Annotated in this window: 204 protein-coding genes, 5 tRNA genes, 1 other RNA gene and 2 riboswitches (1 of these 212 only partly in view); of the genes, 40 read left to right on the top strand and 170 right to left on the bottom strand. The window is 46.2% G+C overall.

The genetic code is table 11. The features are described from left to right. From ACXACM_RS10210 to ACXACM_RS10200, 3 genes are all read right to left on the bottom strand, one after another. Positions 1–363, bottom strand: the 5' portion of a protein-coding gene (locus ACXACM_RS10210) for an RNA polymerase sigma factor (protein WP_474821518.1). It extends 192 nt beyond the left edge of the window; the window shows 363 of its 555 coding nt (coding positions 1–363); it begins with the start codon at positions 361–363; the stop codon falls past the left edge of the window. A 146-nt stretch (positions 364–509) separates the two neighbouring features. Beyond that, a complete protein-coding gene (locus tag ACXACM_RS10205; protein ID WP_474821517.1) occupies positions 510–3,077 on the bottom strand; it encodes a TonB-dependent receptor plug domain-containing protein in 2,568 nt (855 codons plus the stop codon). Positions 3,078–3,503: 426 nt separating this feature from the next. Next, entirely contained in the window at positions 3,504–3,851 is a 348-nt protein-coding gene (locus ACXACM_RS10200; RefSeq protein WP_474821515.1) for a Grx4 family monothiol glutaredoxin, read from the bottom strand. 282 nt (positions 3,852–4,133) lie between these two features. On the opposite strand from ACXACM_RS10200, the gene sodB reads away from it, so the two are divergent. The 4 genes from sodB (at position 4,134) to ACXACM_RS10180 (ending at position 9,734) form a co-directional block, all read left to right on the top strand. Beyond that, a complete protein-coding gene (gene sodB / locus ACXACM_RS10195; protein WP_474821514.1) occupies positions 4,134–4,718 on the top strand; it encodes a superoxide dismutase [Fe] in 585 nt (194 codons plus the stop codon). A gap of 230 nt (positions 4,719–4,948) precedes the next feature. Beyond that, positions 4,949–6,871 carry a PrkA family serine protein kinase gene (locus ACXACM_RS10190; protein ID WP_474821512.1) on the top strand — a complete coding sequence of 641 codons (1,923 nt, stop codon included), beginning with the start codon at positions 4,949–4,951 and terminating at the stop codon, positions 6,869–6,871. Positions 6,872–6,921: 50 nt separating this feature from the next. After that, positions 6,922–8,208: a YeaH/YhbH family protein gene (locus tag ACXACM_RS10185; RefSeq protein WP_474821511.1), complete on the top strand. Its 1,287-nt coding sequence runs from the start codon at positions 6,922–6,924 to the stop codon at positions 8,206–8,208. Positions 8,209–8,210: 2 nt separating this feature from the next. Further along, positions 8,211–9,734 carry a SpoVR family protein gene (locus ACXACM_RS10180; RefSeq protein ID WP_474821510.1) on the top strand — a complete coding sequence of 508 codons (1,524 nt, stop codon included), beginning with the start codon at positions 8,211–8,213 and terminating at the stop codon, positions 9,732–9,734. Here the strand turns inward: ACXACM_RS10180 and ACXACM_RS10175 are convergent, their stop codons facing one another. The 3 genes from ACXACM_RS10175 to prmB are packed head-to-tail and all read right to left on the bottom strand — an operon-like array spanning position 9,735 to position 12,995. After that, positions 9,735–10,919 carry an MFS transporter gene (locus tag ACXACM_RS10175; protein WP_474821508.1) on the bottom strand — a complete coding sequence of 395 codons (1,185 nt, stop codon included), beginning with the start codon at positions 10,917–10,919 and terminating at the stop codon, positions 9,735–9,737. A 25-nt stretch (positions 10,920–10,944) separates the two neighbouring features. Next, positions 10,945–12,051: a chorismate synthase gene (gene aroC / locus ACXACM_RS10170; RefSeq protein WP_474821507.1), complete on the bottom strand. Its 1,107-nt coding sequence runs from the start codon at positions 12,049–12,051 to the stop codon at positions 10,945–10,947. A 5-nt stretch (positions 12,052–12,056) separates the two neighbouring features. Beyond that, a complete protein-coding gene (gene prmB / locus ACXACM_RS10165; RefSeq protein ID WP_474821505.1) occupies positions 12,057–12,995 on the bottom strand; it encodes a 50S ribosomal protein L3 N(5)-glutamine methyltransferase in 939 nt (312 codons plus the stop codon). Positions 12,996–13,081: 86 nt separating this feature from the next. Between prmB and smrB the strand changes: the two genes are divergently transcribed. Then, on the top strand, positions 13,082–13,669 hold the full coding sequence (gene smrB, locus ACXACM_RS10160) for an endonuclease SmrB (protein ID WP_474821504.1): 588 nt from the start codon (positions 13,082–13,084) through the stop codon (positions 13,667–13,669). A gap of 18 nt (positions 13,670–13,687) precedes the next feature. Here the strand turns inward: smrB and ACXACM_RS10155 are convergent, their stop codons facing one another. The 4 genes from ACXACM_RS10155 to ACXACM_RS10140 all read right to left on the bottom strand — a co-directional run bounded on the left by ACXACM_RS10155 (position 13,688) and on the right by ACXACM_RS10140 (position 19,389). After that, positions 13,688–13,813, bottom strand: a complete 126-nt coding sequence (locus tag ACXACM_RS10155) for a DUF3149 domain-containing protein (RefSeq protein WP_474821502.1) — start codon at positions 13,811–13,813, stop codon at positions 13,688–13,690. 339 nt (positions 13,814–14,152) lie between these two features. Further along, positions 14,153–14,734, bottom strand: coding sequence for a transglycosylase SLT domain-containing protein (locus ACXACM_RS10150; RefSeq protein WP_474824299.1), 582 nt, complete (start codon positions 14,732–14,734; stop codon positions 14,153–14,155). Between the two features lie 145 nt (positions 14,735–14,879). Further along, complete coding sequence (gene gshA, locus ACXACM_RS10145) at positions 14,880–16,481, bottom strand: glutamate--cysteine ligase (RefSeq protein ID WP_474821501.1); 1,602 nt, start codon at positions 16,479–16,481, stop codon at positions 14,880–14,882. A gap of 76 nt (positions 16,482–16,557) precedes the next feature. Beyond that, entirely contained in the window at positions 16,558–19,389 is a 2,832-nt protein-coding gene (locus ACXACM_RS10140; RefSeq protein ID WP_474821500.1) for a M16 family metallopeptidase, read from the bottom strand. A gap of 225 nt (positions 19,390–19,614) precedes the next feature. Between ACXACM_RS10140 and ACXACM_RS10135 the strand changes: the two genes are divergently transcribed. Genes ACXACM_RS10135 through ACXACM_RS10125 form a run of 3 tightly spaced genes read left to right on the top strand, consistent with a single transcriptional unit; the run spans position 19,615 to position 21,865 of the window. After that, positions 19,615–20,220, top strand: a complete 606-nt coding sequence (locus ACXACM_RS10135; protein WP_474821499.1) for an Hpt domain-containing protein — start codon at positions 19,615–19,617, stop codon at positions 20,218–20,220. 24 nt (positions 20,221–20,244) lie between these two features. Beyond that, positions 20,245–20,973, top strand: coding sequence for a pseudouridine synthase (locus tag ACXACM_RS10130; RefSeq protein WP_474821498.1), 729 nt, complete (start codon positions 20,245–20,247; stop codon positions 20,971–20,973). Beyond that, entirely contained in the window at positions 20,966–21,865 is a 900-nt protein-coding gene (locus tag ACXACM_RS10125; protein WP_474821496.1) for a ketopantoate reductase family protein, read from the top strand. The genes ACXACM_RS10130 and ACXACM_RS10125 overlap by 8 nt, the downstream gene beginning before the upstream one ends. 12 nt (positions 21,866–21,877) lie before the next feature. Here ACXACM_RS10125 and lysS read toward each other — a convergent pair whose 3' ends face one another. The 10 genes from lysS to ACXACM_RS10075 all read right to left on the bottom strand — a co-directional run bounded on the left by lysS (position 21,878) and on the right by ACXACM_RS10075 (position 35,453). After that, positions 21,878–23,428, bottom strand: coding sequence for a lysine--tRNA ligase (lysS, locus tag ACXACM_RS10120; protein ID WP_474821495.1), 1,551 nt, complete (start codon positions 23,426–23,428; stop codon positions 21,878–21,880). A 22-nt stretch (positions 23,429–23,450) separates the two neighbouring features. Continuing rightward, positions 23,451–24,549 (bottom strand): peptide chain release factor 2 gene (gene prfB / locus ACXACM_RS10115; protein WP_474821493.1). Its coding sequence is split into 2 segments (ribosomal slippage): positions 23,451–24,473 and positions 24,475–24,549, totalling 1,098 coding nucleotides; the frame shifts between segments, so codons are not numbered across the junction. A gap of 240 nt (positions 24,550–24,789) precedes the next feature. Further along, positions 24,790–26,520 carry an arginine--tRNA ligase gene (argS, locus tag ACXACM_RS10110; protein WP_474821492.1) on the bottom strand — a complete coding sequence of 577 codons (1,731 nt, stop codon included), beginning with the start codon at positions 26,518–26,520 and terminating at the stop codon, positions 24,790–24,792. A gap of 12 nt (positions 26,521–26,532) precedes the next feature. Then, complete coding sequence (prfC, locus tag ACXACM_RS10105) at positions 26,533–28,122, bottom strand: peptide chain release factor 3 (protein WP_474821490.1); 1,590 nt, start codon at positions 28,120–28,122, stop codon at positions 26,533–26,535. A gap of 102 nt (positions 28,123–28,224) precedes the next feature. Next, on the bottom strand, positions 28,225–28,830 hold the full coding sequence (locus ACXACM_RS10100) for a mobile mystery protein B (protein WP_474821489.1): 606 nt from the start codon (positions 28,828–28,830) through the stop codon (positions 28,225–28,227). Beyond that, positions 28,823–29,323 carry a mobile mystery protein A gene (locus ACXACM_RS10095; RefSeq protein WP_474821488.1) on the bottom strand — a complete coding sequence of 167 codons (501 nt, stop codon included), beginning with the start codon at positions 29,321–29,323 and terminating at the stop codon, positions 28,823–28,825. Before ACXACM_RS10095 ends, ACXACM_RS10100 begins: the two co-directional genes overlap by 8 nt. A gap of 557 nt (positions 29,324–29,880) precedes the next feature. Continuing rightward, positions 29,881–32,004, bottom strand: coding sequence for a TonB-dependent siderophore receptor (locus ACXACM_RS10090; protein ID WP_474821486.1), 2,124 nt, complete (start codon positions 32,002–32,004; stop codon positions 29,881–29,883). 31 nt (positions 32,005–32,035) lie between these two features. Further along, positions 32,036–33,310: a DUF3526 domain-containing protein gene (locus ACXACM_RS10085; RefSeq protein ID WP_474821485.1), complete on the bottom strand. Its 1,275-nt coding sequence runs from the start codon at positions 33,308–33,310 to the stop codon at positions 32,036–32,038. After that, entirely contained in the window at positions 33,307–34,734 is a 1,428-nt protein-coding gene (locus ACXACM_RS10080; RefSeq protein WP_474821484.1) for an ABC transporter permease, read from the bottom strand. The genes ACXACM_RS10085 and ACXACM_RS10080 overlap by 4 nt, the downstream gene beginning before the upstream one ends. Further along, positions 34,731–35,453: an ABC transporter ATP-binding protein gene (locus ACXACM_RS10075; protein ID WP_474821482.1), complete on the bottom strand. Its 723-nt coding sequence runs from the start codon at positions 35,451–35,453 to the stop codon at positions 34,731–34,733. The genes ACXACM_RS10080 and ACXACM_RS10075 overlap by 4 nt, the downstream gene beginning before the upstream one ends. A 361-nt stretch (positions 35,454–35,814) precedes the next feature. Between ACXACM_RS10075 and ACXACM_RS10070 the strand changes: the two genes are divergently transcribed. Further along, complete coding sequence (locus tag ACXACM_RS10070) at positions 35,815–36,117, top strand: hypothetical protein (RefSeq protein WP_474821481.1); 303 nt, start codon at positions 35,815–35,817, stop codon at positions 36,115–36,117. 30 nt (positions 36,118–36,147) lie between these two features. On the opposite strand, the gene rimI is transcribed toward ACXACM_RS10070, so the two are convergent. Both rimI and ACXACM_RS10060 read right to left on the bottom strand, forming a co-directional pair. Beyond that, the gene (gene rimI, locus ACXACM_RS10065; RefSeq protein ID WP_474821480.1) at positions 36,148–36,591 is read right to left on the bottom strand and encodes a ribosomal protein S18-alanine N-acetyltransferase; all 444 of its coding nucleotides are present in this window, start codon (positions 36,589–36,591) and stop codon (positions 36,148–36,150) included. Then, positions 36,592–37,059, bottom strand: coding sequence for a hypothetical protein (locus ACXACM_RS10060; protein ID WP_474821478.1), 468 nt, complete (start codon positions 37,057–37,059; stop codon positions 36,592–36,594). It abuts the gene before it with no gap. Between the two features lie 280 nt (positions 37,060–37,339). Here ACXACM_RS10060 and ACXACM_RS10055 point away from each other — a divergent pair, with 280 nt between their 5' ends. Then, complete coding sequence (locus tag ACXACM_RS10055) at positions 37,340–38,476, top strand: alkene reductase (protein ID WP_474821477.1); 1,137 nt, start codon at positions 37,340–37,342, stop codon at positions 38,474–38,476. Between the two features lie 17 nt (positions 38,477–38,493). On the opposite strand, the gene ACXACM_RS10050 is transcribed toward ACXACM_RS10055, so the two are convergent. The 7 genes from ACXACM_RS10050 to ACXACM_RS10020 form a co-directional block, all read right to left on the bottom strand. After that, the gene (locus ACXACM_RS10050; protein ID WP_474821476.1) at positions 38,494–39,312 is read right to left on the bottom strand and encodes a hypothetical protein; all 819 of its coding nucleotides are present in this window, start codon (positions 39,310–39,312) and stop codon (positions 38,494–38,496) included. A gap of 156 nt (positions 39,313–39,468) precedes the next feature. Continuing rightward, a tRNA-Trp gene (locus ACXACM_RS10045) sits at positions 39,469–39,545 on the bottom strand. Between the two features lie 114 nt (positions 39,546–39,659). Beyond that, positions 39,660–40,439, bottom strand: coding sequence for a phosphotransferase (locus ACXACM_RS10040; RefSeq protein WP_474821474.1), 780 nt, complete (start codon positions 40,437–40,439; stop codon positions 39,660–39,662). Then, the gene (gene pnuC, locus ACXACM_RS10035) at positions 40,414–41,034 is read right to left on the bottom strand and encodes a nicotinamide riboside transporter PnuC (protein ID WP_474821473.1); all 621 of its coding nucleotides are present in this window, start codon (positions 41,032–41,034) and stop codon (positions 40,414–40,416) included. Before pnuC ends, ACXACM_RS10040 begins: the two co-directional genes overlap by 26 nt. A gap of 4 nt (positions 41,035–41,038) precedes the next feature. Next, a complete protein-coding gene (locus ACXACM_RS10030) occupies positions 41,039–41,296 on the bottom strand; it encodes a YkoF family thiamine/hydroxymethylpyrimidine-binding protein (RefSeq protein ID WP_474821472.1) in 258 nt (85 codons plus the stop codon). A gap of 12 nt (positions 41,297–41,308) precedes the next feature. Next, complete coding sequence (locus tag ACXACM_RS10025; RefSeq protein ID WP_474821471.1) at positions 41,309–43,360, bottom strand: TonB-dependent receptor; 2,052 nt, start codon at positions 43,358–43,360, stop codon at positions 41,309–41,311. A gap of 56 nt (positions 43,361–43,416) precedes the next feature. Then, a riboswitch (TPP riboswitch) is annotated at positions 43,417–43,519 on the bottom strand. 144 nt (positions 43,520–43,663) lie between these two features. Beyond that, on the bottom strand, positions 43,664–44,314 hold the full coding sequence (locus ACXACM_RS10020) for a hypothetical protein (RefSeq protein WP_474821469.1): 651 nt from the start codon (positions 44,312–44,314) through the stop codon (positions 43,664–43,666). A gap of 44 nt (positions 44,315–44,358) precedes the next feature. Next, a riboswitch (cyclic di-GMP riboswitch) is annotated at positions 44,359–44,442 on the bottom strand. Positions 44,443–44,621: 179 nt separating this feature from the next. Between ACXACM_RS10020 and ACXACM_RS10015 the strand changes: the two genes are divergently transcribed. After that, positions 44,622–46,424, top strand: a complete 1,803-nt coding sequence (locus ACXACM_RS10015; RefSeq protein ID WP_474821468.1) for a helix-turn-helix domain-containing protein — start codon at positions 44,622–44,624, stop codon at positions 46,422–46,424. A 10-nt stretch (positions 46,425–46,434) separates the two neighbouring features. Here ACXACM_RS10015 and ACXACM_RS10010 read toward each other — a convergent pair whose 3' ends face one another. Beyond that, positions 46,435–46,863 (bottom strand): acyl-CoA thioesterase, encoded by a 429-nt coding sequence (locus ACXACM_RS10010; RefSeq protein ID WP_474821466.1) that lies wholly within the window; start codon positions 46,861–46,863, stop codon positions 46,435–46,437. 75 nt (positions 46,864–46,938) lie between these two features. Between ACXACM_RS10010 and ACXACM_RS10005 the strand changes: the two genes are divergently transcribed. Beyond that, complete coding sequence (locus tag ACXACM_RS10005) at positions 46,939–48,891, top strand: GNAT family N-acetyltransferase (RefSeq protein WP_474824297.1); 1,953 nt, start codon at positions 46,939–46,941, stop codon at positions 48,889–48,891. A gap of 60 nt (positions 48,892–48,951) precedes the next feature. Here the strand turns inward: ACXACM_RS10005 and ACXACM_RS10000 are convergent, their stop codons facing one another. The 9 genes from ACXACM_RS10000 to ACXACM_RS09960 form a co-directional block, all read right to left on the bottom strand. After that, the gene (locus ACXACM_RS10000) at positions 48,952–50,247 is read right to left on the bottom strand and encodes a tetratricopeptide repeat protein (protein ID WP_474821465.1); all 1,296 of its coding nucleotides are present in this window, start codon (positions 50,245–50,247) and stop codon (positions 48,952–48,954) included. 2 nt (positions 50,248–50,249) lie between these two features. Continuing rightward, positions 50,250–50,861 carry an energy transducer TonB gene (locus ACXACM_RS09995; protein ID WP_474821463.1) on the bottom strand — a complete coding sequence of 204 codons (612 nt, stop codon included), beginning with the start codon at positions 50,859–50,861 and terminating at the stop codon, positions 50,250–50,252. A gap of 1 nt (position 50,862) precedes the next feature. Next, on the bottom strand, positions 50,863–51,261 hold the full coding sequence (locus tag ACXACM_RS09990) for an ExbD/TolR family protein (RefSeq protein WP_474821462.1): 399 nt from the start codon (positions 51,259–51,261) through the stop codon (positions 50,863–50,865). A gap of 11 nt (positions 51,262–51,272) precedes the next feature. Continuing rightward, the gene (locus ACXACM_RS09985) at positions 51,273–51,797 is read right to left on the bottom strand and encodes a MotA/TolQ/ExbB proton channel family protein (RefSeq protein WP_474821461.1); all 525 of its coding nucleotides are present in this window, start codon (positions 51,795–51,797) and stop codon (positions 51,273–51,275) included. Position 51,798: 1 nt separating this feature from the next. Continuing rightward, entirely contained in the window at positions 51,799–53,157 is a 1,359-nt protein-coding gene (locus tag ACXACM_RS09980) for a MotA/TolQ/ExbB proton channel family protein (protein WP_474821459.1), read from the bottom strand. Positions 53,158–53,162: 5 nt separating this feature from the next. Beyond that, positions 53,163–53,927 carry a DUF3450 domain-containing protein gene (locus ACXACM_RS09975; protein WP_474821458.1) on the bottom strand — a complete coding sequence of 255 codons (765 nt, stop codon included), beginning with the start codon at positions 53,925–53,927 and terminating at the stop codon, positions 53,163–53,165. 535 nt (positions 53,928–54,462) lie between these two features. After that, the gene (locus ACXACM_RS09970; RefSeq protein ID WP_474821456.1) at positions 54,463–56,244 is read right to left on the bottom strand and encodes a putative 2OG-Fe(II) oxygenase; all 1,782 of its coding nucleotides are present in this window, start codon (positions 56,242–56,244) and stop codon (positions 54,463–54,465) included. Positions 56,245–56,328: 84 nt separating this feature from the next. Next, positions 56,329–59,250 carry a TonB-dependent receptor domain-containing protein gene (locus ACXACM_RS09965; protein WP_474821455.1) on the bottom strand — a complete coding sequence of 974 codons (2,922 nt, stop codon included), beginning with the start codon at positions 59,248–59,250 and terminating at the stop codon, positions 56,329–56,331. Between the two features lie 347 nt (positions 59,251–59,597). Next, a complete protein-coding gene (locus tag ACXACM_RS09960; protein WP_474821454.1) occupies positions 59,598–60,713 on the bottom strand; it encodes a tryptophan 2,3-dioxygenase family protein in 1,116 nt (371 codons plus the stop codon). Positions 60,714–60,869: 156 nt separating this feature from the next. Between ACXACM_RS09960 and ACXACM_RS09955 the strand changes: the two genes are divergently transcribed. Continuing rightward, positions 60,870–61,145 carry a late competence development ComFB family protein gene (locus ACXACM_RS09955; RefSeq protein ID WP_474821452.1) on the top strand — a complete coding sequence of 92 codons (276 nt, stop codon included), beginning with the start codon at positions 60,870–60,872 and terminating at the stop codon, positions 61,143–61,145. Between the two features lie 12 nt (positions 61,146–61,157). On the opposite strand, the gene ffs is transcribed toward ACXACM_RS09955, so the two are convergent. Continuing rightward, positions 61,158–61,254: signal recognition particle sRNA small type (ffs, locus tag ACXACM_RS09950), an RNA gene on the bottom strand. Positions 61,255–61,342: 88 nt separating this feature from the next. Then, on the bottom strand, positions 61,343–62,398 hold the full coding sequence (locus ACXACM_RS09945; protein WP_474821451.1) for a Glu/Leu/Phe/Val dehydrogenase dimerization domain-containing protein: 1,056 nt from the start codon (positions 62,396–62,398) through the stop codon (positions 61,343–61,345). Positions 62,399–62,588: 190 nt separating this feature from the next. On the opposite strand from ACXACM_RS09945, the gene ACXACM_RS09940 reads away from it, so the two are divergent. Next, positions 62,589–63,056, top strand: a complete 468-nt coding sequence (locus ACXACM_RS09940) for an Lrp/AsnC family transcriptional regulator (protein ID WP_216025826.1) — start codon at positions 62,589–62,591, stop codon at positions 63,054–63,056. A gap of 69 nt (positions 63,057–63,125) precedes the next feature. Here ACXACM_RS09940 and maiA read toward each other — a convergent pair whose 3' ends face one another. From maiA to pspA, 9 genes are all read right to left on the bottom strand, one after another. Continuing rightward, a complete protein-coding gene (gene maiA / locus ACXACM_RS09935) occupies positions 63,126–63,782 on the bottom strand; it encodes a maleylacetoacetate isomerase (protein ID WP_474821449.1) in 657 nt (218 codons plus the stop codon). 18 nt (positions 63,783–63,800) lie between these two features. Next, a complete protein-coding gene (locus tag ACXACM_RS09930; RefSeq protein ID WP_474821448.1) occupies positions 63,801–64,811 on the bottom strand; it encodes a fumarylacetoacetate hydrolase family protein in 1,011 nt (336 codons plus the stop codon). Next, positions 64,808–65,956, bottom strand: coding sequence for a homogentisate 1,2-dioxygenase (locus ACXACM_RS09925; protein WP_474821446.1), 1,149 nt, complete (start codon positions 65,954–65,956; stop codon positions 64,808–64,810). The genes ACXACM_RS09930 and ACXACM_RS09925 overlap by 4 nt, the downstream gene beginning before the upstream one ends. Then, positions 65,949–67,040: a 4-hydroxyphenylpyruvate dioxygenase gene (gene hppD / locus ACXACM_RS09920; protein ID WP_474821445.1), complete on the bottom strand. Its 1,092-nt coding sequence runs from the start codon at positions 67,038–67,040 to the stop codon at positions 65,949–65,951. Before hppD ends, ACXACM_RS09925 begins: the two co-directional genes overlap by 8 nt. 292 nt (positions 67,041–67,332) lie before the next feature. Continuing rightward, on the bottom strand, positions 67,333–68,889 hold the full coding sequence (gene tyrR / locus ACXACM_RS09915; RefSeq protein ID WP_474821444.1) for a transcriptional regulator TyrR: 1,557 nt from the start codon (positions 68,887–68,889) through the stop codon (positions 67,333–67,335). Between the two features lie 83 nt (positions 68,890–68,972). Next, positions 68,973–69,773, bottom strand: a complete 801-nt coding sequence (gene phhA / locus ACXACM_RS09910) for a phenylalanine 4-monooxygenase (protein ID WP_474821443.1) — start codon at positions 69,771–69,773, stop codon at positions 68,973–68,975. A gap of 226 nt (positions 69,774–69,999) precedes the next feature. Continuing rightward, positions 70,000–70,455, bottom strand: a complete 456-nt coding sequence (gene pspC, locus ACXACM_RS09905) for an envelope stress response membrane protein PspC (RefSeq protein ID WP_474821442.1) — start codon at positions 70,453–70,455, stop codon at positions 70,000–70,002. Then, positions 70,452–70,691 carry an envelope stress response membrane protein PspB gene (gene pspB, locus ACXACM_RS09900; RefSeq protein WP_474821441.1) on the bottom strand — a complete coding sequence of 80 codons (240 nt, stop codon included), beginning with the start codon at positions 70,689–70,691 and terminating at the stop codon, positions 70,452–70,454. Before pspB ends, pspC begins: the two co-directional genes overlap by 4 nt. Before the next feature lie 88 nt (positions 70,692–70,779). Beyond that, positions 70,780–71,451, bottom strand: a complete 672-nt coding sequence (pspA, locus tag ACXACM_RS09895) for a phage shock protein PspA (RefSeq protein ID WP_474821439.1) — start codon at positions 71,449–71,451, stop codon at positions 70,780–70,782. Positions 71,452–71,663: 212 nt separating this feature from the next. On the opposite strand from pspA, the gene pspF reads away from it, so the two are divergent. From pspF to ACXACM_RS09865, 6 genes are read left to right on the top strand one after another with little or no spacing between them, the layout of a single operon-like run. Further along, positions 71,664–72,761, top strand: a complete 1,098-nt coding sequence (gene pspF / locus ACXACM_RS09890; RefSeq protein ID WP_474821437.1) for a phage shock protein operon transcriptional activator — start codon at positions 71,664–71,666, stop codon at positions 72,759–72,761. 46 nt (positions 72,762–72,807) lie between these two features. After that, positions 72,808–74,385: an ABC transporter substrate-binding protein gene (locus ACXACM_RS09885; protein WP_474824295.1), complete on the top strand. Its 1,578-nt coding sequence runs from the start codon at positions 72,808–72,810 to the stop codon at positions 74,383–74,385. Then, entirely contained in the window at positions 74,382–75,413 is a 1,032-nt protein-coding gene (locus tag ACXACM_RS09880; RefSeq protein ID WP_474821436.1) for an ABC transporter permease subunit, read from the top strand. Before ACXACM_RS09885 ends, ACXACM_RS09880 begins: the two co-directional genes overlap by 4 nt. Next, the gene (locus tag ACXACM_RS09875; protein ID WP_474821435.1) at positions 75,400–76,293 is read left to right on the top strand and encodes an ABC transporter permease subunit; all 894 of its coding nucleotides are present in this window, start codon (positions 75,400–75,402) and stop codon (positions 76,291–76,293) included. The genes ACXACM_RS09880 and ACXACM_RS09875 overlap by 14 nt, the downstream gene beginning before the upstream one ends. Next, a complete protein-coding gene (locus tag ACXACM_RS09870; protein WP_474821433.1) occupies positions 76,293–77,288 on the top strand; it encodes a peptide ABC transporter ATP-binding protein in 996 nt (331 codons plus the stop codon). Before ACXACM_RS09875 ends, ACXACM_RS09870 begins: the two co-directional genes overlap by 1 nt. Next, positions 77,285–78,100, top strand: a complete 816-nt coding sequence (locus ACXACM_RS09865; protein WP_474821432.1) for an ATP-binding cassette domain-containing protein — start codon at positions 77,285–77,287, stop codon at positions 78,098–78,100. Before ACXACM_RS09870 ends, ACXACM_RS09865 begins: the two co-directional genes overlap by 4 nt. Before the next feature lie 53 nt (positions 78,101–78,153). On the opposite strand, the gene ACXACM_RS09860 is transcribed toward ACXACM_RS09865, so the two are convergent. The 9 genes from ACXACM_RS09860 to ACXACM_RS09820 form a co-directional block, all read right to left on the bottom strand. Next, positions 78,154–79,284, bottom strand: a complete 1,131-nt coding sequence (locus ACXACM_RS09860) for a sodium ion-translocating decarboxylase subunit beta (RefSeq protein ID WP_474821430.1) — start codon at positions 79,282–79,284, stop codon at positions 78,154–78,156. After that, positions 79,284–81,074 carry a sodium-extruding oxaloacetate decarboxylase subunit alpha gene (oadA, locus tag ACXACM_RS09855; RefSeq protein ID WP_474821429.1) on the bottom strand — a complete coding sequence of 597 codons (1,791 nt, stop codon included), beginning with the start codon at positions 81,072–81,074 and terminating at the stop codon, positions 79,284–79,286. The genes ACXACM_RS09860 and oadA overlap by 1 nt, the downstream gene beginning before the upstream one ends. Positions 81,075–81,095: 21 nt before the next feature. Continuing rightward, the gene (locus ACXACM_RS09850) at positions 81,096–81,356 is read right to left on the bottom strand and encodes an OadG family protein (protein ID WP_474821428.1); all 261 of its coding nucleotides are present in this window, start codon (positions 81,354–81,356) and stop codon (positions 81,096–81,098) included. A 276-nt stretch (positions 81,357–81,632) separates the two neighbouring features. After that, a tRNA-Arg gene (locus ACXACM_RS09845) sits at positions 81,633–81,709 on the bottom strand. Between the two features lie 49 nt (positions 81,710–81,758). Further along, positions 81,759–81,835: transfer RNA gene (locus tag ACXACM_RS09840), tRNA-Arg, on the bottom strand. Between the two features lie 41 nt (positions 81,836–81,876). Continuing rightward, positions 81,877–81,967, bottom strand: a tRNA-Ser gene (locus ACXACM_RS09835). 159 nt (positions 81,968–82,126) lie between these two features. Then, the gene (csrA, locus tag ACXACM_RS09830) at positions 82,127–82,321 is read right to left on the bottom strand and encodes a carbon storage regulator CsrA (protein ID WP_474821426.1); all 195 of its coding nucleotides are present in this window, start codon (positions 82,319–82,321) and stop codon (positions 82,127–82,129) included. Between the two features lie 130 nt (positions 82,322–82,451). Continuing rightward, positions 82,452–85,049 carry an alanine--tRNA ligase gene (alaS, locus tag ACXACM_RS09825; RefSeq protein WP_474821425.1) on the bottom strand — a complete coding sequence of 866 codons (2,598 nt, stop codon included), beginning with the start codon at positions 85,047–85,049 and terminating at the stop codon, positions 82,452–82,454. A 183-nt stretch (positions 85,050–85,232) separates the two neighbouring features. Beyond that, positions 85,233–85,682, bottom strand: coding sequence for a regulatory protein RecX (locus tag ACXACM_RS09820; protein ID WP_474821423.1), 450 nt, complete (start codon positions 85,680–85,682; stop codon positions 85,233–85,235). Positions 85,683–85,762: 80 nt separating this feature from the next. Here ACXACM_RS09820 and ACXACM_RS09815 point away from each other — a divergent pair, with 80 nt between their 5' ends. Then, a complete protein-coding gene (locus ACXACM_RS09815; RefSeq protein ID WP_474821422.1) occupies positions 85,763–86,986 on the top strand; it encodes a GNAT family N-acetyltransferase in 1,224 nt (407 codons plus the stop codon). After that, positions 86,976–89,051, top strand: a complete 2,076-nt coding sequence (locus tag ACXACM_RS09810) for a M13 family metallopeptidase (protein ID WP_474821420.1) — start codon at positions 86,976–86,978, stop codon at positions 89,049–89,051. Before ACXACM_RS09815 ends, ACXACM_RS09810 begins: the two co-directional genes overlap by 11 nt. Positions 89,052–89,129: 78 nt before the next feature. On the opposite strand, the gene ACXACM_RS09805 is transcribed toward ACXACM_RS09810, so the two are convergent. The 4 genes from ACXACM_RS09805 to ACXACM_RS09790 form a co-directional block, all read right to left on the bottom strand. Beyond that, positions 89,130–90,770 (bottom strand): SulP family inorganic anion transporter, encoded by a 1,641-nt coding sequence (locus ACXACM_RS09805; protein WP_474821418.1) that lies wholly within the window; start codon positions 90,768–90,770, stop codon positions 89,130–89,132. Next, on the bottom strand, positions 90,767–91,429 hold the full coding sequence (locus ACXACM_RS09800) for a carbonic anhydrase (RefSeq protein WP_474821417.1): 663 nt from the start codon (positions 91,427–91,429) through the stop codon (positions 90,767–90,769). Before ACXACM_RS09800 ends, ACXACM_RS09805 begins: the two co-directional genes overlap by 4 nt. Before the next feature lie 342 nt (positions 91,430–91,771). Continuing rightward, positions 91,772–93,304: a SulP family inorganic anion transporter gene (locus ACXACM_RS09795; protein WP_474821416.1), complete on the bottom strand. Its 1,533-nt coding sequence runs from the start codon at positions 93,302–93,304 to the stop codon at positions 91,772–91,774. 9 nt (positions 93,305–93,313) lie between these two features. Further along, positions 93,314–93,961, bottom strand: coding sequence for a carbonic anhydrase (locus ACXACM_RS09790; protein ID WP_474821414.1), 648 nt, complete (start codon positions 93,959–93,961; stop codon positions 93,314–93,316). A gap of 135 nt (positions 93,962–94,096) precedes the next feature. On the opposite strand from ACXACM_RS09790, the gene ACXACM_RS09785 reads away from it, so the two are divergent. Beyond that, positions 94,097–95,050, top strand: a complete 954-nt coding sequence (locus ACXACM_RS09785; RefSeq protein ID WP_474824293.1) for a hydrogen peroxide-inducible genes activator — start codon at positions 94,097–94,099, stop codon at positions 95,048–95,050. 17 nt (positions 95,051–95,067) lie between these two features. Here the strand turns inward: ACXACM_RS09785 and ACXACM_RS09780 are convergent, their stop codons facing one another. The 38 genes from ACXACM_RS09780 to ACXACM_RS09595 form a co-directional block, all read right to left on the bottom strand. Then, positions 95,068–95,658: a DUF938 domain-containing protein gene (locus tag ACXACM_RS09780; protein WP_474821413.1), complete on the bottom strand. Its 591-nt coding sequence runs from the start codon at positions 95,656–95,658 to the stop codon at positions 95,068–95,070. Positions 95,659–95,661: 3 nt separating this feature from the next. Next, entirely contained in the window at positions 95,662–98,286 is a 2,625-nt protein-coding gene (gene metH / locus ACXACM_RS09775; RefSeq protein ID WP_474821411.1) for a methionine synthase, read from the bottom strand. A gap of 9 nt (positions 98,287–98,295) precedes the next feature. Next, entirely contained in the window at positions 98,296–99,351 is a 1,056-nt protein-coding gene (locus ACXACM_RS09770) for a homocysteine S-methyltransferase family protein (protein ID WP_474821410.1), read from the bottom strand. Between the two features lie 3 nt (positions 99,352–99,354). Beyond that, positions 99,355–100,293, bottom strand: coding sequence for a homoserine O-succinyltransferase MetA (gene metA, locus ACXACM_RS09765; protein WP_474821409.1), 939 nt, complete (start codon positions 100,291–100,293; stop codon positions 99,355–99,357). Positions 100,294–100,392: 99 nt separating this feature from the next. Next, complete coding sequence (locus ACXACM_RS09760) at positions 100,393–100,809, bottom strand: DUF2802 domain-containing protein (RefSeq protein WP_474821407.1); 417 nt, start codon at positions 100,807–100,809, stop codon at positions 100,393–100,395. Between the two features lie 62 nt (positions 100,810–100,871). Then, positions 100,872–101,360: a chemotaxis protein CheW gene (locus ACXACM_RS09755; protein WP_474821406.1), complete on the bottom strand. Its 489-nt coding sequence runs from the start codon at positions 101,358–101,360 to the stop codon at positions 100,872–100,874. An 18-nt stretch (positions 101,361–101,378) separates the two neighbouring features. Next, positions 101,379–102,113, bottom strand: a complete 735-nt coding sequence (locus tag ACXACM_RS09750) for a chemotaxis protein CheW (protein WP_474821404.1) — start codon at positions 102,111–102,113, stop codon at positions 101,379–101,381. A 5-nt stretch (positions 102,114–102,118) separates the two neighbouring features. After that, positions 102,119–102,883, bottom strand: coding sequence for a ParA family protein (locus ACXACM_RS09745; protein WP_474821403.1), 765 nt, complete (start codon positions 102,881–102,883; stop codon positions 102,119–102,121). A 24-nt stretch (positions 102,884–102,907) separates the two neighbouring features. Beyond that, a complete protein-coding gene (locus tag ACXACM_RS09740; RefSeq protein WP_474821402.1) occupies positions 102,908–104,050 on the bottom strand; it encodes a protein-glutamate methylesterase/protein-glutamine glutaminase in 1,143 nt (380 codons plus the stop codon). 27 nt (positions 104,051–104,077) lie between these two features. Beyond that, positions 104,078–106,348: a chemotaxis protein CheA gene (locus ACXACM_RS09735; protein WP_474821400.1), complete on the bottom strand. Its 2,271-nt coding sequence runs from the start codon at positions 106,346–106,348 to the stop codon at positions 104,078–104,080. A gap of 12 nt (positions 106,349–106,360) precedes the next feature. Continuing rightward, positions 106,361–107,104 (bottom strand): protein phosphatase CheZ, encoded by a 744-nt coding sequence (locus ACXACM_RS09730; RefSeq protein WP_474821399.1) that lies wholly within the window; start codon positions 107,102–107,104, stop codon positions 106,361–106,363. Positions 107,105–107,136: 32 nt separating this feature from the next. Next, complete coding sequence (cheY, locus tag ACXACM_RS09725) at positions 107,137–107,520, bottom strand: chemotaxis response regulator CheY (protein WP_474821398.1); 384 nt, start codon at positions 107,518–107,520, stop codon at positions 107,137–107,139. A gap of 52 nt (positions 107,521–107,572) precedes the next feature. Continuing rightward, positions 107,573–108,301 (bottom strand): RNA polymerase sigma factor FliA, encoded by a 729-nt coding sequence (locus tag ACXACM_RS09720; RefSeq protein WP_474821397.1) that lies wholly within the window; start codon positions 108,299–108,301, stop codon positions 107,573–107,575. Next, positions 108,298–109,164: a MinD/ParA family ATP-binding protein gene (locus ACXACM_RS09715; protein WP_474821396.1), complete on the bottom strand. Its 867-nt coding sequence runs from the start codon at positions 109,162–109,164 to the stop codon at positions 108,298–108,300. Before ACXACM_RS09715 ends, ACXACM_RS09720 begins: the two co-directional genes overlap by 4 nt. After that, the gene (flhF, locus tag ACXACM_RS09710) at positions 109,161–110,576 is read right to left on the bottom strand and encodes a flagellar biosynthesis protein FlhF (RefSeq protein WP_474821394.1); all 1,416 of its coding nucleotides are present in this window, start codon (positions 110,574–110,576) and stop codon (positions 109,161–109,163) included. Before flhF ends, ACXACM_RS09715 begins: the two co-directional genes overlap by 4 nt. A gap of 27 nt (positions 110,577–110,603) precedes the next feature. Then, positions 110,604–112,703 carry a flagellar biosynthesis protein FlhA gene (flhA, locus tag ACXACM_RS09705; RefSeq protein WP_474821393.1) on the bottom strand — a complete coding sequence of 700 codons (2,100 nt, stop codon included), beginning with the start codon at positions 112,701–112,703 and terminating at the stop codon, positions 110,604–110,606. A gap of 93 nt (positions 112,704–112,796) precedes the next feature. Continuing rightward, complete coding sequence (flhB, locus tag ACXACM_RS09700; protein WP_474821391.1) at positions 112,797–113,921, bottom strand: flagellar biosynthesis protein FlhB; 1,125 nt, start codon at positions 113,919–113,921, stop codon at positions 112,797–112,799. An 11-nt stretch (positions 113,922–113,932) separates the two neighbouring features. Continuing rightward, on the bottom strand, positions 113,933–114,715 hold the full coding sequence (gene fliR, locus ACXACM_RS09695; protein ID WP_474821390.1) for a flagellar biosynthetic protein FliR: 783 nt from the start codon (positions 114,713–114,715) through the stop codon (positions 113,933–113,935). A gap of 6 nt (positions 114,716–114,721) precedes the next feature. Then, positions 114,722–114,991, bottom strand: coding sequence for a flagellar biosynthesis protein FliQ (fliQ, locus tag ACXACM_RS09690; RefSeq protein ID WP_474821389.1), 270 nt, complete (start codon positions 114,989–114,991; stop codon positions 114,722–114,724). An 8-nt stretch (positions 114,992–114,999) separates the two neighbouring features. Further along, positions 115,000–115,764, bottom strand: a complete 765-nt coding sequence (gene fliP, locus ACXACM_RS09685) for a flagellar type III secretion system pore protein FliP (protein ID WP_474821387.1) — start codon at positions 115,762–115,764, stop codon at positions 115,000–115,002. Beyond that, a complete protein-coding gene (gene fliO / locus ACXACM_RS09680; protein WP_474821386.1) occupies positions 115,754–116,170 on the bottom strand; it encodes a flagellar biosynthetic protein FliO in 417 nt (138 codons plus the stop codon). Before fliO ends, fliP begins: the two co-directional genes overlap by 11 nt. 28 nt (positions 116,171–116,198) lie before the next feature. Then, on the bottom strand, positions 116,199–116,606 hold the full coding sequence (fliN, locus tag ACXACM_RS09675; protein ID WP_474821384.1) for a flagellar motor switch protein FliN: 408 nt from the start codon (positions 116,604–116,606) through the stop codon (positions 116,199–116,201). A 30-nt stretch (positions 116,607–116,636) separates the two neighbouring features. Further along, on the bottom strand, positions 116,637–117,695 hold the full coding sequence (gene fliM, locus ACXACM_RS09670; RefSeq protein ID WP_474821383.1) for a flagellar motor switch protein FliM: 1,059 nt from the start codon (positions 117,693–117,695) through the stop codon (positions 116,637–116,639). A 12-nt stretch (positions 117,696–117,707) separates the two neighbouring features. Then, a complete protein-coding gene (gene fliL, locus ACXACM_RS09665; protein WP_474821382.1) occupies positions 117,708–118,259 on the bottom strand; it encodes a flagellar basal body-associated protein FliL in 552 nt (183 codons plus the stop codon). Between the two features lie 85 nt (positions 118,260–118,344). Continuing rightward, a complete protein-coding gene (locus tag ACXACM_RS09660; RefSeq protein WP_474821380.1) occupies positions 118,345–120,405 on the bottom strand; it encodes a flagellar hook-length control protein FliK in 2,061 nt (686 codons plus the stop codon). 178 nt (positions 120,406–120,583) lie between these two features. Continuing rightward, the gene (gene fliJ, locus ACXACM_RS09655; RefSeq protein WP_474821379.1) at positions 120,584–121,030 is read right to left on the bottom strand and encodes a flagellar export protein FliJ; all 447 of its coding nucleotides are present in this window, start codon (positions 121,028–121,030) and stop codon (positions 120,584–120,586) included. Then, positions 121,030–122,364 carry a flagellar protein export ATPase FliI gene (gene fliI / locus ACXACM_RS09650; protein ID WP_474821378.1) on the bottom strand — a complete coding sequence of 445 codons (1,335 nt, stop codon included), beginning with the start codon at positions 122,362–122,364 and terminating at the stop codon, positions 121,030–121,032. Before fliI ends, fliJ begins: the two co-directional genes overlap by 1 nt. After that, positions 122,357–123,139, bottom strand: a complete 783-nt coding sequence (fliH, locus tag ACXACM_RS09645; RefSeq protein ID WP_474821376.1) for a flagellar assembly protein FliH — start codon at positions 123,137–123,139, stop codon at positions 122,357–122,359. The genes fliI and fliH overlap by 8 nt, the downstream gene beginning before the upstream one ends. Before the next feature lie 24 nt (positions 123,140–123,163). Next, complete coding sequence (gene fliG, locus ACXACM_RS09640) at positions 123,164–124,204, bottom strand: flagellar motor switch protein FliG (protein WP_474821375.1); 1,041 nt, start codon at positions 124,202–124,204, stop codon at positions 123,164–123,166. A gap of 12 nt (positions 124,205–124,216) precedes the next feature. After that, positions 124,217–125,920, bottom strand: coding sequence for a flagellar basal-body MS-ring/collar protein FliF (gene fliF / locus ACXACM_RS09635; protein ID WP_474821373.1), 1,704 nt, complete (start codon positions 125,918–125,920; stop codon positions 124,217–124,219). Between the two features lie 14 nt (positions 125,921–125,934). Beyond that, positions 125,935–126,270: a flagellar hook-basal body complex protein FliE gene (gene fliE / locus ACXACM_RS09630; RefSeq protein ID WP_474821372.1), complete on the bottom strand. Its 336-nt coding sequence runs from the start codon at positions 126,268–126,270 to the stop codon at positions 125,935–125,937. Between the two features lie 224 nt (positions 126,271–126,494). Next, positions 126,495–127,835 carry a sigma-54-dependent transcriptional regulator gene (locus tag ACXACM_RS09625; protein WP_474821370.1) on the bottom strand — a complete coding sequence of 447 codons (1,341 nt, stop codon included), beginning with the start codon at positions 127,833–127,835 and terminating at the stop codon, positions 126,495–126,497. Then, positions 127,832–128,974: a sensor histidine kinase gene (locus ACXACM_RS09620; RefSeq protein WP_474821369.1), complete on the bottom strand. Its 1,143-nt coding sequence runs from the start codon at positions 128,972–128,974 to the stop codon at positions 127,832–127,834. Before ACXACM_RS09620 ends, ACXACM_RS09625 begins: the two co-directional genes overlap by 4 nt. 117 nt (positions 128,975–129,091) lie before the next feature. Then, positions 129,092–130,570 (bottom strand): sigma-54 dependent transcriptional regulator, encoded by a 1,479-nt coding sequence (locus ACXACM_RS09615; RefSeq protein WP_474821368.1) that lies wholly within the window; start codon positions 130,568–130,570, stop codon positions 129,092–129,094. A 156-nt stretch (positions 130,571–130,726) separates the two neighbouring features. Beyond that, positions 130,727–131,530 carry a flagellin gene (locus ACXACM_RS09610; RefSeq protein WP_474821366.1) on the bottom strand — a complete coding sequence of 268 codons (804 nt, stop codon included), beginning with the start codon at positions 131,528–131,530 and terminating at the stop codon, positions 130,727–130,729. 106 nt (positions 131,531–131,636) lie between these two features. Beyond that, positions 131,637–132,539: a class I SAM-dependent methyltransferase gene (locus tag ACXACM_RS09605; RefSeq protein WP_474821365.1), complete on the bottom strand. Its 903-nt coding sequence runs from the start codon at positions 132,537–132,539 to the stop codon at positions 131,637–131,639. Between the two features lie 2 nt (positions 132,540–132,541). After that, positions 132,542–133,636, bottom strand: coding sequence for a hypothetical protein (locus ACXACM_RS09600; RefSeq protein WP_474821364.1), 1,095 nt, complete (start codon positions 133,634–133,636; stop codon positions 132,542–132,544). A gap of 1 nt (position 133,637) precedes the next feature. Next, complete coding sequence (locus tag ACXACM_RS09595) at positions 133,638–134,588, bottom strand: phytanoyl-CoA dioxygenase family protein (RefSeq protein ID WP_474821362.1); 951 nt, start codon at positions 134,586–134,588, stop codon at positions 133,638–133,640. Positions 134,589–134,917: 329 nt separating this feature from the next. Between ACXACM_RS09595 and ACXACM_RS09590 the strand changes: the two genes are divergently transcribed. Further along, positions 134,918–135,592, top strand: a complete 675-nt coding sequence (locus tag ACXACM_RS09590) for a TylF/MycF/NovP-related O-methyltransferase (RefSeq protein WP_474821361.1) — start codon at positions 134,918–134,920, stop codon at positions 135,590–135,592. A 53-nt stretch (positions 135,593–135,645) separates the two neighbouring features. On the opposite strand, the gene ACXACM_RS09585 is transcribed toward ACXACM_RS09590, so the two are convergent. The 28 genes from ACXACM_RS09585 to ACXACM_RS09450 form a co-directional block, all read right to left on the bottom strand. Continuing rightward, entirely contained in the window at positions 135,646–137,901 is a 2,256-nt protein-coding gene (locus tag ACXACM_RS09585) for an N-acetylneuraminate synthase family protein (protein WP_474821360.1), read from the bottom strand. Continuing rightward, positions 137,891–138,592 carry an acylneuraminate cytidylyltransferase family protein gene (locus ACXACM_RS09580; protein WP_474821358.1) on the bottom strand — a complete coding sequence of 234 codons (702 nt, stop codon included), beginning with the start codon at positions 138,590–138,592 and terminating at the stop codon, positions 137,891–137,893. The genes ACXACM_RS09585 and ACXACM_RS09580 overlap by 11 nt, the downstream gene beginning before the upstream one ends. Further along, positions 138,585–139,673 carry a hypothetical protein gene (locus ACXACM_RS09575; RefSeq protein ID WP_474821357.1) on the bottom strand — a complete coding sequence of 363 codons (1,089 nt, stop codon included), beginning with the start codon at positions 139,671–139,673 and terminating at the stop codon, positions 138,585–138,587. The genes ACXACM_RS09580 and ACXACM_RS09575 overlap by 8 nt, the downstream gene beginning before the upstream one ends. A gap of 74 nt (positions 139,674–139,747) precedes the next feature. Then, positions 139,748–143,269: a 6-hydroxymethylpterin diphosphokinase MptE-like protein gene (locus ACXACM_RS09570; protein ID WP_474821356.1), complete on the bottom strand. Its 3,522-nt coding sequence runs from the start codon at positions 143,267–143,269 to the stop codon at positions 139,748–139,750. 54 nt (positions 143,270–143,323) lie between these two features. Beyond that, a complete protein-coding gene (locus ACXACM_RS09565; protein WP_474821354.1) occupies positions 143,324–144,346 on the bottom strand; it encodes a glycosyltransferase family 2 protein in 1,023 nt (340 codons plus the stop codon). Then, positions 144,347–146,641: an HAD family hydrolase gene (locus ACXACM_RS09560; RefSeq protein ID WP_474821353.1), complete on the bottom strand. Its 2,295-nt coding sequence runs from the start codon at positions 146,639–146,641 to the stop codon at positions 144,347–144,349. 8 nt (positions 146,642–146,649) lie between these two features. Further along, on the bottom strand, positions 146,650–147,927 hold the full coding sequence (locus ACXACM_RS09555; protein ID WP_474821352.1) for a glycosyltransferase family 2 protein: 1,278 nt from the start codon (positions 147,925–147,927) through the stop codon (positions 146,650–146,652). Continuing rightward, on the bottom strand, positions 147,924–148,880 hold the full coding sequence (locus ACXACM_RS09550; RefSeq protein ID WP_474821350.1) for a glycosyltransferase family 2 protein: 957 nt from the start codon (positions 148,878–148,880) through the stop codon (positions 147,924–147,926). Before ACXACM_RS09550 ends, ACXACM_RS09555 begins: the two co-directional genes overlap by 4 nt. Further along, positions 148,877–150,049: an acyl-CoA reductase gene (locus ACXACM_RS09545; RefSeq protein ID WP_474821349.1), complete on the bottom strand. Its 1,173-nt coding sequence runs from the start codon at positions 150,047–150,049 to the stop codon at positions 148,877–148,879. The genes ACXACM_RS09550 and ACXACM_RS09545 overlap by 4 nt, the downstream gene beginning before the upstream one ends. After that, positions 150,046–151,140: a LuxE/PaaK family acyltransferase gene (locus ACXACM_RS09540; protein WP_474821347.1), complete on the bottom strand. Its 1,095-nt coding sequence runs from the start codon at positions 151,138–151,140 to the stop codon at positions 150,046–150,048. Before ACXACM_RS09540 ends, ACXACM_RS09545 begins: the two co-directional genes overlap by 4 nt. A gap of 1 nt (position 151,141) precedes the next feature. Next, positions 151,142–152,512, bottom strand: a complete 1,371-nt coding sequence (locus tag ACXACM_RS09535) for an AMP-binding protein (protein ID WP_474821345.1) — start codon at positions 152,510–152,512, stop codon at positions 151,142–151,144. After that, on the bottom strand, positions 152,509–153,276 hold the full coding sequence (locus tag ACXACM_RS09530) for an SDR family NAD(P)-dependent oxidoreductase (protein WP_474821343.1): 768 nt from the start codon (positions 153,274–153,276) through the stop codon (positions 152,509–152,511). The genes ACXACM_RS09535 and ACXACM_RS09530 overlap by 4 nt, the downstream gene beginning before the upstream one ends. Next, positions 153,260–153,436, bottom strand: coding sequence for an acyl carrier protein (locus tag ACXACM_RS09525; protein ID WP_474821341.1), 177 nt, complete (start codon positions 153,434–153,436; stop codon positions 153,260–153,262). Before ACXACM_RS09525 ends, ACXACM_RS09530 begins: the two co-directional genes overlap by 17 nt. Before the next feature lie 81 nt (positions 153,437–153,517). After that, positions 153,518–154,093 carry a GNAT family N-acetyltransferase gene (locus ACXACM_RS09520; protein WP_474821340.1) on the bottom strand — a complete coding sequence of 192 codons (576 nt, stop codon included), beginning with the start codon at positions 154,091–154,093 and terminating at the stop codon, positions 153,518–153,520. Between the two features lie 2 nt (positions 154,094–154,095). Continuing rightward, positions 154,096–155,118 carry a UDP-2,4-diacetamido-2,4,6-trideoxy-beta-L-altropyranose hydrolase gene (gene pseG, locus ACXACM_RS09515; protein WP_474821339.1) on the bottom strand — a complete coding sequence of 341 codons (1,023 nt, stop codon included), beginning with the start codon at positions 155,116–155,118 and terminating at the stop codon, positions 154,096–154,098. Then, positions 155,115–156,170 carry a pseudaminic acid synthase gene (pseI, locus tag ACXACM_RS09510; RefSeq protein WP_474821337.1) on the bottom strand — a complete coding sequence of 352 codons (1,056 nt, stop codon included), beginning with the start codon at positions 156,168–156,170 and terminating at the stop codon, positions 155,115–155,117. The genes pseG and pseI overlap by 4 nt, the downstream gene beginning before the upstream one ends. Next, positions 156,163–157,134, bottom strand: coding sequence for a glycosyltransferase family 9 protein (locus tag ACXACM_RS09505; RefSeq protein WP_474821336.1), 972 nt, complete (start codon positions 157,132–157,134; stop codon positions 156,163–156,165). Before ACXACM_RS09505 ends, pseI begins: the two co-directional genes overlap by 8 nt. Position 157,135: 1 nt before the next feature. Further along, positions 157,136–157,828 (bottom strand): pseudaminic acid cytidylyltransferase, encoded by a 693-nt coding sequence (pseF, locus tag ACXACM_RS09500; protein ID WP_474821335.1) that lies wholly within the window; start codon positions 157,826–157,828, stop codon positions 157,136–157,138. Further along, positions 157,825–158,970 (bottom strand): UDP-4-amino-4,6-dideoxy-N-acetyl-beta-L-altrosamine transaminase, encoded by a 1,146-nt coding sequence (pseC, locus tag ACXACM_RS09495; RefSeq protein ID WP_474821333.1) that lies wholly within the window; start codon positions 158,968–158,970, stop codon positions 157,825–157,827. The genes pseF and pseC overlap by 4 nt, the downstream gene beginning before the upstream one ends. Beyond that, positions 158,967–159,965, bottom strand: coding sequence for a UDP-N-acetylglucosamine 4,6-dehydratase (inverting) (pseB, locus tag ACXACM_RS09490; RefSeq protein WP_474821332.1), 999 nt, complete (start codon positions 159,963–159,965; stop codon positions 158,967–158,969). The genes pseC and pseB overlap by 4 nt, the downstream gene beginning before the upstream one ends. Before the next feature lie 76 nt (positions 159,966–160,041). Next, the gene (locus tag ACXACM_RS09485; protein ID WP_474821330.1) at positions 160,042–160,353 is read right to left on the bottom strand and encodes a hypothetical protein; all 312 of its coding nucleotides are present in this window, start codon (positions 160,351–160,353) and stop codon (positions 160,042–160,044) included. Then, positions 160,350–160,778 (bottom strand): flagellar export chaperone FliS, encoded by a 429-nt coding sequence (gene fliS, locus ACXACM_RS09480; RefSeq protein WP_474821329.1) that lies wholly within the window; start codon positions 160,776–160,778, stop codon positions 160,350–160,352. Before fliS ends, ACXACM_RS09485 begins: the two co-directional genes overlap by 4 nt. 13 nt (positions 160,779–160,791) lie before the next feature. Further along, positions 160,792–162,237, bottom strand: coding sequence for a flagellar filament capping protein FliD (gene fliD, locus ACXACM_RS09475; protein WP_474821328.1), 1,446 nt, complete (start codon positions 162,235–162,237; stop codon positions 160,792–160,794). Positions 162,238–162,252: 15 nt separating this feature from the next. Continuing rightward, complete coding sequence (locus tag ACXACM_RS09470; protein ID WP_474821326.1) at positions 162,253–162,702, bottom strand: flagellar protein FlaG; 450 nt, start codon at positions 162,700–162,702, stop codon at positions 162,253–162,255. An 80-nt stretch (positions 162,703–162,782) separates the two neighbouring features. Further along, positions 162,783–163,607: a flagellin N-terminal helical domain-containing protein gene (locus tag ACXACM_RS09465; RefSeq protein ID WP_474821325.1), complete on the bottom strand. Its 825-nt coding sequence runs from the start codon at positions 163,605–163,607 to the stop codon at positions 162,783–162,785. Positions 163,608–164,325: 718 nt separating this feature from the next. Beyond that, entirely contained in the window at positions 164,326–165,153 is an 828-nt protein-coding gene (locus ACXACM_RS09460) for a flagellin N-terminal helical domain-containing protein (protein WP_474821323.1), read from the bottom strand. 311 nt (positions 165,154–165,464) lie between these two features. Further along, the gene (locus ACXACM_RS09455) at positions 165,465–166,295 is read right to left on the bottom strand and encodes a flagellin N-terminal helical domain-containing protein (RefSeq protein WP_474821322.1); all 831 of its coding nucleotides are present in this window, start codon (positions 166,293–166,295) and stop codon (positions 165,465–165,467) included. A gap of 355 nt (positions 166,296–166,650) precedes the next feature. After that, on the bottom strand, positions 166,651–167,490 hold the full coding sequence (locus tag ACXACM_RS09450; protein WP_474821321.1) for a flagellin N-terminal helical domain-containing protein: 840 nt from the start codon (positions 167,488–167,490) through the stop codon (positions 166,651–166,653). A gap of 238 nt (positions 167,491–167,728) precedes the next feature. Here ACXACM_RS09450 and ACXACM_RS09445 point away from each other — a divergent pair, with 238 nt between their 5' ends. After that, entirely contained in the window at positions 167,729–168,697 is a 969-nt protein-coding gene (locus ACXACM_RS09445; RefSeq protein WP_474821319.1) for a hypothetical protein, read from the top strand. On the opposite strand, the gene flgL is transcribed toward ACXACM_RS09445, so the two are convergent. From flgL to ACXACM_RS09380, 13 genes are all read right to left on the bottom strand, one after another. Next, positions 168,694–169,917: a flagellar hook-associated protein FlgL gene (gene flgL, locus ACXACM_RS09440; RefSeq protein WP_474821318.1), complete on the bottom strand. Its 1,224-nt coding sequence runs from the start codon at positions 169,915–169,917 to the stop codon at positions 168,694–168,696. The two genes, ACXACM_RS09445 and flgL, sit on opposite strands and share 4 nt — an antisense overlap. An 8-nt stretch (positions 169,918–169,925) precedes the next feature. Continuing rightward, positions 169,926–172,046 carry a flagellar hook-associated protein FlgK gene (gene flgK / locus ACXACM_RS09435; RefSeq protein ID WP_474821317.1) on the bottom strand — a complete coding sequence of 707 codons (2,121 nt, stop codon included), beginning with the start codon at positions 172,044–172,046 and terminating at the stop codon, positions 169,926–169,928. Positions 172,047–172,074: 28 nt separating this feature from the next. After that, a complete protein-coding gene (flgJ, locus tag ACXACM_RS09430) occupies positions 172,075–173,028 on the bottom strand; it encodes a flagellar assembly peptidoglycan hydrolase FlgJ (protein WP_474821316.1) in 954 nt (317 codons plus the stop codon). After that, positions 173,028–174,140, bottom strand: a complete 1,113-nt coding sequence (locus tag ACXACM_RS09425) for a flagellar basal body P-ring protein FlgI (RefSeq protein WP_474821314.1) — start codon at positions 174,138–174,140, stop codon at positions 173,028–173,030. Before ACXACM_RS09425 ends, flgJ begins: the two co-directional genes overlap by 1 nt. Positions 174,141–174,149: 9 nt before the next feature. Next, positions 174,150–174,830: a flagellar basal body L-ring protein FlgH gene (flgH, locus tag ACXACM_RS09420; RefSeq protein ID WP_474821313.1), complete on the bottom strand. Its 681-nt coding sequence runs from the start codon at positions 174,828–174,830 to the stop codon at positions 174,150–174,152. Between the two features lie 11 nt (positions 174,831–174,841). Continuing rightward, positions 174,842–175,630: a flagellar basal-body rod protein FlgG gene (gene flgG, locus ACXACM_RS09415; protein ID WP_216025720.1), complete on the bottom strand. Its 789-nt coding sequence runs from the start codon at positions 175,628–175,630 to the stop codon at positions 174,842–174,844. 39 nt (positions 175,631–175,669) lie between these two features. Next, entirely contained in the window at positions 175,670–176,413 is a 744-nt protein-coding gene (flgF, locus tag ACXACM_RS09410) for a flagellar basal-body rod protein FlgF (protein ID WP_474821311.1), read from the bottom strand. Between the two features lie 160 nt (positions 176,414–176,573). Further along, positions 176,574–177,959 (bottom strand): flagellar hook protein FlgE, encoded by a 1,386-nt coding sequence (gene flgE, locus ACXACM_RS09405; RefSeq protein ID WP_474821310.1) that lies wholly within the window; start codon positions 177,957–177,959, stop codon positions 176,574–176,576. 11 nt (positions 177,960–177,970) lie between these two features. Beyond that, positions 177,971–178,660, bottom strand: a complete 690-nt coding sequence (gene flgD, locus ACXACM_RS09400; RefSeq protein WP_474821308.1) for a flagellar hook assembly protein FlgD — start codon at positions 178,658–178,660, stop codon at positions 177,971–177,973. Positions 178,661–178,688: 28 nt separating this feature from the next. Further along, positions 178,689–179,111 carry a flagellar basal body rod protein FlgC gene (gene flgC, locus ACXACM_RS09395; protein WP_474821306.1) on the bottom strand — a complete coding sequence of 141 codons (423 nt, stop codon included), beginning with the start codon at positions 179,109–179,111 and terminating at the stop codon, positions 178,689–178,691. Further along, entirely contained in the window at positions 179,111–179,521 is a 411-nt protein-coding gene (gene flgB, locus ACXACM_RS09390; protein ID WP_474821305.1) for a flagellar basal body rod protein FlgB, read from the bottom strand. The genes flgC and flgB overlap by 1 nt, the downstream gene beginning before the upstream one ends. Before the next feature lie 95 nt (positions 179,522–179,616). Next, positions 179,617–180,450, bottom strand: a complete 834-nt coding sequence (locus ACXACM_RS09385) for a CheR family methyltransferase (RefSeq protein ID WP_474821304.1) — start codon at positions 180,448–180,450, stop codon at positions 179,617–179,619. Between the two features lie 19 nt (positions 180,451–180,469). Then, a complete protein-coding gene (locus tag ACXACM_RS09380) occupies positions 180,470–181,390 on the bottom strand; it encodes a chemotaxis protein CheV (protein ID WP_474821303.1) in 921 nt (306 codons plus the stop codon). 162 nt (positions 181,391–181,552) lie between these two features. Here ACXACM_RS09380 and flgA point away from each other — a divergent pair, with 162 nt between their 5' ends. From flgA to flgN, 3 genes are all read left to right on the top strand, one after another. Next, the gene (gene flgA, locus ACXACM_RS09375; RefSeq protein WP_474821301.1) at positions 181,553–182,287 is read left to right on the top strand and encodes a flagellar basal body P-ring formation chaperone FlgA; all 735 of its coding nucleotides are present in this window, start codon (positions 181,553–181,555) and stop codon (positions 182,285–182,287) included. Between the two features lie 91 nt (positions 182,288–182,378). Next, on the top strand, positions 182,379–182,714 hold the full coding sequence (gene flgM, locus ACXACM_RS09370) for a flagellar biosynthesis anti-sigma factor FlgM (RefSeq protein WP_474821299.1): 336 nt from the start codon (positions 182,379–182,381) through the stop codon (positions 182,712–182,714). A 20-nt stretch (positions 182,715–182,734) separates the two neighbouring features. Continuing rightward, entirely contained in the window at positions 182,735–183,166 is a 432-nt protein-coding gene (gene flgN, locus ACXACM_RS09365) for a flagellar export chaperone FlgN (RefSeq protein ID WP_474821298.1), read from the top strand. 7 nt (positions 183,167–183,173) lie between these two features. On the opposite strand, the gene ACXACM_RS09360 is transcribed toward flgN, so the two are convergent. Beyond that, positions 183,174–183,650 (bottom strand): LPP20 family lipoprotein, encoded by a 477-nt coding sequence (locus tag ACXACM_RS09360; RefSeq protein ID WP_474821296.1) that lies wholly within the window; start codon positions 183,648–183,650, stop codon positions 183,174–183,176. A 302-nt stretch (positions 183,651–183,952) separates the two neighbouring features. Here ACXACM_RS09360 and ACXACM_RS09355 point away from each other — a divergent pair, with 302 nt between their 5' ends. The 3 genes from ACXACM_RS09355 to ACXACM_RS09345 all read left to right on the top strand — a co-directional run bounded on the left by ACXACM_RS09355 (position 183,953) and on the right by ACXACM_RS09345 (position 186,183). Then, the gene (locus tag ACXACM_RS09355) at positions 183,953–185,122 is read left to right on the top strand and encodes a flagellar assembly protein T N-terminal domain-containing protein (protein ID WP_474821295.1); all 1,170 of its coding nucleotides are present in this window, start codon (positions 183,953–183,955) and stop codon (positions 185,120–185,122) included. A gap of 72 nt (positions 185,123–185,194) precedes the next feature. After that, positions 185,195–185,270: transfer RNA gene (locus ACXACM_RS09350), tRNA-Arg, on the top strand. A gap of 337 nt (positions 185,271–185,607) precedes the next feature. After that, positions 185,608–186,183 (top strand): exopolysaccharide biosynthesis protein, encoded by a 576-nt coding sequence (locus tag ACXACM_RS09345; RefSeq protein WP_474821294.1) that lies wholly within the window; start codon positions 185,608–185,610, stop codon positions 186,181–186,183. Positions 186,184–186,280: 97 nt separating this feature from the next. Here the strand turns inward: ACXACM_RS09345 and ACXACM_RS09340 are convergent, their stop codons facing one another. The 3 genes from ACXACM_RS09340 to ACXACM_RS09330 form a co-directional block, all read right to left on the bottom strand. Beyond that, a complete protein-coding gene (locus ACXACM_RS09340; RefSeq protein WP_474821292.1) occupies positions 186,281–186,634 on the bottom strand; it encodes a DUF1428 domain-containing protein in 354 nt (117 codons plus the stop codon). Positions 186,635–186,868: 234 nt separating this feature from the next. After that, a complete protein-coding gene (locus tag ACXACM_RS09335; RefSeq protein WP_474821291.1) occupies positions 186,869–187,432 on the bottom strand; it encodes a hypothetical protein in 564 nt (187 codons plus the stop codon). Positions 187,433–187,492: 60 nt separating this feature from the next. Further along, complete coding sequence (locus tag ACXACM_RS09330; protein WP_474821290.1) at positions 187,493–191,443, bottom strand: PDC sensor domain-containing protein; 3,951 nt, start codon at positions 191,441–191,443, stop codon at positions 187,493–187,495. A 250-nt stretch (positions 191,444–191,693) separates the two neighbouring features. On the opposite strand from ACXACM_RS09330, the gene smrA reads away from it, so the two are divergent. Continuing rightward, positions 191,694–192,281, top strand: coding sequence for a DNA endonuclease SmrA (gene smrA / locus ACXACM_RS09325; protein WP_474821289.1), 588 nt, complete (start codon positions 191,694–191,696; stop codon positions 192,279–192,281). 66 nt (positions 192,282–192,347) lie between these two features. On the opposite strand, the gene ACXACM_RS09320 is transcribed toward smrA, so the two are convergent. Then, positions 192,348–192,497, bottom strand: coding sequence for a hypothetical protein (locus ACXACM_RS09320; protein WP_474821287.1), 150 nt, complete (start codon positions 192,495–192,497; stop codon positions 192,348–192,350). A 230-nt stretch (positions 192,498–192,727) separates the two neighbouring features. Beyond that, positions 192,728–196,624 carry a phosphoribosylformylglycinamidine synthase gene (gene purL / locus ACXACM_RS09315; protein WP_474821286.1) on the bottom strand — a complete coding sequence of 1,299 codons (3,897 nt, stop codon included), beginning with the start codon at positions 196,622–196,624 and terminating at the stop codon, positions 192,728–192,730. A gap of 217 nt (positions 196,625–196,841) precedes the next feature. Here purL and ACXACM_RS09310 point away from each other — a divergent pair, with 217 nt between their 5' ends. Beyond that, positions 196,842–198,134, top strand: coding sequence for a transporter substrate-binding domain-containing protein (locus tag ACXACM_RS09310; protein ID WP_474821285.1), 1,293 nt, complete (start codon positions 196,842–196,844; stop codon positions 198,132–198,134). A gap of 272 nt (positions 198,135–198,406) precedes the next feature. Here ACXACM_RS09310 and tadA read toward each other — a convergent pair whose 3' ends face one another. Further along, positions 198,407–198,925 carry a tRNA adenosine(34) deaminase TadA gene (tadA, locus tag ACXACM_RS09305; protein WP_474821283.1) on the bottom strand — a complete coding sequence of 173 codons (519 nt, stop codon included), beginning with the start codon at positions 198,923–198,925 and terminating at the stop codon, positions 198,407–198,409. A gap of 250 nt (positions 198,926–199,175) precedes the next feature. Between tadA and ACXACM_RS09300 the strand changes: the two genes are divergently transcribed. Beyond that, positions 199,176–199,403 (top strand): hypothetical protein, encoded by a 228-nt coding sequence (locus ACXACM_RS09300; RefSeq protein WP_474821282.1) that lies wholly within the window; start codon positions 199,176–199,178, stop codon positions 199,401–199,403. Positions 199,404–199,453: 50 nt separating this feature from the next. Here the strand turns inward: ACXACM_RS09300 and ACXACM_RS09295 are convergent, their stop codons facing one another. Continuing rightward, complete coding sequence (locus tag ACXACM_RS09295) at positions 199,454–201,424, bottom strand: cation:proton antiporter domain-containing protein (RefSeq protein WP_474824291.1); 1,971 nt, start codon at positions 201,422–201,424, stop codon at positions 199,454–199,456. A 138-nt stretch (positions 201,425–201,562) separates the two neighbouring features. Between ACXACM_RS09295 and ACXACM_RS09290 the strand changes: the two genes are divergently transcribed. Next, on the top strand, positions 201,563–202,468 hold the full coding sequence (locus tag ACXACM_RS09290) for a GGDEF domain-containing protein (RefSeq protein ID WP_474821281.1): 906 nt from the start codon (positions 201,563–201,565) through the stop codon (positions 202,466–202,468). 6 nt (positions 202,469–202,474) lie between these two features. Here ACXACM_RS09290 and tilS read toward each other — a convergent pair whose 3' ends face one another. From tilS to rpsB, 17 genes are all read right to left on the bottom strand, one after another. Next, on the bottom strand, positions 202,475–203,797 hold the full coding sequence (tilS, locus tag ACXACM_RS09285; protein WP_474821279.1) for a tRNA lysidine(34) synthetase TilS: 1,323 nt from the start codon (positions 203,795–203,797) through the stop codon (positions 202,475–202,477). Between the two features lie 16 nt (positions 203,798–203,813). After that, complete coding sequence (gene accA / locus ACXACM_RS09280) at positions 203,814–204,770, bottom strand: acetyl-CoA carboxylase carboxyl transferase subunit alpha (RefSeq protein ID WP_474821278.1); 957 nt, start codon at positions 204,768–204,770, stop codon at positions 203,814–203,816. A gap of 33 nt (positions 204,771–204,803) precedes the next feature. Then, entirely contained in the window at positions 204,804–208,268 is a 3,465-nt protein-coding gene (gene dnaE, locus ACXACM_RS09275) for a DNA polymerase III subunit alpha (protein ID WP_474821277.1), read from the bottom strand. A gap of 12 nt (positions 208,269–208,280) precedes the next feature. Next, positions 208,281–208,856, bottom strand: coding sequence for a ribonuclease HII (gene rnhB, locus ACXACM_RS09270; RefSeq protein ID WP_474821275.1), 576 nt, complete (start codon positions 208,854–208,856; stop codon positions 208,281–208,283). Continuing rightward, on the bottom strand, positions 208,849–210,003 hold the full coding sequence (lpxB, locus tag ACXACM_RS09265; RefSeq protein ID WP_474821274.1) for a lipid-A-disaccharide synthase: 1,155 nt from the start codon (positions 210,001–210,003) through the stop codon (positions 208,849–208,851). The genes rnhB and lpxB overlap by 8 nt, the downstream gene beginning before the upstream one ends. Next, positions 210,004–210,774 carry an acyl-ACP--UDP-N-acetylglucosamine O-acyltransferase gene (lpxA, locus tag ACXACM_RS09260; RefSeq protein ID WP_474821273.1) on the bottom strand — a complete coding sequence of 257 codons (771 nt, stop codon included), beginning with the start codon at positions 210,772–210,774 and terminating at the stop codon, positions 210,004–210,006. A 1-nt stretch (position 210,775) separates the two neighbouring features. After that, entirely contained in the window at positions 210,776–211,225 is a 450-nt protein-coding gene (gene fabZ / locus ACXACM_RS09255) for a 3-hydroxyacyl-ACP dehydratase FabZ (RefSeq protein ID WP_474824289.1), read from the bottom strand. A 197-nt stretch (positions 211,226–211,422) separates the two neighbouring features. After that, positions 211,423–211,938, bottom strand: coding sequence for an OmpH/Skp family outer membrane protein (locus ACXACM_RS09250; RefSeq protein ID WP_474821271.1), 516 nt, complete (start codon positions 211,936–211,938; stop codon positions 211,423–211,425). Between the two features lie 48 nt (positions 211,939–211,986). Next, positions 211,987–214,464, bottom strand: a complete 2,478-nt coding sequence (bamA, locus tag ACXACM_RS09245) for an outer membrane protein assembly factor BamA (protein WP_474821269.1) — start codon at positions 214,462–214,464, stop codon at positions 211,987–211,989. A gap of 57 nt (positions 214,465–214,521) precedes the next feature. Continuing rightward, entirely contained in the window at positions 214,522–215,877 is a 1,356-nt protein-coding gene (gene rseP / locus ACXACM_RS09240; protein ID WP_474821268.1) for a sigma E protease regulator RseP, read from the bottom strand. Then, positions 215,877–217,058 (bottom strand): 1-deoxy-D-xylulose-5-phosphate reductoisomerase, encoded by a 1,182-nt coding sequence (ispC, locus tag ACXACM_RS09235; protein WP_474821266.1) that lies wholly within the window; start codon positions 217,056–217,058, stop codon positions 215,877–215,879. Before ispC ends, rseP begins: the two co-directional genes overlap by 1 nt. Beyond that, a complete protein-coding gene (locus tag ACXACM_RS09230) occupies positions 217,058–217,921 on the bottom strand; it encodes a phosphatidate cytidylyltransferase (RefSeq protein ID WP_474821265.1) in 864 nt (287 codons plus the stop codon). The genes ispC and ACXACM_RS09230 overlap by 1 nt, the downstream gene beginning before the upstream one ends. 50 nt (positions 217,922–217,971) lie before the next feature. Next, complete coding sequence (uppS, locus tag ACXACM_RS09225) at positions 217,972–218,751, bottom strand: polyprenyl diphosphate synthase (protein WP_474821263.1); 780 nt, start codon at positions 218,749–218,751, stop codon at positions 217,972–217,974. A 9-nt stretch (positions 218,752–218,760) separates the two neighbouring features. After that, complete coding sequence (frr, locus tag ACXACM_RS09220) at positions 218,761–219,318, bottom strand: ribosome recycling factor (protein WP_216025690.1); 558 nt, start codon at positions 219,316–219,318, stop codon at positions 218,761–218,763. 20 nt (positions 219,319–219,338) lie between these two features. Beyond that, positions 219,339–220,079, bottom strand: a complete 741-nt coding sequence (pyrH, locus tag ACXACM_RS09215) for a UMP kinase (protein WP_474821261.1) — start codon at positions 220,077–220,079, stop codon at positions 219,339–219,341. A 199-nt stretch (positions 220,080–220,278) separates the two neighbouring features. Then, on the bottom strand, positions 220,279–221,151 hold the full coding sequence (gene tsf, locus ACXACM_RS09210; RefSeq protein WP_474821260.1) for a translation elongation factor Ts: 873 nt from the start codon (positions 221,149–221,151) through the stop codon (positions 220,279–220,281). Positions 221,152–221,278: 127 nt separating this feature from the next. Then, on the bottom strand, positions 221,279–222,010 hold the full coding sequence (gene rpsB, locus ACXACM_RS09205; RefSeq protein WP_474821259.1) for a 30S ribosomal protein S2: 732 nt from the start codon (positions 222,008–222,010) through the stop codon (positions 221,279–221,281). A 347-nt stretch (positions 222,011–222,357) separates the two neighbouring features. Here rpsB and map point away from each other — a divergent pair, with 347 nt between their 5' ends. The 3 genes from map to dapD all read left to right on the top strand — a co-directional run bounded on the left by map (position 222,358) and on the right by dapD (position 226,792). Beyond that, a complete protein-coding gene (gene map / locus ACXACM_RS09200; RefSeq protein WP_474821257.1) occupies positions 222,358–223,149 on the top strand; it encodes a type I methionyl aminopeptidase in 792 nt (263 codons plus the stop codon). A 170-nt stretch (positions 223,150–223,319) separates the two neighbouring features. Further along, complete coding sequence (glnD, locus tag ACXACM_RS09195) at positions 223,320–225,971, top strand: [protein-PII] uridylyltransferase (RefSeq protein WP_474821256.1); 2,652 nt, start codon at positions 223,320–223,322, stop codon at positions 225,969–225,971. Continuing rightward, positions 225,968–226,792: a 2,3,4,5-tetrahydropyridine-2,6-dicarboxylate N-succinyltransferase gene (gene dapD / locus ACXACM_RS09190; RefSeq protein WP_474821255.1), complete on the top strand. Its 825-nt coding sequence runs from the start codon at positions 225,968–225,970 to the stop codon at positions 226,790–226,792. Before glnD ends, dapD begins: the two co-directional genes overlap by 4 nt. Before the next feature lie 45 nt (positions 226,793–226,837). Here the strand turns inward: dapD and ACXACM_RS09185 are convergent, their stop codons facing one another. Genes ACXACM_RS09185 through ACXACM_RS09175 form a run of 3 tightly spaced genes read right to left on the bottom strand, consistent with a single transcriptional unit; the run spans position 226,838 to position 228,379 of the window. Then, positions 226,838–227,284: a flavodoxin domain-containing protein gene (locus tag ACXACM_RS09185; protein ID WP_474821254.1), complete on the bottom strand. Its 447-nt coding sequence runs from the start codon at positions 227,282–227,284 to the stop codon at positions 226,838–226,840. A gap of 16 nt (positions 227,285–227,300) precedes the next feature. Continuing rightward, on the bottom strand, positions 227,301–228,062 hold the full coding sequence (locus tag ACXACM_RS09180; protein WP_474821253.1) for a pseudouridine synthase: 762 nt from the start codon (positions 228,060–228,062) through the stop codon (positions 227,301–227,303). Next, positions 228,059–228,379 carry a YqcC family protein gene (locus ACXACM_RS09175; protein ID WP_474821251.1) on the bottom strand — a complete coding sequence of 107 codons (321 nt, stop codon included), beginning with the start codon at positions 228,377–228,379 and terminating at the stop codon, positions 228,059–228,061. Before ACXACM_RS09175 ends, ACXACM_RS09180 begins: the two co-directional genes overlap by 4 nt. Positions 228,380–228,498: 119 nt before the next feature. Between ACXACM_RS09175 and ACXACM_RS09170 the strand changes: the two genes are divergently transcribed. Both ACXACM_RS09170 and ACXACM_RS09165 read left to right on the top strand, forming a co-directional pair. Next, a complete protein-coding gene (locus tag ACXACM_RS09170) occupies positions 228,499–229,557 on the top strand; it encodes a DUF3549 family protein (protein WP_474821250.1) in 1,059 nt (352 codons plus the stop codon). Continuing rightward, positions 229,554–229,856: a DUF3301 domain-containing protein gene (locus ACXACM_RS09165; protein ID WP_474821248.1), complete on the top strand. Its 303-nt coding sequence runs from the start codon at positions 229,554–229,556 to the stop codon at positions 229,854–229,856. The genes ACXACM_RS09170 and ACXACM_RS09165 overlap by 4 nt, the downstream gene beginning before the upstream one ends. Positions 229,857–230,686: the final 830 nt, after the last annotated feature.

Raw genomic sequence — 230,686 nt, 5'->3', positions numbered from 1 at the left:
TCTAACCTCGGGTGACAGCGATTCAGTTGCGCGGCAAAAATGTATAAACCGCTGCTTACTTTCGACATGCTTTTCCAGGCTACACCCCACTAAATCATGGGGTAACATGTCCATATTTTCCATAGGTTCATTCAGCTGACTGGCTGCACTCTTCACATGGTTCAGAGCCAGATTTCTGGCTGTCTTTAACATGTAGGTGCGCTCGTATTTTATTTCTTGCTTTAACTCAGCCTCATAACTTTTTATAAAAGCATCCTGAACAATATCCTCGATATCGTCCGCACCGACAATAGCACTAACAGCACGCATCATCTTTGCGCGATACTTTACGAAAGTTGCTGTAATAGTCGACTTTCCAGACATGTTAGTGTTTTGCTCGTGTAGTGAATTGTTTACGCATTGGACTATCATGCCAGTAGAAGCGCTATGAAGTCATGCATTTTTTCTTATTCTTTTGGCGAATAAAGGGGGCTAAGCCCCCTTTAATATCTGCCTGATTTTACTTTTCTTTAGAAAGTATAAATACCGCGAACGTAATAGAAACCACCATTTATACCCAATGGCGACGTTACAGGGTATTTCGCACCTGCTACCTCATTGTCGTAAGCCAGGTTTCGGTCAGGATATTCATCCAGCGCGTTTTTGGCCCCAACAACCAGTTGTAGGTTGTCATTTACCTGGTAACCCAACTCAACGTCTACTGATATCTCTGAGCCCACTTTGTCGATAGGAAGTGATGAGTCAAGGTGGTCTTCAAAGATACTGCCGAAATAGTTCAAACGACCCAGAACACGCCAGTCACCATTAGTGTGATTGGCAGTAAAACTCCATCTTACCGGTGGCAGGTTGTCTTCTAACATGCGGATACGGTCAGGTGTAATGTTAGTTGACGCATCGTCAACAGTGGTCGATGTCCAGTTATAGGCCAGTGAGTACTTGGTGTCACCACCGAACATTTCCTGACTGTAGTTGGCAACGATATCAACGCCTTCTGTAGTGGTATCAAAGTCGTTAGTGAAGTACTTTACTGCAGCGAAGCTAGAAGCATCGCTCACACCTTGTGCCAGCAGTGCTGCAATGTCATCTTCGGTAAGCGCAATAGCTGACGTAGTACTAATGCGGTCTGTGACTTCGATGTGATAGTAATCGGCTGTCAGGAACAAGCCGTTATCAAATTCAGCTACAATACCAAAACTAATTGATTCTGACTCTTCAGGCGTTAATTCAGTACCACCTTTTTGAACGGAAATGGGATCCGTAGGAGGAAGCGTTGCCTGGTCTTCCAACTTACCGCCAGCACCGAAGGCAGTAGTTACGTTTCTCACATTACTTTGTCCAATAGTCGGTGCCTTAAAGCCTGTAGAATAAGCGCCGCGAAGGGCAATGCTATCAGTTAGCTGATACCTGGCAGAAACCTTACCTTTCGTCGTGCTACCAAAATCAGAATAATCTTCGTAGCGTACCGCACCGGCGATGAGGAAATCATCTGTGAGGTACATTTCCGCATCAAGATAGAAAGCAATGTTGTGACGAGAGGCATCACTTTGGCTCTTATTAGACAGACCTGGGAAACCATTTGAGCCGATACCGAAGCCCTGAGATGCCAATGGTCCAATTTCATACGATGCGATATCACCGGCAATGGACTCATAACTTTCGTGTCTATACTGGAAGCCACCAGCAAGGTATAGAGGATCATTCAGGCCAACATCGATAGGTTTGGTCAAATCGATATCAAGGGTTTGCTCTGACTGAGTGTACTTACCTGGCTTGAAAGACGTTGGTGTATCAGGGCCTAACGACGGGTTAATCGTATTCGAAATAGCGTAATCAATTTCGTTCTGTCCCAAGTTCAGGCTAATGTCATAACCAACCTCGTTGGCCAACTCACCTCGGGTACCGAATACCAAAGACATATCGGTTACTGTACCGCCAAATTTAGGCGTAAAACCACCTGGGAACATTTCGTTGAAAGAGAAACAATCAGGGTTATTAGCAACTTCACTTACGTAGCGAGGATTGTCCAGTACATTGTCACCCACCACAATATCCGTCGGGCAGTTTCCAGACATATCTCCGGTTAAGTCACCTACCAGCAGTAATTGCTCACCGGCATCATTGGTGCCACCGTCATAAACACCGCTTCGCGTGTGTGGGTTACGGTAGTAAAACCCGCCTTCCACTTCACGGGTGGCGTAGTTACCGAACGCATACGCTTCAGCATTGTTGCTCAATTCAAGCCCTAAGTTGGCAAACACTTTAATGTCGTCTTTAATTTCCGGGCTACCCCAAATTTGGGCAGGGTCTTCGACAAAAGTGTTGCCGGCTGCAATCAGTGCTGCAGCATCGTCACGCTGTACGCTTCGAGATGTAGGATCTGAAGTACGGTACTCAGCAGACAGGTTAATAAAACCATTGTCGCTTAATGGCAGGCCGATATTACCGGATACCTGCATCATGTCACCATCGCCCTCGTAATAAGAACCATACCGGGCTTCAAACATACCACCTTCATCGGCGTCTTTTAAAACGAAGTTAACAACACCGGCAATGGCGTCCGAGCCGTATTGAGCGGCTGCGCCATCACGTAAAACTTCCACCTGCTTTAACGCAGAAGATGGGATAACAGAGATGTCCGGCCCTTGGGCACCGTCAGACAGGCCACCACCTAAGAAGGTGATTACCGCAGAGCGGTGACGACGTTTGCCGTTAACGAGGACGAGAGTATGGTCTGATGCCATACCACGGAGGTTTGCAGGGCGCACCAGAGTAGAAGCATCATTGATGGGCTGGTCGTTAACGTTAAACGAAGGCACGACAGTTTGCAGCATAGATACCATGTCAGTGGCACCCTGATTCTGAAACTCTTCACTGGAAATAATGTCTACCGGCACAGGTGAATCGCCCACTGAACGTGGCGCCGCTCTCGTACCAACGATGGCAATTTGTTCGATGTCTTCTGCAGCTTCTTCCGATTGTTGTGCTTCTACATTTACCGACGCCAACATACTGACTGCGGCAGATGCCGTCAGCGCAGTGCGGACGTGTTTAGTCACGAGGGACATGGATGTTTTCATAGTGGTTTCCTGGATTTTTACGATTCTGACGCATGTGCCTCGGGGGGAGACAGTCCCTTTGACACACATCATCAATTGTTTTTTTATGTTTATTATTCTGCCCAATAACGAGCAGATAGTGAGGTTTATAGATCGCTAACACCCAGAAAACAAACGATTTTCGACGAAAAAAATATTTTTTTTAATGTCGTAGAGGATTTCTATTTCTCACTTGTCTATTACTGTATATGCGGAATTTAACGACAAGGAAAATAAGCCGAAACACACCTGTTTTTGCTTGTTTTTGCAATTGCTTGTCGTAGTGTTATCTAGTGTGAATCGAGGTGCAAAGAGCAAAATTGATAGCCGGAACTATCGAGATAAAAGGGAATTAAAAAACCCGGCGCTCGCCGGGTTTGCTACATAGAAAATATCTGTAAATGAATCTTACTCAGCAGTATTGTACTTTTCCGCTGTTTCTTTAATAAGAGGCTGCAGTTCATTTTGCTGGAACATTTCGATAATTATGTCACAACCGCCTACCAACTCGCCGTCGACCCACAATTGAGGGAATGTCGGCCAGTTCGCATATTTTGGTAACTCCGCTCTGATATCCGGGTTTTGCAAAATATCGACATAAGCAAAAGCTTCGCCGCAAGACATGAGTGCTTGAACAGCCTGTGCGGAGAAACCACAACTTGGTAACTTGGGAGACCCTTTCATATATAGCAAAATAGGATTTTCGCCTATTTGCTGCTTAATCTTGTCTACAGTTGACTCGGTATTGTTTTCCATCCGATCCTCTTTAAGGGTGAACTAATAACGCTTGAGATAGATATAATATCAGCTTATGTAAATTCAAGCATGTCTGCGATAAGAAAAGTGATCTTTTACCGCTAAATTCGTTTACGATAGAGTATAAGGATATGAAATTCGCTTAGTCATGAAAATTTCACAAGCATTTCATTGTAATAGTGAAAACTATCCCAATATTTACCTTAGTTACTTCGTGCGTTGTTGTTGAAAACAGGCAAAAGCAGCGCGCAATTCATTCATTGGAAAACACGGAGAATTCAAATGGCGTTTGAACTACCACCACTGCCGTACGAGAAAAATGCACTTGAGCCACATATTTCTGCAGAAACACTTGAGTATCACTACGGCAAGCACCACGCCACTTATGTGACAAAATTGAATGGTCTGGTTGAAGGTACTGACTTAGAATCTAAAGATCTCGAAGAGATCATTAAAACTTCAGAAGGCGGTGTGTTTAACAACGCTGCTCAGATTTGGAATCACACCTTCTACTGGCACTGCTTAAGCCCAAATGGCGGCGGTGAACCGACTGGCGAACTGGCAGAAGCAATTACAGCTAAATGGGGCTCATTTGCGGACTTCCAGGCTGCTTTCGATGACAAATCTGTTAATAACTTTGGTTCTAGCTGGACGTGGTTAGTTAAAACGGCTGATGGCGGTCTTGATATTGTGAATACCAGCAACGCAGGTACTCCACTAACCGAAGAAGGTGTTACACCATTGCTGACTGTGGATCTGTGGGAACACGCTTACTACATTGATTACCGCAATGCCCGTCCTAAGTATCTTGAAAACTTCTGGCAGTTGGTCAACTGGACGTTTGCGGCAGAAAACTTCGCAAAATAATTGCTAGCTTTCGGTACGCTCTGAGTATGAAACCCGGCTAACGCCGGGTTTTTATTACATTTAATTAACGTTTATAAAGACCTAGTAGAGACCTCTTTTTATCGAAAAGGTTCATTCTTTTATTAGACCAATTGGCGACCCTTTATTCCCAAATATCCTGAAAAATCCCTTCCAAACTTCTCAAACAGGACTAAGCTGTAATTACGGGAATCCGTTTTTTGGGGAAATCTATGGGTATTTTCGAGCATTACCAGCAACGTTACGAAGAACGCCAACAAGAAGAGTTCACCATCCAGGAGTTTCTGGATATCTGTAAAACAGACCCTTCTGCTTATGCTAATTCTGCTGAGCGTTTACTTCAGGCTATAGGCGAGCCTGAAATGATTGACACCTCCACAGACCCGGCACTCAGTCGCATTTTTTCTAACAGGGTTATCGCACGTTATCCTGCTTTTTATGAATTCTACGGCATGGAAGAAGCCATTGAGCAAATTGTTTCTTATTTAAAACACGCTGCACAAGGGTTAGAAGAGAAGAAGCAAATACTGTACTTGTTAGGGCCTGTTGGAGGGGGGAAATCCTCTTTAGCTGAAAGGCTAAAAGAACTTATGCAGAAAGTGCCTATTTACATGCTCAAGGGCTCGCCGACGAATGACCACCCGTTTTCTTTATTTGACCTCGCCGAAGACGGCCATATCCTTCAAAAGGAATATGGTATCCCACAGAGATACTTAAAAACTATCATGTCACCCTGGGCCAGAAAGCGGCTTCACGAATACGGTGGCGATATCAGCAAATTCAAAGTGGTTCGGGTCTATCCATCCATTTTGGACCAAATCGGCATAGCGAAAACTGAACCCGGCGATGAAAACAATCAGGATATTTCATCGTTGGTGGGCAAAGTCGATATTCGCAAACTGGAACAATTTGCACAAAACGACCCTGACGCTTACAGCTACTCGGGTTCGCTTTGCAAAGCTAATCAGGGACTGATGGAGTTTGTTGAAATGTTTAAAGCGCCAATCAAGGTGCTTCATCCATTATTAACTGCCACTCAGGAAGGTAATTATAACCCTACAGAAGGCTTTTCCGCCCTGCCGTTCGATGGACTTATTCTCGCCCATTCTAATGAATCTGAATGGCAATCCTTTCGCAACAACAAAAATAACGAAGCATTTCTCGACCGGGTATACATCGTTAAAGTTCCCTACTGCTTGCGGGTGACAGAGGAAATGCGCATCTATCGAAAACTGCTTGATAGCAGTGAGCTTAGCGGAGCGCCTTGTGCGCCTGACACCCTTGAGTGCCTGGCGCAGTTTACTGTGCTATCGCGACTCAAAGCACCAGAGAACTCCAGCATTTACTCTAAGATGCGAGTGTATGACGGCGAAAGCCTCAAAGATACCGATCCAAAAGCGAAATCCTATCAGGAATACCGTGATTACGCGGGCGTAGATGAAGGCATGGAAGGGTTATCCACCCGCTTCGCTTTTAAAATATTATCCCGGGTATTTAATTTCGACCATCAGGAAGTTGCAGCTAACCCTGTGCATTTGTTTTACGTGCTTGAGCGTCAAATTGAGCGGGAGCAATTTCCCAACGATATTGCCGATCAATACAGAGAATACCTCAAAGGTTACCTCATTCCACGCTATGTTGAATTTATAGGCAAGGAAATTCAAACGGCCTATCTCGAGTCATACTCTGAGTACGGACAAAATCTGTTTGACCGCTACGTTACCTATGCTGATTTCTGGATCCAGGACCAGGAATACCGCGACCCGGAAACAGGGCAACTGTTTGACAGGGAGTCTCTCAACGCCGAGTTGGAGAAAACAGAAAAACCAGCGGGCATTAGTAACCCGAAAGACTTCCGCAATGAAATCGTCAACTTCGTACTGCGTGCGCGGGCTAGCAATGGTGGAACTAACCCCGCCTGGACCAGTTACGAGAAATTACGCACTGTTATCGAAAAGAAAATGTTCTCTAATACGGAGGATTTGCTCCCGGTAATATCTTTTAACACGAAGGGTTCTACTGAAGATAAGAAAAAACACGATGATTTTGTCAACCGAATGGTAGAAAAAGGCTATACACAGAAACAAGTCAGGTTGTTGTGTGACTGGTACCTGCGTGTTCGCAAAGCATCCTGAATTAACAGAGGTTGTGTCGCTTTGTATTAGAAACTTCTCAGTAGGTAGGTATGGCGCATTTTATAGACAGAAGACTTAACAGCAAGGGAAAAAGCACAGTTAACCGTCAGCGTTTTCTTCGCCGTTATAAGCAGCAAATTAAACGCTCAGTTTCTGACGCGGTAAGCAAGCGCTCTGTAACCGATTTGGAAAATGGTGAGAAAATCAGTATTCCAACCCGGGATATAAGCGAGCCTGTGTTTCACACTGGTCAGGGAGGAGAGCGTACGGTTGTCCATCCTGGCAATGATCAATTCACAGCCGGAGACAAAATTGACAGGCCCCCATCTGGCGGCGGTCAGGGTCAAGGCCAGGGAGACGCAAGCGATTCAGGAGAAGGTCAGGACGAATTTGTTTTTACCATTTCAAAGGACGAATATCTCGACTTACTATTTGAGGATCTCGCGTTACCAAATCTGAAAAAGAATCAGTTTGATAAAGTGGTTCAATATGAAACATACCGTGCTGGATATCAAACTGACGGCGTGCCCAGTAATCTCGATATTGTACGCTCTCTCAAAGGGTCTGTGGCCAGGCGAATTGCGCTCACTGCTGCGAATAAACGTGCTCTTAAGGAAAAAGAAGAAGCTCTGGTTAAGTTAAAACAGGATAAACACGATAATCAGTTAGCGATCCTCGCCCTTGAAAAAGAAATTGAAGCACTGAAAAAAAGAATTGCCAGTGTGCCTTTCATCGACACCTTCGATTTGCGTTTTAAGAATTACGACAAACGTCCTGTGCCAACCAGTAAGGCGGTTATGTTTTGTTTGATGGATGTGTCAGGTTCTATGGATCAGGCCACCAAAGACATGGCCAAGCGCTTTTATATTCTTCTTTACTTGTTCCTTAGCCGCACTTACGAAAATGTTGAGGTAGTGTATATTCGCCACCACACCCAGGCCAAAGAAGTGGACGAACACACCTTTTTCTATTCACAGGAAACCGGCGGCACCATAGTGTCCAGTGCACTAAAGCTCATGGATGAAATAGTCAAAGAGCGCTACTCTGATAGTGACTGGAACATTTATGCAGCGCAAGCTTCTGATGGTGACAATTGGGCTGATGATTCCCCCCAGTGCAAACACATTCTATTGAATGAATTGCTTCCAGTTACCCGGTATTTCGCCTATATCGAAATTACCGAGCGGCAGCATCAAAGCCTGTGGCGAGAGTACCAGTTGGTAGAAAATTCCTGTGAAAATTTTGTCTGCAAACACATTCAATCCGTCAATGATATATTCCCGGTTTTCAGAGAACTTTTCAGAAAATCAGAGCAGGACGTGTCTTCAGGAGGTTAGTAATGTCGACTCCACCAAAGCAAAGCAAAGAGCCCCTAAGTGACGGGCCAGATTGGACTTTTCCAATGCTCGAGCAATATGAAAGCCATATCGATCGCATTGCTAAAAATTTCAGGCTGGACACCTACCCCAATCAGATAGAAGTCATCACCGCAGAACAGATGATGGATGCTTATGCCAGTATTGGCATGCCGATAAACTATACCCACTGGTCTTTCGGCAAAAAATTTATTCAAACAGAACAGAATTATCGTCGCGGCCAGATGGGGTTAGCCTATGAGATTGTCATTAATTCAGACCCTTGTATTGCCTATCTGATGGAAGAAAACACCATTACGATGCAAGCACTGGTTATGGCCCATGCCTGCTACGGGCACAATTCGTTTTTTAAAGGAAACTATCTGTTCCAAACCTGGACAGACGCCAGCTCAATTATCGATTATCTCGTTTTCGCCAAAAACTACATTGCTAAGTGTGAACAGCGGTTTGGCTCCGAAGAAGTGGAAGCGGTACTCGACTCATGCCATGCACTGATGAACTATGGTGTCGACAGGTACAAACGACCACAGAAAATTTCAATGCAGGAGGAACAGGCACGCCAGGAACAGCGAGAAAAATACCTTCAGTCTCAGGTCAACGAGCTGTGGCGAACACTGCCGGATCAGCCCGATGCTCACGCCCCGAAAAAAAGGCGCTTCCCGGAAGAGCCACAGGAAAACCTGCTGTATTTTATCGAGAAAAACGCTCCCTTGCTTGAGCCATGGCAACGGGAGCTAGTGCGAATTGTAAGAAAGGTATCACAGTATTTTTACCCCCAAAAACAAACCCAGGTGATGAACGAGGGTTGGGCTTGTTTCTGGCATTATCACATTCTCAATACCATGTACGATGAAGGCTTGGTAACCGACAGGTTTATGCTCGAATTCCTACACAGTCACAGTGGCGTGGTGATGCAGCCGGAATACAACAGTCCGTATTATTCAGGCATAAACCCCTACGCTTTGGGTTTCAACATGTTCATGGATATAAAACGAATATGTGAAAACCCCACAGAGGAAGATCGCTACTATTTGCCCGATGTGGCGGGTAAAAATTGGTTGGACACAGTGCACTTTGCCATGAAGAACTTTAAAGATGAAAGCTTCATCAGCCAGTTTTTGTCGCCCAAGTTGATCAGAGATTTCAAGCTATTTTCCATTGAAGATAATGCCAAAAACCCCTTTGTCAGTGTCAGTGCCATCCACGATGAACAGGGCTACATAAAAATTAAAGAAAAGTTATCAGCACAATATAACCTGAGTAACCTGGAGCCTAACATTCAGGTATATAATGTGGATGTCAGAGGTGATCGCTCTCTTACCTTGCGCTACGTACCTCACCGGGGTATTCCCTTGGCTGACTCTAAAGAAGAAGTAATGCGGCACCTGTTTCGCCTGTGGAAGTTCGATGTGTTCTTAGAACAAGAAAATGAAAGGGGCGAAACCGACATCATTGCCTCCTGCACACGCCCGGCACCAGCGGCCTGATCACTCAGACGTGGGGACGTCCATTTTGTTTATTGTCGGCCGATGGCAAAACAGCAAACAAGTGGCACCGGCAAGAGCTGCGAGCGCCGCAAAGGCAAAGCTCTCGTAGGCTTGTGTACCTTGTTGCCAAAGTTGGCCGGCTATGTAGTTGCCAAGCGCGCCGCCAAAACCAAAGGCGATACTCACATATAACGCTTGCCCCCGACTCTGATATTGAGCAGGAAAATAATGGGTGATGAAATGCATGGCTGTGACATGGGCAAGACCAAAGCTCAATGCGTGAATAAGCTGACTAACCACCACCACTATGCCAATATGCGCAAAATCAGCAAGTGCATACCAGCGCGCTGCCGTTAGTACCATGCACCAAAGCATCAACGACCACACCCCGAATCTGTTTATCAACCTTCTTGCAAGCAGAAAGATGAGTACCTCTGCTAACACACCTATGGCGATCAGGAATCCGGTTTGCTGCCCCGTATAGTCGAGATCGCGCATATACAAAGCAAAAAAGCCGTAGTAGGCACCAAAACTCACTTGAAGTAACCCAGCGGACAGAAGAAACATCACAAACGTTTTACTGCGTACAAATTCCCATAATGTTCCCGCAATGTGGGCTTTATGATGTTGTTTAGCGGGTTGCTGAATGAACAGGGTACTAATAAATAAACCGGTCAGTACAGCCAGACTAGCATAAATTGGCGCTTCAGAAGAAAACACATCCAACGCCTTTCCAACCACAATAGTCAGTACAATGAAACCTATGCTGCCCCATAGTCTTACCTGGCCATAGCTGACTTTGGTGGGTTGCACAGACTGAATTGTAATGACTTCCAATTGCGGTAACACCGCCGTCCAGAACATCATCATAAGTCCAAATGCCAGCGTTAAGCCCCAAAAAGAATGAAAGAAGAAAACAGAACAAAAGCACGCGACAGTTAGAAAGCAGCCTAACCTGACCACATTAACTGCTTTACCACTTCTGTCGGCGATACCGGCCCAAAGAGAAGGGCCAACAATACGCGCCAATGTTATTACTGCCCACAATTCTCCGATCTCCGCTGAACTGAAACCGCGGCCGTCGAGGAAAATCCCAAGGTACGGCGTGAGTACACCTAGCTGGCCAAAATACAACCAGTAGGTGACACACAGTAAAATGAGATTAGTCCGTGAATGGGCTGGCATTCCCTGCCCCATTATTGATACGTGTTCAAGAGGAGGGAATATTCCCTTTGATGACAGGCGTAGCTGATTGTACACCTGCGTTTTGCGCTCGATGTCGCAAGCAATGATCCATTACAACGATTGCCAGCATAGCCTCTGCAATTGGCACTGCACGAATACCGACGCAAGGATCGTGACGTCCTTTGGTAACGATATCAATTTCATTACCATCAACATCAATGGTTTTCCCCGGCACCGAGATACTGGAGGTGGGCTTTAACGCCATGTGTACCACAACGTCCTGACCACTTGAAATTCCTCCCAATACGCCACCAGCATGATTACTGGCAAACCCGTCAGGAGTGAGAGTATCTCTGTGCTCACTTCCCTTTTGTTCTATCACATCGAAACCATCGCCTATTTCTACACCTTTGACGGCGTTTATCCCCATCATGGCCGACGCTATATCAGCATCAAGACGATCAAAAACCGGCTCTCCCAAACCCACAGGCACGCCAGTGGCAACCACGGACACTTTCGCACCTATAGAGTCGCCGGACTTTTTCAAATCCCGCATATAGGTATCCAAATCGGCTAATTTACTTTCGTCAGGACAAAAAAACGGGTTGGTATTGGTTACGTTATGATCAACAGTTTCAACTTTTATTGGTCCTAACTGGGAAAGGTAACCGTGAATCTCGATACCGTAGTGCTGCTTGAGAAACTTCTTGGCAATACCACCGGCAGCCACCCGAATGGCTGTCTCCCTGGCAGACGAGCGCCCACCGCCGCGATAATCGCGGGCACCATATTTTTGATGATAGGTATAATCGGCGTGACCAGGGCGAAAGCGGTCTGAGATATTTGAATAGTCTTTGCTGCGCTGATCAGTATTTTGGATCAGCAGCCCAATACTGGTTCCTGTGGTTTTTCCCTCGAAGACACCTGAGAGGATCTGTACCTCGTCACCTTCACGCCGTGCAGTTGTGTAGCGGGATGTACCCGGTTTTCTGCGATCCAAATCGACCTGTAAATCTGCCTCTGAGATTTCTAATCCTGGAGGACAGCCATCCACAACACCGCCAATGGCAATACCGTGGCTTTCACCAAAGGTCGTCACAGTGAACATTTTTCCAAAGCTGTTACCCGACATCTGTGTTATTCACCCTTCCCGTTTAAATATTCAATTAATGATGCTTTGGACACTGCAAATATACCGTGACCACCTTGCTGCAATGTTACCCATTCTACATCAAGACCTGGGAAACGATCTGCCATGTGTACTTCTGAATTACCGACCTCAACTAACATCCAGCCATTGTCTTTGAGATAAGCCGGTGCTTGTTGGACCATAATTTCAACCAAATCGAGACCGTCTTCACCAGCGGCTAAGGCAAGTTCAGGCTCATGTTGGTATTCATCAGGTAAATCACTCATGTCTTCATCGTCAACGTATGGCGGGTTAGATACGATCAGATCGTACTGCTGACCTTCCAGACTGGTAAACAAGTCAGAGTGAATGGGAAAGACTCTGTGCCCTACCCCGTGTTCCTGAATATTAAAATCTGCCACTTCCAATGCATCGTGGGAAATATCTACGGCATCAACCTGGGCAGACACAAAACCATGTGCCAATGCGATAGCGATACAACCCCCGCCAGTGCACATGTCTAAAATAGCAGTAGGTTCGCCATGGATATAACCTTCGAAACGATTTTTTATCAGTTCGGCAAAAGGAGAGCGAGGAATGAGTACCCGTTCATCAACGTAAAATGGCAAATCGCAAAACCATGCTTCGTGCGTAATATACGGCAGAGGCATTCGAGTTTGTACCCGCTTTAAGACCAAATCCGCGACTTTTTCTTTTTCTGATGCAGTTAAGCGCGCAGAAAACAAACCGTCACCGGTTCTTGCGGTTAGATCTTGCGGTAAATGCAGGGCAAACAGGGTGAGACATACTGCTTCGTCCCAACTGTTGTCCGTGCCATGCCCATAATATAAATGTGCGTCATTAAACCGACTGACCGCCCATCTCACCATATCCAAAATAGTGTGGAGATCATGAATAGCTTCATCTAAATATATCTTATCGGTCATTGGCTGGGCTACATCGCTAACATAAAGCTGGTATCATACCGAAACTCAGAGGAGCACCCAACTGAATTTATAGGTAATTCGGTTCTATGTTGTACAAAGATGTGGAGACAGCCCCGTTGGCAGACAAACCCAATCACGGAAAACAAAATGAGGACATGGCTTTGTTTCGGGAAGCAACCGCTGGGATCAAGCCTCTTAAACAAGATAAGGTTGTAAAACCTCGTAAAACTACTGTTGTTAAACCCTTGCGCAGCGCTACCACGCCTGATTCACACCAACGCAGACAGCTGGACGCGAGTTTTGCTTTTTCTGATATTTATCAGGCAAGCCTGCCTGACGCTGGGCCCATGAGATATTGTCGCCCGGAGGAACCCACACACAGCCTGAAACGATTGCGCCGTGGTGACTTTTATCCCGAACTGGTATTAGATTTACACGGGTTAACAAGAGAGAATGCGAAGCTAGAAATTTCAGCATTACTTTATACTGCGAGAAAAGAGCTAATTGACTGCGTCGCCATTGTACACGGCATTGGAGCAGGCATCTTAAAGGGCGCCTTGCCCCACTACCTGGTACAACACCCCCATGTCATAGCGTTCCACCAGGCTCCCCTGGAATATGGTGGGCAAGGCGCATTACTGGTACTTGTGGAAACTCTGGAGCCTGTTCAGTAGCTGTCTGTACGGTACTGACTAGTGATCTTCACTGGCACTGTTATGCATGAAGAGATAAGTGTAGTACCCCATCATCACAACCACAATAGCAATGCCAAGCAACGAACCCCATACCACCGGATCTTTTAGCATCATCATTAACATAATTTTCTCCTCATTGGCGTTTGTCAATTCACCCGACTGTTTATTCAGTACTAGTGTGCCTAACGGCAGGGAGACGTTCTGTGATCTGAATCAATAGCCGGAACCAACCTGATGGCAAACACTGATTGAGATCAATAAAACAAAAGAGAAATAAAAAAATAAGAAATTCACCAAAACGTTATTGCAAATCATTATCATTTACAATATAGTAAATTTGCCTGTTCGACGTTGGGTGATTAACGGTCTTGGCTTAGCGTCGATTGTAGGCAGGTGTGTGGTGCGCCTGCCTACTTCTTTTTTCGAATACCTACTCTCATAAACTCAGCATTCAATGAAGGGCTAGGAAAACAACTTCCAGAACCAACTTTTCTGCAAATCTGCCTCGCAGCGTTTTAGCTGTGTTGCATAACGCAAAGACCGGGATTTTACCTGGCTGGCTACTTTTTTAAGCCATGGTTTTTTATTGTAGGTATGGCGTTGATACCCCCCCCAGCCTTCGTGGTAATTGAGATATTGAGCGTAGCCGTCCCATTTTGATACACCATTTATTTTGTGGGATTTAGAAATAAACCAGCCCATAAAATCCATGGCATCATCAAAATCGTCACGATCGGCCCAACTATTCCCCGTTTCCTTGACATAGTCTGCCCAGGTTACCGTTTTTGCCTGAGAGTAACCGTAAGCTGAACTCACCCTGCCCCATGGTATCAAGCCAAAAAACACATAATCTCTTGGCGGCAGCGCATTGTGTCGGAAGCTACTTTCCTGGTACATGATGGCCATGGGAATATGAATGGGCACCCCCCACTTATCCCGGGCATCAGCAGCAGCATCGTACCAGTCATCTTTTTCATAGAAGATTTCACAGATATCGCTGGTATCCTGTGGAGGAGACGTGGCACACCCCTGAAGCACTGAGATTGCAAGAACGACAGAAAAAAGTACGAAAAATTGTGCAGGAGATTGGAACTTTTTCAACTTTGGTTGTCCAAATTAATGTTCTAGCAAAAAATGTGTGTGTTTCCCTGGAACAATCTTTATGCCTGGCTCCCTGCCGGGCATTTTTTTATTCAGATTTTTGTGCCATGGGCTCAGCAAAATAGTCGCTAACGAACTGTTCAAAAGATACTTCATCCCCAGCTTCAATGGCGGTTTGTTCTGCCAGAGAGGATGCTGCCATTGAAAGAAAATCAGCTTCGCTGTAATAGCTGTAGTCATGGGTTTTGAGTTGCTGAGCATATTGCTTTGCAAGCTTTAATCCGAATTCACTGTTGTCCATATCGTCATTCAGCAGATTAGATAGCAGACGTCCTGATGGCGTAAGCCCCGGATCCTGAACTTTTTTCCACTCTGCATCTACGGCAGTAGAGTAGTCTTTTGAACCATTGGCTTCATCCAGCAAGCTGGCGGTTTGCCTAAAATAGCTGAATAAGGATTCAGCCCACGCAGCAAAACCATGCTCCTGTCCTTTTAGTGACAACATGAGCGCCGGTTTGCGCCCTTCCAGTACCACCCTATCCATATTTTCGCGACACTCAGCCAGTTCAGGTGCATCCATTTCCGGACTATCCAGCATAAGGCAAGTCACCATAAATACATCGAGAAAGTCCATTTGCGTTTTATCAATGCCCACTGGCGTAAACGGATTTACGTCGAGCACTCTTACCTCTACGTAGTTAACACCCCGACGTACCAGTGCATCAGTGGGCTTTTCCATAGAAGCTGTTGGTTGTTTAGGTCTGATCGGGGAGTACAATTCATTTTCAATCTGAAGTATATTTTTCGACAATTGCTGGAAATGCCCGCCTTCACCGGAAGCAAATTGCCCGAATCGGCTGGAAGGGGTGTACATTGCACTTCGCAACTTATCAACATAAGTAGACAGTTGGTTGTAGCAAATTTGTAGCGCCGACTGCTCTGAGTTGGTGTAGCCTAAATCACTCATTCGCAATGAGGTAGCGTACGGCATATATATTGTGCCCTTACCAACTTTCTTAAAGGGTAAGGCTGTTTCCTTTCCGCTTAAAAAAGACCCGCACAACGCTGGGGATGCACCATACAAAAACGGCAATAGCCAACAATAACGGCGATAGTTGCGAATTAAAGCAAAATAATCTGCCGAAACCTGATCGGTAGAATATTCAGTATTGTTGAGCGCCGCCCACGCCTGCCAGAAACTGTCAGGTAGTGAAAAATTAAAATGGACCCCCGATATTGCCTGCATCATGCTGCCGTAACGATTTTTCAGGCCCATGCGATAAACCCGCTTCATTTTACCCACATTGGACTCGCCAAAATAAGCTAACGGGATTTCGTCCTGGTTTTCAATAAAGCACGGCATGCTCATAGGCCATAACAGCTCTTCACCAATGTTATCCATGGTAAACTTGTGTATGTCTTTGAGTTGCGTGGTAGTTATCTCACTTTTCGCGACAGGTGGCGTAATGAACTCAAGGAGTGATTCAGAGAAGTCCGTGGTAATACACGCATGAGTTAGCGCTGAACCCAGCGATTCCGGGTGACCGGTTTGCGCGAGCTTACCATTTGTCTGTATGCGTAAACCCTCTCGCTCTACGCCGTGTTTAATATCCTTTAATGCTGCCTGAAAATGCTCAGACTTCATCGCCTCCAGGCGATAGCTAAAAGTTGGCTTTGATGAGATCAACATGTTCATCCATAATGGGGGGGAAGCTCCATCAAATGGGGGGCTTCCCACTATTTTCAATAGTAAAATGACGCTGTAGCTAGTTCAGTGACAACACTTCTATCGGCAAACCCAGAGTTTCCAGCGGTTTCATTAACGTTGTTTTATCACCAACCACGATAATTTGCATCTCATCTGCGTTCAATTGTTCTTTGGCGACGGCCTTGAGCTTCTCTACTGATACTTTCTTTATCAATGCTGTTTGTTCATCCCGGTAATTTTTAGGTAAGTCGTAAGCCAGTAATTGCCTTAAAAACGCCACCTTGCTATTAGGTGTTTCATATTCAAGCGCATCGCTTAACGTAAACGCGTTTTGCATGAACTGAAGTTCTTCCTCAGTAGGGCCGTTTTCCTGATACTCGCGAATTTCCTTGAGAAACTCTTGAATGGCGTCCAGGGTATTTGGTGCTGTAACTTCAGCCTGAGCTTCAAACCACCCTACCGTTTTTCCACCAATGAAAGAGGTCGACGCACCGTAAGTGTAGCCCTTATCTTCCCGCAGATTTAAATTTATACGGCTATTAAACGCGCCACCCAGTGGAAAGTTCATCAGGCGCGAGTAAAAGTAGTTTCCAGTAGCATCAAACGGCATAGCTCGCTTAACAATGTGTACCGCAGACTGAACCGCGTCCGGATTATCTACTAAAAAAATCTTGCTGCCTTCATAATCAGGGAACCCAGATAACGCAGGAACGGTATAAGGCTTTGGAGTCCACTCAGACATGAACGCCAGCGATGAGATGACTTCCCGCTGGGAAAGATCACTGACAATCACCAGGTTTGCTTTGGCTGGATTGTAATAGCGCTCGTAAAAAGTTTTTATATCCGCTAGCTCAATATTTGCCAGGCTGGCCAACGCGCCATTTGCCGGTAAACTCAAGCGACTGTCCTCGCCGAACAAGACTAAATCTTTCGCGCGATCAGCGAGATACCCGGGGTTGCGCAAACTCTGCTGCATACTTTGAGCTAACCTGGCTTTTAAGCGTTGAAAATCATTTTCATCAAACCCTGGACGAAAGAGCTTTTCTTCCAACAAAGCAAGGGTTTGCGGCAGATTTTTAGTCAGTGACGACACGTATACTTGAGAGTAGCGCCCTGACGCTCTAAAACTTATCGAGCTCCCAAGTTTTGCCAAAGCATTGGACAACGCCTCATTAGTATAATTTTCAGTTGATTCGTTCATCATAGACGCGGTTAAAAATGCCACACCGGCCTTATGTGGCGGATCCAGTAGCATGCCGCCTTCCAAGTTGAGCGTTAAAGTTACTGTTGGTGTTTCATCGCTGGTTACACCAAGAGTACTAATACCGGACGGTAGTGTGGTTTCCCAAAACTCAGGAACATGTACGGTGGGAATCGGACCTGCTGTTGGCACCAGGCTGCGATCAAAGTCGTCAGGTATCGCTTTTTGCTCAACCGGCTGATTCACCAGTTGAACATCACCAATATCTCTTTCACCTAAGGTGAAGTTTTGAGGCTTAACCGCGATTTCAGCTCGTCCTAGAGGCACAACAGAAATAGTAACCCCGTGTTTATTTTTGATGTATTTGTTGTACACGCGCATCACATCTTCTGCCGTAACATTATTGTAGCGTTCAATATCATCGGCCACTAAATCCGGTTGCGCAAAGAAGGTTTCTCCGCTTGCCAGGGCACTTACTTTTCCACTTACACTTTGCAAGCCAAATATAGTAGAAGCTTCAATTCCAGCTTTAGTGCGAGCCAAATCGTCATCATTTACGCCTCGCTGTTCAAACTCAGCTAACGATTGCATAACCACATCATTTAACGTTGACAAGTTATTCACGGTATCTGGATTTGCCAGTGCAATGAGCTGAAATTCACAGGCCAGTTCGCGACATGGATGTGACACGCCCGCTTGCACTGCAAGCCCCTCTTTAACCAGATTTTTGTAAAACAGTGACGTTTTACCGCCGCCCAATATATCTGACAATACATCAAGAGGCGCTTCGTCTTCGTGTCTTGCATACACGGTGGGGTACGTAATTTGGAGCAACGGAAGATGAACTTTATCTTCGAGAGTAACATAACGGTTTTCTGCCAACTCAACCGCATGAGGCGTTTGTTTCTCTACTTCAGGGCCTCTGGGAATTGGACCGAAGTACTTTTCTACCCACTTTTTCGTTTGTGCTACATCGATGTCGCCGCCAATGGTCAACACGGCATTGTTTGGGCCATACCAACGTTTGAAGAAAGCCTTTAGGTCGTTGACGGTAACCCTGTCTAAATCTTCCATATAGCCAATTGTCGACCACGAATATGGATGACCAGAGGGATAAAGCGCCTCACCGTTTTTCTCGAACCGCAGCCCGTAAGGTCGGTTATCCACCCGCTGCGCTCTTTCGTTTTTAACCGTGTCCCTCTGGTTTTCAAACTTCTCCTGAGTCACCGCCGGTAATAAGAACCCCATACGGTCAGCTTCTAACCACAACATTTTTTCCAGCTGGTTCGCTGGTACCGTTTCAAAATAATTGGTGCGATCGGTATTGGTTGTGCCGTTTAGGGTACCACCTGCTTCTGTAATAATTTTAAAGTGCTCTTCGTCTTCTACGTGCTCAGAGCCCTGGAACATCATGTGTTCAAAAAAATGCGCAAATCCGCTTTTACCTAACTCTTCTCTGGCACTTCCCACATGATAGGTTACATCAACATGAACCAGCGGATCGGAGTGATCCTGATGTAGGATAACGGTGAGACCATTGCTTAACGTGTATTTTTCGTGGGGTATATGAACTTGCTTTGGTACTTGTTCTAAAGCGGTGATGTTTTCGCTTTGTTGACTCTGGCAGCTTGCCAGAGTGAGAGTAACGCCCGCTAACAGGAAAATTTTTGCGGCCAGAGATTTCGCCATCAGGCATCCTTTATCGTTTAGGTTGAACGGCAGGTACATCTTTTATCAATTTCTATAACCACTGAAAAGAAGGAAGAATTGAAAAGCGTTGTTAATACCCGTGGAAAAAATTGTTATTTTCAGACTACCAGAAAACACAAACAAAAACCTCTTTCGGATAGTCCCCTTTGTATCAATTTATTACATTATGAAATACACTGACAACAAATAGGTTTAGGAGTGATTATGGATTCTTCTGACACGCTAATTGATCTTAAGTTCGGTTTGTCACAACTAAGTGGTAACAGCACACTTTTATTGCGTTTATTGCAAAAATTTTCTGATGAATATATTGATGCTGAAAACAAACTCACCCTTCTCTTCACACAACAAAACTGGGATGGTGCACGTACATATTTGCACACCATAAAAGGGGTCGCAGGCAATCTTGGTATCACTCAACTGCACCAGGCCAGCCGACAGGCTGAAAATGAAATAAAAAGTGTGCCCGAGCTACCAGCTTCCTTTCCATTTTTCTGTGAAACGCTAAGTGCCACACTCGCGTACATCCAGACTTTGCAGGCTAACCCAGGCTTACTTGAAGAAGGGGGACTTAAAAAAGAAGTACCAGGCAAAGCTGAAACGGAAAACGATACCACTGCTGAGGCTGCCACTAACATCGCGGCACCGGATGACTTTATTCGCGCACTTGAGCAAAACGAGTTTATTGCCCAGGAACAATTGGATGCGTGGCTTGCAGCTTCTACGTCTGATAGCGAGAAGCAGCAACAAATTCGCGATGCGATTGACGATCTCGATTATGAAAATGCTCTGGCCTTGCTAAATAGTTAAGTACACCGGCAAACCAGCACATTGATGAATAGCTTACCTAACTGGCCTGCGGTGGTGCTCGACCACCCAGACTTTTTAATTATTAATAAGCCCGTAGGCGTACCCATGCACGACAGTGACAACGGCATTGTTGTGCAAACAAAACGAAGTGAGAACTTATCTTCGCTGTACTTGTGCCACCGTCTGGACACCGTTACTTCGGGCTGTTTATTAATGGCCAAGCACGCTGAGGCTGCCGCTGAACTCAGTGGACTTTTTGAGCAACGGCAAATACAAAAGTTTTATCTGGCGTTTCTCTCGAACAAGCCCACTAAGAAACAAGGAACCGTGTCCGGCGATATGAAAAATCGTCGGCGAGGACAGCACATTTTACTGAAAAGCAAAGACAACCCAGCAGTCACGCAATTTTTTTCACATCATATTGACGGCTTAGGGCGAATTGCCATTGTTAAACCACTCACGGGTAAAACACACCAGATTAGGGTGGCAATGAAAAGTATTGGTGCCCCCATTCACGGCGATACACTCTATGGCGCATTAACCGCAGACCGTGTGAGTTTACATGCCTATAGCCTGCATTTTAGCTATAAAGGAGAAAAGTTTTCGGTTGTTGCGCCACCCACGGAAGGTGAACTGTTTACTTCTTCGGCTTGCCGAAGCTGGTTATCGGCACATAAACAGATGGCTAAGTTACCCTGGCCCGAGTACAAATTTCCCCGAGTTGTTACGCCACGTGCTGCCCACGATGAATAACAGAAAAATAGCCATTGTGGGTGATGGCGCTATTGGCTCTCTTGTTGCCGCCGGAGCGCAGCTTGCTCGCATCCCCTTTCGTTTTCTTCTTCGACATGAACGCGAAAGCGTTGTACTGGTAACAAACCGTGAAAACGAGGCCATATCACTTACCCCGGTTCAATTTGAGACACTCACCGACAACGACATTCTCATTTTACCGGTAAAAAACTACCAACTGGCTGAAGCTATAGGTCAGTGGCGAACGATGCTATCGGCCAGCACCCCGGTAATATTGCTCCAAAATGGAATGGGAGGGGAATCGGTCTTATGTGAATATCTCACTACGCAGCCAGTGTATATTGCAACAACCAGTCATGGTGCGTTTAAAACATCCCCTCAACAGGTACAACATACTGGTGTAGGAAAAACATTGTTAGGTCGCAGTCAGGCGCCGATGACCACTGTTTATTCACCCAACACAGACAGGGTTGTAACACAGCTCCTTTCACATTGCTTGCCGCCCATTACCTGGAGCGAAGACATTCAGTTGGCACTGTGGAAAAAGCTAGCTGTAAACCTGGTTATAAACCCTCTCACCGCACTTTACGATGTACCTAACGGGGCGCTTGCGGAAAGCCGGTTTGCTGAAAAGATTAGCCAAATTTGCGACGAGACTGCCCGGGTCATGACTGCCTCGGGTTATCCCACTACCAGATACGAGCTAGAACAAAATGCTCGTCAGGTGATTGCTGCGACAGCGCAAAACTTCTCAAGTATGCATCAGGACATTGCACATAAGCGCAAAACGGAGATTGACGGTATTACGGGGTTTCTTATCAAACAGGCAAAAAAAAGCGGTATTGATGTTCCCATCAATACCGCTTTATATCAGCAAATTACCAGCCTGTAAAAAAGAGCGTTTCTATTCCTGGCTGTCCGAAGCCTGGGGCTTCATATGGGGGAACAAAATCACGTCTTTAATTGTTGGGCTATCGGTGAACAACATGGCTAACCGGTCGATACCAATACCCTGGCCCGCAGTAGGAGGCAAACCGAACTCCAGCGCACGAATGTAATCTTCATCAAAATGCATGGCTTCGTCGTCACCAGCGTCTTTTTCAGCCACTTGCTTGCGGAAGCGCTCAGCTTGATCTTCAGGGTCATTCAATTCGCTAAAGCCATTGGCTAACTCACGACCACCTACGAAGAATTCAAAACGGTCTGTGATAAACGGATTGTCGTCATTTCTGCGAGCCAACGGAGAGACTTCCCACGGATATTCTGTAATAAACGTAGGTTGGATAAGTTTTTCCTCTGCCGTGGCTTCAAATATCTCGCAAAGATATTTACCCGCGCCCCAGATACCATCAACTTCAGGCTCTTTAATGTGCAACTGTTTGGCCATGGCTTTGAGTTCATCGAGGTGAGCTTGTGGATCACGAATAGCAGCTTCATTCGCCTCAGGCCAGTATTTAAGAATGGCTTCACCCATACTCAGGCGGTCAAAAGGCTTACCAAAGTCATAATGTGTTTCTTTGGTTACATTGCCTTCACTGTCGCGCTCAGTATTCACCAACTCAGTAGAACCTAAAATGTCCTGTGCCAATGTGCGCAACATATCTTCGGTAAGGTTCATCAGATCGTTGTAATCGGCATACGCTTGGTAGAATTCAAGCATGGTAAATTCCGGGTTGTGACGGGTCGACAGACCTTCGTTTCGGAAATTCCGGTTAATCTCAAAAACCCGTTCAAAACCACCAACAACCAATCGCTTGAGGTATAACTCCGGCGCGATTCGCAGATACATATCGATATCCAGCGCATTGTGATGGGTAACAAAAGGCTTCGCAGATGCACCACCAGGAATAACTTGTAACATCGGCGTTTCCACTTCGATGTAGTCGCGCTGGGTCAAAAACTGACGAATTCCATTGATGATGGCGCTGCGAATTTTAAAGTTTTTACGGGTTTGTTCACTGGTGATCAAATCCACATAACGCTGACGATATTTTGTTTCCTGATCACTTAAACCGTGGAATTTTTCGGGGAGTGGGCGCAAAGACTTCGTCAGCAATTGCCAATTCTCCATATTGACGTACAAATCGCCCTTACCGGATTTGTGCAGCGCTCCTGCAACACCAATGATATCACCAATATCCAAACTACCGAATTTTGCTTTGATTTCTTTCTGCACATCTTTGCTTGCATAAGCCTGGATGCGGCCAGTCATATCTTGGAGCAAAAGAAACGGGCCGCGCTTAGCCATAATTCGGCCTGCGATAGACACCTGGTTGCTTTCGCTTTCCAGGGCTTCTTTGTCTTTTTCACCGAATTGTTGTTGCAGTTCTTCGGCGTAGTTTTCGCGGCGAAAGTCATTAGGAAAACCATTGGCACGACAGTTTTCCCGGATCGCGCTCAATTTAGCCCGGCGCTCGGCAATTAATTTATTTTCGTCGAGTTGTTGATCGCTCATAACCTGTTCACTTTTGGGTTATTTACAAGCCAGATTTTAAACTGGCCTGAATAAATTTATCTAAATCGCCGTCAAGAACGGCTTGCGTATTGCGGGTTTCTACTCCCGTTCGCAAATCTTTAATACGAGAGTCATCCAGAACGTAGGAGCGTATCTGACTACCCCAGCCAATATCGGATTTGCTGTCTTCCATCGCTTGTTTTTCGGCATTTTGTTTTTGCAGTTCAAACTCATAAAGTTTGGCTTTCAACTGCTTCATTGCCTGATCTTTATTTTTGTGTTGCGACCGGTCATTCTGACATTGCACCACGATACCAGTTGGTTCGTGAGTAATACGTACCGCAGAATCCGTCCTGTTTACGTGCTGACCACCTGCACCAGACGCCCGATAGGTGTCAATACGCAGATCAGAAGGATCGATATCTATTTCAATATCATCGTCGATTTCCGGATACACGAACGCCGACGAGAATGACGTGTGGCGTCGATTACCGGAATCAAATGGTGATTTACGTACTAAGCGGTGAACACCAGTTTCTGTTCGCAGCCAACCGAACGCATACTCGCCCTGAAAGCGAATAGTGGCACTTTTTATGCCCGCTACATCGCCATCAGACAATTCAATAATTTCTGTTTTAAAGCCGTGGGCTTCGCCCCAACGCAGGTACATGCGCAATAACATATTAGCCCAGTCCTGGGCTTCAGTTCCGCCGGAACCAGCCTGCAAATCTATATAACAATCACTGGCGTCATTGGGGCCTGAGAACATACGACGGAACTCGAGCACTTCCAAATCTTCAGTGAGGGATGCTAATTCGGCTTGCGCTTCTTCAAAGGTTTCTTCGTCTTCCGCTTCAACAGCAAGCTCAAGTAAACCTTCTACATCTTCAGCACCTTGCTCAAGCTTTTGTATGGTGTCTACCACCTGCTCAAGGGCAACTTTTTCCTTGCCAAGTGCCTGAGCCCGTTCGGGTTCATTCCACACATCCGGACTTTCAAGCTCGCGGTTAACTTCTTCTAATCGCTCTGACTTCGTATCGAAGTCAAAGATACCCCCTAAGTGCTTCAGTGCGCACTCGGATATCTTCAATGGCATTTTTCACCGGGTTTATTTCAAACATTCTCTCGCCACAGCTAATTGAAAAATAAGACCGCGGATAGTACCGAATTTGGCGCAATTTTGATAGCACCAGCTGTGATTTTTGTTCGCTCAGCACCGTGGCTTAGCAATAAACGCACAACTGCAGGCTAAATAGTTATAACCAGATTACTTGTATACAGTCCCTGCAAAAATCGCCATGTACAAAAAAGGCTGTCACGGATGCCAGCCTTTCGTACTCAAATGTCTTGCTGCTAAGGCCTTACATTTTTTCCAGCGTTTCAATGCCCAACAAGGATAAGCCCTGTTCAAGAGTTTTCGCCACCAGGGCAGACAACTCCAGACGACTATTACGCATCTGTTCGTCAATACCTTCTTTTAAGATGGGGCAAGCTTCATAGAAACGCATAAAGGCACTCGCCACATCGTAAAGATATGTGCACAGTACATGGGGTGTTGCCTCTCGAGCCACGACAGTAATCACCTCTTCAAACTGCAGTAACAACACTGCGAGTGCGTGCTCTTGCGTTTCGGTTAGTGACATAGCGCCGGAGAGCTCACTGACAGCAATACCAGATTTGCGGAATATACTTTTCACTCGTGTGTACGCGTATTGCAAATACGGCGCAGTGTTGCCTTCAAAGCTAAGCATGGTATCCCAGTTGAAGACATAGTCTGTGGTACGGTTTTTACTTAGATCGGCATATTTAACCGCACCTATGCCAACTTTACGGGCGACTTCTTCAAGCTCATCTTGTGATAGGTCATTAGCGCGTTCAGCAATTAACTTGCCCGCACGTTCTACCGCTTCATCCAACAGTTCAACAAGCTTCACTGTACCACCGGTACGGGTCTTAAACGGCTTGCCGTCGCTGCCCAGCATCATACCAAACGGACAGTGTTCGTAGGTTTGGGTTTCTTTCATGAAACCGGCTTTACGACCCACAATTTCTGTCTGCTTGAAGTGCAGTGCTTGACGAGCATCAGTGAGAATAAGGGTGCGATCGGCGTTCAATTTACCGCTGCGGTAGCGCATTGCGGCCAAATCGGTCGTGGAATACAGATAGCCGCCGCCTGATTTTTGCACAATATAAACGGCCGGATTACCCTCTTTATCGGCAAGCTCAGAAATAAAGACCACCTGCGCGCCCTGATTTTCTACCGCTATGCCTTTATCTTTTAATTCGCTGATCACATTGGCTAAATCATCGTTATAAGCAGATTCGCCCATAATGTCGTCGCGGGTAAGAGTAACGTTCAGTTTGTCGTATACCTCTTCACTATGCTGAATAGATATTTCAATAAACTGCTGCCAAAGTGTTAAACACTGCGCGTCACCGCCTTGTAATTTCACAACGTATTCACGCGCCCGGTCAGCAAAACCTTCTTCTTCATCGAAGCGCACCTTGGCTTCACGGTAGAAATCTTCCAGATCTGACAGTGCGGTTTCCGCCACTTCACTTTCCAGCTTGTCAGATAAGTGAGCTAACAACATGCCAAACTGGGTGCCCCAATCGCCCATATGATTTTGACGGATCACGTCATGGCCAAGAAATTCCAGCACTTTCACCACGGCATCACCAATGATAGTGGTTCTCAGATGCCCAACGTGCATTTCTTTAGCAAGGTTTGGTGAAGAGTAATCAACAACTACCGTTTTTTGTGCGTCTTTTGCCACACCAATACGGGGGTCGTGTAGTGCCAGCTCACATTGATTCGCCAACCAGACATCACTAAGGTGGATGTTAATAAAACCAGGTCCAGCCACTTCAAGTTTACTGGCTACATCGTCTAGATTCACCAACTCAACAATTTTCTCCGCGATATCCCGTGGCTTTTGTCGCAATTGTTTGGCCAACGCCATGGCACCATTAAACTGATACTCGCCGAACTCTGGCCGTGCACTGCGGGCAACGGGTACAGGCGCGTTTTCAGCCCCCAGTTTGTCTAAGGCTTCAGTAAAGCGGCTAACTAATAAAGCATGTATATTCATTGATCGTCTTTCTTAATGTTCGCGAGTTTCTTTAAATTCAATATCGGGATAGCGCTCTTTAGCCAACTGTAAATTAACCATGGTAGGCGCTATGTAGGCTAAGTTATCGCCGCCATCTAACGACAAATTTTGCTCCGCTTTGCGTCGGAACTCGTCCAACTTCTTAGCGTCTTTACTGTATACCCAGCGTGCGGTACTTACATTGATGTGTTCATAAATCGCATCAACGTTATATTCTGCCTTTAACCTGGCAACCACAACGTCAAACTGCAGTACACCGACAGCCCCTACAATGAGATCATTATTTATTAAGGGACGAAACACCTGAACCGCGCCTTCTTCGGATAACTGAATCAAGCCCTTTAAAAGCTGTTTTTGTTTTAATGGGTCTTTTAACCGAATGCGCTTGAATAATTCTGGCGCAAAGTTCGGAATACCAGTAAAGCGAAAGTTATTGCCGGACGTAAACGTATCGCCAATGCGAATGGTACCATGGTTGTGTAAACCGATAATGTCGCCGGCATAAGCTTCTTCAAGTAATGAGCGATCTCCAGCCAGGAAGGTCAGCGCGTCAGATATACGCACATCTTTGTTGATGCGGCTGTGGCGCATCTTCATGCCTTTTTCATATTTACCGGAAACAATGCGGCAAAACGCAATACGGTCACGGTGCTTAGGATCCATATTGGCCTGGATCTTAAACACGAAGCCACTGAATTCTTCGGCATCGGCTTTTACTTCACCGTCTTCAGTTTGCCGACCTTGTGGCGCTGGCGCCCATTTTACCAGGCCATCCAGCATGTGATCCACACCGAAATTTCCTAGTGCTGTACCAAAAAATACAGGGGTTAATTCCCCTTCTAAAAACAACTCTTCATCAAACTCGTTAGATGCGCCCTGAACCAGCTCCAATTCTTCTTGTAGTTGCAACAGCAGACCGCTGCCGATGGCAGCTTCAAGCTCCGGGTTGTCAATACCCTTGATGATTCTAACATCTTGAATCATGTGCCCAAGGCCAGATTTATAGAGAATGACTTCGTCGCGGTGTAAGTGATAAACACCCTTAAATTCTTTACCACAGCCTATGGGCCAGGTAACCGGCGCACAAAGGATATCCAGTTCGGTTTCCACCTCGTCAAGCAATTCCAGCGGATCGCGGATATCGCGGTCGAGCTTATTCATAAAAGTGATGATGGGTGTATCACGCAACCGGGTAACTTCCATCAATTTGCGAGTTCTGTCTTCTACACCCTTGGCGGCGTCGATCACCATCAAACAGGAGTCAACTGCCGTCAATGTTCGATATGTATCCTCGGAAAAGTCTTCGTGTCCCGGGGTGTCCAACAGATTGACGAGGTTATCAGCGTACGGAAACTGCATAACGGAAGTCGTTACCGAGATCCCCCGCTCCTTTTCCATTTCCATCCAGTCAGATTTTGCGTGTTGACCGGATTTTTTACCCTTTACTGTACCGGCTTTTTGTAATGCTTGCCCGAAGAGCAATACCTTTTCAGTGATGGTGGTTTTACCCGCATCAGGGTGCGAGATGATAGCGAACGTGCGTCTCTTATTGATTTCACTAGAAAAATTGCTATCTGCCATACACCAAATACCCTTATTTACACCTAAAATTACACCCGTTTAAAAAACCACTTTCTGTCATCAAAAAGTGAACATCGGTATTTATGAATTAATACCTGCTTTTCAAGCCCCGACAAATTCTAATAAGGCACTTATATCGTGCCCGTCAGCAGCTCTAAGCGCGGCAATATACTGATTGCGGCGCTCATTCATAGCTTCCAGCCTGTAACCACCAGCCCAATCAATGGCTGGCTCATTTAATAGTTTAGTCAATACCGCATCCGCCATTATCCGCGCATGCCGCCCGTTGCCATTTGGAAACGGGTGAATAAATACCAGCTTATGATGAAACCTAGCCGCCAGCTCTTTAGGCGAATAAGTATCATGCTCAACCCAGTATTTGGCATCGTGCAATAGTTGCCGCAATTGAATGGCAACCTGAATAGGATCAACACCGATATTCTTTTCAGTGCGGCGGAATGTACCTGCCCACTTCCAAACACTGCCAAACAACCGCTTATGCAGTTCTAAAACAAAAGCCTCTGACAATACGTCGGGGTTCTTTTGTTTGTCTAACCACTTCAATCCTTCGGTGATGCCAGCTTGTTCAAGCTGGTCTAGCTCCCCTCTGGTACTAACATGCGTGAACTTCAGGCCATCCAGCTCATCAGGATCAAGCGGTGTCGCACCATCTGGGTAATCGACTAGATTTGTGTACTGCTCACTCATTTATTGGCCGTCTTTCATCATTCCAAAAGTCGGATGGCATCTTGTCGATGATTTGCGCTGCAATGCGCTCAATTTCAAATTCAAGCTGCTCTTTACTCAATGATTGCGCTTCAAGCGCCATATGAGTGGATGCAGCTTTCACCTGAGCACGCGCTTTTTCAATAGCGCGCTCTTTAATCACAGCTTCCACATTTTGCTTTGGTATGATGGCGTACACAAACTTGCAATCCATCGCCTCAGCCATAGACTGCATCGTCTTCAGAGTGACACTACCTTGCGGTTCATCCTGTTCAGCCTTGGATATTCTGGCCTTAGTGACGCCCAGCTTTTTAGCCAGTTGCGTACCAGACATACCAAGCGCCGTGCGTACTGTGCGCAGCCAACCCTCTTTAGGAAGCCCATGGTTAGGAAGCATAGATAAGCTACCAAACTGACTTACAGCTTGGTTCACCTTATCTCGATATTGCTTGGCAACTATCTTGTCTATACTCATGTTCTTTTACTCTGGACAACCTTTATGTGTACTCGAACACTCATTTCGTATACATATTTATATACCGACACGACATTTAAGTCAACAAATAGATTGACAATCAAGCAAACAAAGTAAACCCATTTATTTACTTAAAGTGGCCCTTAGTATACATAATTGTATACGCTTTAAGTTTATGATCCTCAACTTTTACGGCGCATATCGCCGTAAATACAAATGATTTTAAACCAGCATAGTTTAAAGCAAGGGCGCTATCGGTACTGATAAGTACCAATAGCCTGCATCTTTTTAAAGTTTTGGGGTGAGCATCGGTGAGCGAAACGAAAGATGGGAACGCGAGCAATGGATGCAGAGCTGGGCGATCCACCATGGATGGTTCGCTCCCAAAAACGCTATTGAACACAAGCCCTGCCTGATAAAGCAAGGGCTCCACTTCCTTAGTGGTTCCAGAAAATATGCACTTCCTGATAGCCAGTTTCGATGGTGAATATTTGAAAATGATCAAAACCGTCTCGTACGGCGGGCAACACACCCGCCGCACGTGACTGCTTAGCGTATTAAAATGCGTATTTTACACTGGCTTTTACTGCTCGCGGTGAACCCGGCATAGTCCAGGCCTCAAAATAAGAGTTCTGGTAATACTCTTCATCAAGTAAGTTGTTGATGTTTAGATTAAGCGATAGTCGCTCTGTAACATCCACGTTCACAAACAGATTCACCAGAGTATAGCTGGGCAAATCAAAATCCTGTTCAAGAAAGTCACCCAATTGCGTGCCTACATATTGGATCACAACACCACCGTTACCAGTATAATTGCCAAACTCAGCAAACTGACGAAGCATTAAGCTACCGCTGTGTTCTGGCACATTACCTAGGCGAGCACCTTCTTCAATGACATAGTAATCCCATAAAGTGATTTCTTTGGCATTTTCGGCATCCACATAAGCATAGGATAAAGAAAGCTGCAGGTCCGAGTTAATACTGTATGACATGTCTAACTCAACACCCTGGCTTTGTGCTTCACCAATGGCTTCTGTCGTACCGTCGCCTGCAGGGCTGCTTGCCAGAATGTTATTTTTCTCTGTAGTAAATATAGCTGTTGAGCCCTGGAAGCCAAGATCACTTAACTCCCATTTAAGGCCAATTTCCCAGGATTTACTTTCTTCCGGCTCATGACCAAGGCCTTCAGCATTGACCCCGGAATTTGGCCGTGCGCCTTCTGAATAGCTAGAATAAATACGGGCTTCATCAGACAGTTCGTATACCAAGCCTAACCGCGGGTTCGAGTAGGATTTAGAAATGCTTGTTTTTGTATCGGTGCGACGATTTGTGATGTCTTGCTCAAAATGATCGAAGCGAATACCGAACATGACTTTCACAGCATCAGTTAAGTCAATTTGATCCTGGAAGTAAACACCTTGCCCACTTTGTTCTTCCAGATCGTCCGTGTTTGGACCCATCTCCGGCAATACATCTGTGTAAGTTGGGTTGTCGTAATCGATTGCAAATGCATCGGCCCCGTCTCCCTCCGCACCCGAGTGACGATAGCGAAGGATTAATCTATCGAGTTCGTATTCGTATAAATCACCGCCGATAAGAAGATTATGTGATAAACCAAATAACTCAGCACTGCCACTAAATTCAAATCGACCAGAATAATCTTCTGCATCAAACTCCCGGTAACGTCGTTGACGAACCACATAATTATTCTCAGCGTCATACCAGCGAGGCTCAGAAACACTCCCCTCAAACATAGAAGTACGCACACTTAAACCCGCGTTAAACGCCCAGCCGTTTGAAAAGTCATGCTGAAGTTCAAACTGATGGCCGATAGCATCAATCTCAACAGGGCCATCGGCTGGCTCCCCGTAAAAGTTGGAATATGAAAATGGTTTGTCTTGTACAAACACAATACCGCGATCCATATCTGCTTCTTGTTTTAGATATTCCAATTCGTAACTCATCAGGGTGTTGTCACTAAGCTGGTAAAGAAACGACGGCGTTATTACCGTTTTTCTCTTGTCTACCGTATCCCGATAACTTTCTGAATCCTCAAAGGCGCCATTTACTCTGAACGCCAGGTTGTCAGCCAATGAATTAGTGTAGTCACCTTCAGTGCGAAATTGCGCAAAGCTACCTGCCGTGAACCTAACGTAGCCAGATTCCTCGAATTCCGGCTTTTTGGTGGTAATATTCACCGTTCCACCCGGTTCTCCACGGCCATACAGTGCAGAAGTCGGCCCTTTAAGCACCTCAATAAAAGCAACGTTAGAGGTATCGCGATTTCCACTAAAACCACGACCGGCGCTAAACCCGTTAATCAGATAAGCGGACGGCAAATTTTCATCACCAGCAAAGCCGCGAATGGCGAACATATCCCACAAACCACCAAAGTCATTTTGCCGGGTTACGCCGCTAACCAGTTCGAGGGAATCTGTGAGTCCGGTAATTCCAGTGATTTCCAAAGTTTCATTGGAAATAGTGGTAATGGCTTGGGGTAAATCTTTTGCAGGTACATTGCCGCGGTAGGATTGACGCATGCTTTTTACTTCAATCAGTTCCATATTATCTTCAGCCGACTCGGCACTATCGGCGGCTTGAACGGCAAAGGGTATCTGTAAAGCAAGAGCGACCCAGAAGCTCAGTGGTTTTAATTGTTGCACAGGTATGTGGCATCTCATGAATGGTGCTTCCTCGTAAACAGAGTTATTTTTATTGATTTGAATAATCAGAAAATCTTGGCAATTCAGACATTTTTTCTACACTGTATTCTGCTCTGTTGAACAACAAGGGATAATAAAAATGCCGTAACGCTTTGTGATAAGCGCGTATATCCTGCTCATATTGCATTGCAGCTTGTGTGTCTGTTTTGGCCAGGGAAGACATTAGCCTTTGTGTCAGCATGGACGGTGACAGCAGTGAAAAACGTCCCGCGAGCACGTCCTTTTCAATAGTAGCCTGGCGATAGGCTTCTGAAAGATCACTGACTTTCTGATCGCCTACCTGTTGGAATGCGTAGTACCATTTCCATTCAAAGGTAGGCCCCATATCAATGTGATCTTTCCACTGCGGGTGGGTAGCCAAAAACGCGTCCCAGGTAGCAGAATCAGGCAGGTCCCATGCATCATTTACCGCTTCCCGCTGGGTTAACAGGATCTCTCCGCCATTAGGGCTGGAAACCATGCTATCAATGACAACGTCGCTGCCAACAGGGATCAATACACTAACAACTATCCACACAGACAGGAGTACCGAAGCAATTTTAGTCGCACTCTGTTTTGCACTTACTTTGCTTGACGTATACCAAAGGATCAGTAAGGTCCAAAAAAGTATGTGGGATACCACGACAATCACAGTCGATAGCGCTTCAACAAAGGCAACGCGAGAAATAACTGCGCCAATAACAAACGGAACTAACATGGCCAGTGCCAATGCCGCACTCAGCACAAATGCTCGGCTAAACCACAGATACTTTTGCTTTACTGCCGTTGTAATCAGTAAGTCATAACGTCCTGTTTCCCGTTCAGAGGCACGCAGGTCATGCAGCAAGAGGATGACAAAAAGCGGCAATAGAATGCTGACGATAAACGCAAAATCGAAACGACCTAAAAATGAAAGCTCTGGATTATCAGCATCGGTTTCATATATCTGCCCTTCAAGGGCCAGCATACGAATGCGATGTTTCCACGGATAAACGTCTCTTTGTCCAACCGCGGCAAAAGCAAGTGGAGACGGCTCTGAATACGTTAAATGAAACGAGTAATAAGCCGCCATGCCATAGTCTGATTGATCTTCGATGACACTATCCCGATCGATTTTATCTTTTTCTTGTAGTCGCTCTATGGTGGACAACTGACTTTGCATTTCACTTATTCCAGACCATACGGCAAATACGGATAGCGCAGCGACAATGGCCAATATGCCTAAAACGTACTTTTGCCTGAAAAGGAATCGGGCTTCCCGGCTTATATTTGGAAATACCTTCATCGGCGCATTCTCCGTACTGCAATAATAAGAACAAGAAGGACAAGCCCAGCCCACAGAAGTAGCTGAAGAAAATAAGGTATGCTATTCGTTAAACGCACACTTTGGGGATCTGGCTTAAACGAGAACGACGACAAGATCTGCCAGTTACTGGCACTTACACGGGCAGCTTTATCATCGTTGTGACGATTCATATCGGCTTTGTAATCCAGACTATCCTGATGCACCTGATTCAATGACTGGACAAAATCAAATCTGAGTTTTTCAGCTTCTCGCAAAAATCTGTGATGGGTTTCCAGGCTGGTGCCAGCAATCATCATAGATAATGAACGAATAGCAGTAGTAGGCGTGAGCCAACCAAATTGACGGGCAATTTTTGCCTGTGACAGCTCTTCATCCATGCGCTTTTCGGCAAACTTGTTGAGAATATTGGTGAGCTGTTCCTCCGAGTATTTTGCAACGGTGCCGCGAAAGTTAACTGGCAACTCGTCAATGCTGTCAACGTTATATTTTATCAGCAGGTTTTTCTTCAACTTTTCAAATGCAGGAGATGTAGCATTATGACCATCGCCGAGTCTACGGACTTCCTCATAGACAGCTAAATCCGTTTCCAACTTACCTGGTGAAGGTGCCAGCACTGCAGCACTTGAACTGCCAATTCTTGGGATGAGAATACAAAAGAGAATCCATACACCAACCAGGGTGGCAAAACTCACACTGTTCTTTTTGCTCTGTGCGGAAATGGCTAAAACAATGCCACTCCATATCAGAATGTAAAGCAGATACCCTACAACAAAACTACTTGTCAGCGAGAGTGATTCTCCTTTGGTTGTTGCCCAGAGTGCAGCTAGCACAAGTGGCAACAACATCAGTAGACCGCTAACCGCTAATGCCAGGTATTTCCCCAACAACAAATGCCAAAGATTCACACCCTGAGTTATCATTATGTTCAGAGTGCCTGCTTCCTTTTCCCGACTAACACTGGCATAACCGATCAGTATAATAAAAAGCGGAACAAGAACTTGTAGCAAAAAGCTCGGCGTTAAGCTGCTAAAGCGTGTCATCCCTGATGCTTGTCTTTGATCGGAGAAAACTGCGCTGTTTTGCCTGTGCCCCTCGAGGAAAATGGAGGTACCTGTGTAGGCATCAACACCGGGCTCAATAATACTGAGCGGCGATGGTGCGCGAAAGACGTAGTGGCCATAGTGTACCATTCTGTGGGGATGGCGGTCGGGCTGATCTAAAAATTGCGCTTCTGAAGCAGACTGGAAGTGCTCCCTTTCATGACTGGCCTTTTCCATTTGGATACTATTTACCACAGCGGAAATTACAGTTAGCACTATACCGATGATAAGTATGGTTGTAGCTGTTTTTGTTCGCTTCCAAAAACGCCACTCGTCTTTGGCTATTTGACTAATCACGCTCATCGTTTGTTTCTCGCGGAAAACGCAGTGTGTACAGCTTCCGTGTCGATATGAGATGACTCGCCGCGTTCGAACGAACCGACAATTTTACCTTGATCTAACAAAGCAATGCGGTGGGCAATCTGGCACGCCCCATATACATCGTGAGTCACCATAAACACCGTGGTGCCTTCCGATGCCAACGCAGCGATGAGTTGGTTGAACTCATCAATAGCATTCGGATCTAAACCCGATGTCGGTTCATCTAAAAATAACACAGGAGCTTCCCGCAACAATGCAAGGGCGATAGCCACTTTCTGACGCATTCCCTTGGAATAATCACTCATCGCTCGGTTCCAGGCTGCAGATTGCAGGGCGACACGATTCAGCGCGTCCGATATTTCATCTGAGGTACGGGTTATTTGAGCAAGGGAGAGAAAATACTCGATATTTTCCACTCCGGAGAGGTGTCCGTACAGGGTGACTGACTCAGGTAAATAGGCAACTTTACTTCTAATAGTGCTTATCTCATCGGCGACAGACATGCCCAGTACCTTTGCACTGCCCGATGATGGCTGTACCGTACCAAGGAAGGTTTTCAACGTGGTTGACTTACCTGCACCATTACCGCCTAATAGTGCAAATACTTCGCCTTTTCTGACGGTAAAACTGACATCATCTAAAACAGCTTGCTCGTTAAAACGAACGCACAAAGACGACGCAACAATGATTTCACTTTGCATTTATTTACTCTGTATGTGATAGGTATGAAATAGAAGGCTCCCAACGCAACCATGATACAATATAACATAATGCTTTCAAGTGTATTTTCGCCAGAATAAGACATATTTACGATAAAAAACTAAAGCTCGCGAAGGCAGTCATCCCACTCAATTTCTATTTCTATTGCCAGGCCATCGCAGATATTTTAGCGCCGCTGACGTGTGGACAATTCTGGCTGGAAACAGGGGCAGATACGTGGATAAAAATTAATACCCATTAGAAGGTAGGCATACCCTAAAAAGGACGCTAATAGCTTGAGTTAACGGGTGAAAAACGTCACGCTTACATCATCAAAAAGAGTAACAAGAAAAGGACGTTTCCATGATGATGAAAATTGAAGTGCTCCGGCGTACTATTGTTCTAATACTGGGCAGTGCGATTAGTTTAACCCTTGTCGCTTGTGGTGGCGGCGGTGGTGACAGTGGCAGTACGAGTAGTGTAACCACAACCGTATCAGTTGCGACACCAACCGTTACACCGACACAGACTACAGAGGAAACACAAGACGAAGTGGTTGAGATGCCAGATATCACCAGTGATGATATTGAAGGTGTTGTGGAAGATATCGCTGAGGTGTCTCCCTTTGACAACCAGGATGAAGTTGAATCGGAAGACGGCTGCTAAAACGGTCTCAGCCTTATAGCGAAATGTTGCTTAGAGGCATTTCTTCATAATAACAGCATCTTCCCTGCCCTCAGCGGCGGGGTAGTAACCTTTTCTTATTTCAATCGTGTCGAACCCAAATGATTTGTACAGGCCAATAGCCACGTTATTGCCGGCTCGCACCTCCAACCAAATTTCTTCACTCTGCCGAGCCTGACACAACGCCACAATTTCATCCATCAGCGCTTTGCCAACGCCTGTTCCCCGTTTTGACGCATTCACTGCAATGTCCATTATTGTTACCTCTACAGAAACGAACAACAATAATGCATAACCAGCTACATGCCCTTCTTGCAACGCCACCAGCCCTTCATAAGGTGTAAGCGTACAGTCTTCAAAGGTTTCAAATTTCCAGGGGGAAAACACACTGTCTTTGTGAATTTCGTAAGCACGGGCGAGATACTCCTTACCCATAGCAGTAACAAGCACTGACATTTACTGACGGCTTAAGCTAATTAGTTTTTGCCACAATTGCTTTTTATCTTCAATGGTCACTTTAACCGGCAGCGACAACTTACCGTCTGCTATTTCAACTTGCTGACCTTGTAGCCACTTTTCTGAAACAGAAACCTGACAATAGGCTATTGCCCCTAAGATATCAGCTTCCATCGCTCCCAGAGAAGACTTGTCGTAAGGTGTTGCAGACTGAGACTCTTGTTTAATGTGCCCGTCGGTCGTCGCTTGCTGCGGCGATACTGATGTCGTCTTAGTTCCCAACACAGCGCGTAATTGTGCAATGCGTTCAGAGCCTGAGGTTTCATAGCCAGACGTCACCTCCCGCGGAGACGTTACCTCAGTAACAGGTGTACCGGTCGTATTCTTAACGACTTGGTTATCGACCCACACTGGAATACCCATTTCCTGAAGTACGGCCTGCTGAAAGGGAGTAAGAAAAGAAGACATAGCAAATTTCAATAAAAATAATAACGGTACTATAAAGTAAAACGGCGAAAAAATCACACCAGCGAATACTTCTGACGTACTCTCAAACAGCAGATCACAAAAGAATAGATTTTCGCTGACTTTCTTATACCTATTAGCACTAATCACCCTGGTTGAACCATTCCCAAGTGTACCAACGTATTACCTGAGTAATCGTAAATCATGAAAATTTCGCTTTCAAAAATATCTAAAAAATACGTGTGTCACCACGTACCGACTCCGTTAATAAACAAGGTATCTTATGACAGGATCAGTGTTATTCCAGCCCTTAAAATGGGCAAACCGCGAACTCAAAAACAGAATGGTACTCGCCCCTATGACCCGTGGTCGCGCCGGCCCCACCCGTGTTCCCAATAAAATCATGGGTGATCACTACGTTCAGCGGGCTGAAGCTGGCATGCTCATCACCGAAGCCACTGCGATATCCAAAGAAGGTATTGGTTGGGTTGATTCTCCAGGTATCTACGCTGAAGAAATGGTTGAAGGTTGGCGCTCTGTGGTCGACAGAGTGCATGAAGCAGGCAGCGCCATAGTATTGCAGCTATGGCACACCGGACGTGCCTCTCACAGTGATTTCCACGATGGGGAACGCCCGCTGTCAGCTTCTGCAGTAAAGATCGAAGGTGATGAAATTCACACGTCAAAAGGTAAGAAGCCTTACGAAGTACCCAGAGCGATGACCCATGAGGATATACAACGCACAATTGCCGACTATAAACAGGCAGCTCAAAATGCGAAGGCCGCTGGTTTCGATGGAATTGAAGTCCATGCTGCTAACGGCTATCTCATCAATCAATTTCTCGATAGCAGGAGCAACAAACGAACTGATAACTATGGCGGCAGCATTGAAAACCGGTATCGTTTTCTTGCCGAAATCATGGAGGCGGTGCTGACAGTGTGGCCGCCGGAAAAAGTCGGTGTGCGATTGTCACCAAATGGCGTATTTAATGACATGGGAGCAAGTGACTTCAGAGAAACCTTTACCCATGTCGCTACCTCACTTGCCGAATTGCAAATTGGATATCTGCACATTATGGACGGCCTGGGCTTTGGTTTTCACGAAAAAGGTGAGCCGATGACGCTGGCGGAATTCAGGGCAGTTTATGATGGTGTGATCATTGGTAATTGCGGCTATTCGAAAAAAGATGGTGAAGAACGTATTAAATCGGGTGATGCTGATTTAGTTGCTTATGGAAGACCGTGGATCACGAACCCGGATTTACCAACTCGATTCAAACACGACTACCCGTTAGCCCCCTTTGACGACCCATCTGCATGGTATGGTTCTGGCGAAGAAGGCTACACGGATTACCCGACTTACCGTGAAAGAAACGGAATAAACGAACTGGAATCGTTCACCCCTTCGACGAAAATGTGACAAATGACGGCGCCCGCCTAAGGGCGCTCGTTCTTTAATATAGTAAAAAGCAAATCAATCATAGCCTGCTGTTGCACAAAATGATCATCACCAAAGCCGTCTTCATCTTGCCGTTCGGCCTCCACATTGACATAACGTCGCCCCTGTTTTTCCGCGAGCACGGATAAAGATCCGTCGTCTTCAGAAGGATCGTGCCCCACATCCGGGTTTTGTAGTACTACATTGAAAGAAGCGTCCTTCATCACCTGATAATCGGCGCTTTCGGTAATAAAAAATAAATCATCTTCGTCCTTGCCTGCATCATGCACGCGAATAAGGTAATTAGCGCCACTGTCCAATTTTTTCTGATATCGCCGGATGGAAATAGTGCCCCGTCCGCCATGCCCATCGTCGTCATATCCCTGGGTATTATTGTGAATGGCAATCCAACTGGATGCTTCGCTGGCATTTATTGCCTTGAGCATAAATTCAGCCAGCGCTTCTGCCCGCTTTTCTGCCTTGGCCAGTAATGAAGGGTGAGCAGCTAATTCGGGATTGAGTTTCGAAAGAGTACTAATACGACCGGGTCCAGTAAAAATCCGGTTGGGGTCGACTTCTACAACGTGTTCATCAACAACAAGCGTGATATGGCGTCGCCCGTTCTGTTTAAGCACAGCAAAAATACCACCGAATTTTTCGACCTGTCGCTTTAAGTATGCATTGCCTACGTGCTCATTTTCGTGAGGTGCTATAAATGCCCAGGGGCGGACTTCATCTGATTTCGTCACATCAAGCTGAATATCAGGTTGCAATGGAAAGCTCAGTAATTGACTCATCAAAAAAATATAGGGGCTCACAATTACTCCTTCAGGTTCATACAAACCGTCAGAAACTATCGTAAAAAATACTGTGGAACAAACCTTATTCCTCGGGAATGGGCAAGGCTATTCAATTGTTTTGAACTCATTAGAGAAAAACGTAAGATGAATTACAAAGATAAAAAGAGAGGAAAGTGGCAGGGGTGGAGGGACTCGAACCCCCAACCATCGGTTTTGGAGACCGCTGTTCTACCAATTCGAACTACACCCCTAGCGCGCAGTGCATTATACGTATGAGATACCAAAGGTAAAGGGTTTTTGTGAGCATTTTCTTTCCTTTGCTTAGCAATCACTCAATGTGGACAAAAAGACGACAACTATCCCCTCTAATCACAATCGACAGCGGCCTGCCAAAGTGTGGCTGTTAGCTCAACCACTGGCTCTTGCTCTTCACACCCTTTTAACACCTCGCTTTTTGAAAGCTCGGCAAGACTTGCGTAATGAGTAAATAACTTGTGTTGTGCTGAAGGGGACAACCCGTTTATCTTTGCACATGAGACCACATCAAAATAGCGATTGCCTGACGCTGCATATTCCCAGTCAGTTATCACAGGGGTCTTCGCGTCTAATATATGGGGAACAGATAGGTCGTTGTGACACAGAACCCATGAGGGATCATCGTGGCTGTCCAGATTGTGCAGTTCTATTAGTGCCTCCGCTTTCGATGTGATGTGTGAAGGCAGTGAAGGTTTTGCACATTGAATATGCCTGCGCCAACGCTGGCCCAGGTTGAGTACTGGGGCTTTAATGCTGCTGCGGTGAATATGATGTAGTGCTTGAGCGAGCAAATAAACCGAATCTGGTTCAGATCTATCTCGTCGAGTGGATATCCACTGCTCAACCCAAATCGACTTATCAGGGCTTAACCACAAGGGTATTGGCGCTAGCTTTTTATCAGCAAGTCGTTTTTGTAAGGCAAATTGTAACTCGTGGTCGACGCCGGTCACATCGCTATGCCCCATCACTTTAACAGCAAAACAATGTGTGCCATCAGATAATTTGTACACCGTATTAACGTCACCCTGGCGCACAGGTCGTAAAGTAGCGCCGACAGACAACCCTAATGGATGGACCAAATTATCAAGAAGTGACTTGTGCGTTAGCACATTGCCCCCTCCACTGCTTTTGCCATTCAACATAGCCGTACACTGAAAAGCCGACATAAGTAAAAAATAAGCAAGCAGATAACGCTAAACCACTTTGGAAGTAGAGGTAAGACGATAACGCGTTAATGACGAACCAATACAACCAGTTCTGTAATACTTTGTGCGCAACCATGACAGTCGTTACCACACTGACTACCTGAATACTGGCGTCCAGTAACAAGTGTTCGCTATTAAACTGCCCTTCTGCCCATTGGGATAACCCCCAAGCGATAGCCAGTAACCCCGGGATCATGAGCGCATGATAGAACCATGGCCATGAGACTACACGAGCTTCAGTGTCACTTTGTCGGTTCCACTGATAATAGCCATAACCGGCCATAACCATATAATAAAGGTTTAACGCTGCCTGAAACGGCAGTGTTACCTGCCAAAACAACCAGGTGTAAATGGCGGTACTGAGAAACGCACACAACCAGCACCAGCGGCTTTGCCTTGCCGCCAGTACCACATAGGCCAAGGCCAGTATCACCGCACAGCCTTCAGCCAACGAGGTATTGCTCAATTGCGTAACAAGGGCGGTGATAAAATCAGCCATTATATTATTTTCTCGCCTGCATAGCGTCGAAGTTTAAAAACTTAGCGACAAAAATAGCCTGCCCAACCTCTTCGTGGGTGCGCTGCATTTCTGCGCTCAATATGCCCATCACTGCTTGGTAGTCACCACTCACCTGAGTGCTGGTGGAACACGTAGTGACAGTAATGCCATCGTAGCTGTTTAAGCGCTCTATAAATGACTTAATGGGCGGAATGTACGCATCGACCAACGGATACAATGATAGCTCAACCATAACTTGCATATTTTCTACTCCCTAAAAGCTTATGCGGGTTGTGATACCCACTTGTCGACCGTCACCCCATTGAAAATAGGGTTCGTTGAAGGCATATTCGTCCCTTGGATCATTGCTGAAACCGCCAAATCCGCGCACGTAGTAAACTTTGTCAAAAACATTTTTCACCCACAGCGTGGTCGTCCAGGGCCCCTTTTGCCAACTGATATCCGTGTTGAACAGCGTAGCTGTGGGAGCCACTTCGTCATGGCCGTCAGACAAACCGTAGCTGTCTTTATAATCCATCTCTACCCGCCAGGAAATGGAATCAGTGAACCAGTACTGGCTAAACACATTAGCGGTATAATCCGGAGATTGTGCCTGCTCCCGCTTTTCAACCACTGAGCCATCGGCTCTTTCATAGTTTTCAAAGGTCGCGTCCAAATAACCAAGGGCAATCTGCAACTGCCATTGTTCCGTGGCTCGCCAGCTTAATTCGGCCTCAGCTCCCTGGTTTGTGCCAATATCAGCGTTGGCAATCACATCGATGAAGGCGGCTGAACCATCATCACGGGTTTGTACCTCGAAATCGCTGATTTGCGTGTTATCACGATCCATATAAAAGAGCGCTGCACGCAGCGACAGGTCATCGCTAAAGTTGCCTTTAAAACCTACTTCATAGTTCCAGCTATATTCAGCATCAAAGAAGCGGCGGTTCTCACTAACCTGTTCATCGTAATTAATACCCGGCCCCTTGAAGCCCCTGGATACACTGGCGTAGTAGAAATGCTCGCCCTGCTGATAAGTCAACGCCAGCTTGCCGCCGGTCATTAGAGTATCTTCATCGTGAGAAACTCCGGCGTTATCCTCGTAGTCATAGGCATACTGCTCAAAACGCAGTGCACTGGTAAAGGTGAGCTGTTCGGTTAATCGGGTGTCGAGCTGACCATAAATTGCCGTCGTCACCGGTTCGAACACACTGGCGAAATCACTGTCCTGATAGGTGTATTGGCGGGTTAAATCCTGTTCACTGTGATTTACCCGCGCTCCGATGACCCACGAAGTTGTGTTGTTGAACAAGGTATTGCTGTCAGCACTGCTGAATCTGATTTCTGCACTTTGCTGTTCGACGTCGCGGTAATAGGCATCAAAAGACGTATAACCCCAGGGGTGAAAACCCGTGAAAGTCCAGTCTTCGTCATAACCATATTCAATATTATGACTTGCGTGGGTTAATATCACTTCCAGTAAACCCGCATCCATGTTGTGGTAAACATGCCCGCTTACGCCGTGAGTCTGCTGGCGATCAAATCCAGGTTCATCCGACCGGGTTTTGTTGTCGTTATCCAGGGAAAAGGCATCAAAGCCGTTATCAATGTCATACCAGCGATAGTTAAAAACAACTGTGGTGTCATCAGATATCGCCCAATCAAGACCAACGCGCGCCGCGTCTTCAGACAACCCGTTGGTATCATCACGGTCCAGATAAATATTTTCAACAAAACCATCACTGCTATTGTGAACGGCTGCCACGCGCAGATTTACCCCATCATTAACGGCGACGCCATAGCCACCTTCAACTCGAAACGACGATTGACTGGCGATATTAACCTCCAGGTGATTCTCCGCTTCATCACCGGGTTCGTTACTTACCACTTTTATAGCACCAGCCAGGGCACCTGTACCAAAATTGGTTGCTTGTGGTCCGCGATAAACCTCTACCTGGCGAGTATCAAACAACACACCTGCTGCCGCTAACCCTGAGAAATCGAAATCGTCTACCAGAAAAGAAACAGACGGATTCAGAGGCTCGGAAAACTGACTGCGTTCGCCTATGCCGCGAATTTGAACAAAACGTCCTCTTGACGCACCACGGGTAAAATTCACATTTGGAGCAACATTTAGCATGTTCTCGATATGCATCGCCTGCCGGCTATCCAGTCGCTCAGCTCCAATGACGGACGCACTGCTGCTTAATTGGTCTAGAGTGAGTTGGCGGAAATCGCCAGTTACCGTGATACGTTCAATATCATCATTGGCATTTGCCCAGAGAGGCACGGAGAGTAAAGCGATGAGTACAGCGTTTTTTTTCATTGAGGATCTCTTTAGCAGTAAAAAGACCCGGTATGTCGGCAAGTATCAGGATACCAAAATTGTATTGTCACCATCCCTACGCCGGTATTATCCGGATCAGGTTAAAGGGTTCCCATTGTGGATCTCAGCCGGACAATACCGGCACCCCTTGGCCTTAGAATATAACGTGGGAGCAGTTGCGCTCTTTGGAAATATCGCGGAGCAGTCTACCAACTATGACGATTGAGTCAAGTCGGCAGACCACTTGCAGAGATGTAAAAAAGCCCGCATGTGACGTTGCGGGCGAGGTGGGCTGGTGAGCCCTTATTTTTGGCGTCTTGCGCGCCATCCCATAAAGCCCACTCCAAGAAGGATCAGTGACATGGCGGTTGGTTCACTGACTTCTGAAATGGAAGCATTGCGGAATCTAACGTCAAGGTTGTTACAACCGGCGTTTGCATCACAGTCATTAAGGAATACGATGTCGGTAATGATGCCGGACATGTAGTCATCAAGTTTGATGGTAAAGGTTTCCCAGCTACCCGCACCGGTATAGGCGATATCGTCTAACCCAAAGTTTTGTGTTCCTTCAAAATTAAAGGTCCGGCTAGCGTCGTTGTTTTGCTCGCCACCGGAGAAGTCTGCTAACCAGATACCAGCGATTTCTGAATAAGAATCAGTGCTGTTAGCCTTAGTTCTGAAATCAAACGACAACTCGATGTTGGTGCTAACGTTGTCCAGATCTAAACTTGAAATACCAAAGGCATCATTCAGGTTCAGCGTAAACCACGCATCTTCTTTAAGGTTCAGTACGCTACCGTTGTAATCCCACGTAGTATATGAACCACCGTTTTGCTGGTGAGCAGTTAGAGTTTGAGCAGAAAAATCTATATCGTAGCTGTTTATAATGCCTGCGTTAGCTGTTGATGCGAATATTGTCGTCAGCAGAGCCGCGGCTTTCATGCTAAATTTCATTTGTGTTCCTTGAGCAGTGTTGCCTGTAAAATGTTAAAAACATGCACTGCAACCCGGCTGTCTTAATGGCGGTACTAAGACCCGTGGCTTTCCGTCCTTACTTCACAGTAAGTTTGGCTGTACGAACTTCTGGTGTGACGACCAGAGAATGTATCGACGGTTGAAAGGATATAGCGGGGAGCGCAAGGTAAACAGGACAGTTCTGTTTTTTATATGCTACAGATCTGTACATACAAGAAAATTTCATTAGCACTGTCATCCTCTTTAGAATTCTTATATTCTTTGTAAATAAAGGGATGAAGGCAGTATGACAGGAGTAAACGTGCAGTATCAGGGCTTATTTTGGTCAGCAATAATTCGTGCGCTATTAAGTCAGCGACGTGATCTTGGCATTAGTGACGAGCGGGATGCAACGTTATTAGAGAGTGTCCATCAACTCGAGGAAGAACAGTTTTCTGAAACTACCCTCGCGAAGCTGCTGCTTTCTCTTTGCCCCCTTGAGCATCAAGCCCAATTTGGTCGCTCCCTAATCGGATACATCGATTTCAACAAAATGAGTAACCTGGTAGTGTTACTTACAGCAAGTAAGCATATCGACGACGCACTGCACGTACTTGGCAAGCAGTATACGCACATTCTTGGGCCCCAGGCTGACTTCACAGTAAAAGAGAACATGGGCACCACGACACTTCTGTTTAAGCCCGGACACCACACAATAGTTACCGAGTTCAGATGCTACTTCATGCTGGCGCTTTTTCGCCACCTTGCTGGCAGAAAATTTGACTTTGCTTGTGTTGAAATACCACACCTTGAGCAATCGGCTTTAATAGGTGCACTGAGTAAGGCCGAACTAAAATCAGGCCAGGAAACAATTAAGCTAGTCTTTGACACCAAGTGGTGTAAGCAACCTTCTTTTTATTTTTCTCAATCCATCAAAAAAATGTTGCAGTCAACACTGGAAACAAAAGAAGAAATGCCTTTAAAACAGCGGGTAAAGGAAGTATTTCAGCGTGCGGCGAGTCCGGCTCGAATTCGCTCAGAGTGGGTTGCTACGCAACTTGGACAAACGGAGTCAGCGTTTCGGCGGCAACTTCGCCAGGAGTCCATTTCCTTTAGCTCCATGTTAAAAGAGCACATTCACGATAATTCTTGTCATCTACTGTTAAGTGGTGTCAAAACCGATGACGCTGCGGCTCAACTAGGGTTTTCCGATCGTCGTTCTTTTGAAAGAAGTTTCAAAGAACACGCTGGTATCAGCGCAGGTCAGTTGCGTCAACTAGGAAGTCGTCTACGCTTCCAAAAAGGCAATAGTAATTTGATAGATGTGGTGGAAAATCTGCCACCGCTTCCTCATTCCATTCAAACACTGTTAGATATTGAAGAAGATAATATGACTCTGGAGCTGGTAGTCAGCATTATCGAAAAAGACCCAATATTCCAAGCCCACGTTATGAGTAAGGCCAGCCGCGCTATTTACGGCAGCCCGCCCAAAAACCTCAAACAGGCTATCGGTCGCAACCTCGGTCTTGGCAATATTCGCAATCTAGCTGTTATTTTTGCTGCCCAGCAGTTGTTATCAGCCCAATGCAGGTTTGGTAATGTTGGCACGCTCACCGACGGTATGTTACTAAGCGCCTCACTCTTTCAGCAAGTTTTCTCTTATCAGTCATACAATGAAGATCAGACCGAACAAATTAAACAGCTTCTTTTGTTTGGTACTTTATCCTTATTCCTTGTATTTCATGATGAATGTCTCTTTGCGGATGGCGCACTGTCACTTTGGGAAGACGCTGATTCGTTTGAAGATTTCCTGCAAAAAATTAACGAAAGTTACGGGATCTGCCTTTATGGCGCAACCTCGTTAATGCTTCTTCGCTGGGGTTTTCAAAGTGCAGTTAACCAACAATTATGGAAGCTTTGCCAGCAAGACAACAGTGAAAATGAAAACCACAGTTTGTCCGACCAAATAAGGTTTTGTCATAACGTGGCATTCACTTTATCATCTCACCGGGACAGCATAGAAGACATCAGTGGCGCGGCATCGCTTAGCGCCCCACAAATTGAAAGGATGGAGGAAATCGTCACGAAATGGTATCAGACGGTTGCCTGACACCTAAACCTTACTCCTGATTGGTGATGACGAGATTCAAACTGCGCATCTCTTCCTCAGTTTGCGCTTTTAACGATTCCAGTGTTTTACCATGGGGAATGGGCTTTCTGGTTTCAGGATCCAGGGTGACAAAAACAATATCGTCAGCCAGACAAATACTCTTTTTAGTCGCCTTGTTTCGCACCAAACACGTCACCGTAATTGAGGTTCTTCCTACAGATTTTGTTTCCAGACCAAATTCTACAATATCGCCCTGCAACGCGGGGGATTCAAACGTAATTTCACCAATATGCTTTGTTACCAGGCAATTTGTTTCCAATTGACAAATCGCAAAAATCGCAGCTTCTTCGTCTATCCACTGCATCGCCCGGCCACCAAATAATGAATTGCCATAGTTCAAATCACTTGGCATAACTAATCGTCGGGATAAAAACCGCATTCGAATTCCTCGTAAACTCAGGATAAAATAAACTTAGTATTATACGTAACTTATGTAGGATTAGCTTTGACAACTGTGTCTGATTGGCTATTTTCTCCCCTCTCGGCATCATTTTCCGCTTATCACAGACAGATCCTGATAATAAGCGGCGAAACCGACTGGGTATTTAATACACTTCAAGGATCTCTATCTGAGAAACCAGCGTCATCCACTGTCGCTTGGCTTGGTACAGAGATGACTGACACAAACCACAAATGGATAACTCAAAGATACCCATATGCACAGTATAAACAACTGTTAGGGAGCGAATTTGACTTTGTCATTGTAAATTGTCTGGACAACTTTAGGCTCAGTGGAATGGCTGCCGTAGCGGGCACCTTACACGCAGGGGGAACATTTATTTTACTCATCCCCCCAAATGCCGCCTGGCCGTTACACCCTAGCGTAACCTCGCCTCACTTTCTCAGCCATGGCTGGCGCATAAAACAAAGTTCCTTTACACAGTTCATGCTATCGACACTAACTGAGTCACCCCGGGTAGGTTTACTGTCTGCCACACAGTGCGAACTTCCTGGTGCGATTAAAACAAATGATATTTATCGCCCTTCGACAAGGTTTGCCACCAACTGTCAGGAGAAAGCATTCAGTCAAATCTTAAACGAATATGATAGTGGCAGCCGGTGCGTTGCCATGCTGGCTAAAAGAGGTCGGGGAAAGTCGACAATTCTCGGTTTGTTAGCGTGCTTTTTAGCGGGAAAATCAAAGCGCGTTGCTGTTACGTCCTCCATTCGCGCGCAAACGAATAACTTGTTCAGTGCTATAAAACAGCATCGCAGTGAGGATGCCCTGGAGATTAGCTGGTATGCCCTTGATAACCCTGTACTCATGAGCTTAAACCTGGACGTGCTTATCATCGACGAAGCGGCCAGCATACCCGTACCGGTGCTAAACAAACTAATTCAATACCATAAGTTTGTGATCCTTTCATCCACCACTGACGGATATGAAGGCTCTGGACAAGGCTTGCGGGAGAAAGTCATCACCGTTAAAAAAGTGCCGGTGATAACACTAGAGACGCCAGTTCGATGGCACAAGAACGACCCACTGGAACACATTATTGATGCACTGTTGTTCCAAGATGCCCCTTTAGCCCCGCTTTCACCTGCCATAGTAGCCAGGCAGACAGACCTCAATTATTCGATAACCACACTTGACGATTGTAGCGACCACCTTTACCCACAGATAATGGCTTTGTTGCGAGAAGCCCACTACCAAACCACACCTGATGATATTGTGCGCTTCATCGATTCCCCAAACAACAAGTTATGTTTGGCATACAGTGGTACACAGGTTGTAGCAGTAGCCATTCTTGAACTTGAAGGTGGCTCAGTATTACAAGAAGTAAGTAACGACATCGCAAGCGGCAAGCGCAGGGTGAAAGGTCACCTCGCAGCCCAGGCGCTGGCACTGATGTCTACCAATTCAGAATTTGCCACCTTACAAAGTTTGAGGATTAACAGAATAGCGGTACACCCCAATATGCAAAATCAAGGCATTGGACAAACCATGATGACGTATATATGTCAGTATAACTGGCAGGAAGAAGTTTATTTTATGACTGTCTCTTTTGGTGCTACAACAAGACTAAAACAATTTTGGGAAAAAAACGGTTTTAAACTACTAAAACACGGAAGTAAAAAAGATAAATCGTCGGGATTAATCAGTGATATTTATGGTAAAGCGCTGTCACCTTCGGGGGAAACATTAATAAATAGCTTGTTCTCAAACACGCCAGAAAGCACTCACTTAACACGAATACGACAATTTTGTGTAGGAACAAGAAGCATTACCCATTTATATGATACCAGCGCTTGGATTAAAACGCGCCTAACCAACTCGGTTATGCACATGATCCTCACTGGACTTGAAAATACATGGGAACTAACGAGGATCTCACGTGAAGCCGGGTTTAGCAGTAAAAGGGACATGATTGAATTTACAAGAGAGATCCTAACAAACACCTTCTAAAAAACTGACAAGTACAAAAAACCCCGCTAGAGCGGGGCTTTTTATCTTTCTGGCATTACATTAGATTTTTATGCCGCGGTTTTTCGCCTTATCTTTAATATAAGGTTCCCACGCGATAGCATTTCTGCGTAATGACTTATCTTTCTTAGCAATTTGCACGTGCTCAAAAGCTTTCTTGTAGTTACCCAGGTAGAAGTTTGCTTCCATCAAAGAGAAATGGATTTTTGCTTCGTCTTCTACACCGCGTTCCAACGCATTATTTAACGCTGTAATTGCGCCACGGTAATCTTCAGCTACGAGTAGCAATGTGCCCTGCTTACGGTAATACTCTGGGTCAGAATCAACCTGAGCAGCTTTACCGTAATACTTTGCAGCATCTTTATAGTCTTTCGCCTGGTGGAAAGAGTTCGCAAGACTTGCATACATCTCAGCATCTTTTTTCAACAAACCGCTGTTGAGATATTTTTCCAGTACTTTTGCGGCTTTGTGGGGGTTACCCGCATTCGCATACAATGACGCAAGTTGCTTAATATGACTGTCTTTATCTAAGTAGCCTGCCATATAAGCAATATCAAAAGTCTGAACAGCTTTGTCAAAACGCTCAACTAACATGTAGAAGCTGGCCAACTGAATCCAGTAGGTTGCATTGTCTGGGAATAAGTTTACTAATTCCTCAGCAACAGTAACCGTTTGAGGGAATTTTTTGCTTTCATAGAAAGCAGACAATTTCAACAAATAAGGGTTCTTGTCAGGCTTTCCTTCCTGCTTGTTTAACGCAATTGCGTTATCAGCAGTAGGAATAACTTCATCGAATTTTTTCTGTTCGTACAGCGCTTGCGCTTTGCGGGTGTATACTTGTGCGTCTTTCTTACAAGTAAAATCCATCCACTTATCGTAGTAGCTAACCGCTTCGGAATACTTTTGCTCTTGCATACTTAAGTCACCAAGTAACTTAAGCGTTTGCGAGTGCTCAGTATCGTTTAAAACCTTAGGATTAACTGACTGCTCAAGGTAACCGAACGCTTCCTGACCTTTACCTTCCTGAGAAGCGATAAGGTTCCCTACAAATCGGTTCACGTAAGCCTTGTCGAAGTCATCACTCGGATCAACGTCTTTGAGGATTGCAATAGCTTCGTCAACGCGATCTTCGTTATAGGCTTCAAAGGCCTGTTGAACCTTTTTACCAGTGCGCTCGCCTACCAGTGTGGTTTTTCCCTTAACATAGCCAGGGCAAACAACAGGGCCAGAGGGCGGCGCAGCGTTTGCTTGCTGCGCAGCGGCCATTGGCGCTGCAATCGCAGCACCAAAACCCATGACTAAAGCAACGGCGGACATTTTAAATGTACGTAGTTTCATGATCATTGCTCCAGTTTAAAGTCAAGTTGTACAAACATACCGGTTTGCTTAACTGCTTTACCATCAACGATTTTAGGCTTGTACTTCCACTTGCTCAGTGCACGACGCGCTTCACGGTCGAAAATACGCTTAGGATCGGCATCGATAACGCTAATGTCGTCTACACCGCCTTGTTCGTTAATCGTAAATTGCAGTTTTACCCAGCCTTCACGACCATCTCGCGCAGCATCAGGTGGATATTTAGGGTCGATACGAACGATAGGTGTAGCGTCACCATCACGCTGCATCGCACCTACGCCACCAATATCTACACCTACACCACCCGTATCAACATTTGGAATAGCTAAGCTAAAGCCATCTGTATCAGGTTCTGCAGCGTCGGGTTCAACAGGTTGAACCTTAGGCGGCTGCTGAGGTGGTGGCGGAGGCGGAGGCGGCTTACGATTACGCGTTTGCGTTTCGTCTTCCGGCGGGCGCATCACAATATCAATAATTGGTGCTGGTGATACTTCATCTGCTGGTCGGCCTGAGTTCTCAATGAGCTTAGCCATAATAATAAACAGACCAAAAGCAACTACTGCACCTAATAAAATAGAAACGATTATCCTTACCATCTTAACCCCTCGCCGCTACCGATACACGATCGATGCCTGCAGCTTTAACCTGGTCCATAACTTTCACTACGATACCATGTTTGGCTTTGACATCAGCCTGGATAAATACATAATCCGTTGGCTGTTCGGTAAGCAATCGTTCCAAAGTAGCTCTGACCGAGTCCACAGCGACTTCACTTTTATTCATCCAAACACTTCCATCTTCTGTTACAGCGATGAAAATGTTGGCATTTTTGTGAAGAAACGCCTGGCTCGCCTCAGGCTTATTTACTTCTATGCCTGCTTCTTTAACGAAAACAGTAGTAACAATGAAGAAGATAAGCATGATAAACACGATGTCCAACATGGGCGTCATGTCGATCGCAGCTTCTTCCTCTTCTGTTCTATCTTTTCGAGCCATAATCGTTCTCTCTAGTGATGTGGAAGGCTATCAACTAAGCCTTCTCTCGCAATCTTCGCTTTAGCTTCGAGACGTGAACTAATAAATAGTCCGGACAGTGCCGCAACCATACCCGCCATAGTCGGGATTGTTGCCATTGAAATACCAGATGCCATCAAACGGGCGTTACTGGTACCTTGCGTTGCCATTGTTTCGAAAACCGAGATCATACCGGTAACTGTACCAAGCAGACCAATTAGGGGACAAATTGCCACTAACGTGCGAATGATTAGCATCCTGGCGTTCAGATCATCTGACGCCTGAGAAATCCATGCGTCACGGATTCTATGCGCATACCAAGAGGTAGTATCACTTCGAGCATCCCATTTAGCGATAATATCTTTCTTCACTTTTGGAAATACTGCAGTCATATACCAGTAGCGCTCAATCATAAGTACCCACATGAGAAAGAGCGCGGCAGCAACGAAGTATAAAACGTCACCGCCGGTAGCGATAAAGTCCCTGACAGATTCGAATAATCCAATCAGGTATAACATATTACGCTTTCTCCGCCTCAGAGTGAGCTGCGATTATACCCGCAGTCTGCTCATCAAGAACATGTACGATAGACTTGCTGCGCGATGCAACGATGCTGTGAGTAAGGATCAGAGGCAGAGCCGCGATGATACCCTGAGCAGTTGTTACCAACGCCATTGAAATACTACCAGCCATCATTTTCGGATCGCCTGTACCAAACAGTGTGATTGTCTGGAACGTTTCAATCATACCGATAACTGTACCTAGCAGACCCAGCAGAGGGGCAATTGCAGCGAAGATTTTGATTACATTGATACCGCTCTCAATAGTTGGCAACTCTTTCAGAATTGCTTCATCAAGTTTCAGCTCAAGGCTTTCAGCGTCAGCACCTTTATTGTCCTTGTAAACCATCAAAATGCGGCCCAGAGGGTTGCTGGCAGAAGGATTGCCAGGGTTTTTCTGTTGGGATTTGATTTTGGTTCCAACCAGGAACAATTGAATCAGTTTGAACAAACCAATCAACAGGCCGATGATAAGCATACCAGTGATAACGTAACCTACTACACCACCTGCATGATAACGCTCAGCCATTGTCGCTTTCTGTTTCAACAGACCAAGAATTGCGCCTTGAGAAGGGTCAGCATAAAAACCAACCATACCAGAGTTCGCATCAACCAGCTCTTGTGCAGAGCTAACCAGGAAACCGTCAGGTTGACGACCGAGAGGCTGAACAACATCGTTCATATCGTCGTAAGCCAGGTAACCTTCTTCACTGATCAGGTTGAATGAACCAACACGAATAACTTCCTGTTCAGAAGAACCGCCATCCAAATTAACTACCTCAGTAGTAAAACGAACAACTTCGCCGCCCTGAGTCATTTCAGTTTGCAGTGCAAACCACAAGTCTTCCAGCTCGTTAATGTTAGGCAAGCCTCTTGACTCTTCAGACATTTCAGCCAGGAAGTCGTCACGACCAGGGTATTGTGCACTTACAATAGAAGTAGAGATACGACCGAACGCTTCAGAAGAAGCCTGACGAACTACACCGAACATCTCACCCAGTGTACCCGTTGCTTGATCAAGCTCTGCTGCTTTTTCATTCAACGTGGTTTCGTTATCAGAGAATTGCTGTGATAAACGGTCACCGCGATTTTGTTCTGCTTTAAGTTCGGCTTGGGCTTTTCTCAATAAAGCTTGCTTATCAGCACGGGCAGACTGGAATTCAGCTTCACGCTGTTTGTTGATTCGTGCTTCAGAAACACGGTTCTGTTTAACCTGCTCCAGCAGGTCCTGCAGACTCACTGCTTCTTGTGCCTGTGCACCAGAAGCTACCACTGCCATTGTTGCAGCGGCTACAAGAGATTTGAATACTAGTTTCATTAAGCTTACTCCGCTGCTTTAATTGGTAACTTAAGAAGATCTGGTGGAATAGTACCCTGCGCCATCTTCACCGCAGTCACAGTAGAGGCCAGGTATTCGTCACCCAGTTTTTCCCATGAGCGGGCTTCGTTGTTCCACACCCAAGCGTGAGTTTGGTCCAGAGACAGAGCCAGCAACGCAGTACGGCCTAAGTTGAAGAAATCAACAGTCTGTTCAGCACCGTCAACATCAATGGTACCCTGGTAGGAAGACATCTTCGTACCGTACTCAACTTCAACCAGATACGCTTCGATTACCTGACGGAATTGCTCAGAAACCGTAACGTTAGAGTTGGCCATCAAATCGCGAAGACGCTGCACGCGCTCACGACGCTCATCAAGGTGAATTGGAGAATCCAGCTCAATGAATTTTTCAAGGCTATCGATCATGCGGAACATAAGAGGAACAATGCCCTGCTTAGTTGCTTCGATGCTGTCAATTTGACGTTGCAAAGAATCGATACCACGTTGCTGGTCAGCAACCAGGCTAGCGATGTAGTCGTTGTAGATTTTCAGATTTTCTGTTTGATCCACAACCTGACGGTATTCAACAAGTAGTTCTTGAGACTGTTCGAACAGCGTGTTGATTTTTTCTTGAGATTTCGCTGCAGCAGCCTGAATCTTCGCATCTTCTTTCTGAAGATCGGATAGCTCCACTGCAGAGACAGCTGCACTACCTGTAAGTGCGAATGCACCGATCACAGTAGAAGCAATAAGAGTTCTCTTGCTCATCTTGGACATAGTTCCCAACCAAATTTCTTATTTGAATCCTCGCACGTAACACAATTGTCACTGCCAGGGGCGTAAAAACTTTTATCAATGTTTTTAAAGGAAGGTAGTGTTTGTCGCTAAAACGCCAACACTACGAATTGCTAATACTCACACGGATTCATGGAATGAGTCAAGTAACACAGTCTTAACACCCCCATACTTTTTTTTGAAATGATTAAGCAATAACCGATTGTCATGTGGTCGTACCATGCAATTCGCCTTAAAACCCCTTTATTCGACGTAAAAAGGCGACCAGATGAACACAAATTGAGATAGATTGCTGTACACATTTTTTTTGCGGGATGATTTTTTATCAAATGCCAATCGATAAATATCATACTCTGCGGCGACAATGAAAATTACATGTTAGAAAGAGTTTTGGGTTTATATCACTTTTGCTACAAATTTGTATCAAAAACCATGTTTTCCCACTTTTATCCCTTCAACATTGTGTCGCAAAATTTGCACACCTTGTCGTGGTAATTTACCTTCTGCTTTATTGTTCTCCATATTCTCCCACATCGAATGCGACGGTAATGCGGTGTGAATCTTCATGAAAAGGCGTGGTGCCGTGCCAAACAAAGGACTGGAATAAAACGCAGTGTAATAAACTCGGCTCTATAGTGACGTCGGGTAACGTGTTTTCTTGCTGATAGCGATATGGTTGGCCCAATGCTAACCACCCTTCCTGCTTGTCTGCGTTTGTGATAGCTTTGGGTAGCGCAAGATATACCACACCAGATATTCTTCCATGTGAATGTATGTGGTTGTGGTGGTAACCATTGCCCGACAACCTGACCGACCACGAACCTTTATAATGTGGCTTTCCAGAACTGTCTGTTAATCGTTTCCGGTCGAGCCGCTGAGCGTCAATAAACTGTAAAACGACCTTATCGATAGCTTCCTTCAAGGTTTGAATTAACGGGTTTTCGGAAGAAAAGAGATGGCCTCTGGTCTGCGTACCCTTTTCCAGGGTTTGGTTAATTGGCTGTTCGATGGCACTGTGCAGTGACGTTAGATAGTCAGTCAATGCGGATAAATAGGCCGCTTTTTTTAGAGAATCCATTTGTGGGAAGACGTCGTATTTATCCACATAGTTCGCAATTGAATAGCCTTCGCGCCCTTCAGCCTTTCTCGCTGCATGCCAGTAGGCTTTTGCAAGTTGGTTATTTGGCTCTCGGCTGAGCACCGCTTCAGTAGCTTGTTGCGCGACGCGGTGTTCATTTACCTCGATGGCAGAAGTACACAGCTCCAACAGTACTTCATTTGATTGGTCCTGCTTTGCTAATTCATGCAAAACTTTATAAGACGATGTGAATTCGCCTCTTCCCCGAAGTGCCTTGGCATACAGTATCTGCCCAGCAATTTGTTTTTTAAGTTCAGGAGCTTCATCTAAGCAACAAATAGCCTTGCTATAAGCTTTCGCATTTAGCAGAACATTGATATAGGCAAATCTCATAGCAGGTGAATTGAATACGCCAGGTTTTTCAAAGTGTGCCAAATATCCCTCTTTGTCGCCCATTTCCCATAAGATAAGACTCAGATTTACATAAGCATCAACGTAGTCCGGGTTCAGAGCAATAGCGCTTTTATAATGGACTACCGCTTCATTAAGTGCCCCTACATCAGAATATGCGTTAGCAAGGTTCTGATGCACCGCAAAATGCTCGGTGTTAGAGAGGATATTTTCCAATAAGGGTATAGCCTGGTTTGGCTTTCCACTCAGGCGCAGAAGTACCGCATACTCGTGAATAACAGAAATGTCAGTGGGCGCCAGTACTGTCAGTTGTTCACTCTCTTCTACGGCTTTATCCAGCCAACCACGCTGCCTATAATAGTGAACTTTGAGTTTACGCAGATTGATGTCTTTATTTGATGTGCAGTTCTGGTAATGGCACAGTCTTTTCTCGGCACCTTCCCAGTCAGACAACTGAACAGCCAGCCGAATGTATCGGTTTAACAAGGCGACATTATTGGGCTGTGCCGACAACAGAAGATCAAGCTGAACAAGTTCGGATTCATATTCACCTTTGAACTGAAACAACATAGCTTTTAACTGAGGTAACCATATTGCAGAAGGAAATACGCGTTCAGCTTGGTTAAGGGCTGCTTCTGCAGCTTCCACTTGGTTTGTTCGAATATAGCTTTGTACAAGCATCTGATAAGCCTCTGCTCGCTGGGGAGATGCTTTAACAATACGCTGACAGAGGGTAATAACCTGATAAAATTGTTGGCTTGAAAAATACCTTGCAGCTTGCTGAAGTTCTTGTTGTAACAAAGCGGACACCCTTTTTAGATTTTGCTCCCTATAGATAACAAAAAACCGGCGCAAGCGCCGGTTTTTTTCTCTGATAAAATCAGATTAGAAACTAACAGTAACGTTAGTAAAGATGTAACGACCTAATGTATCGTAGAAGCCTGCTACAGTGTTAGCGTTCGTAGCCAAAGAGCTGCCTACCATTGGTGGCTCTTTATCAAGAACGTTGTTAACACCTAAAGATACTTGTACGTGCTCGTTAACTACGTAGCTACCGGTAAGGTCGAAGAACGAGTAAGAAGAAATCTCACCTGTTTTCTCTTCACCATTTTCACCTTGCGCTACGATGTCAACTGAACCGTAGTATCTCCAGCGACCGATGAAGTTCCAATCGCCCATTCTGTAGTTAGCAGACACAGTATGACGCCAATCAGGTTGTGCGAAACAGTCTGTAGATACCTTACCAGTACAGTCATAATCAAGTGAAGAGTCAGACAGTAATGGCTTATAGGTTTTCTCAAGACTTACAGAACCGATAGCCTTCAGACCCAAAGTACCTTCGCCGATATCCAAAGAGTAGTTGGCGTCGATATCAAGACCACGCCATGTACGACCACCGATGTTATCAGACAAGTTGATAACATAAGCGTCCTGGCTTAACCACAATGAACCAGATGGGCTACGTACGATGTTGTCACAGAACTGACCTGTAGTACCACATACGTTAAGGATACGCTCTGCACCAACTGTACCGATTACTTCTTCCATGTCTACCATCCAGTAGTCAAGTGAGAAGTTAAAGCCTTCAAACGGAGATGCAACCAAACCTAAGGTATAAGTATCTGCTTGCTCTGGATCAAGATTCGGGTTACCACCAGAGAACTGGTTGTACTGGTCGGCAGGGTTTGCACCGATGTTACCGTATTGATCAGATGTAACACCCGTTAGCGCACACTGTGCTTCAGTCAACGTTGGAGTATCGCCAGCACAAGGCTCGGTACCTTGCCACAAACCAACGCTTTGAGCAGCAAACAATTCAGCAACGTTTGGCGCACGAATCGCGCGGTTGTAACTGGCACGAACCATGTAGTTTTCTGTAATTTCCCAGTTAACGCCAAACTTGTAAGCATTAGCGCGACCAGAAGTGCTGTAGTCAGAGAAACGAACACCAAGGTCTAGGCTAAGCATATCTACGCCTTTCACGCCTTCTAATACTGGAACGCTGGCTTCAGCAAATATTTCGTTAACATCGAAGCTACCTACCAGGCTCTCAGTAGGACCACCCTGACCAACAAGTGTACCTTCCTGGTAAACTGTATCAGCTAAACGTTCGAAATCAGTTTCACGGCGTTCGAAACCAACAGATACTGCTACTGGTGTTTCAGCTGAAGGCAACGCGAAGTCAAGCTCACCAGAAACATAACCCTGGAAAACCTGCAAAGATGTAAGACCAGTCAGTACCGCTGTACCGGATAATTGTGCAGCCATCTCAGCAGTAACACCGCCTGGTGTAAATACATCATACGCTAAACAATCACCTGAACAGTCTTCTGCATCGATATCACCTACGCGAGGTGCAATTAGTGGCAAGTTCAAGTCATTAACATACGCAGATGATGATGAAGTCGACGCGTACATGTAGCTGATATCATAGCTCCATGTATCGTTCAGGTAACCATCAACACCAGTTACAATACGGAAAGAATTGTTTTCAAGGTTATCCGCACGAGGACCACCTTCAACGTTACGTTTACCGATGTAAGCAGCATAACCAAGCAAAGCACCGTTGTTGTCGTCGCTAGGATCAACACTTGGGTAGATTGTAGCGAGTTGTGCTAATTGAGCAGCGCTCAATGCGTTATCGCCAGAAGCGTCTAACCAGTATTCAGCACCGTAGAAAGTACCAGATTCAGCAATCTGACCTGCGGTACGGTTGTGCATGTAAGACGTTTCTAAATAAACACGTGCATTATCGTTAACTTCATACTCAGCAAACGCGCCGATTGAGAAGCGCTCGTTTGGACGCATGAAGTGGTTTACTGGTGCATAGTTATAGGTATTTGAACCGTCATACGAAGAGAACGTACCGTCTGGGTTCAATGTTAACCATTCTTCCTGACCGTAGTCGATAACATCGTCTGCACGAGACAGGATACCGTCACCGTTACCGTCGTACAGTGGATAGAAGAACGTGTTTGGCAGAACTGCAGTAGATGAACCACCACAAGCAGTAGCAGACGTATTCAGTGCACATGAGCTGTAATCGCGCTCACCTTGCAGCATTTCATCATTACGACGCCATACAGCATAAACCGTAGCGTGACCTTTACCACCGTCAAAATCACCACCAGCAGTGATGCTCAGGTTGTAGTCTTTACCGCCAATACCATTGCTGCCATCTGGGTAATCATAACCACGCTCATCCATTAAGCCCTGGATGTATTCGTTGTCATTGTTGTGCTGATAACCAGCCGCACCTGCTTGAATTTCCAAGCCAGTGAAGTCGTTATCCATTACGAAGTTAACAACACCAGCAACTGCGTCTGCACCGTATGCGGTAGACGCACCACCGGTTAACACGTCAACGCGCTTGATTAGCGCAGTTGGGATTTGGTTAACGTCTGCCGCTTGGCTGTATACACCACCTGGCTGTAAACGACGACCGTTTACCAACACCAATGTACGGTTTACACCAAGACCACGAAGGTCGATTTGCGCTGTACCGGTTGCACCGTTAGCTTGGAATGAAGTTTGCGCTGCTTCGATTTGAGGCAGAGTGTTCATCACATCTTCGATACGGGTGAAACCCGTTGAACGGATAACTTCGGCATCGATAGCCAGAACCGGGCTGGATGTTTCGATGTCAGTTCGCTTAATGCGAGAACCTGTAATTTCGATTTTCTCTACTTTTTCAGCAGAGTCATCTTCTTGTGCGAGTACGGAGAAAGGAGTGGTCAGTGCCGCTGTAGCCGCGCCGAAGGCACAAGCTAGCTTAACTGACTTAGCCAGTCTTGAATTTTCAAACATGTATTGTCTCCCTGGACCACTAATTGAATAGTGTGTGTTATTTAAATCGTTTTAAACCGACTTATTATTAAAAGGCATAACACCTCGTGATTGATAATAACCACAGAGTGATAATACGGTCAACTGCCTTTGCGATGGTGAGTTCTAAAAGTTCAATATTTTTTTTAATTTTTACATTATTAGGAAATCAGTCTTCCAAATCAGTCAAAAAAGCGCCGATATGGAAAACACAAGACCAAAATAAGGCAACAGACGAAACATCTATCTCAAAAGATCCCGCTTTTTATGACAGAATTCGTCCAATTATGGAAAAATCCACTCCTGCATCCCTCGTAATTAACGGTTAGTTAAGAATTTGTCGTATTTGAATTTCCGTGACTAATGTAAAACCCACAATATTTTTTGATGGCCTCTGGCAAGGGCGGTAAGTTTTGTTTGGGGAGAAGAAAGCTGGCCATATTATAGAAGTCCAGGAATATCCTGTTGGACTCCGTTGTTTTCTTTAAGTAGTGGTGGCCTGACGAACCACCGGTACCGATTTTGGTACCCAGCATGCGCTGTACCATCATGGCATGCCGATAACGCCAGAGGGTAAGCTTTTCGTCAATGTCGATTAAAGATGTAATAATTTGAAAAGGCAGATTAAAAATAGGTTCTTCTGCGTATTGTTTAATGAAAAGCGCAGCTAGGATACCGTCGTGAGAGAGCCTGAATTTGCCTTCACTTCTCATTGTCTCGTAGTCAGTTTTGTTAAAGAGTGCGCGGAAATTATCCCTATTGCTCTGCCATTCCCTCAACTCTGCTCTGCGGTCACCTTCGGTAAGAGACATATTATTCTCAATAATACTCCTTTCTGCTTGCAGGAGTTTCTCAGCGTTACGCTGATAATGTTCCCAGAATACAAATTCGTCTTTTTTTAATAACGGCAGCCGGGAAAGCCACTTGTCCACCAACTCGAATAAGCTCTGCTTTTGCTCTAAGGCTTCCAGGTAAGCGCGGTCGTCATCATTTAAGCGTTTGTAAAAACTCTGTTTATCGAAATCTATGCGAAACTCGCGCTTCAATCCCAAAGATATTTCGAGCCTTTTAAATTGAATACTTTGAAAACCGGAAGCGGGAACCAGATAGTCTCTGAATGCCAGAAAATCCTGCGGCGTCATGGTCTCCATGACCGATATTTGGTTATTCATGAGCTCTTGAATTTGTGTCATTCGCTGTAAACGATGAACCACTGTAATAAGTTGTTCGTCTTTGACAGGATCAGTTGAGAAAATATCTATGACTGAACTGAGTTCGTGTAGTAACTGCCTGAACCACAATTCGTAAACCTGATGAACAACGATAAAAAGTGTCTCATCGTGTGCAGCTTCTCCGTATTTTTCACTTTGTAAGGTTTGTGCACTAAGAATTTTATCCAGTTGCAGATAATCGCCATAATAAACCGGTGCAATATTTTTTTTCATGTTTGGTCCAGTGAATACAGAATTACACAAAATATTAACACCAGAAGCTCGACTTCTACAGCAAACACGCTATAACAGAGAAAGTGCTCTCATTTGGGTTGCAGCTGTCACGAAAAAACTAGAAACAATAATCAAGCCAGTAAAAAAGGAAATATAATGAAGTTAGACGACGATATTCATAACTATTATGAGCACCTCGTTCTGGAACGTATTGAAAAATTAGGATTGGTAGAAAATAAGTCGCCAGACTATCTGGCTGATTTGTGCTGTCTGGCACTCAACCAGGTACCGCCTCGCTACATTCGCTATGAAGTTGATATGGCGTTTTATCTGCCGCAAAGCGAACGTCAACAAATGGAAATGAACGTTGAACACGCAGTGGATAAAGCGATACGTTATTTAGATCAAGGCGGAGATAAAAAACAAGCCTGAGGATTGGGTGGCAGGCCCCAGCCACATCCCGGCACATGAGTCGTCTGCTGCGGCTGCTCCCTTCCGGGCCTGACCGAGTTCACAGAGTATCATTGCGAGAGGACCAGGGCCCACCATTGAACTTTGCAGTGCGCTTGCGTTTGCTCTGGAAGCAGGAACGAAAGCGGGGCGCATTATGACGATTTGAAGACTAAGTTTCAACCCTTGTTTTGAAATCGTTCTTCCGCAATGACATTGGCAACGCGATTCGTAGCACTACACTCATCATCAGCCCTTGAATAGATCTCCCCTAACGTTGAACCTATTTGCTCGATATGGGTGCGCAATTCAGCATTTGACGATGTCATTTTCTGGTGATAAATATCAATGACGCCCCCTGCATTAATCACATAATCGGGTGCATACAATATGCCTCGCTTGCGAAGCGCTTCCCCCATATCCTCCCTCGCCAGTTGGTTATTCGCTGCACCGGCAATAACTTTTGCCTTAATCTGACCAATGGTTTCATCATTGATTGACGCACCAAGCGCACAGGGTGCAATAACATCAACGCTTAAAGAATAAATAGCTTCAGGAGGAACTGCCGTCGCGCCAAACTCGGTCACGGCTCTGTTCACCCCTTCAGGGTAAATATCAGTAACGAATAACTCCGCGCCGTTTTCGTGTAAATGCTTTGCTAGTCTGTAGCCCACATGTCCGACTCCCTGAATAGCAACGCGCACGCCTTTTAGGTCTGTCTTGAGTGCGTATTCCACTGACGCTTTAAGGCCTACGAAAACACCATAAGCGGTAGACGGAGCCGGGTTTCCGTCAGGCAACTCGTTGTTGTAGTGATATTGCGCATTTACACCGGCAATGTATTGAGATTGCTTTGCCATAGAACGAAGATCATCCACAGCAATGCCTGAATCTTCCGCTGTGTAATAAGTACCGGCAAACGAATCGACAAAACGCCCCATGGCTTGCATAAAGTCATCGGACTTATGTTTACGCGGATCGCCTATAATGACGGATTTTCCGCCACCGAGTTTTAAATTGGCCATGGCAGATTTATATGTCATCCCTTTTGACAATCTCAGCACATCCGTCAACGCTTCGTGACTATTTATGTATGGCCACATACGACAACCACCTAATGCAGGCCCAAGGTTGGTATTGTGCACAGCAATAATGGCCTTCAGGCCGGTGGGTTTGTCGTGATAGTAAGCCACGTGTTCGTGGCCATCAAACTCAGGATGTTCAAATACTGACATGGACTCTTCTTCAATTTGACCAAATTTACGCTATATTATCTGACATGAAAGAGGACATATTTTGCAATGTTGACCAGTGAAATTTACAAGTCGCAATGACGTTGATCGCAAGTACTATAGACTAGGATGTATATCCTAGTATTATAGTAGCCTTATAATAATTATCATACACCTAACGAGACGTTCAGAAATGAAACTAGATAAATTTGATCGCGAGATCCTTAGGGTTCTGCAACAGGATGCCACCGTGTCAATGGCTGACCTGAGCCAGAAGGTTGGATTATCGCATACGCCATGCTGGCGCCGGGTAAAACGAATGGAATCTGAGGGTATTATTTTACGCAAAGTGACCCTTCTCAACAGTAAAAAGCTCAACCTTGGTGTTTCAGTCTTTATATTTGTTACTCTTAAAAACCACGATGGCGATTCGCTTACCGATTTCGAGAATGCCGTACAATCTATTAATGAAATTGTCGAGTGCCACACCACAAGTGGAGAGAAAGACTATCTGTTAAAAGTGGTAGTAGAGAGTATCGAAGAATATGAGTACCTTCTTAAAACCAAGTTAACTCATCTTCCTTTAGTCGACCACTTGAGTTCGACCTTTGCACTTAAGCAAGTAAAAAACACTACGGAACTGCCCATTAAAAGTCAGTAAATTGTGTTTGGCTTTTCCACCGGCTCTGTCTTTTTTCTAAAACCAGAGCCAGTTATTTATTACCTTCTGTTATTCCGGGCAATCAGGTTGATTTTCCGGGCGAGCATCGAAAAATGCAGGGATCTCCTGGCAATGTTCGTAAATGCGCATTACCAACGGGTACGCTGACATATCCAGTCCAAAGCGCTTTGCTATATACACCTGGGGCACCAAACACACGTCGGCCAGTGTCACGTCAAAATCAAAACAAAACTTGCCCGCCTGGGTTTGCAAACGGCGCTCAATTGCCTGGAAGCCTTTCTCAGACCACTTGCACACCCAATTCGCGATCATTTCGTCGTCAGCACCGAACGTTTCCCGTAACTCATTAAGTACACGTAAATTTCCCAAGGGTTGCATTTCCATAGCAATATCGTGGGCTAACCCTCTCACCCTCGCCCGCTCAAGACTGTGTTGAGGCAAAAGTCGGTAGGGTTCGGGATACTTCTCATCCAGGTATTCAATAATACTCAGCGATTGATTCAACACAAAATCTTCGTCATCATCTACCAATGCCGGAACGAGTTGCGCCGGGTTAAGGCGCTGAAACGTTTCATGTGTTTGTTCTCCGCCTTCCTTGACAAGATGAACTGGCACGTAATCATAACTAAGCGCTTTGAGGTTCATAGCGATCCGCACACGGTAGGTGGCTGAAGAACGCCAGTAACCATATAATTTTAAACGCATACGCGTCTCCTCTTGTTGTCAGTTTAATGGCTTCACCTGTTGATCGATGGCACCGAAAATACTATGCCCCTGATCGTCAAACATTTCCATCCGAATTTTATCTCCGAATTGCATAAATGGAGTACAAGGCTTGCCATCCCGAATTGTCTCGATCATACGAATTTCAGCGATACATGAATAGCCCACACCGCCATTTTTTACCTCTGAGCCGAAATCAGTACCCTGTTTATTTGAGACCGTGCCCGAACCAATGATAGCTCCCGCGCCCAAATTACGAGAGCGGGCTGCATGAGATATTAACTGAGCAAAATTAAACGTCATGTCAGTGCCGGCATGAGGCTTTCCAAACAGCTCGCCGTTGTATGTAGAGTGGAGCGGTAAATTCACTTTGCAATCGGACCAGGCGGCTCCCAACTCATCAGGCGTGACCGCTACTGGTGCAAAACTACTGGCTGGTTTTGCCTGAAAAAAGCCAAAGCCCTTGGCCAGTTCAGCAGGAATAAGCCCGCGCAATGAAACATCGTTCACTAGCATAACAAGGCGAATTCGTTGCGCTGCTGTATCTTCATTGCATCCCATTGGCACATCATCAGTCACCACGGCAACTTCACCTTCAAAATCTATTCCCCACTCTTCAGTTGGCAAGATTATGTCATCACGAGGCCCGATGAAGTCATCAGATCCCCCCTGATACATCAATGGGTCAGACCAAAAGCTGTCCGGCATTTCTGCTCCCCTCGCCCGGCGTACAAGCTCAACATGATTTACGTAAGCGCTCCCGTCCGCCCATTGATAAGCACGTGGTAAAGGGGATTCACAACGGGTTTGGTTAAACTGATCAGCCTTAAGCATGCCATCGTTGAGCAATTCATACCGGTGCTTCAACGGTTCACAAACGGTTTGCCAGTGATCAAGCGCATACTGCAAAGTGGGTGCAATATCTGTCACCGCTATGGCGCGTCCTAAATCACGGGATACCAACATGAGCAAGCCGTCCCTGCTGCCGTTTTTATAAGTCGCAAACTTCATTTTTCAGGCTCCTCGTCAGTGGTACGCCAACTGTAAACATAACCGGTGTTTTCTACCGAACCCGCCGCTTCGGTCACTTCCAACGCATCTCTCGTGTCTAGCATGACAGCGACCTCATCGGTAAATGTTTTCTGGTGCGACATGCCAGCTTTCAATGCCTTAGGATGGGGGCCGTGGGTAAACCCCGCTGGATGAAAGGTGACCATGCCTCGTTCAATATTGTCACGACTAAAGAAATCACCTTCGTGATAAAACAGTACTTCGTCATAGTCGTCGTTATTGTGATAAAAAGGCACTTTCAAAGCGCCAGGATCACTCTCAATTGGCCTGGGAACAAAGGTACAGATAACAAATCTTGGTGCCACGAAGGTGGTGTGCGCTGATGGAGGTAAGTGGTAGCGATGACTCATTAGCGGTCGAATATCCCGCCAGTTGAGTTTGACCACACAAACTTCGCCATGCCAGCCGATGGCATCCAGCGGATTAAAGGGGTAAGTGACCACGGATAATCTGTTGTGGCGCTTAATCACAACCTGCCATTTCTCTTCGTCTTGCTGAGCGAGGAAAGAATCGTTAATTTCAGGCGTTTGTAGAACAGCCGGATCAAAAATAGCCTGCCCCCCTAGCATGCCTTTATCAGGTAACTGATACGCCTCATTGGTTGCCTCAATCATTAATATTGTCATTGAAGTGGCCGGTACCAATCGCCACATTGTTGCACGGGGCAATAAGACGTAGTCACCTTTCTTCACTGACATTTGACCATAATCGCAAAACAGCTCACCCTCACCATCGTGAATAAAAAGTAAGTCGTCACCGTCAGCATTGCGGGCGAGGGTTTTCATAGGTTCGCCACATTGCCATAGCCGATACTGGCAATGGGCATTTTTCAATATTACTGGTGCGTGAAAAGGGTTGGTAGTACAGGTATCACCCAGCTGGTTGAGGTCAAATGCTCTGGGGCGTAGTTCACCTTCCCAGTCTATCCAACTGGTTGGCGGATGTTTGTGATGCAGGTGCGTGGCTGGCCCAAAAAAACCACTGCGACCAATTTCCCGTTCGTAAATACCTTCAGGCGGAAAGTCGGCATGAGCTTGTTTAGAATGTGTTCCCTGGGCCGCCGGGAAACGGATCCAGTTACGCATTGTGATCTTCTTCAATAACACCACGACGAATTTGATCGAGCTCTATGGACTCGAACAGTGCTTTGAAATTCCCCTCGCCAAAGCCCTCGTTGCCCTTGCGTTGGATAATTTCGAAAAACACGGGGCCAATCACCGTATCAGTAAATATTTGCAATAAAATACCATCTTTCATCGGTGCGCCGTCAATAAGGATCTTGAGGGCCTTCAGGCGATTTAGATCCTCGCCATGTCCACTCACCCTGTTATCAACAGCTTCGTAGTACGTATCTGGGGTATCCATGAAACGCAAACCTCGTGCAGTCAAGTCTGCCACTGTTTTGTAAATATCATTTGTAGACAGGGCAATATGCTGAATACCTTCACCATTGTACTCGCGGATAAATTCTTCTATCTGAGATTTATCATCTGAAGATTCATTTATCGGAATGCGAATTTTGCCACAGGGAGAAGTCATGGCTTTACTCACCAGGCCAGTGAGCTTGCCTTCTATATCGAAATAGCGAATTTCTCGGAAATTACCAATATTCTCGTAAAAGTTAGCCCACGTAGACATGTTTCCGCGGCGCACGTTGTGAGTAAGGTGGTCTACCACGCATAAACCAGCGTTGGCATGTTCCATTCGCGCCTGCCAGTCAGGGTAAAAAGTAAAATCTACATCGTAAATACTGTCGTCTCCATAACGGTCAACAAAGTAGAGAGTACTTTCTCCAATACCGTAAACCGCAGGGATATTAAGTTCCATGGGGCCCAAATTGCCTTTGAATTGACTGGCGCCATTGGCCATTGCATGACTAAGGGCAACCCCTGCATCTTTTACCCGAAACGCCATACCGCACACGCTTGGGCCACGTAATCTGGCAAACTCTTCAGCTTGTGATGCCGGCTCAGCATTAATGATGAAGTTGATATCTCCCTGTCGATATAGCCAGACCTGCTTTGAACGATGGCGAGCAATTTCAGCAAAACCGAGAGACACAAAGAGTGCTTTTAGGTCACCAATGCCCTTTTCATCTGCAGCGGTATATTCGACAAACTCAAAGCCATCACACCCGAGAGGATTGTACCCATAATCCGGATCAGTCATTTCTTTATCCCTTTGTAAACAAATTATTTCTAAAATAAACATCAAAAGGAGAAAAAGAGGAAGAGAGTAGCTGTCTTTAAGTTCTTTCGTCAGAGCTAAAAAATGCGTAACGATTTGTGAACAAAGATTGAATGGTGTGTATTCCAGAGAAGAGTTTTACCAATCGTGAAGTAATTTTTGTTGATAAACCGGAAGATTACTGGCGATAAGTGTATTTTTTGGTCGAGGCCACCAAAGAGTGTGGCCGTCTCGGACAAGAGAACTTTTGTAAAGTGAAACGTACAGTGCGTAATTATAGCTTTACAGTTCCCTTGTTGATGCCATATTCCCGTAGCTTGTTAGCAATGGCAGTATGACTCAAACCTAGTTTCTTCGCTAACTGCCTTGTGCTCGGATACGATGGATACAAACGTTTCAATAAGTCCCGTTCGAATTTTTTAACTTCTTCATCCAGTGTTCCGTCAAAGTTCTCATCGATGTAGGTAACACTGGGGGCACAACTGGGCAGTTGTATATCCTCTTTGGAAATCTCGTTGCCATGGAGTAAGGATAATGCTCTGAAAAGCGCATTTTGTAGCTGCCGGACATTCCCCGGCCAGGGGTATTGTTGCAAAAATTCAACGCAAGACTTACTGAGCTTAGCTGGTCGGCGACCTAATTTTCCACTGTGTTGTGCAATAAACGCTTCAGCTAACGGTAAAATATCCTTGCGACGCTCTTTCAGTGATGGCAAGACTAAATTAAGTACATTAAGCCGGTAGTAAAGGTCCTTGCGGAAAGCTCCCTCTTCCACTAATTGGCCTAAATCTCTGCACGTTGTACAGATAAACCGTACATCCACCGCAACGGGTTTTGTGTCGCCCACCCGCCTGAACTCGTTGTGCTCCAGCACCCGTAGTAATTTAGCTTGAAGCTGAGAAGACATATCGGCAATTTCATCCAGCAAAATCGTGCCACCCGCAGCAAGCTCCAGTAATCCGGCCTTCCCTTCTGGTTGATTGAAAGCGCCAGCGGCATAACCGAAAAGTTCGGTCTCTGCGACGCTGTCTGGCAAAGATGCACAGTTGAGCACGAGAAACTCTCGTTCACCACGACGACTGGCTTGATGACAGGCTTTTGCAATCATTTCTTTACCCGTTCCCGTTTCACCAAAAATGAGTACTGGCGCATCGAGATCGGCAATTTGCTTTGCTTCTTTTACGACTTTACACATACCGGGAGATTCGGTAATGAAATGATCAAAGCAATCGGAATCAGCTTGGTGAAAAGCGGAAAACTGCTGCCCGAGACGAATTTCAGATTTTAAAATCACGACGCCACCGGCAAAAATCGATTTGTTGTCACCGTCGGGCACAACAACAGGCAAAATGTCCGCAAGATAATCCTGCTGAATAAATTTCACCTTTGTCGAAGCCGCTTGATTATCGGGGTCCCCCATCCAACGGGAAAAATTAAACCCCTTTACAAAGTCGGCTATTTCAAGTCCTTCCAACTGATGAAATGGCATTTCAAGTCCACTTACAACGGCTTCATTACACATTAGAATTCTGCAGCGATCGTCAATGGAAAATACCGGATCAGGCAGGGTACGCAAAATGGCAGAAAGCTGGTTTCTCTCCCTCTCTCCTGGCATAAAGGCCGTTGTTTTCACGTCTTCAATACCAGCAATACGACGTATTTTGGGCATTAAGTGGCGGAAATCCTCAAACTCTATCGTCGGGAAGTTGAGAAAAATCTTACCCACTTCATCAATTTCAATGCCCCGCAAGTCAATTTCATGGGTCACCAGAATATCGAGAATATCCTGAGTAATGCCGAGTCGGTCCTGGCAACTGATTTCTAAGCGCATATTGTGATCTGTCTGATTGTTGTTCTTGTAAATATATATTTACAGCATATCACAAACCGATAACATTGAAACGATAAATAATTCTACCCGGCATGGGCTGGCTTTAGTGCAAACAAAGGTTCAAACAGACTCAGTGTTTTCGCGTGGGCAACTAAGCTCATAATATCCGACTCTGCCATAGTAAAAAGCTCATCGAAGTCACTTAGCACGTAATATAAGGGCTGCATAATATCTATGCGATAAGGCGTTCTCAGCGCATCCAGCGTATTCATTGGTACTCTCACCGGCACAGAGCTGTCGAGGGACTCAACGGTTTCACCGGGAGAAGAAAGAATGCCACCGCCATAAATACGGGTGCCTGCCGGGGTGTTCACCAAACCAAATTCCACGGTAAACCAATACAGGCGAGCCAGATAAATGCGATCTTCTTTGCTCGCTGTAAGACCTAATTTTCCATATGTATGGGTAAAATGGGCGAAAGACGCATTGGTAAGTAATGGACAGTGACCGAATACTTCATGGAAAATGTCCGGCTCCTGCAGATAGTCAAACTCCTCTCGACTTCTTATGAAGGTGGCAACGGGAAATTGTTTATTTGCCAGGAGTTCAAAGAATGATGAGAAGTCAATCAATGCTGGAACTGCAGCTGTTTTCCACCCGGTATGCTTTTCGAGCACTGCATCAACTTCGCAAAGTTGAGGAATGCGGTGAGAGGGTAAATCTAGTAATGACAAACCTTGCAAGTATTGTTCACACGCCCGTTCAGGTACTAACTTTACCTGTCTCTCATAGAGTTCTGCCCAGACATTGTGCTCGTGTAAAGTCCACTGAATTTGACCATCGGGCCCTGGTTGCTTCGCCCGATATTTTGATATTTTTGACATGTTTGCCTCTTCGTCATACTTCATAAGTAAGTCTAAAGGCTTTAATCTCCGAAGAAAGGTGGCGGGCGCTTTTACCATGCGACAAGCATGTAACATTTTTTTTACATAACAGATATAGCTGTCTGATTTCAGGCATAAAAAAACCAGCGCCCGGCTGGTTTTATCTAGAGCGTGTCTACCTTTGCAGTAGGTTGTTGCTGCAAAGGACAACACACTCTAATAGTCGTTACAGTTGATTGATTTCTCTATTGAGCTGAAACTCACGTGATGTGACGTACTTTTCTACCTTTCTCAATCTCAATTCGGCTTCTCTGAAACGACTGGAAATATCGTGAAAAGCTTGTTTGGGTGGCTCACCTGCTTGCCAAACTTTGGTTTTCACAGACACTTTATGCGACTTTTCATCAATCACTTCCGGGTTCTTCCATCCTTTGCCTTTGTGATTACTACCCGCAGCATAAATAGCTTGCTCTTCCTTATCCACGCCGTTAACGGGTTGCTTGTCCAAAATAAACCAGCACGCTATATAAGCGATAAACATGAATGGACCAGCCAGAAGAAAGAACGCCGTGACAGCCAGAATGCGAACTAACCATCTTTCAAGGCCAAAGTAGTTGGCGATTCCTGCACATACTCCGGCTATGCGAGCGTTTTGTGTATCGCGATACATCTGTCCTCTCATGCTCTGTCCCTCCACTGTGGCGCTTCGCTGTCGAGTATCGATTCAAGTGTTTTGATACGATCCGTCATTTGCTCTGCTTTGTCCGCCAGCTCTTTTAGTGATGCGTATTCTTCAGCACTCAGCCCCTGACTTACCTGCTTTTTGCTTCGATAGTGCAGTATTAGCCATATTGGCGCGACGAAAATGATGAACAGTATTAATGGCGCCAATATTAAAGCGATGATTCCTTCGTCCATTACCCTTACCTCCAACAATCAGTGAGAATGCTCACAAAATTCGGGTTCAAGCCGCCTGTGAGCAGCGCAGCCTGAACCAGATTACGCATTATTCCGCGTCTTTACCCTGTTTTATTTTAGCTTTTAATGCCGCTAGTTCCTCATCGATTTTATCGCCGGCTTCCAATTCAGCAAATTCATCGTTAAGGGTCTTCTTGCCTAAATCATAGGCTTCAACCTGCGACTCCAGGTCATCAATCTTCCGTTCGTACTGCTCAAAGCGGCCCATGGCAGCATCCACTTTACCACTATCCAGGGTGCGTTTGACTTCCAGTCGCGAACTTGCTGTTTTTTGGCGCATGATGATAGTTTTCTGGCGACTTTTCGCATCAGCGAGTTTGTCCTGCAGTTGCGCAACTTCATCCTGAAGCTTTGCTATTTGCTCCTCAACCACAGCGAGTTCATCACTCAACGCTGAAGCGGCTTCTGACGCTTTTTTGCGCTCTTGCAATGCCGCTCGGGCAAGATCATCACGGTCTTTGCTCAAAGCCAGCTCTGCTTTAGCGCCCCAATCCTCAGCATCCTTTTCATATTTGCTGATTTGCGCAACAATCTCTTTCTTACTGGCGATCGTTTTTGCAGAAGCAGAACGCACTTCCACAAGTGTATCTTCCATTTCCTGGATGATGAGTCGAACCATTTTTTCAGGGTCTTCAGCCTTATCCAGTAATGCATTAATATTTGAATTCACTATATCGGTGAAACGCGAGAAGATTCCCATAATATTTACCTCTAGCTCGTGTTAGTAAACATGCTGTGTCAGCATGGATGCGTTTAACTCTGTTACTAACTATACAAATAGCTTGCCACTTCGCTAAATTTTATAATTAACTGATATTAAAACAAATTATTCTCTTCAAATAGTTCTCGTAACTACGCGCATTTTCTTCTACACTAATTATTAGTCGAATTGACTAACAATTGAGGGGTTACATGAGTAGATTTCGCCAACAAGACAATTTGCTTGGGCAGGCTAATAGTTTTCTGGAGACACTGGAACAAATTTCCCAAATTGCACCACTCAACAAACCTGTACTTGTTATCGGTGAACGTGGTACGGGTAAAGAACTCATCGCTGCGCGTTTACACTTTCTATCACAACGCTGGGATCAAAACTACGTCAAACTCAATTGTGCAGCTTTGAATGAAAACCTGCTGGAAAGTGAATTATTCGGTTATGAAGCAGGCGCATTTACCGGTGCAGCAAAGCGTCGTGAGGGGCGTTTCGAGGTTGCACACAATGGCACACTCTTTCTGGATGAATTGGCAAACACGTCAGGTCTCATTCAGGAAAAGCTACTGCGCGTCATTGAGTATGGCGAATTCGAACGAGTTGGTGGGTCTAAAACCCTGAAAACTGATGTAAGGCTGGTTGCTGCAACCAACGAAGATTTACCGGCCCTTGCTGAAAGTGGTGAATTTCGCGCTGATCTACTAGACAGGCTCGCGTTCGATGTAATCACCATTCCTCCATTGCGAGAACGAAAAGAAGATATTCTTCTATTAGCAGAGCATTTTGCCATAAATATGGCTCGTGAACTGGAAATGGAACTGTTCAGCGGGTTTACTGAAAAAGCACGCCGTACCCTTTTGGACTATCCATGGCCGGGTAATATCAGGGAATTAAAGAACGTTGTTGAACGGGCGGTATACCGATGTAACAACCCTCATCTTCCCGTACACGAGATCATTATGGATCCTTTTGAGTCGCCCTTTAGACCCAAAGGACGCATTAAAACCCAAGATAGAATAACTCCACAGAATGACCCGGTAGCGCCCGATAACGTGTCTGAGGTAACCGCGGTTATCCCTCAGACAGTAGAGAAATCAGTGCAAACTACAGATTACCCTATTGATTTAAAAGAGCGTTCACAGCAATATGAAATTGATATGATTCGCCAGGCTTTAGAAGACAGTCAATTTAATCAGAAAAAGACTGCAGAAAAACTTAGCCTGACATATCATCAACTTCGCGGATATCTTAAAAAGTACAACCTACTCGATTCTTCAGCAGAGTCAGCGGAGGCGTAATACATTGCAATCAGGGCTTCGGTGGCTGTGGGGACTGGCCGGCATTATGTTTCTACAGGGATGTGACAAAGTAGAAAGAGAGGCTTTTTATCAGTCTGGGATCATCTATTGCTCTGAAAGTAACCCGGTTAACTTCAATCCCCAAACTGACACTTCCAGCACAACAGCTGACGCCACCGCGCACCAGTTGTACAATCGCTTGCTAAATTTTGACCCTGATACCGGGCAAATAATCCCTAGTCTGGCGAGCAGTTGGAAAGTATCAGAAGATGGTTTGGTATATACATTTCAGCTTGAAAAGAATGTACTTTTCCACAACACAGCCTATTTTTCTCCCAGTCGACCATTTAACGCCGATGATGTTATCTTCAGTATTGAACGCTGGCGGGATGACACTCACCCTTATCATGCTGTATCAGGAGGGCGTTATCCCTATTTTGAGAGCTTGGGTATTGCTGACAATATCTTCGAGGTCAGACGTATCAATGGTTATCGGATAGAGATTATTCTCAAGCATAAAGACAGCTCGTTTCTGGCTAATTTAGCAACAGATTTTTCGGTGATCCTTTCAGCCGAATATGCCGACTATTTGCTCAGTAGAGGAACGCCAGAACGCATAGACCACTATCCCATTGGTACAGGGCCTTTCAAATTTGTCAGTTACCGCAAAGATCACTTCATCCGATTTGAAAAACATGAAAACTATTGGCATGGGGCCGAATTAAATAGTGAACATCTGATTTATGATATCACCCCGAAAAGTTCTATCCGTCTTGCTAAACTGATCACTGGCGAATGCGATGCCATCGCCTTTCCGGCACAAACGGAACTGGACATTATCGTCAACAGGGAAGAGCTGACACTGTCTGAAAAACCCGGGCTAAATGTGGGCTTCTGGGCTTTCAATACCAATCGCCCTCCCTTTGATAACCCGAATGTACGAAAAGCGCTGGCCCTCGCTATTGATAAAAACACCTTACTTGAAGCTGTGTATTTTGACAGTGCAACCCGGGCAAAAACACTTCTTCCCAATGCCAGCTGGGCTTTTCAAAGTGATGCTGAAGACACCGGGTTCAACCCAATACTAGCCAGACAACTGCTGGATGAGGCAGGCATTCCACCAGGGTTTAGTATGACGGTTTGGGCTATGCCTGTAGAGCGAGCCTATAACCCTAACGCGGTAAAAATGGCTGAGCTTATTCAGCGCTATCTGTCTGCTGTCGATATAGAGGTAGATATTGTAACCTACGACTGGACTACTTTTCGTCGACATCTTCGCGAGGGTCTGCATGACTCGGTATTGATAGGTTGGTCTGCTGACAATGGCGACCCGGATAATTTTTATCGCCCACTGCTCAGTTGTGGCGCTATTCCATCCGGTACTAACCGCGCGCGCTGGTGCAACAAACAGTACGATCAGCTTGTTGAAGAAGCACTACAAACCCAGGATTTAATGCGCAGAAAGGCTATCTATGTTGAATTAAACCGGCTACTTTACGATGAACTTCCCTTGATACCCATAGCCCATGCTTACCGGTATCAGGCTTACCGCAACAATCTCAAAGGCATGACAATAAATCCTTATGGCGGTGTCCGGTTTGCAGGAGTAACAAAATCGTTGTGATTCAGATCCTCATTCGCTACACCACACTTTTTGTTTTAACGCTACTGGTGCTAGCGGCTATGTCGTTCGCCCTGGCTTACTTGTTTCCCGGTGATGTGTTAGTCAACCTCACAGGTATTACGCCACATAATGAAATACAGCGTGACGCCCTGATTCGTCAGTATCAACTGGACGAACCCTACTTATTTCAATTTATTTATTACGTGCAACAACTTCTGCAGGGAAACTGGGGTTATAGTTTTATCTCAGGGTTACCCTTACGGCAAGAAATAGCCGTTGCGATGCCCGCGACCATTGAGTTGAGTACCTACGCACTTCTTACCGCACTCATCTTCGGTGTACCTATTGGCTGCTATGCTGGGCTGAAGAGTTACACCAAAACAGATTACACCATTAACTCTCTGAGCATGATCAGCTATTCATTTCCGGTATTCTGGTTAGCGCTGGTGTTTATCCTGATTTTTAGTTTAGAGCTTGGAATCGTTCCGTTATCTGGTCGGGTTAGCTTATTATTCGATGTACCTAATGTTAGTGGATTTGTTTTGCTTGATATTCTGCTAGCCGACAATATTGACAGTGGACTGGCGTTGGTCGATGCATTGCATCACCTTATCCTGCCAACGGTATCAATTGCATTAATCAGCACGGCATCAATGATTCGACTAACCCGCAGATCTGTCATTGACGTGCTAAAAAGCCCATACATTGCCGCAGCGGAATCCAGGGGTTTATCTAAGCGAAAAATTTTCTTCCAACATATTTTACGGAATGCACTGTTACCTATTCTTCCATTGATGGCAATTCAAATCACCACACTTATTACTAATGCAATGATTGTCGAGACCTTGTTTTCATGGCCCGGCATCGGTAACTGGCTAATCCAGGCTATTTATCAGCGAGATTACTCTGCGCTTCGAATGGGCATGCTCGCAGTTGCCACAGTGGTTATCAGCTTTACCATTCTCATCGACTTATTTAACAGACTCATAGATCCAAGCAGGGAAAAGTACGAACGTGGCGCAGTTTAACCTCTATCAAGAAGAGTCACAGCCTACTCCATGGCAACGCACGTGGCAGGAGTTTCGTGCCAGTCATATAGCTTTTGCTGGCTTCATTGTTCTGGGATTATTTTTCTTTATTTCTATTTTTGGTCCATTTGTCGCGCCTTACGACCCCTTGCAACAAAATATCGACGCGTTGTTGGTTCCTCCCAGTTGGGAAGCGAATGGCACAATTTCTCATTTGTTCGGCACTGACGCCTTAGGCCGGGATGTGTTTTCCCGCATTCTTGCAGGCTGTCAGGTTACATTTGGCTCGGCAATCCTGCTAGTCCTTATCGCCATGCTTGTTGGTGTTTCTATTGGCACTGTTGCCGGAATGACAAGTGGTGTCAGATCCAGTGTCATTAATCACACCCTGGATGCATTGATGGCCATTCCAACGTTACTGATAGCGATTATTATCGTAGCGATATTGGGCACAGGCTTGGTCAACAGCATGTGGGCTATTACCCTGGCGCTCATTCCCCAGTTTATTCACCATACTCGTTCGTTTGTTCGAAGCGAAATGAAAAAAGAGTACGTTCTGGCCTCGAAACTCGACGGTGCCAACCCTCGACAGTTGTTCTTTCATTCTATCTTGCCGAACATGATAGAAATGTTGGTGGTGCAAGGCTCGCTGGCATTATCTATTGCAGTAATAGACATTTCTGCTCTGGGGTTTCTCAATTTAGGGGCCCAACCTCCCCTGCCTGAACTAGGTGTGATCCTCGCGGACGGTCTGGACGTGGCATACCTAGCGCCGTGGAACGTTGCGCTTCCAGGACTGACGATTTTTCTCATGGTCCTTTCCATCAATGTGGTAGGTGATGGTTTACGGTCTGCACTACGAAAGAGGTTAACCCACTAATGCCCATGCTCGATATTAAAAATCTAACGTTAGAAATCGATAACGGTGGCAACCGGGTAAAAGCACTTGATAAGGTTAACCTAACGGTAAACAGTGGAGAGATCCGAGCGTTGGTAGGGGAATCTGGTTCAGGAAAAAGCTTGATGGTCCAGGCCATATCAGGGTCTTTACCTGCACAATGGCATGTGACCGCTGACCGGATGACCTGGAACGGCAAAAACATGCTGTCTATGAGCGAAAAAGAACGGCGAGAGCTTATGCGACGAGACATAGGCGTGGTTTTTCAGGATCCCACCTCAGCCATGGACCCATCAGCCACGTTAGGAGAGCAGCTCGAAGAAGCCGTTCCCAATGAATTTGTACAGGGAAAATGGTTCTGGCAACGTAGTCAATCGCGAAAAAAAACTGCAATTAGCACCGTGCACAAAGTGGGTATAAAGCATCACAAACATTACCTGAATGCTTACCCTCACCAGGTACCCACCGACATTGGGCAAAAGTTTATGATTGCGATGGCGCTGATTTCACAGCCGAAATTATTGATCGCCGATGATCCTACCCGTGGCATGGAAACCACAACGAAAACCAAAGTCCTGAAACTGCTCACGCGTTTAAATCAAACGAAATCGCTATCCATTCTGTTCGTCAGTCATGATTTGTTGGCTATCGCCAGTATGTCTCACACCATGACAGTACTGTATTGTGGCCAGACCGTTGAATCAGGTCGTATGAAGCACATTCGCAAGCGCCCCTTACACCCGTATACGAAAGCCCTGTTAGACAGTGCCCCAAGCTTCCGGAATGACTTACCGCCCAAGTCGGTACTACCGGCACTGGATGGCACAATACCGTCGTTGCAACACGTTCCCATAGGCTGTCGACTAGGGCCCCGTTGCCCAAGAGCGCAACGCGCCTGTGTTACCACGCCAGATGTTCGCCGTATCCACGACCACACCTACAGTTGTCACTTTCCACTACACATGGATAAATTATGAGTGAGATCATGCATGTCAGTGGGCTGACATTCAAACACAGTGATAAAAAGAGATGGTTGAAGAAGCCAGAAGTATTTTCACTCGGGCCCATTGAACTGAGCGTCAAGCGAGGCGAAACCATCGCCATCATTGGCGAGAACCGTTCTGGTAAATCCCTACTCGCAAAGCTATTGGTTGGCGCAATAAAAGCAGACGCAGGAGAAATATTCCTGAGTAATGTCACTTATAACGCAGCAAAGAAAAAATCGACAAAAACATACAACAGTACCAATGATATCAGGATGATTTTTCAACACAGTTCAGAGGCAATGAACCCTGGGATCCCAGTGGGAAAGATTCTCGATGAACCCCTTAAGTTAAACACGTCACTTACCGAGCCAGAACGCAAGAAAATCATAGAAGAGACTTTGGTGAAAGTGGGCCTGTTACGTGATCACTATTATTTTTACCGTCACATGCTGTCTGACGGCCAGCAGCAACGGGTTGCCATTGCCCGGGCCATGATATTGCAACCTAAAATCCTGGTAGCAGATGAACCTTTCGCGGCTCTGGACCCATCCGTACGCTCCCAAACCGTGAACCTTATATTGTCTCTACAGCGTGAATTTGGCCTGGCTTTTATTTTTATTTCTCATAATCTGGGTATCGTCAGGCATATTGCTGACCGAATTATTGTTATGGAAAATGGCTATATTGTGGAATCAGGTAAAACCGAAACCCTGTTTCGTTGGCCACAACACGACATGACGAAAAAACTCATCCAGGCATACCAATCATTAGTTCCTCAACAAACCATTACCTCTACAGATTAAAAAAGGTTGCTTGCGCAACCTTTTTTACTGGACCATGTTGACCATACTGAGTATTAACCAACCAGTGCGAGCAAAATTCCAGCGGCAACGGCTGACCCTAACACCCCGGCAACATTGGGCCCCATTGCGTGCATAAGAAGAAAATTATGCGGATTACTCTGTAAACCTACTTTGTTAACCACACGAGCAGCCATGGGAACGGCACTTACGCCAGCAGCGCCGATTAGTGGGTTAATACCACCGCCGCTGAGACGGTTCATCAATTTCGCCATTAATACACCTGCAGCAGTGCCAATGGCAAAAGCAATAGCGCCGAGCCCCAGGATCCCAAGGGTTTCCACTGTCAAAAATTTATCCGCAGACAATTTAGAGCCAACGGCCAGGCCGAGAAAGATAGTAACAATATTTATCAACTCGTTTTGTGCCGTTTTAGAGAGTCTTTCGACTACCCCACACTCGCGCATGAGGTTGCCGAAACAGAACATGCCCACTAAAGGAGTAGCCGAAGGTAGGAACAGGATGGTCAGAATAAGCACAGCTAATGGAAAAATGATTTTTTCCCGTTGTGACACCGGACGCAACTGTGCCATTTCAATCTTTCGTTCTTCCTCAGACGTCAACGCTTTCATAATAGGAGGCTGAATAATGGGAACTAATGCCATATATGAGTAAGCCGCCACAGCGATGGCACCGAGCAAATCCGGCGACAGTCTTGAGGCCAGGAATATTGCAGTTGGTCCGTCGGCCCCTCCAATGATCGCAATAGCGCTGGCATCTTTGAGGGTGAAATCGAAGCCTGGTAAAAAATTAAGTGAGATGGCGCCAAACAAGGTGGCAAATATACCAAATTGCGCAGCGGCACCTAACAATAGCATGCGCGGGTTTGCAATAAGGGCACTAAAGTCAGTCATTGCGCCAACGCCCATGAAGATAAGCAAAGGGAATACACCTGAGTGAATTCCTACTTCATAAATGTAATACAGCAAGCCACCAGGTTCACTAAACCCAGCTAAAGGTATGTTAGTCAGCAAAGCCCCAAACCCGATGGGCAAGAGCAGCAAGGGTTCAAACTTTTTTACGATAGCCAGGTAAAGTAGTAAGAGTCCCACCGCCATCATTATTAGCTGGCCACTCTGAAAATGTGCCAGCGCTGTGCTATCCCATAAAATCGCGAGTTTATCCATTACTTAAGTCCAATTAACTGCTGGCCATTGGACACTGCATCACCTTCTTTAACAGCAATTTTCCCAACCACACCATCGAATGCTGAACGAATTTCTGTTTCCATCTTCATCGCTTCGAGAATAATCACAACATCATCGTTTTGCACTGTGTCACCTTCCCCTACCAGCACTTTAAATACATTGCCGGAAAGCGGAGCGTTGATGCTGGCTCCTGTTGCAGGAGGAGCAGCCTGAGACGATGGCTGGGGTGAGGCCGTAGCTGGCGTCACGCTGGTTAACGTACCCGACTCTGCCACCTCGACGTGATAAACCTTACCATCAACCTTCACGTCATAAGCAGCTGCCTGGGTAGGGTTGGACACAGCTTGCTGCTTGATATCGCAGGATGGTGTTGCATTGTCAATGCCTGGAGCTGGTTCAAAGGCGTCGGGGTTACCTCTGTTTTGAAGGAACTTAAGACCAATCTGTGGAAATAAAGCATAGGTGAGCACATCATCCACTTTCGCTTCAGCAAGAGTAAAGCCTTTCTCTTTGGCCAATTCACCCAGTTCTTCACCGAGTTCGTTCATTTCGGGAGCAAGTAGATCTGCAGGGCGACAGGTAACAGGTTCCTCACCATCCAGGACCTTGGTTTGTAAATCTGCATCTACGGGAGCCGCGGTTGCGCCATACTCGCCTTTTAATACTCCGGCAGTTTCTTTTGAGATACTCTTGTAACGTGCACCGGTAAGTACATTGAGCACTGCCTGTGTGCCTACAATTTGCGAAGTTGGTGTAACCAAAGGGATAAAACCAAGATCTTCGCGAACCCGTGGAATTTCCTTCAACACTTCGTCGAATTTATCTGCGGCCCCCTGCTCTTTCAACTGGCTTTCCATATTAGTGAGCATGCCGCCCGGGACCTGTGCTAATAGAATACGCGCATCCACACCTTTTAAGCTGCCCTCAAATTGCGCATACTTTTTTCGTACATCGCGGAAATAGGCTGCAATTTCTTCCAATCCTTCCAGCGATAGCCCGGTATCCCGTGGGGTACCTTCCAGAACTGAAACGATAGTCTCAGTTGCTGTGTGTCCATATGTCATACTCATAGAGGATATTGCGGTATCAAGCATATCGATACCTGCATCGATAGCTTTTTGGTAGGTCGCCGTGCTTAATCCTGTGGTAGCGTGACATTGCATTGCAATGGGAACATCTACCGTGTTTTTTAATCGGGTGATAAGCGTTTCACATTCGTAAGGTTTAAGCAGTCCGGCCATATCCTTAATACAAATAGAATGAACGCCCATATCTTCCAGTTGTTTTGCCATGTCCACCCAACCATCAATGGTGTGTACAGGGCTGATAGTGTATGAAATAGTACCCTGGGCGTGTGCGCCACAATCAATGGCGGCTTTTACCGCTGTACTGAGATTCCGCACATCGTTCATAGCATCGAAAATTCGGAAAACATCCACGCCATTGTCATGCGCCCGCTCGACAAATTTTGTCACCACGTCATCGGCATAGTGGCGATACCCGAGAAGATTCTGACCGCGAAGTAACATTTGTTGCTTCGTTTTCGGCATGGCTTTTTTCAGAGCCCGGATACGTTCCCAGGGATCTTCCCCCAAATAGCGAATACAAGCGTCAAAGGTTGCACCTCCCCAAGACTCGACAGACCAAAAGCCTGCGTCATCAAGCTTACTGGCAACAGGAAGCATATCTTCCAATCGCAGACGGGTTGCGAGTAGCGACTGATGCGCATCCCGCAAAACTAGTTCCGTGAGAGCCAACGGCTTAGACATGACAATTCCCCTAATTAAGTTTTATTGTTTTGTTCGGTGCTGATGGATGGCAGCGGTTATTGCTGCCAACGTAGGTTGGTCGACGGCATCGTCAATTGCACGGGTAGACTTTGTCAAAGGCGCAGCAGATTGCACCTCTGGCCCGGGAAAACGTTCACAAAACCAAGCAATGCCTTTCACTCCACCGATAAGTAAAGTAAGAAAAGCAAACACGAACCCCATGCCTGTAAGCATTAGTGAGGCAGCTTCCGCGAGCGGCCCGGCCAGTGAAGTTGAATCCATGAAGGTACCCTTTTAAATCGAGAAATGAATAAGTACCATGATAAAAAGCCAAAGACAATGAGTAAAAAGCAAGCTTTTTTGCATAATTAGACAAAAATTATGAATTGTAATTCACAATTATCATCTCATGCCGTGCTTTATCTCATGGAAAATGCGCAGAATCGCGCGACGAGACCATGTGCAATGAAGCTACAGCGTTACCGAGGGGAGAAATAATATTCTGAGAGGTTTTCCGTTACATACAAAAAAGCCCACCATAAGGTGGGCTTCTTGATATGGCGCGTGTGGAAGGATTCGAACCTCCGACCGCCTGGTTCGTAGCCAGGTACTCTATCCAGCTGAGCTACACACGCTTTAACTGTACATTTGCATACTAATGCAAACGGTGGTGCTTTAAAAAGTTGGCGCGTGTGGAAGGATTCGAACCTCCGACCGCCTGGTTCGTAGCCAGGTACTCTATCCAGCTGAGCTACACACGCGCAATAAACTGTTTGTTGGCCACCACTCCAACCTTTATAAGTGGCGGAGAGGGAGGGATTCGAACCCTCGATACGCGTAATGCGTATGGTTCCTTAGCAGGGAACTGGTTTCAGCCACTCACCCACCTCTCCGTAACGTGGTGCTGCATTTTACTGATACTTAGAGTGGAGTCAAACCCTTTTTTCAGAAAAATGAAACGTATGCTGCGATTTTAAACAATTCGTTCAAAAAGCCAACTTTCCACACTCAGAACACAATAAAGGCCGGGGTCTCCGGCCTTAAAAAAGGTTTTATTCAGCTACGTTTCCGGGCTGACCCCCCTTCTCAGCCTGAATACGCATGTAAATTTCTTCACGATGCACAGACACCTCTTTCGGCGCATTTACGCCAATTCGTACCTGATTACCCTTAACTCCCAGCACAGTGACAGTAACATCGTCACCCACCATCAGAGTTTCACCCACACGACGAGTCAATATAAGCATTCGCTTGCTCCTGGTCCTTAATTTTGAACATATCCCTCACATATTTGCCCATATCGGCACGACCCGATATCAGCTACAGTGTTTCCCTGTTTTCGTGTCACTTCAAAAACTCACCGTTCACACTTGTCAATTATAGCTTATCAGACAGATATGCGTTAATTGATGCCAAAGCAGCAGAAAGATTTTCCGGCTGACTACCGCCAGCCTGTGCCATATCCGGGCGACCGCCACCTTTACCACCAACCTGAGCAGCAAGGAAGTTCACAACTTCACCGGCCTTCACTTTGCTGGTTAGCTGTTTAGTCACACCGACTATCAGGCTTACTTTCCCACCGTCAGCCATACCTAGTACTACGATCCCTTCGCCAATTCGGTTCTTAAGATCGTCCACCATACCCCGCAATGCTTTGGACTCCACTCCCTCTAACGCAGAAACGAGTACTTTTGTACCGTTAATTTCCTGGGTTTGAGCAAGCATATCCGCACCTTGCTGACTAGCTAACTTTTGCTTTGCAGCAGTAAGGGCCTTTTCAAGCTCTTTTGCCTGTTGCTGCACTGCACTTATTTTATCCACTAAGCCTGCAACGTCTGTTTTTAATAACCCTGCGGCTGACGTCAATAAGGTTTGTTGCTTTTGGACAAACTCAATGGCACTTGCGCCGGTTATCGCTTCTATGCGACGAACACCGGAAGCGATCCCCGCTTCTGAGGTGATTTTGAATAAGCCAATATCCCCTGTTCTGTTGACGTGAGTTCCACCACAAAGTTCAACAGAAAACGGCCCCATGGTCACAACGCGAACCTTTTCATCGTACTTTTCACCAAACAATGCCATGGCCCCTGACGCTTTAGCTTCGTCCAATTCCATCAGCTTGGTTTGTAAGACGTGGTTAGCGCGAATTTCTTCATTAACCCGACTTTCAATCGTCATCAGTTGTTCGTTGGTCACACCTTCAAAATGCGAAAAGTCGAAACGCATGCGCTGTGCCTCCACGAGCGAGCCTTTCTGGGTAACATGATCACCGAGGATTTCTCGCAATGCTGCATGCAAGAGGTGAGTAGCACTGTGATTTTTCTTGATAGCTTCACGATTCACTGTATCGATGGCCGCCCCAGCGAGTTCACCCTTGCGGATTTCACCAACTACTTTACCTTTATGAGCAAAAGCATTACCCATTTTCTGGGTGTCCGTTACGACAAACTCTCCATTTGCCACTTTGAGTAAACCACGGTCTCCCGCCTGTCCACCAGATTCTGCATAAAATGGCGTTTTATCCAGTACTACAATGCCTTCCTGTCCGTCAGTTAGCACATCGCAAAACGCGTTGTCGAAAATCAGCTCAAGTACATTTCCCTGCCCATCGACATCGGTATAACCGGTAAACGCTGTTTCGTGCTCTACTTTTACCATATCGTTGTAATTTGCACCGAAGTTGCTGGCCTTCTGAGCACGGGCTCGCTGCGCCTTCATACATTCGTCAAACCCGGCTTCGTCTATTTTCACGTCATGTTCGCGGGCGACATCATTGGTTAAATCGACAGGAAAGCCATAGGTATCGTACAATTTAAATACTACGTCGCCAGGCAAGGTATCACCGCTCAGTTCAGCAATGGCCTCGTTGAGCATTGTCATGCCCCGCTCCAGCGTTTTACTAAACTGTTCTTCTTCTACTTTCAGTACTTTTTCGATAACAGGTTGCTGGTCGGCCAACTCAGGATAAAACGCCCCCATTTCTTTCACTAACGCAGCGACCAACTTGTAAAAGAAAATATCGGTTGCACCTAACTGATTGCCGTGGCGGACTGCCCGGCGAACGATACGTCGTAAAACATACCCCCGACCTTCGTTTCCGGGCATTACCCCATCACAAATTAAGAAGGCACAGGAACGGATATGGTCAGCGATAACCCGGAGTGACTTGTTTTCCAAATCCTTCGCGCCGGTGATACTTGCAGCGGCTGAAATTAAGTTTTGAAACAAATCGATTTCGTAGTTGCTATGAACATTCTGTAAAATAGCGGATATACGTTCCAACCCCATGCCTGTGTCAATAGACGGCTTTGGCAAAGGCTCCATAGTGCCGTCTTCCTGCTTATTGTACTGCATGAAAACAAGGTTCCAGATTTCGATAAACCTGTCGCCATCTTCTTCTGGCGAACCCGGAGGCCCACCCCAGATGTGCTCGCCATGGTCGTAAAATATTTCAGAACAAGGACCACAAGGCCCGGTATCACCCATTGACCAGAAGTTATCTGACGTACTGATGCGGATTATTTTCTCCGCTGGGACGCCAATATGGTTTTCCCAAATATCAAAGGCCTCATCATCTTCCGAATACACAGTAACCAGGAGTTTTTCTTTCGGTAGGCCAAGTTCTTGAGTAAGAAATGTCCAGGCAAAACTAATCGCTTCTGTTTTGAAATAATCGCCAAAACTGAAGTTGCCAAGCATTTCGAAAAAAGTATGGTGTCTTGCAGTGTAACCCACATTTTCTAAATCGTTGTGCTTACCACCGGCTCGCACGCAGCGTTGAGAAGACACCGCTCGTGTGTAACTGCGCTTCTCTGCACCGAGAAAAACATCTTTAAATTGATTCATTCCCGCGTTCGTGAACAAAAGCGTAGGATCATCTGCCGGAACCAGAGAGGAACTCGCCACTGCCTGATGGCCATGACTTTTAAAATAATCGATGAATTTTTGGCGTAAGTCCGCAGTCGATAATGTCATTGAAATGTAAACTTCCTACTATTGTTAACGAATAAACGCGTTCAACCTGGGAGCCTGTTTTGTCACAATGGGTTGAAACGGATGATAATGATGCGAGCAGCCTGTTGAAAACCTGACACAACACGCCCGCAGGGCGCAAACATACCACGGATCACGCTTAGTTGTTAAGCAGTCAGGCACGAATTAGTCACCATTTACAGCATATTGAATTTGCTCTTGAGTAAATCCTCTATAATTGAGGAATTGCATCTGCTTTTGTTTGCCCTTGAAATCCGTTTCAATTGCTTCCCCAAATTTTTTCACTTTTACTCGCAACGCCAGCTCAAACCAATCGATGTCAGCCTCTGCCATGGCTGTGTCAATAATGGTTCCGCTTATATGATGTTGTTCTAACTCTCTGATTATCCTAACCGTTCCCTGACCTTTAGCTGCACATGCTCGGATCCGCATTTCCGCATATCGCAAATCGGACTGCACATCTGCGGTGGCAAATTCCTCAACCACTTCAATAAAGGCCGGGCGCTCAAAGCCTTTTTGGGCGAGCTTAAGATAAATTTCTTCTTTGCTGTGCTCTCGTCGTGCGAGCATGCGCGTAATCGCGTCAATAATGATTTTCCGCTCAGGATCTGACATTTTCCCTCTGTAAGTGTAAACTTTTCCAGGTTTAAACAACGATACCCAATGGTTTTATCCACCATCAAATATTTACTAATATGACGTATACCACTACCTTTTGCTCTTCATTAGATGCTATTTCAGAAACTGAGTGGTCGACGTTGGCGCTGGGTCAGGGGCCATTCCTGCAATACGCTTACCTTCGTGCACTAGAATTCACCGGGTGTGTCGGAGAAAAGACAACCTGGCAACCCCATCACTTGTTAGTTTACCGCGATAATAAGTTAGTCGCAGCTATGCCAGGCTATACAAAATATGACAGCTCTGGCGAATATGTGTTTGATCATGGCTGGGCCCATGCATACGAGCAACATGGCGAAAATTATTATCCCAAATGGATTAGTGCAGTGCCATTCACGCCAGTAACAGGCGCAAGACTCCTCATTTGCGAAGGTGAAAGCAGTGACCTTTTACTTGCCCATGCAACCACCGCTTTGGGCAACTTGCAGAAAGATGGCTATTCCTCATGCCATGTATTATTCCAACAACCCGAAGCATCACGTACCTGGAGCACTGAGCAATATCTTCAACGATTATCCGTCCAGTTTCAATGGTATAACTATGGTTATCAAACATTTGATGATTTCACTGCTGCTCTGACCTCCAGAAAGCGCAGAGCATTGCGAAAATCACAGCAGAAACTAAAAGATCAAGGAATAACCATTTCCCGGTTAACGGGCACGGCCATCACTCCTGAATATTTAGCTTTTTTTATCGGCTGTTATCAAAGCACTTACCTCAAGCGCTCGGGCCACTGGGGATATCTGAACAAAGCTTTTTTCCAGCAAATTTTTGCGGATATGGCAGACAATCTTCTGCTTGTCGTAGCCGAAATAAACGGAACCCCCGTTGCCAGCGCATTATTTTTCTTTGATGAAAATGGTCTGTACGGGCGCTATTGGGGAGCGCTTGAACCTGTTGATGGCTTGCACTTTGAGTGTTGCTATCATCAGGGCATTGCCTTTGCCATAGAACGCAATCTTTCTTTTTTCAATCCTGGTACGCAAGGGGAACACAAAATTTTGCGGGGTTTCGAACCCACTTATTGTGTATCCCACCATCATTTATTTGACACTCGGTTTCATCGCGCTGTGCAACACTTTTTAAATGAAGAAACACCACAGATCAGGCACTACTTTGCCCAAGCGGCGGAAGTGCTGCCATTTAACGAAAAAGCAAAATCTATGCTAAAAACAATAACCAGTGCATCGCTAACACCAGCCGATGCTATAACGAAAAAGAGTAACGACAATGAAGTATAAAATGCTTGCTGTTGCTGTAGCAGCCACTTTTAACCTTGCTGGATGTAGTCAGCCAGAACAAGGGGCCCAACAATCCCAAACTTCCCAGCATGCCGAAGAAATAAAAGCGCCTGAGTTAGGCTCTTTCGGCGTTGATTTATCTGCCATGAATACCTCAGTGAAGCCCGGCGATGATTTCTTTGCTTATGCCAGTGGTACCTGGTATGAAAATTATGAACTGCCTGCAGATAAAGTGAGATTTGGCGCTTTTTCCGCCTTGCGTGATAAAAGTGAAGAACAAGTCAAAGCGATTGTTGATGATTTGATGACAAAAAAATCACTGACGCCCGAAGAACAAATGGTACACGATTTCTACAAAGCCTATATGGATGTGGACAGTATTAACGCAAAAGGTGTTGCGCCCATTGCGGATGTACTCACTGAGATCAATGCTGTTGATAATCGCCAGAAGCTTACCAAACTATTTGGCAATGCCTGGCTTTACGGAACAGAGACGCCTATTGGTGGAGGCTTATGGTATAACCGGCTCGACCCTAACGAATATCAGGTTAGTATAGGTGTGGGGGGTTTAGGGTTACCAGACCGTGATTATTACCTCAGTGATGAGGCAAGATTTGTGGATATACGTAAGGCGTACCTGGCACACATAGAGAAAATGTTGGCCTTTGTTGGAGTCAACGCCCCCGCACAACAAGCCGAAGAAATTCTCGCGTTGGAAACCCGCATTGCCCATGCTCAGTGGCCCAGGGAAAAACGCCGGAACCGTGATCTAACCCTTAATCAGATTGAACGAGCGTCTTTGTCTGATGCCTATCCGGGTTTTGATTGGGATACTTTTTTTGCCCAATCCGGTCTCAAAGCGCCAGAACTTAACATCACTACACCACAACCTGTGAAAGACGTTATTGGCATTATAAATGACACAGAGCTTGACGTATGGAAAGCCTATCTGAATTTCCATACCATTAGCAATAACGCGTCACTGCTTTCCCAGGACATCTACCAGGAAAGTTTTGATTTCTACGGTAAAACACTTAATGGTCAACAAGAACCTCGTCCGCGATGGAAACGAGCGCTTGGCCAATTATCAGGCACCGAATCTTTAGGCTTTGCATTGGGTAAAATTTATGTAGACCGCTACTTCCCGGAAAGCTCCAAAGAGAAAATGTCTGAATTAGTTGAAAACCTGCGCACCGCGCTCGGCAACAATATTGATAATCTGACATGGATGGGTCCGGAAACAAAGGAGCAAGCAAAAGAAAAACTCGCCGCTTTCCGGCCAAAAATTGGCTATCCGGATGAGTGGGTTGATTTGTCGGGACTCACCATCACAGACGATGAACTCGTTCAGAATGTGCGTAACTTACGCAAGTTCTTTAACGACAAAGACGTTGACGCAGAGTTACAGCCCACTGACAGGGAACGTTGGGGAATGACGCCACAAACGGTCAACGCCTATTACAACCCCTCTTTTAACGAAATCGTTTTTCCAGCAGCCATTTTGCAACCGCCGTTTTTCGACCCCAATGCGGATCCTGCGGTGAACTACGGAGCCATTGGCGCAGTTATCGGGCACGAAATGGGTCACGGTTTTGACGATCAGGGTTCAAAGTCTGATGCTAAAGGTATTCAGCGGAACTGGTGGACAGAGGAAGATTTCGACGCGTTTACTGCAAAAGTTGAACAACTGGGCGCTCAGTACGACAAATACGAACCCATTCCCGGTAATTTTGTAAACGGTCAATTAACCATGGGAGAAAACATTGGAGACGTGGGAGGCCTATCAATGGCCTATGCAGCCTACAAACTTAGCTTGAATGGTAAAGAAGCACCGGTTATAGATGGTTTCACTGGAGATCAACGTTTCTTTTTAGCGTGGGCCCAAGTGTGGCGCGAAAAGCGCACCGAGCAGAGCCTGATAAACCAGTTGCGCTCAGATCCGCACTCACCAGCTCGTTATCGCACTCTTGCGCCGCGAAACCTGGACGCGTGGTATGAGGCCTTTAATGTGCAACCAGAAGATAAGCTTTATCTTGCACCGCAAGACCGTGTACAAATCTGGTAAAGGTAGTACCGGCTACCTATTTACCTAACAGCAAAAAGGCTTCCCGGAGGAAGCCTTTTTATTGACTATCAATTGCCTTTAGGCGTCAGCGAGTATTCCGGTAGCGCTATGGCTACCCCCGCCCTTTCCCGGCGTATTCACCAACTCAACGGCAATCGCTAATGCTTCTTTACGGGTTGCACAAACCGTGACACCGCTTTGATGGGCGTTAATGTTGTCTAATACCGTTTTCACTTCATCAACTGCCCCGCACATTATCACTTTTCTACCGGCAGCTTTTGCATCAGAGGTAATAGTCTCAACGGCCATAGCTGCAGATACATCCATGCTAGGTACCCGACTAAAATCCAGTATTAAGGCATTAGACGTGCTCACTTTCTCTCGAACGTGATGGCCTAAGTCAGCGGCTGCTCCAAAACTCAATGGTCCGCCGAAACTGAATACCTGAACTTTGCCGCGAGTCTGCTTCAAAAGTGCGTCTTCTTCCGGGTCTGCAAGGTTATCAGGAATTTTCTTCACTTCGTCTAACTGCAATTGCGCAACCTGCTTAACATAAGCCAGTGCAGCCAATACCACGCCAACTCCTACAGCCGTGATTAGGTCTACAAAAACCGTCAGACCAAGTACAAGAAGCATCAGTGCAAAATCCCAACGAGGCCCTGTGTGGGCGCGTTTGAGATAGCTCCAATCGATAATATCCAAACCAACTTTAACCAAAATACCGGCCAATACTGCATGCGGTATTTTCGCCGCCAAGGGACTCAGCCCCAATACAATAGCTAACAACACCAACGCATGTACCATACCTGACAAGCGCTCTTTACCACCGCTGCGAATATTGACAACTGTACGCATGGTTGCACCTGCACCAGCGATACCACCGATTAGGCCTGCGACTGTGTTACCCACGCCCTGACCAATCAACTCCTTATTACTGTCGTGGCGGGTACGGGTCATATTGTCAGCTACAAGCGACGTCAAAAGGGAGTCAATGGCACCGAGTATCGCTAAAATAAATGCCGCTTCCAGTACCAATAGAGATTTGGATTGATCAAAGACGGGTAAGTGCAACTCCGGCAATCCAGTGGGGATATTACCCAAAACTGGTGTATCTAAAGACAAGCTTACCAGGGTGCCAATGATCAAGGCCGCCAACGCGCCCGGCACAAACTTACCGAGCTTGGCCGGCCACTTATAAGCAATTACTAAGGTGCCTATGCCCAGCCCTAAAGTCACAAAATCAATATCTGCAAGCGCAGTGGGCAAATACGTTAACGCGCCAATAGTGCCGCCCGGAGGCTCATGCCCCATTAGGCGACCTAGCTGAAGAATAATAATAATGGCACCAATACCGGACATAAACCCGGATATAACAGGATACGGCACCAATCTGATATATTGCCCGACACCGGTGAAGCCCATCACAATCTGAAAAATACCGGCTAACATCACTGCAGTAAAAATAAGGCCTAGATCACCTGAAAGTGATGCAAATAATCCAGCCAGTACCACTACCATTGGCCCGGTAGGACCAGAAATCTGCGAAGGTGTTCCCCCGAGTAAAGCGGCAAAAAAACCTACCGCGATAGCACCATAAAGACCCGCCATAGGGCCCACACCGGACGCAACACCAAGGGCCAGAGCCAATGGCAAGGCAACAATGCCAGCGGTTAACCCACCAGTGAGGTCACCCCTTACATTTGACAATAAACTTTTCATTCTGCACTGCCCTCTTTATGAGAGACGAAAGGCTTATCGCCATAAACTTCAGCTAGCAGCTTAAACTCTCCAGATTCACTGTCGTGACAAAGTACATCACCACTTTCGATATCATAAAGCCATCCGTGAAGTTGAACCTGCCCGGTAGCAATTTTGGCTGCAACAGCTGGATGAGTACGCAGATGCTGTAACTGTTGCATGACATTTTCTTTTGTTACATCGCCCAAATGCTCGGCAGTTAAGTCACCCACTTTCTCTTTAACAACTTCAGTGGCACAACGACAATGGCCTAACCACTCTTTGACGTGTGGCAAAGCATCGAGTTTTTCCGGGGCTAATGCCCCTTTCATTGCACCGCAGTCAGAGTGACCACAAACGATAATATGACTCACTCCAAGGGCAGCAACAGCAAATTCAATAGATGCTGTCATACCACCCGTATGAGTAGAATGTGGTGGAACAATATTGCCAGCGTTTCTACAAATAAAGAGTTCACCTGGGCCCGTTTGTGTTACCAGATTGGGGTCGATTCTCGAGTCTGCACAAGTAATAAATAGTACTTCGGGGTTCTGGCCATTTGCCAGCTTTTGAAAAATCGCTTTGTTCTTCGGAAAAACTTCTTTTTGAAACTTAGCGACACCTGAGATGACATGATCCATATAATTACTCCACGTTTACAATATTTTATCATTGTTATTAACGGAAAGTGTTAACTGATAGCTTTATAGAAATAAACTATATCTCGCGATAGCCATTTACTATCAGACTTAGGATAGCGACCTCAGGATGAAGAAGCAATAAGATTAAGAACCAGCTTCAAGACACCAGTAAGAAAATAGATTCGTAGTCCATAAATAAAAGCAAAGAGGGCGAATGCCCTCTTGATAGCTAGGCTAAAGTAAACAATATTCCGGGTGCTGGGCCAGAGCTTGTTAACCTTTGCGGTACGCTTTTGTTCATTCCAAGGGAGTTTCCGGCAATGAGCAAGTTGTATGCTTTGTTTAAAGTTGAATCGTTTCTACTTTAATATTCTTGCTACTCGCTTTATCGAGATAGTCCTTGACCATCTCTTTCACATCAAACGCAACCGCCTTACTGTTTGAAAAGTCGAGGATCACTTTCGAATCAGCAGGTATAGAGTTAAGTTTTTTCAGGATACTGGGTTTATTGAAGAAAGACACTTCTTCCGCCATCACAATATGATGGGTTTTTTCGCCTTCGTGTTCATCAACAGTCTCAGTAAATTGATAAGAATTTCGGTAGCTGTGTTTAAGAGTGAAAAATACACTCAGAGCCAGCCCGGCGATAACCCCTGTAAGCAGGTCGGTGAATATCATCACAACAATGGTAGTTACGAATGGTATAAACTGCTCCCACCCGGTTTTATACATTACTTTAAACATTGCAGGTTTCGCCAATTTATACCCCACAACAATAAGTATTGCCGCCAATGATGCCAATGGAATGTAATTGAGCAAACTTGCCATTGCGAATACTGCTACCAGCAAAAAAACACCATGAAGTATGGCAGACAGTTTAGTTTTCCCGCCAAAGGCTATGTTCGCGGAACTACGAACAATGACTTGGGTGATGGGAAGACCACCAACCAAACCAGAGACGATATTACCTAAACCCTGTGCTTTCAGCTCTCGGTTCGTTGGTGTTGTATTCTTCTGCGGGTCAAGCTTATCCGTAGCTTCAACACACAACAATGTTTCGATACTTGCAACAGCTGCCATGACCAGAGCAACAGTTAAAACGTCTAGGCTAAACATACTCGAGAAAGCTGGAAATGCCATTTCCGCTTTAAACGCTTCAACGCTATCAATGACAGGCAGGCGCACTAACTGATCTGCAGGCAGTGAGTTCCCCATCGCAGTCAACGCAAAAGTAGCAACAATTCCAAGCAGCACAACAACTATGGGCCCTTGAATTAATTGAAATATTTTATGTGCTTTCGTCAGATATTTATCCCAAACCACAAGTAACACAAGTGACACAGCAGAAATAGCTATCGCTGTGGGAGACATTAATGAGATCGCATGCTGGATTGCAGAAAAAGTATTCTCACCATTAACTTGGCTAAACGCCTCTTCGCCGAGAAAATCCGAGTGCCAACCAAATAAATACGGAAGTTGTTTGAGGATTATGAGTAGTCCAATACCCGCCAGCATACCGGTGATCACGGATGTGGGGAAGAAATACGCAATGAAGCCCGCTCTGGCAAAACCCAGAATTAACTGAAATATACCTGCAAGTACCACTGCACAAAGAAATACTTCCCAGCTTCCCAATGTACCTATCGCGTCAAAGACAATGACAGCAAGCCCAGCCGCTGGCCCACTAACACCAAGTTTAGAACCACTGGCCAAACCGACGACAACACCGCCAATAATACCGGCGATCACGCCAGAAAAAAGTGGCGCACCTGAGGCCAGGGCGATGCCCAGACAAAGGGGAAGTGCAACAAAAAACACCACGATGCTCGCGGGCAAGTCACTTCTAATTTCCTTGAACGAAAGATCCAATTTCATTTTTCTTCCCTATCCATTCGCCGCCAGTCTTCGCTCTGCGTAGGCTTGTTCCATCTCGACAAAACCTTCAGCGTCGTTGTCGTAAACGTGAATGAGGCCAGTCTCAATGTCATACACCCAAGCGTGCAGCTGAATAGATTTTGTCGCTAATTTGGCTGCTACCGCTGGGTGAGTTTTTAGGTGCTGCAGTTGCTGCAAGACGTTCTCTTTTGTTACTTCACCCAACTGTTCGATTCCCAGTGCCCCTACTTTTTCCTTGACGACCTCGGTAGCGCATCGACAATGACCTAACCATTCCTTTACATGAGGAAGGCTATCTAGTTTGCTGGGATCAAGAGCACCTTTCATTGCGCCGCAGTCAGTGTGTCCACATACAACAATGTGGCTTACCCCCAATGCTGCAACAGCAAATTCAATTGATGCTGTCATGCCGCCGGTTTGATTACTGTGAGGCGGAACAATATTTCCTGCATTCCGACAAATAAACAGTTCGCCCGGATCTGTTTGGGTTACTAAATTTGGATCAATTCGGGAATCTGCACATGTAATAAACAACACTTCCGGACTTTGACCGGATGCTAACTTTTTAAAGGTTTCTTTTTTTTCCGGGTAAACGTCGCGCTGAAATTTTGCAACGCCTGAAATCACATGATCCATCCCATACTCCTGATAATGTAGATAGCTTAACTATTATTTGACTATTCCTATAGAATTAACTGATAGGTATATAGAAGTATAGCTAGTATTGTGATAGCTTTTACCTATCAACAAAAGTATCAGGTAACCCGAAGAATGTTAGTGAATGGAAAAACACTTTCCCTAAATCAAATTCGCTATTTTGTTACTGTGGCAAAACAGCTCAATTTTCGTAGGGCAGCGCAAATCCTTGGCATTAGTCAGCCCACACTGACCTCGCAAATTAATGCGTTGGAAAACACGTTACAATTAACCCTCTTCGAACGCTCCCGTTCTGGCACCCTATTATCAGCCCAAGGCCAGTCACTGTTAGAATTTGCCGAAAGTGTGCTTAAAAGTACGTTACAATTTTCTGAAATGGCCCAGGCTCTTGCCGATGGCGAAACAACCACTTATCGATTAGGTATTCCGCCCACCCTTGGCCCCTATTTACTACCTCATATACTGCCTGAGATCCACAAACAGCGCCCGGGTTTGAAATTTTATGTCAGGGAGGCCGCGCCTAAGCAGTTACAGCAGGGTTTATTGGCCGGTGAGTACGACATTATTCTTTCACCAATGTCTAATCGTGACTCACAAATTCAGGTTCAACCACTTTTCCTTGAACCATTAAAGTTTGTACTTCCCGCAGATCATCCCATGTCGGGAAGAGAATTTATCCAACCTGAAGAGATACAGGGGCAAAAGATCCTCACTTTGGAAGACCGTCATCACTTTCATTACCAGGTACAAGAAATTTGCGCCCAGTTAGGCGCTAATATTGACAGAGACTATGAAGGCACGAGCTTAGATACGTTAAGACAAATGGTAGTTATGGGGATGGGCATGGCCTTTTTGCCAGGGTTGTACGTTCATTCAGAGTTACACCACCCTGAAGCGCTACACGTTTGCGAACTCGCCGACATGCCTGTTGTCCGCCAACATATGCTCGCGTGGCGAAACACCTCTCCAGCCAGGGCCACTTTCAGAGAGCTGTCCAGTTTAATGCGCACCGTCATTAGCCATCGCCTGGCCAACGCCGTATCAGTGACAGATGGTGCTCCTCTTTAACTGAGGTAATACACCGGTCAGTTTTTTATCCACTCCAACAGTAAGTTGTTTGCAGGCATCGTATGGACAGCTTTCAAAGCAAGCTGTGGCGCCCAGTCGACTAATTCCTGAATATCGCGATAGCCACCATAACCCTGTTCTACAAGGTGTTGATGAAACTGTGCATTGCTATCGCTATTGAATTTCCCCTCTTGTGTAAACGGGCCATATTGGCAAAATACAGCTTGATGTGGCAACGAGGCAGACAATGCTTCCATCATGGCGATGACTTCATCTTTTTGCATTATGTGAGCAGTGTTAGCGGTAAACACACCATCGTAATTTCCAAATGGCAATGTGGACTGCCCTACTTTCAAGGTGATAGGAGACAATAGATTAGACGAGGGATAGGCTGTAATCCATTGATGAATCCCATCGTGATAATGGGGTTGATCGCTGGTTTGCCAGGTGAGATGCGGCAAATTTTTCGCAAAGTACACGGCGTGCTGACCTGTACCGCTGCCTACTTCCAACACAGAACGACATGCACTAAAAGCCTGTGACAGCACAGACAAAATTGGTGCTTTATTATTTTCACAGGCTTGGGAAAACGGCATTTCAGCTGTCATAATTTAGTCGCTCAGATTCGGCGCAAGCCATTTCTCGGCTTCCTGGATAGTCCAGCCTTTTCGCTTAGCATAATCTTCCAATTGATCCTGCTGGATTTTTGCCACTGCAAAATAACGGGATTCCGGATGAGAAAAATACCAGCCGGAGACGGCAGCACCAGGCCACATTGCGTAACTTTCTGTTAGCTTCATTGTTGTGTGCGCTTCAGCGCTCAATAAATCCCAGATCAGTTGCTTTTCCGTGTGCTCCGGACAGGCCGCATAGCCTGGTGCGGGGCGAATTCCCTGATATTTTTCACGAATAAGGGCATCGTTATCAAAGTTTTCCTCTGGGGCAAACCCCCAAAACTCCTTCCTTACCCGTTCGTGTAAGTACTCGGCAAAGGCCTCTGCTAAACGGTCAGCCACTGCCTTTACCATGATCCCGTTGTAGTCATCGCCTCGTTGGATGTACGCCTCAGCCAGTTCATCTTCTCCAATACCGCCGGTGACGGCAAACGCCCCGATATAATCATGGATACCACTGTCTTTCTCAGCGATAAAATCAGCCAAACAGTAATTTGCAAATTTATCTTTCTGCGTTTGCTGGCGCAAATGATGGGAAACACCCAGAATGTCTTTGCGTTTTTCATCAGCATAAATTTCAATGTCATCGCCAACCCGATTGGCAGGGAAAAGACCTACAACCCCTTTAGCTTCTAAACTTCCCTCGGCGATAATCTTATCCAGCATGTTGTTGGCGTCTTTGAACAATTCTCTAGCCTGCTCACCAACAACCTCATCTTCAAGTATGCGTGGATACTTACCCGCCAATGACCACGTGAGAAAGAAAGGTGTCCAATCGATGTATTTTCTCAGCGTGGCCAGATCGGCAGTGACAGGAGTAACTCCCGGCTTAGCAGGTTTCACTGGGGTAACAGAAAAGTCAGGCTTAAATGCGTTTGCACGGGCTACTTGAAGTGTTACCGGGCGACTTCTGGGTTGCTTGCGAGCATGTTGTGCTCTTACTTTCTCGTAATCTTCAGATAACGCCGATGCAAATACCTTGCGTGATTCTGGATTAATGAGCTTTTGGCATACGCCCACAGCACGGCTGGCATTCGGGACATAAGCTACCGGAGCGTGGTAATTTTGTTCTATCTTTACTGCGGTATGTGCCTTCGACGTTGTCGCTCCGCCGATAAGAAGCGGCAAATCAAAGCCTAGACGTTCCATCTCCTTTGCCACGTGCACCATTTCATCCAGTGACGGTGTGATTAGCCCGGATAAGCCAATCATGTCGACATTTTGTTCTTTTGCCACCTGCAATATGGTGGCGCAAGGTACCATGACACCTAAATCAATTACTTCAAAGTTATTGCATTGCAGCACGACACCCACAATGTTCTTGCCGATATCGTGTACATCTCCTTTCACGGTGGCCATGAGGATCTTGCCATTACTGGAAGACTCACCAGACTTTTCAGCTTCAATATATGGTTGCAAATGTGCCACGGCTTTTTTCATTACCCGGGCAGATTTTACCACCTGCGGAAGGAACATTTTTCCTTCACCAAACAAGTCACCTACCACGTTCATGCCGTCCATCAGCGGCCCTTCTATGACGTGAAGAGGACGCTCTGCTTGTAACCTTGCTTCTTCCGTGTCATCGATGATGTAATCGGTAATTCCCTTCACCAATGCATGCTCCAGCCGTTTATTAACGGGCTGTTCCCGCCACGAGAGATCTTCTATTGCTGCTGCCTTGCCATCGCCTTGATATTTAGGCGCAAGGTCGAGCAAACGCTCTGTACCGTCTTCTCTGCGATTGAGAATAACATCTTCAACGGCTACCCGAAGTTCCTCAGGTATTTCGTCATAAACCTCTAACTGACCCGCATTGACAATCCCCATATCCATACCGGCGCGAATAGCGTGGTACAAGAAAACGGAATGCATCGCTTCCCGTACTGGGTTGTTACCGCGAAAAGAAAACGAAATATTGGAGAGTCCCCCGCTAATGTGAGCATAAGGGCAGGTTTCACGAATAATTCTCGTGGCTTCGATGAAATCGACGGCATAGTTATTATGCTCATCAATACCTGTTGCTACTGCGAAAATATTGGGGTCAAAAATAATATCTTCCGGCGGGAAACCGACTTCTTCAGTAAGTACTTTGTAGCTTCGCTGACATATTTCTACTTTTCGTTCTTTCGTATCTGCCTGCCCGGTTTCATCGAAAGCCATTACGACGGTGGCTGCACCGTATCGCTTAATCAGTTTTGCCTGCTGAATAAATTGCGCTTCACCTTCCTTCAAACTGATAGAGTTGACAATAGCTTTGCCTTGTACGCATTTTAAGCCCGCTTCAATTACTTCCCACATTGACGAGTCAATCATAATGGGAACCCGGCTGATATCAGGCTCAGAGGCAATCAGATTCAAAAATGTGCGCATGGCTTCCACCGAATCCAACATAGCTTCGTCCATGTTGATATCGATAACCTGAGCACCATTTTCCACTTGTTGCCTGGCTACATCGAGCGCTTTTTCATATTCGGCATTTAGTATGAGACGCTTGAACATGGCTGAACCCGTGACGTTCGTGCGCTCACCAATATTGATAAATGTTGAAAATTCTGCAGTCACAATAATACCTTAGTGCACAAACGGTTCTAAACCAGACAAACGCATTCTGGGCTCAAAATGCGGTATCTTCCTGGGGGGAATACCAGCGACAGCAGCTGCCATTGCAGCGGTATGTTCTGGTGTGCTACCGCAACATCCACCCACGATATTAACGAGCCCTGATTCAGCCCACTCTTTAATATGCGTCGCCATTTCTTCAGCGCCCATGTCATACTCACCAAACTCATTGGGTAAGCCCGCATTGGGGTGAGCAGACACCAAACATTCCGCCACATTGCTAATTTCTTCCACATATTGACGAAGCAAATCTGGTCCAAGCGCACAATTCAGGCCCATGGAGACGGGAGTCGAGTGACGCATAGAATAATAAAAAGCTTCAGCTGTTTGTCCGGACAACGTTCGCCCTGAAGCGTCGGTAATCGTGCCGGAAACCATAACGGGCACCCGCTCTCCCTGTTTGTCAAATACCGTTTCAACGGCAAAAATAGCCGCTTTCGCATTTAAGGTGTCAAATATAGTTTCAATAAGAATGAGATCGGCCCCGCCCTCTAATAACGCTTCTGTAGACTCAATGTAAGCCTCTACGAGTTCGTCAAAGGTCACATTGCGCTTGCCAGGGTCATTCACATCCGGGGAAATCGATGCAGTGCGGTTAGTGGGGCCAAGTACCCCAGCTACATAACGGGGTTTTTCTGGTGTTTTGGACGTAAACTCGTCACAGGCTTTACGGGCTAATTTAGCCGCAGCCAGGTTAATCTCCTTCGACTGCGCTTCCATGTCATAATCAGCCATTGCGATGGTTGTGGCATTGAAGGTATTAGTTTCAATAATATCCGCACCTGCCGCCAGGTAAGCACAATGAATGTCGTAAATAATGTCTGGCTGGGTGATAGCAAGAAGATCGTTATTCCCTTTAACATCGCAATGCCAATTGGCAAATGCCTCGCCTCGATACGCATCTTCTTCCAGCTTGTGCTCCTGAATCATCGTACCCATGGCACCATCAAGAACCAGAATGCGTTTTTCTGCTGCTTGCAGAATAGTTGTTTGGGTGTTATTTGCCACGTGTTACCTCTTTGGCTGGGCTTTTTCAGCCAACTGACTCAAATCATAAGGAGTAGTTTGATAAACATAATAATTGAGCCAATTGTTAAACAGCAGACTACCATGAGAGCGCCATCGAACCAACGGCGGTTTTTTAGGGTCGTCTTCAGTGAAATAATTAACCGGCACGGGTGACGGTTGTCCTGCCTCAATATCGCGAAAATACTCGTCGTGTAAGGTCAGCGGGTCATATTCTGGATGACCGGTAACAAATACCATGCGCTTGTCTTCAGACACCACAGTATAAGCACCAGCCTCAGGTGACTCAGTAATCACCTTCAAACCGCTGATGCTGTTGTAAATCTGACTATCGATAAAGCCGAATCGCGAATGTGGCGCATAAAATTCAGGGTCGAACCCCCGCAGTAGTTCATTGTATGGGTCGAGTACCTTGTGGGCATAAACACCGGACAATTTAGCATCACGCAATTCCCGCTGAATACCATAGAAATGATACATGGCAGCGTGAGCTGCCCAGCATAAATATAGAGTAGACTGAACATTGCGCTGTGCCCATTCGAGGATTTCTGTCATCTTATCCCAGTACTTAACTTCGTGATAAGGCAGATGCGCTAGTGGCGCCCCTGTGACAATGAGTCCATCGTATTTTTTATCTGCAATTTCAGAATAGTCGTGATAAAACGCATCCATGTGCGACTGGGGCGTGTTTTTTGGCGCAAGCTTGTCTACTCTTATAAGGTTCACATTCACTTGCAAGGGAGTATTTGATAACAAACGAAGCAACTGTACTTCAGTCTGAATTTTGTTGGGCATGAGGTTTAAGATACCCACTTCCATTGGACGGATATCCTGAGTGGCAGCACGATTGCTGTCCATGGTGAAGATATTTTCACCTGAAAGGACATCCTGGGCGGGCAGTTGGTCAGGAATACAAATAGGCATGGCAGCTCCGACAATAATCCGATAATGGTGTTATTGTGGCTGATCTTTACAGGAAGTCAACTTCTTTACGTCTGGACGTCTAAACGTCTTTTTTTGCGTCTATTTTTTCCGGTGCATACTAATCAGTAATTCCGCCTCAGCGCGAGGCAGATCACAGGCTTGCATAATTTCGTTGACGTCAGCACCCGATTTCACCAACTCCGCTGCTCGGGAATACAAGCGCATGGACGGATCCTGGTTTTTTACTTCTCGCAATTGGTTTTCCACCTGGGTACATTGTTCGCTCAAGCTATGCATGTGCTTTGCCTGCACCATTGAGCGTGTTTGCATTTCCGTGAGTTGGTTTTCCACCGCGTTGATTTCGCTGCGAAATTCTTCGAGTAGAGAGTGTAGCGCCGTCATCTCCTGTTGCGTTGCAGCCTGTTCACTCTTACTGTGAAAATAAAACCACAGTACTGCCACCACAGCAAGTAGCCCGGTGGCGATAGCAAGTAATGACAGTGCTGAAGCATCCATATAACGGCGCGTTCTCCTTGATAACACTAAACGGTTAAGGTTGACCGTCTAGATTGCAGTTATTAAAAACCGCTTATTTCGTCCCATTCGTCATCGCTAAGCAACTTGTTCAAATCGACGAGTATGAGGAGTTCCCCATCGCGGTTACTCACACCCTGAATAAACTTAGCACTTTCTTCAGTACCCACGTTAGGTGCACTGTCTATTTCAGAAGACTTCAGATAAACCACTTCCGCTACACTGTCTACTAAAATACCCACAACCTGTTCATCAGACTCAATAATAACAATTCGTGTATTGTCTGTTGTTTCAGTTGGCATGAGACCAAACCTGGCACGAGTATCAATCACAGTAACAACGTTACCACGCAAATTGATGATCCCAAGCACATAATCAGGTGCGCCGGGCACTGGCGCGATTTCAGTGTAACGCAATACCTCTTGAACCTGCATAACATTGATGCCGTAAGTTTCTTCGCCTAAACGATAAGTCACCCACTGCAACACCTCGTCGTTGTCTGGTGTATTACTCATAGTCGTTTTATCATTCATATTACCCGGCTCCCCAAGCTAGCCCGTTTGATCATTACTGCCCAAACCATTGTTGAGCATTGCAATTAACTGATATACGTCGATTAACGCGCACATCCTCTCTTTCACCATACCGGCCAGCCAGGGGCGTTTACCCCCGGTTTCACGCCATTTCACTTCGTCTTTGGACAAGGTGATAGTATTGACCAGCTTATCACTGGCTAAACCCCAAGCGCTGTCACCCAGCATAATAAGATACTGATAGTGTAGCGTTTCTGCGAGATTTTGGTCATATTTTTCTGGCATCACCCACATCGCAGTGTCCACCACGTTAATTTTTTGCTCCCGCAGCAGCATTACGCCCTGAAACCAAGCAGGTTTGCCAATAAGACTGCCAACTTTCTCCAACCGGTGGATCCCACCCAGTGTAATAAGTGGAACTGCAAGCGTTAAACCGGCAACTTCAAAAAAAAGCGCCTGAAAACGGTTTTCCAATAAGTCTTTAACATGCGCCATTTCCGGCACAACATCCACTGACTTTTCTTCCGCTTCAACTACAGCATTTGCAAGAGTAATCTCTGGCTCAGGCGCAACCACTTCATCGTCAACTGGCTTTTCATCTACAGGCACGCTTTCAGCTAAGTCGAGAACGGCTTGCTCAAGAAGCTTCGCTGTGTTCGCAGTGACTTGTGCCGGATCTTCCGGGCCGTGAAGTAGACTATCAAGATACGCCTGCATTACATCTTCGCGGGCAAACGGCGTACTTTTACTCATGTTCTTTACCCATCCAGTTCATCTAACAATTTGGTGTAAGCATAAACCCCGCGTGCCCTTGGATAGATTACCGACGCAGGAGATTGTGCCTGACTAGCATCGCGAAAACGTGTATCTACAGGAATGACACCTTTCCACACTTTAGTACCGTAATCATCAATTAGTTTCTTGTGCGATTGAATAGCTGCATTCGTCCGCCGGTCAAACATAGTGGGAACGATTACGGTATCGAAGTCCTTCTGCAACGATCGCCCCATAATTTCCAGCGTGTGTATCATTCTATCCAACCCTTTAAGTGCCAAGAACTCAGTTTGAACTGGCACGATAACCTTCTGACATGCAGCCAGCGCATTAACCATTAAAACACCCAGTACAGGCGGGCAATCAATGAGCACGTAATCAAATTCATCCCTGACCGTTAACAAAGCTTTTTTGAGGATTAGCCCCATGCCACTTTGCATGCCCATTTGTCTGTCCAGTGTGGCCAATGCCATGGAAGCTGGAAGAATAAATAAACTGTCGAGCTTTGTTGGACAGAGGCAATCAAGCACTGCATCTGCCGTTATCTCCACTTGAGACATAAAAATATCATATACAGATGCACTTAATTCCTCAGCATCCGTTCCAAAATAATAGCTCAGGGACGCGTGGGGGTCAGTGTCGATTAATAAGACCCGTTTACCTTGTAGAGCGAGAATACCGCCCAAAGTGACCGTAGTCGTTGTCTTTCCTACGCCCCCTTTCTGGTTGGCAATCGTCCAAATTTTCACTTCCCCACTCCCGCTCGAAACTGATTACACACGCATTTCGGTTAAGATACACTCTGCAATATGGTCAATACCGATACTTTTTTCAGCGATGTTCGCCTTCGATACCGCTTGTGGCATACCATAAACCACACAAGATGCTTGATCCTGAGCCCAAATTTTAGCGCCACGCTCAAACAACCCTCGACACCCTTCGCGACCATCCGCCCCCATGCCAGTGAGAATAATGCCCAGAACATCAGCTTCGTATACCTGAACTAAGCTGGAAAACGTAATATCCACGCTGGGTTTATAGGTCGCCTTTTGGTTTGCATCTGCATCTTGAATTTCTATTGTTGGTCTGGCGCCTTTCTTCACCAGCATTTGTTTTCCTCCTGGCGCCAAGTAAGCAACACCAGGTTTAAGTACGTCACCGTGTTCGGCTTCTTTTACTGAAATACGGCAGTGGTTATTGAGTCGTTGTGCAAAAGCGTTCGTGAAAGTCCCGGGCATATGCTGGACCAGAATGATAGGATAGGGAAAATTGACCGGTAACTCAGACAGCACTTTTTGCAGCGCGACAGGCCCACCGGTGGACGCCCCTATCGCCAAACAACGGTATCGTTTACCCGACGCCTTAACTCTGGTTACAGTTGGCTGAGAAACCGCTTCTTCTCTGCCTGTTAGCAAACTGGAGGATTTAAAGAACGTAGCTTTTGGTGCGTTAGCCGGCATCCTCGGCGACGCTGTAGTCCGCTCTTGCCTCAAATTAGGCGCACGCCCAATGCCCACTCCACGCCGTGCTAATAACCTGACCTTCGTGCGTAATAAACCTACAGCATCCTTGCGTTCTTTTGCGATTTCTTCAAATTTCTTCGGTAAAAAATCTAATGCCCCGGCTTCAAGCGCATCAAGTGTCGCCTGTGCGCCGGCATGGGTTAAAGACGAAAACATAAGGATCGGTACAGGGCGTTTCTCCATAATGGCTTTCACTGCGGAAATACCATCCATAACAGGCATTTCCACGTCCATTGTAACCACATCTGGGGAAAGCTCAGTCAGCAACGCTAACGCCTCTTTTCCATTGCGGGCTTCACCAACTACTTGTAGGTCTCTGTCCTCGTCTAGAATTTCCCGAACACGTCGTCTGTAAAAGGTGGAGTCATCCACCACCAGGACTTTAAAAGCCATCTAACTTTAATTCCTTTAAACTAACCCCTACGACTTTCGAGCGTAGCGCTTCAACAAGCTCGGCACATCCAGGATTAGCGCAATACCGCCATCAGAGGTAATAGTCGCTCCCGCCATACCTGGCGTTCCCTGTAACAATGCATCCAAGGGTTTAATAACGACTTCTTCCTGACCAATTAGTGCGTCAACAACGAAACCTACTTGTTGCGTACCTATCTGTACCACTACTACATGACCTTTTTCTCGATCAATGTTTTTAGGGCCACGTATAAGCCACTCACCAAGGAAGAACAGCGGTATTGCTTTAGAGCGAACGATCATCGTTAGCTGGCCATCAACCGTATTGGTCTTTTTAATGTCCATATTAATAATTTCGTTTACCGCTCCTAAGGGTAATGCGAAAGTTTGTTGACCAACCACAATCATCAACGTTGGCAGTATAGCGAGGGTCAGAGGTACCTTTATTTCAAGGCATGTTCCCTTACCGAGTTGCGAATCAATATTCACTGTGCCGTTAAGCTGGGTAATTTTGGTTTTAACCACATCCATGCCCACACCACGACCAGAAATATCACTTATTTCCGTTTTGGTGGAAAAGCCAGGGGCGAATATTAGGTTAAAAGCTTCAACATCAGACATTCTTGCAGCTGCATCGGCGTCAAGAACCCCCCTGCTGATGGCAATTTCTTTCAACTTTTCCGGATCCATTCCCTTACCATCGTCTTCGATAGTCAGTAAAATGTGATCACCTTCCTGAGAAGCCGCGAGTTTCACCGTACCCATTCTTGGTTTGCCGGCATTGGCACGGTCGTCAGGCATTTCTATACCGTGATCCACCGAGTTTCTCACCAAGTGAACCAAGGGGTCTGCCAGAGCTTCTACCAGGTTTTTATCCAGATCTGTTTCTTCCCCTTCAAGCTCAAGGGTGATTTCTTTTTTCAGACTTCGCGCAAGGTCACGCACAACCCGGGGGAACCGGCCAAATACTTTCTTAATTGGTTGCATCCGGGTTTTCATTACTGCACCCTGGAGGTCCCCTGTCACCACATCTAAATTGGCAATAGCTTTAGACATGTCTTCGTCGTTGGTATTGATACCCAGGCTCAATAAACGGTTTCGCACCAATACAAGTTCACCTACCATGTTCATAATCTGATCAAGGCGCTTGGTATCAACACGAACTGTTGTCTCTGCCGGAGGTGGGGCAGGCGAACCTTTTTTATCGTCTTTTTTCGTCGCCGCAGGCTTCGCTGCTGGCTTGGCAGCCGGTGCCGGTTTTGCAGCTGGCGTGGCTTCTGGTTTTTTGGTTACAGGTGCCGCCGCTTTAGCCTGTTCGGCTTTCGCAGCCTGTACTGCTTTGGTAGCTTTTTCATCTACCGAAACATTGGCCTCAATGCTTGGGCCCTGGCCCTTTCCGTGGAGCTGATCTAACAGCGCTTCAAATTCGTCGTCAGTGATTTCATCACCGTCTGAACCTGATGAAGCACTAGTTTCCGCAGTAGTTGCTGGCGTCGACGCTGGGGCAGGCGCTTTACTCTCACCTTTAAACTGCCCTTTGCCGTGCAGCTCATCGAGAAGTGCTTCAAACTCATCATCTGTAATGTCGTCGCCACCATCACCTGGTGCCGCTGCAGGTGGTGGCACTGAAGTCGCTTCCGTCTTCGCTACCGCCGATTCTGGCTCCGAAGGACGACCGGGAGCTCCTGAGCCGTGAAGTTGATCAAGTAACGCCTCAAATTCATCTTCAGAGATATCTTCAATACTACCATCTTCAGATACTTCGTTAACCGCAGCAACTTCCGGAGCAGCAGGAGTGTCCTGAATGACTACGGCGGGCTCTTCCGGTTCCGTCGCTACTGGTTGTTCTCCAACAGCCGTTTCAGTACCAAAGATATCTTCATCAGGAGATTCAGGTTTGCTGAGTTTGTGGAGTACATCTACCAAGGTAGCATCTGCGGCTTCAAGGGGCTCTCTTGATTTCACCTTTTCGAACATTTCAACAACCACATCAGTGGCTTGTAAAATAACGTCCATCAATTCAGGTGTCAGGTTTCGCTGACCATTTCGCATGACGTCGAAAACGTTTTCGGCGCCGTGGCAGATTTCCACCAATTCGGTCAAAGACAAGAACCCAGCCCCGCCCTTAACTGTGTGGTATCCTCTGAATATTGCGTTTAGAAGGTCGGCGTCTTCTGGATTATTTTCCAAATCGACCAACTGCTCCTGTAACTGTTCCAAGATCTCACCGGCTTCAACCAAAAAGTCCTGTAAGATATCCTCATCAACCTCAAACGACATGTTCGCGCTCCCCTAAAAACCTAGGCTTGACAGTAGATCATCTACGTCATCCTGGCCTTGTACTACATCATCCCGCTCTTCAGCATTTATAATCGGTCCTTCAGCTTCCACAGCGTCGACTGATTTAGATTTAGCAGGCGATGGTTGGCCTTCTTTTTCTCCAAATACAGTCAGCATATTTACCAAACTGTCTTCGACCTCTTTTACAAGGTCAATGACACGGCGAATTACCTGCCCGGTAAGATCCTGATAGCCTTGTGCCATTAATACTTCTGTTAATAAACTGGTCAGTTTTGACGCATCAGTTGAGGTTTGCGTAAATAAGGTATCAATATCGAGACACAGCGACTTGAACTCACCCAGCTCGATCTGACGGGTCATTAATTTTTTCCACTCAGGCTCAATACTGCCAATTTTCTCCGACAGCGCCTCAGCGATAGGCATGCAGGATTCCACAGCGTCCATGGTTGTATTCGCTGCTTTTTCCGTTTCTTCAATTACGTAGGTAAGGCGTGTTTGCGCATCCGGGATATCGTCATTGGCAAGGCCAGCAATGCGCTCATCAAGTTGAAAACTATTAAGTGCGTCGTGAAGTTGACGAGTCAACTTTCCCACTTCGGCAAACAATTCGACAGACTCTTTTGCGGAGACTACTTCCAATAGTGAATTGGCTGAATCTTCATCTCCCTGCTCTAAATAGGTAACCAGTTGCTTTGCTTCTTCGAGCGAGATAGGTACTTTTTTTGTTGGTATCATCCAGTAATCCTCTTCTCTGGGGCGCGGCTGGATTAACCTAAGCGCTCAAAAATCTTATCGAGTTTTTCCTTAAGCGTTCCTGCTGTAAATGGTTTTACCACATAGCCATTAACACCTGCCTGTGCAGCAGCGACGATTTGCTCTTTCTTCGCTTCAGCAGTTACCATCAATACAGGCAAGTGCTTCAGTTTATCGTCGGCACGAATGGCACGAAGCAAGTCGATACCTTGCATTCCCGGCATGTTCCAATCTGTTACGACAAAATCAAAGTCGCCCTGTTGGAGCATGGGAAGTGCAGTACTGCCATCATCTGCTTCCTGAATATTAGAAAAACCTAAGTCTTTTAGAAGGTTCTTTATGATTCGTCTCATTGTAGAAAAGTCATCCACAACAAGAATTTTCATGCTCTTGTCCAAAATAGCCTCCGTTGAGGAATGTTCAGTTGTTATTGATATTCGTATGTTTGCTTTATTCTTCAGCCTGCCATGACTGCATTCGTGCTTTTAGTTTTAGCATAGCCTGGCTGTGAATTTGGCTCACCCTTGACTCACTCACGTCAAGAACTTCACCAATTTCCCTTAAATTCAGTTCTTCATCATAGTACAAGGAAAGGACAATTGCCTCTCGTTCTGGCAACGTTGTAATTGCGTGTGCCAGCGCTTTCTGAAAAGCACCTTGCATGAGGTCTTCTAAGGGTGAATCGTTGCCCTTATTTTGCTCTATGCTGATAACATCTTCAGAAACGCCTAAATCTTCTATACCAACCAACTTACCAGCGTTTACTTCGTTGAGCATTTGATGGTAAGCATGGATACTGACATTTAGCTTAGCAGCAATTTCCGTATCTCGCGCATCTCTTCCTGTTTCTCTTTCGACCTGATTGATTGCATCGGTAATAGCTCGGCTGTTTTTGTGGACGGAACGCGGCGTCCAATCGCCTTTTCTAATCTCATCAAGCATAGCACCGCGAATGCGGATCCCTGCGAAAGTTTCGAAACTCGCGCCTTTAGAACCATCGAAATTTTTTGCTGCCTCAAGTAGCCCTATCATTCCTGACTGAATGAGATCGTCAACGATAACACTGGCTGGAAGACGGGCAATAAGGTGGTGAGCAATGCGCTTGACAAGGGGCGCATGGCGCTCGACCAACTGGGCTTTATCAGATTGTTGCTGATAGGCTGCCGCTTTACTATTCAACGTTGCTCACCTACCGCTTGCTTGGTAACCAATTGCTCAATGAAAAATTCAAGGTGACCGCCCGGTTGCGCCGGAACAGGCCAACTAATCGCCTTGGTGGCCAATTGAGTAATAGCAAGCGCCGCCGGTGAAGCTGGGTAAGCATCGACAATAGAAGTTTGTTTGCGAACGGCACGACGGATATTCTCATCAAAAGGAACAGTTGCCACTAATTCTAGCGCTACATCGAGAAAACGCCCTGTTACTTTTGAAAGTTTACTGAATAATTCCTGTCCTTCACGTATGTCTCTGACCATATTAGCCACGATTTTAAATTTAAAAACACCGTGTTCGCGATTGAGAATTTTAATGAGAGCATAGGCATCAGTCAGTGATGTGGGTTCATCACAAACAACCACCATAATATCCTGAGATGCACGGGAAAAACTGAGCACCATGTCGGAAATACCAGCAGCGGTATCGACAATTAACACATCGATTTGCGAACGGAGCTCACTGAATGCTCGGATTAACCCCGCGTGCTCGGTAGGAGACAACTCTGTCATGGCCTGAGTGCCCGATGTGGCCGGCGCAATTTTTATCCCATGGGGCCCGGTAACGAGCACGTCATCCAGCGTACATTCGCCGGATAGCACATGAGAGAGGTTTCTCTCCACTCGCAAACCCAACATCACGTCGACGTTGGCAAGACCCAGGTCGGCGTCCAGCACCATAACCCGCTTTCCCTGCTTCGCCATCGCAATAGCTGTATTCAATGTAATGTTGGTTTTCCCAACACCACCTTTGCCGCCGGTGACGGCGATAACCTTAATGAGGCTTGACTGATTCATCTTTCGTAAGCTACTCGCTTGATCTTCGATCATACTGCCTGAACTGAATTAACTGCGTGATTACACTTAGTATGGTCTAAACCATACTTTTTATAAAGCTTTGCTGCTGCGGAAACCAGAGATTTTGCATCAGCAATTTTAATATCTTCAGGCACCTGCTGCCCGTCTGTAACATAACTAACTGGCAGTTGTTGTTCTACCGCGATACTCAGTACTTCACCTAAACTGTAGCATTCATCCACTTTTGTGAATATACAACCATCGAGCTTCACTGAATTGTATGCTGCAATTATACGCTGTAATGCAGGATATTGGGTATTTGCTTGCGCAACCAGGTATTTACGAACAGGTTGCACTTGACCGCTGTTAAATTGCCCAAGTTGTTTAATTAAACGACTATCCCGCTGACTGAAGCCTGCCGTATCTATTAATATTAGACGTTTATGGCGTAACTGAAAGAGTTGCTCAGATAATTCTTCACTACTTTGTGCTTTTCTCGTAGTGCACCCAATAATTTTTCCATAAGTAGCCAATTGCTCATAAGCTGCGATTCGATAAGTATCTATTGTTATCATGGCCACTTGTTCGGCACCGTATTTTTGTGCGTACCGAGCTGCAAGTTTTGCCACTGTAGTGGTTTTTCCAGTACCAGTAGGTCCAACCAAAGCCACTATGCCGGTCTGATTAAGGATATCATTACCACTGACATTAACGCGATTAGCTAAAAGATTAAGAAGGTAAATCCAGGCTTCCCTCTCGGTGTAATGACCCGGAGTATAATGAACCAGCTGCTCAGCAAGAGTGGAACTCAGCCCCATACCCGTTAATCGCTGCATAAGGTAGCTGTGAACAGGCTTCTGCTGACGCTTTTTTGCGTCCATAAGATCTGCCACCTGATGCTGTAGTACGCTTCGCAATGAGGCCAGCTCAGCTTTAATACCGTCTAACTCGTTACTCGCTGATGGAGACTGGGCTACATTTTGCGGGGCACTAAACCCCGGATTCATTTGTGATACCGGCTTGTCTAAAACCGATTCAGCTTGCGACACATCGCCTGAAAATAAAGAATCATCATCGCCAAACATCATATCGCTTGAAGGTCCATTTGCAGGCTGTTGTTGAGATGCAGAAAATGCCGGAGTCTGCTGGCTTTGCGTCGCCGCAGATGCCGTTTGTTTCTCTAGTAATGCCCTGAGGCTATCGGAGCCGTCATCACCAATTATTTCGCTCAATGTAGGTGTCGCTTTAGGTTGCGAAGTCTTTGCTGTTTCATGGCGGGGTGTAAGCTTCAGCTTAGCTTCCGGTTCCTTGTCATACGCCGCAACGAGCTCAATGCCATCTGCGACTTTTCTGTTGGACATGATAACTGCATCACTCCCCAGTTCAGCCTTAACCTGGCTAAGTGCCTCGCGCATGTCCTTACCAAAAAAACGTCTGATCTTCATTTCACCTTCTCCACACCCGGTGTCAGATTATTGACCCACTGAGCTGACAATTTTAATTTGTTTGTCATCTGGTATTTCCTGATAAGACAAAACGTGTAATCCCGCTACTGAATACTTGAGGAAACGAGATAAAACGGGCCTTAACATACCTGATGTCAACAGTACTGCAGGCTCGCCTTCCAACTCTTGCTGTTGTGCGGCCTGTTGCAGAGACTGCTGTAGTCTGTCGGCTAGGCCTGGCTCTATGCCAGCACCGTCTTCACCACCTGCTTGCAGTGACTGGTGCAACATTTGTTCCAACTCAGGTGCCAGAGTTATGACAGGTACTTCTTTATTGCCCTGACTAATCTCTTGGACAATGAGGCGCTTAAGGGAAATTCTGACCGCAGACACCAATACATCCGGGTCCTGACTGCGGGGGCCATACTCAGAAAGGGTTTGCACAATAGTACGCATATCGCGGATAGGTACACCTTCAAATAACAAGGTTTGCAGTACTTTAACTACCGTGCTTAACGGCAAGATATCGGGCACCAGACCTTCCACTAGTTTTGGACTTTGTTTTGCCAACATATCAAGTAACTGCTGTGTTTCCTCGTGCCCTAACAGTTGGTATGCATTATTACTAAGCAACTGACTAAGATGTGTAGCCACTACGGTGGCAGCATCTACCACTGTATAACCGAGCGTTTGTGCATGCTCACGTTGATTAGGTCGTATCCATACCGCGTCGAGGCCAAAGGCAGGGTCTGTCGTGGGGCGCCCATCAAGCTGGCCAAATACTTGTCCGGGGTTAATGGCTAGCTCCTCATCATGACTAACCTGAGAGTCTCCGATTGTCACCCCTAACATGGCGATGGTATACGCGTTGGGGTCCAGGTCTAAATTATCCCGAATATGCACAGGAGGTACCAAGAAGCCCAGCTCTTGGGATAACTTTTTGCGTACCCCTTTTATTCGGGTCAACAGCTCACCGCCCTGGCTCTTATCCACCAGTGGTATAAGACGATAACCAACCTCCAGACCAATAGTATCTACTTGCTGGACGTCATCCCACCCAAGTTCCTTCACTTCCGGCGCAAGCTGCTCACTGGCTTCTGATTTAGCGGGTACACTCGGCTTCTGCGCCGCTTTCTTGGCTTGGGTGCCTTGCCAGTATGCATAACCAGCGGCTATTGCCGCAAAGCCCAAAAACGCCAGATGAGGCATGCCTGGCACAATGCCCATGACAAACAATACCGCTGCGGCAATATAAAGCGCCCGAGGGTTACCTAACTGCGTGCGGATCTCTTTACCCATCTCTTGGGTTTCGTTTTCCCGCGTCACAATAATGGCGGTGGCAACAGAAAGCAGCAAAGAGGGAATTTGTGCGACCAGTCCATCACCAATGGTTAGAATGGTGTAAACCTCAAGGGCATTACCAAAAGAGAGATCGTGCTGAATCATACCGATAAATAAGCCACCAACAATGTTGATAAGCATAATAAATAAGCCTGCTACAGCGTCCCCTTTGACGAATTTTGACGCACCATCCATGGAGCCATAGAAGTCTGCTTCTGCGGTAATTTCTTCACGACGATTACGGGCTTCATCCTGGTCGATATAACCGGCGTTGAGGTCGGCATCAATAGCCATTTGTTTACCGGGCATAGCGTCGAGAGTAAAGCGGGCGCTTACTTCTGAAATACGGCCGGCACCTGCGGTAACCACTTTAAAGTTAATGATAAGGAGAATTGCGAACACCACTACACCCACCGCATAGTTGCCGCCGATCACAACCGCGCCAAAAGCTTCAATCACTTTACCGGCTGCGTCCCCTCCCTCGTGGCCATATAACAGTACAACTCGCGTGGATGCTACGTTTAGCGCCAGGCGCAGTACGGTCGCAATAAGCAACACTAAGGGGAAAATGCCAAAATCCACAGGTTTTTGTGTAAACACAGCGACCAGAATGATAACCAGGCTCAACGCAATATTAAAACTAAATAGTACATCCAGTAGAAATGGCGGCATGGGTAAAATAACCATCCCCATGATTGCCAAAAGTACCACCGGGGCGCCCATTCCGTTGGTAAAGGTTTGCAACTGGTTTTTATCAAACCGCTGAAGATAACCGGATAACTGCATGGTATGAAAATCTCGCTAACAGAAAATTGACGCTCAATTCGAGTCTGTAGAGGGATTTACAACTACCATGCCACTTTGCACGAACCTAGTGGTTTAACGACGCAATTCGGGAGGAATCGGCAAATCTTTTTTAAGCGGCTTAGGCCGCTTGCCCTTACCCGCTTTAAATGCGCGCAACTGAAATACATATGCCAACACCTGAGCGACAGCCATAAACAATTTGTGAGGAATTTCGTGCTCCACCTCGGTGGAGTAATAAATGGCTCGGGCCAGCATAGGCGAAGGCACAATGGGCACTTCATGGGCATCGGCAATTTTTCGTATGTGCATAGCCAGCTCATCAACACCTTTAGCAACCACCACAGGTGCTCTACCGCCATTGTCATCGTATTTTAGCGCCACTGCGTAATGCGTCGGGTTAGTCACAACCACGTCTGCCTGTGGCACTTCCTGCATCATTCGCCGGGCAGCAGCCTGATATTGCAGTTTTCGGATGCGACTTTTTACCTGTGGATTACCATCGGCGTTTTTTCGTTCGTCCTTCACTTCCTGTTTAGACATTTTCATTTCTTTGTTGTGCTTATACAGTTGATAAGGCACATCGAAGGCAGCTATGGGAATCATCCCCAGAGTCATTATTAGAAAAGCCCAACCCAGCATATCGAGGGCATGAAACAGGTTTCGCGGATACAATTCCATATCCAGATGCAAGGCTTCGTCCTGGAAGTAAAGTAATGCGCCAAAAGCCAGGGAACCGATTACCAAAAACTTGGCGAAAGCCTTAAGTAATTCAACTAAACCATTGATGCCAAACATGCGTTTGAACCCCGCCAGCGGATTCATTTTGGCGAAATTTGGTTTCGCAGAATACCAGGTGAAGTTGTACCCACCCAGTGCAATAGAACCGTAAATACCCGCGATCATTGCCACTATCATGTATGTAAGCACCGGTCCTGCTACCGACGTAAACGCCAAACCCCAGGCTTGAAACATATACGTAGTGTCGTAAGTTTGTGAGCGCGAGAGTTGAAACATGCCCTTCATCATAGTAAAAACAGCCTGAGCGATTGTACCTCCCATCACCAGAAACATAACACCGCTAACAACCAGCACAAGGGCTGTTGACAATTCACGAGACCTTGCCAAGCGTCCCTTTTTTCGGGAGTCATCAAGTTTTTTCCCCGTGGGGTCTTCTGTTTTTTCCTGTTCGTCAGCCATACCTGATTACCTTACACAGGGCATAGTTGTAATAACTCGCACATAAATTGCTGAGCGCGTTGCCATTGACTGGCAAAGTGAGACGTAAAGTTATCCAGGGTTATCCATATGATGATAAGACCCATGATTTGGGCTATGGAAAAACCAATACTGAAGATATTGAGTTGTGGCGCTGCTTTTGTCATAACCCCAAAAGCCAGATTGACGATAAGCAAAGAAACAATGGGTGCCAGAGATAAGGTTACAGCCGAGATGAACATCCAGGCTCCCCACTCTGCGATGCTTTGAAATTGCTCCTTCGTCCACCACGCTTCGCCAATGGGAAATGCATCAAAACTCATGGTAATCATTTGTATCATGGCCAGGTGCCCGTCTAGCGTCCAAAACAGTAAGGTGGCTAAAATCAGATAGAATTGGCCTACTGCAGGTACGTTGATGCCGTTTACAGGATCCACTATTGAAGCAAAGCCCAATCCAGTTTGCATTGCAATGATTTGTCCGGCCAGCACGAAGGTATTGAGTACCATCATAGAAATAAAACCGATAGCGATGCCAATGATGAGCTGTTGCACTACCATCACAAAGGCCGCCACATCAACCAGATTTTCAATGGGTACAGGTTTAACAACTGGCATAATAACCAGTGTCAAAAAAATCGCGAGCAAAGCTCTAACGGTCGTAGGTATGGATTTGGCACTCAACCCAATCATAGCCGCAAACATACCGCTGATGCGCATAAAAGGCAGCAGCATGTCAGCGAGAAACTGATTGACCGTGGCAAGCTCAAGGTTCATGAAAAACTAGCCAACAACCTGCGGAATTTGCTCTACCATGTGAAAGGTAAAATCCATCACCTTTTCCACTAACCAGTTACCGCCCCAGCTTAGCGCCAACAGGGTAACAATTAAGCGAGGCAGGAAACTCATGGTTTGTTCGTTGATAGAAGTGGCAGCCTGGAACACCGCGACCACAAGGCCAACGATCATACTCGGCACAATTACCGCCGATACCAGTAAGATGACCATGAACATAGATTCACGAAGAATTTCAACAAATACTTCTGGTGACATACGCCCTCCTAAACACCCATACCAAAACTGGTAGCCAGCGTACCGAAAATCAGGTTCCACCCATCAACTAAAACGAACAACATCAGTTTAAATGGCAGTGACACAATCATTGGAGAAAGCATCATCATACCCATAGCCATAAGTATCGATGCCACAACGAGGTCGATGATGAGAAATGGAATAAACAACATAAAACCAATCTGAAAAGCAGTTTTCAATTCACTGGTCACAAAAGACGGAATAAGAATAGTCATTGGCACGTCTGCAGGCTCATCATATTTGCCTTCGTCACCGGCAATACGTACAAAAGTTTCAAGATCCTTTACCCTCGTTTGCGACAACATAAATGCTCTCATGGGTTGCGCCGCTTCTTCTAAGGCCTCTCCTGCCGACATGGCCTCTTCGAGATAAGGCTGCAATGCCCGTTCATTCACTTCTTCAAACACAGGCGTCATAATAAACATAGACAAGAATAAGCTAACGCCAATGAGAATTTGATTTGAAGGTGACTGTTGTAACCCGATGGCCTGACGCAGAATTGACAACACCACTATGATTCGCGTGAATGAGGTCATCATCATAATAAAGGCGGGGATCAAACTTAACGCTGTCATGATGAACAGCGCTTGCAGCGTCATCGAGTAATCCTGTGAGCCATCCGGATTAGTGGTGACAGTGACGGCAGAAATACCCTGTTGCGCCAATGCTGGTGTCGCTAACAGCACCGAAAGCAGTAGAGAGATAACCCCCAGTTTTAGCCAGCTACTTTTCATTTTTATTGCCTTCTTTTACTGCCGGATTAAGGGTGCCCGCCATGGCTTTAATGAGTTTATCTTTAAAATCTGCCCCTTGTGTGGTTGAGGGGGCTTGGGTAGACAAAGGGGTCTCCAGCTTAGCAAGATGATTGATGTTGTGAGCAGTAACGCCAACCATGTGTTGCTCGTCGCCAACCTGAATCACCATAATGCGTTCCCGAGCACCGGCCACCATGCTGGCCACAACTTTCATTTGACCACTGCTGGCGTGAGTGACATTAAACCGACGCATTAGCCAGGCAAGGGAGAAAATAATCCCAACAACTAAAAGTAATGATAGGAAAATTGACAGTACTGATGTGGGATTTGTGATTGAGTTAGCACTATCTGCAACTGCGGTGTGGCTAAATAACAGGGGCACCAAAAGGCAACCCCCTGTTTTGGAAAGCGTTTTAGCGAAGCTTTTTAATTCTCTCGATTTGACTGATAACATCCGTTAACCGAATACCAAATTTATCGTTGACCACTACTACCTCTCCATGAGCAATCAACGTGCCATTTACCAACACATCCAATGGTTCACCCGCAACTCTGTCGAGTTCCACCACAGACCCTTGGTTTAATTGTAGCAGGTTGCGGATACTTATCTGGCTTCGGCCCACTTCCATAGAAATAGTGACCGGAATATCCAAGATGGTATCCAGCTTTTTCTTTTCTTCCTGGGTAATAGGAGCGTCATCGGTTAATTCATCCAGTTCGGCTACCTGAACGTCGTCATTTTCGCCCCCATCTGCCGCTTCTGCATCCGCCTGCTCGGCCATGGCTGCTGCCCAATCGTCCATTCCGTCATTTTCACTCATGACAATGCCTCTTTATTTGCAACCTGTTTATCACAGATCTTCTTCAAGTACTTGTAGTTCCGCGTCATTATCAATAACCCGGCCGCCACGTGTTAATAGTTGTAGCTCCGACTTCACTGAAGTCGGCCTTGGAATTTTGCCTGATATTTTAAGGGCCAGATTATCTCTGGACCGGCCTAACTTCGCCCTGAATGTAGGTAAATCTTCTATCAATACGGTAATGTGCTCTGGCATTTCCACAGGAATGATATCGCCAGGTTTAAACTCCATTACCTCCCGCAGTGGGACATCTACCTCTAACATATGTGTGGTCAAAGCCACATGAACATCAAGTATTTCATCCCGCAGAGCCTTACTCCACCTGAGATCAGTATCTTCCTTGTCGCTCTGTACACCTGCGTCCAGCAATTCCCTAATAGGCTCCAACATAGAATACGGCAAGGAAACGTGAAAATCGCCACCGCCTCCATCCAATTCAATATGAAAAGAACTGATAACCACCACTTCTGTGGGACTCACTATGTTGGCCATTGCTGGATTCACTTCCGAGTCGAGATATTCAAACGACACGTCCATTACAGGGGCCCAGGCTTCCTTATAGTCTTCGAAAATGATTTTGAGCAACATCTGAATAATCCGCCGCTCAGTTGGTGTAAATTCCCGGCCCTCTATTTTGGCGTGATAACGCCCGTCGCCACCAAAGAAGTTATCCACCAAGATGAACACTAACCGTGCTTCCATGGTAATGAGTCCAGTACCTTTGAGTGGGCGGAACCTCACCATGTTCAAACTGGTAGGTACAAACAATGTGTGAATGTACTCGCCGAACTTGATCATTTGAATGCCGTTTATCGACACTTCGGCGGAACGACGCATCATATTAAACAGACTCACCCGCAAATGCCGGGCAAACCGTTCGTTCACGATTTCCAGTGTGGGCATTCGCCCACGAACTATACGGTCTTGAGAGGAGAAGTCATACTCCAATGCCGACGCGTCGGAAGGTGCTTCGGAGACCTCTTCTTCTTCAACGTCATCGACACCGTGTAACAGAGCATCAATTTCGTCTTGTGATAATAAATCGCTCACAGTGTTATCCTGTTATTGCATCACGAAGCCGGTAAACAACACTTGCTCTACCACTTCTGAGCCCGTGAATTTTTTCATAGCGCCCTGAACTTCTTCCAGCGCCTTTTCACGCAGTTCTATTTTCCCTGCTTCAGTAACTAAATCATCAGCGTTACTGGAACTAAATACTTTCAGCAAGGTTCCCTGAATAAGCGGAATATTGACCTTGGCAGCCTCTTCATTTTCACTTCCACGCACCAGTAACTGAATTTTTATCTGAACAGTTCTTTCCCGCCCACTACCAGGAATATGGAAAGTAATCGGCTGTGGAATCGCCACATACAGTGCACTGCCCATTTCAGCACTGCCACCACTTTGTGGGGAGGTAGCTTCTGCTTCTGCAGCTGTCACCTCGCCACCTTCACCTTCGGCAAGTTGTTCTGCAGCGGGTTCATCGTCACCTGCAAACAGAAAGAAATAAGCGGCGGCCCCTCCACCAAGGAGAACTACCACGATGATGATGATTAACATCAGCTTACTTTTCTTGCCGCCTTCTTCTTCAATCTGTAACTCTTCGTCTGCCATGGATTACACCTTTTCAACCATTTAGGCGGATATTATGGGACATTACTGACAATGTGCAACACACATCAGGTATGCATCTTCACCATTAAGCATAGTCGTCAATGCCACCTTGTGCTTGCCTGGTCAAAGCTTGCTCGCTAATTTGTGTCTCTTCGTGAGATTCACCTGCCAACTCCCCCTGACCGCCACTGCCAGTGCCAGTGCCAGGTTGATCATCTCCGCTACTTTGTTGTTGCTGTTGACTGACAACGGATTCGCCCAGCGCAATACCTTGTTCAGCTAACATATCCCGCAACCTCGGTTCTGCCTGAGCCAATGCGTCTTTAGCCTGGGGGGATTGCACAACAAAACTCACTGATGCCGAATCACCGGCTACGTTAACCCTGACTTGCATACTCCCGAGTTCCGGGGGATCCAAGCGAATTTCCGCCATGGAGTTTCTGGCATTCACCATCCAGCGAATTTTTTCTGCCAGCTGTTGCTGGCCTTCTGGCTGATGGATATTCACCGGTTTATTATTGTCTTGTAATTGTTTATCGTGCTGCTCTGACGCCAATTGTTGCACTTCGTTAACGGCGTTCACTGTGCCTTGGGTCACGCTTTGTAACGTAGGCACAGAATTAGACGCACTTTGGGTAAGAGATGACGCCATAGCTGACACCATACCTATTTGTTTCAGCTCGGCATTCACTAGCTGCTCTGCCTGCTCCCGTCCCATCGCTTCAGCATTGACAATAACGTCGCTAATAGCGCTTTCCAGGGTCGTTGCGACTGCACTTGAGTCCATCAGGCCCTTTTGATACTGGCTCACCGCTTCAGCGACACCTTGCTTTATTTCGGCCCTTTGACTGTCACTCACCCCTGCAGGTAACGCTGCAGCGACCCGCTCAACAATAGCGCCAGAGACAATCTCCTGAGTTTCTGTCTTCCCTTCGCTGAGAAGCGGATTAATTGATTGTGCTATGTCGTTACTTGCCTCATCGGCCCCCTGCTTAGTGGCGGCGAAAAGTTTTGACAAGTTTTCGGCATGGGAATTGGGGTTACCTTTTGGTTCGCCATCGCTTGCAGACTGGTCTTTTGCATCCCCGAAGAGCTCTGCTTGCATAAGTGATAACAGCAAGCCAGCATCTCCAGACGATTCTGCATCAGCGCCGTCAACTATCTCAGTATCAGCGCCATTGGATTCACGACTATTTTTCGTTGTTACGTGGTTACCCAGCATTGCCAGCAACGCTGCCGCCATTTGACTTACCTCAGCGATGTCAGTTTGCGTTTGCGGAGCTACCTCGTCGGAACCGGCTTCCACGTCCATCATCGCGGTAACCGCATCGATGATTTTATCCGCGAGAGCCTGAATGTCACTATCGTTCTCTTTGGGGGCGGCGCCCTGAATTGGCGTGTTTTCGTTGCTTGCAGGTGAATCTTTAAGCAATGCAATCAACTGAGAAAACTCATCTAAAAGCTCACTGTCATGTTCAACGCCGAGCGATTCATCGACACTTTGGTCTGATCCGGCTGCAAGCTCTTCAACCTTATCGGCTAAGAGTTCCGTTGTTGCCAACCAATCGGGTCTATCAGGGTGCTCTCCGTGCTCCGGTGCCGCGTTCGAGCTTTCAGAGTGATGTTCTGTTTCTCCCTTAAGCTGACGAATTGAATCGACAAAAGCAAGCCAGTCGGTTTCTGCCGTTTGATTGCCTTGGTGACCTAATTCTGACACCACATACTGTTGCTCATGCTCAGGTAATAAGTCTTCATCGGTTAATGTCACCTCATCCTTGTTTTCACTGTTGGCCAAGCCCCTCGCCAAATATTCAGCACGTCCGCTTTTGACCTCACCGTTGCCGTCTTTGTCGATGACCTTGCTATTAACCGTGCTTTTCTCTGGTATGTCACTTGCGATTTCGTCTTCGCTGGCCAACTCACTCTGAGTACTCTTTGATGATTCAGACTTTCTCCAATGGACATCTGTCACATCGTCGGCATTTTTCACCGCACCATTAGCAGCGCTATCTTTCGGCTTAGCCTTCGCAAAGGCATCAGCAAATGCCGTCGCATCCTGACCCTCAGCGTCTGCGGGATTGCTGGCGTCAATAGAAATTGGTAACGCGGCAATATCTGAACCCTTCGTGGCAACTTGTTGCATCATACACTTTCACCTTTTCCCCTATATTCCGCTACTGGTGTCAAAAAAGTAGCTATTTAACAGGGTTAGAACTTAGGACATATAACCCTGAGCAAGAGCTGTTCCAATTATGAGATATTGCCAATAAATTAGTCTGAACTGGTGATTGTCAAAAGATGAGGAGAGGACTAAAAAAGTCGAACTATTTAGTATGATGGGTCCGGAAATAGCGCTGCATAGCAAACTCGTCCATCATGGCCTGTTCTGCGCGGTTAGCTTTATCGACAGCTTCCTGTGCTTTTTTCTCCAGCAGTAACTCCACCGCTTTACGCCGTTTTTGCTGTTCCAGCCAGGCCTGCTTCCTTTGGTCAGCGGCCAATGTTGCTTTTGAAATAACATTCAATTGCTGTTGACAAGCTTTCTCCAATTGCCCGACAAACGTCAGGTGCTGATGATAAGCCTTAGCGCCGACTCCGCCTTTCGCATTTTGCTGAATTTGGCGCAGGTAATCGAGGCGATACTGCTGCAAACTAGACAACTTTTGGCGCTGCTGAGCAAGTTGTTGTTGTGCCATCTGGTAGAGCTGCGCAGCCTTTTGCTCCTTTTCTTTTTCGAATCGGGCTACAAGGGTTAATTGCTCTGTCGCCATCAGCCTTTACCTAAGCCACCAGCAAGTGCTGTCATGCCCTGAAGACAGTCGTCGTAAGTCAGTACTTGCTTCATGCCCTGCTGCAAAAATGCATTGATAGCCGGCTCAGCACGAATCGCGAGGTCAATCCTTGGGTCTGACCCTTTGGCATAAGCACCGATGGAAATGAGATCTTTGTTTTGTTTGTAAGTGGAATAAACCTGGCGAATTCGCCTGGCCTGTTGCAGATGTTCATCACTGGTTACCATTGGCATAACCCGACTTATGGATGCCTCTATATCAATGGCCGGATAGTGGCCACTGTCAGCAAGACTTCGCGAAAGCACGACGTGGCCGTCGAGGATCGCCCGGGCAGCATCAGCAATAGGATCCTGCAAATCATCACCTTCTGTAAGAACAGTATAAAATGCGGTAATAGAGCCTTGCCCTTCACTGCCGTTGCCCGCACGCTCCACCAGTGCCGGCAAGCGTGCAAATACTGAGGGTGGGTAGCCCTTAGTAGCGGGTGGCTCTCCCACGGCCAGGGCTATTTCCCGTTGAGCCATGGCGTATCGGGTCAAAGAATCTATGAGGAGTAAAACATTCATGCCCTGGTCACGAAAATATTCCGCTATGCAAACCGCAGTTTCACACCCCTTTAGGCGCATCAACGGCGATGTATCAGCAGGAGCGGCAACAACGACGGCGCGCTTGCGCTCTTCTTCGGTGAGTATGTCGTGAATAAACTCCTTTACCTCACGTCCACGTTCTCCTACCAGACCTACAACAACAACATCGGCTTCACAGCCCCGAGTCATCATGCCTAACAACACCGATTTACCTACACCAGACCCTGCAAACAACCCCATACGTTGTCCCACACCAACTGTATTCAAAGCATTGATAGCGCGCACTCCCACATCCATTGGCTGTGAGATTTGTCTGCGACTTAGTGGGTTCATTGGCGGACGAGCGACGGGGACGCGGGTATCGGCTTTTACTGGTCCCAACCCGTCAAGCGGTTGACCATTGCCATCTACAACCCGACCGAGTAAACCAAGCCCCACGGCCAAACCGCTTTCTCGATTGAGAGGCAGCACTCTTGAACCAGGTACAATTCCACGGACTGCTTCTGTAGGCATTAGATAAGTAATGTTTTCTGCAAACCCCACCACTTCGGCTTCTATTTCGCCTTCTACCGTTTGTACCATACACTGACTGCCAACGGGCAATTGACAACCTACGGCTTCGAGGGTCAACCCTATTCCACGTACTAATTTACCTGCAGCAACAACAGGCGGCTGCGGAATATCGTTTGCCAGCTCTTCAAAGTAATTTCCCCAGGGACTAGTCATTCCCCAATCCCTGTTCCAGTAAAAACTTGTCCAGCACATCCCGGCAACGGCGCTCAACAGACACATCCACGGCATTTTGCGCGGTGGTGATATCACACCCTCCCCTTGCCATAGAAGGGGTTTCGATTAGCTGCCAGCCTTTATCTGACAACGCTTCTTCCCCATAATGCCTGGTTACCAAATCGATATCCTCAGGATGCATTGCTATCTGATAATTAGTATCATTCACAGGCAAGGCCTTAAGGCCTTCTGACAAAGCCTGTAGTATGCAGTTCTCAGTTGTAGTCACTTCTGTTCGGATCACTGCACGGGACAGGGCAACGGCAAGTTTCACCAATTGCCTTCGGGTATCATCATTTACCTGTGCTAATGGTGCGGCAAGATTATCCGCAAGAGAAGACCAAGCACTGGCTAGCTCATTAATATGCGCTTCTCCTTGCTGAAGACCTTCATCTTTTCCAAGTTGCAAGCCTTCTTCGTAGCCGTTTTGTTTTCCCTCTTCAAAACCTGCGGCCCTGCCTTCCTCAAACCCGGCTTGTTTCCCTTCACTGTATCCTTCGTCGTAGGCGGCTTGTCGAATGGCTTCAATTTCCTCCAGAGTAGGAGGTTTTACTTCCTCTTCTTCCGGTTCTGGCGGCTCGTACTTCCAGTCGCTACGCCGGTTTAATGCATTGGTTTTTTTCTTTTCCTCTGCGCTTTTCTCATCAGCAATAAATGGCAAATCCCAGGATTTTGCTTCCAGGAATTCATCGTCCAGGTGGGGCTTATCACTCATGCTTACTCCGCAAGGCAATGTCGGTTAAAGGAATTCTTCACCGCCACCGCCGCCCAGCATAATCTCACCGGAATCAGCCAGTCGACGAGCAACAGACAATATTTCTTTTTGTGCAGTTTCTACTTCAGATAGACGGACAGGTCCCATGGCTTCCAAATCGTCCATGAGCATTTCTGCAGCACGTTTAGACATGTTCTTCGCAATTTTATCTTTGAGTTCTTCATCAGCGCCTTTGATCGCTTTGAGCAATGAATCTTGCTGTACTTCCCGCAAAATAGCCTGAATACCGCGGTCATCTACATCTATCAGGTTATCAAACACAAACATCAGATCCTGGATCTGCTGGCTCATTTCCTCATCCTGCTCACGGATGGCATCCATAAGCTGCCCTTCGATGGAAGTATCCAGATAGTTCATGATATTTGCCGCTGATTTCAAGCCGCCCATTTTGGCAGCTTGAGTACCTGCCTGACCGGCAAATTGTTTCTCCATAATTTCATTTAATTCTTGCAGGGCCGCAGGTTGTACTTCTTCCAGATTAGCAATTCGCATAAGTAAATCCAGGCGTACTTTTTCCGGAAACTGTGCCAGAATTTCAGCGCTCTGCTCAGGTTCAAGATAAGAGAGTACAATAGTTTGGATTTGCGGGTGTTCGTTGCGAATAATGCTGGCAACCTGTTTAGAATCCATCCATTTGAGAGAGTCGAGCCCTTTGGCCCCGCTACCCATCAGGATTTGGTCTATCAGATTGGCCGCTTTGTCTTCACCAAGTGCCGCAGTCAGTGCCCGTTTCACAAAGTCCTGACTTTGGAAGCCTATGGTACTGTAATTTTGAATTTCATCGATAAAGTGTTTATGCACCGAGGTTATTTTAGGCTGCGTCATATCATCGACTTTAGCCATTTCAGCACCCAGCTTCTGAACCTGCTTAGGCTCCAGGTGCTTCAGGATTTGTGCAGCATCTTCTTCAGACAAACTCAATAACAGAATGGCTGCCTTTTCAATACCTTCCAATTTACTGATGTCATAGCTTTGTTCGCCGCTATTAGCTAATTCTTCTGGCATTGTGCTTAAACCTTAATCGTCTTGCATCAACCAGCCCTTAACAACCTGCGCAGACAGTTCTGGTTCATTTGCAACCAGTGCGCGCACAGCTTTAAGAACATCTTCATCTTTGTGAAGGTCGGGTAGCATCAAGGATCCATCCGGGGCAAAACCAACCTGCCCCTCATCGAATTCCTGAGACAACATGCTGATAGTGTCGTCGCCCAAATCCAGGCCTTCATCGGCATCGAAGTCTTCGGTATCCTTCGTATCCTCAGGATTAATCAAACGACGCAACATAGGTCTTATCACAAACAGAATAAGTATGATGATAATAAGCCCGCCCACAACTAACTTAATTATAGGCAACATTTCAGGACGTTCCCAGAAAGGAAGTTCTTCAATGCCTTCTTCATCCATACGGGTAAATGGAACACTGACCACTTCCAGGGAGTCCCCTCTTGCGACGTCAAAGCCAATGCCGCCCTGCAGTAACCTGCGGATATTGAGTAACTGCTCCTGACTTTTTGGCGACGTAGTGACACTGCCGTCTTCAGCAACGACGCGATCGTGATCCACTGCCACAGAGACACTTAAACGTCTTACAACACCGGTTTGTTTTTTCGTATGACTGATAGTGGTATCGAGCTCGTAGTTTTTCTGAGTTTCACGATTATTACGCCCAGGAACGGGTAGTACCTGACCGTCACCAGCCACGGCATTTTCAGGTATGGTTGAATCAAGAGGAGGTTGATTGCTTAAGGCACCAGGAATGCCGCCGGCAATGGAGCCAACACTACTTGACTCAATGGACATCTCGCTGCGAACGGCGGGCAAGTCGGGATTGTAAGTGCGCTGCGTTTGCTCCATGGCGGTGAAATCCATGGCAACGTCAGCCTGAGCGGTATAATTTCCAATTCCAAGTACCGGAATTAAAATCGAGTCAATTTTCTCAAGGTACTTTTCTTCCCGCTGACGTTCAATTTCATACTCTTTTCGCGCCCGGGCACTCATAGAGTCCTGGGAACCTGAGTTCAACAGTCTGCCGTTACTATCGGTGACGGTTACATTTGACGGCTCCATCATCTGTACCGCTGAGGCGACAATATCAATCACCGCATCGACTTCTTCGCCAGCAATAACTTTGCCTCGTTTGGCCGTTAGAACCACGGTAGCACTGGCTTTTTTCTCACGACGGGCAAACACATTTTCTTTGGGCATTGCCAGCAGCACTCTGGCTTTCTGAATACTGTCAATGTCCTGGATTGTTGCAGCAATTTGCTGTTCGCGGGCGTGCTTCAGTCGCTCCATTTCCACTCGCTGTGAAACACCAAAGCCCATATCTTGCATAATGATGTCTGTACCGGCGTCATCGGCACGCACCAGACCTTGCCTGGTCATGCCTAACCGAATTGACTGAAACTCGTCAGTACGAACGTAAACCGTGTTACCTTGTAATTGGTAATCAATTTGATTGGCGTCGAGATAATCGAGAGTCTCAATCAGCTCTTCCGTTTCCATTTTAGCAAGGGGTCGATAGTCGGGCTCCTGTGCCCAAATAAGAATAAACACCGCGATAGCAACACAGATAACCAGAACCACCACAAGCGCCATCTGACGCATCATGTCGGCACTGCCCAGTGCATCCATAAAGCCTGATTTATTTTCAGCTTCAGTCGAAGCCAGTTCGTCGTTGGAGTCAGTAACCGTTAAGTTGGTGCCCGTTGCTTCAGCCATAACCTGTTACTCCACTACACCGGCATGTTCATAATTTGTTTATAGGCTTCAAGTACTTTATTCCTAACCTGCACTGTCGCCTCAAATGCAATACTCGCCTTTTCCTTTGTTACCATTACTTCTGCCAGGCTCAGTGACGTATCCCCCATCTCGAAGCGTTGCTGCATAGATTTCGACTCCATCTGCATGGAATTTACGCCATCGACGGCGTTCTTCAACATGACGGAAAAATCATTGGCAGACGTGTTTACTGTCTCCAATGATTGCTGAGGCAACTCGGTAGCCTGCAGACGAGTTTGCCCTATCATGGCTTGCATTTCTTGATACAAACTATTGGCCTTGACGTCCATAAGCACTCCTGAAAATATTTGACTGTCAGAAACCTGTCTGACATTTGATTCTTAAATGTACAAAAGCAAGTCTGATACCAACTTTTAAATGACATTTAAAACAACAAGTTACATAACTCGCCAAATAAATGACAGCGGTAGTAAAACAGAAGAAAAAGTGTGGCAGGGAGTCGTAAAGATTGGGCAGGGCATGGTTATCCATGCCCATATGAGGAAAAATGAAATTAGGCGGGAACGTCGATACCTTCTTCGCGCATTCTGGCGAGCTTATAACGCAATGTGCGGGGGCTAATGCCCAGCTTTTCGGCAACATCCTTGCGCTTACCGTTACACAGTTGAAGTGTGTCCAAGATTATTTGATGCTCTTGATGACGTAATTCCGAGCCGAGTTTACTATCGTCTTCCTGCTCCTGTGGTTGCAAACTTTGGTGACTTGCTAAAGTGGCAGCCATATCAATCATCAAATCTGAAGATTCAATCATTTCGCCGTCACACAATATCAATGCTCTTTGAATAACATTATCCAGCTCGCGAACGTTGCCAGGCCAGTCATACTGATTGAGCTTATTGCGCGCGGCTCCGGATATCACTATTTTCTGATGCTGGGCGTTGTGGCGACTTATCAGGTGCTCCGCCAGAGGCACAATATCGCCGGGGCGTTGCGCCAATGGCAACCAAACAATTGGGAAAACATTGAGGCGATAATACAAATCTTCACGAAACTCACCGGCTTCAACCGCCTGACGCAAATCGCGGTTACTGGTTGCAATGACCCTTACGTTTAGCGAAATGGTTTTCCGACCGCCTAAACGCTCTACTTCTTTTTCTTGCAGCACACGGAGTAATTTAGCCTGTAATGCCAAATCCATTTCAGTAATTTCATCAAGGAGAATTGTGCCATTTTGCGCCTGTTCAAACTTTCCCGGACACGCTTGAATGGCTCCGGTGAATGCCCCTTTTTCGTAACCAAACAGGGTCGCCTCAAGCATATTTTCCGGTATCGCAGCACAGTTTATGGCTACAAATGCTTCACTGGCTCTGGCTGATTGGTCGTGAATATAGCGTGAAAGCACCTCTTTTCCCGACCCACTGGGACCTAAGACCATGACTGTCGCGTCAGTGCCTGCCACTTTTCTAGAAAGCGCCAACAGTTGAATGCTTGATGGGTCGGCTACAATTGGCGTACGAGATTCAACCTGATTTGCTGGTGCGTACCTGCTTACTAAATTCAACAAGACTTCCGGCGCAAAAGGCTTGGAGAGATAGTCGGTAGCACCATCACGCATTGCCTGCACCGCGTCGTCGATGGTGGCATAAGCTGTCATCAATAGTACTGGCATTTGCGGATAGCGAGATTTAATGTTTTTAAGCAGTGTAAGGCCACTCATCTCACCCATCTGGATATCGCTAACCACTAAATCAACTTTGTGAGCACTGAGCTGAAGCAGCGCCTCTTCTGCACTACTTGCCTCAACAACCCCATAGTCTGCTAACAACAATGTATCGTTTAGCGCTTCACGCAGACCCGCGTCATCTTCAACAATGAGAATAGTAGTTTGACTCATGATACTTCTCCTGTAACGTCGGTGGGCTGGACCTGTGTATTTTTTATTACTAACGGCAGGCTAATTGAAAAACATGCGCCACCACCAGGCAGATTGACGACTCTCAACTGCCCTTTATGGGCGGTCACCACAGATTTCACCACAGCCAACCCCAGACCGGTGCCGTGAGTTTTGGTGGTGTAAAAAGGTTCGAATATTTTATCTTGCAATGAATCAGGTACGCCCGGCCCCTCATCAGCCACCGACAGAGTGAGTTTTCCGTTACTTTGTCTGCCTGAAACAGTAATAACACCACCTTTCTTAGTTACTTGAGCAGCGTTATGTATTAGGTTAAGCAGAGCGCCTTGTAGCGCTGTTATATTGCCTCTGATCATGGCATCACCAACAAAATCATTGAGTGACAACGACAATTCTGCTTGTTGGGTCAGAGTCAGTGCGGTGGGCTCAATGGACGCCTTCAACTGATCGATTGATATGTCAGCTACAACCTGTTCTTCCCCTGATTTCGCGAAGAGCAGCATATCGTTCACCTGGCTTTCTAATTCTTTTAAACGTAGAGAAAGTTTATCTGCGAAGTTTATGGTTGCCGCCTCACCCAAGCCCTTGCGCTTCATATTTGCCGCGTAAAGCATGGCTGCTGACAAAGGGGTTCTGATTTGATGAGCCAGTGAGGCAACCATTTTGCCAAGCGCAGACAGGCGCTGCATATGACTGACCCTAGCTTGTAATTGTCTGGTTTCCGTAAGATCGGTCAGTACGATAAGTTGCCCGGGCTCATTTTCCAACGGGGTTATGGATAGTTTAACCCGACGGCCATCAATGAGAGAGACCTCATGGCCGTCGTCGGCCCTGGGTTTGAAAGAACGGCTAATGATAGTTCGCCAGACTTGACCTTCCAGAGGTTCACCCAGCAGTGATCGAGCCTGATCGTTGGCTTGTCTTACAATCCCCTTACCGTCTATGACAATAACACCGGCAGGCATGACTTTCAGTAAATGGGATAAGCGACTTGCCTGATTCTTTAAGCTCGCCACATCTTCACCACTGTACTGTGAATGTGTACCAGCACCAAAGTGAAATTCGGAAAAATGCTCGGAAGTCTGGAGCGACCCAGCGTAGCCTTGCCCATCATATGCCATCAGTAACCTCGTCAAAAACCAGACATTATGTCTTAGACGATTAAATGCATTTGATGTGCCAGAATTTTAAATGCTATTTATCAATGGGTTAAGGAATAATTTTGAATTTTGGGGTTGTCAATTATCTGACGACACAGACTCTTCGCGATGGATATCGTATTTACGCATTTTTTCAACGAGTGTCGTTCTACGCATGCCTAATTTATCAGCCGCCCGTGCAACAACCCACTCTTGCTGTTCCAAAGCCTGAATAATGAGATTGATTTCAAGCTCTGACAAATATTCTTTAAGGTTAACGCCTTCTTCAGGTAACTGAGAGGATTCCTCGGATTGAAAATGAACTGATGGTGCATCCTGTTCATCATCCCTACTCGCCTCCACAGCTGCGGATTCGGCAAACAGAGCATTAAACGCATCCCTTTCCAGTAGTTCTTCCGGATAGTCCGGTTCGTAAGCCTGTATATCGCCGTATTGATACTTCACAGGCAGATCCTGAATATCAACAATCTGGGCGGGATAGAGTATGCTCAATCGTTCAACCAAATTAGAGAGCTCTCGGACATTGCCAGCCCAATCGTGCTCCATCAGTGAAGAAATCGCCATTTCAGTGAATTTAACCACTGATACACCATCGCCCTGAATTCGACTGATAAGCTCTTGTAAAAGCAGTGGAATATCTTCTCTGCGGTCACGCAATGCAGGGCTGTCAATAGGAAAGACATTTAACCGGTAGTACAAATCTTCCCGAAATTTGTCATCGCGGATCATGGTTTCCAAATTGCGGTGTGTTGCTGCAATAATTCTTACGTTAGCCTGGATAGGCGTATGTCCGCCAACCCGTTCAAAGGTTCGCTCTTGTAATACCCGTAAAAGCTTAACCTGCATTTGTAGCGGCATGTCACCTATTTCGTCCAAAAACAGTGTACCGCCTTCAGCCAGTTCGAAACGGCCTTTTCGCGCACTGATGGCACCTGTAAACGCGCCTTTTTCATGCCCGAATAGTTCACTTTCCAACAGTTCTCCGGGAATAGCACCACAGTTTACCGGGATAAACGGGCCTTCTTTTCGGGCCGACATAAAGTGAACGTTTCGCGCAATAACTTCTTTACCTGTCCCTGATTCACCCAGGATAAGAACGGTGGCATCAGTAGGAGCAACTTGCTCCACTAATTGACGCACAACCTGAATTTGTTGACTACGCCCAACTAAACTGCGGAAAAGGCGGGTTTTCATTCCTGCGCTTTTGGTTGCGCCAGGGCGGTGACGGGAATATTCCTGACAGCGGTGAATGGCTTGGGTGAGCACCGGATATGTAACAGGCAGTGTTGTACAACTGACGAGATTACAATTAGGGCTTAACTGACCTTCGCTGGATTGAATGGCAACGAAAGGAATGTGTGGGAATTGAGAGACCAAGCTTTGAAGTTGGTCGCCTCTTGCAGCGTCGACTAACACAGCTTCGACAGAATGTGTGTTTAGATAACCCAAACAATCAGCAAAAGACTGACCATAACAAGTCTCACCAATAAAAGTGATGACTGTTTCCAGTTTTTGAATGAGTTCGCCGTTATCACTAACGAGCAGAATTTCCTTCATCAATCCCTCTAGAACGCGTTTTTATTATTTACAGTTTAGCGCATCTTCATGATTGTAGCGGTAAAAGATAAGTTCGCAAACACCGATTCGCTTTCTTGAAGCAAAAAAGCAGGCTAACCTGCTTTTTTGTTCAAAGATTCTACAAAGGCGACACTACTAATTGAGTAGTGCCAGTACCTGACCTTGTTGCTGATTGGCTTGAGCCTGAACTGATGTTGCAGCCTGACCTAACACGCTATTTGCAGCACTTTCAGACGCAGCCTGGGCATAATCGAGATCCTGTATGCGACTGCGGGCCTCTGATGTGTTTACATCTGCCTGGCTCAAGTTACGCGCTGTTCTGGCCAGCTGATTTTGCGTTGCCCCTAAATCTGACTGTGCAGCACCTACAGTTTCCAACGCGGCATCCGCAGCTTCGAGTGCTGAATCCAGATCACCTGATGTCACGTCAATGTTCAGTAAATCTGTCAGATCACTATTTATGTCTGATGTATTCACACCAACTTGCTGACCCGCATTAGCACCAACCTGGAAGTTGATTTCGCCATCGCTGCTGAGCAGAGGCTTACCTGCGAATGTGGTTTGCTCAATGGTCTGACTGATATTGTCCTGGAGCTGAGTAATTTCAGACTGAATGGCCTGTTTGTCGGCATCATTGAGAATACCGCTTCCCGCTTGTAAAGTCAGTTCGCGAATACGTGAAACATCTTCGTTGATACCAGACAAGCCGCTTTCGGCAACCTGTGCCAGCGAGATGCCATCGTAAGCATTATTAATCGCCTGACGATTACCTTCGACCTGAGAAGTGAGCCTGTCGATAATCTGTTGCGCAGCGGCACCGTCGGAGGCACTGTTCACACGCTTTCCGGACGCCAGTTTCTCCATCAGGTTCGTTTGCTTTTCCTGAACCTGTTGCAGTAATGATGATGATGCGGATGAATCGCTGTTGAAATTGATCATAGAGGCCCTCCTGTTTGATATTTAATCATAGCACAAAGAAAAAGACTTCGCTTTTATCGTGCTTAACAGTTATATGAATGCGTACCGAATGGTTTGATAACATACGTTAATCGTCAACCGCAAAAACAGCTCGAATACCATACCCTTTATCATTTGCGGCAAAATCTTTGGGTTGTATTTCCACCCCCGCCTGACGTTGCAAAATGGAAATCCCGTACGATTCTACAGACAAACATTGAAATCCATGACTCTCACAAAGACGGGTAAGTGATAGCGGTGTAAAAAAATGAATGTGTGGAATATCTCTTTCAGGAACATCCCAATAATCATGTTGTGTGTTTGGTACATCAATAACGAGTAAACCATCCTCGTTCAACTTTTCTCGAATTGAACACAAAACAAGGGGTAAATCTAATACGTGCTCCAGCCAGTGACTGGCAACAACGAGGTCAAACTTATCGTCGCCCTTATAGGGGAAGTAGTCAGCAATTCTTTTTAATTCCAACGCTTTGTAATGGCTATCCCACTGCTCACCAGCCTCACAGACAAATGCTTCTACGGTAGATGACTTGTCTTTTAAACACCGGCTGGCAAACGCTTCTCCAGCGCCAATTTCCAATGTCGCTTTTATGGTATCAATAGATTTGAACTGTAATGCCATGGCTATCTGACATTCAGAACGCAACTGATGATTTTTGGAGACAACCCCTTCCTGGGCGTTATCTACCCGACCTTCTCTTTGCTTCCAGAAGAGCGCTTTATAAAACTCCTCTAACGCTTCTTCTGATGGTGGCGATAACATCTTTCCATATCCACATTGTTGACATATCGCCACGCCGCCTTTAAATAAATAACCAGGAAAGTTGTGAAACTCCTGGACTTTCTCTTGCAAATTACTATCATCCACCGCAACCATATGATGGTCATACAACTTCAGTGACCCATGCTCGTGCCCACACGCATCACAAACAAACTTTTCACCCAGCCCAGCGTATGAACTATTCATCATGCTTATTTAGCTTCCATTTTAAGTTGATTGAAAAAGGCCACTTCCTGAAATGCTGCATCAGTTAGAATTTGTCGCTCTTCAACTGTCAGTGACGGTCTGTGAGAGGCATTCAAACCTTGCGGCAACGCGTCCACTTCTACATCTTCATTTCTTAGCCAGCTAACCAACGATGCATCGCCATTATCCAAGACATCACTAAAGGCAAGTTGTTGAACTCTTCTTTGTGCAAATTGAATATTCATATCAGGAGCAAACAAGCTCAATTGAGCATTTAGCAAAGACGAAGGAATAACCCGTAACCATTCGTTAAGTGTAGACGCATCCCAGTACCGCCAAAAAGCATTATATTTTGGAAGAATGCGAAGGTTATAGCCGGACCTGGCACTTTCTAATGATTGCACAAACATTGAGTGCAGGCGGGCAATAGGATCTTTAAATACAGTAAAAGCGGTATATTTATCGTTGTTTATTGGAAAAATATTTGTCCCCATGTGCTTGGTGCTGAGATACGGCAAATATTCACTCAGCTCGTCAACACACAGCGCTGCGAGTGGAGCGTGAATATACCCAGGCGTTAGTGTATTGTGTTGTTCACCGTAAAAGTATTTGCCGAGCAATTGATTCACTGAGGTCCCTGCACACTTTGGTATGTGATAAAACACCAACATCTTAGCTCGTCGTCTGCGTACCGCTGGCAAAATATGCGGCTTTATGTAGCTATCATAAACTTCATCAGCAGATATTTTTTGTAATGTAAGTGACAAACTCAGGTAAGCCTTCACCTGTTCAATAGAATGGGGCATGTCAGCGACTTTGTGCCACAAACACTCGACATCATTATCAATAAGTCCGAGGCTGTGTAAGAACAACAGGTTAGTCAGTGCGTCCTGTCTGTACACATCACTTTCCAACAATCCTATTAACATACCGCATCCTGACGCAACGTCGCCATTTAGCACAGCTAATATCGCTTTGGCTAAAGGCGGCAAAGGCTCGTCGTCGGCAACATTATGTAGAGGGTAGCATGACGTCTTATTGCTACGATCAAACAGACTTTCTGCAATACGCGGCAGTGCACCTGTGTGCAACTCTGACATTTCAGTATCTTCGCCCCATTTTTACATGATCACTATAGTTTGCCACCATTACTCTTCTGCATGCACCTGGTTGTTGGGGAAAGCCCCTGTGGATTCCTGTTTGATTACTGACAATCACCGTGCCTCGTGGTGCTACAAAGCGAATACTTGGCAGATACTCACTGCTCAACATATCCCGCGGTCTAATTCCACTTTTTTCTGTTTGTCGTAACTCCAGGCGATGCAGGTAGGGAATACGATGGCTGCCCGGCACGTAACAATACGGCCCTTCTCGCTCACTATTTACATCGGTTAAATATACAAATACTTTATAAGTACCGAAAATATTATCGATGTGAAACCCTCGTGTATCCAACACAGAGCGGTTTTCGTATAGCTGTACGTTAGAGAAAGTAAATGAGGAAACCTGCCTCACCAGTTGATCTATCCGACCATGAGTAAATTCATTAAAAAGCTGTTTGAACCCTTTATCAGCGCTCAGAGCAGGAATCTTTTGGATATTAAAAACGTCCATCATCCCAGTATCACTCCCTGCACTACCGCGGATATTGACAATCGGTTTTTCATAATCCAGTAGCGCGTTGAAAGTATCAGCTAAACGCAAATTTTTCTGCCATGCGAGATAACCCAAATCGCCGGCATCAACACTATCATCAGCAGCAGTGGAATTAGTGACATCTGAAAAAACACCATCAGCAATTTCATTTAGTCCGTCACACATATTGCTACCAACTAAATTGTTAAGACAAATCACTCCATATTTCTGAAGGTTTGTAGCAATGGTGTGAGTTGAGTGACGCGTCACATCGAAGGTCAGCGCTTCCTGGCTCACCTTTGGCAGACCACTTTTTTCAGTCACAGCAGCAATTTTCTTCAGGTAGTCTTCGTTTGAAGTCAACGCTGCCGCGTAACGCTTAACACTGGGGTGACTACTAGTAAATACAGTATTCATTACGTCTCCGCTTTATGGCCATAACCGACGTAAACAAAAGGCATGAAAGCACCTGTTTTTGTTATTTTTATCAGCCACACAGCACGTTGGCCGCTAGACTGAGTTCGTTTTAGTATACGTTAGATAATTTGAAAATTCTCGTGCGGTACACGCCCGTTGATCCTTGTCGCAAATTTGTACACGACGGATGAAAATCTCAAATACAAAATCACGGTTTGCATTTATATAGCGAAACGATAAGATATCTTCATATCCTATCGACGCAATCACTCGTAAACTACTGAATGAATTGTAATTTACTGTGAGCTCGTCAAATACAGAATGACACTATGACTAATAAAATTCGGAGTTTAGACAGCGAGAACGTTTGGGACTACGAAAACGGATATTACTGGTTCTCCCCTAAGTCGCGCATAAACAAAATGCTGGCCCACTACGAGTTGTACAAAACGATTGTAGATCTTCCTGGTCATATTGTTGAACTAGGTGTTTACAAAGCTGCGTCTTTGGTTCGTTTTGCAACGTTTAGAGACGCACTTGAGAATGACTTTTCAAGAAAGATTATTGGATTCGATGCATTCGGTGCCTTTCCTACTGAACAGTTAGAGGTAGCGGCTGATTTAGATTTTATTACCCAATTTGAAGCTGCCGGCGGGCATGGTCTTAGTGAAGATGAAGTCGCTGATATACTGGCGTCCAAAGGATTCGACAATATTGAGTTAGTCAAAGGCAATGTTTTTGATACGGTACCGGCATTCTTGGACAAACACCCTGAAACCAGAATAGCGTTGCTACATCTTGACATGGATGTAAAAGAGCCAACAGATTTTGCTCTCGATACCCTTTACCATCGCGTGGTACCAGGCGGCCTTATCGTCCTTGATGACTACAACGCGGTCGCAGGAGAAACCCTCTCGGTAGATGAGTTCGTCAGCAAGCACCGACTGAAAATCGAAAAACTGCCATTTTACAATGTGCCTGCATTTATAAGAAAACCTATTTAGCATGACATTGTCGCAGAGGCCAACCTCTATTCTCTGTTGGCCTCAGATGATTATTATTCGCTACGCAGAATGCGCTCCAACTTAGCAAAAGCATTCCAAAAGCCCTCGCCCTGGTTTTTGTGGCCTTGCCATATTTCCGGTAACCATGTGGCAGAGGGACAGTGTTTCTGATACAACGAAAATACACGTTTAACAGGCAAATCTCCCTCGCCAAACTGTAAGCCTTCATCATCTACCCCACGAGCGTCTGCAATGTGTAAGTGCTTAACCCGATGGCCGATGGAAGAAAAAAAGTGCTCAATATTGAGCTCAAAATAGTTAGCAGCAAGCCAGCTATGAGAAACATCAAGGCAAACATTGACATTATGTGTATCACAAAATGTAGCAATTTCATCGGGTTTGACGAACAAATTGTGGTATCGCTGGCCGCCAAAATGCCAGGGAAAAGGAGGCATTGACTGAATGAGCAAGTCAACGTCAGCCAGGTTTAACTTAGATATTGATTCTGCCACTCGTTCGTACATAGCAGTTTTCTCGTCATCATCAACAAAGTAATTTTGAGAAAAGCCTCCGGCATTGACAACAACAGGAATGTTTTTCGTGGCCGGATAAAATTGTTTGATTTCCCTGGCTACATCCAGCACTTGATTTAACCAAGTTATAGACGTTGCTCGGTATTGCTCGCTCTGTGACGCCAGATCCAGAGTGTGATCAGACTCGAACAGTTCAGGGGCATGTACTACAACCCGTTTATTCAATGTCGTCGAGAGGTAACTTTGTGGAGACAACGCTAGATCTTTGAAACTAAGGTGGAATTCCAGCATGTCAAACTGTGACTCATCAGCCAAAGCCACATCGTGATATCGAACAGGAATGCCAAAACTGCCAGGTAGAGTAAACGACGTTTTCCTACTCATAACGTCTTTAGATAAATCTGATGGAAAAAAAGCTTCTCCCGCCGTCATATTTCTTTTTGCAACAGTACCGATTAGCAAAGGCATTTTGTCTGGCGATAAGCCTTTCCCCGGACTTTTTACAGTCACCATCTGTGGAGTAATCAAGGTACCCTTCAAAATGGCTTGCTCTGCATAGACGCTTTTGGCCAACACTTCCCGGTTCATCATTTCGCCTTGACTGAGGCTTCGCTTGTCTGCAGTACCGAGCGCCTCCTCAACCTGACGAATACCTTTTACCATTGCTTTGAATTCCTGGGGAAGCAGACTTACTTTATGATCATTTCCTTCTAGTGAGCGATCGAGTGTAAAGTGTTTTTCCACTACTTTCGCGCCAAGCGCTACCGCTGCTACGGCTACATGAATATCACGCTCGTGCCCCGAATAGCCAACTAACCCTTGATTTAATTCACCAAGCTTTTCTAAATAGCGTAAATTAATATCCTTAAACGGTGCGGGATACGTTGAGTTACAGTGGAGAAGTACATAACTTGCACCTTGCCCGTTTAACAAACTAACCGCCGCACTGATTTCTTCTTCTGTAGCCATACCGGTAGAAACAATAAGGGGTTTGCCCATGGCACACAAATGCAACAAAAGAGGGTGATTAGTGAGATCTGCTGACGCCACTTTAAAAGCAGGCACAGCCAGTGCGTTGAGTTTATTCGCACTCACTTTGTCAAACGGCGTACACAGCACGGTTATTTTCTTTTCTTTACAATATGCGAAAAGTTGAGCGAACTCAGCATCGCTCAACTGATATTTTTTAAGCAAAGATAATACATATTGCGACCCGAGATCTTCGCTGGCATCGTCGGCATCTCCGCTATTGATATATAACGATGCCATATCTCGCATTTGGAATTTAACACAATCTGCGCCTGCATCGATGGCAGCATCTACCAAAGCATAAGCGTTAGATAAACTGCCATTGTGATTGTTGCCTATTTCAGCAATGATCAAGGTTTGCCCAGCTCGGGAAACGGTAAAAGTATCTATAGCAACGACGGGAGACTGACGCCGGGCTATTCCACAAATACGAGCCTGGCTGTCGAGCACGGGTACATATTTGGTATGTTCGTTTAAACGGGATTCCAGTACTTCCAAACCTTGCTCTTCGAAGTATGACACACAGCGGGTATTCATAGCCACCGATACTGATTGCTGAATATCGATAGGCGATTGTCTGAGTACCCATCGTCTGAAATCACCATCGGTAAAGCAGCCAAGTAAATGTCGCTGACTATCAACCACAAATACAATTTGATGTTTATTTGCATTTAAGGCTTCCAGGGCGTCAGCCACTGATTTGTCAGCAGGCAAAATAAACTTGTCAATTTCCCTTTCAATAATCATCAGAATTCTCTGCTGTCACAAACTGAGCAATCATAGATTGAGCAAGTAAAAAGTCATGTTCAGTATCGATGTCCACGTTGCTACTCTCTTCCATTTCATACAATGAAATAGAGCCTCCAAGCCTGTTTCTATGTTGCTTTAATATGGTTGGCGTAAAAATGTAAATTGAGCCATTTTCTTGATACTGAGGTGACATGTCCTGCCGTCTGGGCCTGTTCTTATAATCGTAGTTGACAGATTTAGCGCCAGCAGGCGTCTTCTCCCAGAAAAAACGATGGCTGTTCACTACCGATAGCAGAGAGTCTGCCCCTTCAGCCCGTAATGTAGCAACAGCGTTATCTATATCATTTAACGCCCTGACAGGTGAAGTACACTGCAAAAAAACCACCAAAGATACTGCTTCGCCGCCTTTTTCAATGACCTCTAATGCATGCAACAAAGCTGATTCCGACGATGCCGTGTCGCCACTGATGGCTTCAGGTCGTAAAATTGGTGTCGCGCCGTACTTTTCAGCTACTGCTAATATACTGGCATCATCGCTCGTCACATAGACAGCATCTACTGCAGAAGCGGCGTTTGCCTGAAGAATACTGTGAGCGACTAAAGGCACACCTTGCAGGGGGCGGATATTTTTACCAGGCACGCCTTTCGACCCACCTCTGGCCGGAATAATACAAACCGTTTTACCCATGGAAAATTACCTCTTTATCCTGTGTAACCAGGCGAACAGTATCAGGAAGGCAAGTGTAATTTATCATTACAGCTTCTCGATTTGTAAAACAATCACTGCCATACACACCGCCCTTTTCTGCCCCCGCCATCATAGTTTCTGTTGGCGTATAGCAATATAGGGATAGCTGTTTAAAGGCAATAGCGGCGATGTAAAACACTGTAGAGACGAACCCGTGGATACTGGCAGGGGGACAATCCTGCTGTCGCAGCCACAACTCCAGGGGTTCCTCAATATAAGAAATAGACAATGAGGGGAATGCTGCGGCCAGCTCATCATTGAAACGCTGAGATTGTCCGCGATGTGGGATGTAGATTACTTTTCCGGGGCAAGCGGCAACAATTCCACCGATAAAATCATGGTACTCCTGTACACTGCAAAAATCTCTTTCCAACACTTTAGCACCAACAATCACGGCACTATCCTCATCCACACTGGAAAACGTTTTTGAGACCATTTTTAAAGAGTTATAGATAAATGGAACATCCGCAGGAACGTACTGTGGAAACATAGTAAAAAGTTGGAGTAAGCCAGGGGCGTTACTTGTTGAAAGGCCGAAATCTCTTTTGACATCCTTTGCTTCTTGCCTGCGCTCTGGCGTTCCATAGACAGGCAAACTGAACTGCACGCCTTTCGGAACATGGTAGTGAAGATAAGACAAGGTGGCGGTGCCATCATCTATCATCCACGTATCAGTCTCCGAAAGCGTTGCTGCAATATCGTACTGCCACTGAGAACGAAAATCTGAAATGAGTAAGCGTTGGTAGCTGTGATGACGCAATGCCTGAAAAGGAGTTCCGTACACACTGATCCTATCGTAAAGGCTTTTACCATTAGCTTTATCTGTGTCTCCGTAATGCCAGCTTACTTTTTGGGATGTCAGACGCCAAAAGCACTCCTGAACCGCTTTAAGTTGAGAAAAATTTCTGCTTTGCTGACTTGCGACAACTATTACGTCCAGGAAACTTATCTCCATTGCCTCAATGGCTTCATTGAGGCAAATAAGATGAAAAGGTGACTCAACGAGAGCTAAAACGCGCATACTTACTCAGTTATGGTTATCGATTCTTTCTTTTATCGACCCTCTGCCCAAAATCTTTATTTAAGCAGACATATTCACTTGTTTTTCAACCAGGGCCTCAGTGACAGTTGTTTTTCTCTATACTCGCGCAACCGGTCCAAGTCGTAAGTATCTGTTGCTAAACAGTCCCAACTGACTGGCTCGGATGAGCACATAGCGCGGTGACCACTTGGCATCAATAAAGCATCGTTGCTCAACGCTTTCGAGCTAAACGCCAAACCACTTTGAATGTCGTATACCTGATAATTATTTAACCTCTCTTCGAACAACGGATACGGCGATGTATTGTTCTCGAATAGCAATACTTTGGGAAGAACAAGGTCAAACAGCTCATATTGTTGGAAAACGCTGACTAACATAGATGCTCGAAAATGCTCGTTAGACTGAAGAGGCATGTCATCATCTTCCATACTATTTCCAGCTAAGCGCAACAGCATAACATTTCCAGAATCCAACAACGTCGAACCATCATCCTGTGGAGCGTCGCTTATCACGATAACCCGCCGTTTGATTTTTTCGACCCATGTAAGAACTTGCTGCTGTGGCGTTCCTTTAATATAAATAACAACCGGAATATTGTTGTTCAATGCGTCGCATTCTGCGCTATCTACATCTAACGGCAGAAAACGAAGGGTCAAATCAAAATCGTTATCTTTGACAACTGCTTGTAATGATTTAGCAAAACTCCCGTTATCCGTCACCACCGTCAATGCGCTACCTTTGAGGCTATCAGCAAGGCATGTATACACACGACGCTGCGCTATTGCAGTCGATACATCATAGGCGAGCTCAGGTAAGGAAAGTTGCTGACACATTCGTGAGAAGTAGGTTTGCCAGTATTCCCTCACCTGTTCACACAATAAAACAGTATCTTCAGCGTCCAGGCCTGCTCCCATAATTTTACTGAGCACCGCGTGGTAGTAGTTCATCGAGCCGTAAAAATAATAAAACAGTAAGCTTTTCCCTTGGCTGTAAGAATCAAACAGTTTTATCTTCTGTCGTTCCATCATTTTTTCGATTTGTTGTTCACTGTCAAACCGAGTTTCAATACTATTTTTAAGTTCCCGCAGATCCTGCTGAAGTAAATCTTCAGAAAACTGTTGGTTATAGCGTTCGAAAAATGATTCGGCTGAGAGAGCTGCATACACCCTGTTGCGAAGGACATCCAATGTTCTCTCTTTCAATGCCGTGTCTTTCGCAACAAGTATCATGTCGAGTTGAAGTGGCACTGCACCGCGAATTTTTGCACCGTCAGCAGTGTTATAGCACTCTGGTTTGTAGGCAGCGAAGGCCTGTTCAAGTGAGGTTGCCGCTACTTTAAATTCATACTTGGTATTTACCAAAGGCGAAAAATTCCCGGGAACACGAATAGAAACATTATTCTTCTCACTGTAATCATACACTTCTTCGCCATCTTCATTATAGTAACCAGAAGATTTAGAATGGTGTTTCTTGGCATCCTTAAAACCTAAATCAACACCAAAGAGATACAGTTGCTTCATTCCCCATGCCAACACTACATTAGCAACAAAATTGGACACCGTGGGAAACGCAAATTTCAAGCGCGTATACTTAGAGGCATCTGTAGCGCGCAAAGTCGATAAACTGGAAGACTCACCTTCTTTAAAAGCAAGATAACACTGCCGGAACAACCCACTAGTGTCCGGGTGAAACCCGTTGCAAGAGAGCAAATCAATTTGTTTGAGAAACCCATCGTCGTATACTGATTTCGCCCAATCAAATGTGGAGCGGTTCTGTTCAATTTCAGCATGAAAGTCGGGCTTAATGCCGTGCCGGTGCAACACTTTAATAGCAGTTCCACAACTGATAATGATTGCACTATCTTGGTAGGCTTTTATTGTCTCAATTGCCTCATCTACTGAAGGACCATTCCCCACAATAAAAACAGGCGTTTCACAACATCTCTCACCCAAGATTGCCGATGCCCCTTTTTGTAAGAAACGGTGTTGTCTGAGTATAGATGCCCGAGTATGGCTTATGCCGTAATACGCGTGATCAAAATACTCTCCCATCGCAATAACCACTTGCAACTGCTCTCGAAGTTTTGCTATCGCATCATCGAGCTTCTCGTCGACATAACTTTGATAAAAATACGTTTGCGCTAGTACGTAAGGACCAATTGAATGGAACTGGTTAATGAGGTCCGTAAAAAGGTTCGTGCCATCGTCGCCAACATTCAGATAAATCCGGCCCTCTTGCTCATCAATGCGCTTTAAGATTGCAGCCCAGTCAATGGCGTAGAGTGAGGCATAGAAGAAGTCTCTGTTTGGCTCGCAGATAAACAATTTTTCCACAGTACGATGGTTTGTCAGCGCTTCAAGATCATAGCCACTGCCTAAACCAAAAACGATTAGTGATTTAACGCGGTCGGGTAGTGACTGTTGTCTTTCGTGCACTTCATCAAGAATTTCTTCACTTTTGGCCACGAACTGGTAGTGAAGGTAATGCTTGAGCTTGTCTCCCTTATATCCCAATACGATTCCGTCTTTTCGTGGATGCCTACAAAACCCTTCAAATTGCGCTTCACTGACCTTCGACGGCCTACCTGCATACCAGGAAAGTAACAATTTACGATGAATAAGGTTTATGTCATCTCCATCTTGGACCGCTACCCAGGTTTGGGGCTGATAATCCTCAAACTGCGCATAAACTTCGGGTACGTACTTTTTAAACGCTTCCAGATTTGCTTCGTATCTCTCACTGTGTTTTACCGGAAGCCAGTGTTCAGGCTGGTAACTCCCTGTCCATCGAGGTATATACTGAGCTGGAAGTGCTGCGCTTCGCCCACCGTGAGGAGCCTCCCCAACATGCAGACCATTGACGGCCAAATCATAGACGATGTGATTGAACTGAGGAGTATTGTAGTGCCTGTAGAGGTATACTTTCGAAAATGACACCGCAGCAGACAATTCTTTTATGTCATTAAAAAAGCTGTTTCCATCGTTGCCGACTTGGAGATAAACCGTTGTCTTTTTGTCCTTTGCTGTCCGTAACATGTCCTGCCAGGGCGCAACCAGGACAGAGCTTTTGAAAATCTGTAAATCCGGCTCGTATATGATGAGGTGTGAAATCTGATGGTGTTTGAGCAGGCTTTCAATGTGATATCCCAGCCCAATACCAAATACCACCATGACAGGGACATGCGCAGGTAAAGACTCTCCAAAATAAGGTAAGAGTTGGGCCTCTCGTAAAAGATCCTCATCCGCATTGCGATCATGACGTTGCCCGACGTTAAAACACAAAGGCTGTTGCTGAAAAGACTGAAACTGTGCTTCCACTTCCTTTCTCGGGTGCAAGCCATAAAATACCCGCCCTTCGCCGTAGTCAACGATATTCGCTTCATCAAACTTATTACAAAAAACCGATATATTTCCCGAAGGGGCTTGTTTGATCATTTCAGCAACGGGGGGAATATGGTGATTAAACGCCGAGACGTTCCGCGCATAATTTCGGTGCATGATGGCCGAAAATGCTCTTTCTGCGGCTACTTGCGCTGCTTCATCGTCATGCAGATGAATATTAATCGTGTCAATCATAGTAGTTTGTTTCTGCTAAGTGAGCTTTGCAATTGCTGCACAACCACAGCATTGTTAAAATTTTTTTCGGAGGCAATCCAATAACAGTGATAATCCACAATACTTCCCTTTTAAAAAGGCACGCAAACCTACCGTTTTAATATATAGATATAAACCGCCTATTCCACTTCGAACAGCGTGACGTCTAAGTAGGTGAATCGTTAGAGTTTTGGCATAGTTGCCATACTGCCCATGGGGTAGAAGCGAAATCAGTGATTCTCCTATAGCGCAACTTCGTCTCATAGTATGGCGAGAGTATGGCAATCCGAGAATATCAGCAGGATAAATCAAAAATTGCGCCATGTCAGACTCTTTCACATCATTTATACCAAGCGCCTTGAGTTGCCGAAGTACGATTTGCTGACAGCCGCGGAGTTGCCTTTTAATCTGCGCCGTTGACTCTTGTTTTTCATGCCGGCGGTAACGCACTAAAGGTTCATGGATGATCCCGATAGGTCCTGCTTTGCTTACATCAACCCAAAATTGATAGTCACTGGCACCAGCTAGTGTCGCATCGAACTTAATATGATGTTTCACCACAACAGAAGCTCTCACCATTGCACCCGGATTTAGCACATAGTTATAGAATAAGAGCGCATCGGCTGATACGTCCTGTGGTTGTCTGGCGCGATAAATTTCGTCTTGCGCTGAAAATTCGATGTATTCACAAGTGACAGCGGCATATTCAGTATGCGTGTTAAGAAATGCCAGTTGTTTTTCAAACCTATCTGCCCGAGCAACATCATCGGCATCCAGCCAAGCCAGATATTCTCCTCGCGCCTCGTGCAATAATGTGTTTCGAGCCGCGATAATACCTTTATTTTCACCGTGACTTATTAACCTGATCCGAGGGTCTCTATCCTGCCACGCTTTAAGTTTGTGTAATGAGCCATCACTGGAACCATCGTCTAAAAGTACTACTTCAAAATCCCTGTGGGTTTGAACCATCAAGGATTCCATGGTTTCATCAATAAACGTGGTAACGTTAAAACAAGGTATCAGGACTGAAACAACTGGTACAGGCTCTTGAGGTGACATTTATACACTTACCATGACTAGGTCTGAACGCTGGCGAATCGCCGCCGCTTGAGCGATTGTGTCTGCAATTTCCTCTCTAAAAGCGTGAGAAGTGATCACGAAGTAATTGGCACCTTCATCCAATGCAGTATCGAGGGTGACCACATCATATCCGGCTACCTGATAACCTTCTGCAGAGCCAGCTCGCCGGTCTACCACATGTGAAAGAGAAATACGGTGCTGTTTTAGCAAAGGTAACGCCTGCAGAAAAAACTCACCGGCGCCATAGATGGTGACGTTTTGCCAACCTAAGGCCAGCAATTTATCAATCAGTGCCTCAATGTAATATTTGTTGTCGTTTTCGAGAAGCCCGTGGACCCGAGTCAGGAAAGTCTCATCCTCCAATGCAATTACGCCCGCAGGCCAATGTATTTCTCCAAGCTCCCAGCGATTACTCTGTCCGGACTCAATAAAGGCCTCTTTCAAGCCAGCACGACGAACCCGTTCTTTCTGCTCATCATCTATTACCGGGTATTCTCCATCGGTACCAAAGTTATCCTGATGAAGCAGGTGTTCAAATAGTGCGGCTTCTTCACGGGTAGGCATAAGCAGATACCTTGCCACTACGGCCTGGACACAATCGTTGCTCAACCTGGGGTGATTTGCCTCAAAGGCAGTCTCTATATACGACAAGCAACCTGATAAAAACTGCGAACAGATTTCCTTATTTGCAATAATACCTTCGGCAGTCACTGGCTTTACATGACTACCACATGTTTCGTAATACAACGTAGAACCGCCCTCTCCCAAGAGCAGCGCTTCAATACATTCTGGCGAACGAGAAAGCCGCTCACTTAACCGGAATTTTTCATTTCCTACCGAGATGAAAGCTCGATAAAGGGTTTTATCAACGAATCGATACGCCCTCAACGATGAATAAAAGAGTAGATTCGCACCGGCCTGAGTTGAGAAAATTTGCTCCAAACTATGTTGAATGGTACCGCCATTACCAAAATCGACCACTGCACATTCACTGTAATCACGGGAAGTAAGCTGGCTAAGATAGTTGGAGAGAAGCGCTCTTTGCTGACTGATGCGTTGCCGTAATGCACTTTCGTTTTTCATCGCTTCTTTGCGAAGCCGCTGATACAAGGGTTCAGCTTCTATAAAAATACCCTCGATATTCTTTAACGGTAAGTCTGGAGACAACACATCACACAAAGCGGGGTCGGCGTGAAAATCATCGACAAAATTCTGCAGTGTATAACCCCGATAGGTCATCAGGGTGTCCATCACTGTATCCAGCCACCCTGCTTTGGAGGTATCTATGCCCGGCCAGAACGCCGACTTCCTGGATACGTAAAACCGACTTACCTGAATATCTGTTATTCCCCTTAGCGAAAGTCGTTTTTCTACAATGGGCGCAAACAAGTAACCCTCTCGCATCAGACAAAGAATGTGTTTGCATTGGGTTTGCTGAGTCTGCTCGATTATCCAGTCTGCAAAAGTCTCCATTACCGGCCCCCATACAAATGCACCGGTATCGTAAGCAATTTTGCCAATGGATGAGGCAAAATCGTCATTCATAGAGGCGAGCAGACGCACTGCCGAGGATGTTTCGCCATTCAGGAATTGCCGTTTTTCCAAGTGTCGGATAGACCAACTATCTAAAGACGGATGAAAGCGACATGTTTGGATCCCTGTCGCATTTGCGGATTTTATGTCAGCGTCTGCGTTATCGCCTACATGAAGCCAGTGCTTTGGCTCCCAACCCAGTTTGTCAGCAAGATAAGAAAACATGCTGCCACTGAATTTCGTCTTACCCGTCTCTGATGACACGTATAGCGGTAAATCTCGTAGTTCAGGCTCTGTCGAGAAAAAAGTATCCCGAATTTGCTGAGCTGAAAAATACATGTCGGAAATGAACGATACGGTTAGTCCACGACTCATCAACTTTCGAATTAAATCGACCATCTTAGGGTTAACTATACTAACGGTTCGTTCGATCTCCAGTTCTGCCTTCGCCAAAGCCCTTTGAACGTTCTCACTGAAAGGCATACAAGCAAAAATAGATTCAAAAGCGATATCTTCTGTTTGATTAAATCTTTGCCTGGCAATGCGTTCTGCTTGCTCTCTTAAAATTCGATAATCTTTTCTGTCGATGCCAGCGAGTCCAATGTCCTGCACAGGGATATGCTCAAAGACATCCGTGGGCAACCCGACATGACGAAAGACCAAGGTATCAAAAATATCAAAGGTCACGATTTTAATATCAGTGTTTTCACTCGCAGATAGAATTTTATCGTAGATAGTCATGCTTTTCCCTACGCCCCCAGGCTGGCAGCGACGCTGTCATACCCAATCATCATTTGGCGAACAAATACGGGCTCCTGAATCGTGCGAAACATCAAGACGAACTGCTCATACAATCCTTTAAGCGCTGGCAATTTCGCGGCCTCGCATACATTCAGGTAATCGTCCACCACCCATTCAGCATTCGCCTCGTCAAGTGCGAGAATGTGCGAACACACATGAATCCGCGTCATCTCTCCAGTGCAGCTATCTGTCAGCGGCAACCCTGCGGCAATCAACCGTGTTTTTACCTTTTCTATTTGATGATCATCATCACCGATGAGCATCAGTGGCTTTGCCTGAGAAAATTGCTGTTTAATATCATAAGCTTGTTTATCGAAAACAGCATCGGGTCGCGCAAAGCCTATGCCACAGGCAAAATCGGTTATCGCCATCTGCGCACTCATCGCCTGGCTTTGCTGCCCTTTTCTAGATGCAAAGAACATCTGAGGCGCTAGCTCGCTACAGCGCTTTTTCGCAAATTGCAAAAACTGACCTTCTGACAAATACTTGGCAAAGAAACGCAGTCTGTTGCGTTCAAAATAGTAATTGCTGAAGGTAGTAGGGGTATTCACCGCCCCCATTTTGTGTCTGACTCTCGCCTTACTGACGGCGTGAATTTCATATCCAGCCTGCTTTACCCGTGTACACCAGTCCATGTCATCCCAATAAATAAAATGGGCTTCGTCGAAGGTGCCTACCTGCCGGATAATATCGGTACGGGTAACCATACAACACGCCGGCACATAGTCACACGCCACAGAGGCTGGCAGACTAATCGAGTCTCTTTGCCCTTTTAATGGCGTATTGACGTTGTAATTTTCCCAATCGATAAATGCACCTAGCTCCTGCAAGATATCCGGGTTATCCATCGTACAAATTTTAGCGCCAGCCACCCCAACTGCCGGTTGAGTGTGTAGGTATGAAACCAATTCCGGCAGTGTGTCGTCGTCCAGCAAAATGTCGTTGTCGAGTAAGGCGGTATACTCACATTGGGACGCCACTGCGGCTTGCATCCCACGGGAGAAGCCACCAGCGCCTCCGGTATTGGTGTCTAGTGGGATAAGCTCCACCCAATCGGCGTAATCAGCCTGAATCATTTGCTGGCTGCCATCTTTCGATGCATTGTCTACAACGAATACCTTCATGTCAGGCCAGTCTTTCTTACTTACCCAAAGAGAATCGAGACACCCCTTAAGGTATTGGATTTTATTATAATTACATATCACCACAGCCAGGGATGGTTTCACGATGAACTCTCCCTTGCCAGCCAGCCTTTGGCTTGCTCAGGGTCGCTGCAAAGCTCATACACCCTGCGATGCTTATCGTCAAAAAAAGTACCCTGACTGGCAGACTCGGTTATCCACTGCTGAAATTTGGCGGTGTTATCTCTAAACAAAAAATATAGAGCAGCGGCGTATTGATGATGAGCAATACCAGCCTTTATAACGTTATCACTTACACCAAATTGCGCGGCTAGTTCACAGGCATGACAAATATCGGCCAGACTTTGCTCCCGGCGGGCCGTACTGCGCTGAGTTTGCGCACCAAAACTGTCTTTATGAATGCGATAGCGGCCCAACACGTTTGGAATAAAATCGATATTCGCGTTCAGGTAACCTGCGTTTAAGATATAGAACGAGTAATCCAGTATAATTTTGCAATCTTGCGCCACGGTTTCTGTTAACCATGCATGGCGGCGAAACATCACGCTACTCGCTTGCAAATAGGTGCCGTACCGAATGAGGTGAGTGATATCAGAGCGCTGAGGGATATACGCCCAGTTATAGGAAGACTGACTGTACAAACGAATAGTTTCATTGGTGTCCGAGTCGAACATATCAGATTCGTGAAACACCATTTGGCAGTCGTGATGCGTATCCAGGTAATCAATTTGGGTTTGAAGCTTTCCTGGCAGGGCTATGTCGTCGCCGTCGAGGTAAGCGATGTAATCGCCCGAAGCCGCCTCAAGCAAGGTTTTCATGTTACTTGCCAGCCCGCCATTTTGCTTTTTAATTATGGTTTTGAGGTGAGCAAACTCTTCAGCCAACCCACGGATAATATCTGCCGTACTATCTGTGGAAGCATCATCGCAAACAATGACTTCAAAGGGCGCTTTGACAGTTTGCTCCAGAACTGAACGCAAACACGCATCAATGTATTTTTCCAGATTGTATGCAGGAACAATCACCGATAATTTCATTCAAACACCACTCGACGTGCCAACTGGCTTAAAAGCTCATACCCATCCCAAAGGGAAGAAAATGCCAACGCATTCCCCAGAGGAACCACTCTGTCTATTCCTGCTATCGGCGCGTCACCCAAAACCTTGAAAAGTGCGTCTTTGCTGATCCCTGCGTAAGACAGGGTTTGCCATCTTGGATCGTCGTACTCAAGTAACTCTTTCGCGTTGTTTACCGCTATACAACAAACCGAATATTGCCCTGTATGACGGGCCAGAAGATCCGTTGTCCACTTGCTCACATGAGCAAGATTTATAGCCCCCGCCTGCTCACTGGTGCCAACTAAACCGTCAGCCTGACACCACTGACTGAATACAAGCTGCTCATTTTTAAGGGTTAAAGATGGTGTAATACTACTTGTAAGAGTAGACAATTCATCAATAAATGAAGCCCACTGTTCGCTGTTTCCTCGCCAGAAAAGCAACCGGGGCGACGAGCATGCCTGTTGTTCAAAGGGCTCACATTCCCGCCAAAATAGTTCTGCAGTTCTTTGCACGTCAGTGACACCGGAAAAATCGATGTACGACGCAGAATAGCGATCGGCAAAGCTAATGTCCCTGCATCGAGGCTTACAAGGCATTGCCCGAATTGCACTTACACTCTCATCACCGCCCCAAAGCACCCTCGCATCGGCAAGTAAACTGATAAAAGCGTTGTCAGTATGCTCCCGCTCAAAGCGCACAAACTGATTTGCGTCAGCCACATCCTGGTAATCGGGTAGCTGCATGACAGCTGCCATCAGCTCTAACAAAACCTTTTGAGTGTGACTCTCACGACTGGACAAGCGGACAATGTTTCGGTTTCCCATTAACAACGCACAAACCCAGCTGTAAACAAACATTGTATCGACATTGGTAGGTGTGTAATGCACCACGAGACCAACTGGCTTATAGTCGCCAACAGACAATGTACTGAGTAACTGCTGGATATTGGCACGACGCAGCCAGTAGCCCAATGCGACTAACTCAGGTAGTGCTCTGCTCTCAGGTCGCTTTAGCAACGCGTTCGATAACGCCTCAACGAACGCCAGTACAATCTGCGAGCCGGCACAGCCGTTGCTGGCACTTATCGCCGGTAATAAACTGGCATTTAGTTCAGCCTCACAAGGAAGAATTTGTTGGATATTCACGATTGCCCCGCTGTGTCACTGCAGCCCCGCACTTCGGTTTTAGGCAACCTTCCGGCTACACTAAAATAGCGTCCTTTTCTGCCACATTTACAATCATCTTCTCCCAACACGGTTCCCATATCTTCAGTGAGAATACTGAAGCCCGGATAACTGGTTGGAATGGTGGAAATCACTTGTATTAACCCTTTTTCTCCATGAGGTAAGGCCGCCAGAGAATAGGGACATCGCACGATAACATCTGCATAAGAAGGCGCGTGCAAGTGACCTTGCTCGCACTCAACGAAAACACTGCCAACCTGTTCAGCCATACCGTAAAAGTTATGAATACGGGTTATTCCGGTAAGGGATGTCAGGCGACTTTTAAAGGTGTCGTTAGAGACCTGTTGGTCTGTCAGTTTTTTCCAGCCACCGCTGTGAACCAATATGCCCTGGCTCAAATCAACAGACACATCAGCCTGTTCAAGCGCCTTAACAAAATGCAGCCATACCATAAAGGTAAAACCAAACAGCAAAACCGGCTTGCCACTGTGCTTGTTAGCAAACTCTTTCACGGCTTCAACGTTAATACTCATGTCGCTGTTTAGGGCATAGGTGTGCCCCCGACCAAAAAAAGCCATACCCTGAATGCCCGCGCTCCGTGCAGAGAGATGGGGATTTTTAAGCACACCCGGTGAATCGATAATTAGCATAGGCAAACGCTGCTTTCCGATAAACGATTGCATAATATTGACGAGAACACGACTCTGCCTGGCACTGGTTTGCCGGTCTAGTGAAATTCGCGCTGGCGTTTGGCCGGTGGTCCCCGACGAACGAAGCTCTCGAAACACAGTATCTTGGGGCACGCTGAGCAAATCCATTAGCTTGAATAAACGCACAGCCAAAAAGGGTAGCTGGTCTTCATCTGAAAAAGAAAGCGGTATACCAGCAAACAAAGCGTGATACGCCTGACAGTGACTCAAATGAAATTGATGCAACTGTTCAAAAATTGGGAGCAAACGTTGTGATTTCTCTTGCTGACAAAGTCCAAACACTGGCTGCGATGCATAGTCAGCAAACAATTCGTCGTAGTGCGCTAATGGGTCATCCGACATTCTAAGAGGCCACCATTTTAAATATTGAGGCATAATCTGTTTTGCCATTTGCCAATAACGGCCAGTGTTGCATGCATACGACACAACGTGCTTTTGGTGGGCAGTTAACCATCTCGCCTAACAGGGTTTCCACCTGCGTTTCGTCTGCAGGATGACAAGCCACCACGACAAAATCATCACAGCCAGTCACTTTTACACTACACCCTTTTTCTGCAAACAGGCTTTCCAGCCCATCTAAACTCAACCTTTCACCGAAAAGCTTAATAATTCTCTTTTTGCGCCCGGTAATGAAATAGTCTCCATCTTCATCCCGCCGCGCCAAATCGCCAGTATTGAGATGTGTCTTCGGTGTAAAGCTGCTAAGTTCAGACGCACCAGTCACATAACCAAGCATGATATTCGCGCCCTTATAAACAAGCTCACCTTCTACGCCTGCGCCACCGATTTTCTGGCCCTTATCATCGACCAGAAAAAATGTACCACCGGGAACCGGGCGACCTATAGAGCCTGGTTTATCTGATACCCTGTCCGGGGTTAAGTAGCTCATTCGTGCGGTAGCCTCAGTCTGCCCATACATAACGTAAAATTGCTTGTTATGTTTATCGGCATAGTCACTTAATGTTTTAACCAAGGGGGCAGAAAGCTTTCCACCTGCCTGGGTAAAATATCGCAATTGAGGAAGAGGACGGTTTGTAAAACGCAGCCGGATCAACATCTCATAAAACGATGGCACACCTGATAAAGACGTAATGGATTGTCCTTCCAGTAAGGTCCAGAACTCTCTGTTCATCATCGTCAATGCCGTCAGGTGAACCGAGGCTCCAGCTTTCAGATGGGTATTGAGTACCGAAAGCCCGTATGAATATGACAATGGCAAAGTAAGCAATGCAACATCTGAAGCAATGATAGGCAAATAGTCACTGATTGAATCCGTATTCGCTCTCAGATTTTCATAAGACAGCGCAACATATTTACCGCCCCCGGTAGAACCTGACGTAGTCAGGATAACGGCGAGTTCCTTATCAAGGGGATACGGGCCAGATTGCCCATTAATTATTACATGACCCTCAACAATGAGTTGAGGCGACAGTGTGTTATATAACTGTTTTTTTCCCGCCTCTGATAACACAGAAGAATAAAGAATAACGGGATAAGTGAGACGCAAACAGGCCAGATAGGCACAAATGGCCGCCGGTGAATTGTCCATGGAAAGAGCGACGACTCCCCGACAAGGCAAAGCCTGAGTTAATCGTGTCTCCCAACGCCCTACCTGCTGACAGAGCTCCTGGTAAGTTATTATCGCCGTGTCAGTGATGAGCGCCTTTTGGCTTGGATCGTGTTTGTCGATGACTCGCCAAAACGCATCGTTCACGGGCTAAACAGTCCGTCTACAGGCAATACATGCCCGGTAGTATAAGCTGATTGGCGAGATAACAAGAACACGGTTGCCCTTGCCACATCACCAGCTCGCCCTATCCGTTTCATGGCAATACGCCCTTCAATATCTGCTCTTGCATCAGATTCAAAATGGCGGGTAAGCTCAGTATCGATGAACCCTGGCGCGATGGCGTTCACGCGAATACCAATAGCCGCCAATTCCTTTGCCAGCGATTTCGTGGCGCCGGTTAGTGCGGCTTTGCTGGCGCCATATGCACTCATGCCATTTGCGCCTAACTCGCCCACTTGAGAAACGATATTGACGATACTACCGTGACGATGTCGCGCCATGAGCCTACTTGCCAGTTGCATATGCTGATAAGGTGCGAGGAAATTTACATTCAGTTGGTTTTTGAGCCCGTCCATGGAATTCACTGACAGTGCAGCTTCCTCCATGATACCCGCACAGTTTACCAAGCCCATCAAAGGCCCCACATTAGATTGATTCTGATGTTTCTGAATGTGCCGGAAGGCTTCTTTTACTGCTTTTTCATCGGTAACGTCATAATTAAGCGGCGTAACTCGTTCTTCGAACTGGCTCACCAATGCACTAAGTTTCTCTTCATTTCTGCCTGCGGCGAACACGGCTGCACCTGCTTGCACGCACTCAGTGACGATGGCGCGACCAATATCACCGGTTGCACCAGTGACAAGAACTGAACCACCTTTAAGGACTATAGATTCAGAATGTGACGTCATACTTGGCCAATATTTCTTTCGCTTTCGCCACCGTGCTCATATCGATGATATCGTCTGTATCCAACATGACGTCGAAGGTATTTTCGAGCTCTGAAATCAAGATCATATGAGCAGTAGAATCCCATTCCTTGATCGTATTGTAGGTCAGTTGATCAGTCACCTGTTCTTCTGTTACCCCTAAGGCCTGAACAAAAGATTGAACGAGTTTTTGCTGATTGTTCACAAAAAACCTCTTAATTAGCTAAGACTTGCGCGAACGCGACAAGAATGACTTTAAAGTAACAGTTTGCCGCTCATAGGCCTCTTTTTGCAAGCGCAAGTGAACAAAATCATCCTGATTGATGATTTCGTAGCCCAATTGCTGATTGTATTTTAGCGCCGCAGCGTTTGATTGCTTTACCGCGGCCCTAAACGAGTTTGTAGCGAAGTGTGTAAAGCAATAGTCGTACATAGCCAGGGTTGGCGCAAATGCAAGAATGTTTCCCTGATACTTCTCATCGCCAATATACAAACCAGGTTCCAGAGCCCTTGCTGTAAAAACCGTCTCTCCGGAAACCGGCACTTTTACATTTGTCGAACCTATGGGCTGTCCTCGGTATTCAATCACCCAGTGCATCTGGGTTTCGTCATGACTAATTTTTTTGAACCAGGCAGACTGTTGCTCTGCTGTGATAAGTGATGTGGATACCATTTTTTCACGGACAAAATCACTGTTGCGCCACGCTCGAAGTAGCGACAGGTCCTGTTCTGCTACCGGACGCAACGAAACCTGGTAGGCAGAGATTTCAGGCGTTTGTACTAACTGTGTAGAAATCATTGCTAAATCACCCCGGCAATGGCACTTAGCACCTTTTCAGCGCCATCGGCATGATATCGGCCCGCTACGGCGTTATGCATACCGGCGAGTTGTGATGGCTCGTGCCACAATGCACTGACTCTTCTCGCAATGTCTTGTAGCGGTGCCTGAGTTGTACAATCAAACATTTCGCACCATCCTTCCATAACAGCACGCTCAGTTGCCGAGCGTTGATTTTCAGCAACCATCAGCAGAATTGACGGGGTTTCACACACGCCCAGTTCAAACTGACTGCCACCAGCAGCACTCACAGCCAGCTTGCAATGGCGCCACACATCAGCCATATCCTGACTGTTGTGAATATGCTGAATAGGTAGCTCGCTGGCGCTTATTACCTGCTGCAATGCCTGTACCTCTTTGAAAGCCGCGCCGGTTACTACACGAACAGGCACATCGGTCAGTACCTCGCTTAGCGCTGTTATGAGTGGCGCGGTTAATCCCTTAGGATCGCTGCCGCCAATACACACGGCTATACCATGACGCCGATCAAAGGGGATGTTCGCGCCCTGCTGAAACTCTCTTCGCATTAATCGGTATTGTGAGCCAGAGCATACTCTGGCATGAGGGTTTATCTGCTTGTATCGTTCATCAAATGCGCTCGATGTACTGTTTACAATCAACGACGCCAACGAGATTAGAGATAACTGCCCGTCATCCATAATTACCAACGGAATACCGCTTCTGTTCACTGCATCAAGTTCTATAACACTGATGTCGTATCCATCTGCAATGACGGCACAAGCGTGAATGTCTGCAGCTAACGCGCTAAGCCACTCTCCAGCTTGCTTATCCGGCAATGCAGGTATTTCTGTCACAGGGTAAATCCAGTCCTGACGCGCTAGTGCCAGTGCCTTGCCGCCATTGTCGACAACAAAGTGACAGGGAATGTCGCTTTCTTCCGCAGCTTGAGCCAGCGCCAGACAACGCATGAGGTGCCCCATGCCAATTGTCGGTGACACGTTGACGCGAAATAATAACGGTCTCACGGTAAAATGTGTTCCCACTTAAGCGCCGTGCCCTTTTTCAGCGCACAACGGGCTTTTGTACCAGTGACGTTCTGCCAGTGTTTAGGGGCCAGTCCAAATGCCGGTCGCACTATTTTCAGGTTGTGCTTATCTAACACTTCGCCTGCGGCAACGTCTCTACTAACATAAATTGAACGCCTGTATTGCTTGGCCTTCTCTTCAGCGCGACTGCCGCCGTATCGCACCTGTCCCATGGCTTGCCACGCACGCTCAGACTCGGTAACCAGACTTTTAAGCTCTGCAGGTTCTAAAGAAAAAGCAGCGTCTACACCGCCTGCACTGCGGTCGAGAACAAAGTGCTTTTCAATCACTGTAGTACCAAGCGCTACGGAAGCCACCGACACCCCAATTCCACCTGTATGATCACTTAACCCCACCTGACAGTGAAACGCATTGCGCATGTTTGGGATGGTGATCAGGTTCGTATTGCCGGGCTCTGCTGGATAAGTACTAGTGCACTTCAACAGAATAATGTCATCACAGCCGTGTGAGCGCGCACAGTGTACGGCTTGTTCAATTTCGGACAAACTCGCCATGCCTGTAGACATGATAAGTGGCTTACCTTTGCTGGCAGTGTGGGCAATAAGAGGTAAATCTGTTAATTCAAATGAAGCAATCTTAAAGCAGGGTACGTGCAGGCTATCGAGGAAATCCACAGCGTCATTGTCAAAAGGCGAGCTAAATGCCAGCATGCCCAGTTTATTTGCCCGCTCAAACAGAGGTTGATGCCATTCATATGGGGTAGCCGCTTTTTGATAAAGAGCATGAAGAGACGCTCCGTGCCATAAACTGTCTTTCTCGCCGATAACAAAATCATCGTTTTCTACATCCAATGTCATGGAATCAGCGGTGTAAGTTTGTAATTTAATTGCGTGAGCGCCCGCTTCAGCAGCGGCATCAACCATTTTGCAAGCGAGTTCAAAGTTCTGACTGTGATTACCGCTAAGCTCCGCAATTATAAACGGAGGTTCGTCAGGACCAATTATTCTGTCCCCTATTTTTACGTCATGCATGCCTGCGCTCCTCCAAAATAGCAAGTACGCCCTCCACTAATTCCTCAGGAGGAACAGGTTCAGGTGACATATCCGTCGCGAAATCGGGCATCAGTGTTCTTGGGTCAACACCACCACTAATGACCAACGACGGCGTTTCGACGGTGGCTGCCAACCACTGCGGAGCGGACGGCACAGTAACCAGTAATGCGCTCGCTTTAAGTTGTGCCAGGGTTTGCGCCATAGAACAACGGCCATCAAAACCTGTCCAAACGTCACAACCTGCCTGTTCTAGTTGCCTTTGTAAAGTTTCGCCATGGGGATAATGTCGCTCAATGGTTCGGGCATTTGTTGCCAAAGCGATAACCGGACGCTTACTGGAAGAAAAATACTCATCTGGTGCAACATTAATGGACATATTCATTTCAATACCACTAAAGCCACAACATCGTCTTAAATAAAACTCAGGATAGCCCCGTTCAGGAGGATCTCCATACTCCCACCACGTGGTGTGCCATTGTTCCATACTTAGCCAGGAGCTCTGCATATACTGTGCTGGCGTGTTCACATAATCAGCCGACAGCGTTTGATTTTGAAATTTATCAACTAACTCGGCCACGCCAATACCCATGGTGTTGCCAATTACCGGCTCGCCGGCATCTTTGAGAAAGCGCGCCAGAAAACAAGGCATAAACCAGGTATCAAGGTTAATAATCTGTGTGTATTCTTCTCCAAGAATAACTTCTGCTAACCCCAAAAACGTCTGCATCGCATCGACAATATTTTCTGGCCACTCACCTTGTTTTAAACCATAAACCCGAACAGAAGGTTCAGCGAGTTTGAGAATATCTTCGCCTGCAGCATAGGTCAGTGCATGAATTTCGGCGTCTGGGCATTGCTTGCGAATATGACGGATGGCGGGAATACCAATACAGGTAACGTCGCCCAACCCCAGCATGCGGATGATCAGTATCTTTTCTTTCATATTAATCCATTGCTACATAAGCCCGGTACATCAACTCGGCTCGTTGCCAATCTTCTGGCGTATCTATATCCTGTACTAAATGGCGGGGAAGTACCACGGGAATGCTGGTTGTTGCAAACGTTGGCTTACCGGATAACCACGCCGCAGTCGTCCCCCAATAAAACTGGCCTGCATCGTGATAACACTCCACAAGATCCTGAGAGCGCTTGCCCATTTTATCAGGCTGGATGGGCACCACACCTTTCCCTTCCAGGCGAATAGCGCGCTGAATAGGAAAGGGAAACGTGGTAACAGAAAACGCGAAATGCATACCAGCATCTGCCTGCAAACGCTGTAAACCTTCTTTCAACTTTTCAGCCTGAAGAAAAGGCGCTGTAGCATAAATACAGCAGACATTATCCAGTGGCCCTTTGTCCTGCTGGTAGACATCAATGGCGTGTTGCACCACTGGGAAAGTACCCACAACGTCGTTCGCAAGTTCTTCAGGCCGCATAACCACATAAGTCGCGCCATAATCTCTGGCAATGACGGCAATTTCGTCGGAATCTGTGGTTACCACTATATCGTCGAACAACCCGCTTTGCTTTGCGGCCTCCAACGAATACGCAATTAACGGCTTTCCCGCAAAAGGCCTGATATTTTTTCCTACAATACGCTTACTGCCACCCCTGGCAGGTATGACTGCGATGTTCACCTCAACGCCTCTTCAAGACTACTTACTACCCTGTTCTGGTTATCGGCCGAAAGGTCTGGATATAAAGGTAAAGTGATCGCTTTTTGGTAATACATTTCACTGTTGGGAAAGTCGCCATGTGCGAACCCCATACGTTGGTAAAATGGATGTAAGTGAATAGGAATATAGTGTACGTTGACACCGATCCCTTTCTCGCGCAACGTATTAAAAACACGGGTGCGCTGATGCTCTTGAACTTCAATCATGTACAAGTGCCAAGCGCTGTTGCTATCCAACAAAGGGCGTGTCACCGGCAACGAGGCTAGTGCGTGATGGTAATAGTTAGCTTTTTCTAATCTGGCACTGACAAACTCATCAAGTCTTTCTAATTGTACCAGACCGAGGGCAGCGTGCAGATCGCTCAACCTGTAGTTATATCCTAAATCTATTTGTGCGTAGAACCAGGGCTCATTTTCATGTCCAGCGGGCATTTGCGACGATTGTTTAATAATGCCGTGAGAGGCGAATAACCGCAATTTTTCCGCTGTTGCGTTGTCATTGGTAAATACTACGCCACCTTCTGCTGTGGTGATGGATTTAACCGGATGAAAACTACTTACCGTCATCGCTGAATAAGTGCATGCCCCCACTCTATTACCCACATTATCTTTGCCACCCAATGCGTGAGCGGCATCCTCAATAAGGATAATATCCAGAGGTGATGTTAACGCGGCAATGGCCTGCATATCACAGCTACTGCCAGCAAAGTGAACCACCACGATAGCTTTAGGCAATCGCCCGGCTTTAACCGCATTTTTTAATTTGTCTTCAAGAGCAGAAACCGACAGATTTCTGGTGATGGGGTCAATATCAACGAAGTCTATTTGTGCTCCACAGTAAAGTGCAGCATTTGCGGAAGCTGCAAAGGAATTCGGTACGGTCCATACCAGATCTCCCTTGTCCACGCCCGCCGCCAAACACGCTATGTGTAATCCCGACGTTCCACTATTACAGGCCACGGCATAACCAGCCCCCGTGTAGTCACACAATGCCTGCTCAAACGCCGGTACCCGTTTACCCTGAGTTAAAAACTCATTTTTAAGTACCTGAACTACTGCTTCTACGTCTTCGTCATTTACCGAGTGCTTACCGTAGGGGATCATAGCGTTATCTTATCCAGCTCTCGAAGCTCTTCTACCGTAAGGAAATGGGGGTTCTTTCCCGAGTGATATTCAAATTTATCTTCAACCGATACACCTGATTCACCCAGACGATTCTTGAAATAATCCACATTCTTATCAAAAAAGGTGATAGCAGGTGCAATAACAAAGTGATCGTCGAACTCGATTGAATGATGTGCCATTTCTTCAGGCACCATTACTTCATGTAATTTCTCCCCTGGACGAATTCCAATAGTATCGAATTCGCGCTTGCCACTCATCGCCTCAACCAAATCAACAATGCGAATGGAAGGAATTTTAGGTACAAAAATTTCTCCACCCTGCATACGAGAAAAGTTATCCACTACGAACTTTACACCTTCGTCCAGGGTTATCCAAAAGCGGGTCATTTCGGGATGAGTAACGGGCAGGGATTGACGCCCTTCAGCAAGGAGTTTGCGGTAAAACGGCACTACTGAGCCTCTTGAGCCAACCACATTGCCGTAGCGAACAACAGAGAAACGTGGTCCAGATGCACCAGATATATTATTTGCAGCCACAAACAATTTATCTGACGCCAATTTCGTTGCCCCGTATAAATTCACAGGGTTCGCCGCTTTGTCGGTCGAGAGTGCAATGACACGAGAAACGTTGCTGGCTATACAAGCATCGATCACGTTTTGCGCGCCATTGATATTAGTTTTGATACACTCATTGGGATTGTACTCAGCCGCCGGAACTTGCTTTAAAGCGGCAGCGTGTACCACGTAGTCCACACCTTTCATGGCGGTAATCAGACGGTCTTTATCTCTTACATCACCAATAAAGTAACGCATGCAACTTGCGTCGTAATGTTGCTGCATTTCGAATTGTTTTAACTCATCTCGTGAATAAATAATTATTTTTGTTGGCGAGTAGTTGGACAGCAGATAACTTACAAACTTTTTGCCAAAAGAGCCTGTTCCACCGGTAATGAGAATATTCTTGTTATTAAACATGCGATTGATTCCACAAGTTATCTGCTGTTTGTTGGCAGCCTTGATTTATTGAGCGCACCTTGAAGCCCAAACCACACTAACGATATTTTTGTGCTGCTTTTTGACTTCGCACAAAGTGACTTACATCGTCTTTAGCTGATTTTAGCAAAGTTTGCGCCACTTCTAATAACTTATTATTGACGCTAACTTCCTGTTCTGCAAAAGATCTGGCAGTATTTTTATCAAGAGATGATAGATATGACTGGATAAATTCATCGCGCTCTTGAATAAGTGCGCGCAATGTTTGATAGCGGGTTTCATCATCTTCACCCGCCAGGCACAATAAAATCTTAGCGTTGATTTTGACCAGTGCCTGGGGTGTTAGTTCATGATTTAGTTCAGTATTCACACGGCCTGACGTTTTTGGCGCTGGGCTTCGTAAGCTTCTTCTTTTGCAGCTTGAGGTATTTGTACCCATGCATCCCGAATTGGAGTTAACAGGCTAATCACTTCATCCAGGATCTGCAAGTCATTACGTACGTGAGCTTCACCTGTTCGCTCAATCATATACTCGTAAAGAGCAAACATGTTTTCAGCCATTTCGCCACCCACGTCTAAATCTAATGTGTCGCGCAGGTTCATTAAAATAGCTGTTACCCGGGAAAGGAACTCAGATTTTGCTGCATATTCTTTACGCTCCATCGCTCCCTTGGCATAAGCGAGACGGTCAAGTGCGCCTTGCATAAGCATAAGGGTCAACTTATGAGGATCAGCATTGGCAATATCTTGTTTCAAACTGCCTTTTCGATAAGCATTGATGCCTTTCAGTGCCATGATAACTCCTAACTTATCCTAAGGTTGCCAATAAAGCAGAACCCGTCTGATTCAATTGCGATACGGTTTGGTCTAGATTTAAGTACTTGTCCCGTAATATTTGTTCGTAGCTTGCCATTCTCAATTCTAGTCGCTCGCGATCATCATAGATTTCTTCACGATTATCTTTTGCAGCACGCTCCCGCAAGCTAAGGAGACCACTGTATGATGTGTACTGATCAGCAAACTCATAGAGTTTAACGGCAATACCTTCGTTTTCATCAGTAAAAAGTTTGGCAATTTCGTCAAAATTATCTTCCAACGCGTCTTCAAGACGTTCATTACCCGAACCAAGACCAAAATCAGTATCACCTATTTCCAACTCACCGTCGGAATTTAGTTCCACACCAAGCTGGAAAAGACCGCCGAGTGCGGAAGACGACACATTACCACCGACAATAGAACCTAACCCCGTCATAATACCTCGCATCAGGGAATCGCCAGCGAGGGCGCCGTCTTCTTCCAGTTCTGACTCACCGTAGCGGGTCAAATTCTGAAGCTCGGCCATTACCTTGTTATAATTTTCCACAAAGTCACGGATTTTCTTGTCTAATCCATCGCGGTCGTAACCGATTTCCAAGGTTGAAGTTTGAAACGTCACCCCGTCTGCGGCAAAAGGAGAAACGCGGTCAGCTTCAAAGGAGACATTTTGAATGGTATTTTCAAACTCGTTCGTACTGCTTTCTACGACAATACCATCGATAGTAGCCCTGGCGTTAGTTGCGGCTGTAATATTACCCGCCGATATTAGACCGGACGGATTGCTGCTACTCGTCGCCACACGATTAAGCTCTGCCGCACCAGTATCATTAACGATCTCAAGATCGTTTCCATTTCCCGTGACATCAGATGTAAAGACGAGTTTAGGCCCTGCCGACGTACCAGTATCAATGATATTAGCATTAACGCCAAAGTTATCTTCACTATTGTTGATAGCTTCCCGAAGCTGGGTGAGCGTCATGCCGGCAGAAACATTGATACTAAAGGAGTCACCAGTACCACCCACATTAAATGTGAGCGAACCGGTACCGGAAGAAAGCACCGCATCATCTGAGCTGGTGAAATTACCGTCGTCGGTAACAATACGGCTGCCACTAGCGAGTTGCTCGACAGCTATTTCATAGCTGCCACGAAGTGCTGAATTTGATGCCTCGGCAGAAAAGATATCCACGTCTTCATCAGGATTAGTGATAGTAGGTTCACGACCGTTAATGTCGTTATCACTGCGCAATTTGTCGACTGAATCTTTAAAGTCCGATAGCAGGGATTTAACCTGTCCAAGACCGGAAATTTCTGCCTCAACACGATCTTCACGCTCGTTTAGCGCCTCAGTTTTGGGCGTACGTTCAGCATCAAGCAATTGCGTGACCAGATCGTCAAGCGCAAGTCCAGAACCAACACCTAACGATTGTATAGTCATTTGTTACCTCGTCATTTAAACCTGGTTGTTTACAAGCACTCCCACACTACTACCAACATCTTCCTGCAAATTTTTGATCCGTTCGGCGAGCTTTAAAACTTCGTCAGAAGGAATTTGCCGGATAACATCACCAGAAGCAGAATCTTTTACCGTAACAACCGAACGATTAGTTTCTTCGTCAACGGAAAATGCTAAGTTGCGATTCTGAACTTGTAAAAATGCCTCGACCTCACGAGCAGCAACCTCAATATTGTCGAGATCCTGCACCTCTCTGTTCAGGTTATCGGCAGGCGCAGTATTTCCTTGAACATTTTCTTTAGCGGAAACCCCATCAGTTTGGCGAGATGCATTGTTATCACCACTGCCATTTTCTGCTTGAGTATTTCGCAGTGTTGAAGGAGCTTGTAATTCCGCTAAATTCGAAGCAGCAAAATTCTGGCCACTTTGTATATTTGCAATTTCCACATTACCCTCCCATTCTCAAATGAGCAGAAGGGAAATACACAGTGTATTTCCCTAACCCTTTAAGTACGGATCCTCTGTTATTATCCTAACAGAGAAAGCGCAGCTTGTGGACGCTGATTCGCCTGGCTCAATACTGAGATTGATGCCTGTTGTACAATCTGATTTCTTGTTAGTTCTGCAGTTTCTGAAGCGAAATCTGTGTCGCGAATACGTGAACGTGCAGACGAGAGGTTCTCAGAGATACTGCTAAGGTTGCGAATAGTAGATTGGAAACGGTTTTGCAAAGCACCTAAATCAGCACGTACACCACCAACAGACGAAATTGCGTTGTCGATTGCTGTTAGCGCGGCACTCGCCCCACCCGCAGTACCAATATCAATGGTACCAACACCTAAACCAGATGCGCCGAAGCCGCTGGTTCTGGACAAATTAACACTGATAGATTGACCCGCATTTGCACCCACCAGGAAGGTAGCTGAGTAGCCGCCTTTTAACAGGTCAACACCACCGAACTGGGTGTCGGTCGAGATACGGGAAATTTCTGTTTTAAGCGCAGATACTTCTTTTTGCAGTGCTGCACGGTCAGCAGAACTGTTAATACCACTTTGAGATTGCACGGCAAGCTGACGGATACGCTGCAAGCTGGTTGTTACCTCAGCAAGTGCGCCTTCAGTTGTTTGTGTCAACGAAATGGCATCGTTAGCGTTACGCACCGCCTGGTTCAAACCCTGAACCTGAGATGTCAGACGATCTGAAATCTGTAATCCTGCCGCATCATCGCCCGCATTATTAATGCGAAAACCGGATGACAACCGCTCAAAAGACGTACTTAATTTATTGCTTACATCGAACAACTGACGCTGTGCGTTGATAGAAGAAGCATTAGTATTTACATATAAAGACATTTGAATACCTCCTAGGGATTCGATGTATCCAATGCTACAATCAAACCCTGCCAGTTCAGATTCGCCGGGTCACTACTCCCGTTGAATCCCCTCTTCAGTAATGCAAAACGCATCACGTTAAAAGTAATTAAATTACCCCTCAGCTAAAGGTATCGGCCAAAGCTTTAGGATCTTTAGTTTTTTTTCGAAAAAAATTTAAAATAATTACAAGTCATTGCTTTTAAAGAAGTTTATGATGAAAAAAACGTTTAACAAGCACACACATTGCACTAATCAAACAAAATATATGCTTGCAGAAGCGAAAAATTGAGGGAAAAATATGCTTGAAACGCCATGAATACAAGGTATCGGTTTACATACCACAGTATTAGCTGCCGTTTTTTTGACGCAATGTTGGCACAGGTTGTGCTTTTAATTTGTTAGCGTGGGTATGGCGCAGTGTTCTGGCGAAAAAAAGAAAAAAGGCCAGAACAGATGTTCTGGCCAATTTGCTCACGTTAGGAGATAGAGCAAAATAGTAAAATCGTTTCCAGTCGGCTGGCAGGAATAATAGTAGAATTAACTGGCCTCTCAACCACACTTCTACCTCTCAGTCCTGTTAGTCGGCGTTTTCTTCTGCTGGCGGTGCCTTGTGGTGCCGCCAACATTTGGGTTGGCCTCTCAACTCCTCCCCATCAATCCACTTAGCGAAAATGTGCTTAAGCGAATCGAGTACTTCTTAACCTAGTAATGACAATGCTGCCTGTGGCCGCTGATTCGCCTGCGACAAAATTGTACTACTGGCCTGTTGTAAAATCTGATTGCGGGTCAATTCTGCCGTTTCGGTGGCAAAGTCTGTATCCCGGATGCGTGATCTTGCCGCAGACACATTCTCTGAGATATTACTCAGGTTGCGAATAGTTGACTGGAAACGATTCTGAATCGCCCCCAAATCTGCGCGTTTCGCATCCACAATTGATATAGCAGAATCTACCGCGGTTAATGCCGCCGATGCAAGATCTGACGTTAATACGGAGGTATCACTATTACCAACTAAACCAGAGAATCCAAAGCCACCGCTTCTGGAGATATTGACACCTATAGTTTGTCCGGCATTGGCCCCCACAAGGAAAGAGGCAGAATACCCACCGTCGAGAATATCTACTCCGGCAAATTGTGTAGTAGTGGCAATTCTCGAAATTTCTGTTTTTAACGCTGATACTTCTTTTTGCAGCGCCAGCCTGTCTGCAGAACTATTAATACCATTCTGTGACTGTATGGCCAGCACCCGGATGCGTTGCAATGCCGTAGTAATCTCCTGCATAGCTCCTTCAGCGGTCTGCGCCAGGGATATGCCATCGTTGGCATTTCTAACCGCCTGATCAAGACCCATAATCTGGGAGGTCATTCGGTCAGAGATTTGTAAGCCTGCGGCATCATCCGCAGCACTGTTAATTCGAAAGCCTGAGGACAAGCGTTCAAACGCTGTTGTCAGAGCATTTCCAGAATTAAACATTTGCCGTTGTGCGTTCAAAGACGACACGTTGGTATTTACATACAAACTCATGAGTCTCTCCTAACAATTAATAAGCGCTGTATGAATTATTATTGTCAACGCTGTGACGTTAAAAATTGGCATATACTGTGCTAATACTTAGGTGTCAGTGATAAAAAACTGACACATTGCCGGTTCACTCCCGGTAATGCCCGGGCAAAGTTCGCTTTGCTCCAGCTGACGGCGGGTATGTTGTTCCAGACCTCATACCTCTCACTACCTCCTGGCTTCATTCCTGCCAGTCAGCGCCCTCATAGTGAGTACTTACTTCAACTTCAAGACAAAATTCTCTTTCAATCAAAATTCTATCTTAGAAGGGGTAATTAACCTCCCAACAAGCTCAATGCTGCCTGGGGACGTTGGTTCGCTTGCGACAGCACAGTGGTACTGGCTTGCTGAAGGATCTGGTTACGAGTTAGTTCGGCCGTTTCTGTAGCAAAGTCAGTGTCACGAATACGTGAGCGCGCTGCCGACACATTTTCAGAGATATTGCTCAGGTTGCGGATGGTAGACTGAAAACGGTTTTGTATAGCACCGAGATCCGCACGTTTAGCGTCGACAATGGAAATTGCCGCATCAACTGCTGTTAATGCTGCCGAAGCAAGATCTTCAGTCAACACTGACGTATCACTTCCACCTACTAACCCTGAGAAACCATAACCACCAGCTCGGCTGACGTTAACGCCAATAGTTTGACCCGCGTTGGCACCAACCAAAAACGAAGAGGAAAAACTACCATTCAAAATATCCACGCCAGCGAATTGCGTCGTTGAAGCAATTCGGGAAATTTCTACTTTTAATGCAGAGACTTCTTTTTGCAGTGCTAAACGGTCTGCAGAGCTGTTTATGCCGTTTTGAGACTGAATAGCCAAAACACGGATCCGTTGCAGTGCAGTAGTAATTTCTTGCATGGCTCCTTCAGCAGTTTGCGCTAAAGAAATACCATCATTTGCATTTCTGACAGCTTGATCCAGGCCCATTATCTGGGAGGTCATTCGATCTGAGATTTGCAGACCCGCTGCATCGTCTGCAGCACTGTTGATGCGGAAACCAGACGACAGACGTTCAAACGCTGTACTCAGGCCATTGTTGGTATTAAACAGTTGTCGTTGAGCATTTAACGACGACACATTGGTATTTACAAATAAACTCATTTTCTTATCTCCTAACGATTTTTTATAACGTCGCTATATTTTGTTTTATGCGACATTTTGCGTTTCGCTTGTTATTGTTTTTATTAGCGAATATGGAACTGGCTTGCTATTTTTATTGTTCCCAGCCCCTTTGCTTTATGTATCGTACACAGAGTAAAAATCCTTTAGATATTTTTACGATCTTTTTAAGATAATTTTTCAGAAAAGTTCTTAGTACTTGTTTTAAATAACAAAAAGGCCGGAACAAAGTCCGGCCTACATGCTCAAAGTTAGGAGTCTTTAAGCAAACTCTCACGCACAGGGCTCATAGAGTCACTACCTCCCGGCTTCATTCCCACGCGTATTATTCATCAGCTTATCCCAACAACTGCAATGCAGCCTGCGGACGCTGATTAGCCTGCGACAGTACTGTTGTACTTGCCTGCTGGATGATCTGATTACGGGTCAGATTAGCGGTTTCTGTGGCAAAGTCCGTATCACGAATTCGCGAACGGGCCGCTGAAACGTTCTCAGCAATGCTGCTAAGGTTACGAATAGTAGACTGGAAACGGTTCTGAAGTGCACCCAAATCCGCGCGAACGCCACCAATTGCAGAAATAGCACCATCCACAACGCTCAGTAAGCTTGACGCACCCGTTACCGTAGCAACAGATCCGCTACTGATCCCCAGACCACCAGCGCTGAAGCCATTCAGTCCGGCCAGATTGCCCGCAGAAAGGTTTACAGAAATAGTCTGACCTGCGTTAGCCCCAACGAGGAACTGTGCAGAAAAACCGCCCGTTAGAATGTCTACACCGTTGAATTGTGAGTCGGTGGATATACGGGTTATCTCAGTTTTAAGGGCAGATACTTCTTTTTGCAGCGCCAAGCGGTCAGCAGAGCTGTTAATACCGTTTTGCGACTGTACTGCCAACTGGCGGATACGCTGAAGGGCGGTTGTAGTCTCGTCCAGGGCACCTTCTGCAGTTTGCGACAATGAGATCGCATCATTTGCATTACGTACTGCCTGGTTCAGACCCTGAACCTGTGAGGTCATTCGGTCGGTGATTTGCAAACCTGCAGCATCGTCTTTTGCGCTATTGATCCGGAAACCAGATGATAAACGCTCAAACGAGGTGCTCAGGGAATTACTAACGTCGAAAAGCTGACGTTGCGCGTTCAATGAAGACGCATTGGTATTAACGTACAAAGACATAAGTCTCTCCTACACTCTCAGTCCAGCAGGGCTGGCTGCCGGAACTACCGGCGATTACAAATAGTAGTCACCATAACCTGAGGGGTAAATGATGAACTGGCTCTCTCGTGTTTTGTATCGACTGTTTGGCAGATCCCTTTAGAATAAATTTACTAAAATTGCCGGAAGGCGGCAGAGATTTGCCGCTTTTATTCTGATAACGTATTGGTTTTTATTACATTACAGACTGGGGAAAAAAATGAAAATTGAACGAGTTTCACGCGTATCCAGCCCCGCATCGCATGCCGCTTTTACTGATTTAATCGCCAGCAACGACGGTTTCTTATGTTGTTATCGGCAAGCAACAAACCACGTAAGTGGCGACGGTATTATTGTAATAGCCACACTGAACCATGACGGAAAAGTGCTGTCCAGGGAGTATATTTCAGTACCAGATACTGATTTGCGGGATCCAAAGCTCAGTAGCGATGCAAACGGAAGAATTTGGTTAATCGCTTTTGCCCGATTTCAAGCGAACGAAAGAGGTCACAGTGACACCGCCATGGTGAGCTGGTTTACTGACACCGGTTATTCATGGTCGAGCGCCCATCGGTTCGGTGAAAGTCACTGGTGGTTATGGCGAATTGGCTGGGGTAAAAAGCACGCTTACGGTTTCGCTTACCACCGTGGTCTGAACCAGTTAGACTTGTGTGTGGGACACCCTCATAAACAAATGTTTCGACACCCGGTACCAGCGATGAGCCTGGCTAAGCACGGTTTGGGATATCCCAACGAAAGCGCCCTGATCATTGATGACAACGAACAGATCACTGCTCTTGTAAGACGTGATGCAGACTCTTTTACGGCTCAGTTAGGCCAAAGTAAGCCACCCTATCAGCAATGGCACTGGAAAAGCGTAGGTGACTGCATTGGTGGCCCCGCCATGGTTTCACTGACTGCGAACTACGCATTGGTGGCGGGAAGGAAATGGACCGGAAAAAAACTGATTACACAATTGTGGGTAATTGAGTTATCTACTGCTACGCTGACCCCCTTAATTACGCTGCCAAGCGCTGGAGACAACAGTTACCCAGGGTTGGTATTGCAAGGCGATACACTATTCATGTCTTACTATTCTGGTCATATGGACAACCAGACCAGAGTATATTTTGCTGAAATATCAGGGTTGAATGCATTGCGCCGTAATTTGACCGACGGCGCTTGTTAGATGTAGTTAAACAATGACAGGTTAGTGACCTGAGGAAACGTTGCAAGCGCTGCGCTAAGCGCTGTTTCCTGCTTGGCAAACTCTGCCGAGGCCTCTGCGTAATCGGTGTCTTCAATGGCCGAGCGAGCACTTTTTGCTGAAATTTCTAAATCGAGATTTGTTTCGTAAATTGATTCTGCGACGTTGAGTCGTCCGCCTAAAGACGAGCGTTCAAGACTGATCTTTTCCATGCCGTTATCCAGGCCCACCAGTGCGTCACTCAAGGCTTCGGTTAATGCGTCGCCAGATAGGTTGTCGTTAATTAGCTGGTTAGCCAAATCGTGCAGTGTTTCTGCCACGTTTTTCTTTTCGGGCGCATTAAGGGAAAAATCCACCGTATCGCCCGGTACAGCATCAAGGGTAAAACTCATCCCTTTGATCGTTACTGGCTCTGTACTGGTAAAATCTACGGTATCGACAACGGCACCTGTACCTGTGTTGGTTAATTGCAATTGCCCGGATGCCAGTACTTCGAGTTGATAATTATTGTTGGCAGGCACTAAAGGGTCGTAATTATTCGTATAGAAATTATCAAATGTACCTTGCTCCGATACCAAAGCGCTATCTACTGAAGCACCAACAGCTGGACCCACAGTAAAGTTATTTCTTACCAGTACGTTTTCAAAGATTTCCTGACCTGAAGTACTGCGCTGAACCGATACACTATCAGATAAACGCACTTCGGTTGCGCCGGCATCACCATTGTAGGTAACCGCTGTCCCTGTAGCAGCCGGATTAAACGTAAACGCCTGCTGTTGCGATTGATTACCTGCAAAAATGTAGTTGCCATTAGCATCCCGGGTGTTCATCAGATCCAATACTTCGTTTCTGATTTGCTCAATTTCAACACCAATAGCCCGTTTGTCTTCGTCAGACATAATACCCGAGCCTGCCTGAATGGCTTTTGTTCGCGCCTCTTGCAACGCACTGTGAATATTGCTTAACACGGTTTCCTGTTGTTCAAGTGCATTGGTGAGCAAATCATTATTGCGCTGGTATTGGCTAATTTTATCAAGCTGTTCCGTCAGGCGGATCACGCTAGCGGCACCAACGGGATCGTCACTGGGACGATTCAGCTTTTTACCGGTAGACAAGGCTTCCTGAGTTTGTGTCAGCCCCGACTGATTATCCATAATAGCGCGGATATTTTGATCGTAAATCTGGTTGGTTGAAACACGCATAATTTTACCTACCTTGCTGCAGCAAGAATCGTATCAAACAACTCTTGTGCCGTAGTGAGGATCCGTGCAGCTGCAGCGTAAGATTGCTGATAACGAACCAAATTGGCCGCCTCTTCATCAAGACTCACACCGGATGTGGAATCAAACCAATTCTCTGACTGCACCTTCATGGCTTCAGCGGCATCCAGTGAAATCTGACCAATCGCGGCCTTTTCTCCGACTCGACCAACCAATGAGGAATAGGCGTCGTGAAACGTGCGTTGGTTGTTATTGCTATCACTGCTAAGCTGAACCAATGCATCTTGTTGCAACTGAGCCATTTCCAATGCATTAGTATTGTCTGCAACGCCATCTGTATTGTAGTTAAGCGAGAACGTATCTCCCGCTGTTGGAACACCATTTAAGCTAACGTCATAGCCGGGGTAATCGTCAAGCGCGCTAAATGCCGCAGGCCAGGGAGGCGAAGTCCCATTTGCAGCTGCATCTGCCAGCAAATTTTCATAGTCAGACACATTGCTTACCGTGGTGATTAAACCACCGGCGCCATCTCTCACTTCAAAACTTGTTGCGGAGGTAAATAGTATTTGTGCTGGTGCTCCCACCGTACCTCCAGGCGCACTCGCTGCATCGTGAATACCACCCGCGCCATTAAATGCTGATGCTTCGGCACCAAGTCCAGCATCTACCGTAGCGTTACTCATATGTACCGTGCCTACCGTTGCATCGCCCAAATTACCACTTCCAGCTTCTACCCTTAACGGCGCAGCGAAGGCCAGATCCTCGGGGCGCTCCGTCGCGAGCTCAAGGTCTGAGGCTGCATATTTTGAAGGTTGTATCAGGAACTCATTGCCGGCGCTATAAACCGCAGTAGCTTCAAATTCTACCTGTATACCTGCAGGTAATTCGTTGTAACCCGACGTTACGGCCAATCCTGGATACTCAACGGGGGCATTGGAGGCATCGAGCTTCGGTGTCCCGTCACCGTTTAACAAACTGAGCGTAATTGATGTCGGAAACCCTGAGCCGTCCACAGCATCCACGGTAATTTTGTAATCCGCATCGGTGAGTTGTGCCCCTTCTCCCGGCGTAACCTGAGCCCTGACAGGAAGGTTATCTGGTGTTCCCTCAAAATTGAGACCTGCAAAAGTAGGCATGGTAAAAATGTTGCCCCCCAGCTGCATATCAAGGTCCATCCCAAGTTGGTTTTGGCTGTTGACTGCATCCGCCATGGCCAACGCCATTTGACCTATATCCCGCTGAGCTGGCCCCAGAATTTCATCTCTAAAGCGAAACAGCCCCCCCAGAGAACCGCCTAACCCGGATTCATCTACGTTGATCAGCGTATTTTGTTTTGGCAGCGTAAAGTCCGTAGCCAACTGTAATTCTTTGAAAGTAAGATCTGCGTCGTTGCCTAACTCAAAAAGATTGAAATCACCATTTTCCAGCACCAGAGATTCACCAGACGATAAGTTAATATTCACAGATCCGTACTGGTTTTCTCTCACCTCAATCGACATCAGTTCAGCAAGTTCGTTTATGGCCTTGTCGCGTTCGTTTAACAGGGCTGTGGGCTCTCCCTGTCCGTTGCCTCTCGCCGTGAGAACAGCGGTGTTGAGCTCTCCGATACTTTCAATAATAGTATTTGCACGGTTTACCTCGCTGGTAAATTGCAAATTTAACTCTTCTTCTTTGGCTTCCATAAAATCTGAAAGGGTATTCAATCGTGAAAGCAACCCAGATGCCTTACCTAACACGGCTTCACGGGATGCCAGATTACTCGGATCATCAGAAGCTGTTTGTACTGAAGCAAAAAACTCACTCAACCCGCTTGCAATTGAATTTGCTTCACTAGCCAGTAGATTGTCCAGGGTATTGGTTTTCTCGACGTAAGTATCGAGTTCGCCCACAGAAGTAATATCACGGCGCAGTTGGTTTTGCGCAAAAACACTTATCACCCGCTCTGTGGTAGCTTCTCCAACACCGCCCATTGTGCTGCTTTCAAAGACTGTTCGCTCGCGAACATAGCCTTCGGTATTGACGTTGGCAATATTGTTCGAGGTAGTGTTTAGCAACTTACTCGAAGCGGTAACACCACTATTGGCGATAGTAAATAAATCGCTGCGGATCATAGCTCAACACTCCGAAAAAACGCGCGTATCATGGCTCAAACGATTGCAGCGCTTCACTGCGGTAAACTGACATGACTTTATTTGCATAGTTGGGGTCGGTGGCATATCCCGCCTGTTGCAACTCGTTGAAATACGCTTGTGTGTTACCCGACGCCGCCACTGCTTCTGCATAGCGAGGTTGTGAACGGACAAAATTTACATAGTCGGCTAACCCTTCTTCCAGTGATGCATACTGCCTGAACGCCGCTTTTCGTCTTTCAGGCACGCCATCACTGAATTCAATGGTATCCACCACCGCTTGCTCTCCGGCCCATTGAGAATTGGCTTTAATGCCAAAAAGGTTGTGAGAACTTTGTCCTTGCGCATTGTGGATAACATATTGTCCCCACCCTGTTTCTATGGCTGCCTGGGCAATAATGGCTTTAGCATCTGTACCTAGTTCCGCAGCGGCCTTTTCGGCATAAGGATACAGAGCAGCGACAAACGCTTGTTGGTCGTCGAACATCGCCGCTTTATAGGCAGACGTACTGCCTTTAGACGCCGACTGCAGCATCATATCCTGCGCTTGCGTAATTGCATCTGTACTTGCCCGGTTGATTGAAGACAAATTGCCATCTGAACGAATAGTACTTGCTGGTCGATAGTTAGGATCCTGTTGCCCTAACTGTTTTACAATTAAGTCCGCCAGGCCCATGCCACCATTGCTGGACAAGTCTACCGCGAGCTGCTGATCGTGCATGTCCCGATAGAATTTCACTTGTTGTGAATTAAACGGGCTGTCTTTATCAGCCAAAGCATCTTGAGCCTTACGCATAGATTTCAACATCATCTGCACAAAAATGGCTTCAAATTGCTGAGCAGCTTCCTGCAACACTTCACCATCACCTTCGGCGATGGCTTGACGCAACGTATTCAGCCCACCAATATCATTGACGTTGCGGGCCATTTCCAACTGGCTGTTTGCGTGGCTCTGTGTATCCATCAGATGATCACCAATTCACCGCGCAGGGCCCCGGCCTGACGAAGCGCCTCTAAAATCGCCATTAAGTCTCCAGGTGCGGCCCCTACCTCGTTCACCGCACGAACCAACTGATCGAGGGTAACACCCGGTTCAAACTTAAACATTCTGCTGTCTGCTAAATCGACATCAACGATGGATTGTGTGGTCACCACTGTATCGCCGTCAGCCAGTGCATTAGGCTGTGCCACCTGTTGGTTTTCAGAAATAGTTACGGTAAGCCCGCCATGGGTAATAGCCGCTGGCAGCAAACGCACGTCACGGCCTATAACAATGGTGCCGGTTCTACTGTTAATTACCACCCGCGCCGGGGCATCAGCGGGTTCAAACTCGAAGTTCTCAACGGTGGCGAGGAAGCCGACACGTTGGCCCACATCTCTTGGCGCACTAATGCGCACCGAGGCGGCGTCAATTGGCGTTGCGATCACATAACCCTGATCTGGTTGCGCGCCCAATCGGGTGTTAATTGTGTCTGCCAGACGTTTGGCGGTTGAGAAATCAGGGTAGTGTAGATTAAGTGTCAGGGTATCGCCATTAGCAAAACCTGATGGCACCGCTTGTTCAACAAATGCGCCATTGGGAATACGACCTACAGTGGGCGTGTTTACCACTATCCGTGAGCCGTCCCCGCCTTGGGCACCAAAACCACTAACAACCAAACTTCCCTGGGCAACTGCGTACACATTGCCATCGACGCCCCGCAGAAACGTTTGCAATAACGTACCACCTTGTAAGCTACTGGCCTCTCCCACAGAAGAAACTGTCACATCTATGGTTTGGCCAGGTTTGATGAAAGGTGGCAGTTCCGCGTGAACCGCCACGGCTGCTACGTTTTTGATCTTGGGTTTTGTATTTGCATCCAAGCTGATGCCAAAATTAGTGAGCATTGTTCTGAAACTCTGCTCGGTAAAAGGGCTTTGTTCTCCTGTTCCCGGCAAACCGACAACCAGACCGTAACCGACTAACTGGTTACTTCGAACCCCTTGAATACTGGCAACGTCTTTGATCCGCTGAGCTGATGTCTGTGTGCTTAAAAGCAACAACAAAACTACGCTAATGTGTTGTAGCAATCGCATGACAATCTCCTAGAAAGGCCAGAGTTCAGAGGAAAAGAAGCGGGTTAACCAGCCTTTTTCCTGTGCCCTGGCAAAACTGCCTGTACCACTGTACTGAATACGGGCATTGGCAATTTTGGTAGACACGATTTCGTTTTCCGGGCTAATGTCTGCTGGACGAATAATTCCGGTAAGACGGATATATTCGTCGCCGTGATTCAGCGTCAGCCACTTCTCACCGCGGATGACTAAATTTTGATTTGGCATAACATCTACCACAGTGACAGAAATAGCTCCGGTCAAACTGTTGCTTTGATTGGCGCTGGCATCGCCGGTAAATTCGTTACTTGAATCTATCCCCAATTGAATAGACTGATTACCTATATTAAGGGCATTCCCGGCAAGCCCGGTTATGGGCTGCAAATCAACACCGGTTTCCTTGGATGTGGCGGTATTTGCAGACTTGGTTGCGGCAGTGTTTTCACTCAGGGTGACGGTGATAATGTCGCCGACCCGGCGCGCAGTTACATCGGAATACAAACTGTTAGCCATATAAGGGCGGAACAAGGCACCGTCTTCGGCAATTTGCTCCCTTGGAATATCAGGCACAACCGGCGCAAATGCCGGATCATTCGCCTGAACCGGAGGCTCTGGGGTACTGTTACACCCCATTATCATGGCGCAGAATATTACGAGACTGAGTAACCGCATCACATCACCTGCTATAGTTGTTGAATGACCTGTCCAAGCATTTGATCCACTGATGAGATCACCTTGGAATTCATTTCATACAAACGCTGGCTTTCAATGAGGTTTACCAGTTCTTCCGTAACATTCACATTTGAGGTTTCAAGTGTGCCTTGAGAGATAGTTCCCAGCCCTTGCAACCCTGGTACACCTTGAATAGGTGCACCACTTGATGCGGTTTCAACATACAGATTTTGCCCTGTAGGTTGCAGACCAGTTGGATTAACAAAATCAGAAATGTTTAACTGGCCAAGCACCTGAGGTTCCGCTTCTCCGCGAATTGAGGCGGACACTTCGCCATCTTGGGAAATCGTTATTTGCTGTGCATCTTCAGGTACCGCGATTTCAGGTTGCAATAAAAATCCCGCCCCTGAGGTGACGATTTGTCCCTGGTCATTCATGGTGAATTGACCATTTCGGGTATAGGCAATGGTGCCGTCAGGTTGCAGGATTTCAAAATACCCACGCCCCTGAATTGACATGTCCAAGGCATTTTCAGTGGTTAATAAATTGCCTTGAGTATGGGCTTTTTGCGTAGCCACGACTTTTGAACCCGACCCCAGCATGAGACCCGATGGCAGCTCTGTGTCTGCCGATGAACGACCACCTGGTTGATTGATGTTCTGGTACAGCAAATCTTCAAAAATGGCCCGGTCTTTCTTAAACCCAACCGTTGAGGCGTTTGCCAGGTTATTCGATACCACCGCAACATCAGTTTGTGCGGCGTCTAGGCCCGTTTTACTAATCCATAACGCAGGATGCATATCAACCTCCAGACTACCAAAAGGCAGTCATTTAACTCATTAAATTATTCTCAACAGCATATTGCCGCGGGTAGACAACTCATCAGCTTGCTTCATCAGCTTTACTTGCATTTCATAGTGCCGCTGTAAGCTAATCATATTGACCATTTCATCTACGGCATTTACGTTTGATCCCTCGACCATGCCCGTTCTCACCATCACATTCGCGTCTGCTTGGGCGATAGTGCCATCGATGGTTCGAAACAAACCGTCATAACCTCGTTCCATGTTATTGAGATCAGGGTTTACCAACTTTAACCTGCCAACTTCTTCAGAAACGTTCTCTGGTGCACCTATTGGTCGGGTTGAAATCGTTCCATCCATAGCAATATTTAAATTGTCTAATGGTACCGGAAGGTAAATTGGTCCATTGTCCCCCATCACCACATTGCCATTCATATCAGTCAGTATTCCGTCTGGACCCAACTGGAAACTGCCATCACGACTGTAGGCTTCTTGCCCATCAGCTGCCTGAACTGCAAACCAACCATCGCCCTGAATGGCCACATCCAGGTCTCGATTAGTCTGCACCATGGCACCTGACTCATAGTTGTTCGATGGGCTCTCGGTCATAGAAAATACCCGGGACGGCAAACCTTCGCCGTAGGCCGGCATTGCTCTTGCCTGTTCGAGTTGTGCGCGAAAACCCGTGGTCTGCGCATTCGCCAGATTATTGGCGCGCACCCCTGTAGCCAGAAGGTCTTGTTTGGCACCGCTTGCAGCAATATAAAGTAATTTGTCCATGACTGACTTTTGACGATTTAGTTACCCATAACCAGTAGGTAGCAATTGAGATGCCAAAACGTACAAATAAACGTTTTTTGTCGTGGAGCAATAGGAATAAATTGAATTGGTGTAAAAAAGGCCGCGTGGCGGCCTCTTGAAAAACGGGACGATATAGCCGTTATCGGATATTCAGAATGGTCTGGTTAAGCTGGTTATTGACTTCCAGTGCTCTGGAGTTGGCCTGGAAGTTTCGCTGCGCGATGATCAGGTCAATCAACTCTGTGGTCAGGTTCACGTTAGCTTGCTCAAGCGCAGAAGAGTTGATTTCTCCGAAGGTACCTGTGGTAGCCTCACCGGCTAACGCTTCGCCCGACTCTATTGACTCTTTCCACTGAGTGCTGCTTTGCTGGGTTAAACCTTGCTCATTTGAAAATCTCACCAGTGCAACCCGTACAATAGGTTCGGAAGTACCATTTGAGAAAGTCGCACGAACAAGACCGTCAGCACCAATATCGATACCCGTTAAGCGACCTACGGGCAGGCCGTCCTGTTCTAACGAGGTTACCTCAAAAGCCGACGCGAACTGTGTGGGTTCATTGGGTGTTGCGCCACTTGGATCCAGGTTAAAGTCGATAGCAATTTGTTGCGCTGGGTCAGAACCATTCGCCAAAATTGTGCCACCTAAGGCTTCGGTTTGAATCTTAAAGTCTGTTTGCGCTGTGCCATCAGGGGACTCGATAGCAATAAAATCGCCCCCCTGACTGAAAGACAATTTTGCAGCAGTTGCGGAGAAACCTGATGCAGTACCCACAGTGTTTGTTGCTGTAGTTACATCAGAGTTCGTACCATCTGAGTTTACTAAGTCAACAAGGTTGTCGTCGATTGCGGTAGCGACATACCAGTCGTTCGTCGCAGATGCTGCCGGATCTTTGATGAAGTAGTACGTCATTACGTGACTATCACCTAACGAGTCATACACAGTCACAGACGTTGCCGCATTGTAAGTCAACGGATCATCAGGATTAAATTGCGTGGGGTCGATTGCCTGATCTCCTGCAGGAAGGTTCATGCGAATATCTACTTCCTGGGTTTGCTGTGGTGAGCCCGAAGAATCAGGGATCCGCACTGGCTCTGTGGTACTTAGCGCCACTGATGAACTGGTGCCATCAGAATTCACAGGAAAACCCAGCAGGTTATCACCACTGCTGTTTACCACGAAGTTGTCTTCATCAAGTTTAAACTGTCCGGCGCGAGTAAAGGAAAAATCACGTGATGTAATTTCCGGTACAGTGGCAAAAAAGCCATTACCTGTAATTGCCAAATCGAGAGACGTGTTGGTAAATTGCAAGCTTCCCTGGGAAAACTGCTGAGCGACGTCCTGGGTCAGGACACCGTCGCCAACTTTCGTTTTTCCACCTGCTAACAATGAGGACGCATACACGTCACCAAACTCTGCTCTTGACTCTTTAAAACCTACCGTATTGACGTTTGCAATATTGTTGGCGGTTACGTCCAAATCTTTTTGCGCGGCAGAAACACCACTTAGTGCAATATTAAAAGACATCGTACTTTCTCCTACTCACTGCCAATCTGGATGACGTCGTCAAGACTAATACTGACATCACCCGCCAAATTCAAAACAATTCCCTGACTACTGCCAGTCATACTGACGCTACCTACGTGGCGATTAACGGCAATAGGTACTGACGTGCCTTCACCATCTACACTGCCATTTGCACTGATAACATAATCACCTGCCGGCATAGGATTACCGTCACTGTCTGTGCCATCCCACTGGAACTGGATATTTCCTGCCGCCTGGGTGCCCGCATCTATCGTTTTGACGATTTCACCATATTGATTTTCTATAGTGATTTTTAAATCCTGTATGGTCTGGTCGTTAACCAAAACTCCGCTGAAGCCTTCTCCTTCCTGGCTCATATGTCCAATATTGCCTTCCACCAGTACGTTCTGACCAATGAGGCTGGAAGCTTGCAACGCCTGGTTGGACGTCATTGACGCCGCAAAGGATTCAAACTTTTCATTTAACTGCGAGATACCTTCCGCCATGGTGAAGGACGTCATCTGAGCAACCATTTGATCGTTATCCACCGGTTTACTTGGATCCTGATTAGCCAATTGCTCGGTAAGTAAGGAAAAGAAGTCTTCCTGAGATAATGTTTGCTCTGTGCCATCAGCTACTGCAACAGATTCCTCTTGCCAGTAGAGACTTGATGTTAAGCCGGTATTCGAAACTGTACTCACGCTATTGTCCTCTGCTTAACCAGTCAGCTTACTGACCACGGCCTAATTGAAGTACCTGACGGAACAAACGCTTAGTGGTATCAGCTACCTGAACGTTTGTTTCATACCCTTTTGACGCAGACATCATATTTGCCATCTCTTCGACAATATTAACGTTGGGTTTGTAGATGTATCCGTCTTTGTCTGCCATCGGGTTGTTTGGTGCGTATTCGACCTGCAAAGGCGCATCACTTTCTACGATACCTTTAACCTGTACGCCAACACCCTTACTTTGTTCGTTTGACGCCCGAGCTAGCTCAGCGGCAAACACAGGATGACGCGCTTTATACGTCTCGTCATAACTACTGCTGACACTATTGGCGTTAGCAATGTTACTCGCCGTTGTGTTTAGCCGGACGCTTTCTGCCTCCATGCCGGTACTGGATATGGACATCACATTAAATAAACTCATCAGGCTTGCCCTCCGCTTAAGGCTTTCTTCATCCCTTTCAGCTTACCTTCCAAAAACTGTAAGGTAGCCTGGTATCGCATACCGTTATCTAAAAATTCATTTCTCTCGGCCTGCACTTCCACAGTATTGCCGTCACCGGTATCAGGCTGCGTTGGGATCCTAAAATCTACATCGAAACTGTTCACACTAAGTCTGCCACCATAATGGGCTTCATGTGTTCTGGTCATAGTAGAGCTACCACTTTGCTGCGAGCGTGCGTCTTGCATAGCTTGTTGAAAGTCAATATCACGGGCCTTGTAGCCTGGCGTGTTTGCGTTTGCCAAATTTCCGGCAATCACTTCCATCTTTTCTTCGCGAATATTCAGCGCGGTTTGATGAAAGCCTGTCAACTTGTCTAAATTGATTGCCATGGATGGCACCTCACATGCGTTTTTCACTCTTCAGGAATTACTTAGCAAATGAAGTGCCAATAATTTTTGACGCTGACTTATAGAAGGGACAAAAACTAATCTTTCTTTTGAAAATAGAGGCCTGGATGGCACTTCACCATTGAATAGTAAAGCGCAGCTTCGCCGATAGATTCGGAAGCGCCGAGGAACAAAATTCCGCCTGGCTGCAACTGGGCGGCAATTTGTTGCAGTATCTTTTTCTTTACGTCAGCTGGGAAGTAAATAAGCACATTACGGCAAAAAACGATATCGAAGCGACCCAACCCTGTATAGGAATTAAGCAAGTTCAGGCTTTTAAACGACACCATTCGCTTTACTTCCGGAATAACCTGTTGCATGCCGTCGCTATTGCTCTGAAAATAGCGTTGTCGACGCTCAGCGGAAAGGCCTCGAGACAAGGACAATTCGTCATAGACACCTCTATTACACTTCTCCAGCATGGAAGAGGAAATATCTGTACCGGTGATCTCCACCCCATTGCGCAACGCGCCAGGTTTGCTGCGCTGATGCTCCAACACTGACATGGCAATGGAATAAGGTTCTTGTCCGGATGAGCACGCTGCGCTCCAAATTCGGAGGCGGCGATTTTGCATAGAAAGGGTAGGGAAAATTGTATTGATGAGTAACTCGTAGGGGTAATTATCGCGAAACCACAAGGTTTCATTCGTCGTCATTGCATCGAGAACTGCTTGCAACAGGGCCCGATTTCCTCCGCGAATGGCAGCAGCGATCAAAGCATCGATACTGTCGAAGTTAAATTCATACATCAACGCGGACAACCGGCTTCTCACCAGATATTGTTTATTCTCGCCCAGCGAGATACCGCACTGTTGTTGCAAAAATTGCCCAAACTGGCGATAGCTCTCAGCTGAAACTTCTTTGTTCTTCAAACTCAGTTAGCCCTAATAACTAATCTTTCAGCCATTTGTTCACCGCAGTTGCGAGTTCATCGGGATGGAATTTTGCAATAAAATCATCCGCGCCCACTTTTTGCACCATGGCCTGATTGAAGACACCGCTCAAGGATGTATGCAGGACCACATGCAACTTCTGTAGTTCCGGTGTATTTTTAATTTCCGCTGTTAACGTGTACCCGTCCATTTCTGGCATCTCAATATCGGATACCAAGACGCCTACTTTATCCGTAACATCACCCGTTTCTGCAGCAATTTCTTTAAGGCGATTAAGTGCTTCCAAGCCATTTTTGGCAACTTCAATTTCCAGCCCCAAAGCGGTAAGCGCTTTTTTCACCTGACTTCTGGCAACAGATGAGTCATCAGCAATAAAAATGATTTTATTACTACTTTCTGATTTATCGAGCGCTGAAGCAAGATCTTCGCTCACATCGGTATTCAACGGCGAGATTTCATTGAGAATTTTTTCAACATCCAGAATTTCAACGAGTTCATCTTCCACTTCAGTAACTGCCGTCAAATAACTTGCACGCCCTGTACCTTGGGGGGGCGGCATGATGGCATCCCAGTTAGTGTTAATTATCCGTTCTACCGCACCTACCAAAAAGCCCTGAACAGAGCGGTTGTACTCTGCAATGACAATAAAAGCGGTGTCGAGGTTTTCGATGCGTCGACCACCCGTTGCCATACTCAAATCAATCACCGAGATAGTCTGCCCCCGAATGTGAGCAATACCCCGTACCAATGAGTTGAGTTTAGGCATGGCGGTTAGCTGTGGGCACTGCAGAACTTCCCGTACTTTAAATACGTTTATTCCAAAGCGCTGACGACCGTTCAATCTGAATAACAATAACTCGAGCCGATTCTGCCCCACTAACTGCGTGCGCTGGTTAACGGAATCAAGAATTCCTGACATACATCACCTCTAAATTAAATTGGGCACGAACATTGCGTTGCACCATATCACTTAATGCTTGAAAGTAGAATCGCCAAAAAAGTGACACTGTGATATCGCACCCTTGAGCTTCTACTTCTCATCATAGTCAAATTGCGTTCAGGTGAACAAGAAAAAGTGAACATGAAAAAGATGACTTCATTCTGGGTTGGCCAATATCCCACTACAATAATGGCGACAATATTTGCTTTGCTCTTAAACATAGTCAGTTTTTCGACATTTGCACAGCCAGCAAAGCAATTACATGAAAGAATTCAGAAAGACGCGTCGTCTTACCTGCTGTCCGCCATCGGAGATCGCCATGGCGATGAGAATCTTCAGGTGGATATTGTGCCCATAGATGACAGAATTCAAATACCTGCTTGCCCTACAGGCTTTAACTATCACGCTGACCCAGCATCACTGTCACAAAGTTATGTTTCTGTTCGCGTGAGTTGCGGCAACAACGATTGGTATTTATTCACTAATGCAAGGGTATCTCGCACCCGCACGGTGGTTGTAACGTCGGGTATGTTGAGCCCAGGCACTTTGCTCAGTGCCGAAAATCTGTCATTTTCGGAGATTGATGTGAACATGCTACGTCACACCAGTTACGAAGACATGACGCAACTTATCGGTGCCCGTTTAAAGCGCAGAATAAGAAATGGTCAACCTATTCAATCGAATATGTTATGCTTTGTTTGTAAGGGTGATCGTATTACGATACTTGCACAAGCTGGAGGTATGCGCGTGAAAACTGCCGGCATAGCCAAGCAAGATGGTGTAATTGGTGATAATATTCAAGTAGTTAACGCGTCATCAAAAAAGTCGTTGATTGCTGAGATCGCAAGTACGCAAACCGTTGTGGTTAATTTGTAGAAAAATACAAAAATTATCGTAAAAAAGGTTAAAGATGCGCCGCGATTTGCCGATAACGTGTATGAGGTGTTATTGGTAGTGGAATTTAAATATGGCAATAAATAATGTAAATGGCGGTGGGGTTAAACCACCCATCGACAACGCAAAGCTGAGTAGTCAGCAAAATCAGGCACAGAATGCCGGTCAGCAGGAAGCCGCAGCGCGAACGCAAACGGCTACCGCTCCCCGTCAGGACAGCGTGTCTTTGACACAATCTGCGCAACAATTGAATCAGGTTCAGAAGAAAGGAACCGAAGCCCCTGTGAATCAGGAAAAAGTTGATAAACTTAAAAAGGCGATTCAAAGTGGCGAATATAAAATAGATCCAGACTCTTTGGCGCAAAAAATTGCCCGTCTGGAAGCGCAGGTTTTCGGATTAAAATCCTAACTTAAAGAGATTTGATAAGTATGGCGCAAGCGCTTGAACAGCTACTGGAACAACAAATTGACAACTTAGTTCATTTGTCCGGTCTGCTCGAGCAAGAATTGCACCTTATAAGTTCCAGAGACGCTGAAGCACTGATGAATCTGCTCAAGGAAAAAGAGCAAACCCTCGACACCATCCAATCGTCTGATGCTGCAATTAGCAAGCAATATCAGGCGTTATACGCCAACACGGATGAACCAGAATCAATCAGTGCGTTAATCGCCGATGCGCGAAAGCGTCTTGAAGATTGTCAATATCAAACCCAGGTCAATCAAAAGGCAGTTGAACAGGGGCAATTACGTCTCAGTCACTTGCGAAATCTGATGTTGGAAATCAGAGCCAAAGAATCTCTTACTTATGATAAGAGCGGTAAACCAAAAGGTTCAGGTCTGGGACGGGGTGTGAGCGCATAATCGCGCTCTAGTAATAAGTAACATTCTTAATACGTTTTGGTTTTGCGGTTGTCAGATATATATCGTACACCTTGCGCATATCCAACGTGAGCTCCGTAGCATAAGTATCATCACCGACCGGATAACTTTTTTTCACTTCAGCTCCTCTAATCACACCTTCTACAGAGGCTTTTAACGAAGCACTTTGCATTACCAGGCTTGCCACTGACTGAGTGCCTTCCAAACGCTGACCGTACACTTGCTCAGCCAGTTCACGGTATGCATCAAGTTTTGACGCTCGCATGGCCATTAGCGACTTTTCGTTATCGTTATTGCCCATTTGTTTGGCAATTGGCGCATATCCCACAGCGGTTAAAACGGGGTAAGATTCCGGTTCTACCACCTCCCACTCCACTTGCTTATCAATAAAGCTAGAGCAGCCACCCAGCAATACGCTGGAAATCATCACAGTAAGTGCTGCTAACCTTACATTTCGCTTATTCATATCACCTTACCTGCAGTGCACCAATTTCAATGGGATATTCAGATACCGCTTTTCACAAATTTCTCCAGTGCCGAATTTGCTGGCATCCTGAGATCATTAACATGTGTGCGGTATCCACATGTTTAGTAGAAGCTAATCAGCAATTTCTATGCCTTGTTAACTGTGTCAATGTTTAGTCGTCAAAGCAGGAACGTTTTTTGCTTTTTAGATACTACTGGCAGACGCAATTGCCGCGATGCGCCCTGAATTTAAGGCACTTAGTACTGCCTGATTAAATGTGCTCACCTATGAGATGAATGTGTATGATTAACCTTGTTGTAAAACACCTTACCACAATGGCAATAAGTGTAATGCTCGTGACCTTTAATGGGCAAACTTCTGCCGCTTGGTTTGAAGCTCAGGGGCAAGCTATTATTCAACAAGGCAACAGAGTGGAAGCCAAGGAGCGTGCCACTGAAGAAGCTATTCGCCAGGCCCTGATGTTTGCTGGTGCATCTGTACAAAGTGTACAAATGCTAACCAACGGGCTACTTAGTGAAAATAGCCTGCAGATTCAGGCTTCAGGAGAAGTACAAAACCTCGAACTCATAGACGAGCATTGGCACGATGACTACGTGACGGTGAAAATTCGCGCAGATATTTTTCCTCAACTGGCACAGTGTCATGCTGCAACCTTTCAAAAAACCTTAGTGACCACCTGGTTCCCTCTTGAAAACCGTCAACAGGCACAAGATGGTCAAATCCACAAATTGTCAGAAACTGCGCCCCGTTTTTTGCAGCAACAATTTCGTGCCCAGGCCGATTACGCTTCACTGGTAAAAATAGAGCCTTATACTGTTAGATGGAGCAAAGCCAACGTATTGTCTCAAGCGCCATCATTGGCAAGATTGAGTCGCGCACAATACATACTTGCAGCGGTGATCACCGATGTGAGTTTACATCGGAATCCCTCCTCTTCCCTGGCGTTTTGGAAAAGCGACAGCGCGATGCGGCAGTTTGCCGTAGATATCTACCTGGTAGACGGGATGAACGGTGCAATGCTTTTGCAAGAGCAATATCGCACTGAAGCACCGTGGGAGTTTGACCGTTTTACACCCGTTGATGTTACCAGTGACATTTTTTGGCGCAGCCAATATGGTCAGGCAGTAAATAAACTATTCACCCGCGTAGTGGAAGATGTAGATCAGGTACTAACCTGTCAACCCGCCACCGGCAGAGTGCTTTCAGTTGAAGGCGACCGGCTTCAGGTATCTCTGGGTCGCGCTCACGGTATTAAAGTGGGTGATGAACTCACCTTGTATAAAACAAATCAGGTAATAGACCCACAAGGAATGACGTTTTTGCAATATCAGCTTTACCCAACAAAGGTAAAAGTGATGAATGCCTCCGTTGATAGTTCCACTGTTATTGCAACAGGCGGTGGCGTACTGGCAAATATTCAACCAAATGACTTTGTAGCAAAACAACAATAACGCAGATCGTCAGGTAGAAAAGGACTTAACAGAGCCTCGATTTTACGTATAATCGCTGATGCTGAACTTGATGTCCCCATAGTTTAACTGGATAAAACAAGAACCTCCTAAGTTTTAGATCTGCGTTCGAGTCGCGGTGGGGACGCCAATGGCCAATGCTGACCATTAGGATCTTGTCGTACGTTGTCGCTTCTTGAAGAATATTTAGAAACATCACGTTACGCAGTATGCGCGTAGCTATGGCGCCAGCCGCTCTTCCGCACGTTCCGGGTAACAAAAATGTGTCGGATGGAAAAGATGTCTTTATCGCTCAATGGAATCCCCAGAACAAAGGCTTGCTCAAACACTAGCAAAGTATAGTCATTAGTAAAAAGCAACCTGGCCATTTTTTGAACGTAGAAGATGCTTACCTAACTAAACCTATTTACCAATAAGACGTACTTAGAACATGGTAAAGTAATTGATTACAGGGGAAGTTGGGAGTTATGAGCAACTCAATCGTTAAATTGTTAGATGACATTTATGACGAAACATCTGACAAAACGCAGCTCGGTGAAATCATAAACCGTTTCGAAGACAGGGGCTTTGGCCCCCTATTATTCGTACCCGCGCTAATCGCTTTACTCCCCACCGGAGCAATCCCTGGTGTCCCTACTTTGTGCGGGCTGGTATTATTTTTCATTTGTATTCAAGTGGCCATCGGTCGTAAAAACCCTTGGCTACCAAAAGCCTTAACACAAAAGGAAGTATGTTCAGACAAGTTAGAAAGTACTATAGATAAAGCAAAACCTTTCATCAGGAAAACAGAAAAACTACTCAAACCCAGAATGACGGTGTTATCTAATTCACCAGCTAAAAACATCATCGCTTGTTATTGTGCTATCGCAGCCCTTTGCATGATCCCACTGGAAGCACTGCCATTCGCTGTGGCATTACCCGCGTTGGCACTTTGCGTTACAGCTATAGGTATGACTAACCGCGATGGTGTATTCCTGACAGTAGGCGTGTTACTCCAACTTGGAACAGGTTACCTGGTAATGAAAGCCATCGGCATGATGTAACTTTCAGCGGTTTTGCAGCATATCGCCATGAATATTCGAGAGAGAAGAATGCACTGTCAAAACGAGTCTTTATGAGTTGCATGCTATGTCTGCTCTCCTACAACTCTAGCATTGCTTCAAACCCGCCGTATATAAGTCGCTTTCCATCAAATGGCATGGGATTGCCATCACCTTGCATCCGAGGGTCTTCCATTACCTGCTTCCAACCTTCGTCTCTCACGGTTTTATTGGGCCAAAACGCAATTGAAAAAACGATAGTCTCATCTTCCTTGGCTTTTACAGCTTTGATAAAAGACGTCGTCTCGCCATCGGGGACATCATCTCCCCACGCCTCGATTATTTTTAACGCGCCATATTCTTTAAAAATATCAGCTGCGAGCTTTGCATGCTCCAGATAAGCGCTTTTGTTTTTCGTGGGTACTGCTACAACAAAGCCGTCGATGTATGACATGGTATTACTCCAGGCTAGTGAATGATACTATATTAGTACAAAAAAAAACCAAAAGACTAGTGTTATCGTTTTAGTCCCGTCGTATCAAATACATTGTATCGCCCAAAAAAGCAGAGGGAATTTAAATAGGCAAAATAGTATTTTCACATGAAGATTGGCGGCAAACACTCAAAACGTCTTAACACTTATGACTTTAAACCTGGTAGCTTGCAGCGACCTATTTACTGAGTTGTCTCAATGCGGACCGCCATAATCATGCAAATTTACTTTTATCAAACAAACCTCATCGTCGTTATCGTAACCGTATTCGATTGTATTATTCAAACAGCTCGCAGAACTTAATTCACTGAGGTGCGTTAAGTGCTCAAAAACAGCCACCCCTTCTTCATTCAAGGCAACTAAGGTCGATAAAAAATAATCAGAAACGGCAAAGCGCCATTGCGTACTTCGTGGATATTGCATGAATGAGCTTGTTTCGTACACAAGGTACCCGGCATGCCCTTCTTCAGAGATTTCGATAACAAGATAGCCCCCCTTATCTGAAAAGCCCCAAAAACTACTTTGACCAACCAGGGTACTTTCTTCGACTGTGAGAAATCTCAAGTTCCCCTGCGTCGTCTTCTCGAACAACAGTAAGTCGCTATACATTGGCTCAATCCCTTGTGCCTGACCGGTACAAATGTGATTATCGCCACCGGGTACCGCTATACATGTAAGTGGTAATGAAATAGAGCTTTCTGAGCAATGAGCAACACTCAACAGCTGACAAAAAAATACAATACACAGTACGATCCGCACTTACTTTCTCCGTCCGTATCTAGACCCGAGGTATTTAGCAAAACTTACTATCCCCCCCTATCACTCCCCACTACCGCCACCAGCGGCATTTTTAAGTGCACTGAAGTTAGACAGTGCCATAGGTAAGATACCTAGTACAGCACTGAGTACAGCCAGGAATGTTTGAATAGAATCGGTGGCTACGTATGCCATTACCGCGAAACCAGTGATAATGATCGCAAACAAGGGCACACGAAAATATCGCCATGTGTTGTCCTGGGCGTTGGCTAGCCAGGCTTTCATTTTTTCCGGTGGTTCCGCACTTAACACGAAATGACGAAAACTTTCGTTCAATACAAAATAATTCGCATCGCGATAAAGATACCCTCTTCTTAATAAGTGCTCTAATGGAATGCGATTTGCCGGGTTAGGCTGATCTCCTCTGGCTACCTGATACAACAAAAGCTTTTCATGCTTAGTGCACAGTGCCCATCGCTGGAGATAAAGCGCTCCGGCCTCAGCACTAAAAAATTCGACAACTTCATCGGGTTGCCAGCGGCTTTTTACTTTGCTTTTCACCCAGATAATCTTCTCTTTTTCATCTTCATACGGGCACGGGCCGTAACAAGCCACGATATATTCATAAAACCGCTGGGTGATGTCAGCAAGTTCAAACCACCCTTTAGATTCGTGCTCCACCGCATGCCAAACATCATCTTTTCGACGCGCCCTGCATTTTTCAATCGTGTTCCAAGCGTAGTGTTTTTCAAACTTAGCAAACAAGGCGCTCCATCCATAGGTTTCATCGGCAGCGGCCTTACTACTGGCCTGCACATCATCGCAATAAGCAGGCTGATTGGTTAATCGATATAACGGGGCGATTTCACATTCAATAACAATACGAGCTTGAGAATGTGCGACTAAGCCCCTTAGCAATGCCAGAACCTGTAGCCTCTGTTCCGTATTAAACACGATGTCATCAATACCATAGAGTACAAGGGTAAATACTGCCGACGTCTCATTCAATGGATAGTCAGGTAGTGTTGCTAGCCAAGTGTTAACCGTATATTCATCTATTTCTTGTTGAATTGACTGCTCGTCTCCCTGTTTCTTTAACACAGCTCGTGCAGCAGTAATAACGTGACATCTATAGTCCACTATCGACTTTTCTTCACGGTCCATACTAAAAGCTGACGTTGCCTGACGGATCGCCAAAACTAATCTGCCAGGTTTTGTACGCCCATTTTCCGGCATTTTCGTTCTGAAATGTGGTGGAATATGTAACCCCAACACGCGCCTGAATAATAAGTGGTGTACTAACGGACTGCTGCCAAAAAGTACGACTGCACCCGACAACAATGCAAGTGATATATACAACAGTGTATTGGCTTCGCCCTTACCAAATGCCATCACCGAAAATGAGCACACAGTGTTTTGCTTATGGGCACTTTTTTTGTGCTCTACCTCCATGTCACCACTTGAGATGTCTTCCATCAATTCCAGTGCTTTTAACTTTTCATATAACGCCACGCGGGTTTGCGAAAATGAAAACAAAGAAAAGAATACAGGCGGAGAAAATACAGCCGTGCCTTGCCATAACTCGGGTGACTTCCATTCACTTTCAATAACATCGCATTTCGGTACCTCGTCATTAGGAAATGACATTGAAAATACCCGTGGACGTTCAGAAAATTGCCCAGCCCGGACACCGAACATCTGCTGTTTGTAGGCTAAAATTTTTGATTCAGACAATTGCCGATTTTGCTCAGCACCAGAGGCAAAGATCTGCGATAAAGCAGATACATATTGCATAGATGAACCGTAGTATAGCACCGTTACCACCACTACAACTGCAACTCCGGCAGTGAAGACAAACATATTGCTATAGGCTGATGATCGAAACTCACCAAAGCCCAACTTGCGCACCAGCTGCAATTTAGTCTCAAATAATAAGCCCTGGTGATGGCGTTGATAACAGGCCTGCAGTACTTCCCAGATGAAGATAATAAACAGCATTGCTACCAGAAAGTAAGCAACAATGGTAAACATACGAAGAAAGAACAATGCTCGCTGGTTGGACAAATCATGCATGATCACTAGTGTCCAGGGCAGCGATTTTGCCAAACTCGTTACCACCATTACGTGTTCCTTTCCGCGGTAAACTGACGTAAAGGCTCGTGGCTGACCATCCTGTTTTTCCGCCAGTTCCACTAGCGTAGGGTTATTATCAGTTTGCACAAAAATGTTTTCGTTGAGAACTCTGCTCTCGTCAGTGTGAAACAGCACCTGACCACTGTTGTTGTCGAACACGGCAAACTTATAACCCGGAGTGAGCACAGGGTCGAAAAATGTTCTGAACTTGGTGCCAAAGCTCACCACATGGTTTTCCGATGGCGCTTCTGGCAGTCCTAATGCTTTAGCCATGCTGTGTACCAGCAATAACACAGGCTGCAGCTTGTTCAATTGCTTCTGTACCCCTTCAGAAACTGAAGATGATTTGTACAAGGCCCTGGTATCTTTGTTTTCCATCAATTCAGAGGTACTAAATACAGTGGAAAATTGGGTAGATAACCGAGAGTCTCGCTTATTGAATATACGCTGTAAAAATAATCCCCGACATTGCTCTGAAGCCATGGATTTAAGGCGTTGAGAGGCATTTAGCCTTTCTTCAAGGGGCCACAGTTCACAATTTTTAGCTCTGGTGTAATATTCTCGCCCAGCCAGGGAAATGGCATTTTGCTTTTCTACGTGGCAGATTGAAGCATCTGTTGTACGGGCACATTTTTGATTGCGAAAAAAAGTTCTGTCTGACCAAAATACCGAGCGCATTAACCCAGCGTGTTCTCCTTGTGTACGAAGAACAAATACGTTTTCCAACCACACATCCCGGTTTTGATTACTGGTGAGTATGTTGTCGTTGTAAATAAGGTTGTCGGTAAAGCTATTGCTCAGTAATGCTGCCCGCTCCTTATCAATAAAGTCATTTGCCACCGCTAGCGTTTCTTTGAGTTCTTTTTCAAACGCGAGTCGCATTTGCAACGCAATACCCTCGCCCTCTTCTTCAACCTTGTCAACTTCTGCATATGCGCCCAGGGTGAAAATGACGAATACAGTTGAAAACGCAATGAACATCAACGCCCCGTAAACAGCGAGTTTTCGGTCGGTGGTAGTCAGTGACTGGGCTGGTGAAATCAGCCTTATCTTCAGAAGTGGCAGTAAGCTCACGAGTATAAAAATAAACAGGAGCACAAAAGCAGCAACTGTATTGGGGATCTGAAATTTCTCGCGTTCCAGTTGAGAAAGACTCACACCGCCTACAACAATCAACTGTTTGCGATTGGTGTCGAGTTTCACATCCGCAAGCTCATTCATAGGCATGTAATAAAACCGATAATCCTTCCCGGCAAGCGTCTGATCCACAAACCCGCTATGACCAAATGAGGTTGCATTTGATATAGATAATATGTCATTTAAATGATGCAAATTTTGACTGGCAAGTGCCGCATCACGGGTTACATTTTCCTTTCTAAGCAGCACCTTTCCGGTATCGTCTATAAGCAAAATGACAGCGTGTTTTTTAATGGCAGTCGTAATAAGGTTCTGCAAGGGAACACTGATGCCAAACGCTTCACCTGAAGCACTGTTGATGGTAGCCACATAGCTGTTACTGTTATTAGCTCCCCCCCGCGCCAAACACACCACAGGGGCAACGACATTGCTTTGATAAGAGCAGGCTTGATGGTTGGCGTACAGTACCCCTTTCTTCAATGCCCCCGTTGCCGAGCTAAACAAATTTTCCCCATCAACTATCTTCTCACGGCCAACGTAAGAACTGATGGCTTCACGCAACTGAGCCGCGCCATTGGCAATATCGGTGGAAACAGCCTTAAGCTCACGGAACTGTAATCGGTGCTGATACTCTTCGTTTTGTTTAACCTGATAGTAGGTAAAAAAGCCTAACACCGAAAAGAACACGGTGATGCTTAGTAATATGTATGTGATCCCCCTAATGCGGGACGCGAGGCTTGTCATTGGGTCCATCCTTTGGTTTTTAGCACGCTTTGCGTGTCACAACCTTCCGGACAGATTTTGCTGCGCACCACAGAAGCAGCACAACCGGCACAACGACACTTTACTTAATAACTATACCACGAGTTTACTTTTTAACCACACATTCACATCTTGCCAACGCCCGAAACTTGCAGGCACAATACAGTGAGTGAACAAGGCAGCCTGTCACTCCGTATACGTTAGATTAAAGGTTGCAGCAGTGAGGTGTAAAATGGGTAATCAGGTTGAGAATGAAGATATGTTGTCCTTTCTTGAAGAGATGGGCGATGTTCAGCGTATTAAAACCGACGATAAAGTTTTTACCCAGACTGCGTCGAACAGTCTGGCACAAAAAGCCAGGCGCGCCGCATTAGCACAGGATAACCCGGACATATTCAATCCGTTGAGCATGGAAAATGTGACTGCGGTAAAACCAGACGACTTTATCGCCTTTCAACAACCGGGTATTCAGGATGGTGTATTTAAGAACCTGCGTTTGGGAAAGTACGACATTGAGCAGCGCATTTCACTAAAAGGGCTTGGCTTAAAAGTGGCTAGAGACACACTTTACCCAGCGTTGAAACAAGCTCACGAAAAAGGGATCCGCGCTTTACTTATTCAGCATGGTAAAGGAGAAAACAGCCAACCTATACCTGCACTTAAAAAAAGCTACGTTAATCACTGGCTAAAAGAATTGGATTTTGTGATCGCCTGGCATACTGCACAACCCATGCACGGCGGTTTCGGTGCAACCTATGTGCTACTGAAAAAACATCCACAGCAAAAGTTGATAAATAGAGAAAAAAACAGGAAAAGATAGCAGGCGCACTTTATACGCCTGTATCAGGATATTGATTTTTAAACAGATCAGCTGACGTTTTAACGCTTATTGCGCTGCAGTCTGTTTTTCCATACTCATGGTATTTGCGCACAAATCTGCAGAGTTAGCGGAAGAACTGAATACAGCGGTTAAAATCATTAACGCCACTGCTACTGCAACACCCGTTAGGCCGAAACCCTTTCCAGAACGATACATGTTCGTCTCTTATTATTTAGCTAATTATGGATCTTACGACCCGATATTGATCCCAACGCTCTCCATAATCGTTTGCTGTCTTCCTGACCAGATCTAATGTAAAACAGAGACTTGCAGATGACAAGACGGGAGTTCAAAAAATTGACACTTTTGCATCATTTTTTTGGCGCTAACAGAAAATTCGCGACGATTACAGGCATAATCATCGCAAATTCCGTTCAGAACCCGTGTTACCCTACGAAAACTCGCGCATTGCGGAAAATTCGCATCCAGGCACCGTCTTCCTGCCAATCTTCCGGATACCACGAGTTAGCCACTGCGCGAAATACCCGCTCAGGGTGTGGCATCATGATGGTAGCCCGTCCGTCTTCAGAAGTGAGCCCGGTAATGCCTACTGGTGATCCGTTGGGATTAGCCGGGTAACTATCTGCAACCTGGCCATAGTTGTTAACATAGCGTAACGCCACCTGATTTGCCGCCTGAACAGCATTAAGGGCATCTTTGGAAGCGAACTCCGCCTGACCTTCACCGTGAGATACAGCTATGGGCATCTTGGAACCCTGCATCCCCTGAAGTAGCACTGAAGGGGAATCAGTCACTTCAACCATTGCTACGCGGGCTTCGAAACGTTCCGAGACATTGGTAACAAAGTGCGGCCAGTGTGAGGTCCCAGGGATCAAGGATTTTAAATTTGACAGCATCTGGCAGCCGTTACATACACCTAAGGTGAACGTGTTATCACGGTCGAAAAAGGCAGCGAATTGATCTCGCGCCTGGCTGTTGAACAAAATAGATTTTGCCCACCCTTCACCGGCGCCAAGTACGTCACCATATGAAAAACCACCACAGGCAGCAAGCCCCTGGAAGTTATCAAGGTTTGTACGTCCCGCTAACACATCACTCATATGCACATCAACGGCATTAAAGCCTGCCCGGGTAAATGCTGCAGCCATTTCCAAGTGGGAATTTACCCCTTGCTCCCGCAGAATTGCTACTGCTGGTTTCGTACCTTTTGCTATATAAGGCGCTGCAATATCTTCGGTAACATCAAAGGTCAGATCAGCACTAAGGCCAGGATCAGCAGCATCTTGCTTTGCGGCATGCTCTTCATCGGCGCAAGCTGGGTTATCCCGTAAACGCTGCATATGATGCGTGGTTTCTGCCCACATTGTTCTATAGTTCACCCGGGAATCGGACAGCACAGCCACACCACCACGAACAAACTCCACACTGTCATGGGTGTTGGTGGTTCCGATGTCGAAAAGCAAATCGGAAAGTGCGTGCTTTTCAGCAATTGCTTTTACCGCAGCTACGTCATCTTCGGCAACCTGAATAACCGCACCGAGCTCTTCACTGAATAACACCGCTATATCATCCGCGGGTAATGCGTCAAGTGAAACGGTTACACCCGTTTTTCCTGCAAACGCCATTTCAGCGACGGTAGTAAATAATCCACCATCCGAACGGTCGTGATACGCAAGTAAGCGTTCACCTTCCACCATTTCCTGTACGGCCTGATAAAAGTGAAGCAACACGGCAGCGTCGTCTACGTCGGCCGGATTATCAGCAAGTTGTTGATAAACCTGGGCCAGTGCACTTCCTCCAAGACGGTTTTTGCCTGCACCCAGGTCGAGAAGCATCAGCCGGCTGTTACCTTTGTCTGTGCGTAACTGAGGCGTAAGGGTTTTCCGAATGTCTTTGACGGCACCAAACGCCGAAATCACTAGCGATAATGGCGCTGTAACGCTTTTATCTTCGCCCTGCTCGTCCTGCCAGGCGGTTTTCATCGACATGGAATCTTTACCGACTGGAATCGTTAACCCCAATGCAGGACATAACTCTTCACCCACAGCTTTAACCGCTTCATATAAACCAGCGTCTTCTCCGGGGTGACCGGCTGCAGCCATCCAGTTTGCCGACAACTTAATGCGCTTAATATCACCAATGTTGGACGCCGCAATATTGGTAAGGGCTTCACCAACGGCTAGTCGGGCTGAAGCACCGTGTGAAAGCAAAGCCACCGGTGTGCGTTCACCCATCGACATTGCTTCACCGTGATAGGTATCAAACGCGCTGGCTGTTACGGCGACGTCAGCAACGGGTACCTGCCATGGGCCAACCATCTGGTCCCGACTCACTAAACCGGTGACCGAGCGGTCACCAATAGTAATGAGGAAAGTTTTTTCAGCTACTGTGGGCAACCTTAGAATCCGCTGAGCTGCGTCTGCCAGGGTGATGTTACCTCGCTCCAGCGACGCAGTTTGCACTGACGCAGATTTAACATCGCGGTGCATTTTGGGCGGTTTACCAAGTAAAACATCAAGTGGCATATCGATAGGTTGGTTATCGAACTCACGGTCATTAAGCAACAAGTGCTGTTCTTCTGTTGCTTCACCTACCACAGCATAAGGAGCACGTTCGCGCTCACAAATAGCAGTAAAAATTGCAAGGTTCTCTGGTGCAACTGACAACACGTATCTTTCTTGCGATTCGTTACACCACAATTCCAGTGGTGTCATCCCTGGTTCATCAGACAATACGTCGCGTAATTCAAAACGGCCACCGCGTTCGCCGTCATTGACTAATTCAGGTAACGCGTTTGACAATCCACCTGCACCCACGTCGTGAATGAACTGGATAGGATTGTCGTCTCCCAGCTGCCAGCAGGCGTCGATAACTTCCTGGCACCGGCGCTCCATTTCCGGGTTATCGCGCTGTACGGATGCAAAATCTAAATCTTCGTTGGACTGCCCGGAAGCCATGGACGAAGCAGCACCACCGCCCAAACCGATATTCATCGCCGGCCCGCCGAGCACAATGAGTTTGGCACCAACAGTGATCTCGCCTTTTTCAATGTGATCTTTGCGAATATTACCCAAGCCACCAGCTAGCATAATGGGCTTGTGGTAGCCCCGAACTTCGATACCATTGAAGCTGGACACTTCCTGCTCATAGGTTCTGAAATAACCCAGTAGTGCAGGACGTCCGAACTCATTGTTAAATGCCGCGCCTCCCAGTGGCCCTTCAAGCATAATATCCAACGCACTTACGATGCGCTGTGGCTTGCCATATGTCACTTCCCAGGGCAACTCTGCGCCGGGAATACATAAATTCGATACGCTGAAACCCACCAATCCCGCTTTTGGTTTCGAGCCGCGCCCGGTCGCACCTTCGTCGCGAATTTCACCACCAGACCCTGTTGCTGCACCAGGAAACGGTGAAATAGCAGTGGGGTGATTATGGGTTTCCACCTTCATCAGAATATCGATGTTTTCGTGATGGTATTCATATTGGTGAGATTGAGGGTTGGGGAAAAAGCGTCCGGCTTTCCATCCTTCCATCACCGCAGCATTGTCTTTATAGGCTGAGTGAACAAACTCCGGATGAAGTTCAAAGGTGTTTTTGATCATCTTAAACAAAGATTTACTCTGTTCTACGCCATCAATTGTCCAACTGGCGTTAAATATCTTGTGACGACAGTGTTCAGAGTTTGCCTGGGCGAACATGTAAAGTTCGACATCATTCGGGTTTCTTCCCAAACGGGTAAAGCTTTCAAACAGGTAATCTATTTCATCATCGGCAAGTGCCAGACCTAACCCTGTATTTGCATCAATCAGCGCTTGCTTTCCACGACCGATAATGTCTACTGAGGTATAACTTTGACCGGTTGCCTGATCAAATAAAGCAGTTGCAGATTCCGGAGCGTCAAAAACCGATTCCGTCATTCTGTCGTGAAGGGCTGCTGATACTAGCTGCCACTGTTGGTCGGTCAAGGCGTCTGAGGTGTCAATATAGTAGGCACATCCGCGTTCGATACGCTCTATTGAAGCCAAGCCACAATTGTGAGCAATGTCTGTCGCCTTAGAAGACCAGGGAGAGATAGTGCCAGGACGTGGCGTAACAAAAAAACAACGTCCTGAAGGCGTTTGTGGCTGCTTTTTTGGGCCATATGTAAGGAGCTTATCTAAAACATCCTGAGCGCTTTCACTCAGTGATTCAACTGTGTTGATAAGGTGAATGAACTCAGCGTAGATACCGTTAACGGTGATACCGGATTGACCCAGCCGTTCAATAAGTTTAGTTTGTCTGAATTCAGACAGTGCGGGAGCGCCTCTAAGGACCAACATATCGCTTTACCTGATTGTTTGGAAACAGCGTCTGACAGCTCAACACGCTATCTCTGTAATGGACGAGGATTTCGGCGCGGATTATAGAGGAATTATGCCTCTTTGATAACCTGCATTACTGACATTGTTGTATTTTTTTTAACTATTCACCAAGGTTACAAGGTAATTCGTGGTCTCTATACTCAAGTTTTGTGTTACTCGTTTGTGCCGGCAGTTGATGGGAACCGCGTCACTGCTACTCCTGCTTTCACCAATATTTTCTGCTCATTGTGCATCATTACCACATTCTCTTGGGCAAATCGTTGAGCACGGGGAACTTCGCATTGCTATTGAGTATGGCCCGGATACTTATGAAATTACGGCATCCGGACCATCCGGATTTCACTATGAATTGGCTGCAGGCTTCGCATCATATCTTGGCGTCGACATTGTCATTACCCCCTATTACACGTATTCTGAGATGACGGCAGCCCTTAAAAAGGGTGTAGTCGATATTGGAATAATCGGAAAAGGGTTAACCCAGCCTGTGTTATCTCAAGGGCGTTTTGGTCCCCACATTCAAGCTGTTGAACAACTCATCATTACTCATCGCGATACCCGGTGTACTCTGGAAAAAGGTAACGCCACGGATTCCTTGTTTTATGCCGCAGATACCGCCGTTATTGCCCCCGAGCTTGCAAAACTCACCAGTGGTGATCCGATAGCAGTTCACAATGTCGACCAGGCTGAATTATTGGAGGAAGTGGTTCGCCATAACCATCCTTTTGTTGTAGTTAACTCAAACACCTGGTCGATGTTACATCTAAGGTTTCCTCAATTGTGTATTGCAGCGACATCCGCATCTTTACTTCCAGTCGCGTGGCAACTACCTCAGAACGATGATCCCTCTTTTTTAGCTGCACTTTTCGAATATGTATCAGCCATAAGAGAGGATCAAACGCTAGATTTGCTGAAGAAGCGCTATTTTACTTTTCCCGCAAGCGCTCCTATGGCAAACCATGAAGCATTTATCATTGACTCAAGTGCTAGCCTCGACTCTTTAAAACGCCAGTTCACTGCTCTACCGCTATCACAGCCCTGGGCTGTTGTCGCGGCTGCCCACTATACGTTGCACGAATGGGACGAGCCTGCCAACTTCGCCGTCACGGCTGAAAAACTCGCCGATATTGCTTCACAGATCCCGGCGAGAATTGACGATGAAAACCGCTGGAGGATGAGTCTTGCCGGGCTGTATTCTGGGTTAGCGCATATTGAAGACGCCCGCAATCTGACTCTCCAACAAGGAGGAAACCCTGATCTATGGCTTGATGTTAAACAGCGGTATCCTTTACTTCGTTTAAAAAAGTACTATCAACACTCCGCGGCTGGGTACGTGCGGGGAGACGATACCGTGGCGTTCGTGAATATCGTAGAGGACTACTACCACATCCTTAATGCGATAGAGGCAGAGCGAGATCAGGCCTTGCATTCAAACGACGATGACCAAACCTCCAAACATCCTGCAAACTAGCGCGTTTTGTCATACAGTTTTCACATTTCTCACGTAAAACACCTTGAATCCATTGTCGTTTCACCAGAACATTAAATGGACAACCTGACTGATAAAAAAGGAAGGTTAATGAGAAAACATCGATTTGTCAGAGCAAAGAAAGTAATGAAAAATACACAAAGAAGAAAACTCATGTTAAAACGTGCGCATCAACGTGTGCAACAACGCAGACGCCGCTTTATGTTGAACGAATTATTCTCTTCTAAACAGCCATAACGCTCCACTACCCAACTTTAATTGTCGGTTTTTTCACTCATAGCAGACTTGATTTTACTGGCTTTCTTCTCTGCCCGACGACGTCGGAAGAAAGTGGAGATCTTTTCAGCGCACGCCGGTTGCAATACGTTAGGCGTTAAATCAACCTTATGATTCAGCGCACTGTGTTGAAGTAATTGCATCACAGATCCGGCAGCACCGGTTTTTAAATCGGGAGCGCCAAATACAACCCTGGCGATTCTTGCGTGCACTATCATGCCTGCGCACATAGAGCACGGCTCCAGGGTTACATAAAGTGTCGCGTCTACCACCCGATAATTTTCCATATATTTCGCCGCTTGCCTGATGGCTATCATTTCAGCATGGGCAGACGGATCGCAATCTGTAATCGGGGAATTCCACCCTTCACCTATAATAGTGCCATTGTGTATCACCACTGCACCCACAGGCACTTCCCCCATCACTTCCGCTCTGTCAGCCAGAGACAGCGCGTGGCGCATCCACTTTTCATCTTCTACCGGATCAATCTTTTGCATTGGTTTTTTTGACTAAAAAGTTACATTATAAGCCAATGAAGGCTAAACCTATCATTTACACAATAACATAACTTATTGTTTTATTTGTATAATTAAATTTGGTCACAAAATTGCTGTAGTAATCTACAACGAGTGGCGTATGGTTAATACCATGCTAGTCGCCGTATATACGGGTAATAAGCAAACGTAACAGGTGAAACTGTACAGCCGCTTCAACAACATTCTACTTTGTCGGGGGAACAAAATGAACATGACAGCGATTTTCATTGTGGGTATTTGTGCATGGGCACTGGTTGCCATTGTGAACGGTGTGAAAGACAACCGCAAATCGAAGAAACACGTGCAACATGACGCCGCAATGGAAAACGAAATTGCACAACTGAAAGAGCGAATCGAAGTACTGGAAAAGATTGTTACAGACGAGAATTACGATTTAAAAAAGCAATTTAAAGATCTCGAAAAAGATCGCGTTGCCTGATTTTACGCATGAAATGTGTGTAGGCAAAAAACGCCTGCACACAATGCGGTTTAATTACCTTCTAAAAATCGTCTTTCGGCTCGCTCCACACGCCTCGGTTTACCAGCAATAATCAGTACATCGCCCGCTTGCAGTAAAAGGTCTGCCGACGGCTGTTCCATTTCTTTTCCTTCCCGTCGGAGTCCTTGCAGTCTCACACGCATCCGCGGGAAATCAATAGCCCCAAGGGCAGTACCTAAACAAGCCGCATCATTGTTCAGCACCACAGCGTGAACAAACTCGAGCTTATCTTCTGTTCCGTAACTAATTTCCGTTGTTTCACCGGGGTAAAAGCCATGCATATGATCGTAACGGCCTTGCCGTTCTTCTCTCACGCGTTTGAGAATTCTTGACATAGGTACACCGGCATAATGCAGCACTTGTGAAATAAGCATCAGACTGCCCTCCTGGATCTCAGGGACAACCTGACTTGCCCCAGCCTTATAGAGCGCATCTAAATGATAATCTCTCTTCGTGCGGACCATAACATTGATGTCGGCAGAAATTTGCTTACATGTACTGATCACTTGCTTAGCTTTATCTTGTTGATCAAATGTCACCAGCACCAGACTTGCCCGAGCAACACCTGCACTTTCCAAAATGTCTTTTTGGGTGGCGTCGCCAAACAAAATAGGTTCGCCTGCGTTCCGACTTTCGTGAACCCTTACCGGGTCAGCATCGATGGTAATACAACGCACCCCTTCCACTTTTAATAATCGAGCTACCGACTGACCTACTCTGCCAAACCCGGCAATAACAATATGCCCGTGTAAATCAGATACCTCAGAAGTGGTATTTTCAGGAACGGCGTTAACAGGCTGGCTTTTCACCAGTTTCTTGGCTAAATCGACGCTTTTATCAACGAGCATAGGAGTAAGCGCCATGCTTATTACCCCAATACTAATGATCATAGAGGATATTCTGCTATCAATAACGCCTTCAGAGCTGGCTAATGCTGCGATAACAAAACTAAATTCGCCTATTTGACACAGCTTAATCCCTGTCGCCCAGGCGTCCACTGGATCTGCGCGAAAAACATGTCCAACACCACGCAACAAAACCACTTTTAAGACCATCAGACAAATCACGCCAGAAAAAATCCAAGCGCCTTCCTCAATAAGCACATCGAGCTCCAACTGCATACCCACTGTAACAAAAAAGAGCCCCATTAGAATATCCCGGAAAGGTCGAATATCTGCTTCCAGTTGATACTTGTACTGACTTTCTCCCAGCATCATGCCTGCCAGGAAAGCCCCTAACGCCATTGACAAACCAGACACATAAGTTAAGCCGCCTGCTAAAATAGCCACCAAGATGGTGGTAAGCACAAACAGTTCGTCAGTTCGGGTTTTCGCGACTTCCCTGAAAATCCACGGCAATACCCATTTGCCCACGGCAAGCAGCGCCACCACCACTACGACGCCCTTGACCAGGGCCTGAATCAACGCAGTCGCCAAGCTGATATCACCGGCTCCGGTCATCAGCGGGATCGCTATTAGAAAAGGCACTACGGCTAAATCCTGAAATAACAGGATGCTAATAGCCATTTCTGTGCGGCGGTGGTTTAACGAACCTGACTCTGTGAGCTGCTTAATGACGATGGCAGTAGAGCTCAGTGCCAGCGTGCCACCGACGACAATAGCCGGGCCCAATGCCAAACCGAACGAAAGTGCAATAAATGAGAATACTCCCGTAGTGACTACCATTTGGCCTAAGCCCACACCAAAAACCAAACTTCGCATGGACATTAGTTTTGGCAAGGAAAATTCCAAACCGAGGGAAAACAACAGAAAGACAATCCCTATTTCTGCGAGTAAGTGCATATCTTCCGGATGAAGAAACAAGGCCATAACCTGTGGCCCTGAAACCACGCCGGCAAAGAGATATGCCAGTATGGGCGGAAGCTGTAACTTTCTGAAAACCGCAACACTTACCACTGATATTGTCATCAGAACGATGAATTGGCCAAATCCACTTTCTATCACGACTACTCCTTTGCAAACACAACAGGCACAGCTCTTGCAATGTGATTGTAATATGTACGGCATCGTCGACTTTTTGACAACGCCATGACTTTACTTTTACTGAGTATAACTCACTGAACATCGAGGAGTACTGTTTTGGATTTAACAACCTCAGTGTATGGGCATACAATGCCGGATAGCGTTTATCCGTTAGCCTTTTGCGGCCCGCGGTTGAATGCTGAACAAAAAAATACGTTCCTCAGTCAGATCGTCTCTACTATCGATATTTCTGCGTTAGGGTCGCTGTATTATCATCAACTGCGTCAACACGTTTCTCTGGTTCACTTAAATCTGAGTGATGCTGTTCGTCATCTGGCCTATGGCCGAAATTTCAACAATAGCGACGACAGTTGTGCGTTCAGTTTGCCGCTGAAAGGCCGCGCCAATGACATTCGTCGCTATCATATACGCTACACGTTCTCTGCGCCACCGAGTCGTGAAGAGCGTCATTGCGTGGGCGAGTTACACAGTTTGTTTGCTGCACAGTTCGCACACGCACTGGAATTTGAACGCCTGAAACAAATGGCCACCAAAGATGCCTTAACCTCTCTGGGAAACAGAAGCGCATTTGATGAAGCTTGCACAAAGCTTTCGAGCAGGGCTTTCCGCCATGATGAGACCTTCTCGCTACTAGTGATTGACCTGGATAACTTTAAACAGGTTAATGACACGTTTGGTCATCAGGAAGGCGATTTAGTGTTACAGGCGGTTGCGGTAGCAATTCGCTCAGTACTTCGTTCTGAAGACGAGTCGTTTCGCATTGGTGGAGATGAATTTTGTTGCTTGATTGATTGCCAGGATAAAGATGCATTGCAAAAAGTAGCAGAACGCTTACATCAGCAATTTGCTCAAAATGCGCTCATCACAAGCCACAGGATCTCCTGTAGCATCGGCGGTGCCATTTACCGCAACGGTGACGATATCGACTCCCTGTTCAAACGTGCAGATTCAGCCATGTATCAGGTCAAGGCATCAGGAAAAAATGCCTACTTAGCGGCATAAATCAAACTATTGAGGCAAGGGATTGCCGCTCTCAAGGGTGACATCAACATCGGCAACACGCTCGAGCCACACCAAACTTTCGCGAAGTAAAACAACCATAGGACGCCCTTCGTAGCATAAAACCGGTACATTATTACGCTCCCACGCCGGCACCGCCCAATCTTTTAAATACTTTCTTGTAGTTCGCGATCTAGGTTGGTTTTCTGGTTGAATTTTGTCAAACATGACAAGCGGTTGCAGACATAAGGCTGTTGCGTCCAATCTATCTGACAGGGAAATATGAAAACGTCCATGCCACCATTCAATCTCATTCCATGCGTTGACTTTAACCTGTGTAGGTTGAGCCCGTGCTAACGGATAGCATACCTGCAATGCTCCCCGATAATAGCGCACTTCATAACGACCTGTATTTACAACGGGCTGTGAATCATCTTTTGCATCCATCATGCGAAGTATTTCATTTAGCTGGGTATAGCTCGGCAGCTTCAGCCCCTGTTGCTTGAGCCAGGCACGACACAGCGCACGTTGCCATGGTAGAGAAAAACGCTGTAATTCGGCTGTCTTCAAATAGCCTTGTACACTTTTAATGCCAGCGAGCCGTTCATCCAGTACTTCATCCATTAAGGCATTTTGTTCAATCAGCAACTGACTGCTTCTACTTGCCGCCGCAGAAATCATTGGCCAGCGCTCTGACAACAGGGGAATGACGGTATTTCTCAGAAAGTTTCGATCGAAGCGGTTGTCTTCGTTAGACTCGTCAGTGATCCACTTTATAGATTCGACCTCTGCCGCCCATTCAATTTCGTTCCGGCTACAGTGTAATAAGGGTCTTAAAATAGTCACCCCTTGCTTTTCAACTCGCTCTGGCATCGCGGCAAGCCCGGCAGGACCACTCCCCCGCTTTAGCGCCAACAGTATTGTTTCCAACTGATCGTCCTGATGCTGACCGAGTAGTAACACGCCGTTATGCGCTTTGCAGTAATTCAGTAACACCTCATACCGGGCATCTCTTGCAGCTGCCTCAAGACTGACACGAGGATGATCTTCAACCGTAACCGGTATTGCTGTGAAAGGAATATTTCTTCGCTTACAGAACTGTTCGCAGTGCATTTGCCAGTCTTCGGCATACTGGCTTAATCCGTGGTTAACATAAACAGCATGCACCGGAAGGTTGGGATGACGGGATACGGTGTGAAGTAACAATGACGAGTCGACGCCACCGCTAAAGCCCACAACCAGGCACGAAGGTAGCGTCGGTAAGGTAGAGAGTTGACCGGACAGGGTAACGGCAATCTGAGACATTATCCCGGCTGGGTTGTATTCAGACATAGTTACCCGTGACTAATTAACAATAGCCGAAAGACATCAAACGCTGATAACGCTCTTCCATAAGGTTTTCGACATCCAGTGATTTCAATTGGCTTAACTGCTGTTTAATAGTGGCTTTTAAATTCGCAGCCATACCGTCATGATCGCGGTGCGCGCCGCCCTGTGGTTCTTCAACAATGCTGTTGATCAGCCCCAGCTCTTTGATTTGCGGTGCGCTTACGCCCATGGCTTCTGCTGCCAATGGCGCTTTGTCTGCACTCTTCCACAAAATAGACGCACAACCTTCCGGAGAAATAACCGAATAAGTCGAATACTGCAACATATTAACTCTGTCGCCGACACCAATAGCCAGTGCACCACCAGAACCACCTTCGCCGATAACGGTACAAATAATTGGCACCTTAAGTTGGGCCATCTCAAATAGGTTGCGAGCAATGGCCTCACTCTGCCCCCGCTCTTCTGCGCCAACGCCAGGATAAGCCCCCGGAGTGTCAATCAGTGTCACGATAGGCAAGTTAAAACGCTCCGCCATTTTCATTAAGCGCAACGCTTTGCGATAGCCTTCAGGTTTGGGCATGCCGAAATTTCGTTTAATTTTTTCATGAGTGTCGCGACCCTTTTGATGACCAATCAACATGATGGGCTGATCATCAATTTTAGCTAACCCGCCAACAATGGCTTTGTCGTCTGCATACGCCCTGTCTCCTGCCAGTTCGTCAAAGTCGGTAAAAATACGACCAACGTAATCTAACGTGTAGGGGCGCATAGGATGACGGGCAAGTTGAGAAATTTGCCATGCACCGAGATCAGAGAAAATTTTATTTGTCAGATCTGAGCTTTTTGCTCTTAATTTGGTGATTTCCTCTTCAATGCTAACATCGAATTCACCACCTTGGTTAACCAGCCGAAGCTCTTCAATTTTTGCTTCTAGTTCCGCAATCGGCTGCTCAAATTCCAAAAACTGTATACTCATTGTGTGTCCTATATTTACTATCTAACACGCCTGTTAGTGATAATGCATAACCACCGACTGTTCACCCAGACACTGTTTCAAATCATGTAGCAGTTGGTCTTCCGGTGTTACGTACCATTGGGCACCACAGGCCAGGACTGCTTCTGCGTCAGGATGTATTACATGTATCTGCACCGGACAACTTCCGCCGCGATAAGGTTGTAAAATTGCCTGCATCGCTGATAGTTTTGTGTCGTCACATTGCACTGTATTCACATGAAGCGAAAGTGCTTTCGCATACTGTTCCCGCGCCTGAACAATGTCCATAGCATCTCGGGCTGAGATTGTATTGCCACCCGAGAAATCATCAAAGCTGACCTGTCCCTTTATAACCAGTATTCTGTCAGATTCCAGGATACTTTCATACTTTTCGTACATTTCGGGGAAAAAACGAACATCCATTCTGGCGCTTTTATCGTCTAATGTCACAATGGCCCAACGGCGACCCCGTTTGTTGGTCATGACCCGAACGCCAAGCACTAAGCCAACAGCTGTGGATGTTTGATCCTTACCTGTTGGTTTCAAATCTACCAAACGACCATCACTGTAATGACGGATTTCATCGACATACTGGTTAATAGGATGTCCAGTAAGGTAAAGCCCTAAAGTGTCTTTTTCTCCTTCTAACCAGACTTTTTCTGGCCAGGGTGGCACATCCGCAAATGCCTGCTTTACGTCATCCGGTTCCGTGGTGAGTAACCCAAACATATCAGATTGTCCGAAAGACTCAGCTTTTGCATGTTGATCTGCTGCCGCAATAGCTTCAGGTAAAGAAGCCATAATTGACGCGCGATGAGGCCCAAGGTTATCCATCGCACCGGCAAGAACGAGCTTTTCAAGTACCCGTTTGTTCACCCGCTTGAGGTCTACTTTAGCACAAAAATCAAACAAGTCAGTAAACGAACCATGTTGCTCCCGCGCTTCTATTATGGCTTCGATGGGACCTTCGCCTACCCCTTTTATTGCGCCGATACCATAAACAATTCGACCTTGCTCATCCACGGTAAACTTGTAACGACCAACGTTGAGGTCTGGCGGTAAAATAGTCAGACCCATGCGATCAACTTCATCAACCAGGGTGACTATTTTGTCCGTGTTGTCCATATCCGCAGACATTACCGCAGCCATAAACTCCGGCGGATAATGCACTTTTAACCACAGGGTTTGATAAGATACCAGCGCATAGGCGGCCGAGTGTGATTTGTTAAACCCATACCCGGCAAATTTTTCCACCAGATCGAAAATTTTCATTGCCAGGTTAGGATCTATGTTGTTGTTCTTAGCCCCATCCTCAAACGTCGAACGTTGTTTGGCCATCTCTTCAGGCTTTTTCTTACCCATAGCCCGGCGCAACAAATCGGCACCACCCAAACTATAGCCAGACATTTCCTGTGCTATCTGCATTACCTGTTCCTGATACAGAATAATACCGTAGGTGGGTTCGAGAATTTCCTTCAGGCATTCATGCTGATATTCAGCGTCGGGGTAAGAGATTTCTTCCCGGCCGTGCTTACGGTCGATAAAGTTATCCACCATGCCCGATTGCAATGGTCCAGGGCGGAATAAGGCTACCAGTGCAATGATATCTTCAAAATTATCCGGTTGGAGGCGCTTGATAAGCTCCTTCATACCCCGGGATTCCAACTGGAATACCGCGGTTGTCTCGGCAGCTTGTAAAGAGCGGAAGCTCTTTTTATCTGCCAGGGGAATTGACGAAATGTCGATATCGACACCGCGCCCTTCCTTTACCATATCCAGCGCCCACTGAATAATGGTAAGGGTTCTTAAACCCAGGAAGTCAAACTTTACTAATCCAGCTGTTTCGACATCGTTCTTATCAAACTGTGTAACCGGGTTTTTGCCTTCGTCATCGCAATACAAAGGTGCAAAATCAGTAATCGTCGTAGGAGCAATGACCACGCCTCCTGCGTGTTTACCCGCATTTCGGGTTACCCCTTCGAGTATGCGTGCCATGTCGATGAGATCTTTCACTTCCTCATCATCGTCATACAATTCGGGTAATCGAGGCTCCACTTCAAAGGCTTTGCTGAGCGTCATTCCGGGGTCAGAAGGAATAAGCTTGGAAATGCGATCGACAAAGCCGTAAGGATGACCAAGTACACGGCCTACATCTCTCACTACAGCCTTCGCCGCCATGGTGCCGAAGGTAATAATTTGCGATACCGCCTGACGACCGTACAACTCAGCTACGTGATCGATAACTTCATCGCGGCGATCCATACAGAAATCGACGTCGAAATCTGGCATTGATACCCGTTCCGGATTCAGGAATCGTTCGAAAAGGAGATCAAATTCCAGCGGATCCAAATCAGTAATTTTAAGTGCATATGCCACTAAAGAACCTGCACCTGAACCCCGTCCGGGACCAACCGGTATACCGTTGTCTTTACTCCACTGGATAAATTCCATTACGATGAGGAAGTAACCTGGGAACCCCATTTGGTTAATTACGTCCAGCTCTATTTTCAAACGCTCATCGTATTCCGGTCTTTTTTCAGCCCGCTTTGCGTCGTCGGGAAACAGAAATGCCAGGCGCTCTTCCAAACCCTCTTCAGATTTTTTAACTAAGAAATCTTCTGTGGTCATGCCACCAGTGGGAAACTGGGGCAAAAAGTACTCGCCCAATCGCACTGTAACATTACAACGCTTGGCGATTTCTACTGTATTTTCGATAGCTTCCGGGATATCACTGAACAGTTCGACCATTTCATCTGCACTGCGCAGATATTGTTGTTCGCTGTAGCGCTTAGGCCTGCGAGGGTCATCCAGGGTATAGCCATCATGAATAGCAACGCGAATTTCGTGCGCGTCAAACCCGCTCTGCTCAATAAAGCACACTTCGTTGGTAGCAACGACTGGCAGGCCTTGACCTTCAGCCAGTTCCACCGCACGGTGCAAGTAGTCTTCTTCTCCAGGGCGGCCGGTTCGCAATAATTCCAGATAGAAACGATCTTGAAAATGCGTTTGGTAAAATGACAGGGAAGTATTAAGAATGGCAGGATTGTTCTTTGTAAGTGCAATACCGACATCACCATGCAATCCCCCAGACAGAACAATCACGCCTTCAGCGTGCTCTGCTAGCCAGGCTTGTTCTATCACCGTCCTGTGGTGAACTGCTCCACGCAAATAGGCCTTGGAAATCAACAAGGTAATGTTTTTATAACCCTCGTTATTCATTGCCAGGAGTGTCAGACGGAAGGGTTCTTCGTTAAAGGCTTCACTTTGGACCCAAAAGTCAGTGCCAATAATGGGTTTAATACCGCGATTGTGGGCTTCAGAATAAAACTTTACCAAGCCGCACATGTTCATTTGATCAGTGATAGCCACTGCCGGCATGTTTAAGGCTTCAACCTGATTCAGTATGGGTTTGATCTTGTTCAACCCATCCATCATAGAAAAGTCGCTATGAACGCGTAAATGTATAAACGGCGAGGACATGAAAATTTTCTCTTACTTACCAGCGGCCAAACGCGCCTGTACAGGCTTAAAACTCATACGATAACACGGTAAAACACCATATGTCTCAAGTGCTTCAAAATGCGCTTTGGTGGGATAGCCCTTATGACCTGCAAAATTATACTGAGGATGACGTACGTGCAGCGCAATCATGTCATTGTCCCTTTCTACTTTTGCCAAAATTGATGCTGCAGATATTTCAGCATGTAAGCTATCGCCTTTCACCACAGCCTCAGACCTGAAGTCCCACTTTGGCAAACGATTACCATCTACGCGCACAAAATCCGGGGTGATAGATAAACCTTCCACAGCCCGCTTCATGGCAAGCATGGTAGCATGTAAAATATTGATGTCGTCTATTTCTGCAGGGCTTGCGCGTCCTATACTCCAACAAAGCGCTTTTTGCTTTATTTGCTCAGCCAGCAGGATGCGTTTTTTCTCAGATAGCTTTTTTGAGTCGTTTAATCCATCAATGGGATTTGCAGGATCGAGTATTACCGCCGCAGTAACCACGTCACCCACCAGCGGTCCACGACCAACTTCGTCCACGCCTACAATAAATTCATTCATTAATGATCTCCGCAATAGCCTCAGCCGCCATTTTATCGGCATTCAGCCTTAGTGCCTTATGTATTTCAGTAAAACGCGCTATCAGAGCACTATTATCATTTGTGAACAAGGGAAGTAAGTGTTCAGCGAGGGTAGTTGGATTGACATCTTCTTGCAGTAACTCAGGAACCAGCGGCTCATTTGCTAACAAATTTGGCAATGAAAAATAAGGCGCCTTGTATAGTCGCTGCATAATTTTGTAGGTTAGCGAAGACAACTTGTAACAGGACACCATAGGACGCTTACACAGCATAGCTTCCAGTGTCGCCGTACCAGATGCCAGCAAAATGACATCACTGGCAATCATTACGTCCCTGGCGTTACCCAGAGTCAGTCGGATTTGCTTCGCTGTCACCAGGTCGGAAACTGACTCGTTTAAGTATGCCTGAATCGTGTCCAGGCGGTATTGATTAGCAGCAGGAATGACAAAGAGACATTCAGGTAACTGCTGATGAATTTGTTTGATGGTATCTACAAACACGGGTAACAGAGCTTTCAATTCACCGCCTCTACTACCGGGAAGCACAGCCAGTACAGGTGTCTCTTCAGGTAAACCTAACGCAGTGCGGGCAGCAATCTTATCTGGCTCTAATGGGATGGTATCGGCGAGTGTATGACCTACGAACGTATAGGGTACATCATATTTTTCATACACCTGGGCTTCAAATGGAAACAACCCGAGCACGTGGTTCGTCGCCGCTTTAATTTTATGGATCCGTTTCTCGCGCCAAGCCCAGACGGTCGGGCTGACGTAATGAATTGTCTTAATTCCCCGTTGCTTAAGTTGTTTTTCGACACGTAAGTTAAAGTCTGGTGCATCGACACCAATATAAACATCAGGAGGAAACGACTCGAAATGTGCTAAGAGCGCTTTCTTGAGCTTTAAAATTGCGGGTAAATGACGCAGCACTTCCACCAGCCCCATCACCGACAAGGTTTCCATATCAAATAATGAATGAAAACCTGCCTTCTTCATGTTGTCGCCGCCAATACCTTCAATAATAGCGTTGGGGTAACGCTTGCGAAGCTCGGCTACCATACCAGCAGCAAGCACATCACCAGAAGGTTCTCCGGCAACGATTGCTATGCGAAGAGGTGAGTCAGGCATCTAGCGGATGATGCCTCGTTCTGCATTTTTTAAGAAATTCACCAGGTTTTTAACCGCCGGGAACTTTTCAGCGGGTTCAGCCAATTTAGCAATGGCTTCGTCAATGGTGTTATTATCGCGATAAATAACCCTGTAAGCCCGTTTAATGGCCATAATTTCTTCCGACGTGAATCCACGTCTGCGAAGCCCTTCAGAATTAATTCCCGCTGCAACGTGCTTAATACCGTTGACCATCACAAATGAAGGAATATCACGCAACACAATTGCGCCGGCACCAACGAATGCGTGATCACCTACTTTACCAAACTGGTGAATAGCAGAACCACCGCCGAAGATAACAAAATCACCTAAGCGCACGTGACCCGCCAGGGATACATTATTTGCGAGAATACAATCGTTACCAATCACACAGTCATGGGCTACGTGTGCGTTGACCATCACCAAATTACGGGAACCAATTCGGGTTACCCCTTCGTCTTGAATCGTGCCTCGGTGAACAGTGCAGGTCTCCCGAAATACGTTGTCATCACCAATTTCAAGTGATGTAGTCTCTCCGGCGTATTTCTTGTCCTGACATTCTTCTCCAATGGAGCAAAATTGGAAGAAACGGTTGCGCTTGCCAATGGTCGTAGGCCCTTTGATCACAACATGGGATAACAACTCGCAGTCATCACCAATTACTACATCGTCACCAATGTAGCAAAAAGGACCCACCGTGACATTTTTGCCCAACTTGGCTTTTTCGGAAATCACGGCAGTAGAATGAATCACGTTAAACTATCTCTCTAATTGCACACATAAACTCTGCAGTGCACGCGTCTTCACCGTCGACACTTGCAATACCTTTAAATTTCCAAATCCCTCTGCGCTCTTTCAACAGGGTCACGTCAAAGTCCAATCTGTCGCCAGGCGTCACAGGACGTTTGAAGCGCGCACTGTCAATACCAGCATATAGGTACAATTTATCTGACTTACCCATTGTTTTGAAACCTAACACGCCAGCAGCCTGTGCCAATGCTTCCAGAATTAGCACACCAGGAAAAATTGGGCGATCGGGAAAATGGCCCATGAAACATGGCTCATTCATCGTAATGTTTTTATACGCTTTGATAGACTCACCTTCCACATAATCGGTAACGCGATCGACCAATAAAAACGGATATCGATGAGGAAGTAAATCCAGAATTTCCTGGATATCAATAGTATTCAGTGTGTTGGCCAAAAAACGCTCTCCTATGCCAAAGCCAGCCCCAGTAATAAAAGCCAAAGGCTGTTTGCCGTGTTGTAATTCTAAATGGCGGCAACCATACGCGCATATGCACTTAAAACAAATCAGACCAACGTCTTCCGACGTTAGTCTGGCTTGTTTGCATTATTCATGCTTGTAAATCACGACAAGGCTCACTAAGCCCCGCCCGTTTACTTAATCTTTTTGACCTGCTCAAGTACTTCTTCAGACAGATCATGTTCTTCATTTGCAAACGCTACAGCACCAGCGTTAAGAACCAGATCGTAGTTTTGCTTGGCGGCAACTGCATCAATAGCCTGTTTGATTAAGCCAAGTAACTTATTGCGCTCTTCGTTACTACGACGCTGAATGTTCTGCTGTAAAGGCTGGGCTTTTTCTGCCAGTTGCTCACGAACATTAAGAATTTTCTGTTGCAGATCTTTCTTCTCGTCTTCGCTCATGGTTGCAGCGTCACGTTGAAGGCGTTCAGCATAAAACTGTCCGTCTTTTTGAAGTTGATTCACTTCTTCGATCTGATCTTTAAATTCCATCTGAATGTTGTTAGTGATCTCAGTAGCCTGAGGCATCGCCTGAAACACACCCTGTACATCCACTACACCGATTTTTTGCTCTGCCATTGCAGATGCACTCATTAATGCACTACCTAACACCAGGGTTGCAACGAATTGTCTTGCCAACTGTTTCAAAAGGCACTCCTTTTTTAAAAATTAAGCCCGGTTTTTTCCGGATTAGAATTAGAATGTTTGACCAATATTAAAGGTAAAGAACCTAGCATCATCACCATCGCGTTCTTGTAAAGCCCGCGAGAAGCTAAATACCATTGGGCCCATTGGTGAAATCCATTGTACAGAAATACCAGCCGAACTACGATACTGTGTCCAGTCTGAATAGTCCAACAACTTCCCATCCGCTGCGTTCAACTGATCGAGTTGCTTGTATTCATCATAATCAAACTCTGTGTCCCAAACATTACCCACGTCAAAGAACACACTGGTTCGAACGGAATTGTCGTACTCTACATCAACAAAGGGGGTAGGTACAATCAACTCTAAGCCACCCAAGGCCATGGCATTACCACCTAAACTACGACGTGAGATAGAAATACTATCTGTCGATGGATCCCCAGGATAAACCTGACCATCCGGGCCGGTGGTGGTATTTAAGTTACGACGGATCACACCGCGAGGGCCTACGGTATTGTTTTCAAAACCGCGCAGTGTATCTGCACCACCAGCAGTAAAGTTTTCAGTGAAAGGCAGGATTTGTTCATTGCCGTCTATATCACCGTAACCATTACCATAACCTAAACGCAGCCTTGCCAGGACCGACCAACGTTGATCCCGCGAAAGAGGGAAGTAAAACTTTGTATCCAAAATAGACTTGAAGAAATTCACGTCTGAATTAGGCGTAGTAATACTAAAACTAGCCCGCTGAGATGAGCCTGCAGTGGGGAATAAACCACGGTTCAGGGTACTGCGACTCCACGCCACACTCGCCTGGTAACTATCGTATTTCACAGGCGCTTCAGGGTCACCAGCAGCACGGAATTGGTTGTAAAACTGTTCCGTTTGCTCGTAGTAACCTGTGTTATACAACTCTACACTGGAATAGGTTAAGCCAAAGTTAATCCGGTTGAATTCATTAATTGGGTAACCTACGTTTGCTCCAACAGACCAACGTTTAGAGTTATACTGGATAACGTTAAAGTCAGAACCGTCGAACTCACTGTACCCAATAGTGCCCCCTAAGCTAATCCCATCAATAGTAAAGTATGGGTCGTTGTAGGTTATTTGAGCAGACCGTTGATAAGATACAGTGCTGATGTTCACACCAACCTGCTTACCCGTACCCAGGAAGTTGTTCTGTTGAATACCTGCTTGCAAACTTAACTTAGTCTGGTCGCCGTAACCAATACCAGCGTTAAAGGAACCGGAGGGTTGTTCTTTAACAGAGAAATCCACATCTACCTGATCTTCTTTGCCTGGTAAACGGGTCGTTTCAAACTCAACTTCTTCCATGTATGTCAAACGTGACAAGGCACCTTTAGAAGACTCAAGTAAGGAATTGGATAACCAGGTACCTTCCATTTGATGGACATTGTGACGCAATACATTGTCTGATGTAACAGTATTGCCACCAAAATTAATCCGTCGCACGTATATTCGCTTACCTGGGTCAACAGACAGGGTAAGTTTAACCGTTTTATCTTCATCGTTGATATCAGGAACAGTGGTAACCGTCGGAAATGCATAACCGAAACGTCCCAGATACTTACTGATAAACTCTTCGGTATATGTCACTACTGCCTGGTCGTACAATTCACCTACATTGATAGGTAAAACCCGTTCAATGTATGCTTCATTACCGAGCAAGTCACCCACTAGCTCAACGTCGCTAACGGTGTACTGTTCACCTTCAGTGACATTAAGCGCAATGTAGATGCCGTCTTTTTCCGGTGTCATTGACACCTGGGTGGAATCGATGTTGAAGCGAAGATAACCGCGATCGAGATAGTGGTTGCGCAGAGTTTCCATATCTCCTTGCAACGTTTGTTGCTGATAACGGGTTTCTGATAAGAAGTCCCACCACGGCGTATCAAACTGAAGTTCCAGATCTTCCATCAACTCTTTATCAGAAAAAACCTTGTTTCCGACAATGTTGATCTGCTGGATCTCAGCTGCGTCACCTTCCTCGAAAAGCAGCTTCAAATCTACGCGGTTACGTGGAAGGGGTGTTACGATTGCCGTCACGTTGGCATTGTACTTACCAATACTGTAAAAGAAGTCTTTCAAACCGTTTTCAATGGACGTAAGAACAGTTTTATCCAGCGGCTCACCGATGCGAATACCATTGCCGTCGAGGCTCTCTTGCAACTGTTCATCTTTGATATCGTCATTACCCTCAAAGATTATATTACTGATCGTTGGGCGTTCCGCGACTTTAACGACGAGGGTATTGCCATCACGAAGGATCTCTACACGCTCGAAGTGAGTAGAAGAATATAACGAGCGAATTGCCTGCGTAACGCGGAAACTGTTTAAACGGTCACCAACTTGCACGGGCAAATACGTTAAGGCTGCACCCAACGCAACGCGCTGAAGGCCCACGACTTTGATATCTTCAACAACGAATTCACTGTCAGACGCTGCAGCATTGGCGAAGCTAGCACTGGACACCATGAGTCCGGCTGCTACTAACTGATTTAACTTCATCTATTCTTTTATTCCTGGCCGCGTTTGCTGTTTCTAATTAATTTTGTCGGAAACCAGTTACCCGGTGACACGACTTATATCGTTAAAAATGGCGATACTCATCATTGTGAAAAGTAACGCACCACCAATTTTAAATCCCCACTCCTGCACCCCTTCAGGTACTGGCTTACCGGTTAGCCACTCCACTGTAAAAAACAACAGATGACCGCCGTCTAACATAGGAATTGGCAGTAGGTTGATAATGCCCAAACTCACACTTATCAACGCTAAAAAGCTCAAAAAATAGGCTACTCCGTAGCTCGCACTGGCCCCAGCTCCCTGTGCAATGGAAATCGGGCCACTGAGGTTATTCAACGACACATCTCCGGTTAGCAGCTTGCCTAACATATCAATACTAACGACGGTTAAGCGCCCGGTTTTTGCCAAAGCCCTTTGCATCGCATCAACTGGACCATATTGATGCGTAAACAAGTACCCATCGGGCCAAGCCTCCTGCAGCGGGCTAACGCCGAGAAACCCGCGTTGTCCCTCAGGTGTATCACGGCGAGCGATAGTGACATCAATCACACGCTCTTGTCCATCCCGTGAAACCATAAATTGTACATCCTGGCCCGGCATATCCTGAATTCGCTCAACCAACGACAACCAGCTTTCAATTGGTTCGTCGTTAATCGCTCGTAGCACATCCCCCTGTTGGATACCCGCCATGGAAGCTGGACTGTTTTCAGAGACGATAGCCACCTCCAACGTTATCGCTGGTCGGAATGGCACAATTCCCAGGCTGTTTAAAGCAGACTCTTTATCTGGGTCAAAGTTCCAGTTGTTAATATCTAATGTTACCTGACGGGTCAATTTTTGGTCGTTGCGCACCACAATATCGACAGAATCACCACCTATTGCAGACACCAGCTCCAAATTCACCGACTCCCAGTCAGGCGTGTTATGACCGCCAATTTCTACTATTTCCACCCCTGCCTCTAATTGGGCAGCCGAAGCGATACTAGCAGGTTTTATTTCACCGACAACCGGCTTTACAGTTTCCTGGCCGATTAAAAACATTAAAAAAAGCGCTAACACGGCAAAAATAAAATTCACGGCTGGGCCAGCAACGATAATCGCCATGCGCTGAAGTACTGGTTTATTGTTAAACGCCAGATGCCGTTTGTAGTCGGGTACGTCGTCGATACGCTCGTCCAGCATCCGCACATACCCACCAAGTGGAATGGCTGCAATGGCAAACTCTGTACCTTTTTTATCTACTCTTGTCCAAAAGGGCTTACCAAAGCCTATTGAAAAGCGCTCTACATGAACACCGCACCACCGAGCAACAATAAAGTGTCCCCATTCATGTACTGCCACCAATATGCCCAAAGCGACAATGAACGCCACCAGACTTTGTAAAAACATCATCACTATTTGCGCCCTCTGATTATGTTGAGTGCCACATGACGAGCATTCTTATCTTCCTCAAGGATTTGTTGAAGCGATGAAACCACTGCGCTTTCCATTTGTTCTAAGGTTTCCTGATTAACTTCTGCAATCTGAGTAAATGATATCTGCCCTTCCAGGAAGGCGGCAACAGCCACTTCATTGGCAGCGTTCAAGCGTGTTGTTGCTGCTTGACCCGCTTCACAGGCATCAATAGCAAGCTTGAGATTGGGATATCGCTGATAACAAGGGGAATCGAATGATAAATCTGCCATCGTTGCGAAATCCAATGGCGCTACGCCAGCATCAATACGTTCAGGCCAGGCCAGACCATAAGCGATGGGCGTTCGCATATCCGGGTTCCCCATCTGTGCTATCACTGAACCATCGGTGTACTGCACCATAGAATGGACAACACTTTGAGGATGCAGCACCACGGTAATATCTTTTGCCGTCGCACCGAATAGCCAACAGGCTTCGATAAATTCCAGGCCCTTATTCATCATTGTGGCGGAATCTACTGTTATTTTTCGTCCCATAGACCAATTGGGATGTGAACATGCCTCGTCTACAGTAACCTGTGAGAGTGTATTTAACTCGCGGGTTCTGAAAGGTCCCCCAGATCCGGTAAGCAAAATCTGATGAATACCGGATGCTGCAAACTGACCATAGCAAAAATTATCCGGAAGACACTGAAATATGGCGTTGTGCTCACTGTCAATGGGTAGAATTTCAGCACCCGACTGATTAGCGGCATCAATGAAGAGCTCTCCAGACATTACCAGTGCTTCTTTATTCGCCAGTAGTACCCGCTTACCGGCTTTCACAGCAGCCAGTGTGGGTAGCAGACCGGCTGCACCAACTATAGCGGCCATTACAGTAGTGACCTGGGCATCACTACTGACCTCTTCAAGGGCTTTCACGCCACATAGAATTTCGGACGTAACGCCCCACTCGTCAGCGAGGGAGACTGCATCGTGATAACGGCTTTCATCGGCAACAACCACATAACGCGGAGAACAAGCCTTAGCTTGCTCCATCAGTTTCTCTAACTGATTATTGCCTGTTAGCGCAAAAACCCGGTAACGATCAGGATGGCGTTGCAACACATCAATGGTACTACAACCAATGGAGCCTGTTGCACCAAGTACGGTAACGGTTTGCATTATGCCATCCAGGTTACGTAGCAAAACGCAAAAATAGGAAACGCTGCGGTCAGGCTATCAATGCGGTCCAGAATACCACCGTGGCCTGGCAGTAACTTGCCACTGTCTTTTATGCCAGCACAGCGTTTTAACATACTTTCGTTCAGGTCTCCCAATGCTGAGACTGCCACGGTTATACCGCCTATGAGAAGATGCAACCAAATTCGCGAAGGTGCAACCTGATAGTGTAGTGCGGCAAACGCAATGATAGCGAAAGAGGCTGCGACGCCACCTAGCAACCCCTCAAGGGTTTTACCCGGCGAAACATTAGGTCGCAATTTGTGGCGACCAAACTTCACGCCAACAAAGAAAGCACCAATATCAGCTGCCCACACAATACCCAGTACATAGAAAATTAGCGATGAGCCATATAGCGGGTCTACATCGTGGAGGCTGGTACGTAAGCTGATAACGGCTACCCACGTAGGCACCAGGGTTAGCACGCCAAATACCATTCTTATAGCGTTATTATTTTTCCAGAATCCACTGTATTTGGGGTAAGCAATGATCATACACAGTGAAGCTATCCACCACGCGACAGAGACGCCCAAAATAAAGTGGTACAGTCCGTGAAGTTGGCCTTGGTACCAGATGAGGTCAGCGTCTACAATTGATGATAAGACAATACAGATTGCAAACACGCAGAAGGCAAATACGCCCTTCTGAGGACGTGGACCCACGCCTGACATATTCGCCCACTCATAAGCACCCAAGCCAACGACACCAGCAATAGCTAGTTCAAACCACCACACAGGAAGAAAAAGAATGGCAATGAGCGCGAGTGGCGCGAGGATTAATGCTGTTATTATTCGTTGTTTTAGCATAATGGGCGTAGTGCTCCTTGAAGCAAAATAAGCTCCCCCTACAGGGCCACTTATTTTGCGTTAACGTCTACCTGTTCGCCTGTCAATCCAAAGCGACGCTGACGCCGTTTGAAATCATCCACGGCCTCTTGGAATACATTTTCTGAAAAGTCAGGCCATAAAACATCAGTGAAAAACAACTCAGCATAGGCACACTGCCAAAGTAGGAAATTACTGATACGATGCTCTCCACCAGTGCGAATAAGTAAATCCAACTCCGGCAATTCAGCCGTGGACATCTTACTATTGAAGAGCGTTTCATTGATATCATCAATGGAGACTGCGCCTGAGACCGCTTCGCTTGCCACTTGCTGCGCAGCGTTGACAATGTCCCAACGTCCGCCGTAATTTGCTGCGATGTTAAGTACCAATGCCTGGTTTTCCGCTGTCATCTCTTCCGCTTTGCGAATCTTTTCCTTCAATTTATCGTCAAACGCAGAGACATCACCAATAACTTTTAATCGAACACCATTCTTATGCAGGCGCTTCGCTTCGTTATTTAAAACAAGATTGAACAGCTCCATTAACACAGATACTTCTTCTTCGGGACGTTTCCAATTTTCACTGGAAAAAGCGAAGAGCGTTAATGATTTAATCTCATTTTGTCTGGCAAACCGAACGACGGCGCGAACTGACTCGACGCCGGCCTTGTGACCAAACGTTCTGATTTTACCTTTCTTTTGCGCCCAGCGACCATTCCCATCCATGATGATCGCTACATGTTGAGGCCCCGGCACATTTTCCGGGGATTCAACTTCAACTGACGCTTTGTTAGACCGCTTTCCTAACATAGTATCTGCTTACACTTCCATAAGTTCTTTTTCTTTGTCTGCCAGCATGGCATCCACTTTTTTGATGAAATCATTGGTAAGAGACTGAATATTTTCTTCCGCTGCACGACTCTCGTCTTCGCTGATTTCTTTTTCTTTTAACAGTTCTTTCACGTCACTATTGGCGTCGCGACGAATATTGCGGATAGCAACACGACCACCTTCCGCTTCATTGCGAACGACACGAATAAGGTCTTTACGACGCTCTTCAGTTAGCGGTGGTAAAGGAATGCGGATTGCTGCGCCGGCACTCATCGGGTTCAACCCCAAATCAGACTGCATAATGGCTTTTTCTACCGCTTGAATGGCGCTTTTATCGAAAACGGTTAGTGCCAGGGTACGACTGTCTTCCGCCACTACGTTGGCGACTTGCTTCAACGGCGTATCAACACCGTAGTATGGGACCATAATGCCATCAAGCAAACTAGGGTGCGCACGCCCTGTGCGGATTTTGCTCAACTGACTTTTTAATGCACTGATGCTCTTTTCCATACGCTCACGCGCATCCAATTCAATTTCATCAATCACAAATATATTCCTATTCTTTATTACTTAAAATTTTCGGGATGGTCGATTAACGTGCCTTCGGTTTCACCCATCACTACGCGTTTAAGGCAACCTGGCTTATTCATGTTAAATACGCGAATTGGCAAACTGTGGTCACGGGCAAGTGTAAAGGCAGACAAATCCATCACCTTGAGCTCTTTCTCGAGTACTTCCTGATAAGACAATTGAGGATACATAGTTGCTTCAGGGTTTTTCACCGGATCGTCGTTAAATACACCGTCAACCTTGGTGGCTTTAAGTACAGCATCGGCTTCAATTTCAATGCCTCGTAAACACGCAGCAGAGTCGGTTGTAAAAAACGGATTACCCGTACCGGCAGAAAAAATTACCACGCGTCCGGATTTCAACAAGCTGATAGCTTCAGCCCAATTATATGCATCACATACACCGTTCAGAGGAATTGCCGACATCAAACGGGCATTGACGTATGCACGGTGCAACGCATCTCGCATTGCCAAACCATTCATTACCGTGGCAAGCATACCCATATGGTCACCCACGACTCGATTCATACCTGCTTTTGCCAGGCCTTCGCCGCGAAATAAGTTACCGCCGCCAATAACAAGCCCCACTTGTACGCCCAATTCTACCAGTTCTTTTATTTCCTGGGCCATGCGGTCTAACACTTTGGGGTCGATACCAAAGCCCTCAGCGCCCATTAACGCCTCTCCGCTGAGTTTTAACAAAATACGACGATAGGCTGATTTTGGTGTGATACTCATTGTTTGAATTATCCTTCTGAATTCGGCTTGCCTCATATTTCGCCCGTGTACTACGCCACAAAAAATGAAGCAAATCGACTCTTTACGAATATGGGTTTGTTACGCGGTAAAATGCATACCCAGCTTATAAAAAAGCACCTCCGAAGAGGTGCTCTGTAGTGTATCCGACATTGGCCGAATGAAAAAGCGAAACGCTGAATTATTTCTTCGCTGCTTCCATTTGAGCGGCAACTTCTGCTGCGAAATCTTCAGTTTTCTTCTCGATACCTTCACCAACTTCAAAACGAATGAAGTTGATTACGTCAGCACCTTTGCTCTTCAGCAATTCACCAACAGACATGGAAGGATCTTTAACGAAAGGCTGACCAGTCAGGCTGATTTCGCCGGTGAATTTCTTCATGCGACCAGCAACCATCTTCTCAGCGATATCCGCAGGCTTACCAGATTGGATAGCCAACTCAACCTGAATTTCTTTCTCTTTTTCAACAACTTCAGCAGGAACGTCGTCAGGCTTAACGAATTGAGGGCTAGCGGCAGCTACGTGCATTGCCACATCTTTAGCCAGCTCTTCGTCACCGCCATTAAGAATTGCAACTACGCCAATACGACCACCGTGCACGTATGCACCTAAGTTGTCACCTTCAACGTTGATAACACGACGAGGAGAAATGTTTTCACCAATCTTAGATACCAGATTGTCACGAACAGTGGCGATTTTTACGCCGTCAAGTTCTGCATCGTTCAGTGCGTCGATATCATTAACGTTTTCGTTGTAAGCAACAGCCAGAACCTGATTGCCGAAGCTCAGGAAACCTTCGTCACGGGCAACAAAGTCAGTTTCACAGTTTACTTCCATCATGGTAGCGCGATTGCCTTCAACCTTAGTCAGGATAACACCTTCAGCAGCGATACGGCCTGCTTTCTTGGCGGCTTTTGCCTGACCAGATTTACGCATATTCTCGATGGCTAGTTCGATGTCACCATCGGTCTCAACCAGCGCTTTTTTACAATCCATCATACCTGCGCCGGTACGCTCACGCAGTTCTTTAACAAGTGCTGCAGTCACTGCCATTTTTCAATTCCTCAGCATTAAACATTTATTAAGGTAAAAGGGGCTTTGGGCCCCTTCTAGAGATATTCGTTTTTTTTGATGACAGTGGCATGTCAATGTCATAACCACTGTCACCAGACAGGTCTGATTACTCAGCGGCTTCTACGAAGTCGTCTTGTTCAGCCTGAACTTCCAGGTTGCTTTCGCGACCTGTGTTTACTGCATCAGCAGCTGCATCAAGATACAGTTGAATAGCACGGATTGCATCATCGTTACCTGGGATGATGAAATCAACGCCATCTGGGTTAGAGTTAGTATCTACAACACCAACTACAGGAATGCCCAGGTTACGTGCTTCAGTTACAGCAATGTGCTCGTGATCAGCATCGATAACAAAGATAACGTCAGGCAAACCGCCCATGTTTTTGATACCGCCCAAGCTGCTTTCCAGCTTGTCCATTTCACGTTGCAACATCAGTGCTTCTTTCTTAGTCAGTTTTTCAAACGTGCCGTCTTGTGCTTGTTGCTCAAGTTCTTTCAGACGTTTGATCGATTGACGAACTGTTTTCCAGTTAGTCAACATACCGCCTAACCAGCGCTTGTTCACATAAAACTGATCGCACTTCACTGCCGCGTCTTTAACAGCTTCACCAGCTGCACGCTTAGTGCCAACAAACAGGATTTTACCTTTCTTAGAAGCAACACCAGACAAGTAGCTCATTGCTTCGTTAAACAGTGGAACTGTTTTTTCCAGGTTAATGATATGAACCTTGTTACGCGCACCAAAGATGAAAGGCTTCATCTTAGGGTTCCAGTAACGGGTTTGGTGACCGAAATGCACACCGGCTTTCAGCATGTCACGCATTGATACGTTAGCCATAATATTTTCCTCTTGGGGTTAGGCCTCCATATACCCCTTGCATCGATCCACACAGCGCTAAGACTGGCAGACACCCCGATGACAAGTGTCGGTATATGTGTGTTATTTAAAGATATATTTACGTTCAGACCACAAGACATTTCGCAATGAACATATCAAGGGTTGTTAAACGCGGGCGCTTTATATCATAAGTCGCGCAACAGCTCAAGTTTATAGCTCCTTTATCGATCGCGACTATACAGTAGGTCCTTCAACCGTTAACATAGTATAAATTGTGCTTTGTGGCTGGCGCGACGACGCGCTTAACACGATGTGTATTTGCAAAAGTTCAGAATATCGAGGATACAGTGGCAGCTATCATTAAAACCGCTGAAGAAATTGAAAAAATGCGCGTAGCAGGAAAACTTGCTGCTGACGTGCTCACTATGATTACGCCTTACGTTAAAAAAGGCGTAACTACTGATGAGTTAAACACCCTTTGCCATGACTATATTGTCAATGTGCAAGATGCAATCCCGGCGCCATTAAACTACGGGCACCCACCTTTTCCAAAATCTATTTGTACATCAGTAAATCACTGTATCTGCCATGGTATTCCGTCAGATAAAAAGCTTAAAGACGGGGATATCATCAATATAGACGTCACTGTCATCAAAGATGGGTATCACGGCGATACATCTAAAATGTTTATTGTTGGTAAACCCAGTATTCTCGCTGAAAGGTTGGTGCGTGTGACCCAGGAATGCTTGTACAATACCATTAAGCAAGTTAAACCGGGCATGCGCCTAGGAGATATCGGCCACCTTTGTCAAACTCACGCTGAATCGCATAATTATTCTATTGTTCGGGAATATTGTGGGCATGGTATTGGTTCAAGTTTTCACGAAGAACCACAAATTGTTCACTACGGACGCCCGGGTACTGGTGAAGAACTGGTGCCTGGTATGTGCTTTACTATCGAGCCAATGGTTAATGCTGGTAAACGCTATTCTAAATTACTCCCCGATCAGTGGACAGTAGTCACGAAAGACCGAAGCCTTAGTGCCCAGTGGGAACACACTTTACTTGTTACCGAAACCGGTGTTGAAGTACTAACCCTCCGTGAAGAAGAAGATCTTCCCAGAATCATTAGCCACTAATTGTTTACGCAGACAGTTTACGAGACTGTCTGCGCTCTCCCTGAAGTATAACTTTTTCGACTAGTTATTCACTTTTTCGTACATATTTATTTTTCTGGAATAATGCCCTCATTGCTGATCCATGTTATTGTGCTAGGGTTTTTTACCTTGTGCAGTTGAGAAGGCAAATTTTGAGTTTAGAAAGACTGATAGAAGAAGCTGAAAACATTACTTCAGCGCAAGACATTACTGGCATCAAACAATGTATTGCCAATAGCTATCAATGGCTGGCATCGTCTTTTGGCTCAGTGGCAGTTGGCCAACTCGTACTTGGTCGCGCAAAATTCATTGATGCTCTGTTGTCTCATATCTGGCAACTTATGAATCTTGATACTGTACCCGGGCTTGCCCTTTGCCCGGTCGGTGGTTATGGAAGAGGCCATCTTCAGCCATATTCAGATATTGACCTTCTCATCGTTAGTAGAAGAGCACTCGATAAACCTACCCAGGAAAAAATCGGCGAATTTATCACCTTACTCTGGGATATCAAACTTGATGTCGGCCAGTCTGTTCGCACGGTGAAAGAAACCTTACAACTGGCAAAGGAAGATATCACCATTGCCACTAACCTTGTAGAAAGTCGTCTGCTCATTGGCGATTTAGCTGTATTTGAAGAACTGTGGGAAAAACTCAACAGTAAGAAAGCTGTGTCATCAAAAGATTTCTTCAAGGCAAAGTATGATGAACAGAAAGCCAGACACGCGAAATTTAATGGGACAGCTTACAACCTCGAGCCCAACATCAAAGAAAATCCAGGCGGTTTAAGAGACATCCAATCTATCGGCTGGGTGGCTAAAAAGCACTTCAAAGAATACGATGGGTTCAATCTCGTCGGTCATGGGTACTTTACCGAAGAAGAACACGGTGAGCTTATCGCTTGTCGGATGCATTTGTGGAAAATGCGCTTCGCCCTTCACCTGGTGGCTGGCCGTTCAGAAAACCGCTTATTGTTTGATTATCAACCCGATGTTGCTGAGCGAATGGGCTATGGCGCAGACGGTAAAGCCTCGGTAGAGAAAATGATGCGCGACTTTTTCCGCATCATTCGTCGAGTTTCAGAGCTCAATAAAATGCTACTGCAGCGATTTAAGTACGATATGCTCAATCAAGGCGTCAAAAGCGAAGTTCCTGTAAACGAGAAGTTTCAGCTTACTGATGGCATGATTTCCCCTCTTAGCAAGAACGTATTTGATACGCCTGAAGACATTCTCGATTTTCTGAAGGTCGTGGCGGACACGCCCTCCGTAAAAGGCCTCGATACAGATACAATTCGGCAGTTGCGAAATGCCAGACGTCGCTTCGAAAATAACTACTATGTTGAGCGCCAGGGTTGCAGAGAACGCCTGATGGTGCTGTTCCGCCATCCTCACTTTTTCGATTTTGGCTGGGACATAATGCATGAGTACGGCATTCTCGAATGTTATCTGCCGGAATGGGATAAAATCGTCGGCATGATGCAGTTTGACTTGTTCCATGCCTACACGGTGGATGAACATACCCATCGCGTTGTCAAAAACGTCAATCATTATTTCCAGCCTGAAAATATCGAATTTCCCCGCTGCGGGCGTATCGTAAGAAATCTGGACAGACCTGAAATCATTTATATTGCTGCCGTTTTCCACGATATTGCCAAGGGCCGTGGCGGTGATCATTCTGAGCTTGGGGCTTTGGATGTGGCGAAATTTGGTAAACAGCATAATTTGTCCGATGCCGACACTGCGCTTATAACCTGGTTGGTGGAGAATCACTTATTAATGTCTGTGGTTGCCCAGCGCAGGGATATATACGATCCGGATGTGATTAATGAATTTGCCACCATTGTCCGAAGTCATACACACTTAAATCTGCTGTATGTTCTGACCCTGGCTGATATTCGAGCCACCAATGACAATCTGTGGAATGACTGGAAGTCTTCGCTACTCAGGGAGTTATACCTGATGACACAGAAGGCACTGGATAATGGCCTGCAATGTCAGGTCACCATGGACGAACGTGTAAAAGAACACAAACAAACCGCCAGGTTAATTTTAGACGCCCAGGGGATCAGCGAAGAGCATGCACAAACCCTGTGGCACCGACTTGATGACGATTACTTTGCGCGCTTTAAACCCGCTCAAATTGCCTGGCATACCAAGGAAATATTGGAAGGCTCAGCCACAGTATTAAAAGACAACCCAGATGCACTTGTAGTTAAGGCTAACGACAACAGCGCGAAAGGTGGCACGGAAATACTTATATATGGCCGTGACAGAAAAGCTCTCTTTGCTCAGGTTGCGTCGGTGATTGATAGCCGTAATTGTTCAATTCACGATGCACATGTCACTATCACCCGCGATGGGTTTGTATTCGATAGCATACTTGTTTTGGAAAATGACGGAAGCCGTCTGAATGCAGAAAATCGCACCCGTAGCCTTGAACAAGCAATTGTTGAACAATTAGCAAAACCCGGACGCTCTCATGATAATAAACGAAAACTTCCCCGGCAAATGCGACAACTGGATGTGCCAACGAAAGTTCGGTTCTTTTCATTAAACGAAGAGAGCACCCTTATCGAACTTGAAGCTCTCGACGCACCAGGCATACTAGCCAAAATAGGTCATGCATTTGTTGACGAGCACGCAGTGCTGAAATTGGCTAAAATTGCGACCATTGGCGAGAGAGCAGAAGATATTTTTATCGTCAGCAATGAAGCTGGCAAAGCATTAACCCACGAACAACAGGTTAGCTTGAAAAAGCGCATACTGTTTAAACTAGACCAACTTGAAGACATCAACATATCATGAATGATTTAAAAGCCATTATTGAAGACGCCTTTGAAAACCGCGATGCCTTATCGCCTTCTTCAGCCCCGGATGAAGTGAGAAAAGCGGTTGCCGAAGCTATAGATCTCCTCAACAGCGGCAAAGCCAGAGTTGCAGAAAAGATCGCAGGTGAATGGGTTGTTCACCAATGGTTGAAAAAAGCGGTATTATTGTTTTTCCGCTTGCACAATAACGACATAATCGATGGCGGGGAGACGCAGTATTTTGACAAAGTCCCTCTGAAATACACTGATTACACAGCAGAGCAGTTTGCAGCAGATGGCGTGCGTGTTGTGCCACCAGCAGCAGTTCGTACTGGTTCTTATGTAGGAAAAAATGTGGTCGTCATGCCTTCCTACGTAAACATTGGTGCATTTGTCGACGAAGGTACCATGGTCGACACATGGGCAACCGTTGGCTCTTGTGCGCAAATTGGTAAAAATGTTCACCTCTCCGGAGGCGTAGGTATAGGTGGTGTTCTGGAACCTTTGCAAGCCAACCCGACAATCATCGAGGACAACTGCTTCATTGGTGCCCGTTCAGAAATTGTTGAAGGCGTGATCGTTGAAGAAGGCGCTGTAATTTCAATGGGTGTTTATATATCTCAAAGCACCCGGATTTACGACCGTGAAACTGGCGAAGTGACCTACGGTCGTGTACCAGCAGGCTCTGTTGTCGTGTCTGGTTCTCTGCCTAGTAAAGACGGTTCACACAGCCTCTATGCTGCGGTAATTGTGAAGAAAGTAGATGCGAAAACCCGTGCAAAAGTGGGTATCAACGCCTTGTTGCGTGGCGTTGAATAACGCGTTTTTAAATTGGTAAGCGCGAACAGAAGTTCGCGCTTATTGTCACGCAAAATTGTGCTTAACAGTCTCTATAAACTCGGTCACTGGCTTTTCCGGCTCAAAACACTCCATCGCATCCACTTCCAACAGTGCTGCCAGCGGTTTTCCCTGCAATTCAGTCAATAACTCAAACCACTGTTTCCCAGCTGCGCAATAGGTATCACCATAACTACTGTCTCCTAACCCCGCTACTGCAAAGGGTTTGCCATCCAGCACTGGAAATTGTTCTTTTAGATCTAAAAACAACATTTCTAGATTAGGTGGAATGTCGCCTTGTCCGGTTGTTGAGGTAATGACCAAGACTCCGTCGGCTTCGGTAACGTCAGTCAATTGAGGATCTTCGCACACCTCGCAATCGATACCCTCTTTGGCCAGCACTTCTTCAGCCATTTCTGCAGCGTGTTGCGCATTGCCATACACACTACCCACTAATATCTTTACTCCCGCCATTTCAACCTCTTACCTTCTATGTTTTAAACTCAACAGAATAGCTTGCAATATCAGCCAACAAACGAGCAAAATCCTTGTGTGGCTGTGTACGAACAGACAAAACTTCGTTTGTTATAGGGTGATTAAATGTCATACCTGTACAGGATAAGGCCAGATGTCGAAATCCCAATTCTTCCCTGGCAAATTTGTTTTGTTTACCGTCCCCGTGGGTCGTATCACCAATGATGGGATGACGCAAATGTACAAGATGCCTGCGCAACTGATGCTTGCGGCCAGTAAAGGGGCGTAATTTCACCAGGGTATAGCGCGCCTCGGAATATCGTCCCACAGAAAAAGGCAGCCTGTAGTTCGTGACGGCGCTGTATTCAGTTGATGCATCTTGCGGTTCAACAGGTTTTACTCTATTGGCATCAGCGTATTTGTCTGCTTTAAAGCGCAGTGCATAATCAATGAGCCCAGTTCCCTTGAGCCATCCTCTGGTCAGTGCCATGTATTCCTTAGCGACTTGTTTAGCCATCATGGCTTGTCCCATTTTACTGGCAGTTGGCCCGTCGAAGGCGAAAACCAGTACACCTGAAGTAGGCCTGTCCAGGCGGTGAACGGGAAAGACATGTCGACCCACCACATCTCTTAATTTCTGCACAGCAAATTCAGTCTCTCGTTTATCTATGGGACTTCGGTGTACTAAAAGGCCCGGAGGTTTATCCATCACAACGAGATAATCATCCTGATACAAAATACGCACATCGTCTGTAATGTGCTCAGTGACATCACTCATTGTTTTGCATTGTCTCCAACCGTATTATCCAATTCTCCTAACACTTTCAGCAAATCAACATTATCTGCATGATAAATTTCAGCCATGGGTTGCAGCGCCATTGATCCGGGCAAAGAAAGTCGCTGAGAAACGAGCAAGCGCATTCGCGGTAGAAAAATAAACTGTAGCCACTGTTCAAATAAAAGTGTGTCACAGGCGAAGGGCTGTTGACTACTAAGCGCCTTTTCGTCAGGCGTTTCATCTGACCACAAACCACTTTGAACTAATATATTTTCTAAGCGACTTAATAGCCCCTCAAGCCTAACGTAAGATTCCATAAACCCTCAGTACACTAACACCGAACAGCAATATAGTACCATGCCACTGAATGCGGTGGTCAAATACCAGCGACCTCGCTATCATAACGCCTTTTATCAGCTACGGACGTAAATAGCTTATGTCAGGCAGTCATCAGCACGCTATCACTACACTCAGCGAGTTTTTACTCCATGCTGGGACAAATTTCCAGTTCTTCGATCTCGGTCGTGGCGTCCACTTAATGGATTCCCAAGCTTTTTTAGATTTAGAAAACGGTCTTGCTCCCTGCCCCCGCCCCAGACAACAACACGCGTGGTTTGCCATAGTATTTTGGTCTGGAAAGCCGGTTAAACAGCATTATATCTGGTTTGTGAAGTTTCCCGTGGATGAGCGCGGTTTGCTGGTCGTTGCTGCCCGCAACCATTTTTTACAAATTATTGTCGATGCACTGGGACAAAGTGTGGAAGGTGAAAAAGCTGAAACATTGCCTGACAACCCCTATTCGTTTGTTCCTCCTCAATCTCAAATGGCCCAATTTAGTGCCATCACCAAAGCACATCTGTCATTACCGTTAAGCGAGGGCGTGTCAGCTGTAGAGCAATATATAAATGCGCCTGCAATAACAGATTGGCGACAGCTCTCTATTCAGTCAGTGGCTGATTTTTCTATTGCTGTTAGCAATGGCCAATATGACGACACGATACAAAAAAACCTTAAGCTGTTTCAGCACGACTTTGCTAAAACACTGCTTGAGAGTTTTGAAAATATTGATCTGAGCACATCGTTGAAGATGTTTTTACGTACATTTATAGCCGAAACAATGACGACTTCGCCATCATTGGCTCTGGCGGGTTTACGGGCCGTAACTACGCAGGAAAAAGATCCTGTCGTGAGGGATATACTCACAACGCTTATGGCCACTCCTCAATTGGACATCAACACGTTAAGTGTCATAGCTGGCAGACATTATCACCAATTGGGTGAAGCGCATCTTGTGACATTTTTTGAACACGCAGCGAGGTTAGATGAGAAGGAAGCATTTTCTGGCAAGCTATTTGCCGGTTTCTTCTCCGACCTGGTGCAAATTCCCGCAATCAGAGTGAGTGTGTTGAACGTGCTGCGTTCTCCTCAACGGAGTGAACTTCTTGCCCGCGCTTTCGGCCTTCTTTTCAATCAGCAAGGTGGCGCACAACAATGACCTTAGCTGAACTTTCTTTAACCCTCTTAATAGGATTTATTGGCATTCAATTTTGGCGGATACGAGGTATTTCCGAATCTGCGTACCAACACATAAATCGTTATTGCGAAATGCACCAATTGCAATTGCTAACGCTTGCAAGGAAGTCGACCAGGCTCACTTTTAAATATGGAAAGCCAGACTGGCATTCTGAATTTCAGTTCGAGTTTTCGGGAAATGGGGAAGACCGCTATATCGGCGATATGGTGTTGATAGGTAAAAAAGTGTTACGCACCCAGTTGCCACCATATCGGGTGTAACAGACCGAAGACTGCCAGAGTATAAATCGTGGGTAAACCAAGAAGAAGCTGACGCAAACAAAAAAGCGGTGACCTGTGTCACCGCTTTTTGTAAATTTTGAGCTTCCGTCTCAGCGTTCCTTTGCGACTTTCACCGTCCAGATAAAAATCCCTATACGCCCCTTTCCATCTAAATCCCGCGTCATCCTGAGCGGGCTACCCGAGTCCATGAGTAGATCCCTTTCCTTTTATCCCTTGAAACTCACACAATCCTACGTGTGATATTCCTCAGTCCTGAGGTTGTCCTGTTGAACCTTCCTGGCTCTCATCCCTTTCCCTTAATCCTGTAAACCACCCATCCCTGTTGTGGTATTCTCCAATCCTGGAGTTGTCCTAGTGCACCTCCGGTGCTTCCTATGTCCCTTTTACTGTCTCCCTGACAGTATGCTTCATTCCTGAAGTTGTCCTGGCAGCCTGCCTGGCCGCATCCCTTTTCCCTTGTCCTTTGATATCAGTTCTTCCTGAACTGACATTCCAATCCTTTGGTTGTCCTTTGGGCTTCCTTGCAAATCTTCCTGACTCGTCGTGTATCCCTGTGACATGATTAATATTACGGGAGCTAAAATTTCTTGCGATACACTTTTTTAAAAAAAATGAGGGGAACTCGATAGTGAAAATAACGTCTAAGCAAAAAGTATAATGAAAACAATAGCTTTATACTTTGGTATAATAAAAACGTCATAAAACTAGTCACTATTTCGCACGTGTTTGTAAGACATGTCTTACAAGCATTTAATCCGGTCGCTACCTTATTACATTTTTGATTATGAGATCATATACGTTAAATGTGA

It is taken from the genome of Alteromonas sp. AWQ4_252 (assembly GCF_056158205.1).
This window is presented reverse-complemented; position numbering and strand designations above follow the sequence as displayed.

Coding starts and splice junctions, on each gene's coding strand:
- ACXACM_RS10205 (WP_474821517.1), bottom strand. CDS start 3,077: ATGAAAACATCCATGTCCCTCGTGACTAAACACGTCCGCACTGCGCTG.
- ACXACM_RS10200 (WP_474821515.1), bottom strand. CDS start 3,851: ATGGAAAACAATACCGAGTCAACTGTAGACAAGATTAAGCAGCAAATA.
- sodB (WP_474821514.1), top strand. CDS start 4,134: ATGGCGTTTGAACTACCACCACTGCCGTACGAGAAAAATGCACTTGAG.
- ACXACM_RS10190 (WP_474821512.1), top strand. CDS start 4,949: ATGGGTATTTTCGAGCATTACCAGCAACGTTACGAAGAACGCCAACAA.
- ACXACM_RS10185 (WP_474821511.1), top strand. CDS start 6,922: ATGGCGCATTTTATAGACAGAAGACTTAACAGCAAGGGAAAAAGCACA.
- ACXACM_RS10180 (WP_474821510.1), top strand. CDS start 8,211: ATGTCGACTCCACCAAAGCAAAGCAAAGAGCCCCTAAGTGACGGGCCA.
- ACXACM_RS10175 (WP_474821508.1), bottom strand. CDS start 10,919: ATGCCAGCCCATTCACGGACTAATCTCATTTTACTGTGTGTCACCTAC.
- aroC (WP_474821507.1), bottom strand. CDS start 12,051: ATGTCGGGTAACAGCTTTGGAAAAATGTTCACTGTGACGACCTTTGGT.
- prmB (WP_474821505.1), bottom strand. CDS start 12,995: ATGACCGATAAGATATATTTAGATGAAGCTATTCATGATCTCCACACT.
- smrB (WP_474821504.1), top strand. CDS start 13,082: ATGTTGTACAAAGATGTGGAGACAGCCCCGTTGGCAGACAAACCCAAT.
- ACXACM_RS10155 (WP_474821502.1), bottom strand. CDS start 13,813: ATGTTAATGATGATGCTAAAAGATCCGGTGGTATGGGGTTCGTTGCTT.
- gshA (WP_474821501.1), bottom strand. CDS start 16,481: ATGTTGATCTCATCAAAGCCAACTTTTAGCTATCGCCTGGAGGCGATG.
- ACXACM_RS10140 (WP_474821500.1), bottom strand. CDS start 19,389: ATGGCGAAATCTCTGGCCGCAAAAATTTTCCTGTTAGCGGGCGTTACT.
- ACXACM_RS10135 (WP_474821499.1), top strand. CDS start 19,615: ATGGATTCTTCTGACACGCTAATTGATCTTAAGTTCGGTTTGTCACAA.
- ACXACM_RS10130 (WP_474821498.1), top strand. CDS start 20,245: ATGAATAGCTTACCTAACTGGCCTGCGGTGGTGCTCGACCACCCAGAC.
- ACXACM_RS10125 (WP_474821496.1), top strand. CDS start 20,966: ATGAATAACAGAAAAATAGCCATTGTGGGTGATGGCGCTATTGGCTCT.
- lysS (WP_474821495.1), bottom strand. CDS start 23,428: ATGAGCGATCAACAACTCGACGAAAATAAATTAATTGCCGAGCGCCGG.
- argS (WP_474821492.1), bottom strand. CDS start 26,520: ATGAATATACATGCTTTATTAGTTAGCCGCTTTACTGAAGCCTTAGAC.
- prfC (WP_474821490.1), bottom strand. CDS start 28,122: ATGGCAGATAGCAATTTTTCTAGTGAAATCAATAAGAGACGCACGTTC.
- ACXACM_RS10100 (WP_474821489.1), bottom strand. CDS start 28,830: ATGAGTGAGCAGTACACAAATCTAGTCGATTACCCAGATGGTGCGACA.
- ACXACM_RS10095 (WP_474821488.1), bottom strand. CDS start 29,323: ATGAGTATAGACAAGATAGTTGCCAAGCAATATCGAGATAAGGTGAAC.
- ACXACM_RS10090 (WP_474821486.1), bottom strand. CDS start 32,004: ATGAGATGCCACATACCTGTGCAACAATTAAAACCACTGAGCTTCTGG.
- ACXACM_RS10085 (WP_474821485.1), bottom strand. CDS start 33,310: ATGAAGGTATTTCCAAATATAAGCCGGGAAGCCCGATTCCTTTTCAGG.
- ACXACM_RS10080 (WP_474821484.1), bottom strand. CDS start 34,734: ATGAGCGTGATTAGTCAAATAGCCAAAGACGAGTGGCGTTTTTGGAAG.
- ACXACM_RS10075 (WP_474821482.1), bottom strand. CDS start 35,453: ATGCAAAGTGAAATCATTGTTGCGTCGTCTTTGTGCGTTCGTTTTAAC.
- ACXACM_RS10070 (WP_474821481.1), top strand. CDS start 35,815: ATGATGATGAAAATTGAAGTGCTCCGGCGTACTATTGTTCTAATACTG.
- rimI (WP_474821480.1), bottom strand. CDS start 36,591: ATGTCAGTGCTTGTTACTGCTATGGGTAAGGAGTATCTCGCCCGTGCT.
- ACXACM_RS10060 (WP_474821478.1), bottom strand. CDS start 37,059: ATGTCTTCTTTTCTTACTCCCTTTCAGCAGGCCGTACTTCAGGAAATG.
- ACXACM_RS10055 (WP_474821477.1), top strand. CDS start 37,340: ATGACAGGATCAGTGTTATTCCAGCCCTTAAAATGGGCAAACCGCGAA.
- pnuC (WP_474821473.1), bottom strand. CDS start 41,034: ATGGCTGATTTTATCACCGCCCTTGTTACGCAATTGAGCAATACCTCG.
- ACXACM_RS10030 (WP_474821472.1), bottom strand. CDS start 41,296: ATGCAAGTTATGGTTGAGCTATCATTGTATCCGTTGGTCGATGCGTAC.
- ACXACM_RS10025 (WP_474821471.1), bottom strand. CDS start 43,360: ATGAAAAAAAACGCTGTACTCATCGCTTTACTCTCCGTGCCTCTCTGG.
- ACXACM_RS10020 (WP_474821469.1), bottom strand. CDS start 44,314: ATGAAATTTAGCATGAAAGCCGCGGCTCTGCTGACGACAATATTCGCA.
- ACXACM_RS10015 (WP_474821468.1), top strand. CDS start 44,622: ATGACAGGAGTAAACGTGCAGTATCAGGGCTTATTTTGGTCAGCAATA.
- ACXACM_RS10010 (WP_474821466.1), bottom strand. CDS start 46,863: ATGCGGTTTTTATCCCGACGATTAGTTATGCCAAGTGATTTGAACTAT.
- ACXACM_RS10000 (WP_474821465.1), bottom strand. CDS start 50,247: ATGAAACTACGTACATTTAAAATGTCCGCCGTTGCTTTAGTCATGGGT.
- ACXACM_RS09995 (WP_474821463.1), bottom strand. CDS start 50,861: ATGGTAAGGATAATCGTTTCTATTTTATTAGGTGCAGTAGTTGCTTTT.
- ACXACM_RS09990 (WP_474821462.1), bottom strand. CDS start 51,261: ATGGCTCGAAAAGATAGAACAGAAGAGGAAGAAGCTGCGATCGACATG.
- ACXACM_RS09985 (WP_474821461.1), bottom strand. CDS start 51,797: ATGTTATACCTGATTGGATTATTCGAATCTGTCAGGGACTTTATCGCT.
- ACXACM_RS09980 (WP_474821459.1), bottom strand. CDS start 53,157: ATGAAACTAGTATTCAAATCTCTTGTAGCCGCTGCAACAATGGCAGTG.
- ACXACM_RS09975 (WP_474821458.1), bottom strand. CDS start 53,927: ATGAGCAAGAGAACTCTTATTGCTTCTACTGTGATCGGTGCATTCGCA.
- ACXACM_RS09965 (WP_474821455.1), bottom strand. CDS start 59,250: ATGTTTGAAAATTCAAGACTGGCTAAGTCAGTTAAGCTAGCTTGTGCC.
- ACXACM_RS09960 (WP_474821454.1), bottom strand. CDS start 60,713: ATGAAAAAAAATATTGCACCGGTTTATTATGGCGATTATCTGCAACTG.
- ACXACM_RS09955 (WP_474821452.1), top strand. CDS start 60,870: ATGAAGTTAGACGACGATATTCATAACTATTATGAGCACCTCGTTCTG.
- ACXACM_RS09945 (WP_474821451.1), bottom strand. CDS start 62,398: ATGTCAGTATTTGAACATCCTGAGTTTGATGGCCACGAACACGTGGCT.
- ACXACM_RS09940 (WP_216025826.1), top strand. CDS start 62,589: ATGAAACTAGATAAATTTGATCGCGAGATCCTTAGGGTTCTGCAACAG.
- maiA (WP_474821449.1), bottom strand. CDS start 63,782: ATGCGTTTAAAATTATATGGTTACTGGCGTTCTTCAGCCACCTACCGT.
- ACXACM_RS09930 (WP_474821448.1), bottom strand. CDS start 64,811: ATGAAGTTTGCGACTTATAAAAACGGCAGCAGGGACGGCTTGCTCATG.
- ACXACM_RS09925 (WP_474821446.1), bottom strand. CDS start 65,956: ATGCGTAACTGGATCCGTTTCCCGGCGGCCCAGGGAACACATTCTAAA.
- hppD (WP_474821445.1), bottom strand. CDS start 67,040: ATGACTGATCCGGATTATGGGTACAATCCTCTCGGGTGTGATGGCTTT.
- tyrR (WP_474821444.1), bottom strand. CDS start 68,889: ATGCGCTTAGAAATCAGTTGCCAGGACCGACTCGGCATTACTCAGGAT.
- phhA (WP_474821443.1), bottom strand. CDS start 69,773: ATGTCAAAAATATCAAAATATCGGGCGAAGCAACCAGGGCCCGATGGT.
- pspC (WP_474821442.1), bottom strand. CDS start 70,455: ATGAGAGGACAGATGTATCGCGATACACAAAACGCTCGCATAGCCGGA.
- pspB (WP_474821441.1), bottom strand. CDS start 70,691: ATGGACGAAGGAATCATCGCTTTAATATTGGCGCCATTAATACTGTTC.
- pspA (WP_474821439.1), bottom strand. CDS start 71,451: ATGGGAATCTTCTCGCGTTTCACCGATATAGTGAATTCAAATATTAAT.
- pspF (WP_474821437.1), top strand. CDS start 71,664: ATGAGTAGATTTCGCCAACAAGACAATTTGCTTGGGCAGGCTAATAGT.
- ACXACM_RS09885 (WP_474824295.1), top strand. CDS start 72,808: ATGTTTCTACAGGGATGTGACAAAGTAGAAAGAGAGGCTTTTTATCAG.
- ACXACM_RS09870 (WP_474821433.1), top strand. CDS start 76,293: ATGCCCATGCTCGATATTAAAAATCTAACGTTAGAAATCGATAACGGT.
- ACXACM_RS09865 (WP_474821432.1), top strand. CDS start 77,285: ATGAGTGAGATCATGCATGTCAGTGGGCTGACATTCAAACACAGTGAT.
- ACXACM_RS09860 (WP_474821430.1), bottom strand. CDS start 79,284: ATGGATAAACTCGCGATTTTATGGGATAGCACAGCGCTGGCACATTTT.
- oadA (WP_474821429.1), bottom strand. CDS start 81,074: ATGTCTAAGCCGTTGGCTCTCACGGAACTAGTTTTGCGGGATGCGCAT.
- ACXACM_RS09850 (WP_474821428.1), bottom strand. CDS start 81,356: ATGGATTCAACTTCACTGGCCGGGCCGCTCGCGGAAGCTGCCTCACTA.
- csrA (WP_474821426.1), bottom strand. CDS start 82,321: ATGCTTATATTGACTCGTCGTGTGGGTGAAACTCTGATGGTGGGTGAC.
- alaS (WP_474821425.1), bottom strand. CDS start 85,049: ATGACATTATCGACTGCGGACTTACGCCAAAAATTCATCGATTATTTT.
- ACXACM_RS09820 (WP_474821423.1), bottom strand. CDS start 85,682: ATGTCAGATCCTGAGCGGAAAATCATTATTGACGCGATTACGCGCATG.
- ACXACM_RS09815 (WP_474821422.1), top strand. CDS start 85,763: ATGACGTATACCACTACCTTTTGCTCTTCATTAGATGCTATTTCAGAA.
- ACXACM_RS09810 (WP_474821420.1), top strand. CDS start 86,976: ATGAAGTATAAAATGCTTGCTGTTGCTGTAGCAGCCACTTTTAACCTT.
- ACXACM_RS09805 (WP_474821418.1), bottom strand. CDS start 90,770: ATGAAAAGTTTATTGTCAAATGTAAGGGGTGACCTCACTGGTGGGTTA.
- ACXACM_RS09800 (WP_474821417.1), bottom strand. CDS start 91,429: ATGGATCATGTCATCTCAGGTGTCGCTAAGTTTCAAAAAGAAGTTTTT.
- ACXACM_RS09795 (WP_474821416.1), bottom strand. CDS start 93,304: ATGAAATTGGATCTTTCGTTCAAGGAAATTAGAAGTGACTTGCCCGCG.
- ACXACM_RS09790 (WP_474821414.1), bottom strand. CDS start 93,961: ATGGATCATGTGATTTCAGGCGTTGCAAAATTTCAGCGCGACGTTTAC.
- ACXACM_RS09785 (WP_474824293.1), top strand. CDS start 94,097: ATGTTAGTGAATGGAAAAACACTTTCCCTAAATCAAATTCGCTATTTT.
- ACXACM_RS09780 (WP_474821413.1), bottom strand. CDS start 95,658: ATGACAGCTGAAATGCCGTTTTCCCAAGCCTGTGAAAATAATAAAGCA.
- metA (WP_474821409.1), bottom strand. CDS start 100,293: ATGCCTATTTGTATTCCTGACCAACTGCCCGCCCAGGATGTCCTTTCA.
- ACXACM_RS09760 (WP_474821407.1), bottom strand. CDS start 100,809: ATGGATGCTTCAGCACTGTCATTACTTGCTATCGCCACCGGGCTACTT.
- ACXACM_RS09755 (WP_474821406.1), bottom strand. CDS start 101,360: ATGAATGATAAAACGACTATGAGTAATACACCAGACAACGACGAGGTG.
- ACXACM_RS09750 (WP_474821404.1), bottom strand. CDS start 102,113: ATGAGTAAAAGTACGCCGTTTGCCCGCGAAGATGTAATGCAGGCGTAT.
- ACXACM_RS09740 (WP_474821402.1), bottom strand. CDS start 104,050: ATGGCTTTTAAAGTCCTGGTGGTGGATGACTCCACCTTTTACAGACGA.
- ACXACM_RS09735 (WP_474821400.1), bottom strand. CDS start 106,348: ATGTCGTTTGAGGTTGATGAGGATATCTTACAGGACTTTTTGGTTGAA.
- ACXACM_RS09730 (WP_474821399.1), bottom strand. CDS start 107,104: ATGATACCAACAAAAAAAGTACCTATCTCGCTCGAAGAAGCAAAGCAA.
- ACXACM_RS09715 (WP_474821396.1), bottom strand. CDS start 109,164: ATGATCGAAGATCAAGCGAGTAGCTTACGAAAGATGAATCAGTCAAGC.
- flhF (WP_474821394.1), bottom strand. CDS start 110,576: ATGAAGATCAGACGTTTTTTTGGTAAGGACATGCGCGAGGCACTTAGC.
- flhA (WP_474821393.1), bottom strand. CDS start 112,703: ATGCAGTTATCCGGTTATCTTCAGCGGTTTGATAAAAACCAGTTGCAA.
- flhB (WP_474821391.1), bottom strand. CDS start 113,921: ATGGCTGACGAACAGGAAAAAACAGAAGACCCCACGGGGAAAAAACTT.
- fliR (WP_474821390.1), bottom strand. CDS start 114,715: ATGAACCTTGAGCTTGCCACGGTCAATCAGTTTCTCGCTGACATGCTG.
- fliQ (WP_474821389.1), bottom strand. CDS start 114,991: ATGTCACCAGAAGTATTTGTTGAAATTCTTCGTGAATCTATGTTCATG.
- fliP (WP_474821387.1), bottom strand. CDS start 115,764: ATGAAAAGTAGCTGGCTAAAACTGGGGGTTATCTCTCTACTGCTTTCG.
- fliN (WP_474821384.1), bottom strand. CDS start 116,606: ATGAGTGAAAATGACGGAATGGACGATTGGGCAGCAGCCATGGCCGAG.
- fliL (WP_474821382.1), bottom strand. CDS start 118,259: ATGGCAGACGAAGAGTTACAGATTGAAGAAGAAGGCGGCAAGAAAAGT.
- ACXACM_RS09660 (WP_474821380.1), bottom strand. CDS start 120,405: ATGATGCAACAAGTTGCCACGAAGGGTTCAGATATTGCCGCGTTACCA.
- fliJ (WP_474821379.1), bottom strand. CDS start 121,030: ATGGCGACAGAGCAATTAACCCTTGTAGCCCGATTCGAAAAAGAAAAG.
- fliI (WP_474821378.1), bottom strand. CDS start 122,364: ATGACTAGTCCCTGGGGAAATTACTTTGAAGAGCTGGCAAACGATATT.
- fliH (WP_474821376.1), bottom strand. CDS start 123,139: ATGAGTGATAAGCCCCACCTGGACGATGAATTCCTGGAAGCAAAATCC.
- fliG (WP_474821375.1), bottom strand. CDS start 124,204: ATGCCAGAAGAATTAGCTAATAGCGGCGAACAAAGCTATGACATCAGT.
- fliF (WP_474821373.1), bottom strand. CDS start 125,920: ATGGCTGAAGCAACGGGCACCAACTTAACGGTTACTGACTCCAACGAC.
- fliE (WP_474821372.1), bottom strand. CDS start 126,270: ATGGACGTCAAGGCCAATAGTTTGTATCAAGAAATGCAAGCCATGATA.
- ACXACM_RS09625 (WP_474821370.1), bottom strand. CDS start 127,835: ATGAGTCAAACTACTATTCTCATTGTTGAAGATGACGCGGGTCTGCGT.
- ACXACM_RS09620 (WP_474821369.1), bottom strand. CDS start 128,974: ATGGCATATGATGGGCAAGGCTACGCTGGGTCGCTCCAGACTTCCGAG.
- ACXACM_RS09615 (WP_474821368.1), bottom strand. CDS start 130,570: ATGAAGGAAATTCTGCTCGTTAGTGATAACGGCGAACTCATTCAAAAA.
- ACXACM_RS09610 (WP_474821366.1), bottom strand. CDS start 131,530: ATGATCAATTTCAACAGCGATTCATCCGCATCATCATCATTACTGCAA.
- ACXACM_RS09605 (WP_474821365.1), bottom strand. CDS start 132,539: ATGATGAATAGTTCATACGCTGGGCTGGGTGAAAAGTTTGTTTGTGAT.
- ACXACM_RS09600 (WP_474821364.1), bottom strand. CDS start 133,636: ATGTCAGAGTTGCACACAGGTGCACTGCCGCGTATTGCAGAAAGTCTG.
- ACXACM_RS09595 (WP_474821362.1), bottom strand. CDS start 134,588: ATGAATACTGTATTTACTAGTAGTCACCCCAGTGTTAAGCGTTACGCG.
- ACXACM_RS09590 (WP_474821361.1), top strand. CDS start 134,918: ATGACTAATAAAATTCGGAGTTTAGACAGCGAGAACGTTTGGGACTAC.
- ACXACM_RS09585 (WP_474821360.1), bottom strand. CDS start 137,901: ATGATTATTGAAAGGGAAATTGACAAGTTTATTTTGCCTGCTGACAAA.
- ACXACM_RS09580 (WP_474821358.1), bottom strand. CDS start 138,592: ATGGGTAAAACGGTTTGTATTATTCCGGCCAGAGGTGGGTCGAAAGGC.
- ACXACM_RS09575 (WP_474821357.1), bottom strand. CDS start 139,673: ATGCGCGTTTTAGCTCTCGTTGAGTCACCTTTTCATCTTATTTGCCTC.
- ACXACM_RS09570 (WP_474821356.1), bottom strand. CDS start 143,269: ATGATTGACACGATTAATATTCATCTGCATGACGATGAAGCAGCGCAA.
- ACXACM_RS09565 (WP_474821354.1), bottom strand. CDS start 144,346: ATGTCACCTCAAGAGCCTGTACCAGTTGTTTCAGTCCTGATACCTTGT.
- ACXACM_RS09560 (WP_474821353.1), bottom strand. CDS start 146,641: ATGACTATCTACGATAAAATTCTATCTGCGAGTGAAAACACTGATATT.
- ACXACM_RS09550 (WP_474821350.1), bottom strand. CDS start 148,880: ATGAAATTATCGGTGATTGTTCCTGCATACAATCTGGAAAAATACATT.
- ACXACM_RS09540 (WP_474821347.1), bottom strand. CDS start 151,140: ATGTCGGATGACCCATTAGCGCACTACGACGAATTGTTTGCTGACTAT.
- ACXACM_RS09530 (WP_474821343.1), bottom strand. CDS start 153,276: ATGACGTCACATTCTGAATCTATAGTCCTTAAAGGTGGTTCAGTTCTT.
- ACXACM_RS09520 (WP_474821340.1), bottom strand. CDS start 154,093: ATGATTTCTACACAGTTAGTACAAACGCCTGAAATCTCTGCCTACCAG.
- pseI (WP_474821337.1), bottom strand. CDS start 156,170: ATGCATGACGTAAAAATAGGGGACAGAATAATTGGTCCTGACGAACCT.
- ACXACM_RS09505 (WP_474821336.1), bottom strand. CDS start 157,134: ATGAAAGAAAAGATACTGATCATCCGCATGCTGGGGTTGGGCGACGTT.
- pseC (WP_474821333.1), bottom strand. CDS start 158,970: ATGATCCCCTACGGTAAGCACTCGGTAAATGACGAAGACGTAGAAGCA.
- pseB (WP_474821332.1), bottom strand. CDS start 159,965: ATGTTTAATAACAAGAATATTCTCATTACCGGTGGAACAGGCTCTTTT.
- fliS (WP_474821329.1), bottom strand. CDS start 160,778: ATGGCACTGAAAGGCATCAATGCTTATCGAAAAGGCAGTTTGAAACAA.
- fliD (WP_474821328.1), bottom strand. CDS start 162,237: ATGACTATACAATCGTTAGGTGTTGGTTCTGGACTTGCGCTTGACGAT.
- ACXACM_RS09465 (WP_474821325.1), bottom strand. CDS start 163,607: ATGTCTTTATATGTAAATACTAATGCTTCTTCTATCAACGCACAGCGT.
- ACXACM_RS09460 (WP_474821323.1), bottom strand. CDS start 165,153: ATGAGTTTGTATGTAAATACCAACGTGTCGTCTTTGAACGCACAACGG.
- ACXACM_RS09455 (WP_474821322.1), bottom strand. CDS start 166,295: ATGAGTTTATTTGTAAATACCAATGTGTCGTCGTTAAATGCTCAACGA.
- ACXACM_RS09450 (WP_474821321.1), bottom strand. CDS start 167,490: ATGTCTTTGTACGTTAATACCAATGCGTCTTCATTGAACGCGCAACGT.
- ACXACM_RS09445 (WP_474821319.1), top strand. CDS start 167,729: ATGAAAATTGAACGAGTTTCACGCGTATCCAGCCCCGCATCGCATGCC.
- flgL (WP_474821318.1), bottom strand. CDS start 169,917: ATGCGTGTTTCAACCAACCAGATTTACGATCAAAATATCCGCGCTATT.
- flgK (WP_474821317.1), bottom strand. CDS start 172,046: ATGATCCGCAGCGATTTATTTACTATCGCCAATAGTGGTGTTACCGCT.
- flgJ (WP_474821316.1), bottom strand. CDS start 173,028: ATGGATACACAGAGCCACGCAAACAGCCAGTTGGAAATGGCCCGCAAC.
- ACXACM_RS09425 (WP_474821314.1), bottom strand. CDS start 174,140: ATGCGATTGCTACAACACATTAGCGTAGTTTTGTTGTTGCTTTTAAGC.
- flgH (WP_474821313.1), bottom strand. CDS start 174,830: ATGCGGTTACTCAGTCTCGTAATATTCTGCGCCATGATAATGGGGTGT.
- flgG (WP_216025720.1), bottom strand. CDS start 175,630: ATGCATCCTGCGTTATGGATTAGTAAAACGGGCCTAGACGCCGCACAA.
- flgF (WP_474821311.1), bottom strand. CDS start 176,413: ATGGACAAATTACTTTATATTGCTGCAAGCGGTGCCAAACAAGACCTT.
- flgE (WP_474821310.1), bottom strand. CDS start 177,959: ATGTCTTTTAATATTGCACTAAGTGGTGTTTCTGCCGCGCAAAAAGAT.
- flgC (WP_474821306.1), bottom strand. CDS start 179,111: ATGAGTTTATTTAATGTGATGTCCATATCCAGTACCGGCATGGAGGCA.
- flgB (WP_474821305.1), bottom strand. CDS start 179,521: ATGGCAATCAATTTAGACAAGTTGACAGGCTTTCATCAAACCGCGCTG.
- ACXACM_RS09380 (WP_474821303.1), bottom strand. CDS start 181,390: ATGTCAGGAATTCTTGATTCCGTTAACCAGCGCACGCAGTTAGTGGGG.
- flgA (WP_474821301.1), top strand. CDS start 181,553: ATGAAAAAGATGACTTCATTCTGGGTTGGCCAATATCCCACTACAATA.
- flgM (WP_474821299.1), top strand. CDS start 182,379: ATGGCAATAAATAATGTAAATGGCGGTGGGGTTAAACCACCCATCGAC.
- flgN (WP_474821298.1), top strand. CDS start 182,735: ATGGCGCAAGCGCTTGAACAGCTACTGGAACAACAAATTGACAACTTA.
- ACXACM_RS09360 (WP_474821296.1), bottom strand. CDS start 183,650: ATGAATAAGCGAAATGTAAGGTTAGCAGCACTTACTGTGATGATTTCC.
- ACXACM_RS09355 (WP_474821295.1), top strand. CDS start 183,953: ATGATTAACCTTGTTGTAAAACACCTTACCACAATGGCAATAAGTGTA.
- ACXACM_RS09345 (WP_474821294.1), top strand. CDS start 185,608: ATGAGCAACTCAATCGTTAAATTGTTAGATGACATTTATGACGAAACA.
- ACXACM_RS09340 (WP_474821292.1), bottom strand. CDS start 186,634: ATGTCATACATCGACGGCTTTGTTGTAGCAGTACCCACGAAAAACAAA.
- ACXACM_RS09330 (WP_474821290.1), bottom strand. CDS start 191,443: ATGACAAGCCTCGCGTCCCGCATTAGGGGGATCACATACATATTACTA.
- smrA (WP_474821289.1), top strand. CDS start 191,694: ATGGGTAATCAGGTTGAGAATGAAGATATGTTGTCCTTTCTTGAAGAG.
- ACXACM_RS09320 (WP_474821287.1), bottom strand. CDS start 192,497: ATGTATCGTTCTGGAAAGGGTTTCGGCCTAACGGGTGTTGCAGTAGCA.
- purL (WP_474821286.1), bottom strand. CDS start 196,624: ATGTTGGTCCTTAGAGGCGCTCCCGCACTGTCTGAATTCAGACAAACT.
- ACXACM_RS09310 (WP_474821285.1), top strand. CDS start 196,842: ATGGGAACCGCGTCACTGCTACTCCTGCTTTCACCAATATTTTCTGCT.
- tadA (WP_474821283.1), bottom strand. CDS start 198,925: ATGCAAAAGATTGATCCGGTAGAAGATGAAAAGTGGATGCGCCACGCG.
- ACXACM_RS09300 (WP_474821282.1), top strand. CDS start 199,176: ATGACAGCGATTTTCATTGTGGGTATTTGTGCATGGGCACTGGTTGCC.
- tilS (WP_474821279.1), bottom strand. CDS start 203,797: ATGTCTGAATACAACCCAGCCGGGATAATGTCTCAGATTGCCGTTACC.
- accA (WP_474821278.1), bottom strand. CDS start 204,770: ATGAGTATACAGTTTTTGGAATTTGAGCAGCCGATTGCGGAACTAGAA.
- dnaE (WP_474821277.1), bottom strand. CDS start 208,268: ATGTCCTCGCCGTTTATACATTTACGCGTTCATAGCGACTTTTCTATG.
- rnhB (WP_474821275.1), bottom strand. CDS start 208,856: ATGAATGAATTTATTGTAGGCGTGGACGAAGTTGGTCGTGGACCGCTG.
- lpxB (WP_474821274.1), bottom strand. CDS start 210,003: ATGCCTGACTCACCTCTTCGCATAGCAATCGTTGCCGGAGAACCTTCT.
- bamA (WP_474821269.1), bottom strand. CDS start 214,464: ATGAAGTTAAATCAGTTAGTAGCAGCCGGACTCATGGTGTCCAGTGCT.
- ispC (WP_474821266.1), bottom strand. CDS start 217,058: ATGCAAACCGTTACCGTACTTGGTGCAACAGGCTCCATTGGTTGTAGT.
- ACXACM_RS09230 (WP_474821265.1), bottom strand. CDS start 217,921: ATGCTAAAACAACGAATAATAACAGCATTAATCCTCGCGCCACTCGCG.
- uppS (WP_474821263.1), bottom strand. CDS start 218,751: ATGTTAGGAAAGCGGTCTAACAAAGCGTCAGTTGAAGTTGAATCCCCG.
- pyrH (WP_474821261.1), bottom strand. CDS start 220,079: ATGAGTATCACACCAAAATCAGCCTATCGTCGTATTTTGTTAAAACTC.
- tsf (WP_474821260.1), bottom strand. CDS start 221,151: ATGGCAGTGACTGCAGCACTTGTTAAAGAACTGCGTGAGCGTACCGGC.
- rpsB (WP_474821259.1), bottom strand. CDS start 222,010: ATGGCTAACGTATCAATGCGTGACATGCTGAAAGCCGGTGTGCATTTC.
- dapD (WP_474821255.1), top strand. CDS start 225,968: ATGAATGATTTAAAAGCCATTATTGAAGACGCCTTTGAAAACCGCGAT.
- ACXACM_RS09185 (WP_474821254.1), bottom strand. CDS start 227,284: ATGGCGGGAGTAAAGATATTAGTGGGTAGTGTGTATGGCAATGCGCAA.
- ACXACM_RS09180 (WP_474821253.1), bottom strand. CDS start 228,062: ATGAGTGATGTCACTGAGCACATTACAGACGATGTGCGTATTTTGTAT.
- ACXACM_RS09175 (WP_474821251.1), bottom strand. CDS start 228,379: ATGGAATCTTACGTTAGGCTTGAGGGGCTATTAAGTCGCTTAGAAAAT.
- ACXACM_RS09170 (WP_474821250.1), top strand. CDS start 228,499: ATGTCAGGCAGTCATCAGCACGCTATCACTACACTCAGCGAGTTTTTA.
- ACXACM_RS09165 (WP_474821248.1), top strand. CDS start 229,554: ATGACCTTAGCTGAACTTTCTTTAACCCTCTTAATAGGATTTATTGGC.